General features: G+C 60.7%; 196 protein-coding genes and 1 tRNA gene (2 of these 197 cut by a window edge). 89 read left to right on the plus strand and 108 right to left on the minus strand.

All coding sequences use genetic code 11. From position 1 onward, the window contains the following. Together HNQ39_RS10755 and HNQ39_RS10760 are read right to left on the minus strand one after the other, a co-directional pair. Positions 1-416 carry the beginning of a M16 family metallopeptidase gene (locus HNQ39_RS10755; RefSeq protein WP_184195229.1) on the minus strand. It extends 826 nt beyond the left edge of the window, so the window shows 416 of its 1,242 coding nt (coding positions 1-416); the start codon lies at positions 414-416; the stop codon falls past the left edge of the window. Then, positions 416-1,750, minus strand: coding sequence for a M16 family metallopeptidase (locus HNQ39_RS10760; protein WP_184195232.1), 1,335 nt, complete (start codon positions 1,748-1,750; stop codon positions 416-418). The genes HNQ39_RS10755 and HNQ39_RS10760 overlap by 1 nt, the downstream gene beginning before the upstream one ends. A gap of 111 nt (positions 1,751-1,861) precedes the next feature. Between HNQ39_RS10760 and rodA the strand changes: the two genes are divergently transcribed. Beyond that, entirely contained in the window at positions 1,862-3,025 is a 1,164-nt protein-coding gene (gene rodA / locus HNQ39_RS10765; protein ID WP_184195235.1) for a rod shape-determining protein RodA, read from the plus strand. A gap of 47 nt (positions 3,026-3,072) precedes the next feature. Here rodA and HNQ39_RS10770 read toward each other — a convergent pair whose 3' ends face one another. Next, on the minus strand, positions 3,073-4,275 hold the full coding sequence (locus HNQ39_RS10770; protein WP_184195238.1) for an Ig-like domain-containing protein: 1,203 nt from the start codon (positions 4,273-4,275) through the stop codon (positions 3,073-3,075). 41 nt (positions 4,276-4,316) lie between these two features. After that, positions 4,317-4,724 carry an endonuclease domain-containing protein gene (locus HNQ39_RS10775; RefSeq protein ID WP_343075963.1) on the minus strand — a complete coding sequence of 136 codons (408 nt, stop codon included), beginning with the start codon at positions 4,722-4,724 and terminating at the stop codon, positions 4,317-4,319. Positions 4,725-4,835: 111 nt separating this feature from the next. Between HNQ39_RS10775 and argG the strand changes: the two genes are divergently transcribed. After that, the gene (gene argG / locus HNQ39_RS10780) at positions 4,836-6,158 is read left to right on the plus strand and encodes an argininosuccinate synthase (protein WP_221289942.1); all 1,323 of its coding nucleotides are present in this window, start codon (positions 4,836-4,838) and stop codon (positions 6,156-6,158) included. 82 nt (positions 6,159-6,240) lie between these two features. Here the strand turns inward: argG and HNQ39_RS10785 are convergent, their stop codons facing one another. The 14 genes from HNQ39_RS10785 to HNQ39_RS10850 are packed head-to-tail and all read right to left on the minus strand — an operon-like array spanning position 6,241 to position 16,928. Continuing rightward, positions 6,241-8,550, minus strand: coding sequence for an LPS-assembly protein LptD (locus HNQ39_RS10785; protein ID WP_184195244.1), 2,310 nt, complete (start codon positions 8,548-8,550; stop codon positions 6,241-6,243). 22 nt (positions 8,551-8,572) lie between these two features. Then, complete coding sequence (locus HNQ39_RS10790; RefSeq protein WP_246385532.1) at positions 8,573-9,715, minus strand: AI-2E family transporter; 1,143 nt, start codon at positions 9,713-9,715, stop codon at positions 8,573-8,575. 6 nt (positions 9,716-9,721) lie between these two features. Beyond that, the gene (locus HNQ39_RS10795) at positions 9,722-10,024 is read right to left on the minus strand and encodes a YtxH domain-containing protein (protein WP_184195250.1); all 303 of its coding nucleotides are present in this window, start codon (positions 10,022-10,024) and stop codon (positions 9,722-9,724) included. 2 nt (positions 10,025-10,026) lie between these two features. Beyond that, the gene (mnmA, locus tag HNQ39_RS10800) at positions 10,027-11,127 is read right to left on the minus strand and encodes a tRNA 2-thiouridine(34) synthase MnmA (protein WP_221289944.1); all 1,101 of its coding nucleotides are present in this window, start codon (positions 11,125-11,127) and stop codon (positions 10,027-10,029) included. A gap of 23 nt (positions 11,128-11,150) precedes the next feature. Next, positions 11,151-11,462: a hypothetical protein gene (locus HNQ39_RS10805; protein WP_184195253.1), complete on the minus strand. Its 312-nt coding sequence runs from the start codon at positions 11,460-11,462 to the stop codon at positions 11,151-11,153. A gap of 10 nt (positions 11,463-11,472) precedes the next feature. Beyond that, positions 11,473-11,898 (minus strand): hypothetical protein, encoded by a 426-nt coding sequence (locus HNQ39_RS10810; protein ID WP_184195256.1) that lies wholly within the window; start codon positions 11,896-11,898, stop codon positions 11,473-11,475. A gap of 12 nt (positions 11,899-11,910) precedes the next feature. Then, positions 11,911-12,546 (minus strand): Maf family protein, encoded by a 636-nt coding sequence (locus tag HNQ39_RS10815; RefSeq protein WP_221290025.1) that lies wholly within the window; start codon positions 12,544-12,546, stop codon positions 11,911-11,913. Beyond that, complete coding sequence (locus HNQ39_RS10820) at positions 12,521-13,195, minus strand: hypothetical protein (protein WP_184195259.1); 675 nt, start codon at positions 13,193-13,195, stop codon at positions 12,521-12,523. Before HNQ39_RS10820 ends, HNQ39_RS10815 begins: the two co-directional genes overlap by 26 nt. A 46-nt stretch (positions 13,196-13,241) precedes the next feature. Next, on the minus strand, positions 13,242-13,796 hold the full coding sequence (hpt, locus tag HNQ39_RS10825) for a hypoxanthine phosphoribosyltransferase (protein WP_343075964.1): 555 nt from the start codon (positions 13,794-13,796) through the stop codon (positions 13,242-13,244). Positions 13,797-13,842: 46 nt separating this feature from the next. After that, positions 13,843-14,358, minus strand: a complete 516-nt coding sequence (locus HNQ39_RS10830; RefSeq protein ID WP_184195262.1) for a hypothetical protein — start codon at positions 14,356-14,358, stop codon at positions 13,843-13,845. Next, complete coding sequence (locus HNQ39_RS10835) at positions 14,355-14,795, minus strand: type II toxin-antitoxin system VapC family toxin (RefSeq protein ID WP_184195264.1); 441 nt, start codon at positions 14,793-14,795, stop codon at positions 14,355-14,357. The genes HNQ39_RS10830 and HNQ39_RS10835 overlap by 4 nt, the downstream gene beginning before the upstream one ends. A 2-nt stretch (positions 14,796-14,797) precedes the next feature. Further along, positions 14,798-15,001 (minus strand): hypothetical protein, encoded by a 204-nt coding sequence (locus HNQ39_RS10840; RefSeq protein ID WP_184195267.1) that lies wholly within the window; start codon positions 14,999-15,001, stop codon positions 14,798-14,800. A 20-nt stretch (positions 15,002-15,021) separates the two neighbouring features. After that, a complete protein-coding gene (locus tag HNQ39_RS10845) occupies positions 15,022-15,963 on the minus strand; it encodes an ABC transporter permease (RefSeq protein WP_184195270.1) in 942 nt (313 codons plus the stop codon). Further along, positions 15,963-16,928, minus strand: a complete 966-nt coding sequence (locus HNQ39_RS10850; RefSeq protein WP_184195273.1) for an ABC transporter permease — start codon at positions 16,926-16,928, stop codon at positions 15,963-15,965. Before HNQ39_RS10850 ends, HNQ39_RS10845 begins: the two co-directional genes overlap by 1 nt. Before the next feature lie 93 nt (positions 16,929-17,021). On the opposite strand from HNQ39_RS10850, the gene HNQ39_RS10855 reads away from it, so the two are divergent. After that, positions 17,022-17,912 carry a phytoene/squalene synthase family protein gene (locus tag HNQ39_RS10855; protein WP_184195275.1) on the plus strand — a complete coding sequence of 297 codons (891 nt, stop codon included), beginning with the start codon at positions 17,022-17,024 and terminating at the stop codon, positions 17,910-17,912. Further along, positions 17,905-19,413, plus strand: coding sequence for a phytoene desaturase family protein (locus HNQ39_RS10860; protein ID WP_184195278.1), 1,509 nt, complete (start codon positions 17,905-17,907; stop codon positions 19,411-19,413). The genes HNQ39_RS10855 and HNQ39_RS10860 overlap by 8 nt, the downstream gene beginning before the upstream one ends. A 63-nt stretch (positions 19,414-19,476) precedes the next feature. Here the strand turns inward: HNQ39_RS10860 and HNQ39_RS10865 are convergent, their stop codons facing one another. Beyond that, positions 19,477-20,307, minus strand: coding sequence for a prenyltransferase (locus tag HNQ39_RS10865; RefSeq protein ID WP_184195281.1), 831 nt, complete (start codon positions 20,305-20,307; stop codon positions 19,477-19,479). Between HNQ39_RS10865 and HNQ39_RS10870 the strand changes: the two genes are divergently transcribed. Next, positions 20,280-21,023, plus strand: a complete 744-nt coding sequence (locus tag HNQ39_RS10870; RefSeq protein WP_184195284.1) for a carotenoid biosynthesis protein — start codon at positions 20,280-20,282, stop codon at positions 21,021-21,023. The genes HNQ39_RS10865 and HNQ39_RS10870 overlap by 28 nt on opposite strands. A gap of 3 nt (positions 21,024-21,026) precedes the next feature. Here HNQ39_RS10870 and HNQ39_RS10875 read toward each other — a convergent pair whose 3' ends face one another. From HNQ39_RS10875 to HNQ39_RS10885, 3 genes are read right to left on the minus strand one after another with little or no spacing between them, the layout of a single operon-like run. Continuing rightward, positions 21,027-21,407, minus strand: a complete 381-nt coding sequence (locus tag HNQ39_RS10875; RefSeq protein WP_184195287.1) for a hypothetical protein — start codon at positions 21,405-21,407, stop codon at positions 21,027-21,029. A gap of 17 nt (positions 21,408-21,424) precedes the next feature. Continuing rightward, positions 21,425-21,703, minus strand: coding sequence for a hypothetical protein (locus HNQ39_RS10880; protein WP_184195290.1), 279 nt, complete (start codon positions 21,701-21,703; stop codon positions 21,425-21,427). A 5-nt stretch (positions 21,704-21,708) separates the two neighbouring features. Next, complete coding sequence (locus HNQ39_RS10885) at positions 21,709-22,650, minus strand: hypothetical protein (protein ID WP_184195293.1); 942 nt, start codon at positions 22,648-22,650, stop codon at positions 21,709-21,711. A gap of 96 nt (positions 22,651-22,746) precedes the next feature. Between HNQ39_RS10885 and HNQ39_RS10890 the strand changes: the two genes are divergently transcribed. After that, entirely contained in the window at positions 22,747-23,856 is a 1,110-nt protein-coding gene (locus tag HNQ39_RS10890) for a phosphodiester glycosidase family protein (protein WP_184195296.1), read from the plus strand. Between the two features lie 75 nt (positions 23,857-23,931). Here the strand turns inward: HNQ39_RS10890 and HNQ39_RS10895 are convergent, their stop codons facing one another. Both HNQ39_RS10895 and HNQ39_RS10900 read right to left on the minus strand, forming a co-directional pair. Next, positions 23,932-30,030 (minus strand): Ig-like domain-containing alpha-2-macroglobulin family protein, encoded by a 6,099-nt coding sequence (locus tag HNQ39_RS10895; protein WP_184195299.1) that lies wholly within the window; start codon positions 30,028-30,030, stop codon positions 23,932-23,934. 130 nt (positions 30,031-30,160) lie between these two features. Further along, the gene (locus tag HNQ39_RS10900; protein WP_184195302.1) at positions 30,161-31,282 is read right to left on the minus strand and encodes a hypothetical protein; all 1,122 of its coding nucleotides are present in this window, start codon (positions 31,280-31,282) and stop codon (positions 30,161-30,163) included. A gap of 278 nt (positions 31,283-31,560) precedes the next feature. Here HNQ39_RS10900 and HNQ39_RS10905 point away from each other — a divergent pair, with 278 nt between their 5' ends. Next, positions 31,561-33,318 (plus strand): rhamnogalacturonan lyase, encoded by a 1,758-nt coding sequence (locus HNQ39_RS10905; protein WP_184195305.1) that lies wholly within the window; start codon positions 31,561-31,563, stop codon positions 33,316-33,318. A 15-nt stretch (positions 33,319-33,333) separates the two neighbouring features. Here the strand turns inward: HNQ39_RS10905 and HNQ39_RS10910 are convergent, their stop codons facing one another. Together HNQ39_RS10910 and HNQ39_RS10915 are read right to left on the minus strand one after the other, a co-directional pair. Continuing rightward, positions 33,334-35,247, minus strand: a complete 1,914-nt coding sequence (locus HNQ39_RS10910; RefSeq protein ID WP_184195308.1) for a tetratricopeptide repeat protein — start codon at positions 35,245-35,247, stop codon at positions 33,334-33,336. A gap of 71 nt (positions 35,248-35,318) precedes the next feature. Next, positions 35,319-37,175 (minus strand): ABC transporter ATP-binding protein, encoded by a 1,857-nt coding sequence (locus HNQ39_RS10915; RefSeq protein ID WP_184195311.1) that lies wholly within the window; start codon positions 37,173-37,175, stop codon positions 35,319-35,321. Positions 37,176-37,221: 46 nt separating this feature from the next. Here HNQ39_RS10915 and sthA point away from each other — a divergent pair, with 46 nt between their 5' ends. The 9 genes from sthA (at position 37,222) to HNQ39_RS30810 (ending at position 47,540) form a co-directional block, all read left to right on the plus strand. Then, entirely contained in the window at positions 37,222-38,625 is a 1,404-nt protein-coding gene (sthA, locus tag HNQ39_RS10920; protein WP_184195314.1) for a Si-specific NAD(P)(+) transhydrogenase, read from the plus strand. A 102-nt stretch (positions 38,626-38,727) separates the two neighbouring features. Further along, positions 38,728-39,813: a carboxylesterase family protein gene (locus HNQ39_RS10925; RefSeq protein ID WP_184195317.1), complete on the plus strand. Its 1,086-nt coding sequence runs from the start codon at positions 38,728-38,730 to the stop codon at positions 39,811-39,813. Positions 39,814-39,878: 65 nt separating this feature from the next. Next, a complete protein-coding gene (locus HNQ39_RS30555) occupies positions 39,879-40,883 on the plus strand; it encodes a PEP-CTERM sorting domain-containing protein (protein ID WP_184195320.1) in 1,005 nt (334 codons plus the stop codon). A gap of 35 nt (positions 40,884-40,918) precedes the next feature. Next, a tRNA-Glu gene (locus HNQ39_RS10935) sits at positions 40,919-40,991 on the plus strand. Positions 40,992-41,101: 110 nt separating this feature from the next. Then, positions 41,102-42,115: a tyrosine-type recombinase/integrase gene (locus HNQ39_RS10940; protein WP_184195322.1), complete on the plus strand. Its 1,014-nt coding sequence runs from the start codon at positions 41,102-41,104 to the stop codon at positions 42,113-42,115. 21 nt (positions 42,116-42,136) lie between these two features. After that, positions 42,137-43,372, plus strand: a complete 1,236-nt coding sequence (locus HNQ39_RS10945; RefSeq protein ID WP_184195325.1) for an RNA polymerase sigma factor — start codon at positions 42,137-42,139, stop codon at positions 43,370-43,372. Between the two features lie 280 nt (positions 43,373-43,652). After that, the gene (locus HNQ39_RS30805; protein ID WP_184195328.1) at positions 43,653-43,838 is read left to right on the plus strand and encodes a helix-turn-helix domain-containing protein; all 186 of its coding nucleotides are present in this window, start codon (positions 43,653-43,655) and stop codon (positions 43,836-43,838) included. A 580-nt stretch (positions 43,839-44,418) separates the two neighbouring features. Beyond that, positions 44,419-46,962 carry a DUF3987 domain-containing protein gene (locus HNQ39_RS10955; protein WP_184195332.1) on the plus strand — a complete coding sequence of 848 codons (2,544 nt, stop codon included), beginning with the start codon at positions 44,419-44,421 and terminating at the stop codon, positions 46,960-46,962. Positions 46,963-46,985: 23 nt separating this feature from the next. Beyond that, on the plus strand, positions 46,986-47,540 hold the full coding sequence (locus HNQ39_RS30810; RefSeq protein WP_184195336.1) for a TubC N-terminal docking domain-related protein: 555 nt from the start codon (positions 46,986-46,988) through the stop codon (positions 47,538-47,540). Between the two features lie 714 nt (positions 47,541-48,254). Here the strand turns inward: HNQ39_RS30810 and HNQ39_RS10965 are convergent. Continuing rightward, positions 48,255-48,563: a hypothetical protein gene (locus HNQ39_RS10965; protein WP_184195339.1), complete on the minus strand. Its 309-nt coding sequence runs from the start codon at positions 48,561-48,563 to the stop codon at positions 48,255-48,257. A 67-nt stretch (positions 48,564-48,630) separates the two neighbouring features. On the opposite strand from HNQ39_RS10965, the gene HNQ39_RS10970 reads away from it, so the two are divergent. From HNQ39_RS10970 to HNQ39_RS11005, 8 genes are all read left to right on the plus strand, one after another. Next, a complete protein-coding gene (locus HNQ39_RS10970) occupies positions 48,631-49,278 on the plus strand; it encodes an RNA polymerase sigma factor (RefSeq protein WP_184195343.1) in 648 nt (215 codons plus the stop codon). Positions 49,279-49,664: 386 nt separating this feature from the next. Further along, complete coding sequence (locus HNQ39_RS10975; RefSeq protein ID WP_184195346.1) at positions 49,665-50,399, plus strand: hypothetical protein; 735 nt, start codon at positions 49,665-49,667, stop codon at positions 50,397-50,399. Between the two features lie 52 nt (positions 50,400-50,451). After that, positions 50,452-51,630, plus strand: coding sequence for a hypothetical protein (locus HNQ39_RS10980; RefSeq protein ID WP_184195348.1), 1,179 nt, complete (start codon positions 50,452-50,454; stop codon positions 51,628-51,630). 26 nt (positions 51,631-51,656) lie between these two features. Continuing rightward, a complete protein-coding gene (locus tag HNQ39_RS10985) occupies positions 51,657-53,483 on the plus strand; it encodes an ATP-binding protein (protein WP_184195351.1) in 1,827 nt (608 codons plus the stop codon). Next, positions 53,480-54,679 (plus strand): metallophosphoesterase family protein, encoded by a 1,200-nt coding sequence (locus HNQ39_RS10990; protein WP_184195354.1) that lies wholly within the window; start codon positions 53,480-53,482, stop codon positions 54,677-54,679. Before HNQ39_RS10985 ends, HNQ39_RS10990 begins: the two co-directional genes overlap by 4 nt. Next, positions 54,676-57,933 (plus strand): AAA family ATPase, encoded by a 3,258-nt coding sequence (locus HNQ39_RS10995; protein WP_184195357.1) that lies wholly within the window; start codon positions 54,676-54,678, stop codon positions 57,931-57,933. Before HNQ39_RS10990 ends, HNQ39_RS10995 begins: the two co-directional genes overlap by 4 nt. A 165-nt stretch (positions 57,934-58,098) precedes the next feature. After that, the gene (locus tag HNQ39_RS11000) at positions 58,099-58,599 is read left to right on the plus strand and encodes a vWA domain-containing protein (protein WP_184195361.1); all 501 of its coding nucleotides are present in this window, start codon (positions 58,099-58,101) and stop codon (positions 58,597-58,599) included. Next, positions 58,599-61,547, plus strand: a complete 2,949-nt coding sequence (locus HNQ39_RS11005) for a hypothetical protein (RefSeq protein WP_184195364.1) — start codon at positions 58,599-58,601, stop codon at positions 61,545-61,547. Before HNQ39_RS11000 ends, HNQ39_RS11005 begins: the two co-directional genes overlap by 1 nt. Before the next feature lie 58 nt (positions 61,548-61,605). Here the strand turns inward: HNQ39_RS11005 and HNQ39_RS11010 are convergent, their stop codons facing one another. The 17 genes from HNQ39_RS11010 to HNQ39_RS11090 form a co-directional block, all read right to left on the minus strand. Further along, the gene (locus HNQ39_RS11010) at positions 61,606-62,349 is read right to left on the minus strand and encodes a GNAT family N-acetyltransferase (RefSeq protein WP_184195367.1); all 744 of its coding nucleotides are present in this window, start codon (positions 62,347-62,349) and stop codon (positions 61,606-61,608) included. Beyond that, positions 62,346-63,476 carry a PDDEXK-like family protein gene (locus HNQ39_RS11015; RefSeq protein WP_184195370.1) on the minus strand — a complete coding sequence of 377 codons (1,131 nt, stop codon included), beginning with the start codon at positions 63,474-63,476 and terminating at the stop codon, positions 62,346-62,348. Before HNQ39_RS11015 ends, HNQ39_RS11010 begins: the two co-directional genes overlap by 4 nt. 11 nt (positions 63,477-63,487) lie before the next feature. Beyond that, complete coding sequence (locus tag HNQ39_RS11020) at positions 63,488-65,293, minus strand: SIR2 family protein (protein WP_184195373.1); 1,806 nt, start codon at positions 65,291-65,293, stop codon at positions 63,488-63,490. A 24-nt stretch (positions 65,294-65,317) separates the two neighbouring features. Further along, complete coding sequence (locus tag HNQ39_RS11025) at positions 65,318-66,013, minus strand: endonuclease NucS domain-containing protein (protein ID WP_221289946.1); 696 nt, start codon at positions 66,011-66,013, stop codon at positions 65,318-65,320. Between the two features lie 28 nt (positions 66,014-66,041). After that, positions 66,042-67,103 (minus strand): hypothetical protein, encoded by a 1,062-nt coding sequence (locus HNQ39_RS11030; RefSeq protein WP_184195376.1) that lies wholly within the window; start codon positions 67,101-67,103, stop codon positions 66,042-66,044. A gap of 56 nt (positions 67,104-67,159) precedes the next feature. Continuing rightward, entirely contained in the window at positions 67,160-69,049 is a 1,890-nt protein-coding gene (locus tag HNQ39_RS30560; protein WP_184195379.1) for an AAA family ATPase, read from the minus strand. Then, positions 69,046-71,145: a pentapeptide repeat-containing protein gene (locus HNQ39_RS11040; protein WP_184195382.1), complete on the minus strand. Its 2,100-nt coding sequence runs from the start codon at positions 71,143-71,145 to the stop codon at positions 69,046-69,048. Before HNQ39_RS11040 ends, HNQ39_RS30560 begins: the two co-directional genes overlap by 4 nt. After that, a complete protein-coding gene (locus HNQ39_RS11045; RefSeq protein WP_184195385.1) occupies positions 71,142-73,622 on the minus strand; it encodes a class I SAM-dependent DNA methyltransferase in 2,481 nt (826 codons plus the stop codon). Before HNQ39_RS11045 ends, HNQ39_RS11040 begins: the two co-directional genes overlap by 4 nt. 11 nt (positions 73,623-73,633) lie before the next feature. Beyond that, positions 73,634-76,366, minus strand: a complete 2,733-nt coding sequence (locus HNQ39_RS11050; protein WP_184195388.1) for a DEAD/DEAH box helicase family protein — start codon at positions 76,364-76,366, stop codon at positions 73,634-73,636. Continuing rightward, positions 76,363-77,505 carry a Fic family protein gene (locus HNQ39_RS11055; protein WP_184195391.1) on the minus strand — a complete coding sequence of 381 codons (1,143 nt, stop codon included), beginning with the start codon at positions 77,503-77,505 and terminating at the stop codon, positions 76,363-76,365. Before HNQ39_RS11055 ends, HNQ39_RS11050 begins: the two co-directional genes overlap by 4 nt. Before the next feature lie 321 nt (positions 77,506-77,826). Then, positions 77,827-78,714, minus strand: a complete 888-nt coding sequence (locus HNQ39_RS11060) for a phosphatidate cytidylyltransferase (protein WP_184195394.1) — start codon at positions 78,712-78,714, stop codon at positions 77,827-77,829. After that, positions 78,701-79,552, minus strand: a complete 852-nt coding sequence (locus tag HNQ39_RS11065) for an endonuclease/exonuclease/phosphatase family protein (RefSeq protein WP_184195397.1) — start codon at positions 79,550-79,552, stop codon at positions 78,701-78,703. Before HNQ39_RS11065 ends, HNQ39_RS11060 begins: the two co-directional genes overlap by 14 nt. Further along, entirely contained in the window at positions 79,543-80,373 is an 831-nt protein-coding gene (locus tag HNQ39_RS11070; protein ID WP_184195400.1) for a nucleotidyltransferase family protein, read from the minus strand. Before HNQ39_RS11070 ends, HNQ39_RS11065 begins: the two co-directional genes overlap by 10 nt. Before the next feature lie 70 nt (positions 80,374-80,443). Further along, positions 80,444-82,570, minus strand: a complete 2,127-nt coding sequence (locus HNQ39_RS11075) for a carbohydrate binding family 9 domain-containing protein (RefSeq protein ID WP_184195404.1) — start codon at positions 82,568-82,570, stop codon at positions 80,444-80,446. A gap of 4 nt (positions 82,571-82,574) precedes the next feature. After that, positions 82,575-83,849 carry an outer membrane protein assembly factor BamB family protein gene (locus HNQ39_RS11080; protein WP_184195406.1) on the minus strand — a complete coding sequence of 425 codons (1,275 nt, stop codon included), beginning with the start codon at positions 83,847-83,849 and terminating at the stop codon, positions 82,575-82,577. Continuing rightward, positions 83,850-84,380 (minus strand): SGNH/GDSL hydrolase family protein, encoded by a 531-nt coding sequence (locus HNQ39_RS11085; protein WP_184195411.1) that lies wholly within the window; start codon positions 84,378-84,380, stop codon positions 83,850-83,852. A 12-nt stretch (positions 84,381-84,392) separates the two neighbouring features. Continuing rightward, a complete protein-coding gene (locus tag HNQ39_RS11090) occupies positions 84,393-85,418 on the minus strand; it encodes an Atu2307/SP_0267 family LLM class monooxygenase (protein ID WP_221289948.1) in 1,026 nt (341 codons plus the stop codon). Between the two features lie 99 nt (positions 85,419-85,517). Here HNQ39_RS11090 and HNQ39_RS11095 point away from each other — a divergent pair, with 99 nt between their 5' ends. Next, positions 85,518-87,890: a glycoside hydrolase family 2 TIM barrel-domain containing protein gene (locus tag HNQ39_RS11095; protein WP_184195414.1), complete on the plus strand. Its 2,373-nt coding sequence runs from the start codon at positions 85,518-85,520 to the stop codon at positions 87,888-87,890. Between the two features lie 141 nt (positions 87,891-88,031). Here HNQ39_RS11095 and HNQ39_RS11100 read toward each other — a convergent pair whose 3' ends face one another. Beyond that, positions 88,032-89,978 (minus strand): DUF6785 family protein, encoded by a 1,947-nt coding sequence (locus HNQ39_RS11100; RefSeq protein WP_184195418.1) that lies wholly within the window; start codon positions 89,976-89,978, stop codon positions 88,032-88,034. Positions 89,979-90,070: 92 nt separating this feature from the next. Here HNQ39_RS11100 and HNQ39_RS11105 point away from each other — a divergent pair, with 92 nt between their 5' ends. Then, positions 90,071-91,303 carry a hypothetical protein gene (locus HNQ39_RS11105; protein WP_184195421.1) on the plus strand — a complete coding sequence of 411 codons (1,233 nt, stop codon included), beginning with the start codon at positions 90,071-90,073 and terminating at the stop codon, positions 91,301-91,303. Here the strand turns inward: HNQ39_RS11105 and HNQ39_RS11110 are convergent. Further along, positions 91,300-91,638 carry a hypothetical protein gene (locus HNQ39_RS11110; protein WP_184195424.1) on the minus strand — a complete coding sequence of 113 codons (339 nt, stop codon included), beginning with the start codon at positions 91,636-91,638 and terminating at the stop codon, positions 91,300-91,302. The genes HNQ39_RS11105 and HNQ39_RS11110 overlap by 4 nt on opposite strands. Positions 91,639-91,735: 97 nt before the next feature. Here HNQ39_RS11110 and HNQ39_RS11115 point away from each other — a divergent pair, with 97 nt between their 5' ends. Continuing rightward, on the plus strand, positions 91,736-93,700 hold the full coding sequence (locus tag HNQ39_RS11115; RefSeq protein ID WP_184195427.1) for a putative bifunctional diguanylate cyclase/phosphodiesterase: 1,965 nt from the start codon (positions 91,736-91,738) through the stop codon (positions 93,698-93,700). A 3-nt stretch (positions 93,701-93,703) separates the two neighbouring features. Then, positions 93,704-94,117 (plus strand): DUF2721 domain-containing protein, encoded by a 414-nt coding sequence (locus HNQ39_RS11120; RefSeq protein ID WP_184195430.1) that lies wholly within the window; start codon positions 93,704-93,706, stop codon positions 94,115-94,117. Here HNQ39_RS11120 and HNQ39_RS11125 read toward each other — a convergent pair. The 3 genes from HNQ39_RS11125 to HNQ39_RS11135 are packed head-to-tail and all read right to left on the minus strand — an operon-like array spanning position 94,103 to position 97,194. Further along, on the minus strand, positions 94,103-95,578 hold the full coding sequence (locus HNQ39_RS11125) for a proteasome accessory factor PafA2 family protein (RefSeq protein WP_184195433.1): 1,476 nt from the start codon (positions 95,576-95,578) through the stop codon (positions 94,103-94,105). The two genes, HNQ39_RS11120 and HNQ39_RS11125, sit on opposite strands and share 15 nt — an antisense overlap. Positions 95,579-95,617: 39 nt before the next feature. Then, positions 95,618-96,364, minus strand: a complete 747-nt coding sequence (locus HNQ39_RS11130) for a DUF4058 family protein (RefSeq protein WP_343075965.1) — start codon at positions 96,362-96,364, stop codon at positions 95,618-95,620. 53 nt (positions 96,365-96,417) lie between these two features. Next, positions 96,418-97,194 (minus strand): DUF4058 family protein, encoded by a 777-nt coding sequence (locus tag HNQ39_RS11135; protein WP_184195439.1) that lies wholly within the window; start codon positions 97,192-97,194, stop codon positions 96,418-96,420. 208 nt (positions 97,195-97,402) lie between these two features. Here HNQ39_RS11135 and recD2 point away from each other — a divergent pair, with 208 nt between their 5' ends. Next, positions 97,403-101,098 (plus strand): SF1B family DNA helicase RecD2, encoded by a 3,696-nt coding sequence (gene recD2, locus HNQ39_RS11140; protein WP_184195442.1) that lies wholly within the window; start codon positions 97,403-97,405, stop codon positions 101,096-101,098. A 3-nt stretch (positions 101,099-101,101) separates the two neighbouring features. Here recD2 and HNQ39_RS11145 read toward each other — a convergent pair whose 3' ends face one another. Further along, positions 101,102-101,575, minus strand: coding sequence for a DinB family protein (locus HNQ39_RS11145; RefSeq protein ID WP_184195445.1), 474 nt, complete (start codon positions 101,573-101,575; stop codon positions 101,102-101,104). Positions 101,576-101,637: 62 nt separating this feature from the next. Between HNQ39_RS11145 and HNQ39_RS11150 the strand changes: the two genes are divergently transcribed. Next, complete coding sequence (locus HNQ39_RS11150; RefSeq protein ID WP_184195448.1) at positions 101,638-102,366, plus strand: ATP-grasp domain-containing protein; 729 nt, start codon at positions 101,638-101,640, stop codon at positions 102,364-102,366. A 33-nt stretch (positions 102,367-102,399) separates the two neighbouring features. On the opposite strand, the gene HNQ39_RS11155 is transcribed toward HNQ39_RS11150, so the two are convergent. The 4 genes from HNQ39_RS11155 to HNQ39_RS11170 are packed head-to-tail and all read right to left on the minus strand — an operon-like array spanning position 102,400 to position 105,650. Then, positions 102,400-103,353, minus strand: coding sequence for a ribose-phosphate diphosphokinase (locus HNQ39_RS11155; protein WP_184195451.1), 954 nt, complete (start codon positions 103,351-103,353; stop codon positions 102,400-102,402). 49 nt (positions 103,354-103,402) lie between these two features. Next, entirely contained in the window at positions 103,403-103,900 is a 498-nt protein-coding gene (locus HNQ39_RS11160) for a hypothetical protein (protein WP_184195454.1), read from the minus strand. A 23-nt stretch (positions 103,901-103,923) separates the two neighbouring features. Continuing rightward, positions 103,924-104,877: a DPP IV N-terminal domain-containing protein gene (locus tag HNQ39_RS11165; RefSeq protein ID WP_184195457.1), complete on the minus strand. Its 954-nt coding sequence runs from the start codon at positions 104,875-104,877 to the stop codon at positions 103,924-103,926. A gap of 26 nt (positions 104,878-104,903) precedes the next feature. Beyond that, positions 104,904-105,650, minus strand: coding sequence for an SDR family NAD(P)-dependent oxidoreductase (locus HNQ39_RS11170; protein WP_184195461.1), 747 nt, complete (start codon positions 105,648-105,650; stop codon positions 104,904-104,906). A gap of 46 nt (positions 105,651-105,696) precedes the next feature. Here HNQ39_RS11170 and HNQ39_RS11175 point away from each other — a divergent pair, with 46 nt between their 5' ends. Then, positions 105,697-106,329 (plus strand): type II secretion system protein, encoded by a 633-nt coding sequence (locus HNQ39_RS11175; RefSeq protein ID WP_184195464.1) that lies wholly within the window; start codon positions 105,697-105,699, stop codon positions 106,327-106,329. A 40-nt stretch (positions 106,330-106,369) separates the two neighbouring features. On the opposite strand, the gene HNQ39_RS11180 is transcribed toward HNQ39_RS11175, so the two are convergent. Beyond that, on the minus strand, positions 106,370-107,374 hold the full coding sequence (locus HNQ39_RS11180) for a hypothetical protein (RefSeq protein ID WP_184195467.1): 1,005 nt from the start codon (positions 107,372-107,374) through the stop codon (positions 106,370-106,372). 61 nt (positions 107,375-107,435) lie between these two features. On the opposite strand from HNQ39_RS11180, the gene HNQ39_RS11185 reads away from it, so the two are divergent. The 7 genes from HNQ39_RS11185 to HNQ39_RS11215 all read left to right on the plus strand — a co-directional run bounded on the left by HNQ39_RS11185 (position 107,436) and on the right by HNQ39_RS11215 (position 119,123). After that, a complete protein-coding gene (locus HNQ39_RS11185) occupies positions 107,436-109,574 on the plus strand; it encodes a tetratricopeptide repeat protein (protein ID WP_184195470.1) in 2,139 nt (712 codons plus the stop codon). A 301-nt stretch (positions 109,575-109,875) separates the two neighbouring features. Continuing rightward, positions 109,876-112,083: a polysaccharide biosynthesis tyrosine autokinase gene (locus HNQ39_RS11190; protein WP_184195473.1), complete on the plus strand. Its 2,208-nt coding sequence runs from the start codon at positions 109,876-109,878 to the stop codon at positions 112,081-112,083. Between the two features lie 62 nt (positions 112,084-112,145). Further along, positions 112,146-113,303, plus strand: a complete 1,158-nt coding sequence (locus tag HNQ39_RS11195; protein WP_184195476.1) for a polysaccharide biosynthesis/export family protein — start codon at positions 112,146-112,148, stop codon at positions 113,301-113,303. Positions 113,304-113,385: 82 nt separating this feature from the next. Next, the gene (locus tag HNQ39_RS11200; protein ID WP_184195479.1) at positions 113,386-114,903 is read left to right on the plus strand and encodes an O-antigen ligase family protein; all 1,518 of its coding nucleotides are present in this window, start codon (positions 113,386-113,388) and stop codon (positions 114,901-114,903) included. Next, on the plus strand, positions 114,903-116,093 hold the full coding sequence (locus tag HNQ39_RS11205; RefSeq protein ID WP_184195482.1) for a glycosyltransferase family 4 protein: 1,191 nt from the start codon (positions 114,903-114,905) through the stop codon (positions 116,091-116,093). The genes HNQ39_RS11200 and HNQ39_RS11205 overlap by 1 nt, the downstream gene beginning before the upstream one ends. A gap of 182 nt (positions 116,094-116,275) precedes the next feature. Then, positions 116,276-117,256 carry a glycosyltransferase gene (locus tag HNQ39_RS11210; protein ID WP_246385542.1) on the plus strand — a complete coding sequence of 327 codons (981 nt, stop codon included), beginning with the start codon at positions 116,276-116,278 and terminating at the stop codon, positions 117,254-117,256. Positions 117,257-117,269: 13 nt separating this feature from the next. Continuing rightward, on the plus strand, positions 117,270-119,123 hold the full coding sequence (locus HNQ39_RS11215; RefSeq protein WP_184195489.1) for an O-antigen ligase family protein: 1,854 nt from the start codon (positions 117,270-117,272) through the stop codon (positions 119,121-119,123). A 45-nt stretch (positions 119,124-119,168) separates the two neighbouring features. On the opposite strand, the gene HNQ39_RS11220 is transcribed toward HNQ39_RS11215, so the two are convergent. Continuing rightward, on the minus strand, positions 119,169-119,927 hold the full coding sequence (locus HNQ39_RS11220) for a fasciclin domain-containing protein (RefSeq protein ID WP_184195492.1): 759 nt from the start codon (positions 119,925-119,927) through the stop codon (positions 119,169-119,171). A gap of 141 nt (positions 119,928-120,068) precedes the next feature. After that, entirely contained in the window at positions 120,069-120,755 is a 687-nt protein-coding gene (locus HNQ39_RS11225) for a fasciclin domain-containing protein (protein ID WP_184195495.1), read from the minus strand. Between the two features lie 226 nt (positions 120,756-120,981). Here HNQ39_RS11225 and HNQ39_RS11230 point away from each other — a divergent pair, with 226 nt between their 5' ends. Genes HNQ39_RS11230 through HNQ39_RS11240 form a run of 3 tightly spaced genes read left to right on the plus strand, consistent with a single transcriptional unit; the run spans position 120,982 to position 122,406 of the window. Next, positions 120,982-121,374: a hypothetical protein gene (locus HNQ39_RS11230; protein WP_184195498.1), complete on the plus strand. Its 393-nt coding sequence runs from the start codon at positions 120,982-120,984 to the stop codon at positions 121,372-121,374. Positions 121,375-121,399: 25 nt separating this feature from the next. Next, positions 121,400-121,972, plus strand: a complete 573-nt coding sequence (locus HNQ39_RS11235) for a peroxiredoxin (RefSeq protein ID WP_184195501.1) — start codon at positions 121,400-121,402, stop codon at positions 121,970-121,972. Next, entirely contained in the window at positions 121,972-122,406 is a 435-nt protein-coding gene (locus HNQ39_RS11240) for a TlpA family protein disulfide reductase (RefSeq protein ID WP_184195503.1), read from the plus strand. The genes HNQ39_RS11235 and HNQ39_RS11240 overlap by 1 nt, the downstream gene beginning before the upstream one ends. Positions 122,407-122,693: 287 nt before the next feature. On the opposite strand, the gene HNQ39_RS11245 is transcribed toward HNQ39_RS11240, so the two are convergent. Genes HNQ39_RS11245 through rpmF form a run of 8 tightly spaced genes read right to left on the minus strand, consistent with a single transcriptional unit; the run spans position 122,694 to position 129,293 of the window. Beyond that, complete coding sequence (locus HNQ39_RS11245) at positions 122,694-123,770, minus strand: glycoside hydrolase family 130 protein (protein ID WP_184195506.1); 1,077 nt, start codon at positions 123,768-123,770, stop codon at positions 122,694-122,696. Further along, positions 123,770-125,059, minus strand: a complete 1,290-nt coding sequence (fabF, locus tag HNQ39_RS11250; RefSeq protein ID WP_246385439.1) for a beta-ketoacyl-ACP synthase II — start codon at positions 125,057-125,059, stop codon at positions 123,770-123,772. The genes HNQ39_RS11245 and fabF overlap by 1 nt, the downstream gene beginning before the upstream one ends. A 20-nt stretch (positions 125,060-125,079) precedes the next feature. Next, the gene (acpP, locus tag HNQ39_RS11255; protein ID WP_184195512.1) at positions 125,080-125,316 is read right to left on the minus strand and encodes an acyl carrier protein; all 237 of its coding nucleotides are present in this window, start codon (positions 125,314-125,316) and stop codon (positions 125,080-125,082) included. A gap of 32 nt (positions 125,317-125,348) precedes the next feature. Next, entirely contained in the window at positions 125,349-126,101 is a 753-nt protein-coding gene (gene fabG / locus HNQ39_RS11260; RefSeq protein WP_184195515.1) for a 3-oxoacyl-[acyl-carrier-protein] reductase, read from the minus strand. Further along, positions 126,098-127,024, minus strand: coding sequence for an ACP S-malonyltransferase (gene fabD / locus HNQ39_RS11265; RefSeq protein ID WP_184195518.1), 927 nt, complete (start codon positions 127,022-127,024; stop codon positions 126,098-126,100). The genes fabG and fabD overlap by 4 nt, the downstream gene beginning before the upstream one ends. Continuing rightward, positions 127,021-128,046 (minus strand): beta-ketoacyl-ACP synthase III, encoded by a 1,026-nt coding sequence (locus tag HNQ39_RS11270; protein WP_184195521.1) that lies wholly within the window; start codon positions 128,044-128,046, stop codon positions 127,021-127,023. Before HNQ39_RS11270 ends, fabD begins: the two co-directional genes overlap by 4 nt. Beyond that, a complete protein-coding gene (gene plsX / locus HNQ39_RS11275; protein ID WP_184197729.1) occupies positions 128,043-129,056 on the minus strand; it encodes a phosphate acyltransferase PlsX in 1,014 nt (337 codons plus the stop codon). Before plsX ends, HNQ39_RS11270 begins: the two co-directional genes overlap by 4 nt. 45 nt (positions 129,057-129,101) lie before the next feature. After that, on the minus strand, positions 129,102-129,293 hold the full coding sequence (gene rpmF, locus HNQ39_RS11280) for a 50S ribosomal protein L32 (protein ID WP_184195524.1): 192 nt from the start codon (positions 129,291-129,293) through the stop codon (positions 129,102-129,104). Between the two features lie 150 nt (positions 129,294-129,443). On the opposite strand from rpmF, the gene HNQ39_RS11285 reads away from it, so the two are divergent. Continuing rightward, on the plus strand, positions 129,444-130,295 hold the full coding sequence (locus HNQ39_RS11285; protein WP_184195528.1) for a metallophosphoesterase: 852 nt from the start codon (positions 129,444-129,446) through the stop codon (positions 130,293-130,295). Here HNQ39_RS11285 and HNQ39_RS11290 read toward each other — a convergent pair. Then, on the minus strand, positions 130,276-131,727 hold the full coding sequence (locus HNQ39_RS11290; RefSeq protein ID WP_184195531.1) for an ankyrin repeat domain-containing protein: 1,452 nt from the start codon (positions 131,725-131,727) through the stop codon (positions 130,276-130,278). The two genes, HNQ39_RS11285 and HNQ39_RS11290, sit on opposite strands and share 20 nt — an antisense overlap. Positions 131,728-131,798: 71 nt before the next feature. On the opposite strand from HNQ39_RS11290, the gene HNQ39_RS11295 reads away from it, so the two are divergent. Then, positions 131,799-134,012, plus strand: a complete 2,214-nt coding sequence (locus HNQ39_RS11295) for a M60 family metallopeptidase (RefSeq protein ID WP_184195533.1) — start codon at positions 131,799-131,801, stop codon at positions 134,010-134,012. A gap of 163 nt (positions 134,013-134,175) precedes the next feature. Here the strand turns inward: HNQ39_RS11295 and HNQ39_RS11300 are convergent, their stop codons facing one another. Further along, entirely contained in the window at positions 134,176-134,994 is an 819-nt protein-coding gene (locus HNQ39_RS11300; protein ID WP_184195536.1) for a DODA-type extradiol aromatic ring-opening family dioxygenase, read from the minus strand. A gap of 77 nt (positions 134,995-135,071) precedes the next feature. On the opposite strand from HNQ39_RS11300, the gene HNQ39_RS11305 reads away from it, so the two are divergent. Beyond that, positions 135,072-136,682, plus strand: a complete 1,611-nt coding sequence (locus HNQ39_RS11305) for a hypothetical protein (RefSeq protein ID WP_184195539.1) — start codon at positions 135,072-135,074, stop codon at positions 136,680-136,682. Here the strand turns inward: HNQ39_RS11305 and HNQ39_RS30275 are convergent. The 3 genes from HNQ39_RS30275 to HNQ39_RS11320 form a co-directional block, all read right to left on the minus strand. Then, positions 136,679-137,377 carry a 3D domain-containing protein gene (locus HNQ39_RS30275; protein ID WP_184195542.1) on the minus strand — a complete coding sequence of 233 codons (699 nt, stop codon included), beginning with the start codon at positions 137,375-137,377 and terminating at the stop codon, positions 136,679-136,681. The two genes, HNQ39_RS11305 and HNQ39_RS30275, sit on opposite strands and share 4 nt — an antisense overlap. A gap of 5 nt (positions 137,378-137,382) precedes the next feature. Beyond that, the gene (locus HNQ39_RS11315) at positions 137,383-137,853 is read right to left on the minus strand and encodes a hypothetical protein (RefSeq protein ID WP_184195545.1); all 471 of its coding nucleotides are present in this window, start codon (positions 137,851-137,853) and stop codon (positions 137,383-137,385) included. A 785-nt stretch (positions 137,854-138,638) separates the two neighbouring features. After that, the gene (locus tag HNQ39_RS11320; protein ID WP_184195547.1) at positions 138,639-139,199 is read right to left on the minus strand and encodes a Uma2 family endonuclease; all 561 of its coding nucleotides are present in this window, start codon (positions 139,197-139,199) and stop codon (positions 138,639-138,641) included. A 68-nt stretch (positions 139,200-139,267) separates the two neighbouring features. Between HNQ39_RS11320 and HNQ39_RS11325 the strand changes: the two genes are divergently transcribed. After that, entirely contained in the window at positions 139,268-139,789 is a 522-nt protein-coding gene (locus HNQ39_RS11325; protein WP_184195550.1) for a redoxin family protein, read from the plus strand. Between the two features lie 134 nt (positions 139,790-139,923). Here HNQ39_RS11325 and HNQ39_RS11330 read toward each other — a convergent pair whose 3' ends face one another. The 9 genes from HNQ39_RS11330 to ilvB all read right to left on the minus strand — a co-directional run bounded on the left by HNQ39_RS11330 (position 139,924) and on the right by ilvB (position 147,629). Next, positions 139,924-141,480 (minus strand): 2-isopropylmalate synthase, encoded by a 1,557-nt coding sequence (locus HNQ39_RS11330; RefSeq protein WP_184195553.1) that lies wholly within the window; start codon positions 141,478-141,480, stop codon positions 139,924-139,926. Between the two features lie 3 nt (positions 141,481-141,483). Further along, positions 141,484-142,188, minus strand: coding sequence for a SanA/YdcF family protein (locus tag HNQ39_RS11335; RefSeq protein WP_184195556.1), 705 nt, complete (start codon positions 142,186-142,188; stop codon positions 141,484-141,486). After that, a complete protein-coding gene (locus HNQ39_RS11340) occupies positions 142,137-142,352 on the minus strand; it encodes a hypothetical protein (RefSeq protein WP_184195559.1) in 216 nt (71 codons plus the stop codon). The genes HNQ39_RS11335 and HNQ39_RS11340 overlap by 52 nt, the downstream gene beginning before the upstream one ends. A gap of 6 nt (positions 142,353-142,358) precedes the next feature. Beyond that, positions 142,359-143,417 (minus strand): ketol-acid reductoisomerase, encoded by a 1,059-nt coding sequence (ilvC, locus tag HNQ39_RS11345; RefSeq protein ID WP_184195564.1) that lies wholly within the window; start codon positions 143,415-143,417, stop codon positions 142,359-142,361. A 57-nt stretch (positions 143,418-143,474) separates the two neighbouring features. Continuing rightward, complete coding sequence (locus HNQ39_RS11350) at positions 143,475-143,732, minus strand: hypothetical protein (RefSeq protein WP_184195567.1); 258 nt, start codon at positions 143,730-143,732, stop codon at positions 143,475-143,477. Positions 143,733-143,736: 4 nt separating this feature from the next. After that, positions 143,737-144,381 (minus strand): hypothetical protein, encoded by a 645-nt coding sequence (locus HNQ39_RS11355; protein WP_184195569.1) that lies wholly within the window; start codon positions 144,379-144,381, stop codon positions 143,737-143,739. A 20-nt stretch (positions 144,382-144,401) separates the two neighbouring features. Further along, entirely contained in the window at positions 144,402-144,896 is a 495-nt protein-coding gene (gene ilvN / locus HNQ39_RS11360) for an acetolactate synthase small subunit (RefSeq protein ID WP_184195571.1), read from the minus strand. Beyond that, on the minus strand, positions 144,893-145,744 hold the full coding sequence (locus HNQ39_RS11365) for an MBL fold metallo-hydrolase (protein ID WP_184195574.1): 852 nt from the start codon (positions 145,742-145,744) through the stop codon (positions 144,893-144,895). The genes ilvN and HNQ39_RS11365 overlap by 4 nt, the downstream gene beginning before the upstream one ends. A gap of 85 nt (positions 145,745-145,829) precedes the next feature. Next, on the minus strand, positions 145,830-147,629 hold the full coding sequence (ilvB, locus tag HNQ39_RS11370; RefSeq protein WP_184195576.1) for a biosynthetic-type acetolactate synthase large subunit: 1,800 nt from the start codon (positions 147,627-147,629) through the stop codon (positions 145,830-145,832). Positions 147,630-148,085: 456 nt separating this feature from the next. Between ilvB and HNQ39_RS11375 the strand changes: the two genes are divergently transcribed. From HNQ39_RS11375 to HNQ39_RS11405, 7 genes are read left to right on the plus strand one after another with little or no spacing between them, the layout of a single operon-like run. After that, positions 148,086-149,210 carry a HEAT repeat domain-containing protein gene (locus HNQ39_RS11375; protein WP_184195579.1) on the plus strand — a complete coding sequence of 375 codons (1,125 nt, stop codon included), beginning with the start codon at positions 148,086-148,088 and terminating at the stop codon, positions 149,208-149,210. Next, positions 149,207-149,767: a HEAT repeat domain-containing protein gene (locus HNQ39_RS11380; protein ID WP_184195582.1), complete on the plus strand. Its 561-nt coding sequence runs from the start codon at positions 149,207-149,209 to the stop codon at positions 149,765-149,767. Before HNQ39_RS11375 ends, HNQ39_RS11380 begins: the two co-directional genes overlap by 4 nt. A 10-nt stretch (positions 149,768-149,777) precedes the next feature. Continuing rightward, positions 149,778-150,428: a HEAT repeat domain-containing protein gene (locus tag HNQ39_RS11385; RefSeq protein ID WP_184195585.1), complete on the plus strand. Its 651-nt coding sequence runs from the start codon at positions 149,778-149,780 to the stop codon at positions 150,426-150,428. Next, the gene (locus tag HNQ39_RS11390; protein ID WP_184195589.1) at positions 150,425-151,066 is read left to right on the plus strand and encodes a HEAT repeat domain-containing protein; all 642 of its coding nucleotides are present in this window, start codon (positions 150,425-150,427) and stop codon (positions 151,064-151,066) included. The genes HNQ39_RS11385 and HNQ39_RS11390 overlap by 4 nt, the downstream gene beginning before the upstream one ends. Then, the gene (locus tag HNQ39_RS11395) at positions 151,063-151,665 is read left to right on the plus strand and encodes a HEAT repeat domain-containing protein (protein ID WP_184195592.1); all 603 of its coding nucleotides are present in this window, start codon (positions 151,063-151,065) and stop codon (positions 151,663-151,665) included. Before HNQ39_RS11390 ends, HNQ39_RS11395 begins: the two co-directional genes overlap by 4 nt. Positions 151,666-151,680: 15 nt before the next feature. After that, positions 151,681-153,243 (plus strand): Hsp70 family protein, encoded by a 1,563-nt coding sequence (locus tag HNQ39_RS11400; RefSeq protein WP_184195595.1) that lies wholly within the window; start codon positions 151,681-151,683, stop codon positions 153,241-153,243. A gap of 12 nt (positions 153,244-153,255) precedes the next feature. Next, a complete protein-coding gene (locus HNQ39_RS11405) occupies positions 153,256-153,924 on the plus strand; it encodes a hypothetical protein (RefSeq protein WP_184195598.1) in 669 nt (222 codons plus the stop codon). Positions 153,925-153,981: 57 nt separating this feature from the next. Here the strand turns inward: HNQ39_RS11405 and HNQ39_RS11410 are convergent, their stop codons facing one another. Beyond that, positions 153,982-155,652 carry a DUF5050 domain-containing protein gene (locus HNQ39_RS11410; protein ID WP_184195602.1) on the minus strand — a complete coding sequence of 557 codons (1,671 nt, stop codon included), beginning with the start codon at positions 155,650-155,652 and terminating at the stop codon, positions 153,982-153,984. 168 nt (positions 155,653-155,820) lie between these two features. Here HNQ39_RS11410 and HNQ39_RS11415 point away from each other — a divergent pair, with 168 nt between their 5' ends. The 12 genes from HNQ39_RS11415 to HNQ39_RS11470 all read left to right on the plus strand — a co-directional run bounded on the left by HNQ39_RS11415 (position 155,821) and on the right by HNQ39_RS11470 (position 164,099). Then, complete coding sequence (locus HNQ39_RS11415; protein ID WP_184195605.1) at positions 155,821-156,468, plus strand: hypothetical protein; 648 nt, start codon at positions 155,821-155,823, stop codon at positions 156,466-156,468. Beyond that, the gene (locus HNQ39_RS11420; protein ID WP_184195609.1) at positions 156,455-157,099 is read left to right on the plus strand and encodes a hypothetical protein; all 645 of its coding nucleotides are present in this window, start codon (positions 156,455-156,457) and stop codon (positions 157,097-157,099) included. Before HNQ39_RS11415 ends, HNQ39_RS11420 begins: the two co-directional genes overlap by 14 nt. Further along, positions 157,090-157,701, plus strand: coding sequence for a hypothetical protein (locus tag HNQ39_RS11425; RefSeq protein WP_184195612.1), 612 nt, complete (start codon positions 157,090-157,092; stop codon positions 157,699-157,701). Before HNQ39_RS11420 ends, HNQ39_RS11425 begins: the two co-directional genes overlap by 10 nt. Next, complete coding sequence (locus HNQ39_RS11430; protein WP_184195615.1) at positions 157,698-158,360, plus strand: hypothetical protein; 663 nt, start codon at positions 157,698-157,700, stop codon at positions 158,358-158,360. Before HNQ39_RS11425 ends, HNQ39_RS11430 begins: the two co-directional genes overlap by 4 nt. Before the next feature lie 272 nt (positions 158,361-158,632). Further along, positions 158,633-158,827, plus strand: a complete 195-nt coding sequence (locus HNQ39_RS11435; protein ID WP_184195618.1) for a hypothetical protein — start codon at positions 158,633-158,635, stop codon at positions 158,825-158,827. Further along, positions 158,824-159,369 (plus strand): hypothetical protein, encoded by a 546-nt coding sequence (locus HNQ39_RS11440; RefSeq protein WP_184195621.1) that lies wholly within the window; start codon positions 158,824-158,826, stop codon positions 159,367-159,369. Before HNQ39_RS11435 ends, HNQ39_RS11440 begins: the two co-directional genes overlap by 4 nt. After that, positions 159,369-160,106 carry a hypothetical protein gene (locus HNQ39_RS11445; RefSeq protein WP_184195624.1) on the plus strand — a complete coding sequence of 246 codons (738 nt, stop codon included), beginning with the start codon at positions 159,369-159,371 and terminating at the stop codon, positions 160,104-160,106. The genes HNQ39_RS11440 and HNQ39_RS11445 overlap by 1 nt, the downstream gene beginning before the upstream one ends. Next, positions 160,099-160,761 carry a hypothetical protein gene (locus tag HNQ39_RS11450; RefSeq protein ID WP_184195627.1) on the plus strand — a complete coding sequence of 221 codons (663 nt, stop codon included), beginning with the start codon at positions 160,099-160,101 and terminating at the stop codon, positions 160,759-160,761. The genes HNQ39_RS11445 and HNQ39_RS11450 overlap by 8 nt, the downstream gene beginning before the upstream one ends. Before the next feature lie 191 nt (positions 160,762-160,952). Continuing rightward, positions 160,953-161,600: a hypothetical protein gene (locus HNQ39_RS11455; RefSeq protein ID WP_184195630.1), complete on the plus strand. Its 648-nt coding sequence runs from the start codon at positions 160,953-160,955 to the stop codon at positions 161,598-161,600. Next, the gene (locus tag HNQ39_RS11460; RefSeq protein ID WP_184195633.1) at positions 161,593-162,663 is read left to right on the plus strand and encodes a HEAT repeat domain-containing protein; all 1,071 of its coding nucleotides are present in this window, start codon (positions 161,593-161,595) and stop codon (positions 162,661-162,663) included. Before HNQ39_RS11455 ends, HNQ39_RS11460 begins: the two co-directional genes overlap by 8 nt. Then, positions 162,660-163,295: a hypothetical protein gene (locus HNQ39_RS11465; RefSeq protein WP_184195636.1), complete on the plus strand. Its 636-nt coding sequence runs from the start codon at positions 162,660-162,662 to the stop codon at positions 163,293-163,295. Before HNQ39_RS11460 ends, HNQ39_RS11465 begins: the two co-directional genes overlap by 4 nt. A gap of 51 nt (positions 163,296-163,346) precedes the next feature. Then, positions 163,347-164,099, plus strand: a complete 753-nt coding sequence (locus HNQ39_RS11470; protein ID WP_184195639.1) for a HEAT repeat domain-containing protein — start codon at positions 163,347-163,349, stop codon at positions 164,097-164,099. On the opposite strand, the gene HNQ39_RS11475 is transcribed toward HNQ39_RS11470, so the two are convergent. The 11 genes from HNQ39_RS11475 to HNQ39_RS11525 all read right to left on the minus strand — a co-directional run bounded on the left by HNQ39_RS11475 (position 164,078) and on the right by HNQ39_RS11525 (position 177,407). Next, positions 164,078-164,581 carry a dihydrofolate reductase family protein gene (locus HNQ39_RS11475; RefSeq protein WP_184195642.1) on the minus strand — a complete coding sequence of 168 codons (504 nt, stop codon included), beginning with the start codon at positions 164,579-164,581 and terminating at the stop codon, positions 164,078-164,080. The genes HNQ39_RS11470 and HNQ39_RS11475 overlap by 22 nt on opposite strands. Further along, positions 164,581-165,510, minus strand: a complete 930-nt coding sequence (gene araH, locus HNQ39_RS11480; RefSeq protein WP_184195645.1) for an L-arabinose ABC transporter permease AraH — start codon at positions 165,508-165,510, stop codon at positions 164,581-164,583. The genes HNQ39_RS11475 and araH overlap by 1 nt, the downstream gene beginning before the upstream one ends. Then, positions 165,507-166,934 (minus strand): ATP-binding cassette domain-containing protein, encoded by a 1,428-nt coding sequence (locus tag HNQ39_RS11485; protein ID WP_184195648.1) that lies wholly within the window; start codon positions 166,932-166,934, stop codon positions 165,507-165,509. The genes araH and HNQ39_RS11485 overlap by 4 nt, the downstream gene beginning before the upstream one ends. Before the next feature lie 189 nt (positions 166,935-167,123). Next, complete coding sequence (locus tag HNQ39_RS11490; protein ID WP_184195651.1) at positions 167,124-168,167, minus strand: substrate-binding domain-containing protein; 1,044 nt, start codon at positions 168,165-168,167, stop codon at positions 167,124-167,126. A gap of 36 nt (positions 168,168-168,203) precedes the next feature. Beyond that, complete coding sequence (locus HNQ39_RS11495; RefSeq protein WP_184195654.1) at positions 168,204-169,007, minus strand: ATP-binding cassette domain-containing protein; 804 nt, start codon at positions 169,005-169,007, stop codon at positions 168,204-168,206. After that, complete coding sequence (locus HNQ39_RS11500; RefSeq protein ID WP_184195658.1) at positions 169,004-169,783, minus strand: ABC transporter permease; 780 nt, start codon at positions 169,781-169,783, stop codon at positions 169,004-169,006. The genes HNQ39_RS11495 and HNQ39_RS11500 overlap by 4 nt, the downstream gene beginning before the upstream one ends. Positions 169,784-169,790: 7 nt before the next feature. Then, on the minus strand, positions 169,791-171,599 hold the full coding sequence (locus tag HNQ39_RS11505; protein ID WP_184195661.1) for an OmpA family protein: 1,809 nt from the start codon (positions 171,597-171,599) through the stop codon (positions 169,791-169,793). 31 nt (positions 171,600-171,630) lie between these two features. Then, positions 171,631-172,428: a hypothetical protein gene (locus HNQ39_RS11510; protein WP_184195664.1), complete on the minus strand. Its 798-nt coding sequence runs from the start codon at positions 172,426-172,428 to the stop codon at positions 171,631-171,633. Positions 172,429-172,445: 17 nt separating this feature from the next. Continuing rightward, the gene (locus tag HNQ39_RS11515) at positions 172,446-173,300 is read right to left on the minus strand and encodes a hypothetical protein (protein WP_184195666.1); all 855 of its coding nucleotides are present in this window, start codon (positions 173,298-173,300) and stop codon (positions 172,446-172,448) included. A 181-nt stretch (positions 173,301-173,481) separates the two neighbouring features. Next, positions 173,482-174,831, minus strand: coding sequence for a DUF1552 domain-containing protein (locus tag HNQ39_RS11520; protein WP_184195669.1), 1,350 nt, complete (start codon positions 174,829-174,831; stop codon positions 173,482-173,484). A 155-nt stretch (positions 174,832-174,986) separates the two neighbouring features. After that, positions 174,987-177,407, minus strand: coding sequence for a DUF1592 domain-containing protein (locus tag HNQ39_RS11525; RefSeq protein WP_184195672.1), 2,421 nt, complete (start codon positions 177,405-177,407; stop codon positions 174,987-174,989). 85 nt (positions 177,408-177,492) lie between these two features. Here HNQ39_RS11525 and HNQ39_RS11530 point away from each other — a divergent pair, with 85 nt between their 5' ends. After that, the gene (locus tag HNQ39_RS11530; protein ID WP_184195675.1) at positions 177,493-178,596 is read left to right on the plus strand and encodes an acyltransferase family protein; all 1,104 of its coding nucleotides are present in this window, start codon (positions 177,493-177,495) and stop codon (positions 178,594-178,596) included. A gap of 13 nt (positions 178,597-178,609) precedes the next feature. Continuing rightward, positions 178,610-179,596, plus strand: a complete 987-nt coding sequence (gene rfaD, locus HNQ39_RS11535) for an ADP-glyceromanno-heptose 6-epimerase (RefSeq protein ID WP_221289951.1) — start codon at positions 178,610-178,612, stop codon at positions 179,594-179,596. A gap of 11 nt (positions 179,597-179,607) precedes the next feature. Here rfaD and HNQ39_RS11540 read toward each other — a convergent pair whose 3' ends face one another. Genes HNQ39_RS11540 through HNQ39_RS11550 form a run of 3 tightly spaced genes read right to left on the minus strand, consistent with a single transcriptional unit; the run spans position 179,608 to position 183,149 of the window. Then, complete coding sequence (locus tag HNQ39_RS11540; RefSeq protein WP_221289952.1) at positions 179,608-180,324, minus strand: ATP-binding cassette domain-containing protein; 717 nt, start codon at positions 180,322-180,324, stop codon at positions 179,608-179,610. After that, positions 180,317-181,555 (minus strand): ABC transporter permease, encoded by a 1,239-nt coding sequence (locus HNQ39_RS11545; protein WP_184195681.1) that lies wholly within the window; start codon positions 181,553-181,555, stop codon positions 180,317-180,319. The genes HNQ39_RS11540 and HNQ39_RS11545 overlap by 8 nt, the downstream gene beginning before the upstream one ends. Before the next feature lie 7 nt (positions 181,556-181,562). Further along, complete coding sequence (locus tag HNQ39_RS11550; protein ID WP_184195684.1) at positions 181,563-183,149, minus strand: efflux RND transporter periplasmic adaptor subunit; 1,587 nt, start codon at positions 183,147-183,149, stop codon at positions 181,563-181,565. Positions 183,150-183,225: 76 nt separating this feature from the next. Here HNQ39_RS11550 and HNQ39_RS11555 point away from each other — a divergent pair, with 76 nt between their 5' ends. Together HNQ39_RS11555 and HNQ39_RS11560 are read left to right on the plus strand one after the other, a co-directional pair. Next, a complete protein-coding gene (locus HNQ39_RS11555) occupies positions 183,226-184,716 on the plus strand; it encodes a DUF3142 domain-containing protein (RefSeq protein ID WP_184195687.1) in 1,491 nt (496 codons plus the stop codon). Then, positions 184,713-187,037 (plus strand): tetratricopeptide repeat protein, encoded by a 2,325-nt coding sequence (locus HNQ39_RS11560; RefSeq protein WP_184195690.1) that lies wholly within the window; start codon positions 184,713-184,715, stop codon positions 187,035-187,037. Before HNQ39_RS11555 ends, HNQ39_RS11560 begins: the two co-directional genes overlap by 4 nt. On the opposite strand, the gene HNQ39_RS11565 is transcribed toward HNQ39_RS11560, so the two are convergent. Then, a complete protein-coding gene (locus HNQ39_RS11565) occupies positions 187,034-187,792 on the minus strand; it encodes a hypothetical protein (RefSeq protein ID WP_184195693.1) in 759 nt (252 codons plus the stop codon). The two genes, HNQ39_RS11560 and HNQ39_RS11565, sit on opposite strands and share 4 nt — an antisense overlap. Positions 187,793-187,818: 26 nt before the next feature. On the opposite strand from HNQ39_RS11565, the gene HNQ39_RS11570 reads away from it, so the two are divergent. Further along, complete coding sequence (locus HNQ39_RS11570; protein ID WP_184195697.1) at positions 187,819-190,503, plus strand: glycoside hydrolase family 2 protein; 2,685 nt, start codon at positions 187,819-187,821, stop codon at positions 190,501-190,503. A 4-nt stretch (positions 190,504-190,507) separates the two neighbouring features. Here the strand turns inward: HNQ39_RS11570 and HNQ39_RS11575 are convergent, their stop codons facing one another. Beyond that, entirely contained in the window at positions 190,508-190,795 is a 288-nt protein-coding gene (locus HNQ39_RS11575; protein ID WP_184195701.1) for a hypothetical protein, read from the minus strand. A 114-nt stretch (positions 190,796-190,909) separates the two neighbouring features. Here HNQ39_RS11575 and tdh point away from each other — a divergent pair, with 114 nt between their 5' ends. The 4 genes from tdh (at position 190,910) to HNQ39_RS11595 (ending at position 194,029) form a co-directional block, all read left to right on the plus strand. Then, complete coding sequence (gene tdh / locus HNQ39_RS11580; protein ID WP_184195704.1) at positions 190,910-191,953, plus strand: L-threonine 3-dehydrogenase; 1,044 nt, start codon at positions 190,910-190,912, stop codon at positions 191,951-191,953. 191 nt (positions 191,954-192,144) lie between these two features. Next, positions 192,145-192,813, plus strand: a complete 669-nt coding sequence (locus HNQ39_RS11585; protein ID WP_184195707.1) for a hypothetical protein — start codon at positions 192,145-192,147, stop codon at positions 192,811-192,813. An 8-nt stretch (positions 192,814-192,821) separates the two neighbouring features. Further along, entirely contained in the window at positions 192,822-193,280 is a 459-nt protein-coding gene (locus HNQ39_RS11590; RefSeq protein ID WP_184195710.1) for a hypothetical protein, read from the plus strand. An 8-nt stretch (positions 193,281-193,288) separates the two neighbouring features. Continuing rightward, on the plus strand, positions 193,289-194,029 hold the full coding sequence (locus HNQ39_RS11595) for a hypothetical protein (protein WP_184195714.1): 741 nt from the start codon (positions 193,289-193,291) through the stop codon (positions 194,027-194,029). On the opposite strand, the gene HNQ39_RS11600 is transcribed toward HNQ39_RS11595, so the two are convergent. Genes HNQ39_RS11600 through HNQ39_RS11615 form a run of 4 tightly spaced genes read right to left on the minus strand, consistent with a single transcriptional unit; the run spans position 194,019 to position 197,826 of the window. Next, a complete protein-coding gene (locus HNQ39_RS11600; RefSeq protein ID WP_184195717.1) occupies positions 194,019-194,915 on the minus strand; it encodes a phosphoribosylaminoimidazolesuccinocarboxamide synthase in 897 nt (298 codons plus the stop codon). The genes HNQ39_RS11595 and HNQ39_RS11600 overlap by 11 nt on opposite strands. Beyond that, positions 194,912-195,409, minus strand: a complete 498-nt coding sequence (gene lepB, locus HNQ39_RS11605; RefSeq protein ID WP_184195720.1) for a signal peptidase I — start codon at positions 195,407-195,409, stop codon at positions 194,912-194,914. Before lepB ends, HNQ39_RS11600 begins: the two co-directional genes overlap by 4 nt. Before the next feature lie 51 nt (positions 195,410-195,460). Next, a complete protein-coding gene (locus HNQ39_RS11610) occupies positions 195,461-197,407 on the minus strand; it encodes a redoxin family protein (RefSeq protein WP_184195723.1) in 1,947 nt (648 codons plus the stop codon). Positions 197,408-197,421: 14 nt separating this feature from the next. Beyond that, positions 197,422-197,826 carry an OsmC family protein gene (locus HNQ39_RS11615; RefSeq protein ID WP_184195726.1) on the minus strand — a complete coding sequence of 135 codons (405 nt, stop codon included), beginning with the start codon at positions 197,824-197,826 and terminating at the stop codon, positions 197,422-197,424. A gap of 105 nt (positions 197,827-197,931) precedes the next feature. On the opposite strand from HNQ39_RS11615, the gene HNQ39_RS11620 reads away from it, so the two are divergent. The 5 genes from HNQ39_RS11620 to HNQ39_RS11640 all read left to right on the plus strand — a co-directional run bounded on the left by HNQ39_RS11620 (position 197,932) and on the right by HNQ39_RS11640 (position 206,371). Beyond that, on the plus strand, positions 197,932-200,622 hold the full coding sequence (locus HNQ39_RS11620) for a sensor domain-containing diguanylate cyclase/phosphohydrolase (protein ID WP_184195729.1): 2,691 nt from the start codon (positions 197,932-197,934) through the stop codon (positions 200,620-200,622). A gap of 34 nt (positions 200,623-200,656) precedes the next feature. Further along, entirely contained in the window at positions 200,657-201,571 is a 915-nt protein-coding gene (locus HNQ39_RS11625; protein WP_184195732.1) for a universal stress protein, read from the plus strand. A gap of 295 nt (positions 201,572-201,866) precedes the next feature. Next, positions 201,867-202,181 carry a hypothetical protein gene (locus tag HNQ39_RS11630; protein WP_184195735.1) on the plus strand — a complete coding sequence of 105 codons (315 nt, stop codon included), beginning with the start codon at positions 201,867-201,869 and terminating at the stop codon, positions 202,179-202,181. 792 nt (positions 202,182-202,973) lie between these two features. Then, positions 202,974-204,236, plus strand: coding sequence for an SUMF1/EgtB/PvdO family nonheme iron enzyme (locus HNQ39_RS11635; RefSeq protein ID WP_184195738.1), 1,263 nt, complete (start codon positions 202,974-202,976; stop codon positions 204,234-204,236). A 104-nt stretch (positions 204,237-204,340) separates the two neighbouring features. Further along, positions 204,341-206,371, plus strand: coding sequence for a serine hydrolase (locus tag HNQ39_RS11640; RefSeq protein WP_184195741.1), 2,031 nt, complete (start codon positions 204,341-204,343; stop codon positions 206,369-206,371). Positions 206,372-206,516: 145 nt separating this feature from the next. Here the strand turns inward: HNQ39_RS11640 and HNQ39_RS11645 are convergent, their stop codons facing one another. Then, positions 206,517-207,434, minus strand: coding sequence for a S1/P1 nuclease (locus tag HNQ39_RS11645; protein WP_184195744.1), 918 nt, complete (start codon positions 207,432-207,434; stop codon positions 206,517-206,519). Between the two features lie 39 nt (positions 207,435-207,473). Between HNQ39_RS11645 and HNQ39_RS30565 the strand changes: the two genes are divergently transcribed. From HNQ39_RS30565 to tnpA, 3 genes are all read left to right on the plus strand, one after another. Next, positions 207,474-209,222, plus strand: coding sequence for an SIR2 family protein (locus tag HNQ39_RS30565; RefSeq protein ID WP_184195747.1), 1,749 nt, complete (start codon positions 207,474-207,476; stop codon positions 209,220-209,222). 10 nt (positions 209,223-209,232) lie between these two features. Continuing rightward, entirely contained in the window at positions 209,233-209,586 is a 354-nt protein-coding gene (locus HNQ39_RS11655; protein ID WP_184195750.1) for a nucleotide pyrophosphohydrolase, read from the plus strand. 153 nt (positions 209,587-209,739) lie between these two features. Next, positions 209,740-210,165, plus strand: a complete 426-nt coding sequence (gene tnpA / locus HNQ39_RS11660) for an IS200/IS605 family transposase (RefSeq protein ID WP_184195753.1) — start codon at positions 209,740-209,742, stop codon at positions 210,163-210,165. Positions 210,166-210,289: 124 nt separating this feature from the next. Here the strand turns inward: tnpA and HNQ39_RS11665 are convergent, their stop codons facing one another. Then, entirely contained in the window at positions 210,290-210,733 is a 444-nt protein-coding gene (locus HNQ39_RS11665; protein ID WP_184195756.1) for a cupin domain-containing protein, read from the minus strand. A 42-nt stretch (positions 210,734-210,775) separates the two neighbouring features. On the opposite strand from HNQ39_RS11665, the gene HNQ39_RS11670 reads away from it, so the two are divergent. Both HNQ39_RS11670 and HNQ39_RS11675 read left to right on the plus strand, forming a co-directional pair. Next, positions 210,776-211,828, plus strand: a complete 1,053-nt coding sequence (locus tag HNQ39_RS11670) for a multiheme c-type cytochrome (RefSeq protein ID WP_184195759.1) — start codon at positions 210,776-210,778, stop codon at positions 211,826-211,828. Between the two features lie 85 nt (positions 211,829-211,913). After that, on the plus strand, positions 211,914-213,755 hold the full coding sequence (locus HNQ39_RS11675; RefSeq protein ID WP_184195762.1) for a thioredoxin domain-containing protein: 1,842 nt from the start codon (positions 211,914-211,916) through the stop codon (positions 213,753-213,755). A 51-nt stretch (positions 213,756-213,806) separates the two neighbouring features. Here the strand turns inward: HNQ39_RS11675 and HNQ39_RS11680 are convergent, their stop codons facing one another. Beyond that, on the minus strand, positions 213,807-216,896 hold the full coding sequence (locus tag HNQ39_RS11680) for an AAA-like domain-containing protein (protein ID WP_184195765.1): 3,090 nt from the start codon (positions 216,894-216,896) through the stop codon (positions 213,807-213,809). Between the two features lie 110 nt (positions 216,897-217,006). Between HNQ39_RS11680 and HNQ39_RS11685 the strand changes: the two genes are divergently transcribed. Then, positions 217,007-217,393 (plus strand): hypothetical protein, encoded by a 387-nt coding sequence (locus HNQ39_RS11685; protein ID WP_184195768.1) that lies wholly within the window; start codon positions 217,007-217,009, stop codon positions 217,391-217,393. A 21-nt stretch (positions 217,394-217,414) separates the two neighbouring features. Here HNQ39_RS11685 and HNQ39_RS11690 read toward each other — a convergent pair whose 3' ends face one another. Further along, positions 217,415-218,863, minus strand: a complete 1,449-nt coding sequence (locus HNQ39_RS11690; RefSeq protein ID WP_184195771.1) for an AAA-like domain-containing protein — start codon at positions 218,861-218,863, stop codon at positions 217,415-217,417. Positions 218,864-218,987: 124 nt separating this feature from the next. Between HNQ39_RS11690 and HNQ39_RS11695 the strand changes: the two genes are divergently transcribed. Both HNQ39_RS11695 and HNQ39_RS11700 read left to right on the plus strand, forming a co-directional pair. Continuing rightward, positions 218,988-219,857, plus strand: coding sequence for a PEP-CTERM sorting domain-containing protein (locus HNQ39_RS11695; protein ID WP_184195774.1), 870 nt, complete (start codon positions 218,988-218,990; stop codon positions 219,855-219,857). A gap of 93 nt (positions 219,858-219,950) precedes the next feature. Beyond that, a complete protein-coding gene (locus HNQ39_RS11700) occupies positions 219,951-223,421 on the plus strand; it encodes a PSD1 and planctomycete cytochrome C domain-containing protein (RefSeq protein ID WP_184195777.1) in 3,471 nt (1,156 codons plus the stop codon). On the opposite strand, the gene HNQ39_RS11705 is transcribed toward HNQ39_RS11700, so the two are convergent. Continuing rightward, entirely contained in the window at positions 223,418-224,092 is a 675-nt protein-coding gene (locus tag HNQ39_RS11705; RefSeq protein ID WP_184195781.1) for a PEP-CTERM sorting domain-containing protein, read from the minus strand. The two genes, HNQ39_RS11700 and HNQ39_RS11705, sit on opposite strands and share 4 nt — an antisense overlap. Positions 224,093-224,247: 155 nt before the next feature. Between HNQ39_RS11705 and HNQ39_RS11710 the strand changes: the two genes are divergently transcribed. Beyond that, on the plus strand, positions 224,248-225,636 hold the full coding sequence (locus tag HNQ39_RS11710; RefSeq protein WP_184195784.1) for a DUF1501 domain-containing protein: 1,389 nt from the start codon (positions 224,248-224,250) through the stop codon (positions 225,634-225,636). On the opposite strand, the gene HNQ39_RS11715 is transcribed toward HNQ39_RS11710, so the two are convergent. Genes HNQ39_RS11715 through xylB form a run of 3 tightly spaced genes read right to left on the minus strand, consistent with a single transcriptional unit; the run spans position 225,633 to position 228,634 of the window. Next, a complete protein-coding gene (locus tag HNQ39_RS11715) occupies positions 225,633-226,088 on the minus strand; it encodes a nuclear transport factor 2 family protein (protein WP_184195787.1) in 456 nt (151 codons plus the stop codon). The genes HNQ39_RS11710 and HNQ39_RS11715 overlap by 4 nt on opposite strands. A 6-nt stretch (positions 226,089-226,094) precedes the next feature. After that, on the minus strand, positions 226,095-227,117 hold the full coding sequence (locus HNQ39_RS11720) for a Cif family virulence factor (protein WP_184195790.1): 1,023 nt from the start codon (positions 227,115-227,117) through the stop codon (positions 226,095-226,097). Positions 227,118-227,140: 23 nt separating this feature from the next. Beyond that, positions 227,141-228,634: a xylulokinase gene (xylB, locus tag HNQ39_RS11725; protein ID WP_184195793.1), complete on the minus strand. Its 1,494-nt coding sequence runs from the start codon at positions 228,632-228,634 to the stop codon at positions 227,141-227,143. 83 nt (positions 228,635-228,717) lie between these two features. Here xylB and HNQ39_RS11730 point away from each other — a divergent pair, with 83 nt between their 5' ends. Further along, positions 228,718-230,256, plus strand: coding sequence for a UxaA family hydrolase (locus HNQ39_RS11730; protein ID WP_184195796.1), 1,539 nt, complete (start codon positions 228,718-228,720; stop codon positions 230,254-230,256). A gap of 127 nt (positions 230,257-230,383) precedes the next feature. After that, on the plus strand, positions 230,384-230,686 hold the start of the coding sequence (locus tag HNQ39_RS11735) for a mannitol dehydrogenase family protein (protein WP_184195799.1). 771 nt of this gene lie beyond the right edge of the window; 303 of the gene's 1,074 nt are visible here — the first part of the coding sequence; it begins with the start codon at positions 230,384-230,386; the stop codon falls past the right edge of the window.

Here is a 230,686-nt window from a genome sequence, read left to right on the forward strand (position 1 = left end):
AGCTCCTCTTCCTGGAGGGCGAGCGCGCGGAGCTGATCGGTGCGTGCCTGGACAAGGGCCTCCTCGGTGAAGCGTGGCTGGGCGAGGGTGTTGAGGAGCAGGGTCTGGGCCGACTGTACCAGGGCGGCCTCGGTGGGCGGGCAGACACTCCACGCTAGGAGCTGGTTGCCGTCGTAGAGGGTCCCGAGCGCCCCAAAGCCATCGACATCGCGCTGGAGCAGCTCCGGGGTGCGGCCCTGCGAGTCGCCGCCGAGCATGCGTGCGAGCAAGGGACCGACTCCTCCTTGGCGCCGCTGCTCGACTCCCCCGAGCCGAACACTGGCCGCGATCGCGGTCGCGGGGGCACTGGGGTCGGGGACAAGGATAAGGGTGGTGCCACTGGGCAGGCGCAGGGGCTCAATGGGATTCTGGCGCATCAGGGCTTGCCTCCTTCCTGGGGCATGTGGAGGGGCAGGGGGCCCAGGAGCGCAACCGACCGTAGGTTGGGGTGGAGCGTGGTGCGCAGGAGGGTCTGGAGCTGATCGCCTTGAACGAGACCCAGCTGCTTTTCGAGCTCCTCTTCCAAGCCTGGGGTATCCAGGGCATCGAAGCTGACCAGCCGGTGTGCCGCGCTCTCGACACTTGCCTTCTCGGTTGCCAGCTTGCCCAGCCACGCGCGGCGGCCCGCTTCCAGCTCGGCGGGGACAAAGCCATCCTCCAGGATGCGCCGGAGCTCGTCGAGGACCGCCGTCTCCAGCCGTGCGGCGTTGCGTGGGAGCCCGGTGGCCTGGATCAGGAAGAGACCTCCACAGCGCTGGGGAACCCACTCCACCCGCACTTTTAGAGCGAGCTCTTGGCGGTGCACTAGGGCACCCGCGAGCCTGCCTTGGTCGTCTTGGGCGAGGATCTCCGCAAGGAGGGCAAGGGCCGCTCCCGTAGTGACATCGGCGGCGGGCGGGCAGCTCCAGCCCAGCACGACAGTCGAGGTACCGCGGCTCCCGCTAACACTATCTGCCGCAGCACGTAGCCCTACCCCATCGCGGCTTGTGGGTCGCACCAGGGCCTGGCGCAGGGGGCGGGCCACCGGGGGGCGCTCCGGGCCGGTAAACACTTGGCGCGCCAGTGCCTCGACCTCCCGTGCGACAACCGGCCCTACCACACAGAGGGTCATCCGGTCGGGGCGGTAGCAGGCCGTGTGCACTGCCCGGAGATCGTCCTCCGTGAGCTTGCTAACCTGCGGCCACTCGCCAAAGAGAGGCGGGCCATAGGGATCGCCCGGAGCATAGAGGGCCTGGGTCACGGCGGCAGTCCCGCTCCGAAACGGGTCGGCGAGCTCCAGGGCCATCTCCGCCTCGACCACTTTCTTCTCCGATTCGATATCCGCGGGCCGGAAGGCAGGGCGCAGGGTGAGTGCGCCAAGGGCCTCCAAGAGCCTCTGCCAGCCCTCTAGGGGCACGGTCGCCTCGAAGAAAGTCGCGTCCCGCAGTGTTCTCGCTCCCACCTCGCTCCCGAGATTCTCCACGAGCTGGTCGAAGGTGCCCGGTTTCTGCTCCTCCGTGCCTTTGAAGACCAGATGCTCGATAAAGTGGAGGGTCCCGCTCCGGGTGCGGTCTTCATCGCCACTCCCCGTGCGGATGGCAAGGCTGATTCCCACCAGCGCCGCCTCGGGCCGCTCCACGACAATCAGGCGAAGCCCTGAGGGCAGCACGCGGCGCTGTGGGGTTCCCGGAGGATCGACGGGCTTTTCCGCCTTGGTTTTGTCCTGTGCCATGGCCACAAATGGCGGTATAATCGCGTAAGTGCTAATGGCTGTGAGAAAGTGACGACGATTCACGCTTACCCATTCGCCGCAACGTCCGCCAATTCCTGCCTGAGTGTGTCCATGCTAGAATCCCTGAAAACCCTCATAGAGCCGCGCCACCGGAAAAATATCGACTGGGTGGTGGTCTTCTGTGTGGTCTTGATCATGTGCGCCAGTGTGGCGACGGTCTACTCTGCCAGTGCAGGGCACGCTCGTGAGCTCGCGCAGGCGCACCGTGTGGGGCTCCTACAAGCCGGGCGACAAGCAGTCTTTGATCTGCTGGGGCTGGGAATCTTGGCCTATGTCGCCACCCGCGACTATGTCGGGGTGCAGCGCCATACCAACCTTCTGTACTGGGGCAATATCGCCTTTCTCTTACTGGTAAAAGTTTTTGGAAAAGAGAAAAAGGGTGCGGCGCGATGGATCGATATCGGTCCCTTGCAGTTTCAGCCCTCAGAGCTAACTAAGATCTGCGTGATCTTAACCCTGGCGGTCTTTCTCGTACGCGTTGGCCCCCGTATCAAAGAGTTTCCCGTGTTTTTGAAGTCGCTCTTTCATATCCTACCCCCTATGCTCTTGATCAAGATGCAGCCTGACCTGGGAACGGCACTCGTGATCGCGGCGATCTGGCTTGGAATGGTCTTCTTGGCGGGTGCGGACTGGCGGCACTTAGCGGCACTGGGGCTTGCTGTTGTCGCGCTGGGGACGGTTGTCTGGAAGACGGGTAAGGGCTTGGAGGGCTACCAGAGAACGCGGGTCGAGGTGCTCTTTATGTCTCGCCAGAACATGACCAAAGAGCAGCGCGATCAGGCATATCAAGGGGATCAGGCGCTACTGGCCGTGGGGGGGGGACTTGTGACGGGGCAGGGCTTCCGTAGAGGACTTCAGACCGGCGGTGGCTTTGTCCCCGATAACTGGACGGACTTTGCCTTTGCGGCCTTCGCCGAAGAGACGGGCTTGATTGGCTGTCTGAGCCTTCTTTTTGTTTATATGGTTCTCTTGGGGCGCGGGCTTGTCTGTATCGCGGAGAGTGAGGACACGCTCGGTCGGCTGATTGCAGGAGGCGTGTTGACTTATATCGGGTTCCACGTCTTTGTCAATATCGCGATGAACTGCTCTATCGCTCCCGTTGTGGGGGTGCCTCTTCCGCTGTTTAGTTATGGGGGAACAGCGGCGTGGACCAACTGCATCGCAATAGGCCTGCTTCTCTCCGTGCGCATGCGCCGCCGCAAGCTGCAGTTTTAAGATAATCTTGCGCCGGGGAGCAGCACGCTCCCCGGCGCTTTTTCTGTTTAGAGCGTCCCGAGCACGGTGACACTGGCGCTGCCGGACTTCCCGCTGGCGGTGTGGGTGAAGGTAATCAGCACGGGGCTGCTGGTGACACCGAGCCCCTTGATCTTCCCATTGGCATCTACGGAGACCAGCGCCGCATTGCTAGATGCCCACGTCCCCTCTTCCAGCGGGAGGATTGTCCCCGAGCTGTCCTTGAGGATCGCTTGTAGGGTGGTCTCTTGGTTGACCGTCAGGGATGCCGTCGCGGGGTTGATGGTGACACTATTGACGGTCGGGGTGGTGACCGTGACACTGGCGGTGCCAGTCTTGCCCGTGGCGGTGTGGGTGAAGGTAATCGTAGCCGCGCCGTTTTTGAGGGCGGTTACCTTGCCGGAGCTGTCCACGCTGGCGACGGTCGCATCGCTGGAGGACCAGGTTCCCGGAGCGGCGGGGAGGGCGCCGTTGCTGGCATCGCGCAGGGTGGCGGTGAGGGTCTTGGTCTGGGCGACTGTCAGGGCATTGGTGGTGGGGGTCACCTCGACACGATCGACAATCCCCGCCGCGCTACTGGTCACCACCACGAGGCTCGTCCCTGCCTTCCCGGACTCGGTGTCGGTGAAGGTGACATTGGTGGAGCCCTCTTTGAGCGCGGTCACCTTACCCGCGCTATCGACACTTGCCACGGTGGCATCACTGGAGCTCCAGCGGGTCTTGCTGGTGCTCAGCGGGACAAGATTGCCCGCGCTGTCCTTGGCGGTTCCGGTGAGGGTCTGGGCGGAGCCGGGGCGGATACTCAGGCTCGCCGGGGAGACCTCGATGCGATCCACAGTGCTGGCGAGCGAGAGCTGGAGGTTGGTCTGGTTCCCACTGGATACCGTCACCTTGGTACTGGACGCCGCCAGCGCGACACCCTGCGCATCGGCGGCGGGGAAGGCACTGGCATCGACACTCAGGTCACCGGGCTGGAGCCCAAAGAAGACCAGCGTGCTAAAGCTCCCCGAAGCGGGGCGGTTGGCCACGCGGAAGGTCTGAAAACCACCGGCATCCTTCACCACCACCCGGACACTCTGGGTCGCCGCGGGCACGAGGCGGGAGATCTCCGGCCACTGAATCCGCATCTCCAAGCCCGTCGCCGGGGCCACCGACGAGCCCCCGCAGCCACTCAGGCTCAGGGATGCCACGCCACAAGAAAGCATCAAAAACGCCGCTACCGTTACTCTCATACCAAAGCTATTCGGCACTGAGACCCGTGATTCCTTCCCCCCTAACCCCCGCCCGGCGGGGGGACAATGCGGTTTGTGGCTTCTATGATTTTGGCGAGGGTGAGGGGAAGCTGGTGGAGAACTTCACTGTTGGTGAGCCGCACGATACGAAATCCACAGCTAGCTAGGTAGTTGTCACGCTCGGTATCTTTCTCCGCTTGTAGCTCGCTGTTGTGGTAGCCACCGTCCACCTCAATAATCAGCCGGAACTCGGGGCAGTAAAAATCAAAGATGTAGGTCTCGTAGGCATGCTGGCGACGGAAACGAAGGCCTGCTAGACGCTTTCCACGTAGCATCTCCCACAGTGTTTCTTCGGCCTCTGTCGGTGTCATTCGGTTCTCCCAGGCCCAGCGCTGGAGCTCTGGGGAAGCGCCACGCCAGTATCTTGGTTTTGGTTTCATCGCCCACATAACGGTTGGGCAGGGGCATTTCTGACAAAATCGCAAAAAATTCCTTTTTGTCCCCCCGCCGGGCGGGGGTTAGGGGGGCGAAATCCCTTTACGATACAATACTCCTACACTATGGATAAGATTCTTCTCTCTCTCCCCAAAGGTGAGAACGTCGGTATTGCGTTCTCCGGGGGCCTTGACACGTCGGCGGCGATTGCCTGGATGCGGCACCATGGCGCGATTCCCTACACCTACACGGCGCACCTCGCCCAGCCCGATGAAAAAGACTACAACGACATCACCCGCCGCGCCCTGGAGTACGGTGCCGAGGCCGCGCGCCTGATCGACTGCCGGGACCTGCTGGTGCACGAGGGGCTGATCGCGCTGCAGTGCGGGGCGTTTCATATCTCCAGCGGTGGCAAGACCTACTTCAACACGACCCCGCTAGGCCGCGCGGTCACGGGGACCCTGCTGGTCAAGGCGATGGAGGAGGACGGTGTCAATATCTGGGGCGATGGCTCCACCTACAAGGGCAACGATATCGAGCGCTTCTACCGCTACGGCCTGATGGCAAACCCGGCGCTGCGGATCTACAAGCCCTGGCTGGACCAGACCTTTGTGACCGAGCTGGGCGGGCGCCAGGGGATGAGCGAGTGGCTCGTGGCCCATGGCTTTGACTACAAGATGAGCGCCGAGAAGGCCTACTCCACCGACTCCAATATCTGGGGCGCGACCCACGAGGCCAAGGAGCTGGAGTTTCTCTCCAAGGGCCTGCGGATTGTCGAGCCGATCATGTGCGTGAAGCACTGGGACCCGAGCGTGGAGATCGCCGCCGAGGAAGTCAGCATTCGCTTCGAGGAGGGCTTCCCGGTCGCGCTGAACGGGCAGAGCTTTGAGAGTCAGGTCGAGCTGGTGATGGAGGCTAACCGGATCGGGGGGCGCCACGGGCTGGGTATCTCCGACCAGATCGAGAACCGCATTATCGAGGCCAAGAGCCGCGGCATCTACGAGGCCCCCGGAATGGCGCTGCTCTACACCGCCTACGAGCGCCTGCTGAGCGCGATCCACAACGAGGGGACGATCGACAACTACCGGACGCTGGGCCGCAAGCTGGGTCGCCAGCTCTACGAGGGCCGCTGGTTCGACCCGCAGAGCCTGATGCTGCGCGACACGCTGCAGAAGTGGGTGGGCCGCGCGATCACGGGCGAGGTGACCCTGGAGCTACGCCGCGGCGACGACTACTCGATCCTGGACACCACCGGCCCGCACCTGACCTACCACCCGGAGCGCCTCTCGATGGAGCGTGTCGAGGGCGAGGCGTTCTCTCCCATCGACCGCATCGGGCAGCTGCACATGCGCAACCTGGATATCGCCGACTCCCGCGAGAAGCTGGCGGTCTACCAGGAAGCCGGCGTCCTGCCCGCCGGTAGCGGCATCGGTGGGCTGCTGGAGTAGCGCCCCCGCCTGAACCCACTCGCCTCGTGCCTCGGCACCCTCCCTTGCGGCAAGGGAGGGCCAGGGTGGGTTCAGGCGGGTTCTAGAAAAAGCCACCAAGCCCGGTGTCGATCGGGGTGCCGTAGCGGCCGCCTTGGGTGGTCTTGGGCGACGGGAACGCTTTTAGGCGCAGGGAGATATTGATGCCCTTCTCGGTGCGGAAGCCGAAGGGCTGGTCCACGTAGCTGAGGGTCACTTCGTAGTCGTGGTACTCGCGGGTGAGGGCCAGGGAGTTGGCGTCGAAGCGGCGGGTGACATTGTTGTAGTTGCTATTGGCGATCAGGCGCGTGTCGTTGTCGAGGAACTGGGTGCCCAGGATGGCATTGACCTGGCGGAGCTTCTTGGCGGTCGGGTCGTAGCGGGAGCTGGTGTCGAGGATAAACTTGGTGCTGCGCTGGAAGTGGCCGTAGTGGTCTAGGACAATCAGCTTCCCGCTGTTGATATCGTAGGTCGTATTGAAGCGGCTGTGGTGGCTCTCGTTGGGGCGTAGCTCGGTGGTGACACTGAGCTGGTTCCAGGGCGAGTTGCGCACACCGGGGATCGGATCGAGCCGGGACTGCAGGATATCGTAGCCCGTGCTGAGCCTCACGCTGGCGTGGCCGCCGGTCTGGCTGTAGTTCAGGTTGAGGCTATTGACACTGGAGGCAAAGTCATTGCGAAACCCCGCAGGAGTTCCCCCGTACGGCCGGGAGTAGTTGTAGGAGAGCGCTGCGGTCCCGGCGGCCCCGACCTGCTTGTTAAGGCTGGTGTTCTGGCTCAGGACATACTGCGCCGCATAGCCGCCGTCGTAGATGGACTGCTTGAAGCCGCCGCCGGTGTCCAAGCGAACCCCCTTGCCGAGGGGAGTGCTCTTGCGATTGAGGTCGGTCTGGAAGAGAAAGCGCTGCGTGTGGAGCTGGCCGGTGGTCCCCGACGACGAGATGCTCTCGAGGAAGTCGCCGTAGCCTAGGGTGACCCCGGAGAAGTAGGTGCCTAGGGTGCCCTTGAGCTGGTTGGCCGTGAGGGTGAGCTCCGGGAGCTTCTCCGTGCCTCCAAAGAACGAGCTGCCGCTGCTGGTGCCTGTGGTGGCATTGCGCAAGTTGCGGTTGGCGACCAGCTCGGCGCGAAATGGCCCCAGGGTCCCCGATGCGCGCAGCTCGCCGGTCTCTTGGATGCGCCCCGAGCGGGTGGTGGTTGAGGCATTGAGGCTATCGGTGCCATTGAAGCGCAGGCTCAGGCTCCCGTTCTTGGGCAGAGGGAGCTGCTGATTAAGGCCATAGGTGGTTGTGCGGTAGAGCGAGCCGCCCGAGTCCGAGCTGTTCTGCCCGAGGGTGACCCCCGTGGTGATCCGTCCCACGTTGCGATTGAGCGCGAGGTTCGTGTTCTGGGTCTTGGAGTTCTGGGTCGCGGCGAAGTAGGAGTTGCTCTGAAAGTCCGAGCTCAGGCGGGCATCGATCTCCCCGAGGCGCTGCTCGTGCTGGACCTGGCCGTTGAGGTTGCGGGCGTTGCGGCTCTTGTCGTTGAGGGTGTAGAGATTGACACGGCCCGCCATGTTTTGCCCGACCCGGTAGGCCTGGTCCGTGCCCAGCCCGATTCCTTTTTTCTCCATCAGGTCCACGCGTAGCAGGCCGGGCAGGGTGCGGGCGAGCGAGTAGCCGATCACGGCCTTGATAAAGTAGCCCTCTTCCTGGGTTCGTCCAATATTGGGCAGGTAGCTGTAGCGCGGCTCCTCCACGATCGGGATGCTGAGGTGCTTGAGGCGCAGGACCGGGGTGTCGTAGCGGTAGAGCGTGACATCGCGCAGGGTGATGCGCTTCTTGGGGATCAGCTCGGCATAGCCAAAGCCGATCTTGGCGTGGGGGTTGATCAGGTCGCAGGTCGTGAGAAAGCCATCGGTGGCCTTGATGATGTCGCCCTCCCGCTGGATGGTCTTGCCCCAGAGCGAGAGCGGCTGCTGGAGCGCGTTTCCCACCCGAGCCGGCTGCAGGACCGTCCGGGCGTCCTGCGCCTCGAACTCACGGGTCTTGCGGTTGAAGCCAATGCGCTCCGCCAGAAAGGTCTCCTGGCCTGTCTCCATCTTGACATTGGTCTCAAAGGTAATGTAGTCCCGCTTGTCGTCGTAGGTGGCCCGGTCACAAGTAACAATGTAGCCATCGTAGACCAGCTTGACGTTGCCCGTGAGGAGCGCGCCGCCGTCGATGACGCGCAGGTGATCAGCGGTGGGGAAGACCTCTTTGCCGCGGGGCTGGCCGCTGTCTCCGGGCGTCTGTGTGGGGGAGCTTGGAGCCTGGCCCTGGGTCATGCGGGGCGGGAGGAGGCTACCACGGGGGGGCTGGCGGGGGGGCGTGGTCTGAAGGTAAACGACAAGCGGCATACAGGCTCAGACTCAGAAGCGGCTAGTGGGCTTCAACCTCACTGCCCGCTGTCTCCGGGGTCGGCTGGGCGAGCTTGGGGAAGAGGCGGAAGAGCACGACCTGAATGCTCCCCGCGGCGGGGTAGGCCAGGAGCATTCCCCAGAGCCCAAAGAGCGATGCACCGATAAGGAGCGCGAACATGGCGACAATCGGGTGCACTCCCACTCCACTGCCGACAATGCGAGGCGTGATGATATTGTCAAACGAGAAGTTCAGCACCGCCAGCAAGATAACGCCGCCGATTATCATCGGGGCACCCGCTCCGGCTACCATCGCCACAATCACCGATGTCGCCGCGGCCCCGAGGAAGCCAATGTAGGGCACGACATAGAGCGCCCCGCTGATGATCCCAATCAGCAAGACATAGCCTAGCATCTTGGGGGCGAGGATCAGGCAGAGAACGGCGAAGAGGAGGCTGGCGGTTGCCATGTACCCGAGGCTGACCTGGAGCATTCCCCGCAGGTAGTTGCTAAAGACCTCTCCGACATCGCTGGTGACTCCCACAAACGACGCCCGCAGGCTGGTGGGGAGCAAGAAGATCAGCCGTCGCCGAAACCGTCCCAGGTCCATCAGGAGAAAGAAGGTCAGCAGAGGGATCAGGATCACGTTGAGGAGCCCGGAGAACGAGCCGATCACGGTATTGAGCAGCTTCGGCCCGACCTGCTTGGCCGCCGCGATCGCCTGGTCGTAGTACTGCTGGGAGAGGCTGTTGATGGAGCGGGGGAGCGTGATGGGGCCGAGCTTGGGGTGTCCCTTGAGCCAGTCATTGACACCGGCTTGGAGCTGGCTCATGCCATTGCCCGTGACCCACTCGACCAGCTTGCCGATCTGCTCGATCAGGCTGGGGACCACAAGGACAACGAGGGCGATAAAGCCCAGGAGAAAGAAGACAAACACCAGGGCGACTGCGGGGGCGCGCTTGCCACGGGTAAAGCCGACATGCTGCTGGATCTTATTGACAACAGGATCGCAGAGCAGGGCGATCACCAGAGCGGCGACAAAGGGGGTGCTGACCGCGATCGCGGTCTGGAGAAAGCGATAGGCGAAAAAGAGCGACAGAGCTGCCACAGCGACGCCCAGGGCCCCAAAGAGCCCTGCAAGAAACGCCTCCCGCCGCGCGACCATCACCGGCTAGGCGTCCAGCTGCGCCATGAGCTCCTCACGCTTCTCGGCGTAGGCAGTCTTGCCCGCTTCGAGGGAGTGCGCGAGGTTCTCTTTGGTCTGGGTGGCGAGGTCCTTGCTCCGGGCGACCAGGTCACTGGTGGCCTCTTGCAGGCGGTCCATCGCCTCTTCCGTGCGATCCTTGAGGTCCTCGCGTAGCTCGGAGCCGGGCTTGGGGGCAAAGAGCAGACCCAGGAGCCCTCCGGTCGCCAGACCCACCACGAAGCCCGCGGCAAGGTTCACAAACGTACTGTTATCGTCTTCTTCTTCCATACTTACCTAACTATTGTTCCGCCCCCGAGGAGCTGATCTGCCTGTGGCCCGACTCCGTAGAAAACCGCCGCCTGGCCGGGAGCGACTGCCCGCAGGGGCTCGTCGAACGCCACCGAGACTGTCTCATCGGCGTGGCGTGTGAGCGTGGCGGGGCGGGAGTGCATATTGTAGCGTATCTTCACCTCGCAGGGGATGGGCTCGCCCACGGGAGGCGGTGCCAGCGCGACCCAGTTGAGGTCCTCGACCTCGCAGCCCTCTGCCAGGAGCTCCTCGTCCTTGCCAACCACGACGGTATTGGTCTCCGCCTCCACACGCAGGACATAGAGCGGGAGCGGGGAGCCGACATTGATGCGCTTGCGCTGCCCGACCGTGAAGAACGCGGAGCCCTCGTGGCTGCCCAGCTTGTTGCCCTCGGCGTCCACAAAGGTCCCGGTCTGGAGGAGCTCGGGAGCCTCTTTTGCGAGAAACTCGGTGTACTTGCCGCCCTGCACGAAGCAGATCTCCTGGGAGTCGGGCTTGTTGGCGACCAGCAGGCCGTACTGACGGGCCAGCGCACGGGTCTCGGCCTTGCTACTGAGCTCTCCCAGGGGCATGGTCATGTGCGCGAGCTGGTGCTGCTTGGTGGCGTAGAGGGCGTAGGTCTGGTCCTTGGTGCTATCGGAGGCGCGTGCCAGCCCCCAGCGCCCGCTCTGCGTGTCGTGGAAGACCTTGGCGTAGTGGCCGGTCGCCAGCTTGCTCGCCCCTAGCTCTAGAGTTTTCTCCAAGAGGGCATCGAACTTGATGTAGCGGTTGCAGTTGACACAGGGGTTGGGGGTGCGTCCGCGCCGGTAGTCCTCGATAAAGGGCTTGATCACGGCATCGGCGAAGGGCTGCTTGTAGTTGAGGACATAGTGGGGAATCCCGATCCGGGTGGCGACCCGGCGTGCGTCCTCGACCGCCCCGAGGGAGCAACAACCCGCGCCCTTTGTCTCGGTGGTGCTCTCCTGCCAGATCTGGAGGGTGATGCCGATAACATCGTAGCCCTGCTCGACAAGCAAGGCCGCTGCCACCGACGAGTCCACCCCGCCGCTCATTGCCACAACTACTTTTTCACGAGCACTCACGGGCTCAGTATATCGCGTCGCGGTTAGCGTTTCTTTTTACGGAGATTGAGGGGCTTCAGGCTCTTGCCCGCCTGGTCGTGCTCCCGAAGATAGCGCTCGACAAACTTGGGGCCGCGGTCCTCCACCAGCTTCTCCAGCACGAGCCGCTTCTTGGCTTCGTGAAAGGTCAGCTGGTTGGCCTCGGCCTGGTCGGCGATGGCTTTCTCTAAGAAGGCAATGGAGGTCTCGGTCTGGGTGGCCATCCACTGTTGCCAGAGGGTGTCGATGCGCTCGGGGGTGCCGTAGAGCTGTGCGAAGCGCTCCCAGGCGCCAAGAACGGGGGATTCAGGGGTCATGGGCTCTATTCTACCGAAGATTCTGGTAGGATGCGGTCTTGACCAGGAGGTAGATCAGCGCCCCGAGAAGCACGAACGAGAGGGTGCCGCCGCCGATCTTCAGCAGGCGCTGGCGACGTTCTTGCCGGTCGCGCTCGGGGTTGGGCCAGCCGACCGCTTTGTAGGAGCTCGCGTAGGTGTAGAGCGCACTGTCTGCCGCTTGGCTGAGGGTATCGTCCGAGGTCGCGGCGATATCGATTCGGACGCGCCCCTCGCGTCCCGGCTTCCAGGAGATACGGACATCCGCCGGTTCGCCATCAATACGGATTACGCCTGCGATCTGCGCTCCGGGCAGGTCTTGTTCCTTGACCTTGCCAATGCGTTTGAAGGCACGCAGGGCTCGCTCTCCCACGCGCTCCATCGTGCCGTCCACCGAAAGTTCTAAGTACCGACTCATCTCTACCCTACATTATGACCCAGGATTTGTCTCTCTGCCTTGCCAGAGCGGAATATTTGCCTGAGAAAGTAGCGTCGCCACGCTCCAGAGGGGGAGCCCGATCACATTGGAGGGGTCGCCGTCGATGTGGGTTACAAAGGGCATCGCGCCGCCTTGGATGCCGTAGCCACCGGCCTTATCGAGGGGCTCGCCTGTGGCAACATAGGCCGCGATTGCCTCGTCGGGGAGGGACGCCATGGTCACGCGGGTGGCGACCACGCAGGTCTCCTGGGCGACAATCTTGCCTGGCTCTGCGACCGTGAGCAGGGCGATTCCCGAGTAGACAGTGTGGGTCTTGCCCGAGAGCGAGCGGAGCATGGCGGTCGCTTCGGCATTGTCGGCGGGCTTGCCGAGGATCGTCCCATCGGGGGCCACCACATCGGTGTCCACCCCGAGAACCCAGCCCGCGTGGCGCTGGGCGATATCGTGTGCCTTCCCGAGTGCCGCCTGCTGGACATACTCCTGCCCATCGGTGAGGTAGGCGAGCGAGTCTTCGTCGAACTGGCTCACCTGCACGATGAACTCCACCCCTAAAAGGGCCAGGAGCTGGCGCCGGCGTGGGGACGCCGACGCCAGGATGAGCTTACTCAGCGCTTGCCTCTCCCTCAGGCTTTTTCTTGGTGCGCCGTGCGGCGGGCTTCTTCGGAGCCTCGACGGGGGGCACCTCTTCCGTGGGGGCTGGCGCTGCTTCTGGTTCCGCTGTTGCGACGGGAGCCGGCGGCTCGTCGTCTAGCTCTAGCATGGAGAACGGCGAGGCCTTCTCGGTGACCGGAGCGGGCGTGGCTTCAGGAGTATCCGCGATGGGATCGCTACTGACCTGCTGCTCCAGCTCACGCACCCGGTTCTCCAGCGCCTCAATATCGTCGAAGGCAGTCGGGTCCGACGCGGGGGAGTCGCCGGGCTTGGTCACTTTGTTGAAGACATCGGTGATGTTAAAGCCCTTGATGCTCTCGGTGAGCTTCTCCCGCACGGGGCGGCCCTTCTCCTCCATCTCGTTCAGAAACCCGGGGGCGTCCTGACGAATCTGGCGCACGGTGTCATCGAGCTGGCGTGCCGCTTGGTCGATCACATCCACCGCTGCCTTGCCCAGTCCAAAGGCAATATCGGTGACACGCTCGGCGGTCAGGGGGGGCAGGGTCTTCTGGGTCTCAGGGCTGGACGTTGTCTCGGCAGTGGGTTCCGCCTGTGCTTCAGCTTCCACGGTGGTGGGCTCCTCCTCAGGAGTGGGATTTGTTTCAGGGGTAGATTCGTCGTTCATACGCTTTAGGACAGTAAAAACAGCGCTTCGGTTGCGTCTTTCGAAACTAGAGCGGTCCGGCGTAGACATCGCGCTTGAGAATGCCGATGTAGGGCAGGTTCCGGTAGCGCTGGTTCCAGTCGAGGCCGTAGCCAATCACGAAGTCATCGGGGATGGTGAAGCCGACATAGTCTGCCTCCAGGGGCGAGCCACGGCGGGCGGGCTTGTCCAGGAACGTGACAATCTTCACCGAGGCAGGGGCGCGCTGGCGCAGGTTGCGCAGGACATAGCTGAGCGTGTTGCCCGTGTCGATAATGTCCTCGACAATCACCACATGCCGCCCCTCGATGGTCTCGTCGAGGTCCATCGTCACCCGCACCTCGCCGGTGGAGTGGATGCCCGCATACGACGAAACTCCCATCAGGTCCACGGTGAGTGGCAGGTCGATGGCGCGCATTAGATCGGCCAGAAACGGCAGCGAGCCCTTCAAAATCGTCACCAGGTGCAGGTCGCGCCCGGCGTAGTCCTCGGTCAGCTGCGCTCCCAGCTCGCGAACCCGCTGCTGGATCTGCTCCTGTGTGTAGAGAACCTCTTGAATGTCATCGTGCATAGGGTGGGACATAGAAGCCATTGTACCCGAATCATCCCCGCCAAAAGATCGCGCTAAATTATCGCATCCTGTCAATCGTCTGGAGATACCACGGGCCGTACCAGTGCTGATGCTTCGCCACGGGATTATCTGTGGGCGGTGAATCGGGGCAGTAGAGAAAGCCGCTTGTCTCCACCAGTCCACTATCGCCAAGATCGAACAACCAGCCGTACTCCGTCTTGTAAATCCCCTCGAACCGATAGAGCCCAAGCATCATATTTTTGGCCTCTCGCGGATTTTTGGCATAGGCATTAAGCGCAGGCTTACTCAGGAGAAAACGGACGCTACGCAGGATAGGGCTAAGGGCCACAAAAGCCATAAGAATCGCAACCACTGCTTCCTTCACTAAGAGTTGCCGTCGCTCAGGTTGGTGCAGGGCTACGACTAAACGTGTGAACCAGAGCACAGCCAAGCCAATACAAGTCACTCCGAGAATCCAAGCAAGTCCCAAACTTACGGCGGGAGCACTGAAAATAATGAGGCTCGCACCCCACCAGATACCTGCTAAACCCCACCATAGCCATGTCCAGTTCATGGCATGACAGTCCAATCCGTGAAGCGTAGCATTGGGGCATGTTCCGCAATTCGGGAAAAATCGCCTGTGTTTTGTGTGAGGAGAGTTGCGTCTGTTGCGAGGGCGATAGCCGCAATTTTTAGGTCCATGGTGCTGACTCGTATGCGCCGTAGCCAGAGCTCCTGGAAAATATCTAGTGCGGTTTGGTCAAATGGCAAGACCGTCAGGGAGTTGAAATTCTCAAGGAGAGTTTGGAGCCGCTGGTAGGCTTGGACATGTGCCTCTACAGATCGAAGCGAGGCAAGATACGACATCCATCCCCGAAATTCTTCTTCTAGGCAGACAATGGCTGTCGCCACTTGCTCTGAGGGCACTTGTTCTAATCGAGCACTCAGGTACTCTTGAGCCGGGCCACGACGCTGGAGCTGGCTCAGGTGATTTGTGTCTAGCAGATACATTGCTAGGGCTGTTTTTCGTCGTAGTTGGGTATCTGGGAGTTGCGATACTCTTTACCCAGTCGGATGATTTCGTCGAAGGCAGGATCATCGTCGAAGGTTCCTAGCAGACTGCGCCAGCCCGTTTTTTGGGCGGCGGGGAGCTGCTGGCGAAGCTCCTTGAGCTCTTCTTCGATAAGGGCAACACGCTCTTCTATGGTTTGTGGCATTGGCTCACCTCCAGGCTATTTTATCGCTTTTTGCGGGCGGTGAGGTTGGCGAGCAGGACGGCTACGAGGAGCAGAATCCCGATGGCGGTGACTTGGTTTTCGGCCTTGACCCCCGCGACTCCCATGCCGGTCTGGACCACGCCGATCAGAAGAAGTGCGGCTAGGGAACCAAAGATCGTCCCACGCCCGCCGAAGATGCTCGTGCCGCCCAGCACCACGGCGGTGATGGCATCGAGCTCAAGGCCGCGCGCGTGGTCGAAGCGGGCGACCCCGAGACGGGAGAGCATGGTCAGCGCGGCGATCCCGGCGACCGCGCCCGAGAGGACAAAGAGCTTCATCAGGACACCTGGCACAGGAACCCCGGAGTAGCGCGCCGCCTCGGCGTTGGTGCCCACGGCATTGACATAGCGCCCAAAGACTGTTTTATGGAGCAGAAGACCCGCCGCAATCGCAAAGCCCAGAGTCAGAAAGAGCGGGGCGTGGAAGTAAGTGCGGGGGATCGCCAGCTTCTCGAAGTGCTGGAACGCTTCAGGGACGGGCAGGGAGTGGTCGCCTAGCAGAATCTGCGCCCCGCCCCGAAAGAGCGCCATGGTCCCGAGGGTGACCACCAGCGACGGCAACCGGCGCTTGGCGACCAGCCAGCCATTGACCGCGCCGAGCAGGCCGCCCAGCACGGGGGCGAGCGCGGCGCAGAGCCCAAACGGGAGCCCCTTGCTGTTTAGCGTCGTCACAATCGCCCCGACCAGCGCAAGAATCGCGGTGCAGGAGAGGTCGATGTGCCCCGCGACAATCACCAGCGTGAGCGCAATCGCCAGCAGAGCGGTCTCGGTGTAGAGGGTCGAGCGGTCGAAGAGATACGCCACATCCAGAAAGCGCGGCTCGCGGGCGGCGCTGACAATAAAGGCGACAATCAGCAGGCCCACCGCGACCAGCTCGGGGATAAACGCACGAAGCTTTTTCATTACTCTTCCCCCGTGGCGTTGAGCCGGAGCCGCCGGGCCGTGGCATCGTCGAAGAGGACGGCGGCGAGGATGACGAGGCCGTAGACCGCGGTCTGCCAGGTGTCGGCGATCTGCAAGACGGCGAGGGCGACATTGATAACACCGAGAAGTACGCAGCCCAGAAACGCCCCCGTGGCGCTCCCGACCCCGCCGAAGATGCTCGTGCCCCCGATGACGGCGGCGGCGATCACGAGGAGCTCGAAGCCATTGCCGATACTCGCGGGGTTGACATTGCCAAAGCGGCTGGCGTAGAGGACGCCCGCCAGCCCTGCACCCATGCCGCAGAGCACGTAGGCCAGCAGGATCACCGGGCGCACCGGGACCCCACGGAGTGCAGCCGCATCCGGGTTGCCGCCGATGGCGTAGAGGTTCCGACCGATCCGCGTCCGCGTGAGGAACGCATGGGTGAGAAAGGCAACCAGCGCGGCCACTAAGACCACCCAGGGAAGCTTGTTGTTAAAGAGCCCGGTCGTGGTCCAGGCCGCCAGGGCCTTAGGGATTTCGTAGTCGTTGACCTGGACACCGCCGCTCACCACGAAGGTCAGGCCACGGTAGATTCCCAGCGTGGCGAGCGTCGCGACAATGGCGGGGACACGGGCAAAGGCGATCAGCAGGCCATTGACCGCGCCGAGTCCCCCGCCAATCCCCGCCCCAATCGCGGCGGCGACAAACACGTTCAGGTCCTTGTGGTCCCGCAGGAGCATCGCGGTCAGCATCCCCGAGAGCGCCAGGGTCGAGCCCACCGAGACATCGATCCCCCGCGTCAGGATCACCAGCATCTGGCCCATGGCGCAGACTGCGATCAGCGGGAGCCAGAGCAGGACCGACTGAATCGACGACTCGGAGAGGAAGCGTGGCTGGATCACACTGACAACGACGATCAGGGCGATCAGGGCAACAGCGATAGGGAGCTCACGGCGAGGCATTGGCTTGCATTGTACCAAAAGAATGGGAACCGCAAAGGAAGTGGGAACCTATTAGGGATACTACCGTTGCAAGTGGCAATGTGCACCAACTCTATGGAAGCGTCCTTGCCACGGGAAGTAAGCCCCACCCTTCGCGACGGCGATGTTGAGGTCGCTCGAAGCCTGAATAAGAAGCATGGGACGAGCTACTACTTCGCCACGTGCTTCTTCCCACGGCACCTGCGGGAGGCGACCTTTGCGCTCTACGCCTTCTTCCGGGTCCCCGACGAGTTCGTAGACGACCGGGTGCTGGACGAGGGCGGGGAGGCCAAGGCCCGACTGCTCCTGGAGCACTGGCGTACCGACTGGCACAAGGCCTACGCCCTGGGAACCTCCCACGATCCGGTGCTCCGGCTCAACGCTGAGGTCTTCCACCGCTACCAGATTCCCTTTGCCTACAGCGAGTCGTTTTTAGAGGCGATGTTCCGCGATCTCTCGGACACGCGCTACACCACCTACGCCGAGCTGGAGCGCTACATGTACGGCTCCGCCGCTGTGGTGGGCCTCATGATGAGCCACGCGATTGGCTTCTCGGACCCCCGGGCGCTGGACTACGCCAAGAAGCTCGGCTACGCCATGCAGCTCACGAACTTCCTGCGCGATATCGACGAGGACTTCCAGCAGCGGGGGCGCATCTACCTGCCGCTCGACGAGCTCCAGCGCTTTGGGGTCAAGGAGACGCAGTTCGCGGAGCGCCGCTTCGATGCCAACTTCTACTCCCTGATGCAGTTTCAGATGCAGCGTGCCCACCAGCTCTACGAAGACGCCGAGCCGGGGATCGCGCTCCTCAACCCGGAAGGTCGCCGCGCGGTGCGAGTGGCGAGCGCACTCTACCGGGCGATCCTGACCAAATTAGAAGAGCAGGGAAGCAACCCGTTTGCCGGTCGCGCTCGCACGAGCACGCTGGAGAAGGTACAACGCACCATGAAAGTTTGGAATGGCTAAGCAAAGCGCGATTATTATCGGCGGTGGGATCGGCGGGCTCGGAAGCGCCTGCCTGCTGGCGAAGGCGGGCTACTCGGTCGAGCTTTTTGAGAAGAACGAGATATTAGGGGGTTCCGCGGGGATCTTCTCCGCCGAGGGCTTCACGTTCGACATGGGCCCCAGCTGGTACCTGATGCCCGATGTCTTCGAGAACTTCTTCTCGCTTCTCGGGGAGAGGGTCGAGGACCACTTAGACTTAGTAAAGCTGGGGCCGTCGTACCAGATCTTCTTCAAAGACAAGGGCAAGAAAGTCAGCCTCTACTCCGATTTGGAGCGGGACATCCCAACTCTAGAGGCGATCGAGCCGGGCTGTGGCAAGGCGCTACGCGACTATCTGGAGCGCTCCAAGTTCCAGTACGAGATCGCGCTGGCGGGCTTCATGTACAAGAACTACGACACGGTCTTTGATTTCTTCAACCGCCAGACCATCCTCCAAGGCCCCAAGCTCCATGTCTTTGAGAAGATGAACAAGTATGTCGAGCGCTTCTTCTCCACCGACGAGATGCAGAAGATCATGGAGTACCAGCTGGTCTTTCTGGGCTCGTCGCCCTACGACACCCCCGCGCTCTACAACATCATGAGCCATATCGACTTCAATATGGGCGTCTATTATCCCATGGGCGGCATCCATGAGATTCCCAAAGCCTTCGTGCGGATCGGGGAGAAGTACGGTGCGAAGTACCACACGAATGCGCCCGCGGCGAAGATCTTGACCGAGAACGGGAGAGCGGTCGGGGTGCGGCTACAAGATGGCACCGAGCACCGCGCGGACTTAGTGATCTGCAATGCCACCATCCGCCACGCGGAGACCCTCCTAGAGCCTAGCGAGCGCACCTTCACCGACGACTACTGGGCACAGCGCACCCTAGCCCCCTCCGCCTTTATCCTCTACCTGGGGGTCGAGGGCAAGATTCCCAGCCTTACCCACCACAACCTGCTCTTTGCTCCAGACTGGAAAGCGGGCTTTGCGGAGATCTTCGACAACCCGAAGTGGCCCACGGACCCGTCGCTCTATGTCTGCGCCCCCAGTGTCACCGACCCGAATGTCGCGCCGGAGGGGTGTGAGAACCTCTTTGTGCTGGTCCCCATGGCCCCCGGGATGAAGGCCACCGAGAGCGAGCTGGCCGCCTACGCCGATAAGACCTTGGCTCTGATGGAGCGCGAGATGGACATCCCCAACCTGCGCCAGCGCATCAAGTACCAGCGCATCTTCTGGGCAAAAGACTTTATCGAGCGCTACAACAACGACCGCGGCACCGCGCTGGGCCTCGCGCACACGATGAACCAGACCGCGATTCTGCGGCCCAACAATGTCAGCAAGAAGGTCAAGAACCTCTACTACGCCGGAGCGAGCACCAACCCCGGGATCGGTATGCCGATCTGTCTCATCTCCGCCGAGCTCGCCTACAAGCGCATCATTGGGGATAAGACCGCGGGGCACATGACGAAGCTTGCCCCCTAGCCCCCGCCCTGCGGGGGGAATATAAGGAATCCGATTCTGCTTTGTCTCCCCGTTCCACGGGGGTTAGGGGGCAAGCGCTGCGAAGAACAGCCCTGCGCCACAAAACGTATTAATCAGCGGGAAGTGTTTGTAGAGCCGCATCACGCCCTCTTCCGTTCCCGCGCGGAGCGAGAGCAGCATGAGGGTGGCGTAGACAAGCCCCAGCGGCACGGCGAGCCAGCCAATGGCGGGAAATGCCAATGCCGCTGCCGTGAGATAGAGCGCGAGACAGAAGAGCAGAGTTCCGCGCAGGCCCAGGGTTGTCGCAACCGTAAACGTGCTGCTCTCTCGGTCGGCGGTGATATCGGGGACCGCGGAGTAGGCCTGCATCGCCATCACCCAGGCCCAGCCGGCAAAGAGAGTCGGGAGCGAGAGCGTGGTTCCGCCCGCCAGAAAATAGGCCACGTAGCCGGGGCAGATGTAGAGCGCATTGAACGACGCATCGAGAAAGGGCTTGGACTTCGCCCGGATCGGCGGCGCGGAGTAGAATGCGGAGAGTAGTACAAACGCAACCAGGGCGAGCTGGGCGGGGCGCGGCAGAAAGTAGGCCGCGGCAAAGAACGGCAGGTTGGTGAGCGCAATCGCAAGGCTCAGAGCCTTACGCTGATCCGGTGGCACGAGCGCTTCGTAGCCCTGCTTCTTGGCGTTGAGGACATCGGTCTCGTAGTCAAAGATATCGTTGATGCCGTAGATCAGCAGGTTCGCCGGCAACAAAAAATACACCAGAAAGATCAGAGCGAGTGGCGAGTAAAAGACCGCCGGCGACTTCAGCGCCGCTAGCCCCACCACAAACGGGCCAAGGACATACATCCAAAATCGGGGGCGGCTTGTCTGCCAAAGGCGTGCCAGGGTCACGGCTTATTCTACCGTCTGCGCTGGCCTTCGCCGCCATCAGTGGTTTTTTTGTCGCGCGGTTCCCCGTCCGCCCCGAGCTGGCCATTGTCTCCGCGATCTTTGTCTTGGTCTTCGCCTGGCCGAGCTACGCGGCGATCGTGCGCTGGCTGGGGGTAAAACGCGGCGTTCGGCTCTTGGTCGTGCTGGGAGTCTATGCGCTGGTGCTGGAGACCGTTGCGGTGAAGACCGGCGTGCCCTACGGACGCTTCTCCTACGGCCCCAAGATCGGGAAACTTCTCTTTGACGCCGTGCCGTGGACCGTCCCCTTTTCCTGGACCCCGCTAGCGCTCTGGGCGCTCTGGCGTGCGCGGGGCAAGGCGATCCTGGCGGGAGTGCTCTTGGTCGCGGTCGATCTCTGCCTCGATCCGGGCGCGGTGGCCCAGGGGTTCTGGAGCTACGCGGCGGGTGGGGCGTACTTTGCGGTGCCGTTCTCGAACTTTGCTGGCTGGCTGCTCTCAGGAACCCTGGGCACCTGGCTCGGGCGGGGCTTGGACTGGCGCGAGGCACCTGCGGAGGTGCGCACCAGTGGCCTGCTGAGTATCGCCTTTTGGACCAGTGTCTGCCTGAACATGGGGCTCTGGGTTCCTGGCGTGGTCGGCGTCGCGCTGATTGTTGGGTCGGGGATTGGAAATCCCCGCCTGAGACATTCGGAGCGCCCCGAGGGCGCGGGGAGCTAGGGGCTAGCTCATCTTTTTGAGGAGGTCCCGCCGAAAGGCGGGCCATGCCAGAGCCAGGGAGCACAGGAGGATGGCGCAGACTAGAATCCAGAAGTTGGTGAGCCAGGCACTCACAAGGGCGGAGCCGATCACCAGGAGCCGTGAGAGAGGATTCAGGAGCCAGTCCAGGGTGAAGAGTGCTTCGCCGTAGCTTGCGGCAAAGAGGAGCGCCACGCCAGTGAGGAGCCAGGTGTACAGACGGAGCCGCAACTTGGCAAGCCGGAGCTGGTACCGAGTGTAGCGCACCAGTCGAGGCAGCATCCAAGGGTGCTCGGTAAAGACAAGTGCAAGCCCCAGAAAGAGCCCCGCAGTGAGCCAGAAGCTGAGTTGGAGACAATCCATCATATTGCGATTGACCTAGCCTAAGTGGTGAGAAAGCGCATCTTTGCGTAGAGCAGGGCACCGTTGCAGGTGAGAAATACCCAGACAAAAATCCAGGCGTTGTGCTGCCAGAGACTGACCAGAGCGGCGGTCAGGAGGACGGTGCGGGTGGCAGGGTTCTTCAAAAACGCCCACTCTTGTAGAGAGATCAGGAGAAGCGTGAGCATGCTGTAGAGGAACTCACCCAGGCTAACGACAACTTGGGTGAGCCCTGTCAGGACCATGCGAAGCCCTTGGAGAAACAACTTGAGGCGACGCACGTTTTTTACTTCCCAAAGAGCCCGGTGGGGAGCGAGGGAAGCTTGAGCTTGCTCTCCTCGGGGACGATATGAAAGTGGGCGGGGGTGAGGTCGGCGGGGATATCGCGGTAGCGGTTGCGGAGCTGCTCCAGTGCCAGGTTCGCCCCGTAGAAGCCGTCGTCGGCGCGGTTGGAGAGGGCTTTGTTGTCCCGCTGATCGGTGAGCCAGCTCAGAGTGGGCTGGGCAAGCTCTTCTTTATTTCTCTGCCCCGCGAGCTGCTTGATCGTCCCAACTGTCTTCTCGAGCACGGTTCCTAGAGCGCTCTTGGTCGTGGTGAGCGCGGTGCGGTAGCTCTGGGCGAGCTCCTGACACGCGGCGGGAACGGGCTGCTTGTCAAAGACCTCGACAGTCGCGCCCCAGCCCTTCACGACCGGGCTGACTCTCTCCTCGAAGCGCTTGGCGACCGCGAGCTCGGGCGGGCCCTGGATCGGGGGTGCGTCCTCGGAGAGCAGGTCGGCGTAGGCTGCGGTGGTGGCAAGCGGGGCCAGAGAGAAGACCTGATTGAGCTGCATCCGGTGGCGCTCGCTCTCAAACCACTTGAGCCAGCGCAGGTAGGCCACCACATCGGCGGGCATGGGCTGGCGTGCGGCAGTGAAGAGCCCCCCCGCCGAGCCGCTCTGCCGCTCCGAGCCCGGCGCAGAGAGAATCCCGCCCGGGTTGGTGGCTCGCCCAAGTAAATAGCTGGAGCTTCCGACAAGTGCGAGTAGCGAGAAGATCGCCACAAAGCCCTGGCGGCGGCGGTTTGGCCCCCCGGCCCCCAGGGAGGGGGGAGTGTGTGAGGTTTGTGTCTGCGGGGCAGGCGCTTGCAGGGGCGGGGCGCTTCGGCGCGGCGCGGGCGCGAGCCCACAGACGGTACAAGGCGACGATGGTGAGGATTTTCGGGCTCCACAGCCTCCACAGCGGTTCATAAAATCAGCACTCCTGGGAAATGGACGTTGGGAGGCTAGGGTTGGTTGCGGCTCCTGGCGGGGAATTTTTAGCGGAGTTTTTCGGTATTGACGCACATGGCAAAGAAAACTGGGGCGAAGAAACAACGCTGGTGGGTGGGGGTGAGTGTCGGGGTGGTGGTCTTTGTGGCGGGAGCGATCGCCAAGGCGCGCTTTGTGGGCGACCTGCACTTTCGCTCTGGCGAGGCGGTGGATGCGCCGCACCCTGAGGCGACCTGGCCGTGGCCCGCTGCTACCAAAGAGACCCTCTGGCCCGGTGTCACCCACTGGCACCAGATCTCGTCGCGCGATGCCACACGCCTGGAGCTCTTTGAGTTCGACTTGGCGGCCAATCCCAAGCTCCGTCTGGAGATCTACGACCAGGACGAAGACGATGACACTCCCTTTGACAACAAGGCCAAGATCTACGAGCGGGGCGTGGCGCAGGTGGTCTCGCACTTGGAGCAGAAGGGGCGGGGGACGGTCCTGCTGGCCTGCAATGGGCTCTACTACGGCTACGATAGCAGCGGGCCGCGCGGGACGGCGTGGCATGTCTCGCCGGTGGTGCTCGGGGGGAAGTCGCACTACACCAATGGGGAGAACCACCGCTGGACCTTTGGGGTGCGCAACACCGAGAGCGGGCCGGTCTTTACCCACCTGCGACGTCCCGACACGGCCACTATCGAGAGGACCTTTGATTTCTCATCTGGGGCGGCCCACTGCCTGGTGCTGGAGGGCAAGCCCTACGGTCTCGCGCCGCTCCCGAAAAAGCCTGGGCTCCAGGCCGATGGCAAGCCCTACACCGAGCTGGGCAAGAACTTTGAGTGGATGCGCACCAGCCGCATCTCACTGGGCTGGACAAAGGACTCCAAGCGCCTGTACTTGCTGCTTGTGAAAGAGCCCGATGAAGAGGCGATCAGCAACTGGGCGGTCGAGTACGGCATCCCGCTCGGCGGGGGCTGGACCTTCACCGATCTGCAGAACTTCTGGCTCAAGCTCGGGGTCTGGGGGGCGATCAATAGCGATGGCGGCAATGTCGATCAGCTCACCTACCGGCAGGCCGATGGCAACTACTTCCTGATCCCGCCGATGGGAGTCTTTGCCGTGCCCCAGACCTACTCCCCGAGCTTTTCGGGCGCGCCCCATGCGGGCTCTCTTATGTACTGGGTCATCCGCGAACAAAAATAGCCCTCTTCCCGTGAGCTTGCGAACAAGAGGGGAAGAGGGCAACGAGCCTAAGCGAGTGGGAGATGGCCGAAAGAGCTACTCGACGCGCACCCGGTCCGAGGCGCTACGGCCGAAGGTCTCGGGGGCGTACATCTCCTCGGCCTTGGCGGGGGGCGCGATAAAGCTTCCCGGGGTTGTGGCACGGCAGATATAGCTGTACTCGTAGGCCCCCTCCCAGAGGTAGGAGCAGAACGCCTCCGCCCGCTCGTCGCGCAGGTTCTGGTGCTCGTACCAGTTCCACCAGGACCAGTAGCGCCAGCCCCTTCCAACAATGGCTCCCCCATTCATGGGGGCGGGGGGGGCTTCGGTTCCGCGGAGCTCGGGGTTGAGTGCCTCGAAGCCGGCGGGCAGCGGGTCGGTGAGGGCGACATGGTAGCGGCGCGTGGTGGCGACCATGCTGAGCTTCACCCGAACCTTTGCCCCCGCCTTCACCACCCAGGTGCCGTCGGGGTCGCGGCGCACGTCGGCGGGGTTGTCGACTGCCTCGTAGGTGCGGCTGACCGAGAACCCGTAGTCGGCGGCGGGAAGTGCCAGCGACTTGGGCGCGTAGCGCAGCCCGATGCGGTAGTAGAGCCGCCCAGGGCCGTCCTTGCCGATGGTGAGCGGCTGCATCCCCGGCTTCTCGGTGAGAGTCGCCATCGGGATCTTGGTCGCGATCCGGTCCGTGGTGCGTCCCTTGAAGGTGCCCTCCCCCGCGAATTTCTCACCGAGCCAGAGCCGGGCGACAAAGTCCGGAGTGACTCCCTCGAACTTGCGGAAGTAGCGGTCGAGCGCCAGCAAGATAAACGCATTCTCCTGCGTATTGCCCCACGCGCCGCGCTTGCGACCATCGAGTAGACCGCGCACCAGCTTGGGAATCAGCTCGCTCTGGGGCTGGTCGGCGATCAAGGCATCGAGGATGACACCATCGGCGCGGCGGTCCGAGTGGAGCACGAGATAGGCACTGTCTCTGTACGAGAACGTGTAGTGCGCCGCGCCCGCGGTCTCGGTGGCCTTGTTGTCGAGCCAGCGCCGGACATTGCCCAGCGATGGGTCCCCGGCCAGGACATTCAGGAGCCAGCCGATGGTCTCTGGGCCAAGTGCATCCAGCGAGGTCTCCCCCAGGAGGCTCTTGGCGCGGACCTTATCGCTATCGCCCGCTAGGTGCCGGACATAGAGAGCGTAGGCGATAATCATCCGGCGGCACGGGTAGGGATAGGTCTCGTCGAACTTGCTCTCAATAGCTTTCAGGTAGGCCATCGAGCGCTTGTAGGTCTCGTCGGGGACCGCAAACCCCTTCTGCTTGGCGCGCACCAGGGCATGGGCGACATGCACCCCCAGATACGGCCAGGGGCGCTCGGTGCGCGACCAGAACCCGTAGCCCCCGTCGCTGTTTTGCAGTTCTCCCAGCCGCGCCAGATCGCGGGCCATTGCGGCGTCCATCTCGTCTTGTTTGGGCATCCCCGCCGCCTTGAAGGCCGAGAGGACATCTTTGAGGGCGGCGGTGGTGAGCACCCGGGAGCTGATCTGCTCGGCGCAGCCGTAGGGGTAGTGCGCCAGGTAGATGTAGGCATCGGTGAGCTCTTGGAGCGCGGTCGAGGACGTCGTCACCTCCAGCTCGCCAAACTGTGGTAGGGCATCGCTGGGGGCACGCACGGGCTGAACAATCGCGCCGCTATCAATCGTCCCGTAGGTCGCAAACGCCTCCGTGGTCGCCGGAGTCCAGACCGGGAGCGAGACCTCTGCCGAATCCGCAATAGTTCCCCCGCTTGTGGGGGCGGAGGGGGCCACGGCTGCGAACTGGAATCGTGCGGTGCCGGGCTTGGCGGACTCGGTGGGGAAGCGCACCTCGACCCGGTCGTTGGCGGGAATCTGGACGCGTCGCCCACGGCCATCGGTGAGGGTGGCGTTGGTGGCGCGCACCGCGACATCGACTGTCATGGGGGAGTCGGTCTGGTTCTGGAGCACGACCGGAAGCTCGAACTTATCTCCGATATTGAGGAAGCGCGGCGCACTGGGGCGGGCCATGAGGGGCAGGCGCGCCGTCAGCGACGACTCCCCGCTCCCGCCACGGTCGGCGTCTGCGACGGCGACTGCGACAATCCGGTAGCGTGTCAGGTTGTCTGGGAGCTTGACCGTGACACGGGCCGTGCCATCGGAGTCTGTGACGACACTGGGGGTAAAGTGCGCCAGCGGGTCGAAGTTGGAGCGCACCGCGATGGCGGGCTCGGGGGCTTCGGGAGCGCCCGGCTTGTTGTCCACTGCCCCCTTCATCTTCGCCATCTTCGGCATGGGCTTGGCTGCGAAAAGTGCCATGCCGGACTCCGCAGGGGCTGCCGCTGCATCGGCCATCATGCCCCGCCCTCCGCCTCCAAAGCCACCGCCACCGGTTAGCCCCCCGAAGCGATTTGCACGTCCCGTATCTTTATCTTTCTTGTCGGACTCGCTACTAGACACGCGGAGGGGATCTTCTAGCTTGACATAGCTGCGCAGGTGCCAGTCGTTGACACCAGAGCCGTGGCTGGGGTGGAACGCGGCGACAATATCGCCCATGCTCCAGCCCGCCAGTGCCTGCACCGACTCATCGACCACGGCGATAGCGACCTCGCCGCCGGCTACGGGCTTGCCGCTGGCGTCTTTGACGCTCACGGCAACCTCGGTCTCGCCGCCGGGAGCCAGTGCGGCCACTTTGGGGTGGGCGAGCACGGTGAGCTTCTTACTGGCAGTCGAGACCGCCAAGTTCAGCTCGCCGCTGGCGAACGCCGGACGCTTGGCGAGTTTTTGTAACGGCTTGCCCTCATCGTCGGTGCGGGCTGCGGCTCCCACCAGCTCGACATGGGCAAAGAGATTGGGAAGGTAGCTCGCCTGGATCGGAATCTTGAGGGTGTGGGTGGGGCCGCTGACCGTGAAGCGCTCGGTCTTGAGGACCCCGTCACGGCGCAGGGTGAGGACCCCCTCTGCGGGGTAGAACGGTGCCTGCACCAGTAGCTCGGCGGTCTGGCCGGGCGTGTACTCCTTGGCGCTGGGAATCAGCGTGACTTGCTCCTGCGAGAGATCACGGCGTGGGCTGGGCTTGCCCCCCGCCACCCAGAGAGTCAGCTCGCTCTCGTTGGGGCGCTCTTTGCTGTCGCGCACCGTGGCGGCGACTTTCCACTGCCCGCCCTCTTTGGGGAGAAACTCCGCAGTCACTTCTTTCTGCCCAGAGCGCACGGTCCACTCCTTGACCTCTTTCTCCACCGACTGGTAGCGGCCCTTGACCCACTCCCACTCGGAGCGGCTGGCCCGGAGCTGAATCTCTTGACCCGCCTCGGCCTTGCCGTCGATATCGCAGACAATCGCCTCGATACTCAGCGGCTTGCCCTTCTCGACAAACGTGCGCTTGCTCTTGAGGCCGACATAGCGCGCCGACGGATGCACGAGCACCGATGTACTCGCGGCCCAGGTCTGGCGGTTGACATCCTGAACCGCGGCCTGGGCGCTGATCGTGTAGGGACGTGCGGGCTTGACGCCATCAAAGTCCAGGTGCAGGCGATGCACACCCGTGGGGTCGGTCTGCCCGGCGAAGGTCTGGCTGAGGTTGGCCTGGCGCCCCGGTCGGCCCGAGAAGCCGCCGCGACGGAACGGGGTGACTTCGTCGAAGCCGCCGTAGCTCCACCAGGGCACCCACTTGCCAAACGTGAACTCGCTGCGTCCCGGCGGGGTGTAGCTGGTCGGGCTGGCGGTGGCGGTCCAGGTCACTTGTGCGCCGGGGAGGGGGCCGCCGGCGTAGTAGGCCGCCTTAGTCGAGAGCTCGGCACCCTTGGGATCGGCGACAATGTGCGGCCCGGTACTCTCGTTCTTTGCCGTTACCTCAAACTCGGGACGGCGGAACTCCTGGACACTGAAGCTATGGCCCGCGCCCCCACCGGGGCCGCTGAAGCTCACGCTTGCCTGCCCGAGGTTCATGGTCTTGGGGAGAGAGAATGCCACATCGAAGCCGCCCCAGGCATTGAGCTTGGTCTGGCCTTTAGCGATCTCATTGCCCCGGCTATCGCGAAGCTGCCAGCTTAGGTCCGAGCCCGTGGGGACAATCACCGTGGCGAGCTTGGTGCCGGGGAGCTGCCGGAGCCAGCCCTTGAGGTGGACACTCTCGCCGGGTTTGTAGAGCCCACGGTCATCGAAGATAAACGAGAGGTTCTGCACCCCACGGCCTTGCTTGCGCCAGCTGCTCTCGTCCCAGCGCCAGAACCGTGCGGGTAGAAACGCCGTGTCGTTGCCCCGCTTGGCCGTGAGGATCGTCCCCAGCTTGTCGCTGAGAGGAAGCCTCACGAGGCCGTCTTTGTCGGTCTTGGCGCTCTGCCCGCCGCCCATCAGGCCGACCTCGGCACCGGAGAGAGGCTTGCCGGTCGCCAGGTCGGTCACCAGAGCGTAGAGGTCGTCGCTGTCTCCAAAGGCTGTGAGCCCGAGCTTTGTGCCTTGGACCCAGGTTGCGCCGCGCGGGGGCTCGTCGTACTGGTTGCGTTTTTTCCAGCCGGTTGCCTCCCACCAGACCACGGTACTGCCGCTCATGGGGAGCATCAGCTCGTTCTCATGGAGCGTGTCCTCGGTGCCCTTGAGCGCCAGGTCCAGCTCTTTGATAAGCTTGCCGGGTGGGGTTGCGCCCTTGCGACGCTCCTCCCAGTTGCTCTGCCAGGTGCGCCAAGCGTCCCAGTCGGTGGGGCTGACACGGTAGAGCTTTACCTTGACACTGGGAAGGTTGACACTGCTAAAGACCACGCGCGGCGCTGCGGCGGGATCGGGGATGAGCAGGGCCTGCTGTGGCCCGGAGAGCTGCTGCTCTGCGGGCCCCACGGTGAAGACCGCAGGCTCCGCGCTCTCTAGGGTCTGCCCGTAGATATCCTTGAGCTTGGGCGAGACAGTCACTTTATAGGTTGTACGGGCCTTCGGGCTGCCATAGAGGTTGATAAAGTTGCCGCTTGCATTGACTTTGACCCCGGGAGCCGCTGGGGAGATACTCACCCAGGCCGGGTCGAAGGCGTCGGAGTCGAGCGCGTTACTAAAACGCAGGCTCCAGCCGTTGCTGGGCGGGACACTGCGTCCGCGCTCGGGCTGTTGCTCGACCAGCTTGAGGGGGCCGTAGGTGCGGAACGAGAAGCTCTGCGCCGCCTCGGTGACCCGGGGGCCCTCGGCGCTGGGGGTTCCAGGACCGACCTCGACGGTGATCTGTGTATCACTCGGAAGCAGCTCGACCGGCTTGAGTGCCAGCCAGCGCTCGGGTGTCTCGCTCTTACCGACGGCTTTCTCCAGCTCGGCTTGGCTGGCACGCTGCACACGGACGGGCTTGCCGCTGGCGAGCACCTTGACGGTCTTGAGGACGGCATCGGGGGCGATCTTTTGGTCGAAGCTCAGCCAGATCAGGGGATCGCGGCGCTGGCCGGTGCTGCCGTTGCCGGGGCCGTAGCCCAAGAGACGGGTCGCGGGGGTCTTGAAGGTAAAGCTCTGGGCGCTCTGTAGGACGCCGCCGGTGACGGACTTCGTGCCCGCGGGGATATGGACCGCAAACTCGGTCGCCATGGGGAGGCGCTTGCCGGAGCCGGCATCAAAGATCAGGGTCTGGGTGCCTAGCCAGCGCCACTTGCCCGGCACCGCCGGTGTGAGGGTGACAGGGACACGCGCCGCGGCGTCTTCCTGGCCCGTGACCGCGACCATGGGCTGGGAGAAGGTCAGGCTGATGCGGTCGGCGAGCGGGACCTCGCCCTCGGGCTGGAAGCGGCGCAGGGTCAGTGCCCCCGACTCCACGATTGGCGCGGCGGCCTGGGTGGGCTTGGGCGGAAACTCGGTGGTGAGGGTCTGCCCGGCGCGCGGTGCGGGCAGCGATGCCTCTCGAAGCGCAAAGGTTTTTTCATCGTCGGGCTGGGTCTCGATCGCCTTGACCCGTGCCAGGATCTTGTCGGCGTCGGTATCGGAGAGCTTCTGGACAGGGGCGATGGGGTTGCGCTCTGCGGGGCTCGTCCCATCGCCGAGCTTGCCCGCCGACAGCCGGAACCGTAGCCCCTCTATCTCCTCGCCCGCCTCGGCTGCCCTGACGGCACCGGTGCCACGAAGGTAGCTGGCCCCGGCGGCACTGGCGAGCACGGCGGCGCTGATGGCGGCCCAGCGCGTCGTTTTTCTTGTCATCTCATCTTTCCTTTAAACACTGCTAGTATACGGCTCTGCCCCTTTGGTTCCTCGGGGAGTGACAAGGGTTCAAAAAGAAACAAGCCAGGGTGCGAGCACCCCGGCTTGAGGACATGGCAATCGCTCGCTTCTAGAAGCGGAAGCCCGCCGCGATATAGGTGTTGTTGAGGTTGACCTTCTTGGCAGGGTTCCCCAGGATCGGCTGCTGCTTCAGTATCTGCTGGCCCAGCTCGATAAACGTGTGTCGGCGTGTCTCTAGGCCCACAAAGAGCTTGCCACCGAGCCCTGATGGCTTCCCAATGGTCTGCTGGGGAAGGGTCTGGTACAGCGACTTGTAGTTGCCGATGCCTGCGCCGTAGAAGGGACGCGTGGCCTGTTGGACACAGTGCAGGTAGACACGGCGCTCGATTCCATAGCCCAGGGACTCCGAGCAGATCGCCTGGTGCGAGTTGCGGACGTAGTCAGCGTAGAGGCTCGTGGCGGTGCGGGGGCTCTGCTGGATATCAAAGCTAACCCCAAACAGGCCGGTCTGGTTCTTGGCACCGAACTTGTCGTTTTTGCTATCGGCGTAGTTGACCTTGCCGTACTTGAAGTTAAAGCGGGTCTTGGCGCCGGCCGAGAGGAGCGTACAAGGATCGACTAGCGGAAGCACGGGCTTGGGGGCCTCGACTGCCTTCTGGACGGGAGGCTTAGGCGGCTCTACCGGCTTAGGAGCGGGCGGCGGGGTCGGCTTCTCGACCACAACGGGCTTCTCCACAACAACGGGCTTCTCGACCACGGGCGGGGGCGGGGGAGGCGGTGCGGGCTTCTCGACCACGACCGGCTTCTCCACGGGCTTGGGCTTCTCGACAACCACCGGCTTCTCGACCACCACGGGGGGCGGGGGAGGCGGCGGGGCGACACGCTTCACGGGGGCGGGTGCCTTGGCCACCGGAGCAGGAGGCGTGGGAAGCGTCATGGTGATGGGGTTGGTACAGATCCACTTGATGACCGGCTTGCCATCGCGGGTGGCCCAGACCTTCAGACCGGGCTTGAAGGTGGAGATCTTGTAGTACATGTAGCCCTTGGGAGTGAGGCCGTAGTTGGGAACCTTGATGGTGGTGGTGGTGGTGGTTAGGACAAGGTTGGTACGGATATAGTCTAGCAGAGCCGCTTCCGAGACCTTGAAGTGCTTGGCGATCGCCTTGCGAGCGTGGGCATCTTTAGCAAGCGCATCGGCCAGCTCACCGGGGGTGTTGTACTGGACATGCATAAAGGCGTCTTTCGACGTCGGCAAGTGCAGGGCTTGTGCATGTACAAGAGTGGGTGTAATAAGTCCTAAACCTAGGGATAGGCTCATTAGACGTATATTATTAGTACTATTATTGGACATATCTCTTCTTTACTACCTCTGAATGGATGTTTAACCGCGGGGTTCTGCTCTTGGATGAGTATACGGTAGAAATTGTTCCGGTGGTGTATTTCACAACAAAAGTCGGTGCTGGAGGGGAGTGGGGTATAATAAACCGGTTGTTTTGCCGGGGGACCACGATGAAGCTATTTTTATCTATCGGACTTTTGTGCTTGGGACTGGCCAGTAGCGCCACGGAGCCGCCCGCCGCACTGCGGCAGCGGGAGGCGCTGGACCGAGGGCTGGTGGCGGTGCGCGATAGCACGGGCAGTGCTTTTGTGAGCTGGCGGCTCCTGGCAACCGATTCTCCGACCACCGGCTTTACGCTCTGGCGCGATGGTAAGAAACTCACACCCAAGCCCCTGACTGGTGCCACTTGCTTTGTCGACCCCAAGGCCCCCCGTGGCGCACGCTACACGGTCCAGGCCGGCACGGGGGCACAGAGCAAGCCCGTGACTCTCTCCGAGACTCCCTACCTCAGCATTCCCCTCCGCACCCCGCCGGGCTACACCCCCAACGACTGCTCGGTTGGGGATCTGGATGGGGATGGGAGCCTGGAGCTGGTGGTCCACATGACGGGGCGCTCGAAAGATAACTCCCAGGCCGGCCCCACCGATCCGCCAATTCTCCAGGCCTACAAGCTGGATGGGACTTTTCTGTGGGAGATCAACCTCGGGAAGAATATCCGCGAGGGAGCTCACTACACCCAGTTCCTGGTCTACGACTTCGACGGCGATGGCAAGGCGGAGCTGGCCTGCCGGACGGCGGATGGGACGGTCGATGGTACGGGGAGAGTACTTGGGAATGTGAGCAAGAGCTGGGCCAACGACAAGGGCTATATCCTCGATGGCCCGGAGCGTCTGACGGTCTTCGAGGGGAAGACGGGCATGGTGCTCGCCTCGACCGACTATGCCCCTGAGCGCGGCAAGGTTGCGGACTGGGGCGATAGCTACGGCAACCGGGTGGATCGCTTCCTGGCCTGTGTGGCCTACCTCGATGGCAAGCGCCCCAGCCTGGTCTTCTGCCGGGGCTACTACACCCGCACCGTGCTGGCCGCCTGGGACTGGCGCGATGGCAAGCTCTCACAGCGCTGGGTCTTCGACTCGGACAAGCAGGCCGACCCCAAGAAATGGCGTGGCCAGGGCAACCACAATGTCTCGGTGGGGGATGTGGACGGCGACGGCAAAGACGAGATTATCTACGGCGCGATGGCAATCGACGACAACGGGACGGGGCTCTACTCCACGGGTCTGGGCCACGGCGATGCGCTCCACCTCTCGGATATCGACCCCAGCCGCCCCGGGCTAGAGGTCTTTGATATCCACGAGCACAACAACCACCAGTCTGGCGCGGAGTTTCGCGATGCCCGCACCGGCGCACTGCTCTTTGGCAAGCCCTGCCCCGATGTCGGCCGTGGTGTCGCCTTCGATATCGACCCGCGCCACCCCGGCTATGAAATGTGGGCGTCGGGCGAGGGCCTCAGCGGTGTCTGGAATGTCAAGGGGGAGCAGATCTCCAAGGCGAAGCCGCGCTCCTGCAACTTCGGGGTCTGGTGGGACGGCGACTTCCTGCGCGAGCTGCTCGATGGCAATAAGATCACCAAGTGGGACTGGACCACCGAGACCGAGAAGCCCCTGCTCACCGCCGATGACTGCACCAGCAACAATGGCACCAAGTCCAACCCCGCCCTCTGCGCTGATATCCTAGGCGACTGGCGCGAAGAAGTGGTCCTGCGCACGACCGACAACAAGTCCCTGCGCATCTACACGACCACGATTCCCACCGGCCATCGCCTCACCACACTCCTCCACGACCCGCAGTACCGGCTGAGCGTTGCCTGGCAGAATGTTGGCTACAACCAGCCCACCCAGCCCGGCTTCTATCTGGGAGAGAAGTAGCCCTCTCCCAGACACTCACTTTTTTAGAGTCGCCTCGATTGCCTTGGCACGCTCGAGATACTCTTGCGCCCGGTCTTCTTGGTTTTGGTAGCTCAGAATGGCTGCGATACTACGCAGGACGACCGCTTCATTGGATCTGTCCTTCGCCTCTTGATAAAGAGCAAGCGCTTTTTCAAGCGTGTCGAAGGCTTTATCGTACTGCTCGTCATTCCCTTGGATCTGTGCCAGGTAGTGGAGTGCCACTGCCTGCTCACGAACCGCCTTGCTCTCGCGCAGAAGAGGCAGGGCTTCCTCAAGGAGGCGCTGTGCGGCATCGAATTTTTCATCCTTGATGAGATAAGCCACAAGGCTCGTCAACGTAGTGCCCGCTACCTTGGGCTTGCCTTGCTTCACGAAGAGAGCCGCACTCTTCTTGCTACACTCTTCCATCTGGTTGTACTGGTCGACATTGTAGTGGTAGACCGCAAGCTGGGCGAGCGCACTGGCCTCCTCATCGATGAGTCCCGCCTCATGGTAGAGGCCAACGGCTTGCTCCATCACCACGACCGCTTCCTGATCTTTATCCTGTGAGCTAAGGGTTGAGGCGCGGAGCATCAGGCCATACCCCTCCGATTTTTTATCCCCGATCTTCTGTGCAAGCGTCACGAGCTCCACCGAAGTGGCGAGGGCGCGATCATAGTTTTTCGCCTGCACCTGAAGGCCGATGAGGGTCATGAGAGGAGTCGTTTTCTCTTTCGCCAGCTTGATACGATCTATCGACTTCCGAAGCGTGCTCTCCGCCAGGTCATGTTGGCCTTTCTGGCTATAGATACCCGCAAAGACTATAGCCAGGTAGGAAGATAAGTCGTCGTCGGGGTACTTCTCGAGCAGAGCCTCCGCACGCTTGGCTGTCGCGAGCGCACTCTCGGCCTGGTCGGAGGCGTACTCACACATGGCAAGGGTTGTGAGCCCCCGTAGCTGCATCCGGGGATACCCATGCTTATCCGCGAGGACAACCGACTGGCGCGCGGTATCGGCCGCCTCTTTATCCCGATCGCTGTGTGACAGAGCCATTGCCTGCATAACCGTTGCATTGATCTCGTCCCACCGCGAGCCCGTCTTCCGGGCGAGGCTCAGTGCCTCGGTTGCGCTCGCAAGGGCACTCTCCCCCTGCTTCAGATCGTCGTAGAGATTTGCCAGGAGGAGGAGCACGAGCGACTCAATCCGTGTGGCTCCTGCGGCTTGTGCTTTCTTCCGAGTACGATTGAGCTGGATCAGGGCCTGGGCAAGCTGTTTTTTCTTGAGCGAGAGCTGAGCTTGGGACAGCGAGTAGTAGATATCCCCGAGGACAGATGGTTTTCGCACCAAGGTCTGCGAGAGCTGTGCCAGTACCTGCTCTGCCTGCGAGAACTCTTCGTTTTCTCGGTGGAAGTCGTGGAGATGGAGCAGGACAAAGCAAAGGTCGGTTGGATCGCTCTTCTGGGCTAGGGCTAGGGCTTCTTGAAAGTAGCTCCTCGCTCGCTCCGGCTCCCCCTGATCCTGGTAAGCCTCTCCTTGTCTGCCTAGAGCCATGATCTCCAAAGAGCGATCCATGAGCTTTCGTGCAAGTGCCAGAGACTCCTTGAGCAGGGGGATGGCCTCGGCGTTTTGTCCCATCTCATTGCGCAGCGATCCCAGAAAGTAGAGAGCGTGTGCCTCGGCCAGGGGCGCAGGTGCCATTCGGGCGAGAGTGAGGGCTTTGTCAAAGTAGGGCTCTGCCTGGTTACCATCGGTCTGCCGGTCTATGGCGACACCCAGAGCGACAAGGAGGAGGGCCTCCTCCGCACGGTCTCCACGCTTCTGCGCGGCAGCGATGCCGTCGGTGGTGATCTTCTGACTCTCCGTAAAGCGGGCTTGACGACGCGCTTCTGCGGCTTGGTCAAAGGCGAGACGAGAGGGGGAGTTTTGCATACAAGTTACCTTTAGGAGTCTTGATGCTATGTACTTGTAATCGTGATATTTAGTTCCTGATTTAAATTTCGCTAGTTGGTACTTACCGGACGAAACTGTTTTTGGTAGAGCTCGGCATAGAGGCCGTTTTTTGCCAGGAGTGCTTCGTGCGGTCCCACCTCCACCACATGTCCATGCTCCAAGACCACGATCTTATCGCACGTTCGGATGGTGGAGAGCCGGTGGGCGATAATCAGCGCGGTGCGGTTCTGAAGCAGGGTCTCCAGCGCCTCTTGAATGAGCGACTCCGAGGTCGCGTCCAAGCTACTCGTCGCCTCGTCCAAGATCAGCAGCTCTGGGTTCTTCAGCAGCGCGCGCGCAATCGAGAGCCGCTGGCGCTCCCCGCCCGAGAGCCGAAACGCCCGCTCCCCCACGATTGTGTCGTAGCCATCGGGGAGGGCGGCGAGGAAGTCGTGGATATGGGCGGACTTGGCGGCGGCGGTCAGCTGCTCCTCCGTGGCGTCCGGGCGGGCGTAGAGCAGGTTTTGTTTGACACTCGCGTGGAACAGAAAGGTCTCCTGGGTCACCATCCCAATCCGGGCGCGCAGGCTCTCTAGCGTAATTTCACGAAGGTCCAGGCCATCCAGGGTGATCTTCCCCTCCGTGGGATCGAAGAAGCGCGGCAGGAGATACGTGATCGTGGTCTTTCCCGCCCCGCTCGGCCCCACCAGCGCCACCCGCTCGCCCGGCGCGATCGTAAACGAGAGCTCCGAGAGTGCGGGCGTCGCCGCATTGGGGTACGAGAAGCCGACACTCTCAAAGCGCACCTCGCCGCGGGTCTGGGTGAGAGTCTTGGCCCCCGGCGCATCGGCGATCTCGGGGTCATGGTCCAGCAGCGAGAAGATACGCTCAAAGATCGCCAGCGCCGCCTGGATATCGACATAGACATTGGCGAGATTGGCTAGCGGCCGGTAGAGGTTCGCCAGGTAGGCCACGATAGCGATAATGCTCCCTAGAGTCAGTCGGTTGTTGAGCGCCTCGATCCCGCCAAAGAGATAGATCAGTGCGGGGCCGGCCACCGAGAAGACACTCAGGCTCATGAACAGCCAGCGCCCCGCCAGCGTTTGTTTGAGGTTGAGTGCCTTCACCCGCTGCGTGAGTTTCTCGAACGCGCTCGCATCCGCAGGAGCCTGGCCGTAGAGCTGTGTCAGGAGCATCCCCCCGACATGTAGGCGCTCCTGCACAAAGGCCAGCAGGTCTGCCTGTGTCTCTTGCGCCTCTGCGGAGAGCTTGCGCCGTAGCTTCCCGACCAGCTTGGTCGGCAGGTAGAGCCCCGGCACGACAACGAGCGCCAGGAGCGCCAGGCGCGGGTTCATCCCAAAGATGACGACAATAGTGGCAATAACGGTCAAGAGATTGTTGGCAATGCTAATCACCGTACCGGTCGCCACCCCCTGCACCGCCCCGACATCGCTGCTCACCCGCGCGACAATCTCCCCGGCGCGGGTCGTGGTGTAGTAGGAGAGCGACATCTGCTGCAAGCGCAAGAACAAGCGATTGCGCAGGTCGTAGAGCAGGCCCTCGCCCACTTGCGCGCTCAAAAAGCTCTGCAAGACCCCGAGCAGGCCCATGACGAGATTGACCCCGATAATCCCGCCCACAAGCCCAAACAGCAAGGTCGGCTGGTGCTTGGGGATGGCATCGTCGAGGATTCCGCGCACCAGGAGCGGTGGCACGACCCCAAGCGCCGCCGTGGCACCCAAGCAGGCAAAGATCCCCACCCAGAGAGTCTTGTAAGGCGAAAGACAGGTCAAGACGCGCCGGAGTAGCACGCGATCCAGCGGCTTCTGTGGGCCATCGCCGCCCGTGTTCCGGTTCTGCAACCCAAACGTCCGGGGCAGCCCCCCCAAGCTCTGATCCGGTCCGCGCCAGCCGCCTCCTACACCCATGCGCTCATCATACCGCCCAATCGAATTGGGCGGGTACGATAAGGGTATGGAAGAAACGACGCGCTATGATTTGATCGTGATTGGCTCCGGCCCGGCGGGGGAGAAAGGGGCGGCGCAGGCGGCGCTCTTGGGCAAGCGGGTGGCGCTGATCGAGAAGGGGCAGCACCTCGGGGGGGCGGCGGCCAATACGGGCACACTACCCTCGAAAACACTGCGGGAGACCGCGCTCTTTCTCTCGGGGTTTCAGCAGCGGGAGCTCTACGGCATGGACGCTTGCCTGCGTGACAAGGCGACTGTCCAGGACTTCCTGCGGCGCGAGCGGCGGGTGGCCGAGACCGAGCGCCAGCGGATCGCGGGTAGTATCGGCAGCCATGGGATCGAGCTGATCCGCGGGGCGGCATCGTTTGTGGATGCCCACACGGTCAAGGTGGCGGGGGAGAGCGAGCGGGTCCTGCGGGGCGATATTGTCTTGGTGGCGACAGGCTCGCGGCCCTGGCACCCGCCGGTCTTTCCCTGGGGGCAGCCCGATATCTACGACTCGGACACGATCCTGAACCTGGAGCGCATCCCCCAGAGCCTGATTGTAACGGGCGGCGGGGTGATCGGCTGTGAGTATGCCTGCCTCTTTGCGACTCTGGGTGTGAAGGTGACCGTGATCGAGGCGCGCGATGAGCTGCTCGCCTTCCTGGACCGCGATCTCTCCCGCGCCCTCAAAGAGCGCATGGTGGCGCTGGGGATTGTCTTTCGGATGCCCGATGAGATCGAGAACGTTGCGCGCGACGACGAAGGCGAGGAGGTGGGGTGGCGCTGCGCCCTGCGCTACGGCGGCTCGATTGTCGCCGACACGATCCTGATCGCGGCGGGGCGCAGTGGCAACACGGAGAGCCTGAACCTTGCCGCCGCCGGGCTGGAGGTGGGCAAGCGCGGCCTGCTGACGGTCAATGAGTCCTTCCAGACCGCGGTGCCCTCGATCTACGGCGCGGGCGATGTGGTCGGGTTTCCGTCGCTGGCATCGGCCTCGATGGAGCAGGCACGCCTGGCGATGTGCCATGCCTTTGAGAGCAACTTCACCGGCCACCTCGCCCCGATCCTCCCCTACGGGATCTACACCATCCCCGAGGCAAGCAGCGCGGGGGAGACCGAGCAGAGCGCCAAAGAGAAGGGGCTGGATATTGTCTGCGGGCGCGCCAGCTTTGCGGCCAATGCCCGTGGGCAGATTATCGGGGAGCAGTTTGGCTTTATCAAGCTGGTGTTCCGGCGCGACGACATGCGGCTTATCGGGGTGCATATTATCGGGGAGAGCGCCTCGGAGCTGGTGCATATCGGCCTGACCGCCATGCTCGCCGAGCAAGGTGCCGAGCTCTTTGTGCGCACCTGCTACAACTACCCCACCCTCTCCGAGGCCTATAAGTACGCGACCTACGATGCCTTAAAACGTCGCAGTTGCTGATATTGCTATAATTGCTTGGCATGACTCTTGCTCTGGGAAGGGGAAGCCCACCTTGAGACCTTAAGGTGGACTCGCCATTTTTTCCTCAAGAGACTTGCCATCATGACAACTTCCTCTCGCTACTACCTCCGTGGAGGGGCGCTCGCCGCCGGAGCGCTCCTCCTCGGCACCGCGGCACAGGCCCAGGATCTCCTGAGCCCTCTCCTCGCACGGACCTTTGTGGATAGCTCCGGCCTCAACCTGCCCTACCGGCTCTATGTCCCCGAAAACTACGACCCGTCCCAGAAGTACCCGCTTGTGCTCTTTCTCCACGGGGGCGGGGAGCGTGGCACGGACAACGTGTCTCCCTTGCTCAACGAGCCCTTTGCCCAGACATTTTTCTCGCCCGAGGTCCAGGCCGCCCACCCGAGCTTCTTTCTGGTGCCCCAGTGCCCCCTCGAAATTATCGGGGGCGATCCACAGGGGGAGTACTGGGTCAATAACTTTGAGAACTATGCCGATGGAACCCCGCACCCTGGGTTTGCCTGGGACTCCTACCTGCTCGCCGATTACCCCGTCTCGACCAGCTTGCGTGCGGTCACCAATCTCCTCCCCGCCCTGCAGAGCGAGTTCTCCATCGACAGTAGTCGCCTCTACGCCACGGGCTGGTCGATGGGAGGCGATGCTACCTGGGACCTGCTCATGCGCAACCCAGGGCTCTTTGCCGCAGGCGCTCCGATTGCGGGCATCGGGGACCCGACCCAGGCTGCCAGCCTCGCAAGCACACCGCTCTGGGTGTTCCACGGGGCGCAAGACACCGCCGCCCTACCAAGCGGCTCTCAGCAGATGGTGGCGGCGATCCAGGCGGCAGGTGGCAATATTCGCTACACGGAGTACGCCGACGGTACGCACTACATTGGTGCCGATGCCTATAGTGAGGCGGGGTTTATGGACTGGCTCTTTGCCCAGAGCCTCCCCAACACCGCAACACCCGTTCCTGTCCCCGCCCCGACCCCCGAGCCCACGCTGCTTCCTCCGCCGCCCCTTGCTCCCAACCCCACTCCCGCGACCCCTGAGCCGGGGCCTGTCGCTCCCAATAGTGTCCCGGAGCCAGGGACACTGGGCCTCCTGGCGCTAGGGCTCCTGGTAGGGCGGTCTCGCCCACGAAGTGCCCCCGGTGTCGCTGCTGAGGAGACCGAGACACCCTAACGAAGAAGAGAGAGCCTGCCGATAGGTTCTTGGCAGGCACAGTTCTTGCAGAGGGGCTCTCCGTTGTGAACTACCTAAAATTTGTTGTTGCTTTCTTCGTAATCGGGCTTACCTCCTGGGGCGTGCGGGCGCAGCCGCTGGAGAGTAGCCTGAAGGTAGTGAACTACACCTACAGCTACACCACGGCGGGGGGGGCATCGGTAACCCGCACGATCCCTGCGAAGATCTATGTCCCCGCGGCGGGAACCTACGATCCGCTTGTCCCCCTGCCCATCGTGATGTACCTCCATGGCTCGGGCGAGCGCGGCAATGGGATCGATGTGGACGGCCTCGCAGGGATCGATAGCTGGGCCTTCTCCGACTCTCTCCAGCTCCTGGACCGGCCGGCGATCTACGTGGCCCCTCGCGGGATCAAGGACCTTGCCACGACCGATGCGGAGTACCTGGAGAACCTCGCCCGCTACGGCTCGGACTACGCCAGCTCCGGGGAGTACTGGCTCAATAACTACGGCTCCACCGACTCCTACGACCACAATGCCTTCCCGGTCTCCGCGAGCCTGCGCGGCGCGATGAGCCTGGGAGACACGCTCCTCACAACGCCTACCTTCACCAACCTGGTGGATGGAACAAACTTCACCCTCCCCAGTGTGGATGTCAATCGCCAGTACCTGGTCGGCTGGTCTGCCGGGGGCGATGGGGTCTGGGATGCGATTGTGCGCAACCCGCTGAAGTACGCCGCGGCCATCCCGGTCTCCGGTGTCGGTGATCCCGGTGCCTTTGCGAGCACGCCTGCCCTTGCCGCCCAGCAAGTGCGGGCCTTTGCCGCCGATGGAGACTTCACCGACCAGCAGAGCGCGATCGCAAAGATGAAGGCGGCGATGGGCAACGCAGGCGGCGTGGGGACCGCAGACCTCGTCGCGGGCACGAACCACTACACGGTCTCCAATGCAGTCTTTGGGAGCTTGGACAACCGAAACTGGCTCTTTGCCCAGTCGCTTGTCCCCGAGCCGAGCTCACTTCTCCTCGGGAGTCTTGGCCTCCTGGCCCTCTGGCGTCGCCGCCGCGCTTGACGACACCCCTGAGACACGATATACTCCCGACGTTTGGCCCGTTGGTCTAGCGGTTAGGACGCCTCCCTTTCACGGAGGAGACCAGGGGTTCGATCCCCCTACGGGCTATAAAAACCTGATAGACTAAAAAAACTGATCCCTGCTTGTGGTGAGTAGTATCAGTAACTCTCAACAATAAAGTGTGTTTTGTCTCCTCAGTCTTGGACTGAAGAAACAAAATGCAAAAAAGTACACATCTTTTATCGAAAAACCGCTCGCCGGAAAACTCTATCTCGGCGAGTGTTCTTTCGCGTCTGCTCGATTCCTACCTATTGGCTTGCGACATTGCAAGCCATAGCGACCGCACCATCCAAAACCGTCGCGAACGCATCCGTGGACTCTTGTGGTTCCTAGGAAAGCGTGGGCTTGAGACCTGTGGTTTGGATGAACTGCGTCAGTTCATGCACTACCTCGGTCATGGCCACGAAGAGCCAGGGGGACGATTTGGCTGTGCCCGCCTGACAAAAGCCTCGTCACCAGGTACCATCAAGAGCTACCACTCAAGCCTTCGTACATTCTTTAACTGGCTTGTGGAAGAAGGTGAGCTTGAATCAAGCCCTATGGAGCGCATCAAGCCTCCGATAGATCGTCCTGACCAGATCCAGCCCTTCAGCAACGATCAGCTTCGTAAACTGCTTCTTGCCGCCAAGAAGACAACTCACCCACGCCGTAACGAGGCGATCTTGCTCTTGTTGCTCGATACGGGAATTCGCGCCAGTGAAATCTGCTCGCTTCGTGTCTGTGATCTGAGCCTACAAGAAGGGAGCATTCGTGTGGAAGGAAAGGGAGGCAAGAAGCGCTCTCTCCACTTCGACCGAGAGACTAAGAAGGCGCTCTACCTCTACCTCGCTGAGGAAGAACGTCACGCAGACCAGGCGCTCTTTCTCTCTGACCGTGGGCGCGATGCAGGAGAAGGGCTCACCCGTCAAGGCTTACTCGTCGCAATCAGACGCATGGGTAAACAGGCAGGCATCGCCTCAGTGCGCTGTTCGCCTCACACATTTCGCCACACCTTCGCCATCTCGTTTCTGCGTGCTGGAGGCAATGTCTTCACCCTCAAGGAACTGCTGGGGCATACATCTCTGGCCATGACCAACCGCTACGTATCTGTCGCCCAAGCTGACCTCTCTGAAGCTGCTCGACGCTTTTCACCCGTTGCCCACTTGAAACGTGGGAAATTGACTCAATCTTAGAAAATAACAAGGAGTGCTGATATGAATAAAAATGAACCTATATATATAGAAAGTATATTGATGGAAAACAACCCACGATATTTCTATGCTGCAGAAGCTTTTTTGAAAAGTGAAAATATGAAAGAGTCATTATTTTTAAGTCGGGAATTTGAAATTAATGAATGTTTTTCCAGATATGAAATTGATAATGATTATAGAGATGATATTAATGTTTATGTTCAAAAACAAAAAATACAATACGAAGATATGTACACGAGAATTTGTAATAGCTATAAGAATGGTGAAGATTTTCTTGAAATTGCTTCTTCTGAATGTAAAAAAATCAATGCTTCTCATTTGACATCGTTCTGTGAATTTAAAAAATGTTACGGAAATATCTTTAATGAAGTAGATATGTTGGATGATAAAAAAAATTATGTATTTATGCTCAAATATACAACGCAGTTGATTGAATCTCTGTTCTTAGCTTATATGATGTTATCACTTATGAATGCTCATAAATCGGGTGATTCTGTTTCAGATGTAACGTTGTATTTAAATGACGATGAAGACCCTGTTTTTAGATTGATGAAATTTGATTACTATATTAAATATAAATATAATATTAGGATGTTAGTTTATATGCGAAAAATATTTAATAATATATCACCTGAAGGGTGGGTTTATGCAGTTTACGAATTGGATAAAAAATTATGGGACGTCTACTACGAAGTAAGTATCGAAGAATGGAGGGATATTAGAGATTGTTTTCGCGCTGCTATGGTAGCTACTGTATGGACAGCGTCAAAAAAAATGCGTAAAGAGGTATGGAATGCCCTTGCTGATCAAACTCAAGGACAGGGAATGCGAGAAATATTACACGAAATTCTTATGACCGCTGTAGCATATGTTGATATTGATAGAAGTGGTGAGTTTATAGCAGGCAGATTGCCTTCACGGATTCTGGATAAGATACGATCAGCGTTTCGTACTAAGCGTAAGCGCGAAGTTGAGATGTCGGATGACATTGAAGACCTAGTTGCCTGTGAACCCTCGCCAGCTTCGGTTTTGAACTTGGAGTCTTTGCTGCCTAAGCTAACACCTTCACAGAGGAGATTGATTGAAGCAATGGTGCAGCTATCTGACTCAGGCGAGAAGTTGACTCATGCGAATATTGCCCGATTAACAGGTCGATCCCAGCAAGCGGTCTCAGCTATGTTGGAGCGTATCCAGATAGCACTTCAGGTAGATGAAAAAAAGAAAAAACTTTTAGAGTGATGTTGTGAAAACGCCTTTCTCAAATCCTTTAGATTTGAGAGGTGATTAAAATGCATATTTATGCAGCAGTGTGCGTGTCGAGTGAGCCGGGAGAAAATGGCTTCATTCTGAGGAGAACAGACGATCCTGCCGTCGTCAAGGCATTGCGATTGATGATAGGCCAGATCAAAGTATTAGAGGCTACACACGAGATGGGGGCTATACGGCCATCGGGTGGGAGCTCCAGGGCAGATAGTGAGAGTGGTTCACGCTCGCCAAAGAAAGGCAAGCGATGACTAGGATGGCAATCCGATCTAGCGCGGGCTTCACTTTGGAGCAAGCAGCAAAGCGCGTTCGGGTTGGGGTGGAGTATCTGAAGCGATTGGAGCGTGGGGGGCGAATCCCCTACGCCCTAGCTTGCCGGTTGGCCGCGCTCTATGGTGTTGGTCTTGACAATCTCGTAATCGGCCCTGTGAAGGGCAGCTGAAGGAGTACAAACACACTTTAGGTTGAGAGATCCTTACGCTGTTTTTTCCACCAGGGATCACCACTCCCGAAAGCTTCCAGAAGCACCACGGCTGGAAACGACGAAGCCTGCCTTGGTGGAGGCAGGCTTCAAAGTAAAGTTGCTGCTAACAACTTTAGAAACACAATTCGATGAAAGTATATCTTAAACGCCGCTCATCGGCAACATATCGTCCTCGTCTACGCCTAGTCGCTGGAATCCCAGGTTACCGGCGTTTGGCAATTCGGCCACTTGTGGACTATCAGCGTCCACAGGCTGTAGGGCGCTACATTGATGAGTCCAACTGTTGCATCCGTTTTGGGCACTTTCGTGGACGTCATATCGATGATGTACCACCACGCTATCTCATGTGGGTGCTGACGAGTAGCAAGGAGCTGAATAGTCGCGAGCGTCATGTCGTTGCCTATCATCTCCACCGTCATCATGGGTTGCCTTATGAGCTTGATGGGGGACTAAGCGACCCATCAAGCTACCAGGCGCATGTCGTGAAATTTCAGGCAGAAGCTTTGGGGAAAGTTAGCTGCACAGAAGGATCGATCCGATGAGCCCTATGCAGCCAATGACTCCTCTACAGAACGTCCTCACTCGTCTGGAGCGGGTGAGGATTCAAGGCAGTTGTCACACAGCTAAGTGTCCGGCTCACGACGACGAACGGGCAAGCCTAAGCGTTTCAGAGGGAAAGGATGGTCAAGTACTTCTGAAGTGCCACGCCGGTTGCGAATGGCGACAGGTTGTCGAAGCACTCGGGCTTACCATATCCGATCTGTTTCCACCTCGGGAGCAGGCTGCGCCGAGCAGCTTGCCGAAGAAGATTCTAACTAACCAGTACGATTACATAGACGAATCCGGAAAATTGCTCTATCAGGCGCTACGTTATCAGCCCAAGGAATTCCGACAACGTGCCCCTGATGGCAAAGGAGGCTGGTCTTGGAGCCTTCAAGGGGTGCGACGGGTACCTTACCGCCTTCCGAAGGTGATTGAGCAAGCCAATGCGGGCAAGACGGTTTTCATCGTAGAGGGTGAGAAAGATGCCGATGCCTTGGGGGAACTTGGCCTAACTGCCTCGACGAATGCGGGAGGGGCTGGTAAGTGGCTGGAGGGCTTTGGAAAGTACCTCTCTGGGGCTCATGTGATCATCTTGCCTGACAATGACGAGCCTGGTACGAAGCACGCCCGAGAAGTCGCTATGTCTTGTCTTCCCTATGCAGCTAGTGTGCGTATCGTGGAACTGCCGGGGCTCCCTGTTAAGGGAGATGTGAGTGACTGGTTAAAATTGGGAGGCCAACGTAAGAGCCTGCTTGATCTTGTGAAAGCAAGTCCAAGACTCACACAGGAAGACATGGAAAATGTTTCTGACTCCTCTGAGTCAGGGCGCTACAGAACCTACAAAAATACCGCTCTGGGGTCTGACGGTGAGAGCTGTGCCAGTTCGGAGATTACGGAAGATAACTCGCCGCCCGTTTTCAATTCATTACCTTCCTCTCTAGAGGCTGAGCTTTTGCCTGTCTCCCAACTCACGCCGGAAATGCTACCTCCGTCTCTTCGTGCCTGGCTGTTGGATGTTGCCCAGAGACTCTCTTGTCCACTGGAGTATGTCGCCATCCCAGCCATTGTGGCGGTCGGAGCGGTGATTGGTAAAAAGATTGGTATCCAGCCCAAGCGCTACGATGACTGGAGGGAGTATCCCAACCTCTGGGGGGCAATTGTGGGCCGACCAGGGGCACTCAAAACGCCAGCTATCTCTGAAGCTCTCAAGCATCTGTATCGTCTAGAGAAGCGTACAAGAGAGAAACACGAGGAGCTGCGTAAATTTTGGGCAGTAGAATCACTAATCAAGAAAGGCGAGGCAGAGCGTGCCCGTACTGAGCTAAAGAACAAGAACTTGACCGCGGCGCGGAAATACGAGCTCGCAGAGCAGGTTCTCCAAACCGAGGACGAAGAGCCCAACTGTCCGCGTTGGATTATCAACGATACGACTATCGAGAAACTCGGGGAGTTGCTCAAGGCCAACCCAAATGGCATGCTTCTGTATCGTGACGAGCTCATGGGGTTTCTGCGCACCTTGGAGCGGCAGGGGCACGAGTCAGATCGCGCGTTTTACCTAGAGGCTTGGAATGGGAAGGGGTGCTTCACGTACGACCGTATCGGTCGTGGAACAGTATTCATCCCCTCCGTATGCCTTTCTTTAGTCGGGAGCATTCAGCCTGGGCCGCTGTCTAGCTATCTGAGAGCTTCATCCGAGGAGAGAGGGGACGATGGATTCACTTCGCGTTTTCAGCTTCTAGTTTGGCCAGATCCCGCTGGCTATCATCTCGTGGATCGTTGGGCTGATGCGGAGGCAAAGAAAAGAGTCGCCCAAGTTTTCGATGCTCTTGCCGAATGGGCAATGAGTAAGACGGACATTGAAGCAGATGAAGAATCTGTCGCCTGCTTGCGATTCGCTCCCGAGGCACAGCAACTCTTCTACACTTGGTTGGAGAGTCTGGAGTATCGAATGCGTGACAGTGGGGAGACAGCCCTCATGGAAACGCATCTCTCAAAATACAGAAAACTTGTGCCTGCCTTGGCCTTGATCTTTCACTTGCTGGAGAGCATTGATTCCCTGACAGCAGAGCTTCCTCCCGTATCCCTCGACTCGCTAGAGCGTGCCTTGGCTTGGGCAGAGTTTCTGGAGACTCATGCACGGCGGATTTATCAGGCTGTGGGGGAGGGGGATCCAGAAGCTGGTCAGCGATTAGGGCAACGCATTAAGCAGAGCCTCCCCAATCCGTTTACGGTTCGTCAGGTTGTCCAAAAGCACTGGGCTGGACTCTCAACAACAGATGATGTCGAACGCGCGATAGGGCTCCTCGAAGAGCGTGGTTGGGTTCAAACCCGCGGCGTTCAGAAAGCAGGCGGTGGTCGCCCTTCTGTTCAGATCTGGATCAATCCGGCTCTCTTAGGAGCGAATAAAAAATCTTCTGTGTCTGGGGGGAAGACGCTACAAAACCTACAAAACCAGATCTCGGATAGCTCTTTTGGTTTTATAACGTCTGCGACTGATGATGGCGGTGAAGAGATTCAGTATGAGGAGGGGGAGATTTGATGGGCGGATCTTCTCCTAAAATCATGGATACTCTCGGCTACCTGACAACCTTGAAAAACCAGGGGATCGTCCTCTGGCGTGAGGGGGACTGTGTGCGCTTTCGAGCGCCTGCGGGCACACTAACGGCTCCGATTCGAGCAACGATCACCGCAGCTCGGTCAGAGATTCTCCATGTACTCCCTGACACCCCAGATCAGCCTGATTTGGTTGTGGAGGTGCCAATCGCCGAAATTGAACGAGACATTGCACTCGCCGCGCGAACGCGTCAGGGCTTGCTTCCACCACTTTACTGCTCTGAGGATAAGCGCCAGGTTTTGCTAGACTGGGTTACTACGATGATCCATCTTGGCGGATTGCCACTGCTCACTGATAGTGAGACGATTCACCTTCCCAGTGGCGGAGTCGTAGGAGTTGACCTGATCGAGTGGTGGACCGCTACCTATCGTCGTTGTTGTCGTCTTCAGGCTCAGCCTTTCCCGGATTGCCAGAGCGCTGCGGTTCTTTTGCGAAACGATCTAAAGAGTTTAGCTGTCCTGTTTGCCGATCAATGGCACAGGTCGCATAGTAGCGGCCAGTAAGAAAAAAGCGGTTCTACAGTCACGCATGCGGCATGATCAGACAATTTCCTAATGATTTCGTATCGGAATGGAGCTGAGATGTCATGATTGGTGCCACGGAAAAGGTTGAGGAACACCTCTGCTTGAGCGTAAAGGTGCTTCAGCGGGCTGGGATCGCGGCGGGCTACCAGGGAAGTATCACTTGGTGGCGGACGAGTAGCTTTGAAGGGCGTAAGCAGACGAACTGGCTGGAGTATGAAGTCAGCGAGGTTCTTCATGAAGATTGCCATCGTCCCGTCAGATTGACGCTGAAGTACCTGATTGAGGGGTGCAACTATCGAGTTCCTCTTGACTTTGACTGGACACCATGCCACTATGGGGGCTATCGCCCTTGGCTAAACTGTCCCACTTGTCATGTGCGCTCTGGAACCCTCTTCTATGTTTCATGGGAACTTTGGGAGTGTCGCCGTTGCTTGAACCTGGCCTACACCTGCCAAAGTGAGGGACATAAATCACGTCTGCTCCGTAAAATACTGAAGTTGCGCGGCCAACTTGGTCAGGAGTCGGGTGGCATTCACGCGCCACTCCCACTTGCCCCACCACCTGGTTGGCATAGCCGCAGATTCAACAAAAAAATTCGTGAAATTATTGTTGCAGAGGCTAATTATTGGAAGGGGTAATGGTATTTAGTGGTACAGACGGGCAACTCATGGTTTGGCCTCTGTCGAAACGTTCTTACTGCCGATGACGAAGTGTTTTGCTGAAGTCGGGATTACGGAAGGTTGTGATAAGTGAGCCGTCTGCACTGACCACAACCGCTGTGCCTTGTGCACGGTCGGCGAGCTGGGGAGCGATCCCCTGTGGGAGTTGTCTTCGTCCCAGGAAGAAGACGCGATCCCCTCCTTTCTCGTAGAAACGACGCCCAAATTTCAAGGCTAGGATTACCACCTGATCTCGAATGCCACGCTGGACTTGACGACGTTCAAAATGAACTGTCTTTTGAAACCCCATCTCTGAAAAGACATCACACTGCTGTAACACCATTTCGTCTTCCTCCTCCGCCGAATTACCCTTACATTCGCTGGGAGGAGTACAAGTACGACATCGCGAAATGGAGTTCGTTGTGAACCAAAGGTACCAAGAGTTATGGGAGGAGCTGCGGGGAGGGCATCCGACAGCTCCTGATCGGTTCTATGTCGCAGTGGCTCCTGTCCTCGTAACTCGGCTTATCCGGTGGGGCAAACTTCAGTTTCCCCGCGAGATCATTGAGGATGCGGTCACAGATGTCCTTCTTGGGTTAATTCAAGCACCAGAGCGTTTTGACCCGAGTAAGAGTAGCATACTTGGCTATCTTCAGATGATTGTTACGCGGCGTCTGATAGATCGCCTTAGGCGGCAAGAGAGAAGGCAAACAGAGAAAATAATTTTTCTGGAAGATGTCGCACTTGCCGAGCCTATAGCGAATAGCCTTACAGAAGATCCGGAACGCGTTGCTCTGCATTCCGGACGTGATCCTGCTTTGGAGTACTCCCCAGAGCTTGAGAATTTGATGGAAGAGCTGCTGCCTGATATACGAGATCGGCTTCTTGCGACAGAGTTCTTAGCAGGAAGGCTCTCGGTAGAGATATTTGTCCAAGTCTATGCTTTAGAGAGTCTACCCTTGGCAGAACAGCAACGTGAGATGAAACGGAACCGTGATCGTGTGATGCTGCGACTCAAGCGCAATCGAGAAAAACTCTGGGAGGCCATCCATGGCTGAGGAATCCACTGTACTGCGACGGCTCCGTGATCGAGCGGTTGCTTACGCACAAGAAGATCAACGCACGGATCTTCTCATTTCCTCACTGTCTCTCTGGATGGAGAGTGAGAGTCAAACACCAGAGGCACTGGCGCAGTTCCTCGGCACGGATGCAACAGGACTTAGCCGCCTTGCTCTCTGCCGACCTCCTCGCCAAAGTGCGTACATAGAAGATATTGAGGTGATCGCAGGGTACTCCGGATGCCGTATTGAGCCACTACGACATCTTCTACGACGCCTGGAGGTGTTAACGACTCTGGCGGGGTCTGCACCGACTACTGGGCAATTGCCGAACTCGGTCACTCAAGCGATCTTATTAGCAGCACGTGATCGGGAGCTCGGCCCCGATGCCTGACGCCTTTTCACAGACACTTGTCCTGGCGACTCGCTTACGCGAAGAACTGGGGATGGTCCCAACAGAGGTCTTTGATCCTATTGCGGTGTTGGAGTCAGCCTATCCCGTGGCGTGTGTTGCCATACCCAGCCTATGTGTGGGGGCTATCCGACAGTGGCTGGAGCAGCGTGTAGAGTCGTTTCCTGCTCAGCTTTTACTCGCAGAACAGGAAGATCGTCCGCTACATGGTGCCGTCCTCGCGTGGCGTGGCGTAGGGCTCTTGCTTGCGGACGAACACGACCCCTGGATCGAGCAGCGCTACACCTATGCGCATGAAGGTGCGCATTTCCTTCTTGAGCATTACTTTCCACGCCAAGAAGCCTTGCGCTGCTTGGGAGAGCGAATCCGTCCTGTCTTGAATGGGGAACGCCCCCCGACTCTTGAGGAGCGCTCCGACGCACTGCTGAGAAACACTGCTCTGGCATGGCATGCACACCTGTTTCCAAAAGACGCCCAGGGTCGCCAGTTTGCCGAAGAGCGAGCCGACTGGCTGGCTTGTGGCCTACTGGTGCCTCCAGAAGTGATTCTACAAGGTGAGCAAAAGCAGGTCAGTGCTGATGAGGTCGCGGATACCTACCAGATTCCTCTCGCGATTGCCAAGGAGTATGTTCTACGCCTATCCTATGAACAAAGACCCAAGAACAATTGTGTGCTCCTAGAGCGCCTCGCATCATACAACCATATATAATGTTTTATTAAATTGTCGCACTGTGTCTGAAGAGAACGAAGCAATACTGTAGATGGAAGAAGAAAGCCTGACGGCAACATTGGGAGAGCCACTTGACAGTGTGTTGGACCTTACCTCCTGGAGAGACGGAAGAGATCAAAGTGTACTTTATGAGCAATTAAGGACAGTCGTTGCGGAGAGTGTCGCCCAGAGCGAGCGGACTCGTCAACCAATTCGCGATATCGTCGTCAAGCGATTACGGGCAAGTGCGGGTACAGGTACCTCACCCAAGGAAGCGGGGCTGTACTCCCTTAATCCGGGGGATATCGCGGAGGTTCATCGCCAGCTACTTTTTAACGGAGCGGCAGAAGCCTGTGATGGCACGGTCATCGCACATGACTCCCTCTTGCTAACCGTGGCACAGATCGGCGTCGCTCTCGTTGCCTACCAAGGAGGCACTGGCTCCTGGGTTCAGCGGCTCTACCGACGGGACCTACGGGAGACCTACGAAGACCCTGTTGAGGAAGCCATAGCTTTACTGGAGCGCCGGAGCCGAAGTGATAGTGCCGATGCGGATGACACGCGTGATCCGGTCAGCCGTCTGCTACGTCGTGGGTTGATGGAGTACGCTGAGCGTGCCATCTTACTACATCGCTCCACTGCCCCTTGGCGCATTGGTCATGGTCACCCAGTGACAACGACAATTCTGCTGCCGACAACTCGCTCGCTTTTCCTGGCATCTCTAGACGTACTCCGTGGACTTTTGCTAGATCATAAGAAGTTTCTCTATGTGGCAAGTAGCCCAGCAGATCGTTTGGCTCGCACAATCGGAGACTCGCTCTATCCTCTCGAATATGCTGTGATCGGAAGTTTGGCTGATTCATTTAACGATCATCACATTGATAGCCTGACGAGTAAGTCAACGGGCCACCCTCAAGAGCGAATAGCACTACGGCAGTTTCTTGTTGATGTTCGGACAGAGATTGTCTATGGAGTCTACCGAGTTACCGACTACTCACCCGCGCAGGTTTTCTACGCCCATAAAGATCACGTTCACACCGCGGCGTCACTGGCAATGGCAGATAGCGTCTTACAGCCCCACCGGGGCTTTCCGATGTTGATTGACCTAGCCGATCTAGTCTGCCGAACGACGTTTGATGGGGGAAGCTTCGCAGGTTTGGTGCACTCTGCTTACGCTGCGGCTGGGGCACCCGTTCGTTATTTAGGAGAGCGCGAGACACGCTCGCGCTAGGGTTAGGAGAGATAAAGGAAATGACTATGGAGCAAGAAGAGAGCAGAGGCGCACTGCGCGTTTTTGATCAGGTTCAGGAGGAGATGCGGGAGGATGCTGCCCTCCGAGGGGGAGCCTACACCGTTCCTGTAGATCGTGCCAACGCAGCTGGGTTCACCATGTTCGATACGCCCAATAGCGACGACAATTTGATCGAGGTACTGGTACCCAAAGATCGGATCGAGCGTCTGCCTTCTCAAGCGAGTGTGCGTATCCGGAGTCGGGATGGGCGGGTTTATCTGGGAACGGTGGTTCGTGGCCCCTATGCCCTCCCCGATGGGCTTCGGGCGGATGCCCCGCCGGTTGTGGCGACGGCGCTACATGGCTCTGTTTTCTTACCGGAATACCATGGCCTAGTGTCTGTCGAGCTGGCAGGAGAAGAGCGAGATGGTGCACTGATGCCTCATCGGTTCCGCCCTCTGCCAAATAGCCCGGTGGAGGCACTGGAAGACGCGGAGATCGAAGCCTTCTGGAAGACCGGGGGAAATGTGCGTCTTGGAGCTGCGTTTGGCCACGAAGATCTAGCTGTCTCGTTCGATCTGATGCGCAAAGAGGTGCTCCCACGTCACACGGCGATCCTTGGAACCACGGGTGGAGGTAAGTCCACAACCGTTGCAGGCATGGTTCATAAGCTCCAGAACGCAGGCGCGGCGGTGATTCTCTTGGATACGGAGGGTGAGTATACAGAGATGAACCTCCCAACAGAAGACCCACGCATGGAGGCGGCTCTAGAGCGACTGGGCCGTAAGCCCGAGGGTGTCGCCGATACCCATGTTCTGTATCTGGTAGGGCGCGACGCTGCCAACCCTCTTCATCCCGATTGCCGTCCCTTCTCCCCATCATTTTCGCGGATCTCGCCCCATGCAGCGATGGAGATTTTCGATCTCAATGAAGCCCAGGAAGAGCGCTTTCAGAAAGCCGTCACCACAACCGCGCGACTGCTCGATGAGCTTGATCTTTGGACTGAGGAAAACCGGCAGTACGCAAAAGAGGCGATGGACGAGTTCGATGAAGGTTGGCCCAAGATGCGCCTCTCGCAAGTCTATGATGTCGCCCGCTGTATCGCGGATGTGCTGCAGAATGGCTCCGTTCAAGAAACAGCTTTGCGGTCGCCAGATTTTCATAACCAGCGCGCCAAATTTGTGGGAATTATTCAAGAGGCCGCTAAGGACGAAACAAAACATTGGCAAAGCTGGCGCAAGGTGCAGGGACGGATTGGACGGATCGAGCGGCTTGGGCTTTTTGATAACCCGAGAGCCACTTCACTGGATGCTAGGCAGATGCTTCAGCCTGGGCGGGTGACTATCATTGACCTCTCAGATTCTGAATCTACTGTGGTGAACAACCTCGTGATCAGTGAGCTTCTCCGCGAAGTACAGCGCCAGCAGGAAGAAGCCTACCAAGAGGCCGAGGATATGGGACGGGAGCCTACGCCTGTTGTCGTCATGATTGAAGAGGCACACGAGTTTCTCTCTAGCGCCCGAATCGCACGCATGCCGATTCTGCATCAGCAGGTAGCCCGCATCGCGAAACGAGGCCGTAAGCGCTGGCTGGGACTGGTGTTTATCACACAGCTGCCCCAGCACTTACCTGATGAGATGCTTGGGTTGGTCAATAACTACATCCTTCATAAGATCGGCGACACCGGCGTCGTGAGCCGTTTAAAGCGCACGATTGGCGGGATGGATGACTCGCTCTGGGGACGCGTTTCTCGCCTTGCACCAGGGCAGGCCATTGTGTCCCTCTCTAGCCTGACCCGCCCCCTTCTGACCGCGATAGATCCGGCTTCCTGCCGGTTGAGGATGATCCGTTGATAAAAGCAATTGTTGTATCTGACTGCCACCTGGGAACCTACTACGCCCGGTTTCGCCCTGAGCGCTTGGAGCAGCGACGACGCCAGCTCCAGCAGGGATTTGCTAAGACGGTTCAAGCAGCACTGGACCATGACGTAGAGCTCTTCCTCATCGCGGGAGACCTTTTTGATCGTCCCGATCCGCGCAATGCAGACCGGCACTTTGTTGCACTGCAACTTGGTCGACTAGCAGCGGCGAAGATCCCCGCAGTGGCAATTGCAGGTAACCATGACAGCCCTCGCTCCTACGGCTATGACGGCGGTATTGTTCCCTTGCAGGAGATGCACGCGCTGGGCGGTGTCCAGCTCCTCCGACAGGACGATGTTATGCAGGGCGTCCAGATAACGGTGCGAAGCGGAGCCACTGTATCGGTTCGGGGGATGAGTGCCTCGTTCCAGCACGACGATGGTAGCTGCCCACTTAGTACCCTCGCCGCTGACAAGCGAGGCGGTGCACTGGATATTGTCCTGCTCCACTATGGTGTCGAAGGCTGGTCTGGTGAGAACTTCCAGGAACCACGTCTAGCCCTAGAAAATCTAGAGAAGCTTGATACGGATGTTATTTGTGTGGGGCACCTCCACCGACGCAACGAGCGCCGACTCCAGAGTGGTGCACTTCTGCTGAACCCAGGCTCGACAGAGCACATTCACTTTGGTGAGGAAAAGCTTGACTGTGGCTGCTATCTTCTGACGCTCGCCACTGGGCAACCGGCGAAGGCAGAGTACCTGCGCCATACCGTTCAGCCGATGCGCACCCTAGAAGTTTCAGGCGAAACGTTGGACGAAACCGATCCCCAGGCGGATCTGGAGAGACGAATCGCCGAGGCCACGAGCCCAGAGACTCTCTTCCGGCTGACCTTGACGGGGGAACTTCGTCAGGAGGTCTATGAGCTGGTGGATCTCAACCGTTTGCAGACGTTTGCGAGTGAGCGGTCCTTTCACTCACAGATACAAACGGATGATCTTGCGATCCGCTATCCCTTTGGGGAACTTGTTTTCTCCTCGGGGGGCTTTGAGCTTAATGAGGTACTCAGCGAGGTAGCACAGGCTATGGAACTATCCGCAACGGATGAAGAGCAGCGTGCACTCTGCCGCGAGGCGCGGGAGGCGATCCTGGCCTCGTATCAGCGACTGCGTGGAACGGGGGTGGCAGCATGATTCTTCTACACCGGCTAGAGGCCGAAAACTTCAAGCAGTTCGAGAAGATCGAGCTGGATTTCCCCGAGCGTGGTGCTGTGCTCATCGAGGGGCACAACGAGGCAGGTAAGTCCTCGCTCTTTGAAGCCGTTTACTTTGCACTCTACGGTAAGGGGCTGGGTGGATTAGATGTGGGAGACCTCAAGCGCTACCACGCAGATCAGATGAAGGTCACCCTCAGATTCTCTGTGGAAGGACGTCAATTCACCGTGGAGCGTCGCCTTGCATCCAGCCAAAAAGTGACTCTCACGTGCCCTGTGGGTTTAGATGGTCAGGTAGAGGTTATCAAGACATTGACTCCTGCCAATAAGCGCATCATTGATGAACTGGGTATGAGTGACGCGTCGCTTCTCAATACCTGCTTCGTCGAGCAGAAACGCCTAGAGCGGATTGAGTCTGCAAAGCCCGAAGAGCGTAAGCAAACCATCAATGAGCTCCTAAACTTGAAGTCACTCTCGATGCTGGAGTCGGAGTTCAAGGTAGTACGGGCAGATAAAGACGCTGTTCTAAGGGCTAAGGAGCGGGTTGATATCGCGAATTTGGATGGGCTACTTTCCGCACTTCAGGAAAAAGAGCAGCGGATGAAGACTTGCTGCCAGCTTTCTCGTTGGCAAGAAGCGGATCGTGAACACTCCCGGATACAACTGCGCCAAGGAGAAATTGCGACGGAGCAAGACAAGATAAAAACGCGCCTCAGAGAAATCAAAGCAAAATTCGATACTATCAATCGGCTTGAGGCGAGAGCCCAGGCTATTGCGAGACAACTGGCACCTCTGGCACGCGCTTGGCAGGATGGTGAGCATCGAATTGCTGAGGCCGAGGCCGCCGTTACTGCCGCGAAGAACGCCGCGCTACAAGCCACGGAGCTTAAGGAAAACCTGAAGCAGGCAGAAATGCATCACAAACAGCTTGTCGAGGCGCTGGAGTTTGCAAAAGCCCATCGCGCTTGGGAGGACTATCACCAAGCGCAGAACCAGCAACAGGAAGCGCTGACCAAGATTGAGTCCCTGAAGCAAAAGGTTGAAGAGGCTGAGCGGGCGGAGGGGCTCGCACAGGTAGCACTGGCAGGAGCGGAGCAGAAACTGACTCTGCGAACAGCTCTCCAAGATTGGGCTAATGCCTCTGAAAACCTCACGAAGCTCCAGAGTATCGAGATGGATCGTGCCCGCTTCGTTCAGGAACAAGAAGCCACACGAACCCAGCGTATGCAGGAACTGGAAGCGAATCATACTCAGCTCACTCAGCAGCTAGAGACTGTGCGTACTAAAAATATTCAGGAGCTTCGCGAGTTGGAGGCGGCTCACGTCACGGCAATTCGGGAGTGGGAAGCGACGGTAGCTAAAACAGGTCAAGAGCTACTTGCTGCACAAGAGCGCATGAAGAAGGGGCAGACTTCTCTACCCATAATGTCACTGGTTGGGGTACCGAGCTGGAGTGTTATGGGGCTCGGACTAGCACTCACGCTTGGTGGTTTGAAAGTAGTCCCACTTCTCTTGATTGGTCTAGTTCTTCTTCTTGTCGGAGTGGGCTTGGCCTTTCAGAAGATCAGTACAGCCCGGAAAGCCTCCGAGGGACAAGCGATACAGCTATCGCAAGAAGTGGGGCGGCTTGAGCAAGTACAGAAAGCCGCAAAAGACCAGCGAACCGCCCTTGAGCAACAGCAAGCCCAGCACCTCAAGATGGCGCGGGAACAACACCGTATATTGGAGCAAGGGCTTCTTCAGCAGCAAGCGCAAGTGCTCGAGCAGAAGCGCCAGGCGGAACAGAAAGCGGCGGGCCATCATGGCAGTGGCCAGGTCACGGCGCTTCCGGAGGCACAGAAGCAAGAAAAGGAATGCAGAACCACACTAGAACACCTGATTGGGGATGCCCCTTTCCCCACGGATACTGATGCAGCGCGTACCAGTGCTGAGGCTATTACCCATGCGCTTGAGCCCATTCGTACTAGGGCACGGGAAGCCCAAGAAGAGAGTAAGCGCCTGAATCACAGCTTGATTGCCACACAGTCTGGAGTCAAGCAAGCTCCTATACCAACTGTGCCACAACCAACGGATACAGAGCGCCAGCTCTTGGCTCAGGTACAAGCGGGGCTTTCACAAGCTAAATTGCCCTCGGAGCCAAGTTCTCTTGCCAGTGTGATTGGCCAGCTCAAACAGAAAATGCAAGGGCAAGAGGAGCTTGCTGCGACACTTCCCACTTGCGAACAAGCTCACCAAGCAGCAGTGCTGGCGCGGGATCAGCGGCGGGATGCTTTTCATGAGGCTTGCCAGAATCTACTGACGGAAAATGTCGTGATTCCCAGCGAGGTGGTTCAGGTACTGGAGGTTTTCTTGCCTGAACAAGAACAAGCAGTTCGCATGGCACTTCAGGTATTCGATCCCTCCGCGCTTCGGATTGAGCAAGACCAGCATAGGGAGGCGGAGGCGAGTCTACAACAGGAGCAGGGGCGACTTCGGCAACAGGAGAGTGATGTGACGAAGCAACGCGAGGCGGCGCAGGAGGCGCTTGCGACTGATTCAGCTGGAGTGACAGCGCTTCTCCAGAGTCACCCTGAGGTTACCTCTCGTACCAGCGATTTCTGGCAAGCGGAGGCTCTTGGCGCAGGTGAGAATGTACTGGAGAACCGGAGTCGTCGAAAGGCACTAGCGGATCGTCTCGGACTGACAGATGAGCTCTTGGAGAGTACGGTAGAGTCACTGGCGCTGCAAACCGCCCAGCGAGCTTTGCGACGTAAAGAGCTCGCTAGTAAGATCGTTGAGGAGTCCCGCAAGCAGATACTAGACCGCGTGATGCCCTCGACTGAGATCTGGGTGAAGAAATTACTGCCTCTCTTGACAAACCACCGCTACCGGGACATTAAGTGGAATTCCGAGGAAAACAAAGTCTCTGTACTAGATTCCCGTAAGGGAGAATACGTCGAGAAGAGAGTTTTTTCTGGAGGTGCACGTGACCAGATATCATTGGCATTGAGACTTGCATTTGCTCTTGCTACTCTGCCAGGAGAAAGCGCCACCCGTCCTGGCTGGTTATTCCTAGATGAGCCACTTTCCTCATTCGACGAAGCGCGTACACTATCATTGATCGACTTGTTAACGAAAGGCTTGATACATAAACAGTTCCAACAGATCTTTCTAGTTTCTCATAGTAAGTCCTTTGATCCGGACAAGTTCCCCCATCGTATCACGATGGAAGCGGGACGGATTGTATCGAGTTAAGTGTATAGGAATAGGGTGTTAAAATTGAAAAACAAAGAAATGCTTCTCCTGAGTTTTCTTATGCTTAGTGGGTGTAATCAGTCGCGCCCTCTACCAACTGTACAGAAGCCAGAAGACCCTGTCTTGAATGTGGTTGCGATAGACCGCAGTGGTAGCACAGCGAACATGCGTGAGACTCAGCTGCTGGCGTTAAAATCTGCTTTCGCCAGAGCTGCCGATTGGGGTGAAGAAGTTGCTATCTACATGGTTGACAGAGAGATTACCTGCTTACTTCCAGCCGAAAAGATCAATGACGACTCTCGAATCAAAAAACGCGTTTTTGATCAGTTGAAGGAATTAGATGCTTTACGTTCTCAAGGTACACGTCCTTATAACTTATGGAAAGAAATGGAGAAGCTATATGCAGGTAAACAAAAGAGTGTTCGTATTCTTTATCTGACGGATGGAGATAACGATTGGAAAGATGATGAAAGGCTAATAAGTAGAGCTTTGCTAAGTATTTCTAAGAATTCAAAAATAACAATTGCAATACTTGGATTGAATAAGGATACAGAAGAGGGACTTAAATCCCAGTTTTCCTGTTTTGGAGGTCGAGTGACATTATCAGTAGGTAAAGAAAAATCTACCATTGCTGCCGGGATCACTAAGTGGAGAGAGAAAAAATAATGGTAAATGTTGCAACAGTACCTCTCACGGAGGCAGAGTCTCCCGTTATTGAGACCGAAGCGATTGAAGGAGAGTTGATTGATGCTAGTGGTGAGGTTCCCATCCCTGATGACCTTCTTAGTGATGAGGAAGGGAGCCCCCGGTATTCACTACCAAATGAGCTAGTCAAGGTGCAGTATGACATGGTGCCGGTGGCCACGGTACCACAAACGGTTGGGCTGAGCGAGCGGATTGTCATTTCTGCTCCCTCGTCCCGGCAGTCGAATCCCTACGACCTCGGTGCCTATGAAGAAGCGGTTCAGGATCTGAATACGCGGTTTGCGTTGCGTGTTGCCCACGTCCGTGAGGCACGTTTCCGGCTCGTAGCAGCGGGAGAGCGCCATCAGCGGCTATTTGCCCTTAAGGAGCTCGAACGTCAGAACTTGAACTGGCGTAACCAGGTCAATAATACTCGTCTGGATGAAGAGCTCGCAAGTTTGCGTAAATGGTGGGAAGAAACACGTAAGAGCTATAATGATGAAATTAAGCGCATCGAGGAAGACCGCATTACATACCGCATGGAGCGGCACTCTGAGATCGAGGCGGCCCGTAGTGTTTACTGGGAGGTGCAAGAGCGGTGTGCCAAAGAGCGTGATATTCGGGACCAAGAACGCCGTCAGTTTGAGAAAGGGCAAGAACGGGACTACCAAAAACATGTTGATGAGCTCACAAAGCAACGTGATAAACAGCTCTTTGAGGAGCAGCAGGAGGCACGTGAGCGTGAGAAGGCCCTTCAAGAAGAGGTCTTAAAAACACGTGAAGCGCGGCGTGTGGCTGCACTGCAAGCTGCCGAGGAAGCAGAAGCCAGTGCCGAAGCTGCCGAGCTAGCGAAACAACAAGTTGAGGCTGAGGTTATTGCTCGGTTCCAGGAACAGCTAACTGCGGCGTCCGAAAAGTACCAGAAAATCTTTGAGGAAGCGGTCACGCGGGTCGAGATGATGGAAGCAGAGCTCCGCGAGGCTGCCGATAAGATCGAGGCCGAGCTACTTTCTGAGCGAAGTCAGCGCGAAGACTGGTTGCACTCCATAGCGAAAGAGACCGCTGAAGAAGCGGCTCGACAAAATGACACAGTTCATGCTGCGCGTCGGACTTTCAATACCACTGTCAGCTCGCAGGCAAAGTTGCCTGGCTTGTCTTCACTGAACAAAGAAGGTGCTGGTGATATCGTTACCGCACAGACGAACACTGCACATCTTTCTTTTTCAAATCGTCACCATGGATTTAAAAAATATCTTCATAATGTCGGGGATTTTGTTGCACATATTGCTCTTGGTAGTATTTTTGGACTAAGCTTGGGACTGCTGACAAAATTTGCTAGGTTGGATGCAGAAAGTATACAGAAATTTGGATATAATTCGGTCTATGTTTCTTGTGTATTTGGAATATTTATCTTCTTTTTGATTGGTCGTCTTGCATTGAAAGCGAGTACATTTGCCACTGAAGAGATGGATGCATCCAGAAAATCCGACGAAAAAAATCGAGGTGTGATTGCAGTTGTCTTAGCTTATCTGGTTCTAGTTGGCGTTGTTATCCTAGAAGCTAGTGTCGAGCGCTTTGGTTTAGGTGAGATCATCCGCAAACAGATGGAATTGAATATGGAATCCGGAGTTCCTAATAAGTATCAGGAGTTCTCTCTCTGGGTCATAGCCTTTATTGTCTCTGCTCCATTTATGATCTACCATGCCTATGAAGGGGCGATGGAGACGCGCTACCGACTGGGAGAAAAGCAGCATCAGAGCTTACTCGCTGTGCAGCGTTATGAGCTGGAAAAAGAAGAGGAGCGACTCAATGAAGAGCGACTCCTAAAGGCTCAGGTTGCCAAGGGTACGCTTGATGCAGAGGAGGCACAGTTGCGGCTGCTTGGGGAAGGACTTCACCATCCACGACGTGAAGCAGAGCGGCGCATTGAGGAAATCAATGCACTACTGACGACACATCCCGATATTGTCCGGTGGCAGGAATTTGTTGCGAGACGTGATGCACATTTGTCAACCGATCCACTTCTGATGGAAGCAAAGGCTCAGTGGGATCGTGTAAAGCAAAGCCTCGACTCTGATCCACGTCTCAAGAGTGCGCGGCTTCTTGCGGAAGAAGCGCGGTTTGCGGCAAATGATGCCCATCGCAAAGCAGAGAGCGCCGAATCAGAGCTGGCCTTTGCACTGGAAGACGCGGCTCGACAGCTCATCACTAGGACAGGTTCCAGTGTTGCGGAAGCACTCGGTCAAAAATCGGGCGAGCTTGTCTCAGGAGCGCTGAACCTGGCATCGCAGGCGGCCCGTGGTGGTTTGGGCGGGGCTACCTCACCATTTGGTATCGCAGCAACTATAGCCGAGAAAGCTCTTATTCCATCCAATACGGCGGGTACAGAAGTTGAAACCTGGGAAGAGACGATGGCACGCGAACGGTGGAATAGTTTACGTGGGGCCATTGCAAACGACCCTAAGATCCGTTTCTATGCAGCACGTGTCTCCTCGCTCCAGAGCATGATCCGAAGTCTGGATACCCAGTATGGTAAGCGGAGAAAGCAACTCATGGATCAGAAGCGCGCGATTGAAGTTCGCTTGCTTGAAGATGAACATTCCAACCGAATGAGTGAGGCGATGCGCTCGGCCCTCCACGAGGCAGAGCTTGATGTGCAGTCAGCACAATTGAATTTTAATGAAGAGATTGATCGGTTGATGAAGCTTCATGCCACACCGTCGTTTCTCCGCTGGATCACCGCCTATTTACAGAATAGGGACAGCCAGTCAAAGAGGCAGATGGAAGCATCTAGTAGAGCCAAGCCTTTATTGCCAAGTTCTTATCGGACGAGTGAGAATAATGCTAGGGAGATTCCTCCCAAAGGGGGTTCCACAGATGTATCTGTACAGGATCGCCCAAACGAAGCCACCATGGTAGGGAGCCGATGATAGATCATAAGGGGCATGATGAATTCTCTAGTCGTTTCGTGAAGATGGCTTTGGGAGTTTAGTGTAGGCGTAGGATTGGCTCGACAGAATCGTAGCCCTCATGCTCTACCTGTGCTTCCAAGCGCTCTACCTCGGCTTGGAGCACTGTCGTATCTTCTCCATTGGAGCGGGCTGCGTGGAGCTTGAGCTTTGTGAGCGAAAGACACGGCAGCGGGATAAAGCCTTGATGCGTGTGCCAGGCCACACTGGGCTCGTTGGCGGGATGGTAGGTGGTGAGAAGCTCTGTGGCCCCTTCGGCGAGGAGCTGAGGAATCACGTAGCGCAGAAGATAGGTCGCCACGCCCTGGTGCTGATAGCGTGGGCGCACGGCGAGGGTATCGAGAAGGAAACCACTGGCGGTTTTCTTGACCAGTAGCAGAGCCGCTACAGAGCGCGGATGCCGCTTGGGGCGCAGGATTCGTGAAGTGGGATGGGCACGGGCGATATCTTGGGTGAGCCAGCGCCGGATCTCACGCTCCAGAATCTCTCCGACATAATCACAGAGGTCAGGCGTATCACGAAATGCCGCGCGGTAGAGCTGGGCCAGTGCCTCTGGTGTGGCATTGGCGAGGGGGGCAAGCACCAGCCCGGCGGGGGGCGTGCTACTTGGCTCGGGAATGTTGTGGAGTGGTAAGGCACCAACTACTGCTAGCTCACGGGGGCGGATGTGCACGGTGCCATCCCAGTACTCGTACTTCCAGGCGTAGTGACGGTGTAGAGCATGAAACTCGTCGATGGGCATCGGAATGTGCTGGGTTCTCATCGTATGCTTTGAATGGCTTGGTTCAAAAGAGGCAAATCTCCCGTGAGGAAGGACTCCCAGCTGGCGTGGAGCTCGTCGAGGATCTGCTCTAGTGTCTTCTTGGTATAGGAGCGCGGCGCGATAAGCTCGCGTGAGTAGAGGATAGTCCAGGCAGCATTGCGTGCGTTTGGTTTAACGGTGAAGGGAGCTCCTTGTGCCTCGGCGAGCGCGATGAGCCGCGCACGATCTGCGGGATCGGTCCCGGCACTGATCTGAAGACTAAGACGCAACGACTGAGGCTGGTTGGAGAACCAGAACAGCAGAACACGCCCCTCCGCAGACCACTTACAGGGCCGCCTGCGAGGCAGAAAGTCATCCCACACAACAGGAACAAAACTCACTTGTGACCGGGCGGCGGGCTTTGCATAGTCGAGAACAAAGATAGAGTTCGCCTTCACAAGCGATTCCAGCTCTTCACGAATTCGAGTCTGGGGGTCAGCGCGGCGGGCGTAGAGATAGTCGAGGGCGCGGTGGTGGCGCTGGTAGAGCTGGATGCAGAGCGCATCGAGCTCGTTCTCGTGGAGTACCTGCCGTCGGAGAGTGGCGGTGTAGTGAGTCAGGAGAGTCAATACTTCAGGCTGAAGACTAGGGAGATTCGTTGCCCCCTCAAGTAGTGTGATGATAGTACTGTACTCGGCGAGCAGGTAGTCAGGGTCTGAGGCGGGTGCTCCTAGTGGTGAGAGGAAGACAAAGACCACCTTCCAGCCCGCGAAGTGGCGTGCGGCCAGCTCCTTGTAGCGCTTGAGCTGATCGCCGTGCTCTCCTGCCCCGATCTTGTTCTCGATGACCACTGCTAGCCGGGCACGAGGACAACGGATGAGGATATCTATCCGCTCCCATTCGGTGCGCACTTCTGTATCGGAGAGGTCGGCTGGTTCAGTGAGGCCAAGGTGATGGAGGAAGCCGCGTAGGAAATGCTCGCCCAGTCCATGTGTCTGGTGCGGGTCCAGCAGGAAGGCGAGGGCTTTGGAGTGGATAACCTCCTGCCGAGCTATCCCCATGGCCTCGAAGAGATTGAATTGCTGGAGTGCCTGCTCTAGTGCAGCAAGATCAGGGTCGTAGTTTAGGGCTTCTAGCTCAGAGATCATGGTGTGAGTTCTTAGTATTTCGTCGTAGCGACCAGAGACATCGTGGCGGTTACGATCTGATCTGGCATCGTTGTATCCTCATGCCCATCTGTCGGGCGGGGCCGCAGTGCGACGTTCCAGAGGGATGGGGCTAATCCACATTCCTCAAGGACACTCTGTACTGTCGAGCCGTCTTTGATGAGTAGGTTGAAGATTTCCACGTATCCATCGGAGCGGTGCATCTCAACGGTGAAGGGGAAGAACTCTGCTGAGAGCATTTCTTGGATGGGGAGTTTATCGGAGGTGATCATCTCCAATATCTGGGGATCGATGATACAAAGCTCGATTTCTTCTAGTGCTCCCCCGGGGCTGGTTCGTTCAAACTGGCGAATGCCCCGCAAAGTCTGCGCGAAGGGGTGGATGGGATGCCAGAGATTCCTCGCGGAGAACCCGGAAGCGATGGAGCCAAGAAAGACCCGTGAAAATCCCTGCTGGGCAATCACAGCAAGTCCAGCCGCCACCGCCTCGGGCACCACGGCTAAGTCACGATAATCACTGTCCCCTTTAGGGCGGCGCGCTGCGATGGCAAAGAGTGGCTCGTTATTGTACTGAAATATATTGGCATTGGTTGTGGAGTCGAGTGGTTTCCAGAGACTGGACTTGTTTACTCGCCCCGTTGCGGCAAGGTACCCGGTTCCAAAGTTCCCTAGAACCGGTCGGTTATTGCGACGCCCAGCACTGACGACAACCGCCGCTCCCTCAGGAATACTAACAGGTGTCGTTCGATGGGAGAGCAAGACTCTTAAGTTGTGCGGGGAAAGAGTGTAGGTTCGAGAGGTGAGCGCCGTTCTGCCTTGGGGCAACCCTGATACTGGGGAATAGGAGACTTTCAACTCAGCTCGGAGCTGGCTTAAAAAATCGGGAATGTCATCGTGGCTCGTGGTGAAGAGTGGCGTGATTCCAAGGCGTGTCTGTAAGAACCGCACATCGAAGCGCCCACTGTCGCGCTCAGACGCAGGCAGGAGTGCAAAGTGTGGAAAAGCACTCGGGCCATGGTTGTAGATGATCTCGCTAAACAGGTTCAGCAAGTAGTCTTCGAGAATCCCTGAGCCAACAAAGAAGAAGGAGCGGCGGCGATAGACTTCCGCGAAGGCTCGGCGAAAGTGTGTGTCTCCGTTAATTGCTTGCTGGTACTGCTGGTGCCCAACGACCACCTGGCTTTCCAACTGCAACCGCCGATCTGGGTCAGGAATGATCTCTTCTGGCGGATTGTGCTGCCCTCCCAGGAACCCCTGAAGTGCCCAGTAAAGAGGCGGTGCGATTCGGTCCAGGGAGCGTAGAACCCTGTGACAGTCCTCTAGGCCACGGCCCACGATCTCGGGCATCTGGCGCTCATGCGAGCGGACAATATCGGATGCTACCTGTGAGCGCTCCTTGCAGGCTGCCCAGTAGAGGTCATCGTAGTTGGTGGTGAGCACCAGCGGCCAGTATAGACCGTTTGTGAGTGCCTTCATCTGTGCGGGAATCGCTTGGCTCCCGACAGGGTGATTGTGTATCCCCTCCCGATAGCGCCGCGCTTTTTCCTCGGGTGGTAGAGCGTGCATCTTGTGGACAACGGTGTCGGCGATTCGGTAGAGGGCGGCGCTCTCCAGAGTTACTGTCGCGTCCGTAAGCTTTCTGGCATCATCGTCCATCCCAGCCTGGTATGCAAGTGTAGCTAGGAACTCGTTCCAGCTCGTGCATGTGGTGCGGCTCATGCCGGAGCCGATGAACGGAACCAGGAGGCCACGCTGGTAGAGCGTGACGAGGTTAGGAATCAGGCTATTATCGAGGGGCATTGGGAGGGGTACTACCTTTCAGCTCTATGGATTCAGAGAGACGCTCTCGAATGAGAACTGGACTTGATAGGCGATCAGCGTGAGGTTCGAGATCGCACTAGCGGCGTAGCGTGTGCCTTCGGGGAAGTGTCTAGCCACCAGAATCCCACGGGGCGGCTTGCCGTCGGTCTTGGCATACCAGCCGAGATACCGGGCGATCTGGCCAACGGCAGCGTCTTTGGCATCGCCTACTTTCACTTCGATCACGACCCGCTCCCCACTAGCATCTTCGGCTAGGATATCAATGCGGCCCACATCGGTCGTCACCTGCCGACCGATGAACTTCAGCCCCGGCTCCAGAGCATCGAGATGATGAATGAGGTGGTCTTCAATATCACGTTCCAAGCTAATGGAGGTTTCGAAGTACTGAACGGCGGATGGTGCCAGCGTCAGCTCATCCCCTTCCCCATCACCCTCAGATTCTGGCTCCCACTCGTTTGGCCCATGCAGTTCCTCGGAGTAGAGTTCCATGCTGCCATCACTGTAGCGGTAGAGGAACTTTGGTGTAGAGGCGTGGTGAATGTAGGCTTTGGGGTTGTTGACCGCGCAGGCATAGAGGTGCGCCGTGAGAGTACCTGGTCTCCAGCGACCTGGATACTCCGTGTTAATATGGCGTGTCACTGCCTCCGCAGTCACTTTGCCACCTTGGGCTTCTACATAGGCACGGATCGCCTGAGACATTGTCATAATATATCTAAATACTCCAAATTTATGTTTGATTATACGAGGCAGGAATCGATATATGTGACGGTATGAATCCTTGTAATTCCACAGAATTACTCAATAAGTAATCTATATAGCCAGAATACAAAAAAGAATACGGCCATTTCCCTTTATTATTATCATGATCTGTTTTTATATATTGTATATGAGGAAGTAAATCTGAAAAATCTAAATGTTTATTCGCTCGTAATTGCTTGTTGATTTCATGTTTTATTCTGCCAACTACATGCTCCATAACGATATATCTCCATTGATCTTCAATTTCAAAAAGATACATGAAGTTTTTGGTGCGGTTTGAATGCCCTCCATTGCTTTCGATGACTTCTATATTGAGTACACCGTTCTGATTGCGACTGAATTTAACTTTGGCAACATTAGACACGGATTCATGGAACGGCAAGAAACTATCAGGTAGCCCATTTCCATACTTTATAGGATGTTTAGTACCTTTCAATGTACTGTTACAATGATGACAAGCAGGTAAAAAATTTTCAGGATGAATCGAGAGAAATGGAAAGGTGGCTTTTGGAAAAAAATGATCTAATGTGTGTGCTGAATGATTATTCTTCGGAGGAGGCATAAGTTGATCACATACAGGACAGACTAGTAGGTCTCTATTATGAATCGAAAAATCGTATACAAAGTTTGATCGATTGGATACCTTCAGGGGATTTACATTGAAACCTGGCTTGCCGTCAAAGACATCTGAGTATAGATAAACCATTAATTCTTGAATCGTTCTGTCAAACCATGGACTATCTTTCGTTACAACAAATTTAAATATAAAACTCGGATCATTTATATGTTTCCTAAATTTAATATCATGACAAAAATCGTCAATAATAGAATATATGCGTGGTGATCTTGGCATGCACTGAGCTGCCTCTACGGAACTACTTAACAATTTCCGAAGTTTTGGTTTATTCCATATCCATTTTTTTGTATCATCGCCAAAAAAATTGGCTAGTTGATTTTCATCAAGTGGAAATATTGTAATTGGATCAACGATAAATTTCAGTATTTTTTTCTGAAGCTTTAACGTATACATCACATTTTTATGATTAATAGGGCGATAAATTTCATGTAGCAACTGTGGGGATCCTTCTATTCTAAATCAGTATTGTTTCTTATTGCAATTAGTCGTTGGTGAAATTCAAATCGATAGTATCCAGATCCAAGTTTGTTATAAAGGAGTTCGATTGCTATGGCTATGTTTTTACTACTCAGTTCTCCTAGTGCACGAAGAACTTCAGGAATTCGTTTTTGAAGATCACTTTCCGAGGGGGCAGGTACACGTCTGGCACGATATGCGTTCTCAACTGATTTTATAAATTTGGCAAGAGTATCATTACTCTCATTATTCCACCAAAGTTCAATATCCTCCGGGTTCTCAGCAAGGACAAGCACCATATCCAAGTACTCTGAGGCGCGCTGACCGATGCTGTCGGGCGCGTTGAAGACATCCTGGAGGATCTCGGTGGGCGAGGCTCCGAAAGTCTGAATGCGAGGCTGATTGGCAGTGACTTGCCCGTTGTCGTTTTGCAGCACGGTGACCTCGCTGGTGAAGGCGTCGGTGAGGGCAATGCTGGAGTGGGTAGTGAGCACGACATCGTTGGGATCGTCACCGAGGCTGTCGTCTACGATGTCCACCATCTGGCGCTTCCAGAAGTCGTTGAAGTGGGTCTCGGGCTCATCGAGGAGCACGAGAGCGTCTTTCTCGTCGCGTAGGAGGTAGAAGAGTGCCATCCGGCCCACGAAGACACGCTCACCATCACTGAGAGAGTCGAGCAGCAGTAGGTTCTCCACGCCATGTTTTCGTAAGACTAGCTGCATATCGTGTAGGTTAATCAGGCCACGTAGGTGCCATTCGTGAATGGTTTTGAAGGCTAAGAACGCCGTTCCGCCTAGTGCATTTAAGATGGCTCGTGCGGTATTATTCTCGCCGTCTGTTTCTTCACCTCGGTACATCGCCCTAAGATCAAAGAAGAGTGAGCGAGGATTGGCGAAGCTGCTATCATCAGGCATACCGGGTTCACTGAGGCGGCTGGTTGCGATGCCGATAAGTTTTTCCCAAGGTCCTTTTCGTCGTTCAGATTCGTCCTCGCGACCACCTGGAAAAGCGCTGTCAGGCTCCTCGACATGGATTTTGAGGGTGACGGGCCATAGGTAGCCAATCGTGTCAAGAATCCCCCGGAATCCACTGATGCGTTGCCCACCATCAGATTCGTCGCGCTCTTTCAGAAACTTCTGGCGCAGTTCGTCGGTCTTGAGAGTACTCTCGAACTCCTCAGCAGCTTGCGAGATGGCCATGACGATCATAGCGAGGCGGAGGGCATTATGGGTGACATGTAGGCCGATGCTGGCCTCCGTTATATTGTTGGGACGTGGGTTGAGGGAGATAGCATGGGGGGAGAACTCCTCTGCATCGTTGGAGGGGGCGAAATCTTCCTCTAACCCGCGTCGGTGCGACCCAAAGAGACTCTCCCAGGCTCGCGTATTACCTGATGTGTAGGAAAGCATCACCCGAGGTAAAAAACCTGTACTGCCAGGAAAGCTTCCCATATAAACATTACTAAATCCTCCACGTGCGATTAATGCTTCCTGAACGGATTGTGTTGGCCCTTCAAAGTGAATATTATCAAAATCTCTGATTTTATTTTTTAGTATCTCTGGAGAAAGAATTTGGAGACTCTCCATTAGTACTGCTCGGGATTTAAGTCCGTAACGCGAATGTAAAATAAGTGTGCGATTATCACTTTTATCTGTCGCTCCTATATCCCATGCCAAAGTAACTGGGAATGGCGGGACTGTACGGCTTTCCAACGACAGAAAAACATCGGCAATTGCCTGGAGCAAACGACTCTTTCCGCTTCCATTAACTCCAACAACAAAATGAATCGCACCTGGTCGCCCTAAAATCTCCTCATGCCCAAACGTTAGAGTTACATCACTTAGTGGGGGAAGATTTTCGACATGGAAATAGCGTAGTCTCACAGGTCACCTATTTCGGTTTTTATGTAACCAATGGCTCTCAACAGATTTGCTCCAAGTAAGTCGGCATTATCTAAGTTTGCCCCTCGTAAATCAGCATTCTCCAGGTCTGCACCTGTTAGAGTTGCATAAGATAAATCAGCATTTCGAAGATTCGCCCATCGCAAATCGGATTGCTTCAGGTTTGCTCCACGCAAATCCGCACTTTCGAGATCAGCACGATTTAAAATCGCACCAGACAAATCGGCTCTTCGGAGATCTACCATCCGCAATTTGAGCCCAGCCAGATTTCTATTTCGAAGATCGCCTTTAGGCAAGATGTCATTGTATTGTAAGTGTTCATCGTTTCGAATTGCTCTATAAACGATCATATAACTTTGTTTGTCAAAAACAGTTTGACTTGGTAGTTCTTTTCCAACTGCAACAATTAATCCAGCTTCAGAAAGCGTTTCCAATGCCCGCTGGATCATAGGAATCTGGCTGCGCTGAAGCGGCTCACGCTGTGCTAGGAGCTCTGCTGTCCAATACCGCGACGCATTTTCGGTTATACCAGCCAAAACCAACTCTTCCAAAGACCCCTTTATCTCCGCCAGCGCCTCGGGCCGCCTTGCCTTCAGCGGTAGATGCTCACGCCACCTATTCATCGCGTAAACATGAAAGAACTCCTCGATCTCCATGGGCTCATCGTCCGGCTCCTTGGTCCAAGATGCTTGCGAAGAAAAATCGCTTTCCACATCAGCCAAAAGCCAGCGAGACTCACCTTCAAAATCAGATTCGTTTTGTGAATCAATCTTCTGTTGAGTAACCGAAACCGCTTCCTGTTTCTCCGGTGTACTCTTACGCCAAGCCTCAGTAAGATTACCTAGGAATGCGTTTATTGCAACTGACTGAATTAGTTTGTCCGCTTCAGATAAACCATTTTGAATAAAATCGAATATTTCACGCGTCCAACGCGCACTATCAACAAATGAATCTTGTAATTTTCTGGGGGGAATCAGAAATGGCAAAGCGGCAAAGCGTGATGCGCCAAGATGAGCGATACTAGAAGTTTTCGAGCCAATGCGAGCAAATTCTCCACGTCGATAATAATATAAGAAAAGAGACAAGGCAAAAACAGGAGTAACTTCATCTGATTTTCCGCGAAAACGAATCAGAGTATTCTGAAAACAACAATCTGGAATCTCACCTCTCCACATGGCAGGACGCCCTACAAGTTCAGAACTCTGTCCCTCATTTAGAAGAATATCACCATACTCTAAACGATAGATTTTAAAGTCTCGATCATCAAAATCCATTTGAAGTACATCAGATATATCAATGCGATCCTCAAAAACATTTGCAACACGGAGATATGGCTTAAAATGTTGTCCTGTTTGGTATTGAGGTGTTCGTTGCCGCCCTAGTTGCACTAAGCCAGCATCACCCACGCGAACCTTCTGCCAACCTTTTGGGTTTTCGGTTGGATCTCCAAACATTTCATGAAACAGCGCAGGCATCAGGTCCCGCGCTCCCCAGACTCGTTCCTTCTTCCCCTCGCGCTCCACCCAACCCCCTTCTAGCATGAGCCGTCGGTCGTCGCGGATTTCTTCGGCGAGGGAGAGGATTTCAACGATGCGGCGCTGCTCGGCGAGAGGGGGAAGAGGAATTTTTACGCTCCGTACATCGGCGTCGCTCACTGCCGGATACGTTTGCCCACGCTCAAGCTTTGCGAGGTTCTCTATGAACTGTGCCGTTCGCACAAAAGAAAACAAAAATGTGGGATCAATGAGCGAAGTGTCAGGTCTGAGAACGCAAAATCCCGTAGAGCAAATCTCACCATCTAAATCTTCGGGCACCAGTGTAACGGCATTGAGACGAGGACGAACAGTGGAAACCAGTACATCGCCCGCGCGAACAACCTGCCGAGCTCTGCTTGGTGCTTCCAAGTTCTGAACTTCTTGAGCCGCTGTGATGCGCTTCGATACAGAGTCTAACGACGAAATATCGATATAGCGAAAAGTTCCCTCTCCCTTACTGGCAGGATTTATTGAATCCACTGATGAGCAGAGATGGCCCAAAGGGGGCATGAGCCAGGAATCAGGAAGCTTTGGCCGTTTCACGAAACTCCCTCCACCATCTCCAGCAGGCGTTTTAGCTTCTCCTGAATCTGTCCTTCCATCGCCTGAAGCCCCTTGATAATCTCCGCAGGCGGCGCGTACTCCTCGGTGTCTAGGTTCAGTGGACGGTAGCGCCCCGCCGAGAGATTCAGATCGTCTGCCTCAATGCAACCCCGCTCAAGATACACCGACTTTACCGTGCCATCAGGGTTGTAGATGCGATCATCGGCCAGAAACTCGGGGCGTAGGTTGCCATTAGCATCATGGCTCCCCTTGATCGTCTCCTCCTTGTTGGTCCACTCATCGTGCCGCGCCAACACGCGGACATCCACCCACCAGGAGCGCACCTTCTTCTTCTCCGGCTTCAGCGATGGTGCGACGGCACGTGAGCGTAGGAGTTGGACGTTGTAACCATCCAGCTTCATGAAGAGCTTGATCACTTCAAGCTGGTTGAAAAAGACGTGGTGCTCTGCCGTGAATCCGACACTGTGACCTGATTGCGGCCCCTCAAAAAGGTTCGTCGGTTGGGGGTGGTTGTACTTAGGAAGTCCCTCAGTGATAAACGCTGGTAACGTGTATAAATCCTCGTCCACAGAGTCGGCAGGAAGTACACGCTGGTCCAATAGATCAAGGGCTGCTCTAAGTGCTTTCCAGGCATGTTCCTCACTTCCATCGCCACGCTCCAGATTATTCTTGATCTTGCTATTCGTCCCAGTCAAACCAGCACGCAGATCCTTTAGTGCCGTTTGAAGCATTGCCTTCTCACTTGATTTGCGTCCCCGTTTGTTCGCATTAGCAGCCAGGACCAAACCATAATGTAGAATGACCAGCTCATCGAGAATGGGTATCGCAGCCTCGGAGACAGACCTGGTTGTCTCTGCAAGATCCTCGGGCAGATCGCGCCAAAGCTCTGTGATGCCACGGATCTGCCCTTCTTCAGGAGCCAAATGAGAGTACGAGGCGATCAGGTTGGTATCCACCGTGCGCCAGCGGGCTTGGTAGACCTCCGGCTGGAAGTACTCCTCCGACTCGCCCAGCGTCTCCCGGTTGCGGAACTTATGTAGCGCATCCCACAAATCGTTATCCCCGGTCGGTTGCCCGTTGCGCTTTGCATCCAGCGAGTAGCCATCCGACTCCACCTCGTAGAACCAGACACGCTTTGTGCGTGGCATCTCCTCACGCTTGTGCTTCTGCCCCACCTTCTGAAAGATCAAAACTGACGTTTTTACCCCCGTATAGGGCTGGAACACCCCACCTGGGAGTGAGATCACCGCCTCCAGTTCGTGCTCAAAGAGCAACTGACGGCGCAACTCGCGGTGAGCTCCAGCCGAGCCAAATAGCACTCCCTCGGGAATGATCACCGCCGCACGGCCACCCGTCTCCAGCAGATCAAGTAGTAACCAGACAAAGAGCAGCTCTGTCTTATTGGTTAATGCAACTTTGTTTTTCTTACCTGCCACCAGGAAGCGCTCGTGCAGATCTTCTTCATCAATGCTACCCGTGAACGGCGGATTAGCCAGTGCCAGGGAATACTCCGCCTGATCCATCAGCTTCGGCCCTAGCGCATCACGCAGGACAATCTCCGGATTCTCGATGCCGTGGAGGATCAGGTTCATCCACCCGATTCGTACCATCGTCCGGTCATTGTCGTAGCCCACAAAGTTACGGCCTGCTAGCGACTGCTCCGTCCCGATTCCCCCCGTGTAACGGTGCGGCGTACCGTCCCACTCGTAGACCACGCTTTCCGAGTCTGAGGCTTGCACCAGCAAGTGCTGGATCGTGTTGATCAGAAAGCCACCCGAACCTGCGGCAGGGTCTACCACCCGCTGGCTTGGCTTCGGATCGAGCAACTCCACCAGAAAGCGGATGATATGGCGTGGCGTGCGGAACTGCCCGTTCTTGCCAGACGTGCTGATCTCGCTGAGCAAGTGCTCGAAGATATCGCCCATCAAGTCCGCGTTGGCCCCACGCTTCCCCACCGCGTCAAAGAGTCGATTAACCATGCCAACTGCTTTGATTAGTGTGCTTGCCTTTTCAGGAGGAAGCCCAAAATAGGCATCTTCCAAATAACCGGCAACCCTTCGTTGGCTCTCGGCAGCTCCATTGCCCATTACCTCAAATGTCTCATCAAGGCGTCTCAACCATGGGAATACATATTGACTTAAGAGGTCGTGCTCTGGGTCTTGAGAAAATACTGACCAGCGACATGAATTATGGCCAGGGCAAATCCCATCAACTACTTCCCCATCAAGAATGGGATGGTGAGGCAACGTACAATTGCGACGTGAGCCGTACAATGAGGGCTTACCTTGTCCGCCTTTTTCAATCGGCTTGACTCGTTCATCGTCGAGTCCCTCCAAGCGCTTCAGAAGGATCAGATAGGTAATCTGCTCGATTGCCGTCAATGGGTTGGTCATCCCACTGGACCAAAACATCTCCCAAAGGTCATTGACCTGACTGCGTAGTTGTGGTGATAACATAATTCTTCTTTTTAGTTTCCATCGGCCAAGCGCTGTGCCAGGCTCAGGATCTCCTCTACACCACTGGCAGAGAAGAGGCGAGCCACCGGCCCGACCCGTGAGAACGGCGGCTGAGCCAAGTCGTCCTCGGAGAGCTGGGCTCCCTGGAGCACGGCATGGCGCACCGTACGGATGAACTGTACCTGGGTTGCCGTAAAGGTCGGATGATCCGCGATGAACGCATCAAACGCCGCCCGGATACGCTGCTCCCGCCCCGGTAGCCGATGAATTCCCAGGATATGGCGCAAGAGCGCCACCAGATCCGCATCCGGCTGCTCGTAGACCGTGCGCAGAGTCTCCTCCGTGATAAATAAGTCCGGCGAGTTCAACACCTCCGAGAGGCTCTCCTGCTCATCGTCGGTGAGTACCACCCCCTGGCGGAGCTTCTCCAGCGCGGGCACCTCCTCCACCAGAGTGCGGACATACGCCTCCACTTGCTCCTGATAGCGTGGTGCAAACGCCCCCTCACCCCCTGGCCCGTAGACAATCCAGCGCCGCTGTGCAATCGTATCGGGCAAGTTTAGCGTGATCATCTCGGACGATACCATCTGCCGAAAGACCATCAGAGGTGCAAAGACCTCACGGAGCTGCCGAAGCCGCCCCAGATCCAGCGCCCGCCAGAACCCCTCACTCAGCGCCCAGGTCCGAGTTGCCTCGACCGCTTGAACCTCGCGTAAGTTCGCGGGAAGCCGTGCTAAATCCTGCCGCACCAACTCCCGTAAGCGCTCGATCTCTTTAACCTCACCTGTCAGCCAGGCGACAGCGATCTGCTCCACCCGTAGCTCAAAGAGCATCACCGCAAGCTGCACATCGGAGAGGTAGCGCAAGAGCGGCGCAAGAGTACTCTGGAGAGTTGTGAGTGCCTCATGGGTAAGGGGATTCTCAAAGCCTGCCCCAGAGCTCCAGTGCGCCAGCTCATCGGCATGCACGCGGATCACAGGCAGATCAGCAGGGAGCGCCGCCAGCATCTGAGCAAGACGTGCAATTGTCTCATCCCGCTCCGCGCCCGGTGAGAGTAAAGTGAGCTTTGTCAGTCGCGTGCGAAACAGCCGCACGGGAAGTGGCTCACTCACGTGCTCACGCTCCCCCGTGGGCTGCATCTTGAAGAAGGCGAAGTTATCCCAGTGATCAATTATCAGGAAGTCCTCTTTGGCCTGCCCGTTGGCGGGATCGGTCCAGAGCCGGGTTCCTCGCCCGATCATCTGCCAGAACTTCACCTGGCTGTACACCGGCTTGGCAAACACCAGAGTCTGCACGGCGGGAATATCCACCCCCACATCGAGCATGTCCACCGAGATCGCCACACGCGGCATATCCCGGAACCGGAACTCATCGAGGAGCACCTCAGCCCGCTCCATGTGGCTGTCAATGATCTGGGCCATCCCCCGCGCCTGGAGGTTTGGATAGAGCCGATTGAAGCTCTCCCAGAGCCCCTTCGCGTGGTGGTGGCTCATCGCAAAGAAGATTGCCTTGGCGGGCAGAGTGCCCGTGGCATCCTTGCGACACTTGTCCATGAACTCGCGTACCATCGCATCATTGGTACCCGTGTTACTAACCCTCCGCTCCAGCTCCGAGCCCTCGAAATCAATATCGCCGAGATCTACCCCTTGCTGCTGGAGCTGCTCCAGCACCTCCGGCGGCAGTGCCCCCGCCTTGATCCCCGTGATCTGGAACTTCGTCTTCGCCTCAAGCACCCGGTAGTTGACCAGATAGCCCTCCTCGACTGCTTTGCCGAAGGGGTAGTGGAACGTCGGCAGGCCATCTGGGCAGTTGAACAGCTCGAAGGTGTTGTGGTCTATAAAGTCCGTTGGGGTCGCTGTCAGCCCTAGCTGTACGGCATCGAAGTGCTCAAAGAGAACTCGGTAGCGGTTGTAGATCGAGCGGTGGCTCTCATCCGCGATAATCAGATCGTAGTAACCCGTGGAGAGGCTCTGGTAGACCTGCATCATACTGGGATAGGTGGTCACATGGATACGCGCATCGGGGTCAACGGTACCGCCCTCAATCCGTGTCCGTGGCTCGTGGGGTAGGTATTCCTTAAAGGTTCCCAGCGCCTGACGCCCCAGTGAGCGACGATCCACCAAAAACAAAACCCGCTGTGCCCAGCGTGCCCGCAGAAGCACATCCACAATCGCCGCGGCCACACGTGTCTTGCCCGTGCCCGTCGCCATCACCAGCAAACACCGGCGCTGCCCACTCTCCAGCGCCTCGGTCACACGCTTCACTGCTTCCACCTGATAGGGCCGCCGGTAGCCCGCAATCGAAGTGGAGATGAAAACACCAGCAAGTGGCTGTTGGTACTGTCGCAGGAAACGCAGCCGCTGCAAGTCCTCCCGCGTGTGAAACCCGGATACGAGTCGGGGCGGTGAGTGTGGCCAGTCCCAGAACCAGATCTCCCGCCCATTGGTCAGGTAGAGAAACGGAACTATACCAAAGCGCTGCTGGGTGAGCTCAGCATACTCCCGCACCTGCTGTTGCCCCGCAATCGCATCGCGGCTAGAGCGCTTCGCCTCCACAATCGCCAGCGGCTGCTCCTTGTCATCTAAGAGCACATAGTCCGCAAAGCCACGTGTCTCCAGCTCTTCCGCTGAGTCTAAACTGCCCTTCAGCAAAAATTCTGTCACCGTGTTGCGGGGTGTAAGGTGCCAGCCACTCGCCGCAAGCAAGCGGTCTATCTGGTGCTGCCGTGTCTGTGCCTCGGTCACGAGCGTGCCTCCAGCGCAGCCAGGATCGGTATGGCGACATAGACCTTCCCCCAGGAGCGCCCCGTCTTCTCGATCAGCACTCCCTCACGCTCCAGATACGCGATTACCTGCCGCGCCGTAGGATCGGAGACCTCCAGCAGCTCCTGAACACGCAATGCGGTCACATAGGGATTATCAAAGAGCGCATCCAACAGCGCCACTGCCCGTGGCTTGGAGCGCAGCTTCTCCCGCAGCTCCTCGCGCAGCGCAAACAGCTTCCCTGCCTGCACCACACCCTTCTTGGCTGTGACCGCCACACCCTCCAGAAAGTACATGAGCCAGCCCCGCCAGTCTGCGTGTGTACGTACCCGCTGGAGCGAGTCGTAGTAGCCCTGGCGGTGCGCCTCGATGTACTCCGAGAGATAGAGCAGTGGCTGGTCCAAGCGCCCCCGCTCGATCAGAAACAACGTGATGAGCAATCGCCCTACACGACCATTGCCATCCAGAAACGGGTGGATCGCCTCGAACTGCTCGTGGAGCAAAGCGCACTGAATCAGCTCGGGGAGCGTGTCGCGCTCATGGGCAAAGCGCTCCCAGTCCGAGAGGCAGTCCATCAGGTGCTCAAGGGGCGGTGGCACATAGGCAGCCGTTGCCAGCGTGCTCCCCGGAGCCCCGATCCAGTTTTGAGAGCGCCGAAACTCACCAGGCGTTGCTACATTGCCGCGCACCCCCTCCAGTAGCTTGCCATGGATCTCGCGTACCAAGCGGAGCGAAAGAGGCAGCTCTGAAAGCCGCTCTATACCGTACTCCAGCGCCGTGATGTAGTTACGCACCTCACGCAGGTCTTCCTCGACCGCCTGCCCAGGCTCTACTAGCTCATCCAGGAGCACATCGGCCACATCAGCACGTGTCCCCTCGATGCGCGACGACAGCACTGCCTCCCGCCGGACATACGGTTGGATCAGCAAGTGAGGGTTAGGAAGCGTGCGTCCCAGCCCCGCCAGCTCCGAGAGGGCAGCATCCGCCCGTGAGAGCGCCAAGACCAGCACGGGATCGTAGACCAGCTCGGGCGGCAAGGGCGCGGGTACAAAAGCCGCGTAGCCCTGCGGCGTCTGAACAACCCGCCCCGCATCATCATGAGTATAGTCTGCCGGGTCCATCTTTTAAAGAAAGATACCATGAATTTTGAAAGTGTACGACGCTTTGCAAAAAACTTGGAAAGTGCCCGAGAGGTTTTGTAGGTTCTGTAGCTTTGTGGTATAAGGAATCAGCGTAGGAAAGAGTCCTAAAAAATGGGTTCCTCCTTTCTCCAAAACTAAGGTACAAAACACACGCCGTTTTCTCTACGGGAAGGCACTTGTTGAGAAAAAATAGACCTCTCCCTTTCACGGAGGAGACCAGGGGTTCGATCCCCCTACGGGCTATACTTTTTTCTAGCAGCGCCAAACACGAAAACCACCGAGAACCGGTGGTTTTTTTGCTTATGGGCTAGGAGAAAAGAAAGTCGTCACCACTAAGACGACGGGCGGGGCGGTAAAGAGAAGGCTGTCGAAGCGGTCTAGGACACCGCCGTGGCCGGGGAGGAGTGCCCCGAAGTCCTTGATGCCGATCTCGCGCTTGAGCCCGGACTTGAAGAGGTCTCCCAAGGGGCCGAGGAGGCCGGCGAGCGCTCCGACGATCAGGCCTAGGATCGGGGAGCCTAGGAGTAAAGTGCCCACGCCCGTACCGACCAGCAGGCTCGCCAAGACGCCGCCGGCAAGGCCCTCCGTGGTCTTCTTGGGGGAGAGCCCCTCTGCCAGCTTGTGGTGGCCCGCGGCGCGCCCCACAAAATAGGCACCACTGTCCCCGGCCATCGTGCAGGCAAGTGTCAGCAGAAGCAGGCGTGCGCCGCCATCGAGCTGGGGGAGAGCTCCTTGGGGGCCGTACCAGGGGCAGAGACGCAGGAGGGTAACGCCTCCAAAAAGCGCGACATAGGCCCCACACAGGAGCCCGTAGGCAAGGTTCTTCCCCGGCTGGACCGGCCTACTGTGCGAGGCGACCCCGGTCTCCCAGAGGCTGGCCATGACCAGGGCACAGGCAAGGAGAAGCAGGAGGGGAAGCGGGGCGATCACAAGCCCCCTGCTCAGTGTCGGGCTGAGCTGAAAGACCGCCGCTGGAGTCAGTGCCCCCAGGAGCGAGAGGAGGGCATTGGGGTGGATGCTGAGCTGGGCATAGGCACGCTGGAGCTCCGACCGTGCGATCAGGGCAAGCACGACCGTAAAGACCGCAAAGGGAAGCGCACCCCACAGACAGACCCCCACGAGGAGGGGAACCCCCACCGCCGCGGTCAGGAGTCGCTGGGCAAGCGACGTAAGATTAGGCTTTGACATCGGTGTCCTCCGCAAACTCGACGAGGAGGGGATAGTGGTCCGAGGGATAGATATTCCCCCGGTGGTGGGTAAGTGTGGTCACCCGTATCACAGCATCGGGGCGCTGCTGAGGCCGAAACAAGACCCGGTCCAGCCGTCCCATCCAGCGTAGCCGCCCCGTCCCCCCGTGGTAGGTCTTCTCCGGGCCGACCCGCTCCTGCGCCACCTCCCAGGCATCTACCAGAGGCGGGTAAGGAGTCTGTGTGAGCTCCGCCCCGAGGTGCTTGTAGGCAGCGGAGCGGGGGGCGGCATTGAAGTCTCCCAGGAGGATCTGGAGCGAGCCGTCCCAGTGGCTATCGAGCATGCGGCGCAGGATCTTGGCGGAGCGCAGGGGGGCCCAAGGGAGAAAGTCCAGGTGGGCGTTGTAGATGGTGAACGAGCGCCCGGTTGCCTTCACCTGGAGCTGGGTCCAGTTGACCACGCGCGGGAGCCAGGTTCCCCGCAGGATGCTTCCGGGCGAGTCGGGGGTGTGGGAGAGCCAGAAGGCACTGCCCGCCGACGCGGTAAAGTCATCGGTGCGGTAGAGGATCGCGCAGTGCTCGCCGTGACGAGGCCCTTTTCCGCGCTGAAAGACCCGAGGCAGGCGTGAGTGGCCGCTCTCCGGGCCCTCGACAACGCTAAACTCGGGGAGGGCGTGGCGTAGGTCGTGGAGCTGGGGCGGGGTGGCCTCCTGGAGCGCGATCACACCCGCGCCCTGGCGAATCACCTCCAGCACCAGCGGAAGCCGCGCCTCCCAGGAGCCCGCCGGGTTGACCGCTCCGGCGTAGAGCAGGTTGAGGGTCATGACGGTCAGCGCCATGACTCTTCGATCCGATCCCGCACAAAGGCGTAGTCATCGGGCTCGTCCACGTCGATCGAGATGCCCGGATGGGGGACCAAGACCGGAGCGACCGTGAACCCGAGCTGCTGCGACGTAAACCGGGCGAGCTGGCGCAGGGTGAGGAGATGGAGAAGCTCCACCCCGACCATGTAGACCAGCGCCAGCCGCCAGCCCAGGGCGAGAGTGGTGAGGAGGGCGTTCTTGCGGCCCGCGTAGAACTTGTTGATCTTCTCCTGGAGCTGGGGGAGCTTGAGGAGCAGGGGGTCTACCAGAAAGAGGTTCCCGTGGCAGATGGCGATATCGCGGTAGCGGTTGAAGGGCTTGGTGAAGTGGCGGTAGGGCCCTGTGTAGCAAGAGCGCGGCACCACCGCGATCGCGAGCTGGGCATCGCCCGTGCGCGCGCTCGTCCCCGCCTCCAGAAAGTCCTGGATCGCGGCGGGGGTGACCAGGGGAAGGTCGGCGGTGATAAAGAGGACACGCTTCGAGGTGGCGAAGTGCTCCAGCCCCAGGACAAGGCTCTCCAGGAAGGTCGTGCCGCCTTCGATGAGGGTAAGCGGGCTGTCGGTCTTGTTGAGCGAGGCGGCGAGCTCCTGCTGCAAGAGCGCACATGGCCCCTCGACACAGATGCGCCCCACCGCGGGGACACTCTGGAGCGCCTCCAGCACGTACTGGATCGAGGCTTTCCCGTGGTAGGGCAGGAGCGCCTTGTAGCCGGGGACATAGCCCTCAAAGAGGGGGATCTGGTTGATACCACTCGCGAGGACAACGACGTCCAGTTTGTTATTTTGAGGAGTAGTCATGGTCTTGCACCTGCGTTATTGTCTCCGCTTAGGGCAGGAAAAGAATCTGCTCTTCGACGGAAGCTACTGCCTAGTAGGGCCGGACGAGCTTGAGGGTTGCCTGAGTTTTTGTGTTGTTGGCGTTGGGATCGCCCAGGATGACGAAGATATCGGCGCCGTTGGAGCGTGAGCGCTGGGTGTAGGCAAGGTAAAGATTTGTTCCGTTGCGCGCTCCCACATTGGCGGCGTTGCCACTGCCGTTCTGGGAGATCAGGCGGGCGGAGAGGGTGCGGAGCGTGTCGAGACGAAACGTGCCCGTGGCGATTGCCTGGCGCGTCGTTGTCGTGCCGCGCTTCTGCTGGTTGTAGCTGGTGCTCACCGAGAGGGGCTTGCTGACCAGGAAGCCCTGTCCGAAGTTCAGATCGGTGGTGGGAAGCCCGCCTTGACGGCCCTGCCCCACACGCAGGCCGCCGCCCTGAAAGAGGGTTCGCTGGTTCCAGCCCAGCCCGATCCCCGTGGAGAAGTCCTTGTAGCGCGTGGTGGCGCTGTCCTCGCGTCGGCCTTGGCTGGCATCGAGGGAGAGGCTCGTTCCCTTGCGGGTCTGGACACTGGCGGTGCTGGTGAGGTTCTCGTAGAAGAACGCGCCGCTGGTGAGGCGATCCGCTTGGTTGTAGTCGAGCTTGAGGTCGTAGGAGAAGAGGCGGCCCCGGTCGAACTGGTTGTGGAGCCCCGTGCTGACCGACCAGCCCTGGCGGTCCTGGTTCTGGATAAGCCCGAGCGTGCTGATAAAGTCCGCGGAGAGCTGGGAGCGGATGAGGGTGTAGGAGGGCTTACCATTGGTGGCGCTGCTGTTGAGGTAGAGAACACTATCGCTCCCCTTGGGCTGCGCTCCCAGCCAGGACTGCGTGCGGCGGGCGTAGAACGTGTTGCGCCGGTCCTTGGCCAGCCAGCCGTAGGTGCCGTGTGCCCGTGCGACCCGGCTGGCGACAAGGCCGTAGAGATTGTCCGCTGTCCCCGAGACCCCGACCTCGCTGTAGAGCCCGATCGCCTGCTTTAGGGAGAACGCCATGGCATCGCGGTCGGTCTTGGTGGAGCGTGCCTCCGAGGCGACAAGCCCAATCGACGTGGCACCGTCGCGTCCGACCACCTTCATGCCGGTGTCGAACTGGGGGATGCGCTGGGAGTAGAACAGGTCTGCATCGGGGAGGAACTCGCTGCCCTCGGCAAAGAACGGGCGACGGTCCGCGACAAACTGCTCGTTGTAGGAGAAGTTGACACTGGCGACATTCTGCTCGATGGTCTGGAAGTCCGGGTTGATCGCCATCAGCCCGGTGAGCGTTGTCGAGAAGGGGTACTTAATGTCCAGCCCGACCCGCCCGCTCTCGCCGTTGGACTTCGCGGTGCCGATGGTGTAGGGCAGAAAGACCGGCTTGGGAGTCGCATCGGGCATGGGCTGCGCGAGGTGGATATCGGGGGCGTTCTGTGCCAGGAGAGAGAGAGACTGTGCCTCGGAGGGAACCGCGGGCCAGATGACAAAGTTGGGCTCACGGGCGAGCTGGCGGATGAGCTGCATCCCAAAGACCTTGGACTTGGTGGGGTGGCGCATCAGGCCAAAGGGAATCGCCAGCTCACAGGTCCAGCCATCCGCGACCCGCTTGCTCGCCCCGCGCCAGTCGCCCGCCCAGGTGATGTTGTCCGCCGTCCCCCCTTCGAGCGTGTGGTAGAGCGTCCCTAGCGGGTTGATGGAGAACGCCGAGAGCCCACGGTGCTGGTGCTGGCTGTCGATCAGCACGGTGATATGGTCGTCGCCGTAGACCGCTCCGCTGCCGCGCTGGGTCTCGCTGGCACGGATGAGCTCGGGGTGGGAGTCGTGGCAGTGGAAGGCGACATAGAGTGTCTTGCCATCGGTGGTCGCCCAGGCCTCGGTACGCTCACTCACCGGGGTGCTGCCGCCAAAGCGCGCAAAGCTCTCGACCCGGAGTGCGCCCTTCCAGCACGCATCGGAGAGGTCACCGTCGAGCTGGGGCACGGTCTTCGTGGTCGGAAGCGTGTGGCTCTTGCGTGGCCCCGGCCCCGCGAGAGCGGCAGTGGGCACCAGGAGGCTCAGGACGATTCCAAACACCGTTAGGACGGTAAAGTCTTGAGAGAAGCGAACGGCGGAGGCACGACGCCCCAGTGCCCCACGTTCACCGTGCGGGCTTGTCTTGGTAAGGTGCATTATTTTATTTGCTTTTCACGCAGTAGAGCGTGTTGGCAGTGCGGATCAGCAGCCGATCACCGGCCAGAGCGGGCGTAGCCATACACATGTCGTCGTCGGTGAGGCGGTTGGTCTGGAGGAGCTCGAAGGTATCCCCCGCTTTCAAGACATAGCAAACCCCGTCCTCGCTCAGGCAGTAGAGCTTGCCCCCGGCGGCCCACGGCGACGACGTAAACCCGGAGCCGATCGGGAGGCGTGCTCGGTCGTAGAGCTGCTTGCCGGTCTTGGCATCGAAGGCACTGAACAAGCCTCGGTCATAGAGCACGTAGACGCGCCCCTCGTAGTACAGCGGCGACGGGTTATACGGCCCGGCGGTGGGGTTCGACCACGCGATTGCCGTCGCACTTCCCGTAATATCGCCGCTGGCTCCGGGGCGGATGGCGTAGAGTGGGCGCAGCGAGTCCCCGACATAGCCGGAGCTCACAAAGAGCAGGCCATCACCGGTGGTCGGGGTGGGAATGGTGATACTGGACATCCCCTTGAGCGACCAGAGCAGCTTGCCGTCTTGGGGATCGTAGCTCCGCACGGCGCGGGTGCCAGGGACCACCAGCTCGGTGCGCGGGCCGCTCTGCCAGACAAACGGAGTCGCCCAGTTACTCTTCTCGTCGCGCTCCACTTGCCAGAGGGGCTTTCCTGTCTTGGCATCCAAGGCCAGCAGCTCCGCGTGCTCGTCGTTGTCGTTGAGCAGAAAGAGCTTTCCCTGGTGCAAGACCGGCGAGGCCGCGTAGCCCCAGCCATTGCGCGTCTTGCGCGGCTCTAGCTTTTGCGACCAGAGCACCTTGCCCGACTTGGCATCGAGCGTGAAGAGCCCGAGGCCGCCAAAGAGCGCATAGACCCGCTCGCCATCGGTGACCGGCGTCTCGGCACCGTAGCTGTTCTTGAGGTGGACGGTCGTGGAGGGCGGGCCATGAAAGACGGTCTTTTCCCAGAGGAGCTTGCCGGTCGTCAGGCTCAGGCAGCTGACATTGAAGGAGTGCTCGTCCTTGGGGAGCTCCAGCCGCTCGCCACCAAAGTAGAGCCCTTTCCGGGGCTTCTCGCCCTCGCTCGGGCGGACAACGGCGGTGAGATAGACCCGGTCGCCCCAGACAATCGGCGACGACCAGCTCTTGCCGGGGAGCGCGGTGCGCCAGGCGATATTCTCGGTCGCCGACCAGCGGGTGGGAAGCGCACGGCTCGCCCCGACTCCTGCGGCGTTGGGGCCACGAAACTGCGGCCAGTGGGGGGTGTTTTGGAGAGGCATCTAGAAAATCCATTCCGCCAGCAAAGGCCGGGCGTAGTCGGTGAGGGCGAGGTAGGCGTCGTCGGTGAGGTGTAGGCCATCCTCAATAAAAAACTGTGCGAGGGGCGCGCCCTCGGGGAAGAAGACCGCGTTGCTCTCGACATAGAGATCGCCGGGGGCTAGCTGTGCGCCAATCGCGGCGTTGAGCGAGTCGATCTGCTCCCACTTGCCGAGCTTCTGGGGGGCTTTGATGATCCCAAAGTAGGCTAGCCGCGCGTGTGGCACCTGCGCTTGGAGGGTCGCGCGGCAGGCCCACACGTTGGCGATAATCTCGTGATCGGGGACCTCCGCGTTGAGGTCGTTGCTCCCACAGTAGAAGAGCACGACGTCCGGCGGCTCCTCGGTGAGCACGGCGGCGAGGTGCTCGGCCCAGAACGTCGTGACAGTCCCCCCGATCGCGCGGTTGACGACGCGGCAAGCCGGCGCGACAGCCAGGACACAGGCCCACTGCTCAAAGATCGAGCTTCCGACAACGAGGACAGTGGGCTGCATCTCTTGCTGTGCCTATCCATTGACCCGCGGTAGGACATCATCCCCGATGCGCCGGATCGCCCCAAGGACATTCTCATGCCCGACCATGGCCCCGTCGATCTGGATCGTCACCCGGTCGATCCCGCCGAGGTCATCGTTCACCCGCAGGATCTTCTCCGCGATATCTTTTGGAGAGCCCACCATCAAGGCCCCTTTCGGCCCACGGGAGTGCTCGAACTGGAGCTTGGGCGAGCCGTTCCAGCCACGCTCGCGCCCGATCCGGCCAAAGACCACCTCGTAGCCCGGGTAGAGAGTCGCCGCGGCTTCGTCGGTGGTCTCGCCCACATAGCCAATCGTGTGGATGCTGACAGAGGGTTTTCCTGCGGCGTGTCCGGCGGCGCGCCAGGCCTCCCGGTAGAGCTCGACATAGGGCCGGAACTGCGCGGGTTCGCCCCCGATAATCGCCACCACGAGAGGCAGGCCCAGGTTTCCGGCGCGCACAAACGATGCGGGGGTCCCCCCGACCCCAAGGCGGATGGGGAGCTGGGTCTGAACGGGGCGCGGGAAGACCCCCTGCCCGGTGAGGGGTGCGCGGAACTTGCCGCTCCAGTGGGCCGTGACACTCTCTCGGAGCTGGAGGAGGAGCTCGAGCTTCTCCGTGAAGAGGGCATCGTAGTCCCGCAGGTCGAAGCCAAAGAGCGGGTAGGACTCGATAAACGACCCCCGCCCGACAATGATCTCCGCCCGGCCCTGTGAGATCAGGTCGAGAGTCGCGAACTGCTGAAACACCCGCACGGGATCGTCGGAGCTGAGCACGGTCACCGCGCTGGTGAGCCGGAGGTGCTTGGTCTGGGCCGCGATCGCCGCCAGCACGACCGCGGGGCTTGAGGCGATGTAGTCCGGGCGGTGGTGCTCCCCGATCCCAATGACATGGAGCCCCTGCTGGTCGGCGAGCGCGGCGGCTTCGAGCAGCTGCTGCATGCGCTGCTCCTCACCGACGGGCAGCCCTGCGGCATCCAGGGAGGTCCCCACAAACGAATCTAGGCCAATCTCAATCATGTGCTGTCCCCTAATAACTGCTTCAGAGTTTAGAACAATTGTTATTTATCTGCAATGGTGCCGCACACAGAGCGGGGACGAATCTTCTATAATGCGTGTATGAACCGTCTGTCTTTTGATCGTGGGTGGAAGTTTGCGCGCTTTGGGCTGATGCCCGAGGGAGGCTCCTTGCCCGAGCCCGAGGGACTGGAGCAACCAGGCTTCTCGGATGGGGCATGGCGAACCCTGGACCTGCCGCACGACTGGGGGATCGAGGGGCCGTTCCGCGGCGACCTGCCCAACGAGACCGGCAAGCTGCCTTGGGCGGGGATCGGGTGGTACCGCAAGACCCTGCCCGCACCGCCTGCCGGCAAGCGTGTCTACCTCGATTTTGATGGCGCGATGAGCCACCCCAAGGTCTATGTCAATGGCAAGCTCGCGGGGGAGTGGGCCTACGGCTACGCCAGCTTCCGGGTGGAGCTCACGCCCCACTTGAAGAGTTCGGGCACGAATCTGATCGCCGTGCGGCTGGACAACCCCCCGGACTCGTCGCGCTGGTACCCCGGCGGCGGCCTCTACCGCCATGTCTGGCTCGTGACCGGCGAGCCCGTGCACCTGGCCCACAACGGGGTCTTTGTCTACACCACCGAGGTCAGCGCGGAGCGCGCGACCGTGGCGATTGAGGCGAGTGTCGAGGGCGGCATGGGCGAGCTTCGCCACGAGGTTCTCTGGAAGGGAAAAGTGGTCGCCAAGGCTGAGGGGCTCACGGCCCGTGTCGTGCTCACGCGACCGCAGCTCTGGAGCGGCGCGACCCCGAATCTCTACACGCTCAAGACCACGCTCTGGGTGGACGGTAAGCTCTCGGACACACAGCTCACGACATTTGGCGTGCGCAAGATCGAGTGGAGCGGGGCCAAGGGCTTCTTGCTCAATGGCGAGCGTGTGACCCTCAACGGGGTCTGCAACCACCACGATCTCGGGCTCCTCGGCGGTGCGGTCCATGAGCGTGCGATCGAGCGCCAGCTGGAGATCTTGAAGGAGATGGGGTGCAACGCGATCCGCACCAGCCACAACCCGCCCGCCCCCGAGCTGCTCGATGCCTGCGACCGCCTGGGCTTTCTGGTGATCGACGAGGCCTTTGACTGCTGGCGTCAGGGCAAGAAACCCAACGACTACCACCGGGACTTCGACGCCTGGCACGAGCGGGATATTGTCGCCTTTGTCCACCGCGATCGGAACCATCCCTGCGTGATCGCCTGGAGCAGCGGCAACGAGATCCCCGAGCAGGGCAACGCGGCGGGGGCGGCCCTCTCCCGCGAGCTCACCGCGCTCTTCCACCGCGAGGACCCGACCCGGCTCGTGGCGGCGGGATGCAACAATGGCAACGCGGGGAGCAATGGCTTCTCGGAGACGGTCGATCTGTTTGGCTACAACTACAAGCCGCACCTCTACGCCGCGTTTCGGGCGCGCTACCCCCGCCAGCCGCTCTTTGGCAGCGAGACTAGCTCGTGCGTGAGCAGCTACAGCGAGTACTTCTTCCCGGTCGAGAAGGACAAGAGCAAGGGCTTCTTCAACTTCCAGGTCAGCTCCTACGACCTCTACGCCCCCAGCTGGGCGATGAAGCCCGATATCGAGTGGGAGGGCTTGGATAAAAACCCGAGTGTCGCCGGGGAGTTTGTCTGGACCGGCTTTGACTACCTGGGCGAGCCCACCCCATTTAACTCCGACCGCACCAATGCCCTGAACTTCTCCGACCCCAAGGAGCGCGAGAAGGCCATGGCACTCTTTGAGAAGCTGGGCAACCATGCCCCGTCGCGCAGCTCCTACTTTGGGATCGTGGACCTGTGTGGCTTCAAAAAAGACCGCTTCTACCTCTACCAGGCCCGCTGGCGCCCGGAGCTTCCGATGGCACACTTGCTCCCGCACTGGAGCTGGCCGGGCCGCGAGGGGCAAGTCACCCCGGTGCATCTCTACACCAGCGGCGATGAGGCGGAGCTCTTTCTCAATGGCAAGTCGCTGGGGCGGAAGACACGCGCGCCCCTGACCTACCGGCTGGTCTGGGACGATGTTCTCTACGCGCCGGGCGAGCTCAAGGCAGTGGCCTACAAAGGTGGCAAGCCGTGGGCGGAGGCGGTGCAGCGCACGACCGGCCCCGCGGTGCAGCTCAAGCTGACCGCCGACCGCACCAAGCTCACGGAGGGCCGCGACCTGAGCTTTGTCACGGTGACAATTGTCGATGCCAAGGGCCAGCAGGTGCCCTCCGCCGACCACCTGCTACGCTTCACGCTCACCGGGAGCGCCGCCGAGCTCGCCGCGGTGGGAAATGGCGATGCCACCAACCCGCGCCGCTTCCAGACCACCGAGTACCCCGCGTTTCACGGCCTCGCGCTGGCGATTGTTCGCGCCAAGCACGACACCAAGGGCGAGGTCACGCTCCGGATAGAGGCCGCCGGGCTCAAGGGCGCGTCGGTCAAGGTGCGTGTTGGCGGGTAGTCGCCGGGGATGTGCGGGGATTGGAAATCCCCGGCACAAGGAGAGGGAGCGCCCCGAGGGCGCGGAGAGCGCTTGTTTCTGCGCGTCCTCGGGACGCTCCTGTTCTCAGCCGGGGACTTTCAGCCCCCGGCAAATCCCCGGCTAGTGCGGAAAGACCATGTACATCTGGTAGCCCGTGAGCATCCCGAAGATTCCCCAGAGGGTGGGGATGACGTAGTCGCCCAGGATCAGGCCCAGGAAGAACGGCAGGAGCTTGCGGTAGCCCCCGATGCCGGCGTAGCGCAGCGTGATGGTCTTGAGCGCCCAGGCGATCAGGAACGGGCACCACATGTACTCCATCGTGTTGGTCATCCCCACGGCGTAGCCCAGCGGGTGCAGGGGGAAGCCCGTGAGACGCTGGCGGATCAGGGAGATGCCGATCGCCACCAGCATCCCAAAGCCCGCACCGAGCAAACCGGGAATATCGGCGAGCAGGGGGGAGACCAGCAGGGAGACGGTCTGACGGGCGGGGCCGGTGGCCCCGTTCTGGAGCGCGGGGCGGACCTTGGCCGTCGCGGCGCCGTAGGTGTAGTAGATATCCAGGTGCGCCCAGAACGCCGCGACTGTCCCGACTACGGCGGCAAAGAGGAGGGGCTTGAGCAGGGCGCGGGGGGAGAGTCCGCCGCCCTGCGCCATCTTCAGCGCCTCGGCGGAGTGCGGCATCGGGTTGTCGCGCATGTCGTTCATCCAGCTGGTGTAGCCGATCAGCACGGTCGCCTCTTTGCCGGTGAGATGGTTCTGTCCAAAGACATCGGCAACAAACTGCCCATTGCCCCACATCGGAGCCCAGGCCCAGCCCGCGCCCGCCTCGCTGACTACCCGCGCGAGGGTGATGGCGCAGCAGGTGTAGAGCGCGACATAGACCAGCGACTGCCAGAAGCTCGCCCCCGCCGCCGTGAGAAAGAGGGTCAAGAAGAGCAGGCCCGCCCCGCCGCCTACCAGCGCGGTCTTGGGGCTCATGAGCTCGTCGTGGGGGGCCTCGTCGGGGAGGCGTCTCTCCAGCGACTCCAGCGCCTTCTTGAAGGGCTTGCGCGCCATCCACACCGAGAAGAGTGCGATCCCCACAAACGCCCCGAGGCCCTGCTCTTTGATAAAGGGCATCCGGTTGGTCGGGCCGCTCCCGCCGCTCTCCGAGAGCCCGAGCCAGGTACTGCCAATAATCAGCGCTTTCTGCACCAGGTACATCACCCAGCAGGAGAAGCTCACCTCCAGCGAGAGGAGATAGGCGATCCCGATAATCGACGGATAGAACGCCAGGGTGAAGCGCCCGATCGCGCTAAAGGGGCGCTCGGTGAAGAGAGGGCCAAGCTCGTTGAAGCCCATCCCCGGCTTGAGGGCGATACTGGGCACCGAGGGATAGAGGAAGTTGAGGTAGTTGACACTCTCCAAGAGCCCTGCGACCACGACGCCCGCCCAGAAGAGGGGGTTCTTAAAGATCGGCGCGCGCCCTCCGTTCTCGGTGATCTCCAGCGGCAAGAGCACCAGCGGGAAGGTCAGGCGCTCCTCCTCGATCCACTGCTTGCGAAACAGAGACATGGCGCACAGCAGGGTCCAGAAGATCGTGATAATAAACGCGCTCCAGGCGAGCACGGGGATCGCCCAGCCCTTGAGGTTTTCCGGGGTCCAGAGGCTGGTGTTGCCCCGGAAGAAGCCATTGAGCACGGCGGGGTCGCGGGGGACAAGCCACGTGGGGATATTGGGCCAGATATAGTCCTTGAACTTACTGCCCCCCGTGGCGTAGTTCTCGTAGAAGGGGGCAGGAATCTGGTTGATGAGGATCTGCACAAAGCCATAGCCCGCCGCACAGGTGCCCACGCAGAGCATGGCGTAGAGGGTGATGAGCTCTCTCTGGTTGAGTGCCCATCTCTTGGCAAACTTCAGAAAGGCGAGGTTGATGCAGACCAGCGCAAAGAGCATCACCAGCGGCCCACGCTGGAGCGCCGTCTGTGTCCAGAGGAGCGCCTGGGTGACCACGTAGGCATAGGTGCCGAAGTAGGCATTGACGAGTAGGAGAAGAGAGCCTAAGCCATAGAGGACTGTCTTGCGCATGGAGCCTTATTGTAACCTATTTCGCCCAATTCCATTGGGCGAACCAACGACGCAGGGAAGGAATCCGAGCGGCTTGTAGGGAAGTGAGCCCCATGCAAGCAAACGACACACTCCAGGTAGGGGTGGCAAAGCGCGTCATCACGCCCAACCCGCTCTTGCCGGTCTCCGGGGGGATGGGGCCGACCCGTCCGACTCGGGAGAAGCGGGGGGAGCTGATGGCACGGGCGCTCTATCTCCAGCGTGGGGCGACCAAGGTGGTCGTTGTGGGGCTGGACCTGCTGGGCTTTCCCGGTGTCCTAGGGGATCGGGTGCGTGCGCGTGTCCCGCAGGTGGCGCCACAGAACATTCTCATTGGCGCGACCCACACCCACAGCGCTCCAGACTGCTACGCCTTCCCCGATGGCCAGGGTGGCCACACGGGAGACCTGGCCTTTATAGAGCGGGTCTGTGTCCTCGCTGCGGAGGCGATCAACGAGGCGGTCGCGGCGGCGCGACCCGCACTGCTCAAGATTGCCACGGGTGAGGCGCAGGGAAAGATCGCCTACAACTACTACGCCCCTGAGCTCTACGACCGGCGGATATCGGTGATCCAGGCGCTAACTCCCGAGGGCAAGACCCTGGCGACCCTGGTGAACTACGCGATCCACCCGGAGGTGCTGGGCAATAGTGTCGGTATCCTCAGCCCCGATCTGTGTGGGCCGCTGTGTGAGCGCCTGGAGGAACGGGCCGGCGGGATGGCACTCTTTATGAACGGAGCCCAAGGCGGCATGGTCACCGCCGACAACCGCAACCTAGACCGCCCCAAGGACCCGCTCAAGGGCTACTGGGAGGACTCCCGCACCTGGGACGAGTGCGTGCGGATCGGGACAACCATGGCCGATGAGGCGCTCCGGCTGGTGGGAAAGGCTCCCGTGCAAGTGCGGCCAGGGCTCCTCTGCCAGAGCAAGCAGGTGACATTTCCTGTCCAGTCCCCTGAGCTCTGGCAGGTGGTCTCCGCCTCGCCGCTCCACTACCCGCATGGGAAAGACAAGACCATCCAGTCCCGAATCAACCTGGTGAATGTCGGGGACGCCCAGATCCTGACCATCCCCGGTGAGGCCCTGCCCAATATCGGCTTCTACCTCAAGCGAAAGATGCGCGGGGCACATAACCTGCTCTTTGGGCTCACCAACGATGCCTTTGGTTATATCCTGACGCCGGTGGACTTTCACAGCTTCCCGCGCTACGACTATGTCTCACGGACATCGCTGGGGGAGCAGACCGGGGAGATCCTGATCGAGAAGTGCCTGGAGCTGGTGCGGGAGAGCCCTATCCCCCGGGGCTAGGCGACCGTCGCCTCGTTGCGCTCTTTGGCGGCGAGCTGGAGGGTCTGGGCGAGCTCACGGAGGCCACGCGATGCCGCCTCTTCTTCGTCGGTGGCGAGCTTGAGCTGGTCGACGCTCTCGCCCGTTCGCTCGTGGCGGGAGCGGACAAGGGCCATCTGGAGATCGACCGCACCACAGGCGAGGGCGTAGCGCAGGATCGCCTGGCGCAGGACTTGGTTCTCTGCCTTGAGCGCGTCGAGCTGCTGGCGCTCGGAGAAGTGGGTGCGTAGTGCTGCAACATCTCGCTGGAGGCGCTCCGCCTCCCTCTCAAGCTCACCCAATCGGTCTTCAATCATAAACTGCCTAAATAGTTATTCCGCACTCGCCGATAATCTACTACTAAGGGAATTACTGGTTTCTGGTACAATTTGGTGCTAATTGGTTATTATGCCTATGTTGCCTCGACGATTTCAACTGGATCATCAGCTCCGCTTTACCGCGCTTGAGGGCGCGACGGAGAGTGCGCAGCTGGGCGATACCTTGCGCTCGGTCTGTAGCGCGCCGCTCTGGGAGCTCCTCCACGATGGCCTACGGCAGGCACTGACCACCCGCACCCGCTTTACCTACGAGGCCGAGTTCCCCGACGAGGGCCGCCAAGTTGTGGAGATGGTTCCCACTCCCATGGGGGTGACAGTCACCATCCAGCCCGCCGTGGTCTTCTCACAGGGAGTCCCCGAGAGTGCTCCTGCGGCCTCCGCACCCGACCCCGCCGATGACTTTTTTCTCCGTGCCGCCGACATGCTCTGCCTGCTGGAGCCCGCGACAGGAACCCTGGTCCGCGCCAATCCCGCCTGGCATCAGGCACTTGGCTACCCTGCCGAGACGCTCACGGGGCGCAAGCTCTTTGAGCTGATCCCCGACGAAGACCGGCTCGATGTCACGACCGCGCTGGCGCAGGTGGCCTCCGGGAGCTCCGCGCGCCTCGCGTGCCGGTTTCTCGGGGCCTCGGGGGACTTTCACTACCTGAACTGGAGCCTCGCGCCCGGGGCACAGGGCGCTCCTGCCTACGGCGCCGCCCGCGACATCACCCAGAGCCGGGCAGTCGAGCTGGAGATCCGCCGCCAGACCCACCGCGATAACCTCACCGACCTGCCCAATCGTAAGGCTATCGAGGAGGCGATCCTGCGCCTGCTGACATCGGGGGCCTACGGGGCGTTTGGTGTCCTGGTGCTGAACCTGGATGGCTTCAAGGTGGTCAACCAGGCACTGGGCACCGATGGCGGCGATCAGGCACTGCGGATTATCGCCCGGCGGCTGGGAGCCGCCCTGCGCGCCGAGGACATTATCGGGCGCCTGGAGGGGGATACCTTTGTGGCGCTCCTACCCGGCGTCGCCAATGAGGGCGATGCGGGCTCCGTGGCGCAGAAAGTTCTCAATGCCATCCAGACCCCCTTCTCGATTCGGGGCGAGGATGCCTGGCTCACGACCAGTATCGGGATTGTCCTAGCTCCGTATCATGGCACCGATCCCCGCACCCTCCTGGAGCGTGCCGAGACCGCGATGTACCGTGCCAAGAAGGCGAGCCGCGGCAATGTCACCCTCTGGCGCGATGGCATGACCCTCAGTGGGATTGAGCGCCTCGCTCTGGAGTCGCGGCTGGCACAGGCGGTGGATCGCGGCGAGATGCTCCTGCACTACCAGCCGCAGGTTGGCCTGGAGGACCGTTCGGATCCAACCACGGTCAAGCTGGTCGGCTTCGAGGCCCTGGCACGCTGGAACCACCAGCAGCTGGGCCTGATTCCCCCGGACACGTTTATCCCCATGGCCGAGGACTCGGGCTTGATCGTCCCGCTGGGGCAGTGGGTGATGCGTGAGGCGTTTGGTCAGGCCGCTCGCTGGCAGCACGTGGTCGCGGGTCTAGGGGTCTCGGTCAATCTCTCGGGCCGTCAGCTTGGGCAGAAAAACCTGATCGACCAGATCAAAGAGCTGCTCGTGGAGTCAAATGCGAACCCGGAACAGATGGATCTGGAGATCACGGAGAGCGACCTCTTGCAACAGGACGAGGCCAAGGTCAAGGATGTGCTCTATAAGATCAAGGACATGGGGCTCCAGCTCTCGGTGGACGACTTCGGGATGGGCTACACGAACTTTGGGCGTCTCGCCAAGCTCCCGGTGGATCGTATCAAGATCGACAAGAGCTTCGTGACCCATATCTGTGAGAGCACCGCCGATGAGGCTGTCGTGCGGGCGATGGTGGACATCTCGCGGACCCTGGGGATGAAGGTCGTGGCGGAGGGCGTGGAGACCCAGGCGCAGTTTGAGAAGCTCACCCAGATGGGCTGCGACATTATCCAGGGCTACCTCTTTGGAAAACCCCTCGCCGCCGCCGATGTCCCGCGCCTGCTCACCGCTCGCTAAGAGATGGATATCTCCCTCACGACTCCCGCGCTGCTCTTTCCCGCGGTCTCGCTGATCTTGCTGGCCTACACCAATCGGTTTCTGGCGCTGGCCGCGCTCACCCGCAGCCTCTACGAGCGCTGGGGGGATACCCACGACCCGAAGATCCCGCCCCAGATCGAGAACCTCCGCTACCGGGTGCGTCTGATCCGCCGCATGCAGACCCTGGGGGTGAGCGCGATCTTGCTGTGCGTCGTGGCGATGTTCTGCCTCTTTGAAAACTGGCTTCGCGCTGGTGCCTGGTTCTTCGGCGCGAGCCTGGTCGCCCTCAGCCTCTCCTTGACCATCTCCCTGCACGAGATTCAGCTCTCCGGGCGGGCTCTGGACATGCAGCTCGCCGATATGGAGGCCCCTGCCCCGCCTTCAAGTACGCTGTAGACGGCTCGGTTGCACCAAGCGGTTCAGCGACTCCCAGGTTCCCGACAGAAAGCTCTTTAGTTCGGCGGTGTAGCACTCCCGTGGGTCGGGAAAGACGACCAGAGGAGAGATAAGGTTGCTCGCCTTCTGGTAGAGGCCATCCCAGTTGAGAAAGAGCCCCGACGAGAGCCCCTCTAGCTCGCTGAACGATGCGGAGACTTGGGTGCTGTGTAGGAGCTGTGCACGGGCTGCGGCGCGCGTGTTGGTGGGGGGCTTGAGGGGCTCACGGCCCTGCTGTGGCGCGATCCAGACCACATCGAGCGCGGAGTCGTCTGCCTGGGGAGAGAAGGCCCCCGCGAGGGACTCTTCTTCTCTCCCCCCCAGCCGGGAGAGCGCGAGCAGGACCGAGAAAAGATGCATGGCACCATCGTGGGTGGTGGGGATCTGTGCCTCCTCGAAGAAATCGGTGAGGAGCCGGAACTTGGTGCCGTAGTCGGTGAGCCCCGAGACTCCCTCCCAGCCCTCGGTGCGCAGGGCCTCCAGCACCCGGCGCCAGTACCGCAGGATCAGGCGGTCCTCGCTGTGCCTAAAGAGGGTCTCCTGCCTCTCCTCGCAGGCCTCCAGGCAGAGAAACTGGCACTCCAGCGCACTGTAGCCCTGCTCCAGCCCCACCAGCTTGTGGGCCGCAAAGAGGCGGTTGGTGCTGTCGAGGTCGGTGATAAAGTGGCGGGGATCGTAGCGGCGCAGGGGCTCGGGGAGGGGATGGCTCTCGGTGAGACGGATCATCGCCAGGGTCGCCCCGAACTGGAGCAGCATCCCGACCTCGGTGAGCAGAGGGTCGCCCCCGATTACCTGGAAGCGTCGAAGCAGGCTCTCGGGCTCGGACTTTCCACAGTGGTGCTCCTGGCTGTTCTTCACATAGGGCCGTCGCCCGAGCGACTCCGCCGCCAGGAGCTGGGTGGTGACGAGGCTACGGGGCGAGAGGAGAAAGGCGGGCTGTCCCTCACGAAAGGGCGTGTCCGGGTCGAGGCCGCCGCCTCCCGCGAGCAGAGCACGGGTGGCAAAGAAGGGGGCGAGGGCATGGGTGAGGCGCTCGGGGGAGAGAAACGTGAGGTAGTTCTCGTGGATACCGAGCGCGGTACGTGGCTGGCCCGGCAGATGACCGATCCCTAGTGTGGCCACACAGTCGATAAAGTACTCGCTGCCCGCATCGTGGAGGCGCCCCGAGAGCTCCGACCAGCGCAGGTGCTGGATGCGGGCGATCAGCTCGACCACGGAGGCGCACTCGGGGAAGGCGAACTCGGGAAAGACATCCTCACGCGCTCCCCGGTCCAGGTAGACACGGCTACCGTCGCGGCGGAAGCCCAAGCGATCGAAGAGAACCTCACGGGGGGCAGCGACCTGCTCCCCACTGGAGGTGTAGCGTCCCAGTGCCAGCTCGATCTCGGCACTTACAATGCGTTTGTCGTGTACCGTCTCCATGGAACATTTTACCAAGCGCCCCAAAGAGTCGGCAAGCGCTTAGGAGGGCAAAGGCTGTGTGTAGTCCACCATGCGCTCGAAGCCACACTCATCGTAGGTGCGCTCGAAGACAGGCTGGAGGTCGATTTCCAGGTCGGGATGGGTCTCGTCGAGTGGCACGAGAACAGTCGGAAGTCTCTCTTGGATCGTCCAGGCCACGGCCTGAAAGCGCTGTCCATAGCCGCCTCGGTGTAGGCTCGCCGCGTAGTCGAAAGCACCAAACCGTGCCCTGAGGCCACTCTGAGACGCGGCCAGTGTGTACTCGCCTGCGCGTAGCAAGTCAATCTCCAGCAAATGTACCTCGCTCTCCAGAAGCGTTTTTTGTTTGGCAAGGTACTCGTCGCGCCCTCGGCCTGCGGATTTATTGGAGTGGCTAAGTAGCTCGATCACGGTAAGCACACGCCGCTCCGGTGTGTTGTGGGAGTGAATCTCGATGAAGAGCTGGCGTACGGGAACCCCATCCTCGATCCAGTCCATAAACTTGGAGGGTATTTCAGCGAGAGTTGCTCCCTCTGAAGGAGGCCCACCATGCCCAATGGCAACATCTGCCTCGAAGTGGCGAATACCTTCTTCGACAACCAGGCGTTCTTCCATCCGAGCGGAAAAGCCTTGGGGAAGCTTGCGGTTAATCTCCGCACGCAGACAAAAGAGAAAAGCATTGTGAACGTCTGGCCAGAGACTCCGACGCTCCAAATAGGGGTCCATTCCAGGAAACGGCGAGGGCATAGCAAACACTCCTTTCACCATTTTATCGCTTCAATCACGAGCCGCTTCCAGCGCCTTGAGCCACCGTCCGAAACTCACGGGAGACGTTCTGTGAGCCATGCCCTTGTTTCCTTGTCTACACCGGGTTCAGGGAGCCGGGAGTAGTCTACCAGCTCAGAGAAGCGGCCTTCGTCGTAGGCACGGGGCAGGAGAGGCTGGAGGTCTATCACGAGGTCGGGGTGCGGGTCTTCGAGGGGGATGAGAACGCCTGGAAGCTCGTGGGGGAGCTGCCAGGCGACCATCTGGAAGCGCCGTCCGTCGCGGGCGCGGTGCAGGCTGGCGGCGTAGTCGTAGCGTCCAAAGCGCTCTTTGAGGCTGGCTTCCGAGACCGCAAGGGTGTGCGGCCCGGCTCGAAGCAAGTCTATTTCCAGCAGGTGAATCTCGCTGGAGAGGAGATTTTTCTGTTTGCCAAGATACTCATCGCGGCCCTTACCAGGAAGCTTGTTGGCATAGCTGAGCAGCTCGACCACCGCGACCACACGCCGCTGGGAGCCTTCGCGGGTCTGTATCTCGATAAAGGTCTCTCGAAAGGGCTCACTCTCCTCAATGGCCCACTCCATCGCGAGTTTTGCGGGAGACTCGGCAATGGTCACGCCGCTCGACGGTGGGCCACTCTGCCCTACGGAGACATCAGCGACAACGTGACGAATGCCTTCTTCCACCACGAGGCGCTCCTCCAGACGCGAGGCAAATCCCGGTGGGAGCTGCTGGTTGATAGCCGCGTTGAGGCAGTAGATAAAGGCGTTGTGGAACGCGGGCCAAAGCTCAGGGGCCTCCAAAAACGGGTCCATTCCGGGAAACGGCGAGGGCATGGCAAACACTCCTTGATTTCCGGAGGTTGAAACCTCCGGCTTAAGAGGACGACGCCCGCCTCCGCGGGCAATAGATTCGGCTGGCTACGCAGGTAGCCGTCGCCCTCTTAAGCCGGAAGACTCGTTCTTCCGGCACATTGGCAAACACTCCTTGAACTATTCTACCGCTTTCCGGCTCAGGGGCTGAGGGGGAAGTATAATAGCTGCGATGGCATTTACCCCCCGAACCCGAGAAGAAGCGGAGAGCTACCGCCCCAACGAAGTGCTGGAGTGCACGATCGAGCGTGTGACCTACCACAACGAAGAGAATGGCTACGCGGTGCTCAAGGTCCTGCCCGCCGATGCTCGCGATAAAGTCAAGGCCGATGTGATTCCGGTGCTGGGCAACTTCTCCAACCCGGTAGTGGGCGAGAGCCTGCGTATCTTTGGCTGGTGGGACAAGCACCCCCAGCACGGCAAGCAGTTCAAGGCCGTCCGCTACGAAGTCATGCGCCCCGCCACCGCTGCCGCGATTGAGAAGTACCTTGGCTCGGGGATGATCAAGGGGATCGGGCCCAAGGCGGCGCAGTGGATGGTCAAGAAGTTCGGGGTCAAGACCCTGGAGGTGATTGAGCACCACCCGGACAAGCTCCAGGAAGTCAAGGGGATCGGGGAGAAGAAGGCGCTGATGATCCAGGCGGGCTTTATCGCCCAAAAAGAGATCGCCGCCATCATGGAGTTTCTGATCGGCCACGGGATCACGCCCACCTACGCGGTCAAGATCTACAAGTACTACAAAGAGCGGGCTATCGAGCAGGTGGAGCAGAACCCCTACCAGCTCGCCACGGATATCTGGGGAATCGGCTTTCGCAGCGCCGACAAGATCGCGCTCAACCTCGGGATCACCTACGACGCGCCCCGTCGCTTGGAGGCGGGGATGGTCTATATCCTCAACAACGAGATGGAGAGCGGGGGCCACTGCTACCTGCCCCAGCGCGAGCTGATCGAGAAGGCCGCCGAGAACCTCTACATCAAGTCCGCCGACGATCTCCCCGAGCACGACCAAGCCCACGAGAAAGCCCAGCTTGGGCAGAAGCTAGAGCCGGTTCTCGCCGACCTGATCCAGCGCGGTTTGTTAGTAGCGGAGACCATCGAGCTGATGGGTCACGAAGAGACCGCGATCTACACCCCCAGTTTCCACACCACGGAGAAAGCGGTCGCGGACAGGATTCACCAGCTCCTCAACTCCCCGTGGCGCAACCGCCCCAAGCCCGCCGAGATCGACAAGATCCTCGAGAGCCTCCCCGGCCACGAAAAGCTCTCCGAGGAGCAAGACATGGCCGTCCGCCGGGCTTTAAGTGAGAGCGTCTTGGTGCTCACTGGTGGCCCTGGTTGCGGCAAGACTTTCACCACGAACTTTATTGTCCAGGCGCTGGAGAAGCTGGGGCGGCGGATTCAGATCGCGGCACCGACGGGGCGTGCGGCGAAGCGGGCGGCGGAGGTCTCGGGGCGGGAGGCGAAGACGATCCACCGTTTGCTGGTCTTCGACCCGGAGAAGAAGGGCTTCAAGCACGGGCCGGGCGAGCCGCTGGAGCTCGATGTGCTGGTGATCGATGAGTCGTCGATGCTGGACCTGATGCTCACCCACAACACGATCCGCGCCATCCCCGACGGTGCCCAGATTATCTTTGTGGGCGATGTCGACCAGCTCCCCAGTGTCGGGCCGGGCAATGTGCTCAACGATCTGATCCAGTCTGGGCGGGTCCCCGTGGCGCGACTGACTCAGGTCTTCCGGCAGGCGGCGGCGAGCAAGATCATCACCAATGCCCACGCGATCAACAAGGGGAAAGTCCCCGAGCTCCTGCCGCCTAGCGAGGCGAAAAACGGCGCGGACTGTGTCTTTATCGAGGTGGACGAGACCGAGGAGCTGCTGCAAAAGATCAAGGGAATTGTCGCCAAGAGCCTGCCGAACCTAGGCTTCAAGGCCGACGAGATCACGGTCCTCTCCCCGATGCAGCGCGGTATGGTCGGGGTGCGCAACCTCAACGAGGAGCTGCAGAAGATCATCAACCCGCCCCATGCGGAGAAAAAAGAGCACCCACGCGGCGGCATGATCCTGCGCGAGGGCGACCGGGTGATGCAGCGGCGCAACAACTACGATAAGAATGTCTTCAACGGCGATGTCGGGCACATTGAGACGATCAATACCGAAGATCAAATGCTCATTGTGGACTATCCCGAAGGTCCTGTTGAGTACGAATTTGCCGAAACAGATGAGTTAAATCATGCCTTCAGTCTCACGACGCATAAGTGCCTGCATCCCGATGAGCGCATCCGAACGCAGCGTGGCCTGATCCCGATACGCGACATTCAAGCGGGTGATCTGGTGCAGACGGGCTTCGGCCAAAAGCGACCCGTGGTAGCACGTTTCGAGACAGGCGAGCGGCCCATTGTCGTCCTGAAAACGCGCTCCGGGCAGACGCTTCGAGTCTCACCGGAGCACCCGCTCTGGGCGATTCCAAGTGGCGAAAGCGCTGCTCTCTGGCGGACTGCGGGCGAGCTAGGAGTCGGCGATACTCTGGCGTTAGACCGCACGGTCTGGGAGAGTGCTAAAGAGCCAGAGCTCCCCGAAGTCGTTCCGCTCGTGGGGCGACCAAATGCCGAACTTCCCCGGGTGCCGTCTCAGATGGACGCAGAGCTGGCGTATCTACTTGGCCTGATTGTTGGCGACGGTTCGTACCGCGATCAGAAAGACGGAACGGTTGATCTGACCAGCATGGACACAGAGATTCAGGAAGCTTACGAGAAAACGCTGACAAGCTACGGCTTGCGTGTGTGCCGCTACGCTCCCAAGGGGAGCCGGGCGATTCGCCTCTATGTTGTCTCGCGTGCGTTTCGAGCATGGCTTCTGGAGCTGGGGCTGGACTACGTCTCTGCAAGTGCGAAGCATATCCCCGAGATTATCTTCCGCGCCTCGACAAAATCCCGTGCGGCGTTTCTCCGTGGGCTTTTCGACACCGACGGTAGTGCAGGCAAGGAGGGCGGTAGTAATCGCTCCGTCCGTCTGGTCACAGCATCCCCGGAGCTTGCCGATGGGGTGCAGCAGCTCTTGCTCTCGCTAGGAATTGTCTCGAACCGTCGCCACTCCGCTGTTGCCGTGATGCTTGAGGTCAGCGGCCCCTCCCTGCCTGTTCTTGCCGAGCGTATCGGGTTTGGACTGGGCTACAAACAAGAGCGCTTGGAGAAGCTGGTGGCAAGCCAGGGAGAGGTTGGCAAGACAAACCGCGATACGATTCCCTTTGGTGTGTCGCTGGCGGAAGAGCTCTGGGGCGTCTTGAAGAAGCGCAACTGCCCGGAAGTGGCTCGCCTACGCTCGATCCTCTCCCGTGTCCGTCACGGAGTACTGCAGATGAGCTATCGGCACTTGGGTGAGTGCCTGGCCTACCTGGAGCAAGAAGGCTTGCCAACTCCACCACGTGCTTGCCAGACGCTACGCCTGCACCACTACTTTGACCCACTGATACGTGTCGAAAAGACGAGCGAAGTGGTTGATATGGTGGATATTGAAGTGGAAGGCATTCACTCGTTTGTGGCAGGAAGTGGCATGATTTGCCATAATTCCCAGGGTTCAGAATACCCTGCTTGTGTGATTATTTGCCATAATACGCACTATATGATGCTCCAACGTAACTTAGTATACACTGCTTTGACACGTGCAAAGAAATTTGCGGTGATTATTGGGACGAAATGGGCGCTGAAGCGCTCCGTTACAAATAAGCATGTCCAGCCGCGCTACACAAGGCTCTCGCAGCGGCTTCAGAATCTGGTTGAGGGACTGGGGACGAGCGGGCTACCTGGAGCGGCGAAGGCAGGGAAAGAGACGCGGGAGTTGCCTACGCCACCGATGCCTGGGCGGCTATTTTAGCGTTTAAATCCAGGTGCTGGGAACGTGGAATTCACCATCGCCTGCCAGAATCTGCAGGAGGTTGATCTGCCCCGAGTGGTAGGCCATGTTGCGGTACGCGCCGATCATCAGCCCCTTGCCTGTACGTTGCCCACGGCGGGTCGGGAATAGGCTCTCGAAGAGGGAATCATGAGACACGCGGATCACTGCGGCCAGCTCAGCACAGCTCGCTTGGAGTCGAGCACGGGCCTCGGTAGGACTCGTTGGTGTGACCTCATCGGCGAGGGACGGCACAGCCGTATCCCCACGTAAGAGCGCGGCGAAGGCGCGATTGACCGCTATGCACTCAGCAGCTTGCTCCAGAGCGGATCGGGTGGGCGCGGAGCTAGGTAGCTGTGGCTGCCAGTTGAGCCGATCCGGGGCAGTGGTTTCGATGTAGTGTGCTAGGGAGTCACCAATAAGCTCAATCTGCTCAGCAAGGAGTTCTTGTGCGGTCATGTAGGATTGTAGCACAGCTACCTGTTTTAGCGAATGTGAGATTTGGGCGATAAGGCTTTGCCATGAGCCGAGTTGTCTATATCCACGCCAATGCCGAGGGAATTCCCTTCGCCCCCACCAGCTACGCCGCCTGGGACGGCTTCACAAAGCTCGGCTACGATGTGCGTCTTTACCAGTCTGAGGAACTAGAGAGCCTGCCGCGGGTGCGGGAGGTGATTGTGGTCGGGGGGATCGGGCTGGTGCACAAGGCGCTGGCACGGGTTGGAGCGCCGCTTCCTGACGAACTGAATATCCCGGAGGCGCTGCTTGCCTTTGCCGGGCGGCAGGTCTGGGAGACGACACTGGGAGTGGCGCGCAAGCCGGAGAGCTGGCCGCTCTTTGTGAAACCGCTGCATGAGGCCAAGCTCTTTGTGGGGCACGTGATCCGTGACTGGCCGGACCTGATTGTCGCCGCCGGGTGCGACTCGGACCTGCCCGTGCTCGCCCAAGAGCCCGTGAATTTTGTCTCTGAGTGGCGGGTGTATGTGCGCTACGGGAAGATTCTGGGGCTGGGGCACTACAAAGACGATCCGCTGATCTTCCCCGATCCCGCCGTGGTCCGCGCCGCCATCGCCGCGTGGGGGGATGCTGCTCCTGCAGGCTACGGCATCGACTTCGGGATCACCGACGACGGCAAGACGTTGCTTGTTGAGGTCAACGACGGGCACTCGCTGGGCAACTACAACCTGCGCCCGGTCGAGTACGCCAAGCTTCTTCAAGCCCGCTGGGACGAAATGGCAAACGCCACCTAGGTGGGGCGGGGCCTTTCAGGCCCCGGCGGGCGGTTAGTCGTTAAACAATTCGCTGACGGAGTCGCCGGTCCAGATGCGGCGGATGGCCTCGGCGAAGAGGTGCGAGACGGAGATAACCGTGGTTTTTTCGGTGCGCTTCTCCGGGGAGAGGGGGATGGTGTCGGTGATGATGAGCTCTTTGATCTCGGGGCGGGAGAGGCGCTGGACGGCGGGTCCGGCGAGCACAGCGTGGGTGCAGGCGACATAGATCTCGGGGTTGGCACCGCTGGCGATTAGCATGTCGATGATCTCATTGATCGAGCCCCCCGTGGAGATCATGTCGTCGTAGACAATACACGTCTTGCCCTTCACATCACCTGCGAGGCCGCTAATCTCCGCGATCCCGTGGCCGGGGCGGAACTTGTAGCCCACCGCCAGCGGGCAGTGCAGGCGCGAGGCGATCTTGCGCACTTTCTTCACTCGGCCTTCGTCGGGCGAGACCACAACCGTGTTTTCGAGGTTCTTGGTCGCTAAATAATCACTGATGGCCCCGATGGCGGTGAGGTGATCGACGGGGATATCAAAGAAGCCCTGGATCGCATCGGCGTGCAGGTCCATGGCGACAATGCGGTCCGCGCCCGCGGTCACCAATAGGTTGGCGATCAGCTTGGCAGTGATGGGCTCACGGGGACGGTCCTTCTTCTCCTGGCGGGCGTAGCCGTAGTAGGGTAGCACCACCGAGATGCTATTGGCACTGGCGCGCTTGAGCGCATCGAGCAGGATCAGCAGCTCCAGCAAGTTCGCATCGATGGGCGCACAGGTCGGCTGGAGCACAAAGGCGTCCGTACCGCGCACCGAGTCCTCGAACTTGATGTAGATCTCGGAGTCCGGGAAGCGCGTGATCTTGAGCGGACCGAGCTCAATACCCAGGTTCTGGGCGACAGCGGTGGCGAGCTCGGGGTGCGCGGTTCCGGAGAACAGCGCCATGGGGGGGCGAAGGGCAGACATACGGAGGCTATTGTACCGCTAGAAACGCCCCACGCCGCCGCGGGGCGTACTATCTTTTGCTTCGGGCGTGTGCAAAGAAATGTTGGACGAGAAAGCCGTAGACAATGCAGGCAGGTAGCAGGCCTCCGACAAACAGCACCTTCCAGAGCAGGCCGACCTGGGGCTCTGCCAGAAAGTGACGGGCATCGAGCAGATCGCAGGTGAGGGAGTAGCCGATGGTTAGCAAGAGAGGAACACGTGCGCGGCGGAACGCTTGGAGCTGGAACTTGAGTATCCCGGTGGGCTCCGCAGGGACGGCATCTGTGGCGCGGTAGCGCCGGGCCGAGCGGGCGATACTCCCATGGATAGGAACCAGGCAAAAGAGAACAAAACTCAAGATTACTAAGTTGCGTCCCAGCTCCGGCTCGACAAGCGCCGCGACAGCGTACCAGTAGGCACCCGCGGCGATGTTATGGAAGGTCAGCAGCAGGTACTGGAGGAAGTAGTGGTAGCGCTCTTGCGGGGTGAGCAGCGCGTAAAACTCATCTTGTTTGCCGAAAGGGAGCATGGGGCGAGAGGTTTCCTTGGAGCCTATTGTACCGCGTGTGCCTCTTTCCCCTCCGTGCTTACCTGCCACAGAGCACCCTTCCAGAGATAGAAAATCGTCTTTCCATCCGGGGCAAACCGGGGCTGCTCAAACGACCCTTTTTCCGCCGGGCCAGCCAGCCCGAGAGGCCGGAACCCCGAGCCATCGCGCTGGAGCAGGCAGAGGTCGTAGTGGAATGGGTTGGCCTTGTCGGAGATAAGGACAAACTGCTTGCCATCGGCGGAGAGGCTGGGGTCACCGACAAAGCTCCCCCCGGTCTCGTCGGCCTTTCCCCCGAAGAGCTCACGTGGGGGCTGCTTGCCCTCCGCATCGACCTCAAAAAGCGCCTCTCGGCTTCCGCCTAGGTCATCAGTGGGAACCTGCGCGGCGAAGATCACAGAGCGGCTGTCGGGGGTGAACTGGACGCCACTGACTTCACGGTACTTGCTGTGGGTGAGCTGACGAAGCTCCGTGCCATCGCGGCGGATGGTCCAGACATCGGATTCTATCCAAGAGACGCCGGTGGGGGAGAGGGGATTGTTTTTCGGGCGAGCAAAGACCAGCTTCTGACCGTCGGGGGAGAAGCGTGGCTTAAACTCGCTGAAGGCATCGTCGTGGGTGAGCCGCCGGACACTCTTGCCATCGAGTGAGGCCAGCCAGAGGTCCGACTCCGCGGAGTACGCCACGGCCTTTCCCTCGGGCGAGAGCGCGGGGTAGGCCAAGCTGCGCGGGAAGCCGGGGGTATCGACTGTGGTGCGCTTGCCGGTTGCGAGCTCTAGGACCGAGAGAGGGCTGTTGAGGGCGAACACCGCCCGCTTGCCGTCGGCGCTGAGGTCGTAGGTGAGCTCACGGGCAAGGACATAGCGGCTGGGCTTGCAGGTACTCACTGCAAGTACCATCACTACCAGAGTGCAGAACGCGCCAAAGAAGCCGAGCCGCCGCTTGTCTTGGCGGCTCATGGAGGCATCTTCGCGATCTCTAGGAACTATAGCCCGACCCCGCGCACGGCGACCGTGGCTCGTGCCTGGGCGACGGGCTTCAGCACGATCTCATCCAAATTCACGTGCCAGGGGCGTGTGACGGCAAAGACCACGACATCTGCCACATCGTCGGCGGTGAGCGGCGTGAGGCCGTCGTAGACCTTGGCGGCACGCTCTTTGTCACCGAAGAAGCGCACCTCGGAGAACTCGGTCTCGACCATGCCGGGCGCGATATCGGTAACCCGCACGGGGGTGCCGTTGAGCTCTAGCCGCAGGGTCTCGGTGACCGCGCGGGCGGCGTGCTTGACAGCGCAGTAGCCGGCGCCGTTGGGGTAGGTCTCGCGGCCGGCGATACTGGTGATATTGACGATATGCCCTTTGCCGGCGTGGAGCTTGGGAAGCAGGGCGCGGGTGACACGCATCAGGCCCATGACATTGGTCTGGTACATCTGCAGCCAGTCGTCGTCGCGGGCCTGGGCAAGCGGCTCCAGCCCAATCGCACCGCCCGCATTGTTGACGAGGACGTGGATGGCATCGGGGACGGTCGCGCAGAACGCCTCGACCGAGGCGGTATCGGCGACATCGAGGACGTGTGCGGCGCCGCCCAGCTCCGCGGCAAGGGCCTCGATACGGTCGGTGCGTCGTGCGCCCAAGATCACAGAGTAGCCCGCCGTGGCGAGCTGTCGTGCGGTCGCCGCCCCGATCCCACTGGAGGCACCGGTGACGACCGCGATTTTTGTTTCGGATGTCATGTGTGCATTGTATCCTGCGATACACTGGAGAAACGGAGGGTTTCCTATGCGTCGTGGCTTTACTTTAATCGAGCTCCTGGTCGTGATCGCGATCATTGCGATCCTTGCTGCGATTCTCTTTCCTGTCTTTGCCCAAGCCCGCGCCAAGGCCCGCCAGACCGTCTGCATGAGCAACATGCGTCAGATCGGGCTGGGGGTGCGGATGTACCTCCAGGACAACGACGATATCTTCTTTGCCTACGACCAGGGGGGAGTGGGCTGGACCATCCCGCGCTCTGCCTGGGACGAGAAGCAGGACTTTCTCCTGCGTCCCTACCTCAAGAACACCGGCATCCTCAACTGCCCCGAAGAGAAGGTCAGCACCATCAACGGCCAGAGCGTGCGCTTCCCCCAGTATGCCATGAACGACCTGCTCAACCGCGCCCCAGATACTGTCGCTCCCGATGGCGGCTCGACCGTGGGACCGCTCACCCGGAGCGAGACCGCGGTGGAGACCATGACTCTCTTGATGTGGGAGCACAACAACCCCGCGGTCCACTGCGAGACCTGGTCGAGCTCACCGGGGCACTGGGAGTCCGCGCACCACAAGGGCTTCAACGGGCTCTTCTGCGACGGTCACGTCAAGCGCATGAGTTTGGGGACGCTGAAAGACTCCATGCTCACCTACTGGGAAGACTAAAACCCCCTTCGCAGGCGGAACGCCGGTTCGTCGAAGGGGGTCACGGCGCTGTCGCCGTGGGGAGATGCCACTCGGTGAGCTCTACTTGGAAGCACGCGCCATCGGGGATCACAAAGGCGGGCCCGTGCTCACCCCGGACGATGAGTTGGTTCTGGTCGGGGAGGAGCGTGAGCTCACTGCCTTCCACGGGCACCCCATTGAGCCAGACCGACTCGGGGGACTTGCCCTCAAAGACAAGCTGGGCGGTGCGCGGCTCGCTATCGCCCAGGACCGTGGTCTCCTGGAGCTCGGTGTGTCCGATGAGCGCGCCTGCGTGGGTGAGCTCCCAGCGAGGGCCGAGCCAAGTCGTGTTTTCCCGTAGCCAGAGGTGCGGGGCGAGGGCCTCCGGGACCGCGATCACCTGAGAGACGCCGACAGCAAAGACGGCAGGTGTCTCGCCAAAGGCAACCAGGGCTGCCTCGCCGGGGCCGGCATTGAAGACCGAGACCTCACGCTCCTCGCCGGGCTTGCCGGTGACAAACACGCGGGCACCGGGGAAGGGATCGGGGCGGAGCTGGGCCGTGAGGAGCGTGGCATCGGACTTGACCAGCCCGGCGTAGGCACCCAGGTAGTTCTCCGCGGGCCCGAGGGGGAAGTCGTGCGCCCAGAGCAGAGTCTCCTCGGCGGCGATCTCGCGCTCGTCAAAGGCGGGAAAGACACTGCCGACCATCGCCTTGTCCGTGGGGTTGTGGGCGAGGAGTAGAGAGCCCTGCTGCTTGGTGCGCCACTCCGACGCCACCAATCCGCCGTAGGCACGCAGCCCCTCGTGAAAGGTCCCTGCGCGTAGCGGCTCCCCAAAGGCGGCGGCAAAGAGTGCCAGGGGCCGGAGCGCCCAGAGCTCACCGGCGTTCTCGACCCGACAGACCACCTCACGCGCACCCTGCGCCCAGGCACGGCGGACTGCTGTGGGGGAGGCCGGCACCAGCGTGGCGGAGTCGCGGCGGGCGAGCCCAAGGGCATCGGCAAGCGGGGCGAGGGTGGGGGGAACACAGACAAAAAGAGGCATGGCGTCGCAAGTATACCCGCTGAGTTTTTTGGTTAGATTTGCCGATACTTACGGAAGTAGTATGGCAAAAGGTGTTCTCAAAGATATTAAGCAGCCTCCCAGTCTCTGGCAACGTCTGCTCGGTGGGTTTAAGGCGGCGCGGCTAACCAAGGCGGAGAGCCCCGCACTGACGCCGGAGGCGGTGACCTCCTACTACGCTGCACTCGTGGGAAAGACACCTCAGCCCAGTCTTGCTCGGGTGGCGCGCGCCCTGCTCTGGGCCGATATCAAGGCGCGTCAGTTTCACTCCCTCTGCAAAGACTGGTACCCCCTCGCCGCGGAGACCTTCCCCGATGACGAGCGCTGTGCGTTCTATGTTGCGGCCCTCTACTACCATGGTTTCTTAACCCCCGACTCCAGCCAGCTGGAGAAGGTCCTGAGTGGGCTGATGAAGGTAACCTGGCGGGACTCGGGCTACTGGAGTAAGCTCGACCTGCCGCGCACCGAGCTCCTCAAGCGCCTGACCGATGCCATCGCCGACGATGAGATTCGGATCACGCCGGAGCGCTTGCCCGTGCTGGAGGCGGCCTTCGATGCGACCTCACTAACCGATGAGCAGCGCATCACGACCGCGCGCTGGCTGGGAGTGGCCTACCGGGCCAGCGGCCGCAGCGACGACCGCGCGGAGATTATCTACCGCTATCTGTTCTTGAATGTCCCCGACGACGACGAGAACAACGAGTACCTGGCGAATCTCTTTGCCGGGCGTGGTCTCGATGATGCCAATGCCTGCGCGGTCTACTCGCGGATGGTGACGATCGCCGATAAACGAGGGGATCAGTCGTCGAAAGCACAGTGGAGCCTGAAGCTCTCTAACACGTACATTGCCCAGAACCGCCTGGGAGCCGAGGCGATCATGCCGCTCCAGGCCGCGCTGAGTGTCAGGCCGGGGGATCGGCTCTTGGAGGCGGCGCTGGCCTACTCCGTGGGGCGGAGCGATCTGGTCTTGCTGGAGCCCTCGCTCATCAAGCACATGGAGACCGCGATCGCCTTTGAGTCCGAGTTCGTCCCGCACTTTACGGAGCGGCAGTGGCAGTGGTCGGTGGTGCCGCGCGCACTCGCCCTGGCATGGGGACAGAGTGGACGCCGCGACTCTCTGGCGCTGTTTATCTATGCCCGTGCTTGTGAGCTCTGCCCCGAGGAAAAGGTCCTGTGGAACTACTACGCCGTGGCGCTTGTCGAGGCCAAGGACTACTCCCGCAAGGTGATTCCTATCTACGAGCGGGCGCACCAGGCCAACAAAGACGACAACGAGCTGGCGCTGGCGCTGGCGACGGCCTACCAAGAGAACCGGGTCCACGATGGGGCAGACCGACGAAAGGCGCTGGTCCTCTGGGAGAATCTGTACCGCCAAGGGAGCGTCACCTTGGAGATCCTCACCGCCCTGACCGAGGCCTACCTGCGTGAGGAGCGCCTGAGCGACACGGCTCTGGAGCTCTTGCAGAAGATGTCCCGACAGGGAAGTACGGTTCCCGGGCCCCTCTTGCTCCGGGTCGCCCAGGAGTGGAAGTCGCGGGGGGACCTCACCACCGCACTGCGCTGGTACCAGGAGGCCGAGCATGCCATGCCCGACCACTTCTTGACTCTTCTGGAGTACGGCCTCTTGCTCAAAGAGCAGTTCAGCGACTTCACGGGAGCGGTCAATGTCCTGGCACGCGCGGTGATCTTGCCCGTGGGAGCCAAGAACCTAGAGGCACACCTCGCCCTCGCCGAGAGCCTTCTGGCTCTGGAAAAGCGCGAAGATGCCCGGCGCATCTTCCAGATTATTATCGAGCGCATCGACCCCAACCATACCCAGACTCTCCTGCACCTTGCTCGCCTCAACCTCAAGTTTGAGGAGAAAGGCATGCTGCGCGCCGAGACCTACTACGAGCGCGCGGCAAATGTTGAGCCGGAAAACCCTGAGACCTACCTGCAGATGGTGGAGCTCTACCGGGCACAGGGCAATACGAAGATGGAGCAGTGGGCTCTAGAGCAGTATCTCAAGCTTGGGCCGGGCGACTCCCAGAGCTACCGAGCCCTCGCCAATCTCTATATTCGTCGCGGTGAATTTGACAAGGCTGAGAGTGCGCTACGCCAGGTAATTGCACTAGGGCAGGCCGACCGCGATGTCTACACTTTACTGGGTGACGTGATCCAGCAAGCCCGCCGCGCTGTCTAGTGAGACGGTGCGGAATTCTGCATTCTAGGGGGCAGTGTTGCTCTCTGGAGGTGCTAACTCCCTCAGCCTGTGTTACAATGCCCCCGAGTGTGCGTCCTGGAACGGTGCCACAGGTTAGGGGTAGTAAAGGGAATCAGGCCTGGGAACTCTTGGCAGTTTCCTTCCGTAGATAGCCGTTGTGCCAGTATAAAATCCCTCTTTGTGCTCGTTCCAACCGGTACCTCTCTTCTCTCCCACTCGGTGCGGAGCTGAGAGTTTAGGGCGGTTCTCGGCAGTGGGCATCTAGTTTTTAGGAAAGCGTATGCAAGAGCAAACTGACTTCTCGGCTGAGGGAACCTCCTCAATCTCCCTCCGCGAATACGGCGATATTCTGCGGCGGCGACGTGCCATCATCCTGCAGACCTTCGTCATTGTCTTGGTGGCGGGAGTGCTGATTACCCTCTTTCAGCCCTTGGTCTACCAGGCGAGCTCCCGTATCTTGTTGGAGCCACCGTCGTACTTGATCAACACGGTCAACAACGACCCTCTGGCAGAGCTCTTCAAGCTGAACTCACCGTACTCCCCGGCAACCCAGGTGGAGCTTCTCAAGAGCAATGCTCTCAAGAAGAAGGCCAGCGAGCGGATGACCAATGGGAAGTCGCTCACACCGTTTACCGTGACCCCTGTTGAGGGCGGGACATCGATTGTCGAGGTTGTGGCCGAGGGCGATGATCCCAATGCCGTGGCGGAGACGGCGACTAATATTCTCAAGGCCTATATCGAAGATGTCGATGCCAGTGGCAAGAAAAAGCTGGAGAATGTCTACGACGAAGCCAAGAAGAACCGTGAGAAATGGCTCCTGACAAAGAACAAGGCCGAGAAAGATCTTTTGGACTACCAAAAGAAAAACAAGATCTCGGAGTATAAGATCCAGGCCGAGTCTAACCAGAAGCAGCTGGGCGAGCTAAGCCAGATGTACCAGAAGCAGCTCACCGAGATCACCAACCTCACGACTCGAATCGGGGAGATCGAGGGCTACATGGCCCGCAGCAGCAAGACCCGCCCCGAGCTTCTCAGTATCGAGCAAGATCTTGGCTGGCAGGGGATCAAGAAGACAATCGCCGATAAAGAGGCCGCCTTTGCCATTCTGAAGGCGGATGCCGATGTCAATAACGATGTCTTTATCGCGGCCAAGTCAGAGCTTGATAGTCTGAAGAAGTACCGGGATGCCTACGAGAAGAGCTTTAAGCTCATGAATACGCGGCGCGATCCCACCTACGAGAGCTTCGATGCCGAGCTTAAGCATGCCCAGATCGACCTTGCCAGTATTCGCCGTGCAGCGGAGCCAAACCGGATAGAGATCGAGCGAATCAAGGCGAACCTGAACCTCGTGCCTGACTTTGCAAATACGATCGCGGAAAAGCAGCAGGCTCGTGAGTTTGCCAATGAGCAGATTCGCTACTTCACCACGAAGATGCAGGATATCGAGCTGCGCAAGAATGCAAAGGTCGAGACCAGCCGTGTGATCGAAGAAGCCCAGGTGCCGGGAAGCCCGATTCGTCCCAATAAGCCGCAGAATATTATGTTCGCTGGCCTGCTGGGAGTGTTCCTAGGGCTCTGTCTTGCGCTGCTCCAGGAGCTCCTGGATGACCGCATCAACAGTCCTGAGGAGGCGGAGCGTGTGCTGCGCCTGCCTAACCTGGGGCACGTGCCGCTTGTTGAGGAAGAGGGCCTGCGCCTCATCCGCGATATTAGCACCTTCTCGCCCTTGATGGAGTCGTATCGTAGCCTGCGAACCAATATCAACTTTGCGGCTGTGGGAAGTACGCTCAAGAGCATTGTGGTGACCTCCTCCGTGCCCGCGGAAGGGAAATCGACCACGGCTGCAAACTTGGCCATGGCCATGGCGCTCGATGGCAAGCGTGTGATTATCGTCGATGCGGACCTTCGCCGCCCAAGCCTTCACAAGCTCTTCCGCCTGGAGTCGTCTCCAGGGTTGACCGATGTCTTGGTTGGTACCCACGAGATTGAGGATGTCATTCGCCCCAGTGGTGTGGACAACGTCAGTGTGATTGCCGCGGGCTCGCCGCCTCCTAACCCTGCGGAGCTCTTAGGCTCGGCGCGGATGGTGGAGCTCATAGCGCAGCTTGAGGCAATCTCCGATATCGTCCTCTTCGACTCCCCGCCTGCTCTGGCGGTTGCGGATGGTGTCGTTCTGGCCGCTCGTACAAATGGCGTACTGCTTGTCATTGGCTATGGTGAGACTAAGAAAACCAATACACGCAAGGCCGTTGAGCAGCTACGTCGCGCCAATGCTAAGGTTCTTGGGACGGTGCTCAACCGAATTGAAGGGCCAAGCTCGGGCTACTACTATGGCAAGTACTATGTCCCCGCATCGGTGGAGAGCACGAAGACCAAGCGTGGTGTGTCTGAGCCGGTCGCGCGTGGAATTGAGGGAGCAATGGACTCCAGTGATAAGGTAGAAGTGAACACTTTAGGGAATAACTCGGGGAAGGGTCAGGACTCATGAGGTTAGGGATGCTCTGTGGGAGCTTAGTAGCGCTTGGTGTACTCATGGGGGGAGGGGCACAGGTGGCTCTGGCACGTGAGCCCGTGTTGCTCCAGCAGGAGAAGCTGGCCGACGACTATCGTGTATCGCCGGGAGATGTCATTGGGATCACGGTTCTGCGGCATCCGGAGTTTACGCTGAGTGCCCAGGTGCTCCCCGATGGGACCTTTGCCTTTCCTATCCTGGGGCGTCTCAAGGCTGCTGGCAAGACCCGTGAGCAGATCAGTGCCGATATTACCAAGGGGCTCAAAGATAAGCGTCAGCTTGTCAAGCCCGATGTGACCGTGAACATTCTGCAGCAGACCGCTCGTGAAATCACCGTGCTGGGAGCGGTGCGTGGCGCGGGAAAGCTTGTCTTAAAAGACAACTGGACTGTCTTGGACGCACTTGGAGCAGCAGGAGGCGTGGGCGCGGTGGGAGCTGCTAACACAGACCGCTTTGAGTTCTACCGCGCCGAGCTTTTCCGCGACACACAGGTAATCAGCCTCGACCTAGCAAAAGTCTATGCCAACGATCCCTCAGCGAACATCTTATTAAAAAATGAGGACAAGATCTATGTCGTGATCAAGCCGCGGACAGAGGTCTATGTCACCGTGATCGGTGAGGTTGGTCAGGGGCGTGGCGGCTCCATCGATCTACCCAAGGATCGCTCCATTATCACCTTACTCAACGACATGGGGGGCGTGACGGATAATGCAGCTCTCTCCAAGGCAACCCTATTGCGTAAGTCAGAGGTCATAAAGCTCGATCTACGAGGGTACAAGAAAGGGTCATTAACAAATAATGTTCTCTTAGAAGCGGGGGATATCCTAACAATCCCTCGTATTGAGGAACACTATAAGGTTAATGGTCCTCTCGGTAAAGGGGGAGGTGAGCTCCCTTACCCTGATGATCGTACTCTAACATTGTTTGAAGCACTAACTCAGCAAGGAATTCCTACGTCGGGAGCAGACTTAAAGAAGGTAAAGTTGACCCGTACCGAAAATGGGGTGACGACGACTCAGGACTACAACGTGGAGAAGATGCTAAAAGGGGATCGTTCTCAAGATCCTACCCTTCGCCCAAACGATGAGGTTTTTGTCCCTGCAGTCGATAGCTCAAAGCGCCGTATGGGAACTCAAGAGTACCTGAGTCTGCTTGGTATCTTGCCGAGTTTATACTTTCTCTTAAGAGGTCGCTAATTCTAAGTTAGTCCGGTATTTAAATATAGGAAGTGATTGGTGATTTTTCGGTCACTTCCTATATTTGATCAGAGAGTATTTCATGTTAAGTTTAAAGCAATTGTTGAGCCACGGACTGAGTAAAATTGGTACTTTTGGTTCGCGTATTGCTCTTACGAATTTTCTCTTGATGTCTCCCGTACTGATGGGGAGTTTTAGCGAGCTGGCTCGTGCAGGGGATTCTCTAAGCCTCCCTGTTCACTATGCTCTTGCGATATTGATTTTTGCCATTATCTGGGCAACTTTGGAGTTCTCTGTTTCCATTGGTACGGTTATTATGCTGGTTTATCTTGCCGATATGGGCTGGATTCGCCGTGCTTTAATTCCATCGACGGGTTATATATCAAATGATCCCATTACACTGATTAGTACATTTGTATCGCTTTTATATTTTTTGAGGTTGGTTGTCCTTCGGAAAATTCCGATTAATACTGCAATTTCGAAGACTCTTTTGCCTCTTGTGATTATAATGTTTCTTGAGGTTGTTAACCCTCTGCAGGGTGGGATTGCAGTTGGTTTATCGGGTCTCATATTCCGATTGGGGCCATTGTTGTGGTACTATGTAGGCAAGATGCGTGGTAGTAGGCAGATGGCCTCGCTATTGTTTTTTGTAATGGTTTTAGTTTCTGTTTTTGAAATTATAATCGGTAATCGACAGTGGTTTGGTGGGTTTAGTGAGGTGGAGAAATTTTGGATTGCATCTGGTGGTGGTACGCAATCTGCTGGTAAAGGGTATTTTAGGCCTTTTGGAACATTCCTGTCATTTTCTGAATATGTTGTGGTAATTGTGATTGGAGCCGGTTTGTGTTGGGTTTCTTTCCTACAAAAGAAATATATTTATATAGTGCCATTTATTGCTTTGTTTGTCACTTTATTTGTTTCTTCTTCTCGTGGCGGTATGGTTTCAATTTTTCTTGTGATGGTCGTTATGTGGGCAATCCAAGGTAAGAATTATCGTGCCTGGCTACCTCGCCTCGCCTTCGCTGTTGTTGTTGCTTTATGGGGAATCACTTTTGGTTTAGAGAGAGTAAAAGAAGTTGAAGTTGATGATAAGACACAGATATTGGTAAATCATCAAATCAAAGGACTTTCTGATCCGCTTGGCAAAGATTCTACCGGCGGGCTCCACGTCGGGCTAATTACATCTGGGATTTTACAGGGTTTTCGTGTTCCTACTGGAATTGGCTTGGGAGCAGGTACTCTTGGAGCCTCTAAGTTTGGGGCCGGTGGTGGATCCAGCGAGACGGATGTATCGGATATGTTTGCTTCCCTAGGGTTTATCGGCGGGATCTTGTATGTTGTTTTATGTATCCGTATTTTTATAGGCATTTCTAAATATTGGCATGATTCAAGAGATGTTTTAGCACTAAGTACTCTCGCCTTAATGACTGCTTGTAATGGTCGATGGTCCTCCGGTGGGCATTATGCACAGTCAATGTTCTTTTGGTTGATCATTGGTACGATGGATAAGATTATTTTTGAATATTATTTCATGAACAAGAAATCGAATCCTGATAATGAGCGTCGGTCTGAAATTCTTAAGGCAGGCGCTAGCTCGTAATGGTTGACGGTAGTACAAAAGTCAAGGTTCTTTATCTAGATCATACGGCAAAATGGTCGGGTGGAGAGATTGCTCTTTATAGGACTTTGAGTGCACTCGATCGAAGCGTTGTTGAGCCTAATGTCCTACTACCCATGCCGGGAGAGTTTGCTAGTCGTCTGCAATCCGTGGGGGTTACAACGGAGATCGATCCCATTGATGAGAAGATCCTAGAGATTCGTAAAGATAGCTTGGGGAAACGGTCTCTCCGCGATGTTGGAGTTGCTTCTTCCTACATCCGATATTCCCTCCGAATTGCGAAACGCGCAAAAGCGAAAAAAATGGATTTGATCCATTGTAACTCGTTAAAATCAGATTTTTATGGAGCAGTTGCAGGGAAAATCGCACGGGTTCCTGTCGTATGGCATGTACGCGATTATATCGATTCTTCATATCTACCCTCGAAGGTTGCAACTCTCTTTCAGAAGTTTGCTCAGAAAATTCCAAATGGAGTGATCACAAACTCAAAAAGTACCGAGTTAGGTCTTTTCCCTAAAGGTGCTGGACGTCAGCTCTCTCGCGTTGTCTATGATGGGCTGATGGAGAGTGAACTTCAGTCTGCTTGTCCTACTCTTTTTACGGAGTGGAGAGACGCTAAACCTAAGATTGGTTTACTGGGACGGATTGTTGCCTGGAAAGGGCAACATGTCTTTATCGATGCAGCTAGGGAACTGAAAAATCGTGGCATCGAGGCGCAATACCAGATTATTGGTGCCCCTCTTTTTGGGGAGGCTGACTATGAGGCTAAGATAAAAAAACAGGCGGAACCCTTGGGGAGCCAAATGGAGTTTCTAGGGTTTCGAAGTGATGTGCCTGCACTGCTGCGCCAGCTTGACATACTCGCTCACTGCAGTATCTCTCCGGAGCCATTTGGCCAGGTGGTAGTGGAAGGGATGGCAGAAGGGTTACCTGTGGTCGCAAGTGATGGGGGAGGCGTGGTGGAGATTATTGAGCAAGGGGTACACGGGATTCGGACTCCGATGGGGGATGCTGTTGCCCTTGCAGATGCACTCCAGGATCTGTTGCTGCACCCTGAGAAGGCTAGCATGCTGGGGCGCTCGGCACATGCGCGGGTTCGGGAAAAATTTACTGCCGCTCACTCTGCACGTGGGGTAGAATCGTTCTACCAAGAGCTTCTTGGAAGAAAATAGGCTAGAGGAAGAAAAGCGTGCGGATTGCAATTGTCCATGATGACCTGACCCAGCGAGGGGGAGCGGAGCGTGTGGTCGAGGCAATGCACGAGATCTGGCCCGACGCGCCTGTCTTTACGTCTGTGTACGATCCCAAGGGCACGTTTTCGTCCTTTGCCAAGATGGATATACGTACCTCGTTTATGCAAAAAATCCCTTTGGCTTCCCAGGCACGGTACAACAAGCTCTTTCTACCCTTGTATCCCCTTGCATTTGAGACCCTTGATCTGCGTGGCTATGACGTTGTGGTCTCAAGCTCGACACGATTTGCGCATGGTATCTTAACAACACCTGAGACCTGTCACTTGTGCTACTGCCACTCTCCGTCCCGGTTTGCATGGCGCTATCATGAGTACATTACCGAGGGAGACTTTGGAAGACTCTCGAAAATTGCGTTGCAACCTCTGATTCATCGCATTCGCCTCTGGGATTATATTGCTGCTCAGCGAATAGAGTGCTATATTGCGAACTCCTTTAATATATCGAGGAGAATTCGTAAGGTATATGGTCGTGATTCTGATGTTGTCTACCCTCCTGTAGATATTGCACGTTTTAGAGTGGAGGCTAACCCGAAAAATGACTATTTGCTTATTGTGTCACGGTTGCTGTCCTACAAGAAAATCGATATTGCAATAGAAGCCTGTAACCGTCTGAAAATTCCCCTGAAAATTGTGGGTTTAGGCCCCGATATGGGCCGACTGAAAGCGATGGCTGGACCCACGATCGAGCTCCTTGGGCGGCTACCTGATGGCGGGCAGCTCGCCGAGCTCTATTCTAACTGCCGTGCCTTTCTCTTTCCCGGTGAGGAAGATTTTGGGATCGCCCCCGTGGAGGCAATGGCATCGGGGAGGCCGGTGATTGCGTACCGCGCAGGAGGGGCGATTGAGACGGTGATCGAAGGACGAACCGGGCTGTTCTTTGATGAGCCCACCCCAGAGGCCGTTTGTGATGCCATCACGCGCTTGGAGAAGCTCTCGCTGGATCCTGCCCAAATCTGTGCCCACGCAGAGACCTTCAGCAAAGATGCCTTCCAGCGGCGACTTTCGGTCTTAGTGGAGCGCCGTCTCGTGGAGCACCGTGCGCGCTATGAGTGCATCTCGCCCAAGCACGGAGAGCAGGCGTGAGTAGGGTGCGGGAATGAGCCAGGCACCGGACCCTTGGGAGCGGCGTGAGGTCGAACGGGCAAGGTTTCGTAAGAAGCAAGGCGAGCCACGTGATCTCTTCGATGAGCTGCAACGCAATCAGCGCCCGCTCGGACTATTGTTCTTCTTGGCGCTCTTGTTACTGGCTGAGGTGCCTCTGATCGAGGCGCGTGGCCGACTCTATCTCTCGATGGGCGCGACCATTGGTCTGCTCTTCGTGCTGGCATCTTGTCGTGACTATAGCGAGCCACTGATCCATTTTTTTAAACGTTTGCCAAACATCGTGTGGCTGGTCGGCTTACTCTATGGAATGGCTAGTTTCTTCTGGGCACCTAACACAACTGTTGCGACAGGGGAGCTCGTTCGGCTGCTGGCGGGTGCAGGGGCCTATCTAGTTGCTGCCTATACCTTAAAAGATCGTCGAGAGCTTGGGGTTGTGCTAGGAGGGGTGATCTGTCTGGGGTGTGGGATCGCCCTCTACGATATTGCACACTTCGCTCAGAAGACAGGGCTGCAGTCCGGGCATTTTTCGGCCAATAACCTCAGTATCCTCGGGACCCACGAGAGCGTTGGCTCTCTGCTTGCTCTGCTCTTACCTCTTGCGCTGACACTGGGGCTGTCTCGGGCGATTGAGGAGCGTGGGCGTCTCCTCGCCCAAGCTGCATCCCTGGTTCTAGGATTTGCCTGGATCATGGTGCGCTGCCGCTCTGCCTGGCTAGGGGGGATCGTTGCCCTGCTGGTGATGGGCTTTCTAGTGTGGCGCTACCCCCTCTCTGAGCGCACGACAAAACGGCAGGGGCGGCAGTCGTGGAAAGAAAATCTCACCTCCCCGTTGGTGCTGGTGGTGGCTGCTCTGGTGGTGATGGCACTCGTGGGAGGGGTTGCACCTCTGCTCTCTCGTCGTGCGGCTGCACTGATCAACCCCTTGGAGGATGGCTCACTAGGGGTTCGCTTGGTCATGTGGAAGGGCGCCCTCCAGATGCTCTCGCTCAAGCCTGTCTTGGGGTGGGGACTGGGAGGCTACTTAATCCTCCAGGGACGCTGGACACACCTCGGTGATGCGCCGGAGCAAGTCCTGCTCTACGGGACAGGGCACCAGAATATCGCGCACAACTACTACCTTCAGTGGGCTGCTGAGACCGGGGGTATTGGGCTGCTGCTCTTTGTGCTGACCATGTTTTGCCTCTTGGGCTATGCAGCAAAGGCTCTACCACGGCTTGCACAGGGCTGGGAGAAGACACTGCTGATTGCCTGCTTTGCGACACTGCTGGGAGCACTGGCCGAGGTGGCAGGCTCACCCGCCTTTCAGTTCTGTGGTGTCTGGGCGATCTTCTGGACCCTGGCGGGGATTCTCTTGGCGAGTGCTCGCTTGGCTGATCCTGAGCCCAAGCTACAGCGTGAGCTGCCAACACTCGGCGCGGGAGCGGTCTTTGCTGTCCTTGTCTGTGCGGGAGGGCTCTGGCTTGGAAAGCGTGTGTGGGACCCAAGAGGAGAGCCACGCGGTGTCTTTCAGCTTGTCGAGCAGAGTAAGGGCCCCTACCATCCTGGAGAGACGCTGCGCTGGCGTGCCCTCTATCGCACAAGCCAGGGCGCTGAGCTTCCTACTCATCCTGGCACGGAGTGGGTCGCCCCTGTTTGGTTTGAGCAGGCTCCTGGTTCGGTGCCGCGCCCGGTTCAGAGCCAGGAGTGGGCCCTGCACCGTGTGGCTAAAGACACCACAACAGGCTACTCCGAGCTATCCCTACGCCTCCCACCCGCCGAGACAGGGATGGTGCAAGTGCAAGCTGTCTACCAGGACTCCTTTGGGCGCACCTACTCCGCATCGCGTGTCGCCGACGTGACAAAATAAAACAGAGGCACAGGTGCCTCTGTTTTTGGGACGAGAGCTCGTGGTCTAAGGCTCTTGGAGAGGGGCCTCGATCGGGTGTATCCAGCCGTTGCTAGCTGCGATATCGTTCTGGGACACGAGGATATTGTTGATGGTCAGTATCCCGTTTTTATTGTGCACTGTCACCTTGTCACCAGACAGAGTCTCGAGTGTCGTACCGTCTTTGAGCGCCAAGAGCTCGCTGATCTTATAGCGGCCCGAGACGGTGTGGCGCTTGATCAGGGAGACCAGAGCACTCTTGTTGCTGGGATCCTTGAGCTGTGCAAGCTGTGTAGCACTCAGCAGGCTGAGGCCCGAGTTGCTCGGTGCAAAGAACGTATAGGGGTGATCCTCACGCAGGAGGTTGACCTGCTCTGCGGAGTCGATCAGCCGGACGGTCTCAGAGAAGTCCTCGGGCTTGCTCTTGAGGACATCGTAGATGGGCTGATTGCTGGCCCCGGCAATCATGGCTCCATTGAGCCCACTGGCTGCTCCACCGGCCGCCGCTCCGACGGCGCGTGAGTCCAGGATGGTGGAGTAGGCACCAAGGCCAAGGAGCCCCAGGGCCACGCCTGTGATGGCATTTCGGTTTGTTAGCCCTTTGATGCCTAGAAAACTGCCGCTATTGTCGCTGTTGCCACTAAGATACCCATCGGCTGGCTGACCACCCGAAGGAGGCTGAACCGAGCCTAGGGCTGTCTGGCCCCGCATGGGGATCTGACTGGCGACTAGTCCCGCGATGGCGAGGGCTGCGGTTAGACGAAGAGCTCGCTCTTGATACTTCATTTCCTTCTCCCATTAAAACTGGGGAGTCTGTAACTCCAGTTTGTATCTTCGGAAAAAGAGAATGCAAATATCAGGCCAGAACGCAAAAAAACCGATAGCAGAAAAGCTACCGGTTTTTTCGTGTTTTTTGTTGACTAGAGACTAGTCTTGGGCCGCGACCACACCATTGGCAGAGAGAACCCAGCCATTGCTTGCAGGATACTCATTGCTCAGGATCTCGATCCCATTGACCGTCAGCTTGTCACCCTCAAGCTTGAGGACGAGCGGATCGCCCGAGAGGGACTGTAGGGTCTTGCCCTGGCTGGCGGCATCCTTCAGGCGCTGTAGGTTGTAGCTACCTGCCACCGTGATGGAGTCCAGGAACTTCTTGGCCTCATCGCTGCCCGCTGCCTCACCCAGAAGGCCAACCTTGTTTGCACCAAGAGCCTTAGCAAGGGCGCTGTTGGTCGGGGCGAAGATGGTCAGGGAACCCTGGCTGAACTTATCAACAGAACCCGAGTTGCGAATAAGCTTCGCGAGGTCGCTGAAGTCAGGGGTGCCGCTGATGACTTCGTAGATGCTCGAGGCCGCGCCCGGAAGGCCAGCTCCCTTGATCGTAGCACCACCGCTGGTCTTGCCTGCGTTGACGATGGCACCGTAGACGGCTCCAACAAGAACACCACCTACCGCAGCACCCCCTGCACCCTTGAGGGTCAGGAGACCATTACCATTATCTACATAGCCGTCCGCAGCCAGGCTGACTGAAGGACGAGCCGGGATCTGCGTGGCCACCACACCGACGATTGCGAAGGCCATGGCCATACGAATAAAGCGATTCTTAAACTTCATGCTTTGCTCCTGAAAATCAGTGCCCGATAGGACGTTGATCCAAACCACAGGGGGAGACGAAAACCCCTGGAAATCTATACAGAGGGGACTCGCCGAGGCGAAGGGACACCCTCACACAGGGACAGTATACCCTAGAAAATAAATTTTGACGCGCAATTCAGGAAAAAAAATAGAGAGGGCAAGATTCGTACCAAAGCGATCCCAGGGCAGTGGGTACTATAGGAGCATGCCTGATCAAATCCGAACTGCACAGATTGTCGGGGTGGACCCGGAGACGCTTGAGGTGAGCCCGCACTTCCCAGGGACCTACGGCTTCTATGTGCGACTCTCCTGTGACCCTGGCCCGGAGTGGGCCGCCGAGCTTGAGGGGATCTACACTGCCGCTGTCCGCGCTTCCAAGCCCCCTGTGGTCTTTCGCGGTGATACCCTCTGCATCTTCTATCTCCCCGCCTACACCACTGAGCTGCCCGAGTACCTGGCATTCCTCACGGAGATCGTCGCCCAGGCCAATGCCGCTGTCGAGCGCCGAAATGCCGTGCTCCCTGACGATAGTGAAACACGCGAGACATTTCGCCAGCAGCTCCAGTCCCTGGCACTTACCTACCGACAAACACGATAAAATATCCCTTGGAGGAACCCAGAGAATGCTTTCCCTTATACCTATCTTTCTGCTTGCGCAGGAGATCTCCGCCAAGCCCCTTGTGCAAGGCGATCCCCAGCCCCCGGTCGCCGCCAAGCCTGCCGACCCCGCCCTCGCGCTGATCGGCAAGAAGGCCCCCGAGTTTACGCTACCCGATCAGAACGACAAGCCTGTCGTCCTCAAAGACGCATTGAAGGCCAAGAAATGGGTTGTACTGGCGTTCTACCCCGCCGACATGACCGCGGGCTGCACCCTGCAGAACAAGTCCTACACCGCAGGAAAAGACAAGTTCGCTCCGCTCAATGCCCAGGTCTACACGATCTCGACTCAAGACACCAAGAGTAAGCAGAAGTTCTGCGAGCGCGATGCCCTCACCAACACGCTCCTCTCCGATGTGGGGGCGAGAGTGACCGAGGCCTATGGAGTGCTCAACAAAGAGCGTGGCGTGGCACGGCGCGTGACGTTTTATATCAACCCTAAAGGCCGCATTGTCGCAGTCGATACCAAGATCAATGTGAAGAACGCCGCCGACGATACCGTGGCGATGCTGCAGAAGCTCCAGGAGGAAAAACACTAATGCCCGGTCCCGCTCCCATCGACCCCGCTGGCCTGAAGGCCGTTGTCGCAAAGAACAAAGGGAAGGTTGTCGTGGTGAACTTCTGGGCCTCCTGGTGCGTGCCCTGCAAGCAGGAGTTCCCCGATCTAGTTGCGGCTGTCAAGGCAGCCGGCGCAACGCTCATCACGGTTGCCTGCGACACGCCTCAAGACGCCGCGACTAAGTCTGCCAAGTTTTTGACGACCCAGGGCGCGACTGCCAATGCGTTCTTCAACAAGGCCAACACCGATATCGCCGCCTACCTAAAGTGGCTAGAGCCCAAGGCCCCGCCGACGTCCCCGATCCCGCGTACCTATGTCTTTAGCCCCACGGGCAAGCTGGTCAAGGCGATGTCTGGCAAGCACGATGCCGCCGCCTTTACCGCCGAGATCACCGCCGCCAAGGCCGCTAAGTAGCTTTACGCCCCCACCCGATAATTCGGGAGGGGGCTTTTTATGTTTATTGGGCTACAAGTTCTCTTCTCCTGGCTTGTCGGAGGTACGTTAATCTACCAAGGAGCAAAGGCCTTTCGGAAAGACAAAAAGAGAGCTCTCGCCTGGTTGGGGCTAGGGGCTCTTTCGTTGCTCTGGTTTCCTTGGGTGTGCTGGGACGAGGACCGGCGAACCTGTACGGACTCTGAGGGAACCTACCTGATCTCTACGAAAGACTGGAATGCTGGAGAGCGGTGCAAAGAGCGGTAGTGCTAGACCGGGTTCTGCAGTAGAACTTCCAGGACTGCCTCCAAGGGGGCCGTCGCCAGGGCGATCGCGGTGTCGCAGACGCCGTAGTACAGATAGATCAGGCCGTCTTTGACGACATTGCCCGTGGGGAAGATAACATTGGGGATGTAGAGCCCGAAGCGCTCATAGTAGTGCTCTGGCTCCATCAAGGGCTCTTTGGTGCGTGCGAGAACCTTGGTGGGATCGTCGAGATCCAGCAACAAGGCGCCCATGCGATAGACCACGCGCTTCACCGAGGCGTCTATGGTCTCGACACCGTGGTAGAACACCAGCCAGCCCGCTTCGGTGCGTAGGGGGGGAGTCGAGCCGCCGATGCGGTTGTCTTCCCAGGCGAACTCTGGCTTGGCGAGAAGCTGTGTGTCGGTCCAGTGGTGGAGGTCGTCGGAGAACGAGATCCACATCGCCGGGCCAGGTGTGCCAAATGCATCGCCGACCCAGTGGAGCGGGCGGCGTAGCATCGCATAACGTCCGTTGAGCTTCTCAGGGAAGAGAATCACATCGCGGTCGTCGGTGTCCTCAGGGGTGGCCCAGCAGAGGTGCTCCCAGTTCACGCGGTCTTTCGAGACGGCGATCCCGGAGCGCGTGAGATTATCGGGTCTGCCCCCAATGACATTTTTTGAGCCCTGGTACGCGGTGACAGGCGGCGAGGGGATGCCAGGAAACTCAGACTCATGCGACTCGGGGACGCCGACGCCCGTGGGATGGCTGCTCCAGGCATAGGGGCGGTAGGCGTAGGTCATGACGTAGGTGCCATCGAGCTTGACCACGCGCGGGTCTTGGACACTCCCAAAGGCGCAACCTGCCTGCTCGGGGGTGAAGACGGGCTCCGGGCTCACCAGCCGAAAGTTGACGCCATCGTCGGACTCTTGGAGGCCAATGTAGCAGTGGAACGGCCGCAGCTGTCCCGCAGCCCGCTCCCAGAGATAGAACTTTCCGTCATCGTCGAGGAGCACGCCGGGATTGAAGACACAGGCTCGGCGCCAGAGCTCTTCACCCGGCACGATGATCGGATTGGCAGGGTGCCGGGTGAAGAGGCTCATCAGACTTTCTTAAAGACGAGGACAGCGTTGTGGCCGCCGAAGCCGAAGTTGTTACAGACTGCTACATCCACATTCATCTTACGGGCGACACCGGGAACACAGTCCACGATACAGTCCGGGTCGGGGGTCTCGTAGTTGATGGTGGGGGGGACGAGGCTCTCGGCGATGGAGAGGACGGTGGCGGCGGCCTCGATCCCACCCGCGCCGCCCAGCAAGTGGCCGGTCATGGACTTGGTCGCACAGACCGCGAGGCTGTCGAAGTGATCCCCAAAGACCGAGCGGAGCGCAGCGACCTCAGCCTTGTCCCCGAGCGGTGTCGAGGTGGCGTGGGCATTGACGTGCTGCACCTGCTCGGGCTCGATCCCCGCGTTCTTGAGGGCGTAGCTGACCGCACGCGCGACTCCGTTGCCATCGGGCGGGGGGGAGCTCATGTGGTAGGCATCGCCGGTCATGCCGTAGCCTACCAGCTCGGCGTAGATATGGGCACCGCGCGCCTCAGCGTGCTCCAGGGTCTCTAGGATCATGATCCCCGCACCCTCCCCGATCACAAAGCCGGAGCGGTTGGCATCGAAGGGGCGCGATGCTGCCGTGGGGTTGTCGTTGAAGTTGGAGGCCATGGCCTTCATGTTGGAGAAGCCCGCGATAGAGACGGGCACGACACCTGCCTCCGCACCACCGGTAATCATCACATCGGCGGCACCACGGCGCAGGATCTCCAGGCTATCGCCGAGGGCATGGGCGCTGGAGGCGCAGGCGGTCGTGGTACAGGAGTTGGGGCCCTTGGCACCGGTGAGGATCGAGACGTGCCCCGAGGCCATGTTCCCGATCATCATGGGCACCAGAAACGGGGAGACGCGACTGGGGCCTTTCTCGACTAAGATGCGCACCTGGTCCTCGAGCGTCTGGAGGCCACCGATCCCGGAGCCAATCACGACTCCCACGCGCTCGGCGTTCTGCTCCGTCACGCTCAGGCCGGCGTCTTCCAGCGCCATCAGCGACGCGGCGACGGCAAACTGGACAAAGCGGTCCATACGCCGGGCTTCTTTGCTTGTCACGTAGGCTGTCGGGTCGAAGCCCTTGACCTCCGCGGCGATCTTGACATCGAAACCCTCGGTATCAAAGAGCGTGATCGGCCCGACTCCACAGACCCCTGCGGTGAGGTTCTGCCAGTAGGCATCCTTCCCGATGCCGAGCGGGGTCACCGCTCCTATACCCGTAACGACAATGCGCTTATTCACGTATTTGGGATACCATAAAAAACAAACAGCGGCATGGGACCTTGGTCCCATACCGCTGTATAACGGGGAAATTAACCCTTGGTTTTCTCTTCGATGTAGTCGATTGCCTGCTGGACGGTGGTGATCTTCTCCGCGGACTCGTCGGGGATCTCGATATCGAACTCTTCTTCGAGGCCCATGACCAGCTCCACCACATCGAGGGAGTCGGCTCCCAGATCATCCACAAAGGAAGCTTCCGGAGTGACTTCTTTCTCGTCGACTTCCAACTGCTCCACCACAACCTTCTTCACACGCTCAAATGTAGACATTTCCTTATGCTCCTCAATAAAAGCCTGGGGCGCTAGACGGTTAATCCGCCATCCACGGTTAGTGTCTGCCCCGTTATGTACGATGCGGCCTCCGACGCTAGAAACGCCACGGCCGCGCCCACGTCCTCCGCCGAGCCGAAGCGGCCCAGTGGAATTTTCTCTAAAAGCTTCTCTCGCGAGTCGCCCGAGACGAAATCAGTCATCTGGGTATCGATAAAGCCCGGCGCGACTGCGTTTACCGTGATATTGCGTGAGGCTAGCTCCCGCGCCACGCTCTTGGTAAACCCGATCATACCCGCTTTCGACGCGGAATAATTCGCTTGTCCGGGGCTTCCCACCTGCCCATTGACCGAAGTAATATTGATGATGCGCCCATACCGTTGCTTGAGCATGAGCTTGGCCGCGGCACGGGTGCACAGAAACGTCCCCTTCAGGTTCGCGTCCAGCACGCCGTCCCAGTCGTCCTCGCTCATCCGCAAGAGTAGGGTATCGCGTGTGATTCCCGCATTGTTGACTAAGATATCCACCCGCCCGAGCTGCTCTTTGACGGTGGCAAAGAGGCTCTCCACGGAGGCGGCATCGCTCACATCGCACTGGATCGCCAAGGCGGTGCGGCCGGTCTCGCGCACGGCGTCTGCGACCGCCTCGGCATCGGCGATATTGGTACGCGCGGTGATGGCGATATCAGCTCCCGCTTGGGCGAGCGCCAGCGCGATCCCGCGCCCGATCCCACGGCCCCCCCGTCCGGCACCGGTGACAATCGCGATCTTTCCTTCTAGGCTCATACGTTCAGTCCCTCAACCGCGGCGGCCAGGCTCGCGCTATCGCCCACCGAGAAGACTACGGCCTCGGGCGCGATTCGCTTGATCAGGCCTGCCAGCACCTTCCCACTGCCGCACTCGATAAAGTGGGTGTAGCCGTCGGCGGTTAGCTTTTGGATGGTCTCGGTCCAGCGCACGGGCCCCGCCACTTGCGCAACCAGGTTGGCCTTGACTTCGTCGGCGCTGCTCTCGTAGCCCGCCGTGACATTGGCAATAATCGGAAGGGCGGGGGCGGAGATCGCTGCGGCCTCGATCACTGGCTTGAGTGCCGCTGCCGCAGACTCCATCAGCGGCGAGTGGAACGCACCGGAGACTTCGAGGGGGAGAACCCGCTTGGCACCGCGCTCTTTTAGTAGCGGCGCGACCGTGGCAAGCGCCTCTGCCTCACCGGAGATAACTACCTGACCGGGGCAGTTGTCGTTGGCGGGGACAACAATGCCCTCAACACTGTCACAGACTTCCTTCACAACGCCGGCATCCAGCCCGAGGACGGCGGCCATGGAGCCGGGGTTCTGCGCGGCGGCAGTGGCCATGGCGAGGGCGCGCTGCTGGACGAGCTTGGCACCCGTGGCGAGATCGAGCGCTCCGGCGGCAACCAGCGCGGCGTACTCCCCGACCGAGTGACCGGCCACCGCGGAAGGCTCTAGGCCCGCCTCACGGCACGCGGCGAGCGCGGCGACACTGGTGGCAAAGAGGCAGGGCTGAGTGTTCTTGGTCTCTTTGAGCGCCGCCTCGGGGCCCTCGAAGCAGAGGGTAGAGATCGCCTCTCCACAGGCAGCATCAACCGCCTCGAACGCGGCACGTGCGGCGGCAGAGCTCTCAAACAGGCTATGGCCCATTCCGACTGCCTGGGCACCCTGGCCGGGAAAAACAAAGACGAGCTTCATGGCTTGAGCTTACCCCAGCGGATCACATTGGCACCCCAGGCGAGCCCGGCACCAAAGCCGATGGTGACCACAATATCCCCCTCGGCGACTCGGCCGTCCATCCAGGCCTCGTAGAGTGCCAGCGGCACCGAGGCGGCGCTGGTGTTGCCGTAGCGGTCGATATTGACCGCGACTTTCTTGCTGATGGTCCCATCGCTCTCGACCAGGCCCATGCGCTCGGCGGCGGCTTGGATGATGCGGATATTGGCCTGGTGGGGAACCAGCATATCGACATCGCTCTCGGTGAGGCCGGCGCGCTGGAGTGCCTTGAGCGCGGTCTCGCCCATGACCTTGACACCAAAGCGAAACACCGCCTTGCCGTCCATGTGCGCTGTGTTTTCTTTGCCCGCGAGCAGCTCGGGGGTCATGGGGTGGCGGCTTCCGCCGGCGGGGAGGTTGAGCAGGCACGCGCCGCTCCCATCCGCCCCGAGGTCCGATGCCAGCAAGCCACTCTCATCGTCGCTGGGCTGCAGCAGCACCGCGCCCGCGGCATCGCCAAAGAGGATACAGGTGGCGCGGTCTTCCCAGTTGACCACGCTGGTCATCTTCTCGGCCCCGACCACCAACACATTCTTGGCGCGCCCGGTCTCGACAAACTGCGCCCCGATATCCAGCCCGTGGGCAAAGCCTGCGCAGGCGACCGAGATATCAAAGGCCGTGGTCTGGGAGGCCCCTAGGCCGGTCTGGACCAGCATCGCGGTGGCAGGGAAGTTATTGAAGTCGGGGGTGCAGGTGGCGACAAGGATGACATCGAGCTGGTCGGCCGTGATGCCTGCGCGGTCCAGAGCCTCCTGGGCCGCCTTGATCGCCATGTCCGAGGTCGCTTCATTATCTGCAGCGATCCGCCGCTCCCGAATCCCGGTGCGCTGGACAATCCACTCATCGTTCGTGTCGACAATCTTAGAGAGATCGTCGTTGGTCATTACCCGCTCGGGAGTGTACTTACCAATTCCTGCAATCGTGGCCCGCCGCAGCGTCCTCATTCTTTGGGCATTCCTTCTAGGGCGGATTTTACCGCATTTACATAGCCAGAGCGCACTGCCTGTGTGGCGAGCCGGAGCCCACTGAAGATCGCGCGGGCATTGGAGCGGCCATGGGCGATGAGGGAGAGCCCATTGACCCCCAGGAGCGGGGCACCACCGTACTCGGCGTAGTCACCCGCCGCGATCAGCTTCTTCAGGGCGGACTTAAGCACGGCCCGCTCGCCGTCGGTCTGGGCCTCAGCGAGAGTGCGCTGGACATGGACAATGGCGAGCTTGCCCATTCCCTCGGCGGCCTTGAGCAGGATATTTCCCTCGAACCCATCGGCGACAATGACATCGACTCCGCCCTCAAAGAGGTGGTTGCTCTCGATATTTCCGACGAAGTTAATAGGGAGCGCTTGGAGGAGGGGGCGTGCTTTCTTGACCAGCTCGTTGCCCTTGGTGTCTTCCTCGCCGTTGGAGAGCAGGGCGACACTCGGGGAGGAGATTCCCATGACACGCTCGGCGTAGAGTGCCCCGAGGAGAGCGAAGTCGGCGAGGTGGGAGGGCTGGCAGTCGACATTGGAGCCCGCATCCACGAGCAGGCAGTGACGGCCGGTCTCGGTGGGGAGGAGGGAGGCGATGGGGGGGCGGCTGATGCCGGGAAGGCGCTCGATAATCAGCAGCGCCGCCAGCATACAGGCACCGGTATTGCCTGCGGAGAGGGTGGCCTGTGCCTCGCCGTTCTTGACGAGCTTGGCACAGAGGGCGATGGAGGACTCGGGCTTTTTCCGAATCGCCTCCATGGGATGCTCCTCCATGGTAACCACTTGAGGAGCATGCACAATGGGCAGGCGCGTGTCTCCGTCCGCGTCACAGGCGACCAGCTCCGCCGCGATGACCTGTGCGTCACCGACAAGCAGAACTCGTACGCCCTCTCCGATTTCGGAGCGGACAAAGTCTACTGCACCACGAACGACCTCCGCCGGGGCATGGTCACCACCGACGGCATCGAGCGCTATCGAGATCATCTCGGGCAAGGGCAGGCTTCCCGACTCAAACCGTTAATAGAGAGCCTACGCCTCGGCTTCCGCCTTGGGGGTCAGCCACTGGCGTCCGTTGTAGTAGCCACAGCTAGCACAGATGTAGTGCGAGCGCGCCATCTCGTTGCAGCGCTTGCAGTAGGTCAGGGTGGGGGGAGTGAGCTTGTAGTGCGTGCGGCGCTTGGCCTGACGGGTGCTCGAATGTCGTCGCTTTGGCAGGGGCATGGTTGCTGTCCTTAATCTAAAAAAAGAAATCGTTAGGGATCGGCAATTTCTGCCGTCACACAGAAATGCGAGTATACCGCCCGTTCGCTATTTTCGCCACTTTTTTCTCTTGGGAACTATTTGCGGGTGAGGGCTCGTAACTAAGTCACGATGAACTTTGCGAAACAAAGTGCCTCCACGCCTCAGGAGCGACGTGAGGCGACACGGCGGGTCTTTCTGAAGCTCTGTGTGGGAGCGGCTGCCACGGTGCTGGCCGAGGGGCTCTCGGAGCCCTTTGGGGTCGAGGCGGTTGCCCATGAGCTGATCCTCCCCGGCCTTCCCAAGACACTCGATGGGCTCCGTGTGGCCCAGCTCACCGACCCGCACCGGGGCAACCTGACCCCCGATGCGGTGATTCAAGCCGCAGTGCGCCGCGCCGCCGCCTGGAAGCCCGACCTGGTGGTGCTCACGGGCGACTATGTCCGCTGGGACCCGGTCGATACCCATGCCTTTGCGCGGATGCTCGCTCCTCTTAAGCCACGCCTGGGGATCGCGGGAGTGTTGGGGAACCACGACTACCAGGACCCTCGGCGTGTCGCGCAGCTCCTGACCGACATCGCAGGGGTACGTATGCTCCGCAACGCGAGTGAGGAGCTCGCTCCGGGCCTGCACCTGGCGGGGATTGAGGATACCTGGCGGGGCTCGCCCGACCCCACCAAGGCCCTGAAAAACGTCCCCGACAATGCCGCGCTTCTTTTCTTAACGCACAACCCGGTCGGGGTGCGCTTTGTCTCGGACCGGCCCTGTCTTGCGCTTGCGGGGCACACCCACGGTGGCCAGTTCCGTGTCCCGGGGATCGCGCCGCACTTCCCTCCTGGCATGGAGGGCTTCCATCAGATCGACGGCTGGGGAACCTACGACAAGGCCCGGCTCTATGTCAGCCGCGGCGTCGGCTGCACCGCCTACCCCATCCGCCTCAACTGCCCCCCCGAGGTAACCCTCTTCACGCTCCGGGCCGCCTAGCCGCCTCCAGAAGCACGCGGCAGGCAGCGCGGCCTGCGTCCGTGGCCCTGTAGCGTCCCTCGGTATCGCTGGCATAGAAGCTCTCTTCGGTAGACTCCCCAAGCCGGGCGAACACTGCCTTTACCTCGGGATCGTCGCACTCCTCCTGCCAGCGCTGGTGCTCTTGCCACTTTGTCAGCCGGGCGTAGTCCAGCGGCGTTCTCCCGGTGCTATCCTGTATCTCGGGATCGGCTCCAAGCTGGAGGAGCAGAGCGGTCAGCTCCCCATAGCCCCGCTCGACAGCGTTGTGAAGCAGTGTCTCTTTGCGCTCGTCTTTGTACTGGTAGAGCAGATTCAGGGGGAGCCCTTCCTGAGCGAGCCGTTTCACCACCGCCACCCGGTTTGCACAGACCGCACGCATGAGCGCATCGACGCCGCCCTCGGCGTGGAGCGTCTCGGCGCGGGCTCCCGCTTGCAGGAGGGCCTCCACAATCGCGAGCTGCCCCTCACCTGCTGCGTTCATCAGGGGCGTGTAGCCGTGGCCATCCACTTGCTCCGTGTCGGCTCCCGCGGCCAGGAGGCGCTGTACCAGTGCCAGGTTGTCTGTGCTACAAGCGCTGGCAAGGCCGGTCGAGGCGCAGGCACCCGCTGCCTCCAGGAGCGCAACAAGCTCGATATCGCCGTGGCCGGCGGCAAAACCCATCGGTGTCAGAGCACGGGAGCTCTGGTCCTGTGCTAGAGCCGCCTCGGGATCGGCACCGGCGTCCAGGAGCGCTTGGACGGTCTCTCGCCACTGGTGGGGCTCGCGTTGGGCACGAAACTCCTCCATGACCTTGCTGTAGAGACCCAGCTCCCCGTGAGCCGTTGCCAGGTGGAGCGGAGTGGCCTCGTGCAGCCTGCGGGCATTGGGATCGGCTCCTGCCGCCAGCAAGAGCCGCACCGACTCCGCATCGCCGCGCTGGGCAGCAAGGTGCAGGGGTGTCCCCAGAATGTAGAAAACATGGGGATTGGCTCCGTACTCCAGTAGTTTCCCCACCCCTGCGGAGCCCCGTGTGGCAGCGGTGTGGAGGGCGGTCTTTCCGCTCTCATCGGCGTGGTTGGGATCGGCACCTGCCTCTAGGAGCAATCCGGCAAGATCGACTGCACCGTGAGGATGGTCCAAGGCTAGCATTAACATCGAGCGAGTTTCTCGTTTGGGCAGAAAGTCGGAAAAATCCTCGTGGCCTGGGTAGAGCTCCCGAATATCGACCGTACAGAGTCGGTCAAAGAGTGGCTCCTTCTTCTCGGCGGGGGAGCCTGCCTCCAGCCACTTCCAGCGCTGCCCCGTGAAGAGGCGCCAGTGGTGCGACGCAGTTGCGCTGGGATCGGCACCAGCAGCGAGGGCTGTCTTCACTCCCTCTAGGTCGCCAAAGTACATGTGAAAGAAAAGGTCGTCGTTGAGCGTTCGTTCCATGCAAGATTATATCGTCTCCTATCCCTTGAGGAAGGTTGACAAGCGCCCCTGCCCAGTGGTAGGGTTCTGGCATGCCGTTTGTTGTTCCCGTGGCACTCTATGCCACACTTGCTCGCTCCCCCCAAGCCGACCAGACTGCCTTGCTGGCAGGGGTCACGGAGCTGATCGCTCCTGGGGCCATTCCAGGGCCACTCGCCGTCTTTGGGGAGAATGCCTTTGTGGTGGTGGCGGGGCGCGAGGGCAAGTACCGCCTGCCTCTGATCGCCGCGAGCCGCTTTGAGCGGGGGAAAGTGGTCGCCATTGGCCATGATGGCTTTCTGGGGCGTGAGGCGCTGGCCAACTTTGACAACACGCAGTTTCTTCTCAATAGTGTCCGCTGGGTAAACGCAAGCCCCGGTGCCGCTGTCGCGGTGGTGGAGAAGCCACAAGTTGCCGATGTCTTGGAGAAGGCGGGGATGAAGGTGGTGCGCCTGACCACCACCCAGCTCCAAGGACAGCTGGAGTCCCCAGACTTCGATGCCGTGGTGATGGATGCGACCGCTCTGGATGGCAAGGCGGGCGAGCGCATGGGGCAGGCACTGACGATCTTTGTGCGCAGTGGGGGAGGGATCGTGATGGACTCCCTCGGTTGGGGCTGGCTCCAGACCCACCCCAACCAGACCCTCAGTGGTACCCACGGGGGCAACAAGCTCTTTGCACGCCTGGGGATCGCCTGGGCCGATGGCTTCTTTGACAAGACCAGCGCCAAGGGCTGGAAGACCGACACGGGCTCACTGGAGTATCTCCACGCACGCACCGCTCTCGCGGCTCTCCAGCGACATGCAGAAGGCACCACGCCCCTCGCCGCCGAGGACCTTGCCCAGGTGGGGCAGACCCTCACGAGTGCGGTCGGGGCTCTTCCTAGTGATGAGCCGCGCTTCCTGCCACAGATCGCCGCCCTGACCAAGCGCTTTGCCGCCAATGTCCCCTTTCCTATCGGCCTAGACCAGCCCGTGGCACGCCTGAGTGCAGTCCTAGAGCAAAGCGCCATGCGCCGCGCTCCCGCCGACCGCCAGCCCGCGCATATCTCGTCGGGGAACTTCCCAGGCGGTGTTCCCTTTGACGCCCCGCGCTTGGAGAGTGTCTCGGTCGCGGTCGATACCGGGGTTCCGGGTTGGCATGGGACGGGCCTCTACGCCGCGCCCGGAGTGCCGATCACGGTGAGCCTGCCGCCGGAGCTGGCGGGCAAGGGGCTCTCGGTGCGGATCGGGTGTCACGACGATACCCTCTGGCATCTGGAGAAGTGGGAGCGCTTCCCAGAGGTGACCGTGAGCCGCCGCTTGGTGCAGCCGACTCTGAAGCTCGCCAGCGCCTTTGGGGGGAGTGTCTATATCGAGGTTCCCGAAGGGGTTTCCAAGGGCAGTGTCGTGGTGCAGGTCTCGGGAGCCGTGGCCGCTCCGCGCTTCGTGCGCGGGACAACCTCCCTCGCCGACTGGCGCAGCCGCCTGCGCATGGCACCCGGCCCGTGGGCCGAGCTCGAAGGCAAGAGCGTCATTCTCTCCGTTCCCTCCAGTGTGGTGCGTGGCCTCGATGACCCCGAGGCACTGATGACCTACTGGGACGAGGTCGCGGACCTGGCCGCAGAGCTCTACCAGATCCCCAAGAACCGCCCCCGCCCCGAGCGCTACGTCGTGGACAAGCAGATCAGCGCGGGCTACATGCACTCTGGCTACCCGATCATGACCTACACCGATGAGATCGCGCGGCGGTTTGTGGAGCTGAGCGTGCTACGCGGCAAGAGCGGGGAGCCGAACTGGGGCTTCTACCACGAGCTGGGCCACAACCACCAGCGCGCGTGGTGGACCTGGGAGGGCTGTGGCGAGGTGACCAACAACCTCTTCTCGCTCTATGCCTGCGAGAAGCTCAACGGGGATAGGCAGGGCCACCCTGGAATGTCACCCAAGGCGACCCACGACCGTCTACAGGCCTACCTGGCCGCAGGCGCTCCCTACGAGAAGTGGAAGGACGATCCCTTTCTGGCGCTGACCCTCTTTGTGCAGCTACGAGATGCCTTTGGCTGGGAGCCTTTTAAGAAAGTCTTTGTGGAGTACGAGAAGGCGACCAAGGACGCGCTTCCCCGCACCGATGAGCAGAAGCGGGATCAGTTCCTGGTGCGCTTCTCCCGCGCGGTCAATAAAAACCTAGGGCCGTTCTTCACCGCTTGGGGAGTTCCCACGAGCGAGGCAGCCCGCAATCAGGTCGCCCGCCTGCCGCGCTGGATGCCTAAGGACTGGCCCAAGAAGTAGCTCGCCTCGTTTTAGATCGCCCCCGTTGGAGGGGGGCGTCTATCTGTCCTCGTACCTCGGACACAAAGGCCTTTGGCCATAATTTGGAATGGGCGGAGCCCTTTGTGTCGCGCAGCGACAGTAAGACGCCCCCCTCCAACGGGGGCGATCTCAACGAGCCAACCTACTCGTACGCGGCGACGAGCATCCCGAAGTAGGTGGGGGCTTCGTAGGAGAGGAGCTCGCCGGTGAGCGGAGTGTGCCCGAGAGCGCCCGCCAGGATGATGGTCTGCCAGAACGCGTCCACCTTGGCCTCTTCCAGAAAGGCCTCGTCCCAGTCCAGCAGGCTCCCGAGGTCCTCGGCGACCACCGCTGCGCACATCTGGCCATCGTGCTCCGCGCTCACGGGGGAGAAGCCGTAGGGGCCATTGGGGTCGTGCGCGTGGCCCTGGTCGCACGAGGCGATTAGCGCGATCCGCTTCTCGGTCTCCGCGGCGCACTGGGCGAGCACGACACCAAAGCGCACGAGAGTCTCCCGGGGCAGGCCTCGGTTGGGGGCGACGACAACGGTCTGGGGGCGCGGGCTGGTGAGCGGGTGGGCGGTGAACCAGAGCGGGATCACGACTCCCCAGTCCAGTGGCAAGACCGCTTTCTCCTTGCCCTCCTCCCCGACCAGCCGCACGAGGGGAATCGGCACCTGCTCGCACGTCTGGATCACGGCTTCGGTGAACTCCAGGTCGTTGGTAAAGGCTGCCTTGATGTGCTTGCCGTCGGGTTCTCCCACGATCCCTGCCGCGTGCCGTGTTCCCCCGATCGAGAGCGCCCCCTCCACGACAATCCCGTGGGGCGTGAGGACAATCACCGTGTCGATCTTGGCCGCGGCGAAGCGCCGCCCGAGCTCCTGCATCGCGGCGCGGGTCTTGGCCATGAGCGCCGGGTTGTCGGTGAGCTGGGGGACGATCTCCCCACCGTGGGGGGCGATAGCGGCAAAAACAAGGGGCATGCACCTATTCTACCTGGGAGCGCTATGGATGCAGGGGATATACTACAGCCTGATACCGTCGGGGTGAGGAGGTTTTCATGGAATTCTCACGAAGAGTAGCTCTGGTTGCTCTCACAGGGCTCGTCCAGCTCCCTTTTGCCGTTGCCACGCAGCAGTCTACGGAGACATGGCTCACTGATGACCCACGCCTTCAGCAAAAAGTGTCGGTGTACGAGCTGGATATCCTGACCGGAGAGCTCGTGCAGTCCTTGGCAAAACAGACAGGGATCGCTCTGGCTTGCTCCCCAAAGAACCGGGCCTCGGGCGTCCCTCTAAGCTGCCTCTTCGCCGAGGGCACCATCTTTGCATTGATGCAGAGCTTGGCGTCCGCACTGTCCTACAGAAACGCACCTTTCGCTTTCCGACGGGAGAAGGTGGGGGGAACATATTGCTACACACTGGAGCGATCTGGGGCCAACCGCGATCACGTGGATGTTCTACAGCGCAAGATGCACGATGCGTTCAAGGCCTACCTAAACCAGCAAATTCAGTACGCACAAAACCACGAGGATGCGGAGATCGAGGCAGAGCTAAAGCAGTCTCTCCCTAAGATGCAGGCACAGCCACTACGTCTCCGTCAAGGGGAGCTTAGTGCGGCACCGATAATGGACGCTAAGACGGCACGAATGCTCCGGTTCTTCGTCACCTGCCTCCCCGACCCGACGGCAGTGGATGCCATCCTAAAAGGAGAACCCTTCGAGATTGCCAGTGCCCAGCTCTCCCCGGCTCTACGCGAGCAGCTCCCTCTCTTTGGTGAGCGGAGCCGCTCCCTAGAGAAAGTGAGTTTTCACCTCCCACGAGACATGCCCAGTGGCTATCTTGAGATAGACTCGAACCTCTTCCCCGATGCGGGGGTAGGAGGACAGCTCTTTGGGCTTCAGTTTGAGAGGGAACTCCGGCGGGACTGGCTCGTGGCGGGAGACACCGAGACCCATCCTCAGGAGAAACTTGCTTTTCGCTATGAGGGCCGTTTCGAGGCACAGAGACCGCAGATCTACCGCATTCTTGCGGAGCTGCACAAGAAAAACAAGCTTAATGTTCTCTTTCTCGGCCCCGCGGCGCTCCGAAGTACCAGTATGGCGGGAGACTGTAAGCCGACCCTGGAGGAGTTCTTGTGGTTATTTCTATTCAGCTGCCTCCACAAGTGGAATCATGGGACACTGATCTTAGCTCTGTCGAGCTGGCACCTCCAGGGGCAGCGTTCGCTTTGTGTCAACTTTGAGGCGATCCAGAAGGTGAAACAAGCACAGGAGAAAGAGACAGGGCTCTTTGCGCTACAGCCACTAACGGAGGGCCTCTTGGAGTTGCAAACGGTGGACTTTGCGTACTTCGAGGAGCCTGATCGGAGCTTCTTGAGGCAGATGTGCAACCACCTTCCCCTGTGGCGCTACTGTCGCCAGCGGGGGCTCTTCCAGGAACTCTCCTCGGAGCAGGGCATTGTGGCGCACCGTGATCTCCTTGCGGGCATGCCGCCGAGCTTGCAGAAGAGCAACTTGCAAGGAGTGCGGCTCAAGCTGTTACTGAGGGATGAGGTCCTCATGTATAGAGCGGAAAAGCACCATGCGCGTACCTACCAGTTCTGGTTCTACCGGGAGGCACAGCCGCTTCTACAGTACAGCCTTATCCAGTATGGCAAGCCTGCTCGTTAGCCTAAGACAAGAACCTTGCGACGCACGCGCCCGACCAGCGCCGCGGCTTCGTCGGTGTCGTGCCCGAGGTCGATTCGCATGCCTTTGATCGCGCCGCCGGTATCGAGGGCGATACAGAAGCCGTAGTCCTCCACCCAGAGGCGCGTTCGGAGGGGGATCACCCGGGGATCGACCGCGACCGTGCCGTAGCCGACCGAGGTCTCCAGCTTGGTGCGGTCGCCCCACTGTCCGTTCTCGCCGGGGCCATAGCCGGTCGCTGTCAGGGTGAGCAGGCGCTTCCCCTCGACCCGTGTGCCGTCTTCCAGGGTCACCGCGGCGGGCGCAGGCTCGGGCTCGGTGGGGACGGTGGCGCTCTCTCCTGCCTCAGCGCTCTCGGACTTCTCCCAGGCCGTCGCCCGGAGCGCCTTGCCGCGCCCCAGGTCGATTCCCGTCACGCACAGCGCCGCGCCTTCGTCGAGCACCGGCGGATCACTGACATCATCGAGCACGATGCGCTTGGCCCGCGGCGGGCTCAGCGCCAGGGTCGTGCCGTCGGCGAGTGTCACCTGGGTCACCCGTAGGATCAGATCGCAGCACTCGCTGTAGGAGTAGAGCACGGTTCCCGTGAGCTGGATGGTTTTCTTTTGCGAGGCGGCAAGCGCCGGAAGAGGGAGCAGAGAAGCGGCAGAGGCCCGCAACAGTTCACGCCGAGTCATTGACGCTATTGTATCAGCGCCCGGTGCCGTGCCTTGCGCGAGCGCACTACCTGATTTTCCAGTCGGGCTTTCCGGTGGAGCAAGTCTGCCTGCCAGTGTGCGTGGCTCACCGATGCGACCAGAGCCTCACTCCGCCCTAGCCAGCGCCAGCAGAGTCGTAGCCGTGGCTCTTCTCGGGGACTCAGGCTCGCCTTACTTGTCAAGCCCGTAATAACTGTCCGAGAGAGGGCCAGGATACGCAGGTCTTGCGCACCTCGGTAAGCGATAGGTGCCTCAGGGTAAAGGGTTCGGAGTGCCCAAGAAAGAGTGCGTGTCCAGCGCCGGGCTGTCCGGGCATTTTTTTCGCGCAAGATCCTCTCGACAAGTTTTTGAAGGAGGGGAGTGAGCTCCAGTTCATACTTCTCCGCCAGGGCTAGAATTTTTGCGGTGACGATCGAGGCATAGTTGCCCACTCCAGCAGCCACGACATCAATCAAGCGAGGAAGGAGCTCCCTGAGACCTAAGAGATCGTGCTGCGCCAGAACGTCCAGAGCTTTAAATATCGCCGCCGCCTCCAAACCAATGATTTCGGCTCGTCGCTGAACTCTTTCACGAAGAAGGGAAACCAGGGGAGCAATATCGCTCTCTCGATTAAGAGTTGCGAGAGTGTAGATTGCGACTGGGAAAATTTTATAAGGAGCACTGCTTGCTAGAGCCGGGTTGTCTTGCCAGAGTCGAGTAACGGGTAAGAGTATCTGCCAGTCTGTCGGGAGAGGAGAATAGTATGAATTATTGTGATCCCAGGGAGAATAATAAGATACCTCATGTGTAGGATTGGTTGGGGGCGTAGAGTGAAGCTGAGCCAGGTGGAGAATTTGGCACTGATACGCATAAGCAGGAGAGTGTGCTGGCAAGGTACTAAGCTGCGTGAGGTGTGCTTGGATTGCCTCCTGGCCACCTAAATGGAGAAATCTTGCTTTCTGAAACTGATCAAGCATTTGTTCTCGCAAAACAAAATGAAGCTCTTGAGAGGAAAGTGCATTGGGAAGAGCCCCCACTTGGGTACGAGCAAGCTCAGGATCGAGCCACGCGAGGGCAGCGAGAAGCGTTTTGGCGACATCGACAGACTCCCTGGTGATCGCTTCAAGAGCTATTAGCTTTTCGCAAAGGAGTGTCTTGGCTTGGATGTCGTCAAGGAGAGCGGCATCACAGACAGTGCGCCAAGCGCGGGATCGGTTCATATCTCAGTATCGCAGGGAGGGGAAATACTGCTCAATGGGAGCTAGACAGAGACCCGGTAGTAGATTTCGTCGAGGCTGAGGGAGGCGCTTACACTGGAGAGAGTGAGCGTGTCTTCGCGCTTTGCGAGGCGCTCGTAGAGCCAGAGGCCGCTCTCTTGGCGGGTGTAGCGCTCGACACTGACCTTGTCTTGGGCGATTAGGACGTACTCCTGAAGGGACTCGCACTGCTGGTAGGCAGAGAACTTCTCGCCGCGATCCGCCGCTTCGGTGCTCGGTGAGAGCACCTCAAAGACAACTGTTGGGTTGGTGAGCACATCGCTGGCCTCACTGTCGAAGAGGGGCTCGCCGCAGACGATAATCACATCGGGGTAGGTGTAGCGCGTTGCGGTGACTCGTGTCTTGAGGTCGCTCGGATAGACATCGCACGGTTTGCCTTTTAGCGGTTGGTGGAGCTCCCCCAGGAGGTTGGCGACAATTCGATTGTGCGGAGCCGAGGCACCAGCCATGGCGAGGATTTCACCATCGCGGTACTCGCTTCGGCACTCATGGCTGTTTTCCCAGGCAAGATACTCCTGTGGGCTTACTTTTTGTCGTGCTTCCATAGTCGCTATTGTACCGTGCGAACTTTTTGGGCCATTCCACTGTATTAAAGGGCAGGAGTATTGAAACTGTGAAGACAACGATTGTGGCGGCTTTGGCGCTGGCGGGGATTTTCGGGCTGGGCGCGGTGAGCCAGAGCGCGGGGAAGAAAGCGACCGTCAAGCCGATTGATGCGGCGGGGCTGAAGAAGGAAGTGGCGGCGCACAAGGGAAAGGTGGTCGTGATTAACTTCTGGGCGACCTGGTGCCCCCCGTGCCGCGCGGAGTTTCCGGAGCTGGTGGCGACCCAGAAGAAGTACGCGTCCAAGGGCGTGGACCTCGTGACCGTGACCCTCGATGACCTCGATGACACGGCGAAGGCGGCGGAGTTTTTGACCCAGCAGGGGGCGACTACGGGAGCCTTTATCAACAAGAAGGGCGGCGAGCCGGACCTGGGGTACTTCAAGTGGCTCGATGGCAAGATCCCCGATAGCCTGGGGATTCCTCGCACCTATGTGATCGACCGCAAGGGACGCATCAGCGCGCGGCTGATTGGGGGGCAGGACGCGGCGGCGTTTGAGGCGGCGGTCAAGAAGGCGCTGGCGGCTAAGTAGCCGCCCACTCGAAGTAGGCGTCTACAGTGGCGTCGTTCCTCCGCCGCGAAGCCCGTGCCGGGCTCAAATTCGGGAGCCCGGCACGGGCTTTGCGGCCGAAGGCCATTGCAGACGCCGATTTCAATCGGCGGCGGTTAAACCCCGACGCGCTCGCTCTCGGGCTGGGTGATGCGTCCCGGCTGGTTGAGGAGCTGCTTGTTGAGGGCGTTGAGGTAGGCCTTGGCCGCGGCGACAATGATGTCGGTGTGGGCGGCGTGGCCGGAGTGGACCTCGTCGCCGGCACGGACACGGATGGTCACGGCGGCCTGTGCATCGGTGCCCTCGGTGACGGACTGCAGGCTGATCTCGATCAGCTCGTTGGGCACCTTCACGATCCGGTTGATCGCGCGATAGATCGCGTCCACCGGCCCGTTGCCCGTGTCGGCGTCCATGAGCACGGCGCGGTTGGCGTGGCGTAGCTTGACGGTAGCCGTGGGGATGGCGCTATCGCCGCAGGTCACTTGGAGCTGGACAAGCTCGTAGGTCTGGTTGACTAGGCGTGCTTCGTCGGTGGCGAGCGCCTCCAGGTCCTCGTCGTAGACCATCTTCTTGCGGTCGGCCACTTCTAGGAAGCGCTCGTAGACCTTCTCGAAGGCGGCGTCCTCGAAGGTATGCCCGAGAACTTCCAAGCGGTGCTTGAGCGCGGCGCGGCCCGAGCGGGGGGAGAGGATGATCTTGCTCTCGCTGATGCCCACATCGGCGGGGTCGATAATCTCGTAGGTCGTGCGCTCCTTGAGAACACCGTCCTGGTGGATCCCCGAGCTGTGTGCAAAGGCGTTGGCTCCGACAATGGCCTTGTTGGGCTGGACCAAGATTCCCGTGCGGTTGCTCACGAGGCGGCTGGTGCGGGTGATCTCACGGGTGTTGATGCCCGTCTCCAGGCCGTAGTAGTCCCGGCGGGTCTTGAGCGCCATCACCACTTCCTCTAGGCTTGTGTTGCCCGCCCGCTCCCCGATCCCATTGATAGTGCACTCGATCTGGCGTGCGCCGTTCTTGGCCGCCGCGAGCGAGTTGGCGACCGCCAGACCTAGATCGTCGTGGCAGTGCGCCGAGAAGATGGCTTTGTCCGCGTTGGGGACCCGCTCTAGCAGCATCCTGAAGATCGCGCCGTACTCCTCGGGGGTGGCGTAGCCGGTTGTATCGGGCACATTGATGACGGTCGCACCCGCGTTGATCACGGCCTCGACCACGCGGCAGAGGTAGTCGGGATCGGCGCGGCCCGCGTCCTCGGTGAAGTACTCGATATCGTCGCAGCCCAGGGACTTGGCGTAGGCGACCGCACTCACTCCCATCTCCAGAGCCTCGTCGCGGCTCTTGCGGAGCTTGTGCTGGAGGTGGTTGTCCGAGACCCCGAGGCCGGTGTGGATACGGGGGCGCTTGGCACCTTTGAGAGCGTCCCAGGCGACATCGATGTCTTTTCGCACGGCGCGGGTCAGCCCACAGACAGTTGCATTCTGCACCTGCTTGGCGATCCGCTGCACGGCATCGAAGTCGCCCGGCGATGAGATCGGGAAGCCGGCCTCGATAATATCCACCCCAAGGCGCTCTAGCTGCCGGGCGATCTCCAGCTTCTCGTCGACATTGAGCGCGGCCCCCGGCGACTGCTCGCCATCACGGAGCGTGGTGTCAAAAATGTGTACTCGGTTACTCATAACTTACTCTTTACCGATGGAGATATGCTCCCCCAGAAACTTCGGGCGTCGTCTCAGCACCCAGATATCCAGCACTGCCTGGACGCGAGCACCCAGCTCACGCACGGCCGTCTTGCCGGTGGGCAGGGCTCCGGTTCCTGCATCGTAGGCCACGGCGTCGATCCCGCTCGCACCCGCCAGAAACAGCGCCCGCTCGTTGTGGAAGCGCTGTGAGATGATCGTGAGCTTGCTCTGACCAAAGACAGCCTTGGCCCGCTGGATCGAGTCGAGCGTCCGAAAGCCCGCAAAGTCGCAGGTGATCCTCTCTTTGGGGACCCCGGCGGTGATGAGATCCCGCTTCATGGTCACGGGCTCGTTGTAGTGGCTGGTGCGGTTGTCGCCCGAGACCAGCAGGTACTCCACTTTGCCCGCTTTGTAGAGCTTGGCCGCCGCCGCGATCCGCTGGCTGTAGTAGGCATTGTGGCGACCCTTGGCGACATACTTGCTCGTCCCCAGCACCAGTCCTACACGGTTCGTGGGAAGCGCCGCGAGGGAGTCGGTGTGCTTGCTTGAGGCGCTGGTAAGCACGGCAAGCTGGCAGGTCAGTAGGGCGAGTACGGGCAAGGCGGCCAGAAGCCCCAGCACGACAAGGACTCGCCGTGCTTGTTGCTTCTTGCTCAGTGTCTTTGCTGCACCTCGGGGGTGCGCAGATACCAGACTAATCCCCATACTAAAAAGGAGAGAACGATCGCCGTGATGCCCGCGAGGCACCCCAGGCAGGTCTTGTCCACATCCCCGATCTTGGCAGCCAGTGGGGGGAAGTAGTCCCGGTCCGCGCGGGCCGGAAGCTCTTCGGGGCTCGGGACTCTCTCCTCCTCACTGGTGTTGCTCATGGTCTCTTACAGCTCGATCTTGGTCTGAACCGCCTGCTGTACGGGCACCTCGGTCTGGGCCGTGGCGGTGGCGGGCTTCTTCATCCAGCTCATCATACCCCGAAGCTCGCGTCCGACGACCTCGATCAGGTGATCATTATCGCGCTTTGCCAGGGCATTGAAGCTGGGGCGGTTGGCCTTGTTCTCCAGGATCCACTCCTTGGCGAACTGTCCGGTCTGGATCTCATCGAGAATGCGCTTCATCTCGGCCTTGGTCTGCGGGTTCACGACACGCGGTCCGCGGGTCATGTCGCCAAACTGGGCGGTGTCGGAGATGGAGTAGCGCATCCCGGCGATCCCGGCCTCGTACATCAGATCGACGATGAGTTTCAGCTCGTGGAGGCACTCGAAGTAGGCGATCTCCGGCTGGTAGCCCGCCTCGACCAGGGTCTCGAAGCCCGCCTTGACCAGCGCGGTCGCGCCGCCACAGAGCACGGCCTGCTCGCCAAACAGATCGGTCTCGGTCTCTTCCTTAAACGTGGTTTCCAGCACGCCCGCACGGGTTCCGCCCACGCCCTTCGCCCACGCCAGCGCACGGGCCTTTGCCAGCCCAGTCGCATCCTGGTGAATGGCGATCAGACAGGGGACGCCACTACCCTCGGTGAAGACACGGCGCACCATGTGGCCGGGGCCCTTGGGAGCGCACATAAAGACATCAACATCGGCGGGTGGCACGACCTGCCCGAAGTGGATATTGAAGCCATGGCCAAAGGCAATCGCCTTGCCCGCCGAGAGATTGGGCTCGATCTCGTTCTTGTACAGATCGGCCTGGAACTCGTCGTTGACCAGGATCATGATCACATCGGCCTTCTTGGACGCCTCCGCGACCGTCAGCACCTCAAAGCCATCCGCGACGGCCTTATCCCAGCTCTTGCCCGGTCGCAGCCCGATGATGACACTCATCCCGGACTCCTTCAGGTTCAGCGCATGGGCATGCCCCTGCGAGCCGTAGCCAATGACCGCGAGGGTCTTTCCCACCAACACATCAAACGACGCATCGGCGTCGTAGTAAATCGTAACAGGCATAGTTATTCTTTTTCTTTCTTTCTGCAAATTCACACGGCCCAAAAGCCGCGCAGTGTGTTAAGTCGTTTCCGCTTCCTCAATGGCATCTTCAAGCCGTCGTGCGTTTCCACCTGTGAGGACCGGAGTGCGAGGGAGTAGAGGGGCAGGGACAGGCGCGTCGGGTTCCTCACCTTCGTTCTCGTTGGTCTCGTTGTCTTCGTCGCTGCCCCGTTTTGGGCGCACGAGGTTTAGCTTGCGTTCTAGTTCCTCCAGCTCACGCTGGGCGGCATCGTTGAGTTTTTGTAGCTTCTCTAGTGAGACATCCTCTGGGTCCATGGGGCTATGCTTCCTTAACCAAGCTGTCTAGGTACGCGGCGCGGGCTTCGTCGGTGTCGAAGAGGAGCGCGGTCTGGCCGTTTTCGTCGGTGACGATCAGGCAGAAGCGCCAGTCGGCATCGTGGGCGTAGAGCAGGCGTGTGTCGTTTGGGTAGACAGGGCGGATGTCCCAGTAGATCTCGTTGAGGAGGCCGGGGGGGACGGGGAGCTCGGTGGGGGCCATCTCTCCGGGTTCGCCCAACTCACCCACCTCTCTTCCCCCGGGCGCTCGTTCCTCGCTGGGAAGAAAGGCTGGCATCTCCTCGCTGGGCTGCCCCTCTTCCCGCGACGAAGGAGCAACAGGGGAAGAGGGGGTGGCCGAGGGACGAGGCCGGGGGAGATGGCTCACCCGCTCTGCTGGCTTAGCCAGAAGTGGCAGCTCTTCGTAGAGCTCGGTGAGGAAGGCACTATCGGGCGTGGCGGTGTCGCCCAGAAGGGAATGAATCTGCTGTGACGAGACGGCATCGAGCAGGCGCAGCAGGCGGGTCAGCTCCGCCAGCAGCGCCTCTTGCTCGTCGGTCAGGACAGGCGTCTCCATCGTCAGGCGGCGCAGCTCCGCGAGCTTGCCAGCCACCTCGTGACAGAGAACATCGAACTCCGGGTAGTGCATGGTCGTAGAAAATTAACGTCCTAGACAGTTCGGGCGCCGCGCATCAGGGCGATCCGGCCCGTGCGGACCAGCTCGCGGATGCCGTAGCTCTCCATCAGTTTTTCAAACGCGTCGATCTTCTCCGCGCCACCGGTCACCTCCACCACGAACGCCTTGTCGGTGGTGTCGATGATCTTACCGCCAAAGACCTGCGTAACCAGCTGGATCAGCTCCATCTGGCGCTCCTGGGTGACGGTCACTTTAATCAGCGCCAGCTCGCGCTCCAGCATCGGGGTGTTGACATAGTCGTAGACCTTGAGGACATCGACGAGCTTGTGGAGCTGCTTGGTGATCTGCTCTAGGATATCCGAGTCGCCGCCCACCACGAGGGTCATCCGGCTCACATTGGGGTCGTCGGTGATCGAGACCGTGAGGCTCTCGATGTTGTAGCCACGGCGGGCAAAGAGGCCGGAGACGCGGGCGAGGACGCCGGGGCGGTTCTCCACCAGAACGGTGATCGTATGTGTTTCTGTCATGAGTTTTGTTTGTTCTTCAAAAGAAAATAGGCGCTGGTGGCCAAGGCTCCCAGCACGAGCGCCTTGGTGAGGCGCTTGGTGGGGTCCGGCGGGATCGGGGCGACAATCGGGTTGCCGTCGCTTGCCTGACGCACGGGGTCACCGACATAGCGGCCGGCGCGTGCAATGGCAAACCACTCGGTGCGCTCTGCCAGCTCTCCCGGCGCTAGCTCGGTGAGCGGCTCGCCGTGGCCGAAGTAGAGCGTCTGGGGCTCCAGGGCGAGAATGCGCTCCAGGCTCTTGCGCACAGCGAACCAGTCGGTGGTGAAGGGCGGCGGCGGCCAGCTCAGCCCCTTGCGAGGGAGCCACTTATCCACCTTCAGGTTCATCAGGGCATCCCCGGCAATCAGCGTGCGGCTTGACTCCTGCCAGAAGCCGACCTGTCCCAGCGTATGGCCGGGGAGGGGGATCGGCTCCCAGCCTTGAGGCCCCTCAGTGAGGGGCAGAATATAGGGACGCAGATCCCGGCCGTGGGTGCTCGCAAAGTGCGAGGCCAGCGAGAGCCAGCCGCCGCAGGAGCTCGGGTCGGCGGGGGGATAGTCGCACTGGCCCGTGAGGAAGGGGAGCTCCGCTTCGTGGGCGAAGACCGGGACGCTCCAGTAGGCCGCCAGCGCCGCCGCACTGCCCGCATGGTCGTAGTGTCCGTGCGTGAGGTAGATACCGGTCGGAGCCGTGTTGCCGTAGCGCCGCCGTGCCTCTCGAACAATCGCCGAGAAGTGCCACGGGAGCCCGGTATCGACCAGCGCCCAGCCCTCCCCGGGCTCGTCCGTGTCCAGAAAATAGACATTGACAACGCCCAGGGAGAGCATCCCCCCCATCCCCCGTCTAACGGGGGGGATACAAGGAAGAAGTTCCTCATTGTCCCCCCGCCCGGCGGGGGTTAGGGGGGTGGATTTACCGCGCGACATCCACGACCTCATCGGGATCGGGGACCCGGGTGTCCTTGGGCTTGGGCTCGAAGTGGCAGACACTGGGCGGGGCGAGCTCGGGCTCGGGCTTGCGCACCATCATCTCGTTGATGGTCTGCCCCGACGGAATCATCGGGAAGACATTGCTCTCCTTGGCGACGCGGATATCCATCACCACGGGGCCATCGTGCTCCATGGCGCGCCGCAGGGTGGCTTCCAGCTCCTCGGGCTTGTCGCAGATCAGGCCCAGAATCCCGTAGGCCTCGGCCAGCTTCACGAAGTCCGGTGCCTGCTCTAAGTTCACCGACGAGTAGTGCTTCTGCCAGAACATCTCCTGCCACTGGCGCACCATGCCCAGGAACTGGTTGTTGAGGATCATGACCTTGACGGGCAGCTTGTAGATACTGGCGACCATCAGCTCCTGGATACACATCTGGATCGAGCCATCACCCGAGATACACCAGACCGGCTCCTTGCCCTGCGACGCAAACGAGGCACCGATCGCGGCTGGCAGGCCAAAGCCCATGGTTCCCAGCCCGCCCGAGGTAATAAACTGCCGGGGCTTGCGGGTGCCGAAGTGCTGCGCAGCCCACATCTGGTGCTGGCCCACATCGGTGACCACGGTGACATTGTGGTCGGTCAGGCGCGCCAGCTCGCGGATGGCGAACTCGGCGTGGATGATGCCGTCCTCCGTGCCATCGGGCGCTTCCAGCGGGAACTCCGCCTTCCACTTGCCGATCTCATCGTGCCACTCGGAGAAGTCGTTGGCATCCTTGACCAGCTTCAGCAGCTCGGTCAGGGCGGCCTTACAGTCCCCGACAATCGCGGCATCGGCGCGGCGGACCTTGTTGATCTCACCGGGGTCGATATCCATGTGGATGACCTTGGCCTCGGGAGCAAACGCGCTCACCTTCCCCGTCACACGGTCGTCGAAGCGCGCCCCCACCGAGATCAGGAGGTCGCAGTTGTGGACCGCGTAGTTGGCGTAGGCGGTTCCGTGCATCCCCAGCATCCCCAGCGAGAGAGGGCTGTCCTCGGGGAAGGTTCCCAGGCCGTGGAGGGTCGTGGTGACCGGGATATTGGTGCGCCGTGTCAGCTCCAGCAGCTCCGCGTGTGCGCCGGCTGCCTTGGCACCGCCTCCGACATAGAGCACGGGCTTCTTGGCCTCGGCGATCAGCTCGGCGGCGCGCTTGATGGAGAGGGGATGGACCTTGAAGTCGGACTTGAAGGAGCGGATGCTCACCTGCTGAGCCTCGTCCGGGTCGTACTCGATCACGGCGCGAAACACATCGACCGGAATATCGACCAGCACGGGGCCGGGGCGGCCGGAGCGGGCGATATGAAAGGCCTCGTGCATGATGCGCGGAAGCTCGTTGGCGTCCTTGACCAGCCAGTTGTGCTTGGTGACCGGCATGGTGATCCCGGTGATATCAGCTTCCTGGAAGGCGTCCTTGCCGATCACCTCAGTGCGCACCTGGCCCGTGATGGCGACCAGCGGGATCGAGTCCATCATGGCATCGCAGAGGGGGGTGACCAGGTTGGTGGCACCGGGGCCACTCGTTCCCAGGCAGACTCCCACCTTGCCGGTTGCGTGGGCGTAGCCCTCGGCCATGTGCCCGCCACCCTGCTCGTGGCGCACCAGGACATGGTGCAGGAAGTCGCAGTGGTAGAGCTCGTCGTAAAAGGGAATCACCGCGCCGCCGGGGTAGCCGAACATGATCTCGACCCCCTCACGCCGCATACACTCCAGAACCGCCTTCGCGCCGGTTGATTTGATCTTTGCCATCTTAAAAGTCCTTTCCGCAAACTTCACGGACGGAGGCAAAAAACAAAAATGCCCCTCGTCCCGTCGTGCTGTTTTGATCGGGACGAGAGGCGCTGCCAGACGCTTGCCTGGACGACGCTCCCGCGGTACCACCCGAATTGTCGCTCCGCCCCCCTGGCCCCCACAAGTAGGGGAGTGTCGGAAGGAAACGACCACTCGCTGCGCTGTCTCGGGCGCACCCGGAGGGACTACTCACGGCTCTTCGTCAAAATCGCCGCTTCACCACCTCAGCTCAGAGGGGAGTTCGCTGCAAAGCTTGGGAGCTTTGCGTCACGTTCGTCTACAGCGTCGCACCAACCCGCTGCTCTCTGAAAGTCCGAAACGTGCCTACTGGCCTCGTCATCGCTACTACAATTTCTGATTGTCGGTGTGAAGTCTATCACGACGAAGGGGCTCAAGCAAGTATAATTTGCACGTATGGACTCCACGTCGCTCCTCACTCAGCTAAGCCACCCCGACTATAACGAGCGTCGGCGCGCCGAAGATGCACTGGTCGCGCTGGGCGAGAGTGCCGTCCTGTCCCTGATCGACGTGGTCGAGACCCGGCTCTTTGTCCCCGCTCTCCGCGCCGCAAGCGCCCTCTCTCGGCTCGGGGACACGCGTGGCACGCTCCCTGTCGCGCGCCTGCTCCTCGACCAGGTCGGGAGTGCGCGACAGGACATTATCTTACTCCTTGCCCAGTGGAAGGTTGCGGGGGGAGGAGACGATCCCGTCGCCCGTGAGCTGATCTCCCTGGCGCGAGACTGCACCGAGGCGCAGAGCGCACAGACACTAGGGGGAGCGGTCTCGTATGGCCTCTCCGCCCTTGTCTCGCAGGAGCTGCTGGAGGGGAAGCTTCTCCAAGCGATCCGCAAGCACTCGGTCGGCTGGACACGTCGGGCCCAGGTCGTCGGGACGGGGAGCTTCCGTAACCTGCGTGAGCTCTCCCCGCTGATCCAAGCACTCCGCTCGCCACAGCACGAGCAGCGCAACACGGCGACCGCACGGCTGATCGAGCTCGGGAGCGAGGCGGTCCCTGTGCTCCTCGAAGCCCTGTCCCACGACTCCCCGCTGGTGCGCTTTCGTGCCGCCGAGGCTCTGGGAAAGATCGGCGATCCCCGTGCGGTGGAGCCCTTGCTAAAGCTGGCCTCTGTGCTCTCCCTTGACTTTGATGTCCAGCAGGCGGCGACCGAGGCACTGCGAAATCTCGCCCGAAAGCGGATGCAGACACCGGAGCCCGACGATGTCCCCGCCCTGATCCTTCTCGTAAGGCACCTGCGCTTCTCCCACCCCGATGCCGCCGACGATGCCGCCGTCGCGCTCACCACTCTGGCGCGCAGGCATCCGTCGCCCGCACTACGCGGGGCGCTCAAGTGGCTCCGGTCGTTTGGGCTCGCGCTTACTCCGACATTTAAAGAGGCACACAGAGCGATCGAAGAGGCGACAAAGCAGTGGAAAGACCTCCCGCTGACCGCCACGGCTCCCGAAAAAGAAGAGAACCTACCGCTCCCCGCAACCGAGGAGGTGCTACCGGGTCAGAGGGAGGGAGAAGAGCAACAATGACAGAGCTGGAACAAGGGCTGGCGTGGCTGGATACCGACGATCACCTCATCCGGAGGCAGGGGCTGGAGCTGCTACGAAAGCTCGGCGACGATGCGATCCCGCCGCTGATCGACCTGGCGTGCTCCTACAAAGTGGTCGCGCGGATGCGTGCGATCGAGGCCCTAGGGGAGCTGGGCGACCCCGATGCCTTCTGGCCGCTGGCCAACCTGGGGCATGAGCTCCTGCTGACACGGCGCAAGGCGATGCAGGCGATTGTGGCGCACGTCGCTGAGGCACCCACCCGAGAAGACGCCGCTTGGCTGATTGGGATTATCAAGACCTTCCGCCGTGACCCGCAAGGCCAAGAACTTGTCCAAGCCGCCGTGCAGGGCGCCTTGAGCCTCGCCCGCCGCGACCCCTGCCCCGAGCTCGCACCGCTCCTGCCGCTCCTCACCGACGAGCTAGAGGACCTGCGCCACGAGCTCCAGCGGCACCTCGCCGCCTACAAAGACCTCCCCCGGATCGCCGACTCCCCGGAGAAGCGTAGTGCTGACCTCCCCCGTCCCGCAAGCCGATAGAACAGAAACGATGGAAACAGAAGCTAAGACAACGCAAGAGCTGATTGAGCAGCTCCAGAGCCACCAGTACGGCGCACGTTTTGTTGCCCTGGGAAGGCTGATCGAGCTCGGGGAGTCCGCGATTCCCTTGCTCACCGAGGCCCTCTACCACCCCGATAAGGCCCTGCGGATTCGTGTTGCCTGCGCGCTCGCAGGGATTGGCGCGACCGATGCCAGTGTCGTTCTGCCGATAGCCGATCTCTGGGAGGAGCTGCCCGCTGATAGTGTCCTTGGAGAGGCATTCCTGGTCGTGGTGCGTGAGCTGGCCGCCGGTGTCCGACCCGAGCATATCCCGGTACTGACACGGCTCCTAGATTGTTACAAAAAGACCCCTCTGTCGAGCTCATCCGCACCCGCGACGGTGCCTGTAGGGCTGCAAGTGACCACGATGGCAGCCGGAGCGCTGGAGACTCTCGCCAAGCGCACGCCCACCCGTGAGCTTCTCACCCCACTTGCGCATCTGCCAAAAGGCGGCTTTTTTTCCTCGGGCCCCGCTGTCTTGACGCATGCCCACAAAGTGCTGGATGAGGCCACCAAGCAATGGCAGTTCGATCCCCACCGCCGTGATCTGCCCGTTCCGGCGGAGAAGTCCGAAAAGACAGAGGCAAGTGAGACAAAATGAGTATCCCAACGGAAACATCCGCGCTGATCGCCCAGCTGACAAGCCCTGATTATGGGGTGCGCCTGATCGCGCTGGGCAAGCTGGTCGAGGCTGGTGAGGCAGCCGTGCCTGCGCTGCTGGAGGCGCTCAGACGCCCGGACCCTCTTCTGAAAGCCTGCGCGGCCTGTGCGCTGGCGGGGATCGGGACGCCACGTGCCGCCCTCCCGCTGGTTGCTCTCTGGGAGGCCGATCCCTTCGATCCCTCCGCCATTGAGGCCCTCTCCGAGTTTGCCGGGAAGCTGGCACGCGCGCCACAGACCGAAGACATTCCCGCGCTAATGGAGCTCTTGCCCTGCTACAAAAAGACCAGTGAGACAAAAAACGGAGTCAGTGGGCGGGTGGTGGGCCAGGAGATCTCGGTGCTCGCGGCGGAGGGGCTGAGCAAGCTCGCACGCACCGCACCCTCACCGCAGCTCCGCGCCGCGTTGCCCCTGCTTAAGCGCGATATCTGGCACAGTAGCCCCGATGAGTTTGGCGAGGCGCGCGAGTGGATCGAGGATGCCACCCATAAGTGGAAAGACCTGCCGGTGACTGCCTTTGCGCCCCAGCCCAAGGCCAGTGAGCTTCCGCTCCCCGCCGAGAAGCCCGAGCGCCCATGAGCACGGTTGAGCACTGGATCGCCCAGCTCCATGCCTCCAGCTACGAGACGCGTCAGGAGGCATCCGAGCAGCTAGTGGCGCTGGGGGAGAGAGCGGTTCCTGCGCTGATCGAGGTCGCCTGCGCTCCCAAGCTGGTCGCACGGATGCGCGCTATGGAAGCGCTGGGAACGATAGGGGACCGACGCGCGTTCTGGCCACTGGCGGAGCTCACCCTGCCCGACGACGACTATGAGCTGACAATGACCCGCCGCAAAACCCTCACTCAGCTCGCCGAGCGCCTCGCCATCGCTCCTGTCCGCAGCGATGCCGCCTGGTTTATCGCGATCGTTCGGAAGTACCGCTTTGATTCCTACGGCCAGTCCATCGCGGTCGCCGCAGCACGCGGAGCGCTCACGCTGGCCCAGAGCGACCCAGGGCCAGAGCTCTTGCCGATCTTGGCGCTGCTCAAGGGAAATTTTCTCTACGCGGCGCCCCCGGCATTTGGCCCTATCCGCAAGGCCCTTCTGCCCCTGCTCGCCGATTGGAAAGACCTTCCCGTTGCCGCCGATGCGCCTCTGCTCGATGGTACCGACCTTCCCCGCCCGTCGCAGGCAGAGTAGCGTATACTGAGAGCCGTGGAACTTGCTGTTGATTTTGGGACGACCAATAGTGTGGTCGCCGTGGTCGAAGAGGGCAATATTCGGGTGATCTCCCTGCCCGCAATCGCGCGGGAGCAGCCGACAACGCAGGCGACCCTGGTGCCGACCTGTGTCTTTGTGCGCGAGAAACGCCGTCGCCTCTGGCCGCGCTTCTGGATGACCGAGCCCGAGGCGCTGATCGGGCAGGCGGCGCTGGCACACAACTTCGAGGGCGGCGCTCCCGGCTTTGCCCAGAGCTTCAAGCGGGCCCTGGCCCAAGAGCCCCACCGCCCCGTGGCCTCCGTGCAGGGAAAGACCATCGCGGCCCGCGAGGCGGCCTATCTGTTTCTCCGGGAGCTGACCGCCGCCGCACGCGCCGCCGCCGCCCCCGGCGATAAGAAACTCACGCAGCTGACGATCTCCGGCCCCGTGGGGTACTTCGAGACCTACCGCGCCGAGCTGGCGACCCTGACCAAGCGCCTGGGAGTCAAGAGCTTCAAGACCATCGACGAGCCCATCGCGGCCGCACTGGGCTACGGTGTCAATGTCGGGCGGGACGAGACCCTACTCGTGGTGGACTGGGGTGGGGGAACCCTCAACCTCGCGGTGATTCGCCTCGGGCCAGGCGTCTTGGCATCGGGGGCGGCACCCATTCTCGCCAAGCACATGGTGGGCAAGGGCGGCGACGATGTGGACTACTGGCTGATGGAGGAACTGCTCCCCGGCTTTGAGGACATCGCGGCCGGGCGCTACGATGCCAAGTGGGAGGTGATGCGCGCCAAGGAGTCCGTGAGCCGCACGGGCGGCTCGACCCCGATCTCCTGGCGGGGAATCCAGCGAACCCTCGACCGCGAGAGCCTGGTAGCCCTGCTGACCAAGCGCGGCCTCTACGACGACCTGCGCACCGCCCTCACGGACATCAAGATCCAGCTCGCGGAGACGGCCCCGGACTTAAAAGTGGACGAAGTCCTGCTCACGGGCGGCTCGACACTCTTGCCCGAGGTGCCCGCCGTCGTCGATAGCTTCTTCCCCGAGGCCATTGTTCGCCACGACAATGAGTTTGTCTTCACCGCGGTCGCCAGCGGCGCGGCACGCTTTGCTGGCGGTGTCCCCGTCGATGATTTCATCTACCACGACTACGCCATCGCGGTGCAAGAATCCGATGGCAGTGTGGGCTACGAGCTGCTCTCCCCGCGCCGCACGCGCTACCCCACCGCGCCGGACTTCGCGGTGCGCTACTACGCCGACTACGCCGGGATGGAGGAGATGCGCTTCCGGGTCTGTGAGATCGGGCGGCTGGGGCAGAAGCCCGTTGCCTGGGAGCCACGCCCCAACGGTAGCCGCTACTGGAGTCCCAAGGGCGAGACGGAGCGTGCGCAGGTAATGGAGCTCAATCCCGCCGATGCGCCGTTGCCGCTGAACCCTGCAGGAGTCGGGACTTCGCCGCGCCTCCGCGTGACCTACAACATCAACGCCGACCGCTGGCTCTGCATGACGGTGGAGGACCTGGTGAAAAAGCAAACCCTCCGCGACAATGTCCCCGTCGTGCGCCTGCGCTAGGAAAATCGTTGCATGAGCCTCACCCGTGAGCAGATTTTCAATCATCTCCATGCCGTTCATCAGCACGAGCCCGGCTGGCAAGACTCATGGGAGATTCTGCGTAAGTCAAGCGGTGAGGCTGTGCACTGCCTCCTTGAAGAGATTGAGGTGGAGATGACGAAGGCAAAAAAGGCCACTTTTGTAGCTCCCGTGGTTAGCTACAGAAAGCTCCTACGGTTGGCCGAGCTCTTGGCGGAGTTTAATGACCCAAGAAGTCTCTGGCCCCTTTTGCAGGTAAGCCAGCTCACCAGTGTCGTCAACCGGCAGGGATCAGATTTTTTAGGAAACGTGCTGGATGTTATGGCGAGACGAGCAGAGCCGGAGGATATTCAAGCGCTTATCTTCGAACTGATGCGCGCACGTCCTCAGTGGAAAATCGTCAGTGGCTCAGAGGTCATGGCACAAGATATTATTGCTGTTGCTAAAGCGTTGATTCGTATTGCAGAACGCGATCCCAAACCTGAGCTGCGAGCAGCATTGCCTTTTTTGAGACCTAGTCTTCAAACACCCGTTTCGTTTATTGCTCTCCACCGTCGTCTCAAAGCAGCACTTGGTGAGAGAAACCTGCCGATACCTGCCACACCACTACAAGCAACACAGGACTTTCCGATTCCTACGGAGGGGAATCCGTCAGAGGAATAGAATGTCCTGCTTGCGATCCCATTAACGGGCTTGGTACTCTGCAATCAATGCTATCTTTTAAAACAGGTTATAGTCATTGCGCGACCCGAGCCAGGAGCTGTAGCTATCCGAGGCTGGATTATTCGTCAGATTGATCAAGCCCGTACCATCTAGGTTCATTTTATAGAGCTCGCCCTTGCCCGCAGTGTAGCTCTCAAAAAGAATCGACTGGCCATCGGGTGAGAATGTTGGACGCGTCTCCTCAATGGAGTTATTGGTAAGTCGCTTGAAATTGCTTCCGTCTGCATCCATGATGCAGATATCTCGTGAGAATAGATAGTATAATCGGACAAAAAGTATCTTTTTGCCATCAGGAGAAAATATGGGATTGTAGTTGCCCTCATTTGCATTGGTTAGTCTTGTTTGATTCGTGCCATCAATGTTCATTGTGTAGATCTCATTGTAGGTATTACGAAAGCTGGTAAAGACTATTTTCTTCCCATCCGGGGAGAACATTGGCGATTCATCAAATTTCGGATCGGTGGTAAGTCGGTTCTCTCCTGTGCCATCTGCATTGACAATGTAGATATCTGTATTGTTATTACGCTTACTCGTAAAAACTATTTTCTTCCCATCCGGGGAGAACATCGGTGCGGCATCGTCGATATTGGTATTGTTGGTAAGCCGCGTGACTCCTGTCCCGTCTAAGTTCATGGTTGCGATCTCATATCCGCCCGTTAAGTAGCGATTTGTCATTATCGCGACTTTTTTACTGTCGGGAGAGAAAGAGAAAGGCTGATCGTTGAAGGCAGTATTGGTGATATTGACCTGGCCGGAGCCGTCTGTGTTCATCATGCATACCTCGCCATCGGAGCTTGGCTGGCAGGCATAGGCAATCTTACTACCATCGGGAGAGAGAATCGAAAGATCGTCACGGTTGGCTGTGGAGGTGAGGCGCTGCACTCCCGAGCCGTCTGCACTCATGCTATAGATCTCCTCATCCCCGTCCCGATTGCTGGTGAAGATAATCTTTTCGCTGTTGGTCCGGTGGCTGAAGACAGGTACCGTTGTCGTCTTCCCCGACTCCTTGTCGCGCAGGGTGATATAGGTAAAGGCGATTGCATTGGACTCCACAGCGGCGTAGTCACCCGAGGGGTAGAACAAGAAGTCTGTCCCATTGCTGATCGACCACTCCCACTGGCTGTTGTCGACAAACACCGACTCTCCTGCACTGTTGTAGGCAATGGCGAAGAGGTCTAGCCGACCGCCTTTGGTGAAGGAGAGAGGGCCGGGTGAGTAGATCTCCACACGATCAATCGTGGAGTCCATGGTTAAGGCCGCCGCGGTTGTCTGGCCACTGACGAGTGTTGCTCCGACCGTGCCACGTGCCTGTGCCACACCGGTACCAGTGGTCGTGGGATAGGCACTTGCCTTGATCACGATATCGCCACGGCTTAGGTTGTTGAAGACAACGGTGGACGTAGAGCCCGATGTAGGGCGCGGGATCACACGTAGAGGGAGAAGGAGGGCTCCGGCGCTATCCCGGAGCTCGATCGCAATGCTCTGCGCCCCCACGGGAATGAGACGCGTCTGCTCCGGCCAGCGAATACTTAAAGAGACACTGGCGCTGCGTGTGGCTTCTGCTCCGGTCTTGGACGAAGAACCGCCACATCCTGCTGCCACGGTCAGGCTTGCCAACGACACCAGCGAAATTGCCCACGGGGCCGACAATAGTGGTCGTAGTTTCATGGATCGATTTTACAGGAGCTTTGAGGTGTAGGACAAGAGCCCACTTGCCGCTTGTCCATTAAGAACCTATCATGAAGCCAATCGACGTTTTGCGCCATGGACTCAGGTTGGTCTTATGTGATCCCGCCACAACAATGTCCTCGTCGAGCACCTGCGCTAGAGTGTCTTATGAAAGACGATCCTCATCTTCAGCTCAAACGCTTTCTTCAGGGGCCGCCTGAGGAGAGAGAAGATGCGCGTCAAAACCTGCTGGCGATGGGGGAGGGAGCGGTTCCCCCTATTATTGAGACTCTGGCGGAGGGAAGTATCGATGCTCCTGCGTACGCAGAGAAATACTCGCACGAGACACTTGTTGCAGGACTGAAGCTCCTTGTTGCCTTGAACAGTCCCCGAAGTCTTTGGTTTCTTCTTCGAGTTACTCAAAACAACTATATTCTCCATTCAATTTTTCAGGATGCGCTCCATGCGACTGCAAAACGTGGGAGCTCGGAGGACATTGTCGTGCTACTAGATATTCTCCGACATGCCAAGCCAGGCCGAAAAGACGAAGAGCGTATCTGTAATGTACACCCGACCTATGCAGTTTGGGTGGCCGCGGCACTAGTTCAGCTTGCTGAGCGCGATCCCAGGCCCGAGCTACGTGCTGCCTTGCCCATGCTCACGCTTCATCCCTACTTGCCCGTTGAGTTTGTTGCTCTACGCTTACTACTGAAGGGAGCGCTCTCAAAGAAGAACCTACCGATTCCCGCAGAGGCACCACCGAGCACTGTAGAGGCCTTACCGATTCCTGTGGAGGCTCCCGATGACAGAGTATGAGCTCAGTGAGATTCTCTCCGCGCTGGAGCATGGTAGCGAGGAGCAGCAAGAAGTGGCTTTGGAGCGCTTGCGTGCTGTCGGAGAGCAGGCAGTGGAGCCGCTGGTGCAGACTATCGTTCGGTATCTACATGCCCATAGACCATGGAAAGATGAGGTCTACCAAGAGATACCTGAGGCAGCACGGCAAAGAGTCCTACGGATGGCGTTCCTGCTCGTGAGCTATGGGTCTGCAAGTAGCCTGCGAGTGCTTGCCGGGGTGGCGCAGCAGGTCAACCGGGCACCGTTTCTGGAGCCTGTTGCGATACTGGAAGAACGTGCCATAGAGGACGATGTCTCTGCCCTGATCTCTGTCTTGCGCTGGTTGATCGGCACGTTGAAAGAGACCGTACTCTCGCTTGCGATTGGGCAGGCACTCGTGCGTATTGCCATGAACCACCCTGAGCACCACCGACAGCTCGCGTATGCACTGCCGCTCCTGCGACGCTACAACCTCGCCTCGCTGGCGTACCTTCGCCTTCATAGTGCGCTTAGAGTTGCACTCTCTACGCGGACTCTCCCCATCCCCGCGCAGGCAGCACAAACTCATACCGATCTTCCGATCCCTGGAGAGGAGCATCGTAAATGGCACTGACACAGGAGCAAATTCAAGAGCACCTTCAGAAGATACGAAACGAAGAACACAACTGGGAAGAGTCGCGCGCCATCTTGCTGGCGGCGGGCCGGGAGGTAGTTCCTGAGCTGATGAAGCTTGTGGAGCAAGAACGAAATATACTTAGTAGACAGTTTATTCCCAATCGAAAACCTCTACAACGACTTGCTGAGTTACTGACAGAGTTTCATGATCCACAAAGTCTTATGATACTCTACGATTGTATCGTGCCACTCTTTAATGAAGTCAAGGTCTCGTTTTTTCATCAGCTTGTTCCCGTGCTGCAACAGCGTGCCGAGACAGAGGACCTCAGTGCTTTGATCGCGTTTCTAGCTAAAACAAACAGCACTTATGTAGCTAACGTGCTGGTTCAGATTGCAGAGCAGGAGCCACGACAAGAGCTGCGTGAGGTTCTTCCTCTCTTAAAGGCAGGCTTTAGTAAACCGAGTGCTCCTTTAGAGTTTATTGGCCTGCGTGGACGACTCAAGGCAGCGCTTGCCAGTGAGAGCTTGCCGCTCCCTTCAAAGGCTGCCATGAGTACCGATGATAACTTGCCAATCCCCATAAAGGAACCCACAGAGTGACGTTAGCGCGGGAGCAAGTTGTTAAATACCTCTACACGATCTATCATCGGGAGTCGGGCTGGGTAAAAGCACAGGTGGCTCTGGTAGATGCGGGAAGCGATATCGTGCCCTTTCTCATGGAGTTTATTGAGGCGGAGCTCCAGAGTATTGTCCAGACAGAGTACCGGCCAGAATATGAAAAGATGGATCGACTGATGGCCGTGCTTGCCCAGTATGCAGACCCGCGCAGCCTTCCTCTCTTTGTGCGTTTTATGTATCAGACCAATCGTCACTTTGGAGAAGCCTACTGGCATCAGATACGTATGGCACTGGAGCATAGGGCGACAGAGGAGGATATTGCTGCACTCATTGCACTTCTACAGAGGGCAGAGCCAAAGTGGGTAGCGACGGCATATGTTACCGAGCTGCATGCCACAGAAGCGCTTGCTATTGCACAAAGCCTTGTCCGTATGGCAGAGCAGGATCCAAAACCAGAGCTGAGAGCAGTACTTCCCATGCTAACCTTTACCCTGGCAAGGCCTTTTGAGTTTATAGGCCTGCGCCGACGACTAAAGGCTGCGCTCGCAAATAACAGCTTGCCGATTCCAGCAGATGCAAAGGAGAGCATTCAAGAGTCACTGCCAATACCTGTTGATGCAGAGCCTATTCTTGAAAGCTGAGAGAGTTGTATGCTAAAATGACCTGTGATTCTTTAAAGATGACCTCTGCACATTGAATGTGCGAGCCTCATCCTACAATGATAGGGGAGTCACATTCAAAGTTGAAAGGAGCTATTTTAATAGCAACACAAGCAAATGCAGCGCGCATTGTTGAAGATCGTCGGTCACTGGCTGCACTTGAAGGAATCACAGGCTATGCACCCCGTAACCCTGATCTCTCCATCGATGCCCTACGGTCACTAGAAGCGCAGATGGACTCAAAGGCAAATCGTGTGACCAAACTTCGTGCAGAGCTTGCCGGAGCAATCGATAACTACCACGCGACCGGGAGTCTCTTTACCCAGCGGATGATCGAGGCACGCGACGAAGTACAAGTCCAGTTTGGACGAGACTCGAACGAGCTTCAGGCAGTCGGGCGCACCAAGCGTAGTGATCGAAAGGCACCCGTGCGTAAGCCAAAGCCATGACCGAGAGTGACCTGACAGCCCTCGAATCGCGGATCGAAACGCTCCTGGAGAGATGTCACGCCGCGCAGTGGGAGTGGAAGCTACTCACACACGAGGGCTGGCTTGTCACATACGAAGAGTTCACCGCGCTATTCTGCCGCAATGCAGGGCTCTGTCAAGTTTCGTATCTCATGCAGCTTGCACAACAGGGAATAAAACACCGACAGTGGCGGTCGTTTACTCAGTTCTTTACGCTGGATCAAGATCGCATCCAAGCCATTTTAGATCGCAGGGCATTTCACGCAATGAAGGCTCTCCTTCGTCTTGCAGAGACACAGCCAGCACGTGAGCTGATTCCTGTGATCGAGCAGCTGACCGTGGTTCTAAAACAAGATCATGCACCCCTAGAGTTCATTCCCCTCCACTGGAAAATGAAGCGGGCGCTCAAGAACTTAAACAACCTGCCTATCCCCGCCGAGGCTCCTGCAACTTCTACCGGACTGCCGATTCCTATAGACAGCACGAGAGAAAAAGAAGAGCCTTACCACGGACAAGAAATTTGATGAGCTACCAAAATAAACCCAACCACATCGAGCCTTTTACAGAAGATGCCGAAGAGCGATATGCACAAGTACGTACACACCAGGTGCAGCTTTTTGTTTCAGGAAATCCACGTCAGCAACAATCCGCGACCGAATGGCTTGTGGACTACCTCAGTGAGCTTAATCTGGAGAAGTACCGACGAAACAAGTTCTTTGCAAAGTTTCGCATGGCTTTATCTACCCGGGAAGAGAAGGCGCTCAATCTTGCCATAGAGCTCTTTCCTGATCTCCAGAGCCAGCCACGAGAAGCCACTGTTGTAGCACTGGGAAATGCAGCAGCACAGCACCCTTGTCTCTGGGAACTTTTATGTATTGGGGTGCAGCGCTATACCTTCTCGGCTGATTGTTTCTATCTCGCCACGGATGCGATTCGCCATACGATCTTGCACTGGGATACGCCGACAACCGTGGTGCATCTAAAACAGGCGCTCAAACCCATTGATACTGCCGTTGACGATCTCACAGGACAGGCTGTTTTGACGCTGATCTCGGGACTTTCTCCTCACCCTGCACTCCGACAACTCCTCCCAGAGCTAAAGGCACTCGAGCGGCACAGCGCTCTAAAAGAGGCCGCTAGTACGCTACGGACACAGGTCGCCTCGCTTCCTCGGGGAGACTTTCCCATTCCTACCCAGGCGCAGGAAAATAACGAGAAGGATCTTCCGCTTCCTGCATCCAACAAAGACAAAGATGCCTGAGGACACACCGACATTGCTACAGTGGGTTGCCTTGGGGGATGAAGCGCAGCGCAAGTACGCCGAAGAAACACTCTATGCACAGGGCAGCGCTGTTTTCCCTCAGGTGTACGAGGCCGTTGAGAAAGCCCTTGATACCTACCGACGTATGCTTTTTGCCGGTGAACAGGCACATTGGCGGATAGAACGTCTTGCCCTCTTTCTCGCCGCTTTTGGCGAACCGAGTACCATTGAATTATTAGTACAAGTGCGTCTCTCAACTAGCCGCAACATGCCTCTCGCTCGACTTCTCTGGCGCTTAGAAGTGCGCGATGACCTCGCAACCATTCAGGCGCTCTTGACCGGAGGGTTTCTGCTTCGCAAGAACTTCTCCTTTGGACCAGAGACCCTCAAGATTGCGGGGCTTTTAGTCAATCTCGCCGAGACCGTCCCCTGTCCCGAGCTACACCAAACCCGTGTGCTGCTTCGTCCAGGGCTTGGTGTTCCCAAAGAGTTCGCCCAACTTCGTAAGCGCCTCGATGCAGCACTTGGCACGGAGGCTACGCTACCACTCCCTGCAGATATGGCTATCTCCATTGAGAATCTTCCTATTGCTACAAATGTAGAATGGGCCGGCAAGAACCTCTCGCCACCCATCAACGAGCAAAACGATGGCTAGTGCCAAGCTCACGCAGCCTATCTACAAGCTTAACCACGATGAGTACAGAGAGCGCTGCCTGGCCAAGAACGAGTTAGTTGCTCTGGGCAAAGAAGCTGTAGGTCTATCTATTTTTGTACAGTCTCAGAATAACTCTAAAAAGACACTTCTTATTCTTACATCCTCATATCAAACTTTATCACCTCAAAAAAATGACTCCTGAACAGTACCGATTGCAATGTCTTTTATATGTAAATGGCGTCGCTTCACAGAGAGAATCTGCTAGGGAGATGCTTCTCGCATGTGGCCCTGCGGCAATTCCTTGGATAATAACCATCGCAGAAGAAAAATTAAAAGAGTTTTATAAGCCAGGAATTGGGTATCCACCATTTCAGCCGCTAATACGTTATGCTCAGCTGCTTTCAGAATATGGTGAGCCTTGCTGCTTAGACTTGCTTGTACGAATCGCTCAGCAGAGTCCCGATCAAGGATACGAAGAGTTCCGTAAACCTCTAAAAAAGTTGCTTACTTTTTTAGAGGCACGTGATGATATAGAAACAATTACTGCTTTAGTAGCTGCGCTGCGGCGACTCCGTCGTGCTATTTTGTATCAAAGAGAGGCTGTCTTGGTTGCAGAGATTTTAGTAGCCAGTGCAGAGCGTGCACCATGGGTAGAGCTACACCAAGTGCGTGCACTCTTACAGCCAAGTATCGGTACACCAAAAGAGTTTCGCATTCTCTCTGAGCGTCTTACCCGTGCTCTTGGTGAAGAGAACTTCTTGCCTCTTTCGGCGGCCTCCGCACCCACTTCACAGAGCCTTCCTATTCCGGTGCGGGCACGTGAGGAAAACGATGGCTAGTGCCAAGCTCACGCAGCTTATCTACAAGCTTAACCACGACGAGTACAGAGAGCGCTGCCTAGCCGAGAACGAGTTAGTTACCCTGGGAAAAGAAGCTGTTGAGGCGCTGATCATGGTAGTTGTGCACCAACTAATGTTGCCAGCCCTGCGTGCTGCATCCGCCCTCAGCCGTATTAGTGATGAGCGTGGTGTCTTGCCCGTTGCCCGTCTTGCCTTGCGTGAGAGTGCCCCAATCCCTCAAATTCTTGATATCTTAGCTGAGTGGCAGTGGCAGGAATTGCCAAAAGAGTGGGCCGCAAAAGAGCTCGTTCGGATCGCAAAGCGCTACAAGCAGTCACAGATGCCCTCTATAATCTGGGAGGACTTTCTCCCACGAGTGCGCACTCTCTCGCCGGGCTGGACTCCTCCCGTGATCGTTGTTCCGGCTCCTGTCGTGGTTCCCACATTCGAGGATATGCCCGACGCGATACAAGCGCTTCGCTCCATTCACTATGGGACACGTCAAGCGGCAACAGCAACGCTCATCGCAATCGGAGAGGAAGCCGTCCCTGCGCTCATGGACCTGCTCGATAATGGTAGCACCACACTGTGCTATCGTGCGGCGGAGATACTAGGCGAGATTGGAGACACGCGTGCCATCGCGCCTCTGATCGCCATTCGCAAGACGCGTGGGCAGGATATCGAGCAGGCATGCAACCGTGCCTTGATCAAGCTCGCAAAGCAGCTCCCCGCAACCGCGACCACTGAAGACATCCCCCTCCTCATCGCGCTCATCCAGCGCCTGCGTTATGACCTCTCCACCCATGATGTTGCCCTCTCCGCGGCAATGGCACTAGAGCACCTCGCCCGAACGCGCCCAACACCGAGCCTTCGGGGCGCACTCAAGTGGCTCAAACCGGTTGTTGTTCCTTTACCACCTGGCTTCAAGAGTGCCCGTCTTGCTATCGAAGAGGCCACCGAGCAGTGGCAAGACCTCCCCCTTGTCACCAGCTCACCCGTTGCTCTCGTCACAGACCTTCCGCTCCCCGCGGATGCCTCGCCATGCCTTGAGGAAAGCCAGTGACCTACAGTGAGATCGTTCGTTGGGTAGCCCAGCTCCAAGAGCCCGACTATAAAAAACAGCTGATTGCTCTGGGAAGACTTGTCGAGGCAGGGGATGCCGCGGTTCCTCTGCTGCGGGAAGCTCTTCCTAAGGCCGAACCTGAGACAATGCTTCTGCTTTCTGCACTGGTTGCGATTGGCACAAGAGAGCCTTTGGTGATGGAGACAATTGTTCAGTACTGGCGCTGGAATCTCAATAATCGAAGTCTAAATCAGGCAGTACTACACTTGGTGCGAAGCATCGGCGAGCAGGCAACACCGGGCGATATCGCTCTACTGCTGCCTTTTTTAGGCTGTTGGCGTTACTGGGAAGGGGAGGGGCACTCAAAAGTAGGTAGCGAGGCCTCGTATCTTGCCGCAACGGCGCTGGGAAACCTTGCCCAGCACCAGCCCACACCGCAGCTCCGCGAGGCACTTCCTCTGCTGAAGGTTAAGAAGAACTTCTTAAGTGGCGCCTTTCCTCCCAAAGAGTTCGCACTCGTTGCTCGGCTGATTGAGGAGGCGACAGCACCGTGGAAGAACCTACCATGCATTGTTGAAGTACCAAATACCACCGACGATCTCCCTGTTCCTGCTGAGGATCAAATTCCATGAGCAGCTCTACGGAAGACCTTTGGACGCTCATCCGCATCGTCGAGGCGATGGATGATTGACCTAAGCCGCTACCCGAAGACCACTCGTGTGCTAGAGACACAGGGGATCATCAAGGTGGGCACGAAGCTCTTTTTATGGGACGAGCAGCTCTCACAGGCATGGCGCGTGCCCTGTGAGCAGCACTTGCGGGGAGCCAGAAAGGAGCACAAGCAGCGGCAAGAGTTCGTGCGGCACCTAGCAGAGAAGCTGCCCGATCCCGAAACCCTCTTGTTCCTTGGCTGGGTCCTGCTCACCGACTCCTGGCGCCATGTGCGCGCTGAGGCGGTGCATGTGCTGGCGCGGCACCCCACCGAGCAGGGGCAGGCATTCTTAGCGCTCGCGCTGGCGGACCGCTCGCAGCTCGTGGTGCGGGCTGCACGGGCGGCACTGAAGACACAGGGGGGACTGACGGCGTTTTTGGTGCTGGTGGCACTCTGGGAGGAGCGCGGCGCGGAGCTAGAGGTGGTGCAGGAAGCGCTCGTGGGCCTGGCGCGGCGCGTCCCACAGCCGGGGATGCGCACGGTGCTCCCGCGCTTGGAGCAAGAGTCGCGGCGGTTTTTCATCCTTCCCCGCAAACGTCGCCAGCTCCGCGAGCTCATCGAGACACTCGACCAGGCAACGGCGCACTTGAAGGACCTGCCGCTCACCGCGATGGCGAGCGCGGAGGCTGAGAATCTGCCGTTGCCGGCGGAACTCCCAAAGCCTTCGCCTGTGGAACCGCCAGAGAGCTGGGTACGCAGAGTTCAGCGCTGGTTCAGGTCGTAGACAAGGCGCACGACACCGTTGGGGTAGATGGTGTGCTCGCTTAAAGTGGCCTTGTGAGGCCGCGTGCCGCCGGTGAAGAGGGGAATACCCGTACCCAGGAGTGTCGGCATGACAAAGAGCTCTAGGATATCGAACTGGCCCGCCGCCAGATAGCTATGGACCACTTGCCGTCCCCCCACCAGCCAGACCTTGCCGGTGAGGTCGGTGGGGACAGCGGTGCGGAAGACGACGCCCTCTGGGTGCTCCCCGACCGCGGGGCTGTGGCTCAGGACGATACAGGGCTTACCCGGATGCGGCCATGCCCCAAAGCCACGCACCTGCTCGTAGGTCACGCGGCCCATGACGAGGGCATCCACAGAGCGCTCGAACTCCGCAAAGCCATAGTCGGCATCCTGGAAGGCATCCAGCCAGCCCACGCTGCCGTCTTCCGTGGCGATAAAGCCATCCAGGCTTTGGGCGATATAGAGGTGCGTGGTTGCCATCACACGCGACGGCGGTTCTTGAGCTTATCGAGCAGGACGGCCGTCAGCAGGATCGCGCCGCTGGCCACGAGCTGCCAGAAGGTCGGGATATTGAGCAAGTTCATGGCGTTCTGCACCGCGCCCATGATCAGCACCCCGACAATCATCCCGCTGATCGTGCCGACGCCGCCCGTGAGCGAGACGCCGCCCAGCACGCAGCCGGAGATCACTTGCAGCTCTAGCCCCTCGCTGGTGTTGGGCTGCCCCGACGAGACCCGCGAGGCGAGGAGGACACCGGCGAGTGCGGCGATCGCGCCTTGCACGGCGAAGATCAGGATCTTGGTGCGCGCCACATTGACCCCCGAGAGCCGTGCCGCCTCGGCGTTGCCCCCGATGGCGAGTGTGTTGCGGCCGTAGATGGTCTTGTTGAGCAGTAGCCCAAAGACCACAAAGCACAGCACCATCACCCAGACCGGCGACTGGAACTCCAAGAGCTTGAGCTGTCCGAGCTTGCCAAAGGCCTCGTTGCTGATGCCAATCGACGACCCATCGGCGAGGAGGCGGGCGATCCCGCGGACGATCTGCATGGTGGCGAGGGTGGTGATGAGGGCGTTGATACCCAGCCGCGCGATCACAAAGCCATTGACCGCCCCGATCCCAAAGCCCAGAGCGATGGGAATCGCAATCGCGAGGGGGATGCTATTGGTCTTGTTGATCACGGTCGCCGCGACCACGCCCGCCAGCGCCACAACCGAGCCGACCGAGAGGTCAAAGTCCCCCGCCGCGAGGCAGAAGAGCATCGTGCAGGCGACAATTCCCACAGTCGTGACCGACATGGTCAGCCCCTTGGCGTTCTCGACCGTGGCGAAGTTGGGAACCGTGAAGGAGAGCACCAGAAAGAGCAGGGCGCAGACCAGTAGCATCCCATTTTGTTGCCAGAGTTTTTTCATTGATCCACCCCCTTCGCGAAGCTGGAGGGGGAGGCATCCCCAATGGGAAGCGCGGCGGCGAGGCACTTCTCGGGAGTCGCTTCCTCGCGCGTGAGCTCTGCGGAGAACGTGCCCTGGCGCATGACCAGCACACGGTCCGCCACGCCCAGCACCTCCGGTAGGTCCGACGATATCATTACCACGCCCACACCTCGCTCCGATAGGTCGTACAAAATATCATAGATCTCTCGCTTGGCTCCCACATCGATCCCACGGGTAGGCTCGTCGAGCAGGAGCACTTTGACGTCCTCACTGAGCCAGCGCCCCAGGATCGCCTTTTGCTGGTTTCCCCCCGAGAGAAGCCCGATCTGCTGCTCTAAGTTGGGGGTCTTGACACGCATCGCCTCGACCTGCTGGGTGGCATTGTCACGCTCTGCGGGCTCGTTGATCCAGAAGCCTAGCTTGGAGAATCGCCGCCTCGCGGAGAGGTTGATGTTCTCGGCCACTGAGCGCACGGGGACAATGCCCTCTTTCTTGCGGTCCTCGGGGCAGAGGCAGATGCCGCTCTGGATGCTCTTGGCTGGGTTGGCGTAGAGCTCCTTGAGCAGCTCCGTGCGGCCGGCACCGACCAGCCCAAAGATGCCCAGGATCTCTCCACTACGCACCCGCAAGCCATGGCTCTCCAGCACGACACTTCCGGCGGTGCGGGGGCGCCAGCCGTAGATATCGGCGATATCGCGCCCCACCATGCTCTTGACCACACCCGCCGCATCGGTCTGGGCGCTGGGGATCGTCTCGATATGCTTGCCGTCGCGCAGGACCGTCACCGTGTCGCAGATGGCAAAGATCTCGTCCATGCGGTGGCTGACATAGAGAATCGCCTTCCCTTGTGCCTTGAGCTTGGCGATAATGGCAAAGAGGGTCTCCACCTCGCGGGCTGAGAGAGAGCTGGTGGGCTCGTCGAAGGCGATCACTTTGGCATCGCGGGAGAGCGCTTTGGCGATCTCTACCATCTGTCGCTGCGCCAGCGAGAGCTCCCCGACTTTGGCTTGCGGATCGAGGACAATCCCCAGCTCCTCCAGCTTCGCGGCGGTCTGGGATACCAAGTTGCGCTTATCGACCCAGCCGGTCTTGGCGGGGAGGTGCCCCAGAAAGACATTCTCTGCCACCGTCATCTCCGGCACGAGATGCAGCTCCTGGTAGATCACTGCGACACCGGCCTGGATGGCATCGAAGGGCGAGCCAAAGCGCAGGGGCTGGCCCTCGAGCACGAGCTGTCCCGTGTCGGGCTTGTACATCCCCGAGAGGATCTTCAGGAGCGTGGACTTGCCCGCCCCGTTCTCACCACAGAGCGCGTGGACACTGCCACCGGCTACCGAGAACGAGACCTCCGAGAGCGCTTGGACACCCGGAAAGGCTTTCGAGAGGTTTTGAAAGTCGAGCATAGTTTTATGATCCCGCCCGTTGGAGGGGGGGACATGCCTCCCCCCGCCGCTGAGACGGCGACCCCCTCCGGCTTCGCGAAGGGGGTATGGGCGGAGCCCTTTGTGTCCGAGGCACGAGGACAGCGAGACGCCCCCCTCTAACGGGGGCGAGACGCCCCGGTTTATCGGGGCGATCTCAACGGGGCGATTCTACTCGATGCCTTCTTCTTTGAGCTTGGCGACAAAGTTGGTGCGGTCGATCAGGGTGCCCTTGGTGTAGGTCTCCTTGGCGGGCTCCTTGCCGTCCTTGATCCAGTTGTACATCGCCTCCGCGGTCGAGAAGCCGTGGGTGCGGGCGGAGAGCAGAACCGATGCATGGAAGCCGGTCTTGGCCTTCTTCAGGTCGTCCTTGCCGCTGGTGCCATTGATCCCGATCCCGATGACATTCTCCGGGGCGATCCCTTTTTGCTCAGTGGCACGGACAAAGCCCAGGACACCGTCATCGTTGGACGAGTACGCGACCCACTTCTTGATCTCGGGGTGCTGGGTCAGGATGATATTAGCGGCATTGACTGCGGTCTCCATCTGCTGGGGCTTCTTCCAGGCGCTGAGGAAGAAGTTCTTCTCCGGGAAGCCTGCGGCCTTGAGGGCCTCACTTGCGCCATCGGTGCGCTGCTTGCAGGTCTCGATCTCATCGACCGTCAACACCGCCGCCCCGACCTCGGCCAGGTTCCAGCCACGCTTCTTGGCCTCTTCGGCGATTGCCTCGCCGACGCTCTTGCCGATCTCGGGGGCGGAGATTCCCAGGTAGGGGACATCGGTGAGGGGCTTGCCATCGGGGCCGAGCAGGCGATCATCGACTGTCAGGAGCTTGATGTTCTTCTCTTTGCACTTGGCGACAATCGTGGTTCCTAGCTTGGTATCCGGAGTGCAGATCACCAGTCCCTTGGCGCCCTGAGCGGCGATATTATTGATCGCGCTATCGACCCCTTCGGCGTCCTTGGCCTCGATCTTAATGAGCTGGAAGCCATACTTCTTCGACGCCTCCTCGGCGAACTTCCACTCGGTCTGGAACCAGGGCTCGGCGGAGTCCTTGACCACGAACCCGATCTTGATATCACCTGCGGCGGCGGCAGGCTTATCACCCGTGGCAGGAGCCGCGGTATCGCCGCCCGCGCTGGTGTTGCTACTCGGGCACCCGGTGAGCGTCAGCGCCCCCAGGGCCATCATCATCAGAAAATATCGTCGCTTCATACTGTCTGAGTTCAACAGTGCGCGTCGATTTTCCTGCTAGAGCTGTGGGAAGAGTGCCTGGATCTCGCTCAGGACCCGGAGGTACTCGGGGTCGCTGGTGATGCTCTCACGCCACGCAAGGCCACAGGCCATGAGGTCGATCACTCTCTGGACACGTGCGCCCGGAACCGGCTGACCCGCCGGATCGCGGTCGCGCCCCAGGAGCCAGAGCGTGTCGCAGGTCTCGATCGCCGCCTCGATATCGTGGGTCACGAGGACAAAGGTCTTGTGCTCGTCGACCGCTGCCGCCTCGCCCAAGAGCTTGATGACATTCTTGACCGCGACCGGGTCGAGGCCGGAGAAAGGCTCGTCCATCAGGACCAGAAACTCGGAGCAGAGCAGCTGCTGGGCGATCGCGACACGCTGGCGCTGCCCCCCCGAGAGCTGGCTGGGATATTTTTTTGCGTGCTCGGCCATCCCAAAGCGCTCCAGCATGTTCAGCGCCTTGGCGGAGTCGTTGTTGGTGGCGACCAGGAGGTTGGAGAGGACGGTACGGTGGGTAAAGAGCGGGTAGTCCTGCGCCACCACCCCGACCGTTCCACGCTTGACCGGATGGGCGTCGGCACCGAGCAGAACCTTGCCGCTGGTGGGCTCCATCAGGCCGGCGAGGATGCGAAAGAGCGTGGTCTTGCCCACCCCCGACGGCCCCAGGAGCCCGACAATCTGGCCTTGCTCTCGTCCGGGGATATGGACATTCTTCACCTCGGCGTTGACCTCTTTTAAGATCGGGCGGCCGTTGTAGCTATGGGAGATGCCCTCTAGCTTGAGCAGGGTCTCCCGGATCTCATAGGCAGTGCTCATGCATCGCTCCGCTCTTTGTTGAGGTCGGCCCAGGGGCAGATAATCTGCCGGATCAGGCCCACGGCGTAGTCTTGGAGGAGCCCCACGCACAGGACAATAATCTGGATGGCATAGACCTTGTCCATGTGAAAGTACTTGCGCTCGATATCAAGCGCCACTCCAAGCCCGCCCTCGCTGCGGTAGAGGGCCTCCACCATGGGGAGGAGAGTCCAGGCAATCGCGGCGTTCTGGCGCACGGCATCCAGGAACTTGTCTAGGGTGCCACGGATCACCACCTCCCAGACCACGCGCCACTCGGAGAGCCGCAGGGTCCGCGCGTAGTCGTACTGGGAGCGGGGGATCTCGGCGATAATGGCGAGCATACTGGTTAGCAGAAAGACACTCATTCCCAGGGTCAGCATCGCCAGCTTCACGGGCCGATCCCCGCCAAGCAGGAGGGTGAAGACCACCGAGAAGCCGACCAGGGACAGAAAACGGCCCCGCGAGACCACGAGCGCGAGGGGGCGAAAGACCGGAAGGACAGTCAGGTAGGCCAGGCTTGCGGAGATCACGGTCGAGAGGGCAAGTGCCTGGAGAAACAGTCCTGTGCTCACGATCAGTTCCTGCCCGATCCCACCGCGCCAGAGCGCGCCTAGCGCGGAGAGTACCTCGCCTGGGCGCGGTAGCACTTTAAAGGGGGACAGGAGCCAAAAGAGGAAAAAGAGCGCCAGCTCCCCGAGCAGAACGAGCCGAAAGGCTGCCGGGGAGATGACTTTATTGGGGGTGAAGATTCCCATGAGATGCCTAGTTGGCTTTCAGGATAATCTCGACACGGCGGTTCTTCGCCTTGCCGTCCTCGGTCGTATTGGGAGCAAGCGGCTGGGTTTGGCCATGCGAGAAGACACTGATGCGCCCCTTGAAGTTAACGGGAGCTTGCTTCTCCAGCCATGTCTTCACGGCGAAGGCACGCGCCTCGGAGAGCTGCATGTTCTTGGCGGGATCGCCGACATTGTCCGTGTGGCCGTGGATCTCCACCACCATGTTCGAGGCGACTAGCAGGTTGCGCTTGAGCTTCTCCAGGTCCTTGATGGAGGTGGGATTGAACTCCGCTCGCCCGGTGACAAACTGAATGGGCCACTTACTCTTCGAGCCCTCGTTGGTGTTGCCGGTCGCTCTTGCCGTGACCGTGGGAACCGCACCACCGGCTTGGGCGACACTCACAGCACCAGAGCCGGCCTTGGCGACCACGGCCTTGAGGTAGGAGAGGTCCTGGATCTGGTCTGCGGGTGGGTAGCCGCTCACAACCTCGGGGTACTGCTTGACCACGAGATCCCCAAAGACCTTGTAGACGGCGGCGTAGAGGTTCGCCGAGCCCTGTCCTAGCCCGAAGGTATAGGCGGCATCGGAGATGTTATTGGCCCGGGAGCCGCCCAGCTCCACATCGAGGCCCGTCTTGTCTTTCTCCGTCACACCCTTGTAGTACTTCTTCCAGTAGGCGGCATCGCTCTCTTTGTAGACCGCGGCGCTGATCTCCGCTGCCTGTCCAAGAGCTTGGTCGTTCTTCTGGACCGCCTCGCCGCCGGAGAGGGCGGCCTTGAGCAAGCCCTCGACAATCGGGCGGTTGTTTTTACACCACTTGTCCACCCCGATAATGACACAGGGCATCTGGCTGGCGTACTCCTTGGTGGAGACAATGGAGACAAGACCGCCTTTTTTCTGCGCGACATTGACATCGCCGGGGGTCCAGGTGACCACGCCATCGACCTTGATCTTCATCCGCTGGCCGGTCTTCTTGCCATTGCGCACCACATCACGCTCCTCGGTGTAGCCGGTGATGTACTTCTCGCCCGCGTCGAGGTAGTCACTGGTGTTGATCCAGTTGATCGCATCCGGGTCGTAGGTCTTTTCGTCGGGGTTGGTCTTGAGGTCGTTGTCCCCGATCCACTTCTGGGCGATATTCCAGTCGCCGTCGCGCAGGACCCCCGCGATCACGCCGCCGCGTGCGCTCTGCGGGTCTTTCTTCCAGTCGGCGGGGCCCATAAACTTGTCCTCGCCGCGGGAGAAGCCAATCGCCCCGATCACCTTGGGCCGGTACTCCGGTCCGATCTTGGCCAGGGCATCGTCCACGCCCTTAAGGAACGCCGCGGAACCGTCGCCCATGACCGTGACAAAGTGCGCCCCGACGGTGGGGTTCTTCTCGCCGCGGGAGAGCGCGGTCGCAAAGGTCACGAGCGCCTCGGTGAGCTTATCGTTCATGTCCTGGCGGGCGAACTTGAGGTTGACCCCGTTCTGGCACATCAGGCTTCCCTTGGTCGCCTGCGGCCCGCCGTTGGCAAAGTGGAGCCCCATGTGCGCGTTCCAGGCATAGCCCAGCAGACGAACCTCAGGCAGCTCCGTACAGCCGGGCTCTTTCCCAGGCATCGTCACGGAGAAGTCACCGACGCCTTTATCGGGCTCTGTGCCTGGGCCTGCACTAGGCAGTACGATGGGCGGGACATTCTGAGAACTCGGACCATCTTTGGCCTTGCCTCCAAAGAGGCGGTAGGCACCGACGGCACCGCCGATTACTAGAACTAAAATAACCGCTTTTCCAGCGGGGGTAAGTTGTGGCATTTTTTAGCCTCCTTTACTTTCTACAGCGGAATCAGACACGTGGCGTTTGGGTTGGTTGCATGCCCGCGGCGTATTTTGAGGGGCCGGTATCGAGGCTGAAAAACTCTAGGATATCGTCGATCTTGTCCGCCTCAGCCTCACACTGGGTCTGGGCGGTGGTGAGCTGCTGCTGCGTACTGGCGATGATGCTCTTCTGCTCCGCAATCCGCGCTTCGAGGGCCTCGATCTCCGCTTGGGCGTAGCTAACCCGCTCCGACGTCACTTTCTGGAGGTCGGTGACATAGGCGGCGAGCGCGGCGAGCTTACGCGACGCGTCGGCGACAATGGTCTCGGCGCTGGCCCCCATGGTCGCGCCCATCGTGGTGAGAGTCGCCGCGACCATCTGACGCTGCATGTCTAGCGAGAGCCCGGGAGGGAGCTTACTCAGAAGCTCGCGGGTCTGCTCGGCACCAAAGGTAACCGCCGGGAGCTTCGCCCCGGCGTAGATCGCCTGTACATCGACCTTGCCATCCGGGAGGAGCGCGCCCGAGGTCTGCTCCGCCGAGACCTTGATCTCATCGAGGTTCGGGCCTGCACTCTGACGGACAAGCTGCTCGACTGTCTGGGGAAGCGGCGGCGGTGTGGCTCCCGTGGCTCCTGCTGCTATTGCTTGAGAGCGCTTCTCGATCTCGGCGAGCTTGCGGTCGAGCTCGGACATCTCGGCGCTCGGGGCCTGGGTCGGGGTTGCGGCGGGCTCGGAGAAGTTCAGACGGGGCGGAGTCTCTTCCGTGGGCTCGTCCATCACCACAAAAAGCCCGACGGCTTTACGAAGCTTATCCGTAATTGGCATGTGTTATTTTTACCTTACTATAAATCAAAACGGCGCGACATATCGTCGTAGGCAGCGATCTCATCTAATAGATTGGTCATCGCATCGGTCTGCGTTACCACGCCCTCGATATCGGCCAGGACTTGCTCCGGTGGCCTTGCCCGAATCTGGTCGTTGATGAGGCCAAAGGAGTCCTCAAGGAGCTGCATCTGGTGGCCCAGGTTGGTAAGAATCCGCCCGATCCGCCCGACATACTCATGGCGCTGGGTCAGCACTTCCTTGCGCTTGTCCAGAACCGCCTGCGTATTGCTATCGTCCTCGTTTTTCTTCTCCAGCTGCGCGATCTCATCGTCGAAGCGCTCCTGGATCGTGGTGACCATGCGGCGGGCGCGGTCCTCGTTGGGGATGGGGGGACCGTCTTTGTCGCGCCGCTTGCCCTTGAGCCCGACCACGACCTCGGCGTAGACATTCTCCAGGTACTGGGCAAACTCCACCTCGCGGCGGGCGAAGAGGAGAAACTTCTCCAGCAGGTAGTCTAGCTTGCGGCAGACCTCGCGCATCCAGGTCTCTTGGGAGAGGGGGTGGCCATCGAGCTGAGCGCGGATGTCTTCGAGGCGGGTGAAGCGCTCCTGGACATTCTCGGAGATGACAGAGAAAACCTGATCGCGGAGCTTCTTGCGGCGCGCGTTCACCTCAGCATCGAAGCGCTGGGAGAGGCGCTGTTGGTACCAGCGGGAGTCGGGGACAAAGAGAAGGTACGCAGCCTCGGCCACGGCCCCGATGAGGAGGGGGATCGGGTTGAGGAGGGCGGCGGAGAGCGCCGCGGCACCCGCTAGCCCAACGACGTTGTAGTTCTCCTTGAATGCTTCGGCCAGACGATTTTTACGTGCCATCGGGAGGTATTTTAACACGAATCCCCCCGGTTGGAGCGGGGGGACGGGAGCTCCGGCCGATTGGAACGGCCGGACTGGCGAGCACTTCGCGCTACAAAGGGCGTGCCGCCCATAATTCGGTATGGCCGGAACGGCCTTCGTAGCCGCAGGCTCTCCAGCCCCCCCGTTCCAATCGGGGGGGCTAAAAGAGCTGCTGGAGCTTTCCGGTGGAGTCGCCGAGGGTCTCGCCGGGGACACCGTAGCGGTCCAGCATCGTAATCAGCAGGTTGGTCATCGGGGTGCCGTTCTTGTACTTCAGGTGTCGGCCTCCCTGGATCGTTCCACCGCCGCCGCCGATCAGCAGGAGCGGGAGATCGTCGTGGTTGTGCCGGTCACCGTCGCTGATCCCACCGCCGTAGACCATCATCGTGTTGTCGAGCAGGGTCCGGTTGCCCTCTTTGATGCTCTGCATCTTCTGGAGGATATAGGCTAGCTGCTCCACGTGGAAACGGTTGATCTTCTTGAGGTTCTCCAGCTTCTCGGGGTTGCGGCCGTGGTGCGATGTCTCGTGGTGGCCATCGTTGATCCCGACCTGCTTGTAGGCGCGGTTGGAGCCCTCGTTGGCGAACATGAAGGTGGAGATGCGGGTGATATCGGCCTGGAACGCCAGCACCATCATATCTCCCAGGAGCTTGACATGGTCGGCGTAGTCGGGGAGGCCGCCGGACATGCGGGCCTTGAGTGCCTCGCCGCTGACTCCGGTCTCCTTGCCCGCCTTCTCCAGGAACGCCATGCGCCGCTCGATCTCGCGGATGCCGGTGAAGTACTCGTCCATCTTGTGGCGGTCGTGGGCCCCGAGGCGGCCTTGGAGGGCCTTGGCATCTTCCAGGACGAAGTCCAGGATACTCTTGCTGTTTAGCTGGCGTGCAGCCCGTGCCTCGGCGCTCTCGTTGGTATCTTCGCCGCCGAAGAGGCGCTCAAAGACCAGCCGCGGGTCGGTCTCTTTGGCCATCGGGGAGGCCTCGGTGCGCCAGGAGATCGTGTTGGAGTAGGCGCAGGAGTAGCCCGAGTCGCAGTCGCCGGCAAGGCCACCGCGCTCACAGCCGATCTCTAGGCTGGGAAAACGGGTGAGGTGGCCACGCTTGGCCGCGGCGAGCTGGTCGGCGGAGAGGCCCACCTTGATATCGGCACCACTGGTCTTCTTGGGCTTGCAGCCGGTTAGCCAGGCCGCCGCGGAGCGTGCATGGTCCCCGCCGCCGTCGCCGTGGGCAAAGGCCCAGTTCTGGGTGAGGCCGGTGAGCACATTGAAGTGGTCCTTCATCCCCGCCAGCGGCTCCAGGGTCGAGGGAAGTGTGGTCAGGTTGCCCTCGTAGTCGGGGGTCCAGTGGGCCATGTTGATGCCGTTGGGCACGAACAGGAACGCCATGCGTAGAGGAGCCTCTCCGGCCACTTTCCCGGTCTGGGCAAACGCCACTGCCTCAAGATAGGGCAGCGCCAGTGCGACTCCCGCGCCTCGCAGGAGGGTTCGTCGTGTCATTTTTGCATCGCTCATAGTTTAAATTATACCTACTCAACCGAGGGGGCCGGGCATTGAAGTACCCGGCTCCCGAGAAATGCGTCCCGTGGACGCAGAGACCAATTTGCTTGCCGCGTCCTCGGGACGCTCCCTTGCTCTTCTGCCGGGGTCTTCAGTGCCCGGCACTAGTGTTACTTCTTGCCGGACTCATCGCCGCGCCGCTCGCGGAACGGCTGGCTGGTGATCACGGCCTCTACCATCGACGAGAACTTATAGCCTTTGGCTTCCACGGATTTTGCCATGACTTCTAGGTTACACTTATCGGTTCGCTCGACCCCGCGCCCGAGGGCGTAGGTGAGCAGGCGCTCGGTCATGGCCTTGGTGAACTGGCCCTTCTTCGCGAGCAGCACTTTCTTGAGGTCCTTGGGGCCGTCGAACTTGCTCCCATCGGGGAGGGTACCGCTGACATCGATCGGCTTGCCGCCATCGTCGGTGCGCCACTTACCGACCGCATCGTAGTTCTCCATTGCCAGCCCGATCGCGTCCATCTGCGTGTGGCAGTTGGCACAGGCGGGGTTAGCACGGTGGATCTCAAGCCGCTTGCGCAGGTTCTCGGCCTCAATCGGCTTGCCAGGGGCATCGAGTGCGGGGACATTGGGTGGCGGCGGTGGCGGCGGCGTGCCGAGGAGGTTCTCCAGCACCCACTTGCCACGCTTCACCGGGGATGTCCGTCCCGGGTTGCTGGTGAGAGTCAGCACGGAGGCCATTGAGAGCACACCGCCGCGCTGGCCGGAAAGAAGCGGGACGCGCCGGAACTCGTCGCCCTTGACCGTGGGGTTGCCGTAGTGCTTGGCCAGAGTCTCGTTGAGGTAGGTGTAGTCCGAGTCCAGAAACTCCAGGATGCTCCTGTCTTCCTGCACAACCCCCGTAAAGAACAGCTCGGCCTCGGTGCGCATGGCCTGGCGAAGGGGCTCCGTGAAGGCGGGGAAGCGCGCGGTATCGGGCTGGACAACCCCCACTTTTCTCAGCTGGAGCCACTGTCCGGCGAAGTTATCGGCCAAGGCACGGGAGCGTGGGTCCTTGAGGAGCCGCTTGGCCTGCGCGAGCAAGACCGCCGGGTTCTGGAGCTTCTTCTGGTCCGCCAGCCCTAAAAGCTCGTCGTCGGGCATGCTCGACCAGAGGAAGTACGAGAGCCGAGTCGCCAGCTCGTGGTCGGTCAGCTGCCGCCGCGCCGTGGGATCGTCGGGCTTGGCATCCGGCTCCGGGCGGAAGAGAAAGCTGGGGGAGACCAGGATGCCCTGGAGCGCGATCTGAATCCCGCGCTCAAACGACTGCTTCTGGTTCTTGGCCAGCCGCGAGAGCCCGATCAGACGCTGCACCTCAGGGTCGGTCACGGGGCGGCGGAAGGCGCGGTGCGCCAGCGGGACCAGTACGGCCTTGGCGGCGCGATCCCACTCCGCATCGGTGGCGTTCTCGGGCGTATCCGTTACGATCTTCCGGTGCGAGAACGGAAGCTCTCGCTTAATCATCATCTTCTGGACATCATCGGGAATCTGCACCGCGACCGACTCGACATAGAGATTGCGGTCGCGCCGCTCCGGAGGAAGCTTCTCATCGTAGAAGTCGTTGAGGAACGCCGCGCCCAGCTTTTGCTTACCGGGCTGCTCGATCGCGACGGTGGTGCGGTAGTCCTGCGGGTTGCTTGGTCCCGTGATGACAGCCACAATGCGCACGGGCTTGCCCCCGACATTGATCGCCATCTTGGCCGGATCGGGGCCACGCTTCTTATTGGGCAGGTCGATATCCGGGCCGGCGGCGGTCGCGCCTGCCCGGACCACGATGGTGTACTCGCCGGGAGCGGGGAAGTCAAACTCCGTGCCCGCCTCGCCGTTGCTGGAGAGTAGGTAGCCCTCGCCCGTGACACTGCCGGGGCCCTTGAGCTGTGCGGCGGTGAACTTCACGGCGCGGAGCTTGTCCTCCGGGGCGACAATGGCGGCGCGCGCGGCCTTCTCCGCGGCACCAAGGTACTTCTCCATCAGTAGCGGTGAGAGCGAGAGCACATCGCCGATATTGTCGAAGCCGTAGCCGACATCGTCGTTGGGGAAGGAGTCCGCCAGGTGCAGGTCTACCCCGAGCAGGTCCCGGAGGGTGTTGTTATACTCGGCGCGGTTGAGGCGGCGCATGGTGACCCGGCCGGGGTCGTTGAGCTGGCAGTCGGCCTGGGAGAAGAGGCTCTCCAGCGTGTTGCCGAGCTTCTTGCGCTCCGGGTCGGTGGGGGCGGGGCTCCCCGACGGCGGCATGCGCTTCTCTAGCACGGCGGCGCTCACCCGGTCCCAGGAGACACGGCCCTTGAGCACGGCGGCGAAGTTTTTCTCGCCGCTGAGGTTGATTCCCCCGGAGCCATTGGGCCCGGTGTGGCACCCGACACAGTACTTCTGGACGAGCGGGAGCACGTCGCGCTCAAACGCACCCGCGCTGACCGTCGCGGCTTTCTGCGCGGTCGGCGCGGCAGCGGGTTTCTTAGGAGCCGCTTTTTTCTGGGGCAGTGCGGCCGCTGCCGTGAGGGCGGCAAGCGGAAGCCCGATCGCAAAGAGGGAGGCACGTCGAAGCATGGCTATTTAATAGATGGTTACCGAGGGAATCCGGTTCAGGTTCCTGGTTTATTTTTTTGTTTATTTTTTGCCGATACTATAGAGCGTGCGACGTGACGAACGCTTGGAAGTTCTGGATGGCCTGCGTGGGCTAGCCATTGCGCTGGTGGTGCTCTTTCACCTCTGGCAGAAGTCGTGGTGGAACCCGCTGGAGCGTCTTGGCATCCTGGAGTGCCTGCCTCGGCGGGGCTATCTCGGGGTGGAGATCTTCTTCTTTTTAAGTGGCTTCTGCCTCTACTGGCCGCTCGCCCGCGCCGGGAAGTGGCCGGGGCTCGTGCACTATCTCTCTCGGCGCGCCTTCAAGATTCTGCCGTCGTACTGGCTCTGCTTGGTCGCTGCGCTGGTGCTCCTCCCCGAGCCGGGAGTGCGGGAGAAGCCCTGGCTCCATCTTCTCTCCCACCTGAGCTTCCTGCACCCGCTGACCTTTGAGACCTACTACTCCATCCATGGGGTCTTCTGGTCGCTGGGGGTGGAGGTGCAGTTCTATCTCTTCTTCCCCCTTCTCGCCGTGCTATACCTGCGCCGCCCACTCTTAGGGCCGATTCTGGGATGGTTTTTCTTAACCCTGCTGGCGCTGGCCTACCGGCAGTGGGTAGTAGGAACCGGCACCGAGGGCATGGGCTACACGATGCGGATGAACCAGCTCCCCGCGTTTCTCGATCTGTTTGGCGGCGGGATGGCGAGTGCGGCGCTAGTGCGCGTCCTGCGAGAGCGGGTCAAGCCCCACGCAGCCTGGAGCCTGCTCTGCCTGCTGGGGCTAGCGGTAGTGCTCTGGCTCTTTAAGTCCTTCGATGGCCACGACCAGGAGCACAACGGGGAGATGAACCACCAGGCGCTGGTCCGGCTGCCTCTGGCGGTCGCGCTACTCGTGACGACCGTGGGGGGAGCGCTCTCGCCGCTGGGCTGTGGGCTGCCGCTCCGGTTCCTGGCGCTGGTCTCCTACAACCTCTATCTCTGGCATACGCTGGTGGCGACTCTCCTACAAAAGGCCATGGGGATCACCGAGCCCTGGAAGGTCACGGACATGGGCCTGCGGGTGCGCTTTACGCTGGTCGCCTGGGGTGTCTCCCTGGCGCTCTCGGCGCTCCTGACCTATGGCTTCGAGCTACCGATCCTGCGCCGTGGACAGAGAACACGGGCCACAAAATGATACACTGCTCCCTGTGAATCGTGTCATTGTCACCGGGGGTGCCGGCTTTATCGGGAGCGCCATGGTCTGGCGCCTGAACCAGGCGGGGATCGACGATATCCTGATCGTGGATAACCTCAATACATCGGAGAAGTGGCGCAACCTGCTGGGCCTGCGCTACAGCGACTACCTCCACAAGACCGCGTTTCTGGCGCAGCTCAAGGCGGGGGAGCTCGACTTTCAGCCCGATGCGATTGTCCACCTGGGCGCTTGTTCCGTCACCACCGAGGCCGATGGCGACTACCTCATGGAGAACAACTTTCGCTACACCAAGACCCTGGCGGAGTGGGCGACCGCGCGGGGTGTGCGCTTTCTCTACGCCAGCAGTGGGCAGACCTACGGCGACGGTGAGCTGGGCTTCGCCGACGACGACGCGCTGGTCCCTCTGCTCCGCCCGATCACGCGCTACGGCTACTCCAAGCATCTCTTTGATCTCCACGCGCTCCGCACCCGGCTGGTTGAGGAGATCGTGGGCATCAAGTTCTTCAATGTCTTTGGCCCCAATGAGTACCACAAAGACGACATGCGCTCTGTGGTGCACAAGGCGTTTCATCAGGTGCAGGAGACGGGTGTCATCAAGCTGTTCAAGAGCTACCACCCGGACTACCCCGACGGTGGCCAGACGCGGGACTTTGTCTATGTCAAGGACTGTGTGGAGGTGCTCTTCTGGTTCTTGCAGCACCCGGAGGAGAACGGCATCTACAATATCGGCACCGGCGATGCCCGCCCTTGGAACGCGCTGGCCAACGCGGTCTTTACGGCGCTGGGCCTGGAGCCGCAGATCGAGTACATCGAGATGCCCGAGCGCCTCAAGGGCAACTACCAGTACCACACCCAGGCCACCATCCAGAAGCTACGCAACGCAGGCTGCGATGTGCCGTTCCGCTCCCTCGAAGACGCGGTCACAGACTACGTCCAGAACCACCTCGCCACCCCCCAGCCGTACCTGACGGCCCCCTAACCCCACCACCCTCACTTCGTGGGGTACCCGGACGGGGGAATAATTTCGGTCATGAGGCCATCTTCGATGCGGAGGATGCGGTCGGCGGCGGCGGCGAGGCGGTCGTCGTGGGTGACCATGAGAAACGCAACCCCGGTCTCCTTGGCGATCTCCCGCATCAGTGCAAAGACCTCCGCGCCGGAGTGGGAGTCTAGGTTGCCGGTCGGTTCATCGGCGAGCACGAGCTTGGGCTTGTTGCAGAGCGCCCGGACAATCGCATTGCGCTGCTGCTGCCCTCCCGACATCTGGTTCGCCCGCTTGTTCATCTGGCTCTCCAGCCCCACCCGTGTCAGCAGCTTCTTAGCGTAGGCGATATCGTCCTTCTCTGGCGCGCCCTTCTGAATCGAGACCGGCATCAGCGCGTTCTCCAGGCAGGTGAACTCCTCCAGAAGGTGGTGGAACTGAAAGACAAAGCCAATCTTGGTGCCACGTAGGCTCGCGAGCTGGTCCGACGAGAGAGTCGCACTATCGATACCGTCGATGAGGACTTGCCCGCTGGTGGGCGTGTCCAGCGCCCCTAAGATGTTGAGCAGCGTACTCTTCCCCGAGCCGGACTGCCCGATAATGGCCACAAACTCCCCCGCAAACGCCTGCATCTCGACCCCATGCAGCACCTCCACCTCCTTGCTGGTGCCGGGGTTGTAGGTCTTGCGCAAGGCAATGGTCTGGACAATCGGGCGCTCAGCCACGGATCACCTCGACGGGGTTGAGCTTGGAGGCGCGGCTGGCGGGGAGAATGGCGGCGATCAGGGTGGCGATGATCGCGGCGGCGGAGGCACCGCCGAAGATGGTCGGGTCGTAGATGATGTTGAAGAGCTTATCCACTTTTCCAAACCGGGCAGCCTGGGGGATGTTTTCGAGTGCGCGGAGTAAGAAGTAGCCCCAGATGCAGCCGACAAGCGCACCGGCGATAGCGACCCCGAGCCCCTCCAGCGTGAAGACCGTGAGGATCTGTTTGTCGCGTGCGCCCATGCTCTTGAGGATACCGATCTGCTTTTGTTTTTGGATCACGGAGACAATCAGAACCGACGCGATCGCAAAGGCGCTTGCTAGCAGGACAAAGGTGCAGATCATGTCCCGCGACTGGTTCTGGGAGCGGATAGCATTGAGGATAAACGCGGAGTCCTTCATCCACGACTCGGTCTTGTAGGGGAGGCTCGCATTGATCTGGTCCGCCACCGTGTCGGCGAGAAAGGCATCGTCGAGCTTGAGCAAGATGGAGCTGACATTCTGGCCGGTGCGAAAGAGGCTCTGGGCATCGCGGAGGGTGATAAAGGCCTGCCCGAGGTCGGTGGCGTTGTTGCCCGTGTAGACCAACCCGGCGATCGTGAAGCTCTCGCTCACCCCCTGCGCGGACTGCATCCGCACCCGGTCCCCGAGCCGCACGCCCGCGTCCTCCGCGAGGCGAATCCCGATCACCACCTCTCCGGGACGCAGGTCGAGCCAGCGCCCGGCGATGAGGTCCTTTTGCAGGAAGCTCACCTGCTCTTGCTTGGCGGGCTCGGCGCCGGAGACCGTCACGGCAAAGCGCTTCTCCCCGCGGATGAGGAAGGCGCTGCCACGGACCGCGGGAGCGACCACTTTGACATGGGGAAACTGCGCCAGCTCGACCTCAAGCTTCTGCCACTGCTCCAGGTCGGTGCGCTGCTGGACAGACTTCTGCTGGTCGCTGGCGAGCAGCTCGCCGTCTTTTTGCGTGGTCACCTCGGCCAGGGTCTTGGGCAGGGGATCGGGTGCCTTGACCGTCACGTGCGGCAGGGAGCCGACCAGATCACCGATAAAGCGCTTCTGGACCCCGGTAATCAGGGTCTGGATAAAGATGATCACGGTCACGGCGATGGCGACTGCAAAGACAGTCAAGACGGTCTGACCGCCGCCGGAGACCAGGTGGCGCCAGGCGAGCTTGCTCTCAAATCGCATGACGTACCTACTTTCCAGGGCCAGGGGAGGGCTTGATCACGACCGGGGCGATGGGGTCGCCGGGCTTGCGGCCGACCGGGCTGAGCACGATCTGCGTGGTCGCCTCAATCCCCTCGATCACCGGGATGCCGTCGGGGCCGGGCGGGCCGACCTTGACGGTCTTCTTCTGCACCGTGCCCCCCTCCGCGACAAAGAGCGTCGAGATGCCGCCAATGGTGGTGACAGCTGTGAGCGGAACCACGAGGCGCTGGGTGGGCTCCCCGAGCTTGATATTGACCGAGAGGGTCTGGCCGGGCCGCAGCCAATTGGGGGGATCGACGGGCGTCAAGCGCACCTCGACCGTCCCGCGCTCCGTGTCCACCTGAGCGCCAAGCTCACGGACCTTGGCGGAGAAGGTCTCGCCGGGGTAGGCATCGCAGGAGACCACGGCGGCCTGCCCGACACGCAGCTTGCCCAGGTTGACCTCATCCAGATCAATGCGAATCTCGGGCACCGACGTTCGCACGAGGCGCACGAGGGCGGCGCTCGGGCCGGTCACGCCGCCGGCCTCGGTGACGATCTGGGTGATGGTTCCCTCAAACGGTGCGGTGACAATCACATCGTCGAGGCGCTGTTTGGCGACCTCTTGGGCACGCTCCGCCTCCGCAAGGCGCGACTGGGCCACCTCACGGGCACGGGTGGCCTCACTCACCCGGTTGCGGGCGACCACGATGTCCTCGGAGCGGGGCGTGGAGAGCAGCGAGCTGACCTGCGCCGTCCCCGAGGCCTTTGCGCCGGCGACTGTCGCCTCGCTGGCGCGGACCTCGGCCTCCGCGGCCTTGACATCGGCCTCTGCCTGCTCGATTTGTTCGGGGCGGGTCCCCGCCTTGAGCTGCCTCAGCCGCGCTTGGGCGTTCTCCAGTGTCCGCTTGGCGACCCAGTAGTTTGTCTCGGCCTGGTCGGCGGCGTTCTGTGCGACCGCGCCCTCTCTGGCGAGCTGGGCCTGGCGGTTTTTATCGCGCTCGGCCTGGGCGAGGCTCGCCTCGGACTGGCGCACTTGGGCCTCCGTGGCGTCGATCTCTTCGTCGCGCGGGCCCTTCTTCAGCTCCGCGAGCCGCCTCTGGGCGAAGATGAGCTTTTGCTTTGCCCCCGCCAGCCGCGCCTCAGCCACCGCGACCGCTTGGTTGGTATCGGCTTTGAGGCGGGTCAGATCCGAGGCGAGGGGCTTGCGCGCGGCGAGGCTCACCTGGGACTGGGCGGTCTGGATGGCATTTTCGGACTGGGCCAGTGTCGCCCGGGCCGTGCGCACGGCATCGTCGGCCTGGGCCAGCTGAGACCGCAGCACCTCATCGTCGAGCAGGGCGAGTGTCTGGCCTTGGCGCACGCGGTCGCCCTCGCGCACCAGGACCTTGGCGACCCGGCCGCTCACCCGCGCCCCCACACTGGTCTCCAGCTCGCCTCGAAGCCGCCCCGAGGCGGAGATGCTCTCGGTGACGGTCTTGGTCTGGGGAAGAACGACCTCGATCTTCGGGGGAAGGGAGCGCCAGTAGGAGACCCCGCCTCCGACGACGCCAAGGACCACGACACCGGCAATCAGCTGCGTAAGCTTAGGCATAACACCCGCATTGTACCTCTTTGCCGGAGAGAGCCCTAGGGCATAACGCGTTTCTCACAGGTAGAATGGGCCTACGATGAAGCCCCGCTCAAAGTTTATTCTGCTGGGGCTTGCGCTTGCCAGCGCTATCTGGGGAGCTTGGGCCTGGCGGCGGGCGAGGACGCCGCTTCCCCCGCTCTCCAAGTCGCTCTGGTACTGGCACCGCCCGTTTCGGCTGAAGCCCGACGAGGCCCAGCAGCTCCGTGCCGCGGGCGTGGGCGAGCTCTTTGTCCACGCGGGGCTGCTCTACCGAAGCGACAGCGACGGGGCGCTGGGGGTGACTCTCAAGCAGACCTGGCAGAGCCGCGCCGAGGGGCTCAAGGTCCACCTGGTCTTCAATGCATCGGCGGATGTGCTGGCGCGGCTGGAGAGCATCCCGGAAGAGACACTCGCGGAGGCGATCGCGGGTGCGGCTCGCACGCAGAAGCAGGCGGCGCAGAGTGTCGGGGGGGACGTCGTTGGCCTCCAGTGCGATCTCGACTTCCCGACACGCCTCCTGCCGCGCTACGCCACGCTGCTCAGGGCCCTGCGCGCCAAGCTCCCCGGCTGGCAGCTCTCGGCGACCCTACTCACGAGCTGGTACAGCAGCCGCAACCTCGACCCTGTGCTGGACGCGCTGGACTTCTCCGTGCCGCAGTTCTACGAGTCGCAGACCCCACGGCGCTACACCGACTTCACCCCGATCTTCAGCCCCAAGGTGCTGGAGCGAGGCCTCGCGGCGGCGGGGCGGCGGGGCAAGCCGTTTCGTGCGGGGCTGCCGGCCTACGGCCACGCGCTGGTCTTCGATGGGCCGGGGCGGCTCCGGGGAATGTACCGCGATGGCGGTGCCGACACGCTCTCTGGCGATCCCAGCTTTCGCTGCCTCCGCGCCGAGACCGACCCGCGCACCGGCAACCGCCGGCTAGAGTTCACATCGGCCCACGCGGAGGCCGTGGACTTTCGGATTCTCTTTGATCTGCCAACTCTGCTCTCGCTCCAGAGAGCGCTCGCGCTGACCACGCCAAACCGGCCCGCAAGCTGCACAGGGATCGTCCTCTTTCGCCTCCCCGAGCCCGGCGAGACCGCCACCCTGCCGCTTCCCACCCTGACCGCACTCTTGAACCATCAGACCCCGCAGCTACGTCCGCGAGTGCGCCTCCGTACCAAGCCCGCCGCTGCCTGGAGCGCGCTGGAAGGGGGGAGTGAGGCGGGGACACTGGTCTTTGTCGATCTGGTCAACGACGGTGACGCGGGCAGTGCGCTGGGGCCGGATACCGTCACGCTGGACCTGGAGCTTGCCTCGCCGGGCGTGCTAGAGGTCGCGCCGGGAGGCTTTTCCAAGGCGACGCTCTTTGCCGAGAGCCCCGAGCGCGTTGCGAGCCCGCTCCGCGCCACGGGCGTGCGCTGGAGCGCTGCGAACCTGGCTCCGAAGAGCGTGCTCACGGCGGGGCCGCTCCATCTAAAAGGCACCGACATCGGGGCGCTGAAGGTGCACTGGCGCGTGGTCACACAAGACGGTACAACGCCGTTGGTAGGGGAGGGGAAATGACAAGAGGGGGCTCGGCGGTACTGGCACTCGCGGCGACACTTGCACTCACGACACCTGCGGGAGCAAGCTGGAGCGATAACCTGGCATCGATTCACTTTAACAGCAACAAGCCTGATTTTGGTATCCCTCCGCGTCGGGGACTGATGGGTGGCGGGGAGCAAGATGACCGTCCAGGCTCGGGTTGGGGCAATGGTACGATTGAGCACGCGGAGCTGAGCTACGAGCACGACAACGAGCGTGCGGCAAACCGTCAGCGAGCCCTACGGGAAACCCAGCACCGGGCGCGTACTGCGACCGAGCGTGGAGACTGGTTGAGTGCGCGACGGCTCTGGGAGGGCTTCGCGATGCGCTTTGGAAAGAGTGGCATCGTGCAGGATCGGTGTGAGGTGCTCGTCCATACCAATCCACCTGCGGAGCCGCTCCGTCGCTATCTCGCGGCGCTCGATGCGCTCGAAGGTCCCAACACGGGCTGGAACGCCGCTCGTCGGGAGCTGGCTGCGCTTCATGCCGAGAGCACGCTGCCGCCCTGGCTCCGAGAGCATGCCGCCTACCAGCACGCTGCAGGGCTGGTGCAGTGGCTGAACTACAAAGAGGCGACCTCCCTCTGGCAGGCACAGATTCGTCAGTTTCCCGAAGGGGAGAAGCGTGAGGCGGCCTTGCTCATGATCGCCCGGGCGTGCCTGCTCCACAAAGCCATCCCCGATAGTGTCCGTACAGGCCGCGCCGCCACCGAGCAGCTCTTGCGTGCTTTCCCGCAAACGCGGTTCCGTGTCGCTGCCCGTGGCTTGCTCGCCCGTGCCGACCTCGACGAAGGGCGCTACGAGGCCGCCGCGACCACCTACTGCGCCCTCAACGACGGCGACTCGATCGCGGCGGTGCGGCGGCAGTTTCAAAACACGGCGGCGGAGCCACGCCTGCGCACTCTCCAGCTCATCGCCTACCTCCGCGCCCTGCCCCAAGCCACCGATTTTCGCGCCTACCGCTTCGCCGTCAAGGGCATCTCCCACTCGCTGGCTCTCTTCAAGCCGGACACGGGCAGAGTCTTTCTGGAGCGGCTGGTGCGCGAGCCGGAGCTCGCTGCGCCCTACTTCTACTTCCGGCTCTACCACTGCGACAACAAGCCCGCTGACCTGGTGCGCCTGACCCTGCTGGCAGATCGGATCGCAGCGCGGGAGGCACTCCCGCCGGTGGTGCGTGTGCGGCTTGCGGAGCTCTACTACCAGGCTCATGCCTACCGTCGTGCTGCGACTTGGGCTAGCTCAGCAACCGGCATGGCCGATGAGAAAGTTCGCGCCCGGGCGCTCTACGTACGGGCGGGGAGCCGCTACCGCCAGAAGCGCTTCGAGGAGGCGCGGGCAGATCTTGAGCAGGTTCTGACGCGCTGTCCCCGCAGCAATATCCGCCACGCGACCCGTGAGCTACTTGCCTTGGTGGCGGAGGCACAGGGGGACTTGCCCACCGCGCTGGACCAGTACCTCGCGCTGGACTACCGCGACGACTATGCCTACCTCATCGATGCGCGCCTGCCGATTGCGACTCTCGAGAGCTACCAGCGCACCCGCACCCACCACAAAGAGCTCCTTGCCTATAGCATCGCCCTGCGCCACCTGCGGATCGAGCAGTGGGCGCAGGCCCGGCGCTGGCTAGCCCGTGTACCTGCGAAGTCCTACGCCGCCTTTGCCCTCCCCGAGAGCTACAAAGACGAGTGGTGGGCGGAGTCTCTCCACCCAACTCGTCAGACCCTGGAGAGCCTGGCGTTTCTGGACCTGAAGTCCAAGCAGGCACGGGGTGCCGAGGCGAAGGCGGCGGCACGCTTTGCCTACGCGCGGGCCTACTACACGCAGGGGCTCCTTCAGCTCTACAATGCGCCGCTCTGGCAGGGTGAGCGCATGTTTGCCTTCAACTACTTCTGGAACCGTGATGTCGCGACTCCTGCCGATGATAGAGCGGTCCAGCGCTACATGTACCAGCACGAGGTCTATGCCCACACCCGGCAGATCTGTCTGGAGATTGCTGCCGACTACCCCCAGACAAAGAGCGCACCCGCCGCGCTCTACCGCGCTGCCTGTGCCGCCGAGAAGCTAGAGCACCTCAATGAGTGGTGGCGCACCGATGAAAAGGGACGCTGGTGGGCGGCCGACAGCGGCTGGGACGAGGGCAAGGTGCGCCGCCGCAACCACCCCCTCCTCGACCATCGCAAGGAAGCCTCTCAGCTCATGGCACTTTTCGTCCGGCGCTACCCCAAGCACCCATTGGCAAAAGATGCTCGCAAGTACGCCGATGTCTTTGTGGGCAAGGGGGAGCCTGCTGAGGAGAGCTAGCGGAGGCGGTAGCGCGTGCCGTGGTAGGCAAGCTGGAGCTGGCCGGTCTTGCGGCTCCAGCCCACGGTAAGAAACCCGGTGGGAGTAGGGGGCGGGACATGCCAGCCGTCGAACGGCGGCTCCGGTGCGGCCGCAACCTCGCGTAGCTGGCTCCCATCGGTGCGGCTGAGCCAGACCTCCCACATCCGGTGGGGAGGGAAGCGGTCTGCCAGGGGTGGGGAGAAGCGCCGCAAGAGCCCGATCCCGGGGCGCTCGTACTCGCTGACAAAGCACCAGGCAACCTGCTGGCCATCGGGGGAGAGAACGCCGTCTGCGACTGTCCGCACGGTCTTGGGCAGGGGAAGACGTGTTGTTTGGGGTGGGGCGATGCCATGCTCACCAATGCCAAATGCGGTGATCGCGGCGACCTCCGGGTTCTTGGGGCGTGCTGTCGGAAAGCCTGGCTCGTAGACCACCGCGCGGAGGTCGGGGGTAATTCCCAGCAGATGCCCCGTGGGCTTATCGACATGGTGCGCGACCTCTTCTGTGGCCCGCACGAGCTGGTAGACCCCACCCGGCTCCAGCCGAAGCTCGCGGCCCGAGCCATCGGGGAGGAGCTGCTCATTGGCCGAGGTGAGCCAGGTCCCCTCGGGCTCACAGGCCACCAGATCGCCCGGAATCCGAACGAGCCGCTCGCCGACTTGGAGCGTGAGCGTAAACGCCACCGCCACGACAGCACCGAGCAAGAGGACGAGATGGCGATTTCGGCGTGACATATGTCATTCTACCGGTAAAATGGCATATGGACCGACGTCGTTTTTTGCAGTCAACGGCCCTGGGGGTATGGACAATGAGTGAGCCGGAGCAGCCGCAGGAGCCCGCCCGTGGCTGGGAGCTACGCCGCGAGGGGGCCAAAGAGTGGAAGCCCGCGACGGTTCCCGGTTGCTGGGAGCGCGATGGCATCCCCGGCGCGGTCTGTGGCCCTGTCTGGTACCGAACCGCCCCCCCCGCTCCCACGAGTGGGGGAGCAGGGACACGGCTCTGGTGGGAGCTGGATGCGGTCTCGTACCACTGTGAGGGCTTCGCGGATGGAGCAAAGATCGGGGAGCACACGGGGCTCTGGGATGCCTTTGCCTGGGAGCTTCCCGCCGGCGCACGCGAGCTGACCCTCAAGGTGGAGAAGCCCGGCAACGAGCGCTTTCCGGTCAAACAAACCCTCGCGGGCTTTCTTCCCTATGTCTGGGGAACCTGGGGCGGCCCCTGGCAAGATGTCCGAGTCCGCGCCACCGGCCCCGCACGCATCCAGTCGGTGTTTGCGTTGGGGGAGTTGTCGGGGCGGCTCAGTGGCGATATTGAGCTGGATGTCGCGCCGGGAGCCGCGGCGACCTTGGAGCTTCGCCTGAGCGATGCGGAAGGCAAAGTGGTAGTGGGCCGCACTCTGCAGGCCTCAGGCTCGGGGAAGGTGCCTTTTGAGCTGCAGCTCGCCAAGCCGCAGCTCTGGAGCCCGGAGTCGCCGACTTGTTATCTCCTGACGGTTGTTGTGGGAGTGGGGGGGCGCCTCTCGGACCAGCAGACACGCACGGTGGGCTTTCGCAAGCTACAAGTCGAGGGTGACCGTATCCTGCTCAACGACCAGCCGATCTACTTCCGCGCTCCGCTCTCCTGGGGCTGGTACGAGCAGAGCATGGCACCCAACCCTCCGCTGGAGGTCTTTGAGCAGGAGCTCAAGAAGCTCAAGGCCCTGGGCTTTAACGGGATGAAGCTCTGTCTCTGGATTCCCCCCCGCCGCTACTTCGAGCTGGCGGACCGCCTGGGAGTCCTGCTCTGGGTGGAGCTGCCGCTCTGGCTCCCGGAGAAGAGCGCGTTTTTCACGCAGCAGACCCCGGGCGAGTACGAGCGGATCGTGCGGCAGATCGGGGATCACCCCTCGATCGTGCTCTGGACGATCGGCTGTGAGCTGGGGGAGGGGCTGGACACGGCGTTTCAGGGAAAGCTCTATGCCCAGGTGAAGAAGCAGACCGGCTCGACCCTGGTGCGGGACAACTCGGGCTCGGCGGAGTGCTACGGCGGCCCGCTCCCCGAGCACGCCGACTACTGGGACTTTCACCTCTACTGTGACCTGCCCTTCGCCCGCACTACTTTCGACGCCTTCGCGCCCCGCTGGCGCGAGCGCCAGCCCTTTCTCTTTGGCGAGTTCGCCGACCAGGACGCGCTCCGGGACCTGCCCGCGATCCTCAAGCGGGATAAAACTCCGCCCTGGTGGACCCTGAGCGATCCCCAGAGAAACCCCAAGGGAGTCCGCTGGGAGTATGCGGTCACCGAGCAGCGCAAGGCACTGGAGGAGAATGGCCTGCTCCCACGCCTGGCGGAGCTGCGGGAGTCGAGCGCAAAGCAGGCGCTCCTGGCACGCAAGCACACGCTGGAGCTCACCCGCTCCTACCCCTTCACCACGGGCTATGTTGTCACCGGCCTCTGCGATACGCCCATCACCACCGCCGGCCTCTACGACGACCTGGGAGAGCTGCGCTATGACCCGTCGGCGTTCAACGGCGACACGGTGCTCTTTATCGAGCCGGACCGGGGCCGTGCCTGGACCGCGGGGGGGGATCGTCCCGCCTGGCCGGACCGCTGGGGAGTCCGTGTGGGCGAGAAGGTGCGGCGGCATGTCGGGGTCTCGCACTTTGGCAAGGGGCTGGGGCCGGGCGCGGTCCTGCGCTGGAGCACGAGCACGGGGCAGAGCGGGCAGCTGACCCTGGCACCGCTGACGACCGGCGAGGTCAAGGAGCTGGGGCTGATCGAGTTTGTGGCACCCGAGAAGGCGCAGAAGCTAACCCTCACCGTGGAGCTCACCGCGGCGGGAAAGACCCTCTCCCAGAACACCTGGCCGCTGTGGGCCTTTGAGACGCCGCGGACGGGGCAGAGTGTCTCGCTCTACGATCCCTTTCAGGTGCTCAAGGGCTTCCCCGAGGCTACTCGCTGGCAGGTGGCACCGCAGACACCGCTTCCCTTGGGGCTGGGAGGGCCGGGGATTGTCGTGACTACCACCTGGAGCGATGCCTTGCTGACCTTCGCTCAGAACGGAGGGCGGGTTCTCTACCTCCAGCCCAACGCCGCGACCGGGCTCCGCGCGACCGAGCTTCCATTCTTCCGCGAGGCGCTACGGCTCTTTGAGAACCACCCGAGCTGGGGGAGCTTTCCGCACGAGAAGACAACGGACCTGCTGTTCTATGGGCTCGCCAGCGACTGTGCCTTGGAGCTCGATGCCCTGCAGAGCTTCGGCGTGGCCCTCACCCCCATCCTGACTCGGGTGGACGCGCGGACATCGAAGCTTCATTCCTATATCTGTGAGGCGCAGGTGGGGGCAGGTAAGCTCCTGCTGACCACTCTACGCCCCTACGGTGGCCTAGGAGACCAGCCCTCCGGCCTTGAGCGCGCGACTTGCGGGGTAGCTCTCTTACGCGCTTGGCTGGAGTGGCTGGCTCGGTGACGGGCTACATCTTTTTCTTGTCGCCCGACATCTTGGACTTATCTGCCATCTTGCTGCCCATCTTTCCCATCTTGGTTTTCTCGGCGGCATGCATCTTCTTGCAAGCGGCACACTCGGTGGGCTTGCCCATTTTCTTGGTCAGCTTGGCACACTCGGCGCACTGCATCTTGCCGGCCATCTTTTTCTCGCCGCCCATCTTATCCATCTTGCCCATCTTGTCTTGAGCGAAGCTGGGGCTGAGCAGGGTGCCGAGGGTCAGGGCTACAGTGGCCAGGGTGAGTAGGTTCTTCATGATTGTTTCTTGTCTCCAGGGTTCGGGAATGTCCCGTCTGCTCAAGAAACAAACCAGAAACCCGAAAAGTTCAGAGCTTCGAAAAAATCTTCTGGGTGGTAAAATTAGGACAGTATGAAAGCTATTGTCAAGTCCCTCGCCGGGGAGGGTGCCACGCTCCAGGATGTCCCTACCCTCACTACCGCGCCCTTTGGGCATGTTCTGATCAAAGTACAGTCCGTTGCCATCTGTGGCACGGACTTTCATGTTTATAGCTGGGATGCCTGGGCTGCGGGCCGGGTCAAGCCGCCCGTGATCATGGGCCATGAGTTCTCCGGGACAATTGTCGAGGTGGGCGAGGGGGTGACCAGCCTGAAGGTGGGGGACTTTGTCTCCGGGGAGTCGCACAAGGTCTGTGGGCACTGCCTCCAGTGCCGCACGGGCCAGGGGCATGTCTGCCGCAACACGCAGATCTTTGGGGTGGATACTGATGGCTGCTTCCGTGAGTTCTTCGCGGTCCCTGAGGCCAGCGTGATCAAGAACGACCCGCGCATTCCCCCGCACATCGCTTGCCTCCAGGACCCGCTGGGCAACGCGGTCCATGCGGCGATGCAGGGCGAGCTGGCCGGGCGCAGTGTCGCCGTGCTGGGCTGTGGTCCCATTGGGCTGTTTGGGGTGGCGGTCTGCCGAGCACTGGGCGCGGGCGTGGTCTTTGCCTCGGACACGTCGCGGTATCGCCTAGAACTGGCCCAAAAAGTGGGCGCGGATCACCTTTTCCAGATTCCCGGCGATGACTTGGAGGCTGCCGTCCTCGATACCACCGATGGCCAAGGGGTCGATGTGGTGCTGGAGATGAGCGGTGCGCCGCCCGCGATCCAGCAGGCCATGCGCCTCGCCCGCCCCGGTGGCCGCGTCTCGCTCATGGGGATTCCGTCGCGCCCGGTGGAGCTGCGTATCTCGGAGGACATTATCTTCAAAGGCCTGACACTCCATGGCGTGGTCGGCCGCCGTCTCTACGAGACCTGGACCACAATGCAGAGCCTGCTGGCCAACAACCGCATCAATGTCGAGCCGATCCTCACCCACCACCTGCCCTTTGCGGACTTCGAGCAGGGGATGGACCTGATGCGCTCCGGGCAGTGCGGCAAGGTCGTGCTGGATGTCAGCACCGCCGATTAGAACGGCGGTGCTGGAGAGCGTCGTGCCCCCCCGATCAGAACGGGGGGGCTGGAGAGCCTTCGGCTGCGAAGGCCGTTCCGGCCATACCGAATTATGGCCGAAGGCCTTTGTGTCCGAGGCACGAGGACAGCAAGACGCCCCCGTTTATGGGGGCGAGACGCCCCCCTCCCACGGGGGCGATAAAATAGCCTATGGTGCAGCGCCAGACCTTCTCGGAGTTTGACACGGATGCGCTCTTTGAGACACACTCCGCGGTGTTGCGGCGGGAGAACCAGGCGCTCCGTCGTCGGCGCAACCTCGCGCTGATTTTTCTCACTCCTTTATTTTTTATTGTGGCACTTCCCGTAACACTGCCGCTGGCTCTCTTGACGGTCGGCCTAGAGGCTCCCTTCCTAAGCATCCCCTGGATCTGGCAGGGCATCCACAAGCACTTTAGCAAGCGCAGTGTGGCCTGGCACGACAGCGCTTGGCCCCTGCTACGCCTGCTTCCGACACTTCGTCGGCTTGAGCACCTGGACACCCTCCTCACGCTCCTGGGGGAGCTGATGCCGGAGATGCATCTGGATGTGCAGACATTTGTCCGGGATGTCCAAGACCACCTTGCCCGGCGGCTCCGCTATCTCACCACCGACGAGGCCCTGCAGCTCTCCGAGCCCGCCCGCCGGGCACTGGTGCTGGTTGTGCAGCGCCGTGCCAGCGGGAAGTGGGCATCGTCTGAGCTTGCGGTGATCGCGCTCCTGACACTGGCCGCTGTGGCCGATACGCGCGCCATACGCGCCGCAGAACGGCTAGAGCGGGGGCACTACGACGAGCACCTGCGGGAAGCGGCCACCGAGTATCTCCGAGCGGCAAGGCGATAAAATAGGCCATGCTGCGCACGATCTCGACTCTCTGGCTGACAGTGCTGCTGTCGGTGGGCATCTTTCTCTCGATCGGGGTGTCTGTCCAGCGCTACCAGAAAAACCGGCGTGCCTACTACGAGCAGCGCCGCCTCGTGGGAATACGGGAGGTGGTCGCTCGGGCCGAGCCGCTGATCGCAGCCATCCGCGCCTATGAGAAAGAGCACCACAAGCCGCCGGCAAGCCTTGAGGCACTCGGGATAGCGCTCCCCCCGCTGGGGCCAATCGCACGCAGAGGCTGGGAGTATAGCCTTGAGGAAACCAGCTCTTGGACGCTTGCGATCTCCGTGGACACGGAGTACACGCCCAATAATGGCATTCTTTCCTTCGGCGATACGTTTGCCTACCACTCCAATGGGCGCTACCCCCACGATGCCTACGGGGGCACTCTGGAGCGCTTTGGAGCGTGGGGCTACTACTGGGAGTAGTGCCTAAGATGCAGAAGCTTCGCATGCGTGACCCCGACCAGGAGTGGCTCCGTGAGCGCTTGCGGTTGCAGCTGAGGAGCGACGAAAAACCGACACTGGTGGACGATGTTGCTCCTGAGGTGGCACTCTCGCTACTTGCGGAGGAGCTCCTTGACCAGGCAAGGCAGGACCAGCGGACCCTGAGCCGGCGCTGGTCGGAGTACCGGTTCCAGCTCTTTGACTGGACAACGACTTTCCTCTTGATCTTTTGCTGGCCTGCGGGGCTCTACCGGCTCTATGTGCGCAAGAAGCAGCCCCCCGCGACCCTGTTCTCGGTCCACACGCCGCGCTGGCGACGGCTGGCGGAGCTGCTGGCCGAAAAGGCGGGGGAGACCCGCTCCGCAGCGAGTGTCGCCGAGCTGATCCTGGTGCTCCGTACCCTCGATAGCGAGCGGGTGGGCGAGGAGGCGAGACTAGAGGTGGCCCTGTCGCGCCGCATCGCCGACTTGCTCCCGTTTCTCACTCCCGCGGAGCTGTCGAGCCTGCCCGAGCCGTGCTGGGAGTTCTTGGTCTATGCGCTTGAGCAGCGCATCGAGATCGAGGCCATCCGACGACTGCCTTGGATGAAGGCCCCGTTTACGATCGCGGTGATCCTGGCGCTGGGCTCGGTGAAGAATCCCAACGTGGCTCCGCTGATGCAACGCCTCGCGGCGCACGACACGGAGGGCCGTGTCCGCGAGGCGGCGACCGACTATCTGGCTACTCCGTGAGGCGTCGCCAGGCCTCTTCGTACTTTTGAGCGGTCTTGGCGATGATCTCGGCGGGGAGGTCGGGGGGCGGGGGCTGCTTGTTCCAGCCGGGGACCGACTCGAGAAAGTCGCGGAGAAACTGCTTGTCGAAGCTGGGCTGGGCACCACCGGGCTGGTAGGTGTCGGCGGGCCAGAAGCGCGACGAGTCCGGGGTGAGGGCTTCGTCGATCAGGATCACCTTGTCGTTTTCATCGAGCCCAAACTCGAACTTGGTATCGGCCAGGATGATGCCGCGCTTCTCCGCGTGGGCGAGGGCGAAGGCGTAGAGGCCCTGCGCGGCGCTGACCACGGCATCGAAGTGCTCCCCGAGAAGCGCCTTGGCCTCGCCCGGAGTCATGGGCTCGTCGTGGCCGGCGTCCGCCTTGGTGCTGGGCGTGAAGATCGGGGTGGGGAGCTTGTCGGACTCCACGAGGCCTGCTGGGAGCGGGTTTCCCCAGAGGCTGGGGCCATCGGTCTTGTACGCCTTCCAGCCCGAGCCCGAGAGGTAGCCGCGGATCACGGCCTCGATCTTGAGGGGGCGCGTGCGCTTGCAGAGCATCGCCCGGCCCGCCAGGGTCTCATCCCAGACCCCGCCCACCGCCGCGATCTCCGCCGCGATCTCGGTATCGTCCGCGGTGATCAAGTGGTTGGCGATCACCCCCTGGGTCTGGGCGAACCAGAAGACCGAGAGCTGGGTGAGAATCCGGCCCTTGCCGGGGATTCCCTGCGCCATCACCACATCAAAGGCGGAGATCCGATCCGAGGCAACCAGCAAGAGCTTGTCGTCGCCCACGGCATAGAGATCGCGCACCTTGCCCTGCCCGAGCTTTGTCAGCCCGGCGATATTCGTCGTTAAAACCGCGCTCACTGCAGAACCTTTCCAATCACCTCCGACTCGTAGACTGCGCCGAAGTCGCGGGAGTCGGTGGAGTTGTTGATATTGTCGCCCAGGACATAGATACCGCCCTTCGCACTGCGCGAGACGTGCTCATCGTGGAAGAGATCGGTGGTCGGGTAGCTCCCCGAGACTGTGTTGAGCCTCTGGGGCCAGGTGCGACTCCCGCCGGCATTCTGGATAAAGACAATGCGCTTGACGACGTCTTCGTCCCGGTTTTTCTTACCGTCACGGGTGCCGATCACCACGATATCCCCTACTTTCAGGGGAGAGAAGAGCCGCCATGTCTTGAGGATCGTCACCCGCTGACCGGGCTTGAGGGTGGGCAGCATCGACTGCCCCACCACCACGACCCGGCCAAAGGAGAAGAACGCCCCCACGACAACCAGTAAGATCGGAATCAGAATCAGGCGCTCCAGGCGTTTCAGGCGCTCCAGACGTGCGGCTTTAGAGTCTTGGTCAGGCATGGGCAATCTTAACTATACCGGCCCCCTAGCCCCCGTGCAACGGGGAGAACACTAGGGATTGGTGCGCCGGCGCTGCCCGAGGCCCTCCAAGAGGTTCTGCATGCGGAACTGCTGCGAGCGGTTGCCTTCTGCCACAAAGTCCATGTAGCCGATCATCATCTCATCGAAGGTCTGGTCGCCCCAGTGGACGGTCTTGGTGGGATCGGGGTTGAAGGGGTTCTTCGACGAGTTGTCGTACCAGGCCTCGACCAGGATCTTCGTGCCTGCGGTCATCTTCTTGGGCTCTTTGAGCATGTAGCGGGTCTGCCAGTTGAAGTCGTACTTGGGCACGGAGAGCAGAGTCTCTTGCTTGCCGTCGGGGTAGGTCGCGCTGATGCGGAAGGCCTTGCCACGGACGTGCATGTGCGGCGAGTAGGAGTAGACAGTCGCGTTGATCGGCACGGTAAAGGTCCGCTCGACCCGGTGGCTCTCGACGCCGGGGGGAATCCGCAGGTTCAGCGCCAGGATCCCGACATTGTCTGCCACTTCTTTGGGCGGCTCCTTGGCAAAGATAAACCCAAGCTCGCTCTGGTCGTCTTGTTCGACTCCAGTAGGGGTGTAGTGGACCTGAAACATCAGGTCGGCTCCCTTGGGGACGCGCTTGGCAACTCCGGCCGGGAAGACCATCGGGCTCTCGCCAGGGACATACTCCGCCACGAAGCCGTCTAGTCCGTTGCCCGGCCCGCGCCGGCCCGTCTTATCGTCGATAAAGACCAGCACATGGTGGACCGCCTTGCGTGCGCCGGGCTTGACCTCGGCGGCCTGAATCCACTTGTCCTCGGTGAAGTTGGTGGGGACCCGGAACCACTGGTAGGCCACGACCCCGGTTGCCTGGATCTTGTAGGGCTTCTCCATCTTCAGCACCACATCGGGCTTGCCGATATTCCAGCCCTCCACAAAGGTCTTGGGCGCGGGGAGCTTCTTGGGATCGCCCTCGGGCGTCCCCTGCTTCACCCAGGCGAGCACCGTGGCTTTCTCTTTGGCGGTGAGGCTGCGGTCGTTGGCAAAGTCGCCGTGGCGCGGGTCGGCGTGCCAGGGGGGCATGCGGTTGGTGGTGACCGTCTCCGAGATCATCGCGCTCCAGCGCTTGGCGTGGGCGTAGGTCTGGAGCGGGAAGGGCCCGACTTGTCCGGGGCGGTGGCAGCTCTCGCACTTCTCCTGCAGGATCGGCGCGACATGCTGGCTGTAGTTCACCTTCCCCACCGCAGGGAGAGTCATGGCCGGGATCGGCTCGGGCTCCGCATCGCGGCTCTTGGCCGTGGCCGGGGTTTCGTCGTCGAGACGGGGCCCGCCCTTCACGACCTTTCGCTCCAGCTCGGGCTTGTTGCGGTCCAGCAGGCAGCCGGGGACCGAGCTACTGGCGGTCGCGACCGGCTTGCTAGCCAGGATCGCATCGAGGGCATCGGTCAGGTAGTGCTTGCTCGCGGCGGGCTTGCGGCTTCCGAGGCCATACTGGTCATCGACACTGCCCCGGTAGCGCAGGGTCGCCTTGCCATCGACCACGAGCGCCTCACAGGTCCGGGTGACCTTTGCGGCATCGGCGAGCTTCTGCTGGCGGTCGGTGAGGATGGGAAAACGGACTCCCGCCGCCTTTGCCGCCGCGAGGGTCTGGGAGTCGGTCTCGCTGCCGTTGGAGTTGATCCCCACAAACGCGACTCCCTTTGCCTCGTATTTTTTCGCGAGCGCGGCTAGCTTGGGCAGCGAGAGCTTGGCGATGGGGCAGTCCGCGCCCAGAAAGTAGAAGACCACGGCCTTCTTCCCGGCGAGGCCGTAGAAATGAAACTCCTTGCCCTCGACAGTTGCGGCGCGGAAGTCGGGGAGGCGCGTGCCGACCAGCGGTGCATCGGCCTTGTGGGGCAGGGCAATCGCGGCGGCAACGAGGGCCGCAGGGACAGTGAGGGCAAGGGCAAGCGTTTTCATGGCATCCTTAAAGACAACGGAAAGTCCGATTCGGTTCACACGTAGAGAGGATTTTATACGTATTGATAGATTATGGGCGCTTCTATTTCTGGGTGTAGGCTCGCATGCACCGGGCAGCGGTGGCCGATTGCCTCCAGTCGTGGACGAAGCCCCTCTGGCACAAGCGCGGCAGGCACAGTGACTGTCACGGCGAGACGACCAATACGGTTTGCTGTCGTGCTCATCTCTTTCACCACCGTAGCGCTCATCCCGACCAAGTCTAGCTGGCGACGCTCCCCCCAGAGCGCTATCGTCGTGAGAATACAGGTGACGAGCCCCGATGCCACCAGGTCGGTTGGGGAGAACGCCGCGGCATCCCCGCCTAGCTCCTTGGGAGTGTCGGTTTGTAGCACCATCCCCTCGGGGTGCGTCAGCTGGCACTTGGTCTTGCCTTCGTAGCGTGCCGCAATCTCAATCATGGCTTCGTTGTACCCGTAACGGCTCTTTTTTTGAGGTGAATTGTTGCCCGACCTATGGAATATATAGAAATGGCTAAGTTGTGTGAGAGCCGCTATACTCGGCAAATGGATGCACCCTACCAAGCGAGCCTAGATGCCTTGCCCACCGAGCTCTGTCTCCTAGATCGGCGCGGCGAGATTATCTTTGTCAATGCCGCTTGGCGTCGGTTCGCGATCGAGAGCGGTGCGGAGCTCACGGGGGTCTGCGAGGGCGCAAACTACCTCACGGTGTGGCGGCATGCCGGGCCAGAGCAGGCCACGTTCTTGGCGAGGCTAGAGAGCCTCTTGGCGGGAGAGGTGACGACCTTTGCCCTTGAGTATCCGTGTCACTCTCCAGACCAAGAGAAGTGGTTTCTGGCCCAGTTCACACGGCTCCCGGAGCAGGCATCGGGGGAGGTCTATATACTGGTTACCCATGAGAACATCACGGAGCTGAAACTCGCGGAGCAAAAGCGCACCACAGCGGAAGACGAGATTCGCTTCGTGGTGCATCATGCACGCTGCATGCTCTGGTCGGGGACCGTGGAGGAGCTTGGCAACGGCGAGCTCTGGTGGAAGATTCACTTTCAAGATGAGGCGGCGGCCTTGCAGTTTCTCCCGGTGGAGGTGGACCCGGAGAAGGGCTTTGTCTGGTCTCTCTACCTGGCACGTGTCGAGGAAGACCGGGCACGGTCGGATCAGTACGGGACACAGAAAGTGCGGGCGGGAGAGAGCTACTCGCAGGAGTTTCGCTGCCGATTAAAAGACGGTCGTCAGGTCTGGCTCAAAGACGATGTGATGGTGCAGGTAGTACGTGAGGGCTTCTGGAATGTCGTAGGGGTCATAACCGATATCTCTCCCCAGAAACAGGCCGAGAGTGACTTTGAGCAGCTCATGATGGGGGCACACTGCCTCCTCTGGCATGCCATTGTAAAAGACCTTGGCCCCGGGCTTGGCTTGGACTGGAACCTGACTGTCTCCAATGAAGCGGCCGCGATGGCATTTCTGCCGGTTGCCCAGGCGCGTGGCCAGTCCTACACCGATGCCTGGATGGCAAGTCGGCTGGAAGAGGAGTGGGAGCCTCTGCACCGGAACGCCGCTGAGGCGATTCGTAGCGGACACGGCTATAGCCAGGAGTTTCGTTGCCGGCAGGCGGATGGGCAGCTTGTCTGGCTCAAGGAAGATGTCCAGGTCGAGCCTCTCGCCCCGGGGCACTGGCGGGTGATCGGGGTATGTACCGAGATCACGGAGCGGAAACACCAGGAGGAGGCGCTTCTGGCGGGAGAAAACTACCTGCGCCTCGCGCTTGAAGGAGGACAGCTCGGGTCCTGGCATGCCGATGTGTCCCAAGGGAGGTTCCTCAAGGTCTCAGAGTACCTAAAGAGCCTCTTTGGGGTTACAATCGACGAAGTATTCACCTGGGATTACTTCTTGTCTACGATCCTGTTGGAGGACCGGGGGCGGGTCTTTATGGCGATTACCGATGCGCTCACGAGCGGGGAGAGCCAGGGGGTGGAGTTTCGGGTGACGCTCCCCGATGGGACACAGCGCTGGCTGGCAGCCCGCGGGCAAGCGATTGCCAACTCCACCGGACAAGTGACCGAGATCATCGGAGTTACCCGAGATATCACCGAGCACAAGCGGATCGAACAGGAGCGCGCCGAGGCACTTCATGAGGCACAAGAGCGCGCAGATCGAGACCCGCTGACAGGCCTCTACAACCACCGGGCTTTTCACAAGCGCCTCGAAGAAGAGTGTGCACGGGCAAATCGCGAAGGGCATAGCGTCGCAGTGGTGATGCTGGATGTCGATAACTTCAAGTTCTTCAACGATGTCTACGGGCACACCACCGGGGACCATGTCCTCGGGCAGGTGGCAAAGCGCCTCCAGGAGTCCTGTCGGCCCTACGACACGATCTCTCGCTTCGGCGGCGATGAGTTTGCCTTGATCCTACCCGGGTGTGAGGGCACACCCCTCCCCGAGATCGAGGCACGGCTCAAGGCGGGGCTCAAGTTTACCTTCCAGCCAGAGGGCTCACAGAGTGCCATCCCTATCACGAGCTCCCTCGGGGCAGCGCTATACCCAAAGGGGCGAAATAGCTGGCACGAGATGGTGCACCTCGCCGATGAGCGCCTGATCCGTGCCAAGACGGGAGGCGCTTCGGAGCAGGAGGCGACCCGCACCCGTGTCCACATGAGCCAGCTGGTAGAGGGGTTCTCGATGCTAGATGCGCTGGTGACCGCGGTGGACAACAAAGACCGCTACACCAAGCGCCACTCCGAGGACGTGATGGCCTATAGCCTCCAGATCGCCCGCGCACTGGGGGCATCCGAGGCGCTTCAGCAGACCATCGCGGCGGCGGCTCTGCTCCACGATGTGGGCAAGATCGGGGTGCCCGATGCGATCCTGCGCAAGCCCGGCAAGCTCACCGAGGAAGAGTTCGACACGATCAAGCTCCACCCGACCATGGGAGCCGCGATTGTCGGTGCCGTGGTCGGGCTTGAAGACACGCTCGATGCGGTGCGCCACCACCACGAGCGCTGGGACGGTAAGGGCTACCCGCAGGGAATGCGCGAGCGAGAGACCCCCTGGATCGCGCGCCTGATGGCGGTGGCGGATGCGTACTCCGCAATGACAACCGACCGACCCTACCGCAAGGGAATGCCACCCGAGCGTGCGCTGGCGATCTTGAGGGAGGGCGCAGGGACGCAGTGGGACCCGGAGATGGTCGAGGCGTTTCTGAGTGGCCAGCGGGCCTCGAATCCGCCGAAGGGCTGAGCCAGGGCCACGCAATCCCGCCTACACTAGCGGCATGAAGATCGTTCTGGGTGTGGATAGTCGGACACCGGAGGCCAATGCCCCGGTGGTCTCGCTCCTGAAGCGGCTGGCCTTTGCTGACAGCGAGGTAGAGGTGGTGCACGTGGTCGCGCCGCCGGTCTTTCCCGGCGGGGAGCTGCTCCCCGTGCTCTCGGGGCTGATCGCGTCGCAGTATGAGAACACCGAGTGGCCCGATGCCAGCGCGGCGACCGCCCATGTCGCGGAGACCCTGGGGAGCCTCTATCCGGTCACCGAGACCGTGGTGACCGGCAATCCTGCCGAGACACTCTTGCGTACGGCGGAGCGTGCGGGGGCGCGGCTCCTTGCTCTCAATGCCTCGCACGACCCGGCCTGGAAAACCGTCTTTATCGGCAGTGTGGCCCGCGCCGCGGCTCTGGGAGCACAAGAGAGTGTCCTGCTCGCCCGCCCCGATGCCCTGGAGAACCGGCCTCTTCACGCGGTCTTTGCCACGGATCACTCGCCCTACGCCGACCAGTGTGCGACGCTTCTCGGGGAGCTCCTGCCCCAGGGGATCGCGGAGCTCACCGTGCTGACCGCCTTCCCCATCGCCACCCTGCGTGAGCAGCTTACCCACCGGGGCGAGGCGGGGATCGCCGAGGGAGCCCAGCTCGAGCACACGCTCCGCACCCGCAACGCCGACACGATCGCCCGCTTGGACGCCGCCTTCGGGGACGCCGCTCCGGTGATGCAGTCTCGTGTGGTGGACAAACCCATCTCCGAAGCCATCGCGGAGGCCATGGCAGAGACCAACGCGGACCTGCTGATCCTGGGAGCCCATGGCCATAGTGTCGTCGAGCGCCTGGTCGCCGGCAGTGTCTCCTTGCACCACGCGCTTAGCTCGCCCTACTCCGTGCTCCTCCTGCGCCCGGCGGGCTCTGCCGGGGCCTGAAAGTCCCCGCCTGGGCGACGCTTCGCGTCAAGCGGGCCGGGCCCGCAGGAAAGCGAAATACTCTGTGCGCCCTCGGGGCGCTGCGCCGTAGGCGGGGACTTTCAGCCCCCGCCTAATTTTTTAAAGGATCTTTTCCAAATATCAGGATATAGTTTGACTGTCGGCTAGCCGGCAAATCCCAAAAAACAGAACAAGAGGAGCTACTTTTTAAGTGCGACCACGACAATTACTCTCGTGGCTGCCACTCACAATGTTGTTGGTGTTTGCAATTGCCAGCAGAACGATCTGCACCCCTATGGCGTCCGTGAAAGCGGATGCGTCCCCGGCGGAGCTACGCGCTCTCGCCCAGGGCCTGTACCAGCGACCTCTCGCCGAGGTCGAGCAAGAGCTGGGCGCGCCCTACGATGGCATGGGCCTCAAGAGACAGAACTGGCGCTGCTACGTCAGAGACTCCCTTGACTACCATGTCCTCTACGACTCCTCCGGGAAGTCTGTCTCCGTGCTGGTCTGCCAGCTAAAACCGGAGAAGACCCTGATTCTCTCCTGGCCAACCCTCGACACCAAGCTCCACACACGCAGGCTCCGGCACGCCCAGCTCGCCCGGCGCTGAGTGTAACCAAACCAAGCACAGCGCGATCTTAAAGGCGATGAAGAACGCTTTTTTTGTGGCTGCGCTTGCGCTCACCCTCCCCGCGCTTGCCTCCGCCTAGACCCCTTCCGAGTTTGCCGCTCTGGAGAAACAAGTGGAGGCAGCGCGGGTGAAGTATAAGATTCCAGGGCTCTCGCTGGGGGGCTTAAAGACGGCAAGCTAGTCTACACCCACGGCTTTGGCCTGCGCGATGTCGCGAAAAAACTCCCTGCTCTAACACAAAATCCAAATACAGAGGAGCTTTTTCACGAATCCCCGCCGATTAAAATCTGCGTTCCGCCCTCTTCAGCGGAATACGATTCATGAAAAAAAGGTTCCTGAGAGTTGCAAATTCTTCTTCTATCAGGCTGATAAGACTTAGTAGTTTTAATTTTGTCTTTATGAATATTTCATAAGTCAAAATTATTATGCCCGCGAAATCTATATTCGGAAATTTTATATTATTTTTGTATATTAATGTAAAAAAATTGGTATGGAGTCTAATGAACTGCGGTGGGGAGGGGGACTTTGCAAAGGTATCGTTAGTCTCAGTGGTGTCGCTGGGTTCGATAAATTTCAACTAATATATTCAAGTTAGGAGGGAAATGTCCGTGAAATCCTTTATAGCTTTCTGAATTATTTGGCCTAACCAGTATCGGATTTTTGGACCAACCTACTCAGATCGTTGCAGAAGTTGCTAGGAGCGGCCTAAAAAATTTGGAACAAAATTGCCTGCCGAATTAGTCGTTAGACAAAAGGAAAACAGTAGAAATCATGATGACGTCAACCTTTACCCGCCGCAAGATCTCGGTTCAAGCAGCCCTTCTTCTGCTCTGCGGGGCAACTTTGACACTGGATGGTTGCGGCGGCGGCAGGTCGTCTAGTCCGACACCGTCGCCTAGCCCCACTGCTTCTCCCTCGCCCAGTGCAACGCCCTCACCCAGCCCCAATGCTTCTCCGACTCCCTCACCCGGCGCAACGCCCTCACCCAGCCCCACTCCTACTCCGACCCCAACCCCTACTCCTACCCCAACACCCGCTCCTACCCCAACCCCGACCCCGACACCAACCCCTACTCCAACCCCTACTCCCAGCCGGGTCACCATTGATTTTGTCAATGTCGGCGACGCTGGCAACGCGGCCGACCCGAACGCCTTTGGCAAGGGCGCGGTCGCGTACGAGTACCGCGTCGGCAAGTTTGAGGTCACCAACGCGCAGTACGTCATATTCCTCAACAATGTCGCTGCGAGCGACCCCAACGGCCTCTTCAACACCAGCATGGGCACCGACCCTCGCGGCGGCATCACCCGCACGGGCACCGACCCTCGCGGCGGCATCACCCGCACGGGCACCGCAGGCTCGTTCACGTACTCGGTGAGGCAGAACATGGGCGACAAGCCCGTGAACTTCGTGAGCTTCTTCGATGCAGCCCGAATGAGCAACTGGCTGACCAATGGGCAGGGCTCTGGCAGCACGGAGAGCGGCGTGTACACCTTGAGCGGAAACACCCTCACCGCAATCACACGCGACCCTGCGAATCCCAATCAGGTCTTCCTTCTCACGTATGACGAGTTTAACAAGGCCGCCTTCCACCAACCCGCCAGTCAGGGTGGCGACTCCGACAACTTCTGGAAGTATGCAACGCGGAGCAACAGCGCACCGACGGTTGCGGCAGCAACCGCGACGGGCGGCGTCGCCAACCCGAGTGCAACGACCGTCAACTATAGTCAGGGTGCCGACTGGAACGGGCAGAACGGCAATCTAACGAGCGTCGGTGCATGTCAGAGCACCAGCTTCTACGGTGCATTCGACATGAACGGCAACGTGCGTGAGTGGCTCCAGGAAACACCCGCGTTCGGTCAGGGTTTTAAGGGCACGATGGGCGGCGAGTTCGCTTCGATCACGAGCCCGGGAAGAGGAATGGAACCCGATTTCATCGTTTACCAAGTGCCCACGAGCGAGTCTGACGATCTAGGGTTTCGTTTCGCGAGCTTCAGTCCTTCAACTCGAAATGTGCGCGGAAGCCGCAGGCTTTAGCCTTGTGGCGATCCCGGCGCTCAACACGCCGGGATCGCTAAGGACAGACGATGCACTAGGGGCTACTGTGTAACCAATCGTCTCTGAGCGCGATCTTAAAGGCGATGAAACGCTACTTTCTTGCCTCGCTGTTTGCGCTCACGCTCCCCGCGCTTGCCTCCGCCCAGACCCCCTCCGAGTTTGCCGCTCTGGAGAAACAGGTGGAGGCAGCGCGGGTGAAGTATAAGATTCCCGGGCTCTCGCTGGGGGTGCTGAGGGACGGCAAGCTGGTCTACACACACGGCTTTGGGCTGCGCGATGTGGCCAAAAAGCTCCCCGCCACCCCCGAGACCCTCTACTGTATCGGCTCGTCCACCAAGGCATTTACCGCCACCGCGGTGCTCATGGCCGTGGATGCGGGCAAGGTCAAGCTCAGCGAGCGCCCCGTGACCTACCTGCCCTACTTCAAGCTCCGCGACCCCGAGACCAACGCCAAGCTCACGGTCTCCGACCTGCTCTGCCACAGCTCGGGCCTGCCGCGCACCGACTTTTTGATGCTGGCGGGCGAGGGAACCCTCAGCCGCAAAGAGCTCATCCAGGCGGTGGGAGCCGCCAAGCCCACGGCGAAGCTGGGGGAGAAGTTCCAGTACCAGAACCTCATGTTCGCCGCCGCCGGTGAGGTCGCGGCCACGGCGTTTGGGATGCCCTACGAGAAAGTGATCGAGCAGAAGATCTTCGCGCCGCTCGGGATGACCCGAAGCACGCTCTCGGTCGCCAAGGCCCTCGCCGATAAGGACCACGCCACGGGCTACGACCCCGCCTCGCAGAAGCCACTCCCCTGGCGCGATATCACCGCCACCGCTCCCGCCGGCGCGATCAACTCGTCGGTGGTGGACATGGCCAAGTGGGTAGAGGCGCTCCTAAGCGAGGCCAAGCCGCTCCTGAGCCCGGAGAGCTACGCAGCCATGACCCAGAAGCATATCTCCATGAGCCCGACGGTGGACTACGGCTACGGCTGGTTCCTGGACAAGTGGAAGGGGGCGTCTGTGGTTGAGCACGGTGGCAATATCGATGGTTTCAACGCCGAGGTCGCCTTTGTCCCCGAGAAAAAATGGGGCTTGGTGATGCTCAGCAATGTCAGCCAGAGCCCCATGGCACGCGAGATCCAAGAGCTGGTCTGGCGGAGCTTGAGTGGGGAGAAGCCTCAGGAGGAGAAGCCCGCAGCCGAGCCCAGCAAGCCCGCGACCCCGCCCACCGTGCCCAGCAAGGACGAAGCCGGGAGCTACACGAGCACGACTCCCTCTGTTACCTTCAAGGTTGGCTTTGAGAAAGACCACCTGGTGCTCACGGTGCCCGGTCAGCCGCCCTACGCCATGCAACACGTGACGGGCCGTGTCTACCGCCTCACGCCGCCGCTGCCCGAGACATTCAAGGCGACGTTCGATGAGAAGGGACTGACCTGGGAGCAGCCCGGGGTGAAGCTGGTGCTGGCACGGGTGAAAGAGAACACCTATGTCGCGCCACTCACGGTAGATGCTCTGCTGGAGAAGATGCTCACGGCGGCGGGCGGACGAGCGGCGTGGAGCAAGCACAAGAGCCGTGTGGACACGGTGGCCGTGGACTTTGAGAACCAGGGGATGCAGGCGGCCGGCGAGGCCTACGCCGCTCAGGGGCGCCAGGCGCAGCGGCTTAGTATTCTGGCGGTGGGCAAGAAGATTGGGACCTTGTCCGCAGGCTACGATGGCAAGGGCCCGTGGATCAGTGCGAGCTTTCTTCCGCCGCAGGAGATTCCGCCCAGTGAGCGCGCCCGCGCCGAGGCCGATCTCTCGCTTGGGCTACTGGAGCCGCGCAAGCTCTTTGCGACAATCGAGCTTACCGGCACCGAGAAGGTGGGCGGTGAGGAGTGCTATGTTCTCCTAAAGACCACCAAGTCTGGCGAGCGCCTGACCGAGTATGTCTCCACCAAGAGCTTCCTCATCCTACGCCGCGACACCGAAGGCCCCGAGCTCTACTCGGACTTTCGGCCCAGTGGTGGGGTGATCGTCCCCCACAAGACCGTTCAGAAGAACCCCTCCATGGGCGATATCGCCATCACCATAAAGAGCACCCGCTGGGATGTCCCTATCGACCCGAAGGTCTTCAACAAGCCCAAGTAGCCGCCGCTTGAAACCGGCGTCTGCAATGGCGTCGTTCCTCCGCCGCAAAGCCCGGGTACCCTCCGGGTGCGGGCTACCCAATTCCTCAGCCCGGCACGGGCTTCGTGGCCGCAGGCCATTGCTGACGCCCAATTCGATTGGGCGGCTACTTCACGTTGGCGCGGAGCCAGTCGGCCATGCGGTAGCCGGCGAGGGTTCCGCGCTGCTTGCCCACCCGGCCACGCTCCTGGGAGTAGCCGGCCGGGAGGACGATACCGTTGTTTTTATTGGGTCCGCTCTGGAGCGCGCCATTGAGATAGACCACGCTCTTGGCGAGCGTGGCGCTCTCGGCGATCCAGGTCTCGGGCTTTTGCTCACGCAGGGTGGAGAAGCTGGCGCGCGGGTTGTCGGCGCGGAGTGTCAGGGCGAGGTTGTTGAGCTGGCGCAGGTTGTAGCTGGTGGTGATGGCCTCGTCCCAGATAAAGTGGAGCTTCTGGGTCGCGCCGCCCTCGGAGAAGCGGACATAGAAGATATTGCCGCCCAGGTCGCCGGCGTTGCCCTGGAAGCGCTGGCTAAAGAGGGAGACCGCGTGCAGGGGCTGATGCGAGTCGCCGATCTGGTGGAGAATCCAGCACAGCGCGATTGCCCGCTGAACCTTACCCTCTGCGCTCTCCGGGGCGGTCCTGAGCTCCTGCACCCGCTCGGCGAACGAGGTCACCAGGTTGTTGGGCTTGGCCGGCTTGGTGGGGCTGCCATCGAAGACCAGCGGCGTGTTGATGTAGTGCCACTCGCCCTTCTGCCCGGAATGGCCATCGTCGGAGTCGTCGGGCCAGCGCGCCGCCAGCATCAGGAGCACCTCCGCCTCGGGGACCCCCGCCGCCGCGCCTTCGTCTACTTGCGGCTTCCACTGGGTGGCGTAGTCCGGGTGCTCGCGCAGGATCGCCACGAGCTTGCCGATCAGCGCCGTGTCGGACTTGAGATCGTGGTAGGCGACCGCGGCCGTGGTCATGTGACCGGGCTTGTTCCAGGCGGCGGCGGGGAGGGTAAGAGCAGCCAGGCAGAGCAGGCTAAGAGAGAGCTTCATACAGCGTTTGTATCGCAGTCAGCGCGGTATAACAACAGAGTGACGGACAACGCGATCTTACTCACCCAGGGCGACCTCACCCAGCTGGGCTGCGAGGCGCTGGTGCTTCCGATGGACCGCCAGGGGCTAGAGAGCCGGTTTCGCGGGCGCCTCCACCGGGCCGTGACCGAGATTCCGGGATTTCGCGACGACTACCGCCATGCCTACCAGGCGTTTCTAGCCCATAAAAACCAAGAGTGGCTCGAGATTGGTGACACCTTCTGGGTGCCACTGCGCCGCACCGAGCCACCCTATGGAATTGTCTGTGTGGCCGCGGCGGGCGGGCACTCCCACGCACAGCACGCCGCCCTCGCGGCGGCGGCGGCGATCCGCTGCGCTGCGCCCAAGCTCGAGTCGCGCCGCACGGCCAAGAAGCCGACCCTGACTATCGCGCTCCCTGCGCTCTTGCTAGGCGGTGGGGGAGGGCGCTGGGACGAGCACAAGGTCGCGGAGGCGCAGCTGGAGGCGGCGCGGAGTGCCCTGCAGGACTTCCCCGGAGTCGATGCCGTCTTCGTGCTCTACACCCCCAACGACTACCGGCTCTTTAGCGATGCCCGCCAGCGTATCGGGGCAGCTCCCACGCTGCCGGACACGCTCACCGCCGCCATCCCCGAGCTCGCCACAGCGATCACCGCCGATGAGAGCGCGCTCTTTGTGGGAGCGGGAGTCTCTGAGGGCGCGGGGCTCCCGGGCTACAAGGCGGTTATCGCCGCGATGGCAAGAGAGCTGGGGATCACCGCGGTGGGCGACGATCAAGAGAGTGCCTTGGAGATCGCGCAGTGGTACCGGAACCACCACGGCGTGGCGCACTCCGCGCGGGTTCAGCAGCTCCTCCTGCGCCTGCTGGACCGCCCCGAGCTTCTGCCGTCGCTGAGCCACTACCTCCTGCTGGGCCTGCCGATTCGCCATATTCTCACCACAAACTACGACGACCTCTTGGAGCGCACCCTGACCCACCTGCGCCGCTTTCCGGTCACCGTGGCCCAGGCACGCGATATCCCGCAGACCGGGGGGCGGGGGGTCTACACGGTCAAGCTCCACGGCGACCTGGCCCACGGCGACTGGAGCGGGGACTACGACGATGTGGTGCTCAGCCGGGACGACTACGACGATTTCTTCGACCGGCGTCCGCTCATGGCCTCGCTCCTGGAGGGGCTCTTGCTCAACCGGACCTTTCTGTTTGTGGGCTACAGCCTGCGCGATCCTAACTTCCGCCTGATCTTCAACAAGCTCGACCGCCAGCTCCGCGAGGCGCGCCGCCCCGCCTATGTCCTGACCTTTGACGAGCCCAGTGAGCACCAGCGCACCTACTGGGAGCGCAAGAATGTCCGCCTGCTCTCGGTGGCTTCGGGCACACCGGAGCGGACACTCTGGCTCTTTCTAGACCAGCTGGCGGCGCAGGTGCAGGGGACCCAGCGCCTGACGCTGAGCCCGGATAGGGCCGAGCCGACACGCGCGGCGCAGCCCTTGCTCCAGGCTCTCCTGCAGGTGGGCGAGCAGCTTCGGAACCTGGATATCGAGTCGCTCACCCCCGACGAAGCCCGGGTGGCGGCGGCGGCACTCGCCACGCTCGCGGAGGAAGGCTGGCGCTCCCCGACCTACCTACCCTTGCCCAAGCTCTGGCAGCGCCTCGCGGCCCGTGCGACTCCCGCGGATCGTCCCCGCCTGCTCCAGCAAGCCCTGCGCTACACCGAGAGCAAGGAGCTGGCCGAAGTAATCCTCACCGAGCTCAAAGAAAGCCCCTCCTAACGGAAACCCCATGACCAAGCCCGACCTCACCGACCTGACGGCACAGATTGTCGCCTTCCGCGATGCCCGCGACTGGGCGCAGTTCCACAACCCCAAGGACCTGGCGCTCTCCCTCTCGCTGGAGGTGGGAGAGGTCCTAGAGCACATGCAGTGGACCAACGGTGATGCCCTCACCACCCGTCTCACCGAGCGCCGGGAGGCCGTCGGCGAGGAGCTCGCCGATGTACTCTACTACACGCTCCTGCTGGCCCACGACCTCGGAGTTGATTTGGAGACCGCATTTGCCGCGAAGATGGCACGCAATGCGGAGAAGTATCCGGTGGAGAAAGCGCGCGGGAGCTCGAAGAAGTACACGGAGCTGTGATCGCCCCTCGTTTGGATCGCCCCCGTTGGAGGGGGGCGTCTTGCTGTCCTCGTGCCTCGGACACGAAGGCCTTCGGCCATGGGAAGTTTATGGGGCTGAAAATATTTTTCGTGATTTTTGTCAGATTTGGCGGTGCTCACCCGTTATAGGGGCGTGAAAGAAGACTCTCGGTCCCAGCGCCGTAATATGCTGGTTCTCGCTCTCCATCTCGTCTGGGCCACGCATGAGCGTCGCCCTCTGATCACCGACGATATCGAGCGTGTGGTCTACCATGCGATCTCTGCCGAAGCGACTCAGCTCGGCTGTGAAGTTCTCGCCATCGGTGGGATTGCAGACCATGTGCACCTCGTCGTGACAATCCCCAGCACGCTAAGCATTGCCAAGCTCATGAACCAGATCAAGGGGAGCTCCTCCTCGACCATCCGCAACCACGTTGGCCCTGGTCGGTTCTTCGCATGGGAGCCGGGCTATGCCGCGTTCTCCCTAAGCCCAGAGCATGTCTGTGCGGCAAAGGCCTATGTTCTCAAACAGAAAGAACACCACGCCAACCACACCACGTTCGACGACGAAGAAATCTAACCCCCTACACACTCCCTATAATTCTGTATGGGCGGAGCCCTTCGTGTCGGAGCCTGCGACGACAGCAAGACGCCCCCGTTCATGGGGGCGATAAACGATGGGGGCGATCTAAATGACGGGAACTCTACGGCTTCTCCGTGCACTGGGGCGCGGCGCCCTCGGGGAGGGCGGGGACATCGATCCCGGCGCGGGGGAGGGTGCCTTCGAGCTCCTGCTTCCAGTGGGCCACATCGCCGGCGGGGCCGTAGGCGTAGATCATGACCATCGGCGTGGAGCCGGTGTTGGTGAGCTGGTGGAAGACGGTCGGGGGGATGTAGACACACTGCCCACCCTTGACCGCCTGGCGCTCGTCGCCCAGGCACATCTCGCCCTCGCCCTCGACAATGAAGTACACTTCCTCTTGCTCCTGGTTGTGCCAGGGCACCTGGCCGCCGTTTGGCTCCAGCACCACGTAGCCAAGGGCAAAGTTCTCACACTGAACCGGGGATGCCCCTCCCACCAGGTTTCGTGTCCAGCGCCGGGCGGGGTAGCGTCGCCCGGCGATTTCGTTTAAGTCTGCGATATTCATGGCAAATAGGATACCGCATGAGCTACACTCAGGGCACTTGCCATGAGAAACGCGCTCCGTGGGCTCTGCTGCCTTCTTTTCCCGCTTGTGCTACTCGCGATGGTGGCGTGCGCGCCGGAGAAAAAGCCCCCTGTGGCGCTCCCCCCGGAGGCGAACTTCTCCGTCTATGTCGGCAACGCCGCCTGCCAGCCCTGCCACGCCGCGGAGTTTGAGAGCCACCAGAAGACCCGGCACATGAGCACGCTCCACGATGCGACTCTCGCCGCGCTGGGGCCGCTCGCCCCCGCACTTGGGGCGATTCCGGGAGGGCTGACTCTGGTGCAAGAGGGCGAGAAGCTGGCGGTGGCGCTGGCGATCACCAAAAAGACCATCCCCCTGGAGCTGGTGCTGGGCTCGGGGAAGACCGGGATGACCTTCCTCGCGCTCTTTGAGGCGGGGAGTGCGGAGAGCTACCAGAGCTACTTCCCGATCCAGAAGACCTGGCACACGACACCGGGGCAGCAGGGGCTCGCGCCGGGTGGCCTGGGGCGCCCCTACGACGAGTCCACGACCCGACACTGCTTGGGTTGCCACACGGCAACGCTGCCGACAAACTCTCTCAAGCCGGAACCGAAGTTCTATGGGGTCGGCTGCGAGTCCTGCCACGGGCCGGGGAGCCGCCATGTCGCCGCCAAGCAGCAGGGGCGTGTCACCGACGACTCCCGGCTACGGCAGTTCGATGCCAAGAGTGGCGCGGCGGTCAATGAGCTCTGTGGGCGCTGTCACCGCACCGCGGCCGAGCTGGCGACCATGGACCCCCGTGAGCGCGACAGCACCCAGCGCTTCCAGCCCTTTGGCCTCTCGCTGAGCAAGTGCTTTACAGAGAGCAAGGACAAGCTCACCTGCCTGACCTGCCACAACCCGCACGAAGATGCGTCCACGGACACCAAGCACTACGAGGCGGTCTGTCTCTCGTGCCACGCTGCGCCGAAAAAAGAGTGCCCGGTGAACCCGAAAGAGAAGTGTGTCTCCTGCCACATGCCGACGCGGCCGATCTTTCCGGGGAGCCCGCTGCCCAATGCGATGGCGGATCACTTTATTAAAATCCGGCGCTAGCGGCGACGTGGTATACTCTCTCGTTGGGGGAGCGTTCGCCCATGGGCCGCGCTCCCTAAAATTTTGACTAAACGGAATGTAAATTATGAGTCAAGTGGAGTGGCGCACCTGGGGTGAAGAGGCATTTGCCGAGGCCCGTGCGCAGGATAAGCCCGTTCTGCTCTCGATCACCGCAACCTGGTGCCAGTACTGCGCCGCGATGGACGAGAACACCTATGGCAACGAAGCCCTCGCCCAGTACATCAACGACAATGTCATCCCCGTTCGCGTGGACTCCGACAAGCGTCCTGATGTCAACGCCCGCTACACGCAGGGTGGCTGGCCGACCACCTGTGTCCTAACCGGAGAGGGAGATATCCTCTGGGGCGGCACGAGTGTCCCGCCCGATGGCATGGCCCAGCTCCTGCCGCAGGTGCTCAACTCCTACCGCCACGAGAAGGCCGGGATCGCCCAGCATGTCGCCGGGCAGCGCGAGCAGATCCGCCAGCAGCACGCCGCCCCGCCGTTCGATCCCAACCTGCCTGTCGATCCCAATATCCCCTTTGGCGTGCTCTTGGGCGCAAAGTTTGAGTTCGACTTCGCCTTTGGTGGCTTCGGGCACAACGGCCAGAAGTTCCCCCAGAACGAGGTCACCGAGCTGGTGATGGAGCAGTACTCCCGTACCCTCCGCGCCGGGACCCCCGATGCCGACCTCAAGCTGATCTTGGAGCGTACCTTCAAGGGAATCGCCGAGGGCGGGCTGGTCGATGAGGGCACGGGCGGGTTCTTCCGCTACGCCCAGACACCCGACTGGCGCAACCCCCAGGTCGAGAAGCTGCTCGAGGACAACGCCGCGCTCGTGCGCCTCTTCTGCCGCGGCTACAACCTGCTGGGCGAGGAGTCCCTCAAGGCCGCGGCCAAGAAGGGCCTCGACTACCTGCGCACCCAGCTCTGGTTCGAGGACCTTGGCGTCTTTGGTGGCTCGCAGTTTGCCGATGGGGAGTACTACGCCCAGCCGCTGGAAGAGCGCGCCGAGTGGAACCCGCCTGCGGTCGATGAGACTATCCTGACAGGGGCCAATGCCGTTGCGGTCCGTGCGCTTGTGGCGTGGTGGCAGGCGACCGGCGAGACCGAGGCGCTGGCCCAGGCCTGCCGCGTGATGGACTACCTACTGGCCAACCTGGTCGATGAGAGCGGCTGCCCGACCCACTTCCAAGCCGCCGAGGGCGAAGATGTCGGGGAGATCCCGACCGGGATGCTCTCGGATGCGGCCGATCTGGTGGCGGCAGGGCTAGACCTCTACGAAGCCGGGCAGGGCGTGAAGTACCTGGACCGCGCCGAAGAGATCGCCAACTGGAGCCGGGCCAACCTGGAGTCGGCGGAGTCCGGTGGGCTCTACGATGCCCCGGTGCGCCCCAATGCTCTAGGGAACCTCAAGGTCGGGACCCGTGATGTCGCCGACAACATGCTCCTAGCCGACTCGCTCCTGCGCCTCTTCTTGGCCACCGGCGAGACCGAGCACGCCCAGCTCGCCCAGCGCATCCTCCAGTCCTTCCAGCCCGCGGCCCCGAACATGGGCTTCTTTGGAGCCAGTATGGCCCTCGCGATCGAGCGTGCGGTCCTGCCGCCGGTCCTGGTGCATGTCCTTGGGGGCGCGAGCGATCCGCGGACCCAGGCGCTCCTGCTGGCCGCCCACAAGCCCTACCGCCACGAGAAGTTTGTCCAGCCGCTCGACCCGGCCAACGAGGACGACGCGGCGCATATCGAGAACCTGGGCTACCCGGTTCCCGAGCAGCCGACCGCGCATATCATGGTCGCCACCGAGGCCCTCGCGCCCACCGTGGACCCCGAGGTGCTGATCGAGACGATCCAGAACGCGGCTGCCTCGCTCGTGGGGATGCCCGATCTGAGTGCTCTGGTCGGGGGAGATGAGACCCCCGAGGCCTAGGCCCACTCTCGCCCGGAAAGGCCCCGCACGGCAGCGCTGTGTGGGGCTTTTCTATTTTGGGGGCTGCGTGAGGGGAATCTTCTCGGTGAGGCCGTTTTCACGGATAAAGCTGGCCTGGTCTTTTTCCCAGCGCACACGGGCGCTGGGGCTTGCCTGGACAATGGTACGCCACACACGCGTCTGCAGTTTCGTATCCCAGACCTCCGCGCAGCTAGTATCGTGGATCGCGACATAGCGGCCCTCTGGGCTCCAGCTGAGAGAGAGGCGCGAGCTCTGGAGGACACGCCGCGTCTCCAAATCGAGCACCACGCTGCTTTCCAGAGGACTGTCGAGCCAACCTAGCCAGGTGTAGCTGTCCTTGGCCACCTGCTCATCCCGTAGGCCATTGTTTGTCGAGTGAACCCGTAGCACGGGGGAGGGGTTTCTGGGCGGGATGCTCCAGAGGGAGAGCGTGCTGCTTGTCCCGAGGATCGCGACCTGGGGCTGTGTGGGGGAGAGGGTAAAGCTACGGCTATTGCGAAAGCGGGCCGTGACGATGCGCCTCTCCGTCTTGCTCCAGAGAACCACGGGATCGCCGAGAGTCTGTGCTAGGACGCGGTCGCTATCGGGGAGCCAGGCGACTTGCTGAACGAAGTGCTGTGGAGGAAAGAGGCTGTAGGGGCCGTCGGCGGGACGACCACTGCGGGGCTCCCAGAGCAAGAGGCTGCCTGCCTCGTCCCCCACGGCCAGGGTCTTGCCATCGGGGCTGAAGCTCCCACAGCGGGTGATGGGATTGGTCGTGACCATGAGGGGAGAGACCGCCCGCCCCGTCTCCAGGTTGTAGAGGCAGGCATTGCCCGTTCCATCCGTGTAGTGCCCGATCACTGCGATCACGCCGGGGGTTGGGGTGGGGACAAACTGGTAGGCCCAGTCGGGGCCGGCGGCCTTGTTCTGCGCGGTGGAGAAGGCGCGGGTCATCTGCCCTGTGGCGACACGGGCGATATTGCAGACATAGCCATAGGCCCCAAAGGCGAGCTCGGTCTCTTGGGGGTTGCTAAAGCGTGCCACATGAGCGTAGGGAATCTTGGTACTCTTCTCCGCCGTCCAGCGTCCCCCCATGTCATCGTCCCAGACACGGCTGATCTCGTTTCCGGTACGCGTGTCCCAGACCACGCACCCACCCTGACCACTGGAGATCAGCTTCGTGCCCTCACGGCTGGGGGCAAGGTCCAGGATCGGGGCGTGCTGCACCGTGTGGACCAGGGCTCTGGTGGGCGCTCCCTTTCCCCAGAGGTGAATGCGACTATCGTTCCCCCCCGATGCCAGCCGGTTCCCCGAGAGAAACGCGAGCGCCGTGACTCCCGCTCCGTGGAAGTAGGCGGGGCTAAGGGGCTTGCCTGTGACGCTCTCAAATACCTGGACCCAGCCATTCTCGGTTCCCACCGCAAGCTTGCTCCCATCCGACGAGTAGAGCGCTGTGGAGGGAGTTCCACGACAGACAATCTTGCGTCGCAGACGAGGCGCACAGGCGGTGATCGTCTGCTGGCAGAACTGCGCGAGCTGTGCCTGCTCGGGGGAGAGCCTACCCTGCTGCAGGGCTGCTGTGAGATGCTCCGCCGCCGCCTCGGTCTCGGCGTTGCCGAGCGCCCGCAGTGCCAGCGCCAGCTCGACGCGGCCGAGGTTGGTCTGTGCCGCGACCGTGGCACGATCTGCCCGGCCCCGTGCGGTCTTCTCCGCGACGAGAGCTGCCTCACGGTCCTTGAGAGCGCTCTCTTTTGCCTGAAGGGCGGCCTCTTTCTCGCGCAGCGCCTGCTCCTTCTCGGCGAGGGCACGGGCGCGCTCTTGGGCGAGCCGCTCCGCACGGGCCTGATTTTTCTGGGCGAGCGTGCGGTTCTGCTCGGAGGTTTTCTGGGCACGCAGGGCGCTCCCAGCCTCACGGTCGGCCCGCTGTGCGGCTTCGTCGGCGCGGCGGGCACTGAGCAGCGCCCAGGCGGTGAGCCCACCCATGGCGGCCAGAACCCCGCCCGCCAGGGCTCCCGTCCGTAGGGCACCGCGCCGGAACGCGGCACGCTGGCGGCGCAGCTCTCCGTCGGGGAGGTTCTCCCGCACCCAGACAAGGTCAAAGACATGGGCGTAGATCCGGTTGCGAACCGCCAGGGTGCCCTCGGGCTGGGAGCGGACAATCCCCGCGAGGTGGAGCGTGTCGCACAAGGGCGATGTGGGATCGTCGGCGACCCGCTGCCCGCCCCGCACCTTGCCATAGAGCTCCAGCAGGGCCGCACGGTCGTCCTCCCCCCGGAGCAGGCGCGTGGCCACAAAGGCCAGGTTGTCGTCGCTCTCCCGGGCCGCGTGGGTAAAAAAGAGGCTCGTCACTGCCTCGTCCACGCTCCCGCCCGTCTCCAAAAGCCGCGCACAGAGCCGCTGGGTGAGGTAGGGGTGCCCGCCGGTCCAGTGGAGGACACGCGCCAGAGCTGTACTCCCACCGGGAAGGCTGGCCGCCAGCGGGGCCGCATCGGTGAGGGTGAAGTCCGTGAGGGTGATCTTCTTGCCGATATTGAACGGCGACACCAAGGGGTTTGCGATGAGCTGGTTGGGAGTCGCCACTCCTACCAAACAAAACGTCAGCCGCGCCAGCTCTGCCCGCTCGGCACGGCGGTTGTAGAGCGCACGGATTCCCACAAAGAACTCGTCCACCGAGAAGGGCAGTAGCCGCACCGCGTCGATCTCGTCCACAAACACCGTCAGCCCCCGCTCGCCTGCTGCGGGGAGCGCGACCTGCTCCAGCACATGGAAGAAGCGCTGCGCCGCCCCAAGCTGGCTCCGTGCGGCAAACGCCGTCTCCAGAGTCTCCTCCAGCTCGGGGCGCTTCAAAAAACGGGCAAGCTGCTCGGCGAGCTGCAGGAGCAGGCCATCGTACCAGGCGTCGGGCGTGAGGTTAAAGCCGCCCGCCGTGATGTCTAAGACCACGCTCGTGACGCCGCGCTCCCGCAGGGCATGGGCCGTGCGGATCATCAGGCTCGACTTGCCGACCTGGCGCGTGTTGAGGACGTAGCAAAACGCCCCGCCTTGCAGTGCCTCCAGAAGCTCACTATCCGCGCTTCGTGCGATATAGCTCCGCGCATCGGCAGAGAGTGTCCCCCCCGTCACAAAGAACGGTGCCAAGTTGTCTCGTGCGTCGTTGATAAGGCGATTATACCGACTCTCTACAAGAGCGCTCTTATCTGAAAAACGCTGTGGTATAGTTTCCCAAAATCCTTATGGCAAATATACTTATGACACTCGCACTCCCGATAACTTGCCCCCTGTGTGGAATGCAACTCGCGATGAATCCGAAGGCTATTGGCATGGGAGCAGGATCATGGGAGGTTCAGTGTACAGAATGTTGGCAAGCCTGTGAAGGCGTGAGTGGTTATGATTCTCGTACTGCGTTAGCCTACAAGCAGCTCTCAGAGCTTCGGGAGCAATTCGTTAACACAGGAGATATCACATTGGTTGAAGACGATATTCTTAAACTCGCCCATGATTATGATGTGACATTTCAAGACCGCCATTGCGATTGTGGGGCACCATTCTCCATCGCCGCTAAGCCTCGCTGTCCTGTTTGTAGTGCCATTGTCTTCAATAGCTATTTTCACTACGTATTTACACCAGATGTGTGATGTGATGCCTCAGGGGGGCACTTATGGCTCTGCGTTCCTGAGGAGCCAGTCGCGGTAGAGGCGGCAGCGGAAGCGGGCCTCGCTTGACGAGTCTCCGGCGAGGAGGCCGGCGGCGCGGAGGCGGTAGAAGGGCTCTTGGCTGAGGGTTTGCTTGCCCTCTAGCAGGCTCTGGATCGCGGCGCTCTGGCCGGGGCTGCGCTGCAAAGACGCACTCAGGCGGCGCAGGTGGCCGCCAAAGAGCCCCTCGGGGTTGAGCGCTTGGGCAAGCAGCTCGGCCAGCGGGAGGCCGTCGGAGAGGGCGTGGAAGGCGAGGTGGTTTAAGTAGGGTTGCCCCCCAATCCACTCGCGTAGCGCCAGGAGCTGGTCGGAGCTAACCAAGGGAGAGCCAAAGCGCCGGTTGAGCTCGGCGGTGTCCTCCAGCGTGAAGTCCGAGAGAGTCAGCCGCGTTCCCACGTTGAAGGGCGACTGGTGCAGGTCGGTGAGGAAGAGCTGCGCCTCGGTGGCGTAGGCGATCACGAGGGTCAGCCCGCTCCAGGGGCCATCGGGCTCCAGCGAGCGGCGGTTATGCCAGGAGCGGAAGAGCCGGAAGAGATCAGGGCCAAAGGGGAGCTCAAAGAGCCGGTCTACCTCGTCGAGTGCCCAGACAACCGAGGTCCCACGCGGCTCCAGCACCGCGCGACGGACAAAGCGCTCTAGGTTCATCGCGGGGCTGCGCGCCTCGCTCCAGAGCGCCTCAGGGGACTCGTCTACGCCCAGCTCATCGGCGAGCGAGGTGGCCAGCGCCCGGAAAAAGGCCGTGGCATCGGTCTCGGGGAGGGTGGCCAGATCGGTGAGCGCGACCCGTGCGCGGCTCTGGCGGGCGGCCTGAGCCCCCCGCGCCAGCAGGCTGGTCTTGCCCACCTCATGCGCCCCCTTGAGCAAGATAATGGAGTCGGTGCGGCGCAGCGCATCCCGCAGAGCACCGTCGGTCGCCCGCTCGATATAGTAGCTCGCCTCCAAGGGAACCGCGCCCCCAGGGACGATCCGGCGGGTCTCTGTAAGGGTGGGAGCGCTCTTGGCCGAGCCCAGCCCCAGCGCCTTGAGCCGCTCGCGCTCGGCAATCACAAAGTCGTCGTAGAAGCCCGCTAGGAGCTGGTCGGGGTCGAAGCTACGGCCCGTCTCCAGGGCAAGCGCGAGGTCGGTGGTGACGTGCTCCGGGAGGAGCTGGACATAGGTGCGGTCGGTGGTCAGCGCCTCACCCAGGCTGGTGCGCAGGGCATTGAGCGCGACATTGAGGCTATTGCGTCCACTGACCGGCTCGACCTCGGGCCAGAAGAGCTCGGCCAGAACCTCACGGGGCTGGGGGACGCCCGGGCAGAGCGCCAGATAGCCCAGGAGGGCCGCCGCCTTACGGGTGGGGAAGTGCTCGACACGGCTACCGTCGCGAAAGACAATAGCCGGGCGACCGAGAAGCTCGATATGAACCGACATGGTTGCCTTAAATTTTAACTCTTGCCTTAATTATTCCTTCTTGAAATTTAAGCCTGACCCCGCTTGCGATTTATGTTGTTTTTAAGAGCCAGGGTCTATCTTGCTTGTTCAGGAGGATACTTCCATGATAACTCGTCTCGCACTACGCTCTACACTCGCTACCCTCGTGGCACTCAGCGCCACCCTTGCACAGGCACAGACCATTTTTTCTACGGGCTTTGAAGCCCCCGGCTATAGCGCCACCGCGACCTCGACGGTCTTTAACCCCTACACGGGAGGGACGTTTACCACAAGCCCGGGGGCGATCCACAACGCGGGCTGGGAGACGCTCTTCACCCCAGGGACGAACGCCCAGCAGGCGGTCAACTACCCCAATGCCCTCAATGCCAGTCAGATACAGACAGCGACTGTGCGCACCGGGAGCCAGGCGCTCCGGAGCGATGGTGCCGTCGCGCAGCAGACGATCTTTGGTACCGCGACCGGTATCGGCGTGAGTACCAGCACGGGAATCCTCGACCTGAGCTTCGACATGCTGGTGACAGCCCCGAGCGCCCAGACCGGCCAGTGGGGCCTCAGTGTCTTCGATCAGGGGTTGCGTGAAATTGCGAGCCTGGGCTTCTATGGAGGGTTCCTGGTTGGGGGAAGCGGCGCCACTACCTATGGACTCGCCTCGCCAACAGCGGTGGGCTACAACAACTGGGCAAACTATGGCCTACGGGTAAACTTCTCCGCCAAGACCATGAGTATCTTGCTCAATGGAACTCCCATAAGTACTCTCCAAAACCTCCCGCTTCGCAACGATATCAACTTTACGGCACGAACGGGATACCTTGGGCTTGGAGGACAGGCTCCGCTGGGAGCTGCCTATACCACAACCCCCGAGCGCGCCTTCTTCGACAATGTCACCGCGAGCACCGCACCCGAGCCGGGGACACTCGCCTTGCTCAGCCTCGGGGGAACCCTGGTGGTTTTACGCCGTCGGCGCACTCGCTAAGTGTGCCCCGAAGAGCCCCGTGCGGACCCGCGCGGGGCTTTTTCTTTTCCACAGGAGGAATGCCGCGCTCCCTGTCGAACCCCTACTCTTAAGATGAAACGAGAGCTAGCGGGATTGCTCGCCTTGACAGGGCTTGTCACAGCGGCGGCACTGGCGCAGTCCAAACCCAAGAGCGCGGCACCGGACTTCAACCGCGAGGTGCGGCCCATCCTTGCCAACTACTGCCTGAAGTGCCACGGCCCCGACGACAAGCACCGTGAGGCGGGGCTACGGCTGGATCAGTCACCGGGAGCGGCGAAGCTCAAAGAGGTGCTGGCGCGCATCAGCAAGCCCGCGGGCGATGCGCTCCAGATGCCGCCTTCCCACACCAACAAGCCGCTCTCCGCCGCGCAAAAGAGCATCCTCCAGCGCTGGGTGGCCAGCGGTGCCAAGTACGAGAAGCACTGGGCGTTTGTTTCCCCCCTCACCCCCGCCCGGCGGGGGGACACGATCGATTCGCTGGTCTCGGCGCGCCTCAAGCCGCGGGGGCTGGCGCTCCAGCCGGAGGCCGACCGCTACACGCTGATCCGGCGCGTGAGCCTGGACTTGACCGGTCTGCCACCGACCCTCGACGAGACCGAGGCCTTTGTTAAAGACACGCGCCCCGATGCCTATGAAAAACTCGTGGACCGGCTGCTGGCAAGCCCGCACTACGGGGAGCGCTGGGCGCGCAAGTGGCTCGATCTGGCACGCTACGCCGACACCAATGGCTACGAAAAAGACAAGCCGCGGACAATCTGGCCGTGGCGGGACTGGGTGATCAAGGCCCTCAACAACGATATGCCCTTCGATCAGTTCACGATCAAGCAGCTCGCGGGGGATTTATTGCCCGGTGCGACCCTCGATGACAAGATCGCCACAGGGTTCCACCGCAACACGATGCTCAACGAAGAGGGGGGGATCGACCCGCTGGAGTTTCGCTACTACGCCATGGTGGACCGCATGGCCACGACCGGGGCGACCTGGCTGGGGCTGACGATCCAGTGCGCGCAGTGCCACACCCACAAGTACGACCCGATCACCCACAAAGAGTACTACCAGCTCATGGCGTTCTTAGACAACACCGAGGAGCCCGAGCTGGATGTGGTGACACCCGAGCTGGCCAAGAAGCGCACCGAGGTCGAGAAGACGATCGCGGAGCGGGAGGCGACCCTGGCGGAGAGCTGGCCGCTGGCGCTGCCCCTGCGCTGGAGCACGCCGGCTGTTGGCGAGGTCAAGGTGGCATCGGGGGCCAAGCCCGAGGTGCGCCCCGATGGCGCGGTCTTTGTCTCGGGGACGAACCCCGACAAAGACACCTACACGCTGACTCTCGCCGGTGGTGCCGAGCCCGTCTCGGCGCTTCGCCTGGAGGCCCTCACCGACCCGGCGCTGGGGGGGATGGGGCCGGGACGCACGGCGCACGGGAACTTTGTGCTCACCGAGCTCGAGGTCAAGGCCGACGGCAAGCCGGTGAAGCTCGTACGCGGCGAGCACGACTTCGCACAAGACGGCTTCTCGGCGCAGGCGGCGCTCGATGGCAAGCCCAACACGGGCTGGGCGATTGCGGGCACGGGCAACTGGAACGTGAACCGCACGGCGACCTTCTCTCTCGCCAAGCCGACTGCGGCGAAGACATGGACCGTCACCCTGCGGCAAGACTACGGCGGTCAGCACACCCTAGGGAAGTTCCGCCTGAGCCTTGCTACCCCCCAGCCCGACTCCGACCCACGCCCCGTGGAGACGCGCCGTAAAGAGGCCTTTGAGCGCGCCTTTGCCACCTGGAAAGCCACCCAGCAGGCCGGCGCGGTGCGCTGGGAGGTGGTCAAGCCGGTCAAGGCGAGCTCCAACCTGCCTCTGCTCACCATTCAGCCCGATGGCATTGTCTACGTGAGCGGCGATGGCACCAAGCGCGATGTCTACGACATCCAGCTGGCCAGCCTGCCCAAGGGAGTTACGGGGGTGCGCCTCGAAGCCCTCCCCGATGACCGCCTACCCAGCCACGGCCCCGGGCGGGTCGCCTACGAAGGGCCGCACGGCGATTTTCACCTGAGCACTCTTACTCCGAGCGCGGGGAAGCTGGTCAAGGGAGTCTCCAATGTCGGCAATGCGCAGAACGCACTCGACACCAACCCCCAGACCGGCTGGAATATCAACGGCTCCCAAGGTAAGCCTAGTGTCGCGGTCTTTAGCTTTGAGAAGCCGCTGGAGACCGACACGCTCGCGCTGACGATGGTCTTTGAGCAGTACTACGCTGCCGGCCTGGGCAAGTTCCGCCTCTCGGTGACAACGGACAGCCCCCCTGCCCCAAAAAATGGCGGAGGCGGCGGATTTCTCGCGCTCCTGCCCGCACTGGAAGACGCGCTGGCACGCAACGACGATGCGGCGCTCCGCACGCAGTTTGTCCGTGTCGCTCCCGAGCTTGCCAGCGCCCGCACGGAGCTGGAGAGCCTGCGCCGCTCGCTGCCGCAGCCCCCGACCACGCTTGTCTTTATCGAGCGCCCGAAAGAGAACCCCCGCGCGACGTTTATCCACAATCGCGGTGAGTTCCTCCAGCCCACCGAGAAGGTAAGCGCCGCAGTCCCCGCCCTCTTTAGCCCCTTGCCTTTAGGTGAGGGGTTGGGGAGAGGTGGTCGCCTGGCCTTTGCCCGCTGGCTGGTCTCACCGGAGAACCCGCTGACCGCGCGGGTGATTGTCAACCGGGCGTGGGCGGCCTTCTTTGGCAAGGGGATCGTCAAGACCACCGAGGACTTTGGCTACCAGGGGACACCACCCACCCACCCCGAGCTGCTGGACAACCTCGCGGTGGAGTTTATGCGCAGTGGCTGGAGCCAGAAGACACTCCACAAGCGCATCGTGATGAGCCAGACCTATCGGCAGTCGTCGAAGGTGACACCCCAGTCCCTGGCAAAGGACCCGGAGAACCTCTGGCTCTCGCGCGGGCCACGGGTGCGCCTGGACGCGGAGCTCGTGCGCGACTCCGCGCTCACCGCCTGCGGCCTGCTCTCGCCCAAGCTCGGGGGGGCCAGTGTCTTCCCGCCCCAGCCGCCCAGTGTCACCACCGAGGGAGCCTACGGCGCGCTCGCCTGGAATGTCAGCACGGGGGAGGACCGCTACCGGCGGGGGCTCTACACCTTCGCCAAGCGCACCGCGCCCTATGCGATGTTCCAGACCTTCGATGGCCCCAGCGGCGAGGCCTGTGTCGCCCGCCGCGACATCAGCAACACACCGCTCCAGGCCCTCACCCTCCTCAACGACACGGTCTTTATGGAGGCCGCACAGGCACTGGGCAAGCACATGGCAAGCGAGCCCGGCCTGCTCGAAACCCGTGTCGCCCGGCTGTTTCGCCGCGTCGTCACCCGCCCGCCCAGCTGGGACGAGCTCACGGCCCTGACGGCGTTTTATGAGAAGCAAGAGAGGCGCTTTGCCAGTGGCGAGCTCAGCGCCAAGGCGCTCTGTGGCACCGACACAGCAACGCCCGAGCAGGCCGCGTGGACGGCGCTGGCTCGGGCGGTACTGAACCTCGATGAGGCGATTGTCAAGCGCTAGCTGGCACGGCGGCGGCGGGCGATAAGCACGCCCGGCATAATGCCCAGACCCAGGAGCGCAAGCGTCCCCGGCTCGGGAGCGGAGCTCCCCGCGGCAAGCGTAAACGTTATATCGTCCACGCCCACCCAGTCGTTGAAGTCGCCGGGGGTGATGATCACCTTGGTCGCGTTCGTCAGGCCCGCGAGGCTGAGGCGCTGGGTACCGGTTAAGGAGGCCGCGATCAAGCCAATCTGGGTATTGCTGGCATTGTAGGCGAAGATACGGGTGGATGCGGGTGTGGAGATACCCGTAAACGTCGCGCTAAACGACGTGATCGGGGTCGCAAAGCTGATCGTGAAGACCGGATCACCATTCTCACCTAACCAGCCGTTGAAGCTACGCAGGAGGTTGCCAGAGGGGGGAGTAAAGCCGTTGGCGGCACCAAATCCCCCAATATCTGTTCCTGTGGCGGAGACTGCGGTCAGGTCGGTGTTGGTTGCCCAGGCACCGTTCGGCCCAAGTGCGGTGGGGAGCCCGCCTGCGCTAAAAGTCGCACCCGTGGTAGCGGTGAACTGGTTGCTTACGATTGTTCCGATCGCGAGGGAATCGAAGTTGATGGTGTGAGTCTGAGCAAGGGCGGCACCCGAGAGGGTGAGGGAGAGAGCGAGAGTGCTAACAAGACGAGAGCGCATGGTTCAGATTCCTATCCTAAGTTTGCCTGTGTAGAGGTACGGATGCAGACAAGATGGATCATCATACCCAGTAAATATAATGTGTATGGACTATAGCAGAAAATATATTTTTTTGGGGTAGGCATGGTGTTATCATAGTGCTAGGATTTTAAACGATGAACGAACGGAATCTACGTATCACGCGGCGGCACTTCTTCGAGGAGTGCGGGGTGGGGGTGGGCAAGCTCGCGCTGGCGGGGCTGCTGACGAGCGAGTTACCCCGCTCGGCGGGGGCTAGGGAGCTGGCTCGCCCAAAGGCTAAGCACGTCATTCACTTGTTCATGGCGGGCGCTCCCTCACAGCTCGATCTTTTTGACTACAAGCCCGCGCTCGTCAAGCTGGAAGGCCAGCCCCTGCCACCGTCGGTGTACAAAGACCAGCGCTATGCCTTTATCCGCGCCGATGCCGCCGTGCTGGGGCCGCGCTTTAAGTTTGAGAAACACGGGCAGTGTGGCATGGAGCTCTCGGAGCTACTGCCGCACCTGGGGAGTGTTGCCGATGATATTTGTCTGGTAAAGAGTGTCAGCACCGATCAGTTCAACCACGCCCCTGCGCAGATCTTCTGGAACACTGGAAACGGCCAGCCGGGGCGACCGGCGATGGGCTCGTGGGTGGTCTATGGCCTGGGGGCGGGGGCGAAGAACCTCCCGGACTTTGTGGTGATGAGCACGGGAGCGGGTATCTCCGGCGGGGCAGCCAACTGGTCGAGCGGGTTCCTGCCGACCAAGTACGCGGGGGTGCGCCTGCGCAACTCGGGCGATCCTATTCTCGATGTGAGCAGCCCGGCGGGCGTGGATGCACGGCTCCAGCGCGAGACCCTGGACCTTCTGGGGAATCTGAACCGCCGCGACTCCGACCCCGAGATCGCATCGCGGATCGCCAGCTACGAGCTTGCCTTTCAGCTACAGACCTCCGCGCCCGACCTGATGGACCTGAAATCCGAGAGCAAGGAGACCCTGGCGCTGTACGGCTGCGACCCGGACAAGCCCAGCTTTGCACGCTCCTGCCTGCTGGCACGGCGCATGATCGAGCGGGGCGTGCGCTTTGTCAATATCTACCACGAGGGCTGGGACGCCCACTCCGATGTGGCAGGGACGAGCCGCAATAAGTGCCGCGAGACCGACCAGGCATCGGCGGCGCTGGTCAAAGACCTCAAGCAGCGCGGCCTGCTCGACGAGACCCTGGTAGTCTGGGGTGGGGAGTTTGGGCGGACGCCCATGGTGGAGAACAACCCCGCACTGGGCCGCTCCCTGGGCCGCGACCACCACCCACAAGCCTACACCATGTGGCTCGCAGGCGGCGGAATCAAGGGCGGGTTAACCCATGGCGCAACCGATGAGCTCGGCTTCCATGTGGCCCAGAACAAGGTCCATGTCCATGACCTCCAGGCCACGATCTTACACTGCCTGGGCCTCGATCACGAGAAGCTCACCTACCGCTACGCCGGCCGGGACTTCCGCCTCACGGATGTCCACGGCCAGGTAGTTAAGGAGATTCTGAGCTAGTTACCCGGCTTGTTGCTCTTGATCTTGCTGGTCAGGAGCTTGTTCTGGGTGCGGAGCCACTGGCCGCCTTTCTTAATCCAGGTGTCCTCACTGGTCGCCTCGGACTCCTGGGTGCCCTTGCCCACGACAACAACCGCATCTTGGGTGGTGACGGTCGCGCTATCGCCCTTGACCACGCACTTGGTGATCTTGGTGGTGATGGTGTAGGACTTGATACTGGCAAAGACCTGGGTGAGCTGCGGCTTGATCTGCGCGGTCGTGCGCTTGTCTCCCTTGAGGCCAATGGCGACAAACTCGGGGGCATTGATCGCCACCGAGCCGTCCACATCTTTCTTGGCCGCGGCGGCAGAGCGCTTATCGTACTGGGCCTGGATCGCCTTCTGGGCATCGTCGGCGCGTGCGGAAGGGACGAGAGCCGCGAGGGCGGCAAGGACGAGAATTCCGTTTTTCATACTCATTTATTGGTTTCCTGAGATCTTTTTTGCACTTTTGGGAGTTTTTTCTTTCTGGACATAGTCGACGCGCTCGCCATTCTCAAAGCCCTCGACCGTGAAGCTCTCCCAGCGGCGTAGGCACCACAGGCCCGGTGCCTTGGTCCAGGTGAGCACCAGGCTCGCGATTGTCAGGTGGTCCTCCGCGGGCTCGTCGGGGAGTTTGAGGGTGAAGCGCAGGGACTGCTCCACCTCCAGGACCAGCTCACCGCTCTCCTGAAGCTCCGCGCCGGTGAGGTAGTAGCGTACCTGCTCATTGGAGACATACTCGTGCCCCTGGCTCATCTTCTCCAGATAGGTCTGGCGCGACTCCGGGTCTTTTCCCAGGCGAATAAAGGCAAACTCGGGCGCGAGGTGGTCCTGAAAGAGGCGGAAGTCCTTGCGCTCCTCGGCGGCGGCGAGCTCCTCCAGAGTCGGGAAGAGCCGCTTAACAATTTCCTGCGCAGCGGGAGCCTTGACACGCCTCTCCAGCTCACTCAGGCCGGGAGGGGCCAGGAGGCGCGGCTTCTCGGTGAGGCTCTCCTCGATCACCCGCGCTCGGGCGAGACGCCAGCCCTTGCTGTCTTGCACAAAGCGGTAGCGGCAGCGGCGGTAGCCCACCCCCGTGATCTCTAGCCACTCATGCGCGATCGTGACGAGCCGGAGGGTCTCGTAGGTCTCGACCAGCGCGGCACCGCTCTCGAGCTTGAGACTATCGAGCTGGGTCTTCTGCTCCGCGGTCTTGGCCGCGCTTAATTGCTTCTGGAGCGCGGCCTTGAGGGTCTCGGTGGGGACGACATCCTGAAGCGTGTCGGTGTGGACATAGTCAGGCGTGCAGACCGCCAGGTAGGCTGTGGTATCGCGCGCGCCAAACGCCCGGTCCCGCTCGGCGAGCACGGCCAGGATCGCGGTGCGCGCCGCCGTACTCGCGGACGAGGGCGGCGGCGCGGGCTTTTTCTGTGCCCAGGCACTGCTACTGAGAAACAACAAGAGAATCGCAAGACGCCACATGGGCAAGGCTCCTACAGAGAGAGTTAGAGAGGCAGGCGAGCGACCTGCGCAAACGATTCCTGCAGCGCCGGGTAGAGGGCGCGGTAGGTGGGATAGTAGCGGTTGTAGACCGCCGACTGGGTGGCATCGGGCTCGGCGCCGGGGCGCGTGGAGACAGTCGCGGCGCAGGCCTCGGGGACACTGGCGTAGGCACCGGTTCCCACCGCCGCCAGGAGCGCCGCCCCAAGGGCCGGGCCTTCGTCGATGGTGAGCAGCACGTGCTTCTTCTCGATCACATCGGCCATGAGCTGGAGCCAGAACGGGGATTTGGCCCCCCCGCCCGATGCCCGAATCTCGCTGACGGGGACTCCCATCTCGGCAAAGAGGGTGAAGAGGTCCTTGAAGGCATAGCTCACCCCTTCGAGCACCGCGCCCTTGGTCGAGCGCAGGGTTGCGCCAAAGAAGACCCCACGGGCATCGGGGTCGAAGTAGGGGTTGCGCTCGCCCGCGAGGTAGGGAAGGTAGAGCAGGCCCTCGCAGCCCGCCGGGGCGGTCGCCGCGCCTGCGGTGATGTCGTTGTAGCTCGTGCCGGCGGCAAACGTATCGCGGTACCAGCGGAGCGAGCCGCCCGCCGAGATCACGCAGCCCATCTGCCCCCAGGTGCCCGGAACGGCGTGGCAGAAGGTCTGGACTCGCATCTGTGGGTCGATTGCGGCGGTATCGGAGTGGGCAAAGACCACACCACTGGTGCCTAGCGACGAGACCACTTGCCCGGTGCTGACCACGCCGCAGCCCACTGCGCCCGCTGCCTGATCGCCGCCGCCCCCGACCACGGGCGTACCTGCCTTGAGACCGGTCAGTGCCGCTGCCTCCGCCGAGATCACCCCGGTCTGCTCCGGCGACTCGACCACGCGGGGAAGCCACTCACTGGGAATCCCGAGCTTTGCCAGTGCCTCTTTCGACCAGGTGCGCTTTCGGACATCAAAAAGCGAGGTCCCCGATGCATCACTGACCTCGGCAGCGAGCTCGCCCGTGAGCTTGAAGCGGATGTAGTCCTTGGGCAGGAGCACTTGGGCCACTTTCTCGTAGACCGCGGGCTCGTTCTTGCGCAGCCAGACAATCTTGGGCGCGGTGAAGCTGGTAAAGACCGGCTGGCCCAGGATCTCAAAGCAGCCTTCTGCGCCGCCCAGTGCCTCGGTGATCTCGGCACACTCCGCGCCGGTGCGGGAGTCGCACCAGAGCAGGGCGGGCCGCAGGACCTTCAGGCTCTTGTCCAAGAACACCGAGCCGTGCATCTGCCCGGTCAGCCCGACCCCGGCGACCTCCGCGCCGCTCTTTCCCGCCTTGGCGAGCACGCCCTGAATGGCCTTGACCGCCGCCTCCCACCAGTCCGTGTCCGGGTGCTGCTCCGCCCACTGCGGGCGCGGGGTGGAGAGCCCGTACTCCTGCAAGTCCGAGGCGAGGAGCCTCCCGCTTTCGTCGATCAAGACGGCCTTCGTGCCGCTGGTGCCAGTGTCGAGTCCAAGATAGAGAGCCATAGTTGAAATTTCTTTTCTTCAGAATGTTACCAAATTCCTTCTCAGGAAGGAGCAAGCCAGGTGTCCGGCGAACCTGAGAGCCTATGGAAGCCCGCGCTCTTAAGATTCACCCCGACGACGATGTCGCCGTTTTGCTCTCTCCCGCCATTGCCGCGGGCACACGGATTCGTGTCGGAGGGGAGGACTACCTCACCGACCAGGCCATTCCCTCCGGCCACAAGATCGCGCTGCACGCTCTGGCGGCGGGGGAGGTGGTGCGCAAGTACGGCCAGCCCTTCGCCCGCACGACCGAGGCCGTGCCGGCGGGGTACTGGCTCCACACCCACAACGCCAAGACCATGCTCGGGGCCAACGAGGCCTACACCTACACTCCTTACACCCCCTCTCGTCCCGACGAAGGAGGAAAAGAGCGAGAGGGGGCAGGGGGAGTGCAAACCTTCAACGGCTTTCTGCGAGCCGACGGAAAAGTGGGGATTCGCAACGAGCTGTGGGTGCTCTGCACCGTGGGCTGCATCAACAAGATGGCCGAGACGGTCGCGCGAGAAGCACACGCGCGGCTCGCGGGCAAGAACGGGATCGATGGGGTCTATGCCTTCACGCACCCCTACGGCTGCGCCCAGCTCGGTGGCGACCTCCAGCAGACCCGGCGGCTGATCGCGGCGCTGGCGGCACACCCCAACTGCGCGGGCGTCTTGCTCATGGGCCTGGGTTGCGAGAACAACGCCCTCATGGACCAAGTCGCCGCGTTCCGTGTGGCCGACATGTCCCGCGTGCGCTACTTCTCCGCCCAGGAGGTCAGCGACGAGATCGAGGAGGGCGTCCGCCTGCTCTCCGAGCTCGCTGAGCGCGCTTCTCAGGATGTCCGCACGCCCCAGCCGCTCTCCAAGCTCGTCCTTGGGATGAAGTGCGGCGGCTCCGATGGCTTCTCCGGCCTCACCGCCAACCCGCTTGTCGGGGTGCTCTCCGACCGCCTCGCCGCCGCGGGGGGCGTGAGCGTCCTGACCGAAGTCCCCGAGATGTTCGGCGCGGAGAAACTCCTCATGCAGCGCGCCGCGGATGAGCCGACCTTTCACGCTATCGAGCGCATGATCAACGACTTCAAGGACTACTTCCGCAAGTACAACGAGCCGATCTCCGAGAACCCCGCGCCGGGCAATAAAGCGGGCGGGATCACGACTCTTGAAGAGAAGTCCCTCGGCTGCATCCAGAAAGGCGGCGCGACCGCGCCCATCGCCCACGTCCTTGGCTACGGCGAGCCGCTGCCCGCCGATCCCAAGCCCGGAATCGCCCTTGCCTACGGCCCCGGCAGCGATGTGGTCTCTTGTACCACCCTCGCGGGAACGGGGGCGCAGCTCGTGCTCTTCACCACGGGCCGCGGGACACCCTTTGGCACCTGCGCCCCGACCTTTAAGATCGCTACCAACTCGGGCCTCGCCACTCGCAAGCCCGGCTGGATCGACTTCGACGCCGGCCGCTTGGTCGAGGAGGGCGTCCCCCTCGAAACCCTCGCCGATGAATTACTCGCACTCGTCGTCCAAGCCGCCTCGGGCGAGTACCAGACCAAGGCCGAGCGCAACGGCTGCCGTGAGATCGCGCTCTTCAAGGACGGCGTAATTAACTAGCCCCTCATGAACGAGGGGCGCTCGCTTCGCTGCTGGCGCAAGCGCCAAAAAGTCGCTCCGTGACATCTCGGCCGAAGGCCAGAAGCGAAGCGGAGCCGCCCTCGTTCATGAGGGCAGGGAAATAAAGATGAAGATTCTTGTATTTGGAACCGGCGTGCTGCTGCGCGGCCTGATCGCCGACTGTGCGGAAAAGGCGCAGATGCCTATCACGATGGTCAGCTCGACCCCCTCGGGCGACGACCGTGCGCGTGCGCTCACGGCGAGCGGCGGGAAGTTCACCCTCCGTGAGCGTGGCCTCGGTAGCGATGGGAGCGTGGTGGACACGGCGCGCGAGGTCGCCATTATCGAGCGGGCACTGACGGCCAGCGACGATACCGAGGCGGTTCTGGCGACGGCGAGCGACCCGGAGATCGGGCTGGTGATTAGCAAT

It is taken from the genome of Armatimonas rosea, assembly GCF_014202505.1.
Taxonomy (GTDB): Bacteria; Armatimonadota; Armatimonadia; order Armatimonadales; family Armatimonadaceae; genus Armatimonas; species Armatimonas rosea.

Coding starts and splice junctions, on each gene's coding strand:
- HNQ39_RS11090 (WP_221289948.1), bottom strand. CDS start 85,418: ATGATTGAGATTGGCCTAGATTCGTTTGTGGGGACCTCCCTGGATGCC.
- acpP (WP_184195512.1), bottom strand. CDS start 125,316: ATGTCTACATTTGAGCGTGTGAAGAAGGTTGTGGTGGAGCAGTTGGAA.
- HNQ39_RS11270 (WP_184195521.1), bottom strand. CDS start 128,046: ATGAGGACGCTGCGGCGGGCCACGATTGCAGGAATTGGTAAGTACACT.
- HNQ39_RS11510 (WP_184195664.1), bottom strand. CDS start 172,428: ATGCCAATTACGGATAAGCTTCGTAAAGCCGTCGGGCTTTTTGTGGTG.
- HNQ39_RS11485 (WP_184195648.1), bottom strand. CDS start 166,934: ATGCTCGACTTTCAAAACCTCTCGAAAGCCTTTCCGGGTGTCCAAGCG.
- HNQ39_RS10875 (WP_184195287.1), bottom strand. CDS start 21,407: ATGATGGATTGTCTCCAACTCAGCTTCTGGCTCACTGCGGGGCTCTTT.
- HNQ39_RS11060 (WP_184195394.1), bottom strand. CDS start 78,714: ATGTCAAAGCCTAATCTTACGTCGCTTGCCCAGCGACTCCTGACCGCG.
- HNQ39_RS11240 (WP_184195503.1), top strand. CDS start 121,972: ATGCCCGGTCCCGCTCCCATCGACCCCGCTGGCCTGAAGGCCGTTGTC.
- HNQ39_RS11410 (WP_184195602.1), bottom strand. CDS start 155,652: ATGAAACTACGACCACTATTGTCGGCCCCGTGGGCAATTTCGCTGGTG.
- HNQ39_RS11380 (WP_184195582.1), top strand. CDS start 149,207: ATGACAGAGCTGGAACAAGGGCTGGCGTGGCTGGATACCGACGATCAC.
- HNQ39_RS11695 (WP_184195774.1), top strand. CDS start 218,988: ATGATAACTCGTCTCGCACTACGCTCTACACTCGCTACCCTCGTGGCA.
- HNQ39_RS11175 (WP_184195464.1), top strand. CDS start 105,697: ATGCGTCGTGGCTTTACTTTAATCGAGCTCCTGGTCGTGATCGCGATC.
- HNQ39_RS11330 (WP_184195553.1), bottom strand. CDS start 141,480: ATGAGTAACCGAGTACACATTTTTGACACCACGCTCCGTGATGGCGAG.
- HNQ39_RS10940 (WP_184195322.1), top strand. CDS start 41,102: ATGCAAAAAAGTACACATCTTTTATCGAAAAACCGCTCGCCGGAAAAC.
- HNQ39_RS11385 (WP_184195585.1), top strand. CDS start 149,778: ATGGAAACAGAAGCTAAGACAACGCAAGAGCTGATTGAGCAGCTCCAG.
- HNQ39_RS11230 (WP_184195498.1), top strand. CDS start 120,982: ATGCCTGATCAAATCCGAACTGCACAGATTGTCGGGGTGGACCCGGAG.
- HNQ39_RS11635 (WP_184195738.1), top strand. CDS start 202,974: ATGATGACGTCAACCTTTACCCGCCGCAAGATCTCGGTTCAAGCAGCC.
- HNQ39_RS11215 (WP_184195489.1), top strand. CDS start 117,270: ATGAGCCAGGCACCGGACCCTTGGGAGCGGCGTGAGGTCGAACGGGCA.
- HNQ39_RS11570 (WP_184195697.1), top strand. CDS start 187,819: ATGGACCGACGTCGTTTTTTGCAGTCAACGGCCCTGGGGGTATGGACA.
- HNQ39_RS10945 (WP_184195325.1), top strand. CDS start 42,137: ATGAATAAAAATGAACCTATATATATAGAAAGTATATTGATGGAAAAC.
- HNQ39_RS11245 (WP_184195506.1), bottom strand. CDS start 123,770: ATGAGCCTCTTCACCCGGCACCCTGCCAATCCGATCATCGTGCCGGGT.
- HNQ39_RS11025 (WP_221289946.1), bottom strand. CDS start 66,013: ATGTCTCAGGCGATCCGTGCCTATGTAGAAGCCCAAGGTGGCAAAGTG.
- rodA (WP_184195235.1), top strand. CDS start 1,862: ATGCTAGAATCCCTGAAAACCCTCATAGAGCCGCGCCACCGGAAAAAT.
- HNQ39_RS11575 (WP_184195701.1), bottom strand. CDS start 190,795: ATGAAGAACCTACTCACCCTGGCCACTGTAGCCCTGACCCTCGGCACC.
- rpmF (WP_184195524.1), bottom strand. CDS start 129,293: ATGCCCCTGCCAAAGCGACGACATTCGAGCACCCGTCAGGCCAAGCGC.
- HNQ39_RS11305 (WP_184195539.1), top strand. CDS start 135,072: ATGGAATTCTCACGAAGAGTAGCTCTGGTTGCTCTCACAGGGCTCGTC.
- HNQ39_RS10785 (WP_184195244.1), bottom strand. CDS start 8,550: ATGCCGCTTGTCGTTTACCTTCAGACCACGCCCCCCCGCCAGCCCCCC.
- HNQ39_RS11285 (WP_184195528.1), top strand. CDS start 129,444: ATGAACTTTGCGAAACAAAGTGCCTCCACGCCTCAGGAGCGACGTGAG.
- HNQ39_RS10955 (WP_184195332.1), top strand. CDS start 44,419: ATGAGCCCTATGCAGCCAATGACTCCTCTACAGAACGTCCTCACTCGT.
- HNQ39_RS11355 (WP_184195569.1), bottom strand. CDS start 144,381: ATGCACTACCCGGAGTTCGATGTTCTCTGTCACGAGGTGGCTGGCAAG.
- HNQ39_RS10840 (WP_184195267.1), bottom strand. CDS start 15,001: ATGCCACAAACCATAGAAGAGCGTGTTGCCCTTATCGAAGAAGAGCTC.
- HNQ39_RS10855 (WP_184195275.1), top strand. CDS start 17,022: ATGGAAGCGTCCTTGCCACGGGAAGTAAGCCCCACCCTTCGCGACGGC.
- HNQ39_RS10805 (WP_184195253.1), bottom strand. CDS start 11,462: ATGACCCCTGAATCCCCCGTTCTTGGCGCCTGGGAGCGCTTCGCACAG.
- HNQ39_RS11030 (WP_184195376.1), bottom strand. CDS start 67,103: ATGTATACGTTAAAGCTTCAGAAAAAAATACTGAAATTTATCGTTGAT.
- HNQ39_RS11690 (WP_184195771.1), bottom strand. CDS start 218,863: ATGTCGGTTCATATCGAGCTTCTCGGTCGCCCGGCTATTGTCTTTCGC.
- HNQ39_RS11145 (WP_184195445.1), bottom strand. CDS start 101,575: ATGACCGCACAAGAACTCCTTGCTGAGCAGATTGAGCTTATTGGTGAC.
- HNQ39_RS10770 (WP_184195238.1), bottom strand. CDS start 4,275: ATGAGAGTAACGGTAGCGGCGTTTTTGATGCTTTCTTGTGGCGTGGCA.
- HNQ39_RS10985 (WP_184195351.1), top strand. CDS start 51,657: ATGGAGCAAGAAGAGAGCAGAGGCGCACTGCGCGTTTTTGATCAGGTT.
- HNQ39_RS11300 (WP_184195536.1), bottom strand. CDS start 134,994: ATGCCCCTTGTTTTTGCCGCTATCGCCCCCCACGGTGGGGAGATCGTC.
- HNQ39_RS10845 (WP_184195270.1), bottom strand. CDS start 15,963: ATGAAAAAGCTTCGTGCGTTTATCCCCGAGCTGGTCGCGGTGGGCCTG.
- HNQ39_RS11365 (WP_184195574.1), bottom strand. CDS start 145,744: ATGCTCTCCCTGGGCGTTGTCAATGTCTATTTTCTGGACACGGACGAG.
- HNQ39_RS11125 (WP_184195433.1), bottom strand. CDS start 95,578: ATGGAGACGGTACACGACAAACGCATTGTAAGTGCCGAGATCGAGCTG.
- HNQ39_RS30810 (WP_184195336.1), top strand. CDS start 46,986: ATGGATACTCTCGGCTACCTGACAACCTTGAAAAACCAGGGGATCGTC.
- HNQ39_RS11475 (WP_184195642.1), bottom strand. CDS start 164,581: ATGGCAACCACGCACCTCTATATCGCCCAAAGCCTGGATGGCTTTATC.
- ilvN (WP_184195571.1), bottom strand. CDS start 144,896: ATGACAGAAACACATACGATCACCGTTCTGGTGGAGAACCGCCCCGGC.
- fabG (WP_184195515.1), bottom strand. CDS start 126,101: ATGAGCCTAGAAGGAAAGATCGCGATTGTCACCGGTGCCGGACGGGGG.
- HNQ39_RS30275 (WP_184195542.1), bottom strand. CDS start 137,377: ATGACTCGGCGTGAACTGTTGCGGGCCTCTGCCGCTTCTCTGCTCCCT.
- HNQ39_RS11630 (WP_184195735.1), top strand. CDS start 201,867: ATGGCGTCCGTGAAAGCGGATGCGTCCCCGGCGGAGCTACGCGCTCTC.
- HNQ39_RS10795 (WP_184195250.1), bottom strand. CDS start 10,024: ATGGAAGAAGAAGACGATAACAGTACGTTTGTGAACCTTGCCGCGGGC.
- HNQ39_RS11460 (WP_184195633.1), top strand. CDS start 161,593: ATGGCTAGTGCCAAGCTCACGCAGCTTATCTACAAGCTTAACCACGAC.
- HNQ39_RS11235 (WP_184195501.1), top strand. CDS start 121,400: ATGCTTTCCCTTATACCTATCTTTCTGCTTGCGCAGGAGATCTCCGCC.
- HNQ39_RS11375 (WP_184195579.1), top strand. CDS start 148,086: ATGGACTCCACGTCGCTCCTCACTCAGCTAAGCCACCCCGACTATAAC.
- HNQ39_RS11220 (WP_184195492.1), bottom strand. CDS start 119,927: ATGAAGTATCAAGAGCGAGCTCTTCGTCTAACCGCAGCCCTCGCCATC.
- HNQ39_RS11455 (WP_184195630.1), top strand. CDS start 160,953: ATGACTCCTGAACAGTACCGATTGCAATGTCTTTTATATGTAAATGGC.
- HNQ39_RS11415 (WP_184195605.1), top strand. CDS start 155,821: ATGAAAGACGATCCTCATCTTCAGCTCAAACGCTTTCTTCAGGGGCCG.
- HNQ39_RS11020 (WP_184195373.1), bottom strand. CDS start 65,293: ATGCCCCTCGATAATAGCCTGATTCCTAACCTCGTCACGCTCTACCAG.
- HNQ39_RS10810 (WP_184195256.1), bottom strand. CDS start 11,898: ATGAGTCGGTACTTAGAACTTTCGGTGGACGGCACGATGGAGCGCGTG.
- lepB (WP_184195720.1), bottom strand. CDS start 195,409: ATGCCTGACCAAGACTCTAAAGCCGCACGTCTGGAGCGCCTGAAACGC.
- HNQ39_RS10885 (WP_184195293.1), bottom strand. CDS start 22,650: ATGAACCGCTGTGGAGGCTGTGGAGCCCGAAAATCCTCACCATCGTCG.
- HNQ39_RS10965 (WP_184195339.1), bottom strand. CDS start 48,563: ATGGTGTTACAGCAGTGTGATGTCTTTTCAGAGATGGGGTTTCAAAAG.
- HNQ39_RS11595 (WP_184195714.1), top strand. CDS start 193,289: ATGCAGAAGCTTCGCATGCGTGACCCCGACCAGGAGTGGCTCCGTGAG.
- HNQ39_RS10970 (WP_184195343.1), top strand. CDS start 48,631: ATGGAGTTCGTTGTGAACCAAAGGTACCAAGAGTTATGGGAGGAGCTG.
- HNQ39_RS11105 (WP_184195421.1), top strand. CDS start 90,071: ATGCAAGCAAACGACACACTCCAGGTAGGGGTGGCAAAGCGCGTCATC.
- HNQ39_RS11115 (WP_184195427.1), top strand. CDS start 91,736: ATGTTGCCTCGACGATTTCAACTGGATCATCAGCTCCGCTTTACCGCG.
- HNQ39_RS11490 (WP_184195651.1), bottom strand. CDS start 168,167: ATGAAGCGACGATATTTTCTGATGATGATGGCCCTGGGGGCGCTGACG.
- HNQ39_RS11070 (WP_184195400.1), bottom strand. CDS start 80,373: ATGACTACTCCTCAAAATAACAAACTGGACGTCGTTGTCCTCGCGAGT.
- HNQ39_RS11545 (WP_184195681.1), bottom strand. CDS start 181,555: ATGCGATTTGAGAGCAAGCTCGCCTGGCGCCACCTGGTCTCCGGCGGC.
- HNQ39_RS11165 (WP_184195457.1), bottom strand. CDS start 104,877: ATGAGCCGCCAAGACAAGCGGCGGCTCGGCTTCTTTGGCGCGTTCTGC.
- HNQ39_RS11700 (WP_184195777.1), top strand. CDS start 219,951: ATGAAACGAGAGCTAGCGGGATTGCTCGCCTTGACAGGGCTTGTCACA.
- HNQ39_RS11015 (WP_184195370.1), bottom strand. CDS start 63,476: ATGATCTCTGAGCTAGAAGCCCTAAACTACGACCCTGATCTTGCTGCA.
- HNQ39_RS11395 (WP_184195592.1), top strand. CDS start 151,063: ATGAGCACGGTTGAGCACTGGATCGCCCAGCTCCATGCCTCCAGCTAC.
- HNQ39_RS11055 (WP_184195391.1), bottom strand. CDS start 77,505: ATGGACCCGGCAGACTATACTCATGATGATGCGGGGCGGGTTGTTCAG.
- xylB (WP_184195793.1), bottom strand. CDS start 228,634: ATGGCTCTCTATCTTGGACTCGACACTGGCACCAGCGGCACGAAGGCC.
- HNQ39_RS11045 (WP_184195385.1), bottom strand. CDS start 73,622: ATGTTATCACCACAACTACGCAGTCAGGTCAATGACCTTTGGGAGATG.
- HNQ39_RS10775 (WP_343075963.1), bottom strand. CDS start 4,724: ATGTGGGCGATGAAACCAAAACCAAGATACTGGCGTGGCGCTTCCCCA.
- HNQ39_RS11390 (WP_184195589.1), top strand. CDS start 150,425: ATGAGTATCCCAACGGAAACATCCGCGCTGATCGCCCAGCTGACAAGC.
- HNQ39_RS11000 (WP_184195361.1), top strand. CDS start 58,099: ATGCGTGAGACTCAGCTGCTGGCGTTAAAATCTGCTTTCGCCAGAGCT.
- HNQ39_RS11705 (WP_184195781.1), bottom strand. CDS start 224,092: ATGCGCTCTCGTCTTGTTAGCACTCTCGCTCTCTCCCTCACCCTCTCG.
- HNQ39_RS11135 (WP_184195439.1), bottom strand. CDS start 97,194: ATGCCCTCGCCGTTTCCCGGAATGGACCCGTTTTTGGAGGCCCCTGAG.
- HNQ39_RS10905 (WP_184195305.1), top strand. CDS start 31,561: ATGAAGCTATTTTTATCTATCGGACTTTTGTGCTTGGGACTGGCCAGT.
- HNQ39_RS11170 (WP_184195461.1), bottom strand. CDS start 105,650: ATGACATCCGAAACAAAAATCGCGGTCGTCACCGGTGCCTCCAGTGGG.
- HNQ39_RS11655 (WP_184195750.1), top strand. CDS start 209,233: ATGACCAAGCCCGACCTCACCGACCTGACGGCACAGATTGTCGCCTTC.
- HNQ39_RS11685 (WP_184195768.1), top strand. CDS start 217,007: ATGACACTCGCACTCCCGATAACTTGCCCCCTGTGTGGAATGCAACTC.
- HNQ39_RS11625 (WP_184195732.1), top strand. CDS start 200,657: ATGAAGATCGTTCTGGGTGTGGATAGTCGGACACCGGAGGCCAATGCC.
- HNQ39_RS10860 (WP_184195278.1), top strand. CDS start 17,905: ATGGCTAAGCAAAGCGCGATTATTATCGGCGGTGGGATCGGCGGGCTC.
- HNQ39_RS11190 (WP_184195473.1), top strand. CDS start 109,876: ATGCAAGAGCAAACTGACTTCTCGGCTGAGGGAACCTCCTCAATCTCC.
- HNQ39_RS11450 (WP_184195627.1), top strand. CDS start 160,099: ATGCCTGAGGACACACCGACATTGCTACAGTGGGTTGCCTTGGGGGAT.
- HNQ39_RS11445 (WP_184195624.1), top strand. CDS start 159,369: ATGAGCTACCAAAATAAACCCAACCACATCGAGCCTTTTACAGAAGAT.
- HNQ39_RS30805 (WP_184195328.1), top strand. CDS start 43,653: ATGGCAATCCGATCTAGCGCGGGCTTCACTTTGGAGCAAGCAGCAAAG.
- araH (WP_184195645.1), bottom strand. CDS start 165,510: ATGAAAAAACTCTGGCAACAAAATGGGATGCTACTGGTCTGCGCCCTG.
- HNQ39_RS11500 (WP_184195658.1), bottom strand. CDS start 169,783: ATGGGAATCTTCACCCCCAATAAAGTCATCTCCCCGGCAGCCTTTCGG.
- HNQ39_RS11340 (WP_184195559.1), bottom strand. CDS start 142,352: ATGAGCAACACCAGTGAGGAGGAGAGAGTCCCGAGCCCCGAAGAGCTT.
- HNQ39_RS10850 (WP_184195273.1), bottom strand. CDS start 16,928: ATGCCTCGCCGTGAGCTCCCTATCGCTGTTGCCCTGATCGCCCTGATC.
- HNQ39_RS10980 (WP_184195348.1), top strand. CDS start 50,452: ATGGAAGAAGAAAGCCTGACGGCAACATTGGGAGAGCCACTTGACAGT.
- HNQ39_RS11560 (WP_184195690.1), top strand. CDS start 184,713: ATGACAAGAGGGGGCTCGGCGGTACTGGCACTCGCGGCGACACTTGCA.
- HNQ39_RS11085 (WP_184195411.1), bottom strand. CDS start 84,380: ATGCAGCCCACTGTCCTCGTTGTCGGAAGCTCGATCTTTGAGCAGTGG.
- HNQ39_RS11335 (WP_184195556.1), bottom strand. CDS start 142,188: ATGGGGATTAGTCTGGTATCTGCGCACCCCCGAGGTGCAGCAAAGACA.
- HNQ39_RS11180 (WP_184195467.1), bottom strand. CDS start 107,374: ATGCCTCTTTTTGTCTGTGTTCCCCCCACCCTCGCCCCGCTTGCCGAT.
- HNQ39_RS11720 (WP_184195790.1), bottom strand. CDS start 227,117: ATGTGGCGTCTTGCGATTCTCTTGTTGTTTCTCAGTAGCAGTGCCTGG.
- HNQ39_RS11420 (WP_184195609.1), top strand. CDS start 156,455: ATGACAGAGTATGAGCTCAGTGAGATTCTCTCCGCGCTGGAGCATGGT.
- hpt (WP_343075964.1), bottom strand. CDS start 13,796: ATGTCCCACCCTATGCACGATGACATTCAAGAGGTTCTCTACACACAG.
- HNQ39_RS11495 (WP_184195654.1), bottom strand. CDS start 169,007: ATGAGCACTGCCTATGAGATCCGGGAGACCCTGCTCAAGCTAGAGGGC.
- HNQ39_RS11515 (WP_184195666.1), bottom strand. CDS start 173,300: ATGGCACGTAAAAATCGTCTGGCCGAAGCATTCAAGGAGAACTACAAC.
- HNQ39_RS11405 (WP_184195598.1), top strand. CDS start 153,256: ATGAGCCTCACCCGTGAGCAGATTTTCAATCATCTCCATGCCGTTCAT.
- HNQ39_RS11095 (WP_184195414.1), top strand. CDS start 85,518: ATGAACCGTCTGTCTTTTGATCGTGGGTGGAAGTTTGCGCGCTTTGGG.
- fabF (WP_246385439.1), bottom strand. CDS start 125,059: ATGGGACCAAGGTCCCATGCCGCTGTTTGTTTTTTATGGTATCCCAAA.
- HNQ39_RS11550 (WP_184195684.1), bottom strand. CDS start 183,149: ATGCCTAAGCTTACGCAGCTGATTGCCGGTGTCGTGGTCCTTGGCGTC.
- argG (WP_221289942.1), top strand. CDS start 4,836: ATGGATAAGATTCTTCTCTCTCTCCCCAAAGGTGAGAACGTCGGTATT.
- HNQ39_RS11155 (WP_184195451.1), bottom strand. CDS start 103,353: ATGTCTGCCCTTCGCCCCCCCATGGCGCTGTTCTCCGGAACCGCGCAC.
- HNQ39_RS10835 (WP_184195264.1), bottom strand. CDS start 14,795: ATGTATCTGCTAGACACAAATCACCTGAGCCAGCTCCAGCGTCGTGGC.
- plsX (WP_184197729.1), bottom strand. CDS start 129,056: ATGATCTCGATAGCGCTCGATGCCGTCGGTGGTGACCATGCCCCGGCG.
- HNQ39_RS11620 (WP_184195729.1), top strand. CDS start 197,932: ATGGATGCACCCTACCAAGCGAGCCTAGATGCCTTGCCCACCGAGCTC.
- sthA (WP_184195314.1), top strand. CDS start 37,222: ATGGAAGAAACGACGCGCTATGATTTGATCGTGATTGGCTCCGGCCCG.
- HNQ39_RS11520 (WP_184195669.1), bottom strand. CDS start 174,831: ATGAGCGATGCAAAAATGACACGACGAACCCTCCTGCGAGGCGCGGGA.
- HNQ39_RS11290 (WP_184195531.1), bottom strand. CDS start 131,727: ATGGAACGAACGCTCAACGACGACCTTTTCTTTCACATGTACTTTGGC.
- HNQ39_RS11440 (WP_184195621.1), top strand. CDS start 158,824: ATGACCGAGAGTGACCTGACAGCCCTCGAATCGCGGATCGAAACGCTC.
- HNQ39_RS11615 (WP_184195726.1), bottom strand. CDS start 197,826: ATGATTGAGATTGCGGCACGCTACGAAGGCAAGACCAAGTGCCAGCTG.
- HNQ39_RS10895 (WP_184195299.1), bottom strand. CDS start 30,030: ATGACAAGAAAAACGACGCGCTGGGCCGCCATCAGCGCCGCCGTGCTC.
- HNQ39_RS11160 (WP_184195454.1), bottom strand. CDS start 103,900: ATGCTCCCTTTCGGCAAACAAGATGAGTTTTACGCGCTGCTCACCCCG.
- HNQ39_RS10975 (WP_184195346.1), top strand. CDS start 49,665: ATGCCTGACGCCTTTTCACAGACACTTGTCCTGGCGACTCGCTTACGC.
- HNQ39_RS10760 (WP_184195232.1), bottom strand. CDS start 1,750: ATGGCACAGGACAAAACCAAGGCGGAAAAGCCCGTCGATCCTCCGGGA.
- HNQ39_RS10900 (WP_184195302.1), bottom strand. CDS start 31,282: ATGCATGTCCAGTACAACACCCCCGGTGAGCTGGCCGATGCGCTTGCT.
- HNQ39_RS11295 (WP_184195533.1), top strand. CDS start 131,799: ATGCCGTTTGTTGTTCCCGTGGCACTCTATGCCACACTTGCTCGCTCC.
- HNQ39_RS11110 (WP_184195424.1), bottom strand. CDS start 91,638: ATGATTGAAGACCGATTGGGTGAGCTTGAGAGGGAGGCGGAGCGCCTC.
- HNQ39_RS11075 (WP_184195404.1), bottom strand. CDS start 82,570: ATGCACCTTACCAAGACAAGCCCGCACGGTGAACGTGGGGCACTGGGG.
- ilvC (WP_184195564.1), bottom strand. CDS start 143,417: ATGCCTGTTACGATTTACTACGACGCCGATGCGTCGTTTGATGTGTTG.
- HNQ39_RS10790 (WP_246385532.1), bottom strand. CDS start 9,715: ATGGTCGCGCGGCGGGAGGCGTTTCTTGCAGGGCTCTTTGGGGCCCTG.
- HNQ39_RS11675 (WP_184195762.1), top strand. CDS start 211,914: ATGAGTCAAGTGGAGTGGCGCACCTGGGGTGAAGAGGCATTTGCCGAG.
- HNQ39_RS11710 (WP_184195784.1), top strand. CDS start 224,248: ATGAACGAACGGAATCTACGTATCACGCGGCGGCACTTCTTCGAGGAG.
- HNQ39_RS11120 (WP_184195430.1), top strand. CDS start 93,704: ATGGATATCTCCCTCACGACTCCCGCGCTGCTCTTTCCCGCGGTCTCG.
- HNQ39_RS11640 (WP_184195741.1), top strand. CDS start 204,341: ATGAAACGCTACTTTCTTGCCTCGCTGTTTGCGCTCACGCTCCCCGCG.
- HNQ39_RS11200 (WP_184195479.1), top strand. CDS start 113,386: ATGTTAAGTTTAAAGCAATTGTTGAGCCACGGACTGAGTAAAATTGGT.
- HNQ39_RS11005 (WP_184195364.1), top strand. CDS start 58,599: ATGGTAAATGTTGCAACAGTACCTCTCACGGAGGCAGAGTCTCCCGTT.
- HNQ39_RS11645 (WP_184195744.1), bottom strand. CDS start 207,434: ATGAAGCTCTCTCTTAGCCTGCTCTGCCTGGCTGCTCTTACCCTCCCC.
- HNQ39_RS11150 (WP_184195448.1), top strand. CDS start 101,638: ATGAGCCGAGTTGTCTATATCCACGCCAATGCCGAGGGAATTCCCTTC.
- HNQ39_RS10820 (WP_184195259.1), bottom strand. CDS start 13,195: ATGAACGACGAATCTACCCCTGAAACAAATCCCACTCCTGAGGAGGAG.
- HNQ39_RS11130 (WP_343075965.1), bottom strand. CDS start 96,364: ATGGTGAAAGGAGTGTTTGCTATGCCCTCGCCGTTTCCTGGAATGGAC.
- HNQ39_RS11065 (WP_184195397.1), bottom strand. CDS start 79,552: ATGGCGCTGACCGTCATGACCCTCAACCTGCTCTACGCCGGAGCGGTC.
- HNQ39_RS11470 (WP_184195639.1), top strand. CDS start 163,347: ATGATTGACCTAAGCCGCTACCCGAAGACCACTCGTGTGCTAGAGACA.
- HNQ39_RS11670 (WP_184195759.1), top strand. CDS start 210,776: ATGAGAAACGCGCTCCGTGGGCTCTGCTGCCTTCTTTTCCCGCTTGTG.
- HNQ39_RS11715 (WP_184195787.1), bottom strand. CDS start 226,088: ATGAAAAACGGAATTCTCGTCCTTGCCGCCCTCGCGGCTCTCGTCCCT.
- HNQ39_RS11010 (WP_184195367.1), bottom strand. CDS start 62,349: ATGAGAACCCAGCACATTCCGATGCCCATCGACGAGTTTCATGCTCTA.
- HNQ39_RS10830 (WP_184195262.1), bottom strand. CDS start 14,358: ATGAACTGGACATGGCTATGGTGGGGTTTAGCAGGTATCTGGTGGGGT.
- fabD (WP_184195518.1), bottom strand. CDS start 127,024: ATGAAGCTCGTCTTTGTTTTTCCCGGCCAGGGTGCCCAGGCAGTCGGA.
- HNQ39_RS11665 (WP_184195756.1), bottom strand. CDS start 210,733: ATGAATATCGCAGACTTAAACGAAATCGCCGGGCGACGCTACCCCGCC.
- HNQ39_RS10910 (WP_184195308.1), bottom strand. CDS start 35,247: ATGCAAAACTCCCCCTCTCGTCTCGCCTTTGACCAAGCCGCAGAAGCG.
- HNQ39_RS11100 (WP_184195418.1), bottom strand. CDS start 89,978: ATGCGCAAGACAGTCCTCTATGGCTTAGGCTCTCTTCTCCTACTCGTC.
- HNQ39_RS11350 (WP_184195567.1), bottom strand. CDS start 143,732: ATGGACCCAGAGGATGTCTCACTAGAGAAGCTACAAAAACTCAACGAT.
- HNQ39_RS11730 (WP_184195796.1), top strand. CDS start 228,718: ATGGAAGCCCGCGCTCTTAAGATTCACCCCGACGACGATGTCGCCGTT.
- HNQ39_RS11205 (WP_184195482.1), top strand. CDS start 114,903: ATGGTTGACGGTAGTACAAAAGTCAAGGTTCTTTATCTAGATCATACG.
- HNQ39_RS11210 (WP_246385542.1), top strand. CDS start 116,276: ATGCAAAAAATCCCTTTGGCTTCCCAGGCACGGTACAACAAGCTCTTT.
- HNQ39_RS11555 (WP_184195687.1), top strand. CDS start 183,226: ATGAAGCCCCGCTCAAAGTTTATTCTGCTGGGGCTTGCGCTTGCCAGC.
- HNQ39_RS10915 (WP_184195311.1), bottom strand. CDS start 37,175: ATGGGTGTAGGAGGCGGCTGGCGCGGACCGGATCAGAGCTTGGGGGGG.
- HNQ39_RS11585 (WP_184195707.1), top strand. CDS start 192,145: ATGGTGCAGCGCCAGACCTTCTCGGAGTTTGACACGGATGCGCTCTTT.
- HNQ39_RS11320 (WP_184195547.1), bottom strand. CDS start 139,199: ATGGAAGCACGACAAAAAGTAAGCCCACAGGAGTATCTTGCCTGGGAA.
- HNQ39_RS11185 (WP_184195470.1), top strand. CDS start 107,436: ATGGCAAAAGGTGTTCTCAAAGATATTAAGCAGCCTCCCAGTCTCTGG.
- HNQ39_RS11225 (WP_184195495.1), bottom strand. CDS start 120,755: ATGAAGTTTAAGAATCGCTTTATTCGTATGGCCATGGCCTTCGCAATC.
- HNQ39_RS11080 (WP_184195406.1), bottom strand. CDS start 83,849: ATGCCTCTCCAAAACACCCCCCACTGGCCGCAGTTTCGTGGCCCCAAC.
- HNQ39_RS11505 (WP_184195661.1), bottom strand. CDS start 171,599: ATGCCACAACTTACCCCCGCTGGAAAAGCGGTTATTTTAGTTCTAGTA.
- HNQ39_RS11425 (WP_184195612.1), top strand. CDS start 157,090: ATGGCACTGACACAGGAGCAAATTCAAGAGCACCTTCAGAAGATACGA.
- HNQ39_RS10995 (WP_184195357.1), top strand. CDS start 54,676: ATGATTCTTCTACACCGGCTAGAGGCCGAAAACTTCAAGCAGTTCGAG.
- HNQ39_RS10890 (WP_184195296.1), top strand. CDS start 22,747: ATGGCAAAGAAAACTGGGGCGAAGAAACAACGCTGGTGGGTGGGGGTG.
- recD2 (WP_184195442.1), top strand. CDS start 97,403: ATGGCATTTACCCCCCGAACCCGAGAAGAAGCGGAGAGCTACCGCCCC.
- ilvB (WP_184195576.1), bottom strand. CDS start 147,629: ATGGCAAAGATCAAATCAACCGGCGCGAAGGCGGTTCTGGAGTGTATG.
- HNQ39_RS11565 (WP_184195693.1), bottom strand. CDS start 187,792: ATGTCACGCCGAAATCGCCATCTCGTCCTCTTGCTCGGTGCTGTCGTG.
- tdh (WP_184195704.1), top strand. CDS start 190,910: ATGAAAGCTATTGTCAAGTCCCTCGCCGGGGAGGGTGCCACGCTCCAG.
- HNQ39_RS10925 (WP_184195317.1), top strand. CDS start 38,728: ATGACAACTTCCTCTCGCTACTACCTCCGTGGAGGGGCGCTCGCCGCC.
- HNQ39_RS11590 (WP_184195710.1), top strand. CDS start 192,822: ATGCTGCGCACGATCTCGACTCTCTGGCTGACAGTGCTGCTGTCGGTG.
- HNQ39_RS11525 (WP_184195672.1), bottom strand. CDS start 177,407: ATGCTTCGACGTGCCTCCCTCTTTGCGATCGGGCTTCCGCTTGCCGCC.